Source organism: Kitasatospora sp. NBC_01287, from assembly GCF_026340565.1.
Lineage (GTDB): Bacteria > Actinomycetota > Actinomycetes > Streptomycetales > Streptomycetaceae > Kitasatospora.
The window spans coordinates 287,247-511,080 of record NZ_JAPEPB010000001.1 but is presented as its reverse complement, the minus strand read 5'-3'; the positions used below and the strand labels follow the sequence as shown (position 1 = coordinate 511,080).

207 protein-coding genes, 1 tRNA gene and 5 pseudogenes (2 of these 213 only partly in view) are annotated in these 223,834 nt (G+C 73.7%); 107 read left to right on the top strand and 106 right to left on the bottom strand.

What is annotated here, in order from left to right; all coding sequences use genetic code 11:
* Positions 1 to 699: the 3' portion of an SUKH-4 family immunity protein gene (locus OG455_RS01885; protein ID WP_266289439.1), read on the top strand. It extends 516 nt beyond the left edge of the window; only the last 699 of its 1,215 coding nucleotides appear in the window; its start codon lies off the left edge, out of view; it ends in the stop codon at positions 697 to 699.
* 129 nt (positions 700 to 828) lie between these two features.
* On the opposite strand, the gene OG455_RS01880 is transcribed toward OG455_RS01885, so the two are convergent.
* Positions 829 to 1,656: a sterol-binding protein gene (locus OG455_RS01880; RefSeq protein WP_266289437.1), complete on the bottom strand. Its 828-nt coding sequence runs from the start codon at positions 1,654 to 1,656 to the stop codon at positions 829 to 831.
* Between the two features lie 328 nt (positions 1,657 to 1,984).
* On the opposite strand from OG455_RS01880, the gene OG455_RS01875 reads away from it, so the two are divergent.
* From OG455_RS01875 to OG455_RS01835, 10 genes and pseudogenes are all read left to right on the top strand, one after another.
* The gene (locus OG455_RS01875) at positions 1,985 to 3,790 is read left to right on the top strand and encodes a hydrogenase maturation protein (RefSeq protein ID WP_266289435.1); all 1,806 of its coding nucleotides are present in this window, start codon (positions 1,985 to 1,987) and stop codon (positions 3,788 to 3,790) included.
* Between the two features lie 160 nt (positions 3,791 to 3,950).
* Positions 3,951 to 5,582, top strand: a pseudogene (locus OG455_RS01870) (AMP-binding protein); the annotation flags it as partial.
* 30 nt (positions 5,583 to 5,612) lie between these two features.
* Complete coding sequence (locus OG455_RS42000; protein WP_323185633.1) at positions 5,613 to 6,038, top strand: thioesterase family protein; 426 nt, start codon at positions 5,613 to 5,615, stop codon at positions 6,036 to 6,038.
* A complete protein-coding gene (locus tag OG455_RS01865) occupies positions 6,023 to 8,491 on the top strand; it encodes an FAD-dependent monooxygenase (RefSeq protein ID WP_266289433.1) in 2,469 nt (822 codons plus the stop codon). The genes OG455_RS42000 and OG455_RS01865 overlap by 16 nt, the downstream gene beginning before the upstream one ends.
* Positions 8,491 to 9,489: a carbon-nitrogen hydrolase family protein gene (locus OG455_RS01860; protein ID WP_266289431.1), complete on the top strand. Its 999-nt coding sequence runs from the start codon at positions 8,491 to 8,493 to the stop codon at positions 9,487 to 9,489. The genes OG455_RS01865 and OG455_RS01860 overlap by 1 nt, the downstream gene beginning before the upstream one ends.
* Positions 9,486 to 10,748, top strand: coding sequence for a cupin domain-containing protein (locus tag OG455_RS01855; RefSeq protein WP_266289429.1), 1,263 nt, complete (start codon positions 9,486 to 9,488; stop codon positions 10,746 to 10,748). Before OG455_RS01860 ends, OG455_RS01855 begins: the two co-directional genes overlap by 4 nt.
* 7 nt (positions 10,749 to 10,755) lie before the next feature.
* Positions 10,756 to 11,640, top strand: a complete 885-nt coding sequence (locus tag OG455_RS01850; RefSeq protein ID WP_266289427.1) for a fumarylacetoacetate hydrolase family protein — start codon at positions 10,756 to 10,758, stop codon at positions 11,638 to 11,640.
* Positions 11,637 to 12,404 (top strand): Asp/Glu racemase, encoded by a 768-nt coding sequence (locus OG455_RS01845; RefSeq protein WP_323185382.1) that lies wholly within the window; start codon positions 11,637 to 11,639, stop codon positions 12,402 to 12,404. Before OG455_RS01850 ends, OG455_RS01845 begins: the two co-directional genes overlap by 4 nt.
* A 252-nt stretch (positions 12,405 to 12,656) precedes the next feature.
* Positions 12,657 to 15,272, top strand: a complete 2,616-nt coding sequence (locus OG455_RS01840) for an amidohydrolase family protein (RefSeq protein ID WP_266289425.1) — start codon at positions 12,657 to 12,659, stop codon at positions 15,270 to 15,272.
* Positions 15,273 to 15,339: 67 nt separating this feature from the next.
* Entirely contained in the window at positions 15,340 to 16,089 is a 750-nt protein-coding gene (locus OG455_RS01835) for an SDR family oxidoreductase (RefSeq protein WP_266289423.1), read from the top strand.
* 113 nt (positions 16,090 to 16,202) lie between these two features.
* Here OG455_RS01835 and OG455_RS01830 read toward each other — a convergent pair whose 3' ends face one another.
* On the bottom strand, positions 16,203 to 17,375 hold the full coding sequence (locus OG455_RS01830; protein ID WP_266289421.1) for a beta-propeller fold lactonase family protein: 1,173 nt from the start codon (positions 17,373 to 17,375) through the stop codon (positions 16,203 to 16,205).
* A gap of 211 nt (positions 17,376 to 17,586) precedes the next feature.
* Here OG455_RS01830 and OG455_RS01825 point away from each other — a divergent pair, with 211 nt between their 5' ends.
* Positions 17,587 to 18,804 (top strand): FAD-dependent monooxygenase, encoded by a 1,218-nt coding sequence (locus OG455_RS01825; RefSeq protein ID WP_323185381.1) that lies wholly within the window; start codon positions 17,587 to 17,589, stop codon positions 18,802 to 18,804.
* Between the two features lie 209 nt (positions 18,805 to 19,013).
* Here OG455_RS01825 and OG455_RS01820 read toward each other — a convergent pair whose 3' ends face one another.
* Both OG455_RS01820 and OG455_RS01815 read right to left on the bottom strand, forming a co-directional pair.
* Positions 19,014 to 19,475 carry a hypothetical protein gene (locus tag OG455_RS01820; RefSeq protein ID WP_266289420.1) on the bottom strand — a complete coding sequence of 154 codons (462 nt, stop codon included), beginning with the start codon at positions 19,473 to 19,475 and terminating at the stop codon, positions 19,014 to 19,016.
* A 499-nt stretch (positions 19,476 to 19,974) separates the two neighbouring features.
* Complete coding sequence (locus tag OG455_RS01815) at positions 19,975 to 20,400, bottom strand: hypothetical protein (protein WP_266289418.1); 426 nt, start codon at positions 20,398 to 20,400, stop codon at positions 19,975 to 19,977.
* Positions 20,401 to 20,577: 177 nt separating this feature from the next.
* Here OG455_RS01815 and OG455_RS01810 point away from each other — a divergent pair, with 177 nt between their 5' ends.
* A complete protein-coding gene (locus OG455_RS01810) occupies positions 20,578 to 21,585 on the top strand; it encodes a helix-turn-helix transcriptional regulator (RefSeq protein WP_266289416.1) in 1,008 nt (335 codons plus the stop codon).
* A 385-nt stretch (positions 21,586 to 21,970) separates the two neighbouring features.
* Here OG455_RS01810 and OG455_RS01805 read toward each other — a convergent pair whose 3' ends face one another.
* Positions 21,971 to 22,753 (bottom strand): hypothetical protein, encoded by a 783-nt coding sequence (locus OG455_RS01805; protein ID WP_266289414.1) that lies wholly within the window; start codon positions 22,751 to 22,753, stop codon positions 21,971 to 21,973.
* 354 nt (positions 22,754 to 23,107) lie between these two features.
* Positions 23,108 to 23,962, bottom strand: a complete 855-nt coding sequence (locus OG455_RS01800; RefSeq protein WP_266289412.1) for a MurR/RpiR family transcriptional regulator — start codon at positions 23,960 to 23,962, stop codon at positions 23,108 to 23,110.
* Between the two features lie 102 nt (positions 23,963 to 24,064).
* Here OG455_RS01800 and OG455_RS01795 point away from each other — a divergent pair, with 102 nt between their 5' ends.
* The 4 genes from OG455_RS01795 to OG455_RS01780 all read left to right on the top strand — a co-directional run bounded on the left by OG455_RS01795 (position 24,065) and on the right by OG455_RS01780 (position 28,329).
* The gene (locus OG455_RS01795) at positions 24,065 to 24,937 is read left to right on the top strand and encodes an EamA family transporter (protein WP_266300624.1); all 873 of its coding nucleotides are present in this window, start codon (positions 24,065 to 24,067) and stop codon (positions 24,935 to 24,937) included.
* A gap of 206 nt (positions 24,938 to 25,143) precedes the next feature.
* Entirely contained in the window at positions 25,144 to 25,362 is a 219-nt protein-coding gene (locus OG455_RS01790; RefSeq protein ID WP_266289410.1) for a hypothetical protein, read from the top strand.
* 23 nt (positions 25,363 to 25,385) lie between these two features.
* The gene (locus OG455_RS01785; RefSeq protein ID WP_266289408.1) at positions 25,386 to 26,684 is read left to right on the top strand and encodes an NAD(P)/FAD-dependent oxidoreductase; all 1,299 of its coding nucleotides are present in this window, start codon (positions 25,386 to 25,388) and stop codon (positions 26,682 to 26,684) included.
* A 52-nt stretch (positions 26,685 to 26,736) separates the two neighbouring features.
* Positions 26,737 to 28,329, top strand: coding sequence for an SDR family oxidoreductase (locus OG455_RS01780; protein WP_266289406.1), 1,593 nt, complete (start codon positions 26,737 to 26,739; stop codon positions 28,327 to 28,329).
* Here the strand turns inward: OG455_RS01780 and OG455_RS01775 are convergent.
* Entirely contained in the window at positions 28,292 to 28,768 is a 477-nt protein-coding gene (locus OG455_RS01775) for a hypothetical protein (protein ID WP_266289404.1), read from the bottom strand. The genes OG455_RS01780 and OG455_RS01775 overlap by 38 nt on opposite strands.
* A 146-nt stretch (positions 28,769 to 28,914) precedes the next feature.
* A complete protein-coding gene (locus tag OG455_RS01770) occupies positions 28,915 to 29,688 on the bottom strand; it encodes an SDR family NAD(P)-dependent oxidoreductase (RefSeq protein WP_266289402.1) in 774 nt (257 codons plus the stop codon).
* A gap of 166 nt (positions 29,689 to 29,854) precedes the next feature.
* On the opposite strand from OG455_RS01770, the gene OG455_RS01765 reads away from it, so the two are divergent.
* Positions 29,855 to 30,739 (top strand): helix-turn-helix transcriptional regulator, encoded by an 885-nt coding sequence (locus OG455_RS01765; protein WP_266289400.1) that lies wholly within the window; start codon positions 29,855 to 29,857, stop codon positions 30,737 to 30,739.
* Positions 30,740 to 30,777: 38 nt separating this feature from the next.
* On the opposite strand, the gene OG455_RS01760 is transcribed toward OG455_RS01765, so the two are convergent.
* From OG455_RS01760 to OG455_RS01740, 5 genes are all read right to left on the bottom strand, one after another.
* Positions 30,778 to 31,776 (bottom strand): MerR family transcriptional regulator, encoded by a 999-nt coding sequence (locus OG455_RS01760; RefSeq protein ID WP_266289398.1) that lies wholly within the window; start codon positions 31,774 to 31,776, stop codon positions 30,778 to 30,780.
* A gap of 37 nt (positions 31,777 to 31,813) precedes the next feature.
* A complete protein-coding gene (locus OG455_RS01755; RefSeq protein ID WP_266289396.1) occupies positions 31,814 to 32,641 on the bottom strand; it encodes an SAM-dependent methyltransferase in 828 nt (275 codons plus the stop codon).
* Positions 32,642 to 32,867: 226 nt separating this feature from the next.
* Positions 32,868 to 33,059: a DUF397 domain-containing protein gene (locus tag OG455_RS01750; protein WP_266289394.1), complete on the bottom strand. Its 192-nt coding sequence runs from the start codon at positions 33,057 to 33,059 to the stop codon at positions 32,868 to 32,870.
* A 100-nt stretch (positions 33,060 to 33,159) separates the two neighbouring features.
* On the bottom strand, positions 33,160 to 33,351 hold the full coding sequence (locus OG455_RS01745; RefSeq protein ID WP_266289392.1) for a DUF397 domain-containing protein: 192 nt from the start codon (positions 33,349 to 33,351) through the stop codon (positions 33,160 to 33,162).
* Positions 33,348 to 34,175, bottom strand: a complete 828-nt coding sequence (locus OG455_RS01740; protein ID WP_266289390.1) for a helix-turn-helix transcriptional regulator — start codon at positions 34,173 to 34,175, stop codon at positions 33,348 to 33,350. The genes OG455_RS01745 and OG455_RS01740 overlap by 4 nt, the downstream gene beginning before the upstream one ends.
* A gap of 98 nt (positions 34,176 to 34,273) precedes the next feature.
* Here OG455_RS01740 and OG455_RS01735 point away from each other — a divergent pair, with 98 nt between their 5' ends.
* The 5 genes from OG455_RS01735 to OG455_RS01715 all read left to right on the top strand — a co-directional run bounded on the left by OG455_RS01735 (position 34,274) and on the right by OG455_RS01715 (position 36,082).
* A complete protein-coding gene (locus OG455_RS01735; RefSeq protein WP_266289388.1) occupies positions 34,274 to 34,510 on the top strand; it encodes a hypothetical protein in 237 nt (78 codons plus the stop codon).
* Complete coding sequence (locus OG455_RS01730; protein WP_266289386.1) at positions 34,507 to 34,722, top strand: hypothetical protein; 216 nt, start codon at positions 34,507 to 34,509, stop codon at positions 34,720 to 34,722. The genes OG455_RS01735 and OG455_RS01730 overlap by 4 nt, the downstream gene beginning before the upstream one ends.
* Before the next feature lie 32 nt (positions 34,723 to 34,754).
* The gene (locus OG455_RS01725) at positions 34,755 to 34,991 is read left to right on the top strand and encodes a hypothetical protein (RefSeq protein ID WP_266289384.1); all 237 of its coding nucleotides are present in this window, start codon (positions 34,755 to 34,757) and stop codon (positions 34,989 to 34,991) included.
* A 161-nt stretch (positions 34,992 to 35,152) separates the two neighbouring features.
* Positions 35,153 to 35,443 carry a hypothetical protein gene (locus OG455_RS01720; protein ID WP_266289382.1) on the top strand — a complete coding sequence of 97 codons (291 nt, stop codon included), beginning with the start codon at positions 35,153 to 35,155 and terminating at the stop codon, positions 35,441 to 35,443.
* 129 nt (positions 35,444 to 35,572) lie between these two features.
* Entirely contained in the window at positions 35,573 to 36,082 is a 510-nt protein-coding gene (locus OG455_RS01715; RefSeq protein ID WP_266289380.1) for a pyridoxamine 5'-phosphate oxidase family protein, read from the top strand.
* 455 nt (positions 36,083 to 36,537) lie between these two features.
* On the opposite strand, the gene OG455_RS01710 is transcribed toward OG455_RS01715, so the two are convergent.
* Positions 36,538 to 36,966, bottom strand: coding sequence for a DUF4240 domain-containing protein (locus OG455_RS01710; protein ID WP_266289378.1), 429 nt, complete (start codon positions 36,964 to 36,966; stop codon positions 36,538 to 36,540).
* 235 nt (positions 36,967 to 37,201) lie between these two features.
* On the opposite strand from OG455_RS01710, the gene OG455_RS01705 reads away from it, so the two are divergent.
* Positions 37,202 to 38,080 (top strand): acyl-CoA thioester hydrolase/BAAT C-terminal domain-containing protein, encoded by an 879-nt coding sequence (locus OG455_RS01705; protein WP_266289376.1) that lies wholly within the window; start codon positions 37,202 to 37,204, stop codon positions 38,078 to 38,080.
* Positions 38,081 to 38,179: 99 nt separating this feature from the next.
* Here OG455_RS01705 and OG455_RS01700 read toward each other — a convergent pair.
* A pseudogene (locus tag OG455_RS01700) lies at positions 38,180 to 38,479 on the bottom strand (nuclear transport factor 2 family protein); the annotation flags it as partial.
* A gap of 233 nt (positions 38,480 to 38,712) precedes the next feature.
* On the opposite strand from OG455_RS01700, the gene OG455_RS01695 reads away from it, so the two are divergent.
* Together OG455_RS01695 and OG455_RS01690 are read left to right on the top strand one after the other, a co-directional pair.
* Positions 38,713 to 39,177: a hypothetical protein gene (locus tag OG455_RS01695; protein WP_266289374.1), complete on the top strand. Its 465-nt coding sequence runs from the start codon at positions 38,713 to 38,715 to the stop codon at positions 39,175 to 39,177.
* Positions 39,174 to 42,524, top strand: coding sequence for a tetratricopeptide repeat protein (locus OG455_RS01690; RefSeq protein WP_266289372.1), 3,351 nt, complete (start codon positions 39,174 to 39,176; stop codon positions 42,522 to 42,524). Before OG455_RS01695 ends, OG455_RS01690 begins: the two co-directional genes overlap by 4 nt.
* Before the next feature lie 60 nt (positions 42,525 to 42,584).
* Here OG455_RS01690 and OG455_RS01685 read toward each other — a convergent pair whose 3' ends face one another.
* The gene (locus tag OG455_RS01685; protein WP_266289370.1) at positions 42,585 to 43,418 is read right to left on the bottom strand and encodes a DUF2785 domain-containing protein; all 834 of its coding nucleotides are present in this window, start codon (positions 43,416 to 43,418) and stop codon (positions 42,585 to 42,587) included.
* Between the two features lie 130 nt (positions 43,419 to 43,548).
* On the opposite strand from OG455_RS01685, the gene OG455_RS01680 reads away from it, so the two are divergent.
* The 4 genes from OG455_RS01680 to OG455_RS01665 all read left to right on the top strand — a co-directional run bounded on the left by OG455_RS01680 (position 43,549) and on the right by OG455_RS01665 (position 47,093).
* Positions 43,549 to 44,337, top strand: a complete 789-nt coding sequence (locus OG455_RS01680; RefSeq protein ID WP_266289368.1) for a TetR/AcrR family transcriptional regulator — start codon at positions 43,549 to 43,551, stop codon at positions 44,335 to 44,337.
* 88 nt (positions 44,338 to 44,425) lie between these two features.
* Positions 44,426 to 45,892 (top strand): glycosyltransferase family 39 protein, encoded by a 1,467-nt coding sequence (locus OG455_RS01675; protein ID WP_266289366.1) that lies wholly within the window; start codon positions 44,426 to 44,428, stop codon positions 45,890 to 45,892.
* Between the two features lie 110 nt (positions 45,893 to 46,002).
* Positions 46,003 to 46,770, top strand: coding sequence for a MerR family transcriptional regulator (locus OG455_RS01670; protein WP_266289364.1), 768 nt, complete (start codon positions 46,003 to 46,005; stop codon positions 46,768 to 46,770).
* A gap of 116 nt (positions 46,771 to 46,886) precedes the next feature.
* Positions 46,887 to 47,093 (top strand): hypothetical protein, encoded by a 207-nt coding sequence (locus OG455_RS01665; protein WP_266289362.1) that lies wholly within the window; start codon positions 46,887 to 46,889, stop codon positions 47,091 to 47,093.
* A 43-nt stretch (positions 47,094 to 47,136) separates the two neighbouring features.
* Here OG455_RS01665 and OG455_RS01660 read toward each other — a convergent pair.
* Positions 47,137 to 47,313 (bottom strand): annotated as a pseudogene (locus OG455_RS01660) (histidine phosphatase family protein); the annotation flags it as partial.
* A gap of 248 nt (positions 47,314 to 47,561) precedes the next feature.
* On the opposite strand from OG455_RS01660, the gene OG455_RS01655 reads away from it, so the two are divergent.
* The 3 genes from OG455_RS01655 (at position 47,562) to OG455_RS01645 (ending at position 49,745) form a co-directional block, all read left to right on the top strand.
* A complete protein-coding gene (locus tag OG455_RS01655; protein ID WP_266289360.1) occupies positions 47,562 to 48,236 on the top strand; it encodes a hypothetical protein in 675 nt (224 codons plus the stop codon).
* A 407-nt stretch (positions 48,237 to 48,643) separates the two neighbouring features.
* Complete coding sequence (locus tag OG455_RS01650; RefSeq protein WP_266289358.1) at positions 48,644 to 49,027, top strand: hypothetical protein; 384 nt, start codon at positions 48,644 to 48,646, stop codon at positions 49,025 to 49,027.
* A gap of 451 nt (positions 49,028 to 49,478) precedes the next feature.
* Positions 49,479 to 49,745, top strand: coding sequence for a metal-sensitive transcriptional regulator (locus OG455_RS01645; RefSeq protein WP_266289356.1), 267 nt, complete (start codon positions 49,479 to 49,481; stop codon positions 49,743 to 49,745).
* Between the two features lie 137 nt (positions 49,746 to 49,882).
* Here the strand turns inward: OG455_RS01645 and OG455_RS01640 are convergent, their stop codons facing one another.
* Positions 49,883 to 50,107, bottom strand: coding sequence for a hypothetical protein (locus tag OG455_RS01640; RefSeq protein WP_266289354.1), 225 nt, complete (start codon positions 50,105 to 50,107; stop codon positions 49,883 to 49,885).
* 633 nt (positions 50,108 to 50,740) lie between these two features.
* Here OG455_RS01640 and OG455_RS01635 point away from each other — a divergent pair.
* Entirely contained in the window at positions 50,741 to 51,136 is a 396-nt protein-coding gene (locus tag OG455_RS01635) for a transglycosylase SLT domain-containing protein (protein ID WP_266289208.1), read from the top strand.
* A 49-nt stretch (positions 51,137 to 51,185) separates the two neighbouring features.
* Here OG455_RS01635 and OG455_RS01630 read toward each other — a convergent pair whose 3' ends face one another.
* Entirely contained in the window at positions 51,186 to 51,830 is a 645-nt protein-coding gene (locus tag OG455_RS01630) for a DedA family protein (protein ID WP_266289352.1), read from the bottom strand.
* 389 nt (positions 51,831 to 52,219) lie between these two features.
* Between OG455_RS01630 and OG455_RS01625 the strand changes: the two genes are divergently transcribed.
* The 4 genes from OG455_RS01625 to OG455_RS01610 all read left to right on the top strand — a co-directional run bounded on the left by OG455_RS01625 (position 52,220) and on the right by OG455_RS01610 (position 55,331).
* The gene (locus OG455_RS01625; protein WP_266289350.1) at positions 52,220 to 53,101 is read left to right on the top strand and encodes a ferritin-like domain-containing protein; all 882 of its coding nucleotides are present in this window, start codon (positions 52,220 to 52,222) and stop codon (positions 53,099 to 53,101) included.
* Complete coding sequence (locus tag OG455_RS01620; RefSeq protein WP_266289348.1) at positions 53,098 to 53,919, top strand: ferritin-like domain-containing protein; 822 nt, start codon at positions 53,098 to 53,100, stop codon at positions 53,917 to 53,919. The genes OG455_RS01625 and OG455_RS01620 overlap by 4 nt, the downstream gene beginning before the upstream one ends.
* 278 nt (positions 53,920 to 54,197) lie before the next feature.
* Positions 54,198 to 54,809 carry a hypothetical protein gene (locus OG455_RS01615; RefSeq protein ID WP_266289346.1) on the top strand — a complete coding sequence of 204 codons (612 nt, stop codon included), beginning with the start codon at positions 54,198 to 54,200 and terminating at the stop codon, positions 54,807 to 54,809.
* Positions 54,810 to 54,971: 162 nt separating this feature from the next.
* A complete protein-coding gene (locus OG455_RS01610) occupies positions 54,972 to 55,331 on the top strand; it encodes a hypothetical protein (RefSeq protein ID WP_266289344.1) in 360 nt (119 codons plus the stop codon).
* A gap of 123 nt (positions 55,332 to 55,454) precedes the next feature.
* Here OG455_RS01610 and OG455_RS01605 read toward each other — a convergent pair whose 3' ends face one another.
* Positions 55,455 to 56,732 (bottom strand): MFS transporter, encoded by a 1,278-nt coding sequence (locus OG455_RS01605; protein ID WP_266289342.1) that lies wholly within the window; start codon positions 56,730 to 56,732, stop codon positions 55,455 to 55,457.
* 594 nt (positions 56,733 to 57,326) lie between these two features.
* Here OG455_RS01605 and OG455_RS01600 point away from each other — a divergent pair.
* Positions 57,327 to 57,713 (top strand): squamosa promoter-binding protein 15, encoded by a 387-nt coding sequence (locus OG455_RS01600; RefSeq protein WP_266289340.1) that lies wholly within the window; start codon positions 57,327 to 57,329, stop codon positions 57,711 to 57,713.
* Between the two features lie 60 nt (positions 57,714 to 57,773).
* Here the strand turns inward: OG455_RS01600 and OG455_RS01595 are convergent, their stop codons facing one another.
* From OG455_RS01595 to OG455_RS01575, 5 genes are all read right to left on the bottom strand, one after another.
* On the bottom strand, positions 57,774 to 59,573 hold the full coding sequence (locus OG455_RS01595) for a glycoside hydrolase family 15 protein (protein ID WP_266289338.1): 1,800 nt from the start codon (positions 59,571 to 59,573) through the stop codon (positions 57,774 to 57,776).
* Between the two features lie 111 nt (positions 59,574 to 59,684).
* The gene (locus OG455_RS01590; protein WP_266289336.1) at positions 59,685 to 62,204 is read right to left on the bottom strand and encodes an FUSC family protein; all 2,520 of its coding nucleotides are present in this window, start codon (positions 62,202 to 62,204) and stop codon (positions 59,685 to 59,687) included.
* Between the two features lie 155 nt (positions 62,205 to 62,359).
* Positions 62,360 to 63,742: a glucose-6-phosphate dehydrogenase gene (gene zwf, locus OG455_RS01585; RefSeq protein WP_266289334.1), complete on the bottom strand. Its 1,383-nt coding sequence runs from the start codon at positions 63,740 to 63,742 to the stop codon at positions 62,360 to 62,362.
* A 367-nt stretch (positions 63,743 to 64,109) separates the two neighbouring features.
* Positions 64,110 to 64,640 (bottom strand): bacterioferritin, encoded by a 531-nt coding sequence (locus tag OG455_RS01580; RefSeq protein WP_266289332.1) that lies wholly within the window; start codon positions 64,638 to 64,640, stop codon positions 64,110 to 64,112.
* A gap of 170 nt (positions 64,641 to 64,810) precedes the next feature.
* Positions 64,811 to 65,176, bottom strand: a complete 366-nt coding sequence (locus tag OG455_RS01575; RefSeq protein ID WP_266289330.1) for a PRC-barrel domain-containing protein — start codon at positions 65,174 to 65,176, stop codon at positions 64,811 to 64,813.
* Positions 65,177 to 65,373: 197 nt separating this feature from the next.
* On the opposite strand from OG455_RS01575, the gene OG455_RS01570 reads away from it, so the two are divergent.
* The 5 genes from OG455_RS01570 to OG455_RS01550 all read left to right on the top strand — a co-directional run bounded on the left by OG455_RS01570 (position 65,374) and on the right by OG455_RS01550 (position 69,826).
* Positions 65,374 to 65,544 carry a hydrophobic protein gene (locus tag OG455_RS01570; RefSeq protein WP_266289328.1) on the top strand — a complete coding sequence of 57 codons (171 nt, stop codon included), beginning with the start codon at positions 65,374 to 65,376 and terminating at the stop codon, positions 65,542 to 65,544.
* A gap of 96 nt (positions 65,545 to 65,640) precedes the next feature.
* Positions 65,641 to 67,143 carry a bifunctional phosphatase PAP2/diacylglycerol kinase family protein gene (locus OG455_RS01565; protein ID WP_266289326.1) on the top strand — a complete coding sequence of 501 codons (1,503 nt, stop codon included), beginning with the start codon at positions 65,641 to 65,643 and terminating at the stop codon, positions 67,141 to 67,143.
* Between the two features lie 92 nt (positions 67,144 to 67,235).
* Positions 67,236 to 67,565: a hypothetical protein gene (locus OG455_RS01560; protein ID WP_266289324.1), complete on the top strand. Its 330-nt coding sequence runs from the start codon at positions 67,236 to 67,238 to the stop codon at positions 67,563 to 67,565.
* Between the two features lie 287 nt (positions 67,566 to 67,852).
* Positions 67,853 to 68,743 (top strand): DMT family transporter, encoded by an 891-nt coding sequence (locus OG455_RS01555; protein WP_266300623.1) that lies wholly within the window; start codon positions 67,853 to 67,855, stop codon positions 68,741 to 68,743.
* Positions 68,744 to 68,962: 219 nt separating this feature from the next.
* Entirely contained in the window at positions 68,963 to 69,826 is an 864-nt protein-coding gene (locus tag OG455_RS01550) for a hypothetical protein (protein ID WP_266289322.1), read from the top strand.
* Here OG455_RS01550 and OG455_RS01545 read toward each other — a convergent pair.
* Positions 69,797 to 71,803 (bottom strand): APC family permease, encoded by a 2,007-nt coding sequence (locus tag OG455_RS01545; RefSeq protein WP_266289320.1) that lies wholly within the window; start codon positions 71,801 to 71,803, stop codon positions 69,797 to 69,799. The genes OG455_RS01550 and OG455_RS01545 overlap by 30 nt on opposite strands.
* Positions 71,804 to 72,300: 497 nt before the next feature.
* On the opposite strand from OG455_RS01545, the gene OG455_RS01540 reads away from it, so the two are divergent.
* The 3 genes from OG455_RS01540 (at position 72,301) to OG455_RS01530 (ending at position 75,425) form a co-directional block, all read left to right on the top strand.
* Positions 72,301 to 72,603, top strand: coding sequence for a WhiB family transcriptional regulator (locus tag OG455_RS01540; protein ID WP_266289318.1), 303 nt, complete (start codon positions 72,301 to 72,303; stop codon positions 72,601 to 72,603).
* A gap of 318 nt (positions 72,604 to 72,921) precedes the next feature.
* Positions 72,922 to 73,866 carry a UTP--glucose-1-phosphate uridylyltransferase gene (locus OG455_RS01535; protein ID WP_266289316.1) on the top strand — a complete coding sequence of 315 codons (945 nt, stop codon included), beginning with the start codon at positions 72,922 to 72,924 and terminating at the stop codon, positions 73,864 to 73,866.
* A gap of 119 nt (positions 73,867 to 73,985) precedes the next feature.
* Positions 73,986 to 75,425, top strand: a complete 1,440-nt coding sequence (locus tag OG455_RS01530) for a PLP-dependent cysteine synthase family protein (RefSeq protein WP_266289314.1) — start codon at positions 73,986 to 73,988, stop codon at positions 75,423 to 75,425.
* On the opposite strand, the gene OG455_RS01525 is transcribed toward OG455_RS01530, so the two are convergent.
* From OG455_RS01525 to OG455_RS01515, 3 genes are all read right to left on the bottom strand, one after another.
* The gene (locus tag OG455_RS01525; protein WP_266289312.1) at positions 75,411 to 75,755 is read right to left on the bottom strand and encodes a hypothetical protein; all 345 of its coding nucleotides are present in this window, start codon (positions 75,753 to 75,755) and stop codon (positions 75,411 to 75,413) included. The genes OG455_RS01530 and OG455_RS01525 overlap by 15 nt on opposite strands.
* Positions 75,756 to 75,806: 51 nt before the next feature.
* Entirely contained in the window at positions 75,807 to 78,170 is a 2,364-nt protein-coding gene (locus OG455_RS01520; RefSeq protein WP_266289310.1) for an AAA family ATPase, read from the bottom strand.
* A gap of 167 nt (positions 78,171 to 78,337) precedes the next feature.
* On the bottom strand, positions 78,338 to 79,186 hold the full coding sequence (locus OG455_RS01515) for a Crp/Fnr family transcriptional regulator (protein WP_266289308.1): 849 nt from the start codon (positions 79,184 to 79,186) through the stop codon (positions 78,338 to 78,340).
* 282 nt (positions 79,187 to 79,468) lie between these two features.
* On the opposite strand from OG455_RS01515, the gene OG455_RS01510 reads away from it, so the two are divergent.
* The gene (locus OG455_RS01510) at positions 79,469 to 80,275 is read left to right on the top strand and encodes a hypothetical protein (RefSeq protein WP_266289306.1); all 807 of its coding nucleotides are present in this window, start codon (positions 79,469 to 79,471) and stop codon (positions 80,273 to 80,275) included.
* A 669-nt stretch (positions 80,276 to 80,944) separates the two neighbouring features.
* Entirely contained in the window at positions 80,945 to 81,340 is a 396-nt protein-coding gene (locus OG455_RS01505) for a transglycosylase SLT domain-containing protein (RefSeq protein ID WP_266289208.1), read from the top strand.
* 165 nt (positions 81,341 to 81,505) lie between these two features.
* Here the strand turns inward: OG455_RS01505 and efeB are convergent, their stop codons facing one another.
* The 3 genes from efeB to efeU form a co-directional block, all read right to left on the bottom strand.
* Positions 81,506 to 82,792 (bottom strand): iron uptake transporter deferrochelatase/peroxidase subunit, encoded by a 1,287-nt coding sequence (gene efeB / locus OG455_RS01500; protein WP_266289304.1) that lies wholly within the window; start codon positions 82,790 to 82,792, stop codon positions 81,506 to 81,508.
* Positions 82,789 to 83,985 carry an iron uptake system protein EfeO gene (gene efeO / locus OG455_RS01495; RefSeq protein ID WP_266289302.1) on the bottom strand — a complete coding sequence of 399 codons (1,197 nt, stop codon included), beginning with the start codon at positions 83,983 to 83,985 and terminating at the stop codon, positions 82,789 to 82,791. The genes efeB and efeO overlap by 4 nt, the downstream gene beginning before the upstream one ends.
* Before the next feature lie 98 nt (positions 83,986 to 84,083).
* Positions 84,084 to 84,956 carry an iron uptake transporter permease EfeU gene (efeU, locus tag OG455_RS01490; protein WP_266289300.1) on the bottom strand — a complete coding sequence of 291 codons (873 nt, stop codon included), beginning with the start codon at positions 84,954 to 84,956 and terminating at the stop codon, positions 84,084 to 84,086.
* Between the two features lie 314 nt (positions 84,957 to 85,270).
* On the opposite strand from efeU, the gene OG455_RS01485 reads away from it, so the two are divergent.
* Positions 85,271 to 85,357 (top strand) — tRNA-Leu (locus OG455_RS01485).
* A gap of 145 nt (positions 85,358 to 85,502) precedes the next feature.
* On the opposite strand, the gene OG455_RS01480 is transcribed toward OG455_RS01485, so the two are convergent.
* A complete protein-coding gene (locus OG455_RS01480; RefSeq protein ID WP_266289298.1) occupies positions 85,503 to 85,829 on the bottom strand; it encodes a nuclear transport factor 2 family protein in 327 nt (108 codons plus the stop codon).
* Positions 85,830 to 85,861: 32 nt separating this feature from the next.
* A complete protein-coding gene (locus OG455_RS01475) occupies positions 85,862 to 87,046 on the bottom strand; it encodes a M20 family metallopeptidase (protein WP_266289296.1) in 1,185 nt (394 codons plus the stop codon).
* Positions 87,047 to 87,227: 181 nt separating this feature from the next.
* Between OG455_RS01475 and OG455_RS01470 the strand changes: the two genes are divergently transcribed.
* On the top strand, positions 87,228 to 88,259 hold the full coding sequence (locus OG455_RS01470) for an Lrp/AsnC family transcriptional regulator (protein WP_266289294.1): 1,032 nt from the start codon (positions 87,228 to 87,230) through the stop codon (positions 88,257 to 88,259).
* A 54-nt stretch (positions 88,260 to 88,313) separates the two neighbouring features.
* On the opposite strand, the gene OG455_RS01465 is transcribed toward OG455_RS01470, so the two are convergent.
* The 4 genes from OG455_RS01465 to OG455_RS01450 form a co-directional block, all read right to left on the bottom strand.
* Positions 88,314 to 89,237 carry a hypothetical protein gene (locus OG455_RS01465; RefSeq protein WP_266289292.1) on the bottom strand — a complete coding sequence of 308 codons (924 nt, stop codon included), beginning with the start codon at positions 89,235 to 89,237 and terminating at the stop codon, positions 88,314 to 88,316.
* Positions 89,234 to 90,460, bottom strand: coding sequence for a DUF2306 domain-containing protein (locus OG455_RS01460; RefSeq protein ID WP_266289290.1), 1,227 nt, complete (start codon positions 90,458 to 90,460; stop codon positions 89,234 to 89,236). Before OG455_RS01460 ends, OG455_RS01465 begins: the two co-directional genes overlap by 4 nt.
* A gap of 221 nt (positions 90,461 to 90,681) precedes the next feature.
* A complete protein-coding gene (locus tag OG455_RS01455) occupies positions 90,682 to 91,197 on the bottom strand; it encodes a PadR family transcriptional regulator (RefSeq protein WP_266289288.1) in 516 nt (171 codons plus the stop codon).
* A gap of 116 nt (positions 91,198 to 91,313) precedes the next feature.
* Positions 91,314 to 91,796 (bottom strand): MarR family winged helix-turn-helix transcriptional regulator, encoded by a 483-nt coding sequence (locus OG455_RS01450; protein ID WP_266289286.1) that lies wholly within the window; start codon positions 91,794 to 91,796, stop codon positions 91,314 to 91,316.
* A gap of 124 nt (positions 91,797 to 91,920) precedes the next feature.
* On the opposite strand from OG455_RS01450, the gene OG455_RS01445 reads away from it, so the two are divergent.
* The gene (locus OG455_RS01445) at positions 91,921 to 93,189 is read left to right on the top strand and encodes an alpha/beta hydrolase (protein ID WP_266289283.1); all 1,269 of its coding nucleotides are present in this window, start codon (positions 91,921 to 91,923) and stop codon (positions 93,187 to 93,189) included.
* 141 nt (positions 93,190 to 93,330) lie between these two features.
* Here the strand turns inward: OG455_RS01445 and OG455_RS01440 are convergent, their stop codons facing one another.
* Positions 93,331 to 93,672, bottom strand: coding sequence for a DUF5713 family protein (locus tag OG455_RS01440; protein ID WP_266289281.1), 342 nt, complete (start codon positions 93,670 to 93,672; stop codon positions 93,331 to 93,333).
* Between the two features lie 163 nt (positions 93,673 to 93,835).
* Entirely contained in the window at positions 93,836 to 94,414 is a 579-nt protein-coding gene (locus OG455_RS01435) for a TetR/AcrR family transcriptional regulator (RefSeq protein WP_266289279.1), read from the bottom strand.
* 101 nt (positions 94,415 to 94,515) lie between these two features.
* Between OG455_RS01435 and OG455_RS01430 the strand changes: the two genes are divergently transcribed.
* Both OG455_RS01430 and OG455_RS01425 read left to right on the top strand, forming a co-directional pair.
* The gene (locus OG455_RS01430; RefSeq protein WP_266289277.1) at positions 94,516 to 94,935 is read left to right on the top strand and encodes a hypothetical protein; all 420 of its coding nucleotides are present in this window, start codon (positions 94,516 to 94,518) and stop codon (positions 94,933 to 94,935) included.
* Positions 94,936 to 95,189: 254 nt separating this feature from the next.
* Positions 95,190 to 96,173: an MsnO8 family LLM class oxidoreductase gene (locus OG455_RS01425; protein WP_266300622.1), complete on the top strand. Its 984-nt coding sequence runs from the start codon at positions 95,190 to 95,192 to the stop codon at positions 96,171 to 96,173.
* 7 nt (positions 96,174 to 96,180) lie between these two features.
* Here the strand turns inward: OG455_RS01425 and OG455_RS01420 are convergent, their stop codons facing one another.
* The 4 genes from OG455_RS01420 to OG455_RS01405 all read right to left on the bottom strand — a co-directional run bounded on the left by OG455_RS01420 (position 96,181) and on the right by OG455_RS01405 (position 101,216).
* Positions 96,181 to 97,863, bottom strand: coding sequence for a GH1 family beta-glucosidase (locus tag OG455_RS01420; RefSeq protein WP_266289275.1), 1,683 nt, complete (start codon positions 97,861 to 97,863; stop codon positions 96,181 to 96,183).
* A gap of 43 nt (positions 97,864 to 97,906) precedes the next feature.
* A complete protein-coding gene (locus OG455_RS01415; RefSeq protein WP_266289273.1) occupies positions 97,907 to 98,860 on the bottom strand; it encodes a carbohydrate ABC transporter permease in 954 nt (317 codons plus the stop codon).
* A 16-nt stretch (positions 98,861 to 98,876) separates the two neighbouring features.
* Positions 98,877 to 99,827, bottom strand: a complete 951-nt coding sequence (locus OG455_RS01410; RefSeq protein WP_266289271.1) for a carbohydrate ABC transporter permease — start codon at positions 99,825 to 99,827, stop codon at positions 98,877 to 98,879.
* Positions 99,828 to 99,899: 72 nt separating this feature from the next.
* Complete coding sequence (locus OG455_RS01405) at positions 99,900 to 101,216, bottom strand: ABC transporter substrate-binding protein (protein ID WP_266289269.1); 1,317 nt, start codon at positions 101,214 to 101,216, stop codon at positions 99,900 to 99,902.
* Between the two features lie 241 nt (positions 101,217 to 101,457).
* Between OG455_RS01405 and OG455_RS01400 the strand changes: the two genes are divergently transcribed.
* Entirely contained in the window at positions 101,458 to 102,549 is a 1,092-nt protein-coding gene (locus tag OG455_RS01400; RefSeq protein ID WP_266289267.1) for a LacI family DNA-binding transcriptional regulator, read from the top strand.
* Between the two features lie 171 nt (positions 102,550 to 102,720).
* On the opposite strand, the gene OG455_RS01395 is transcribed toward OG455_RS01400, so the two are convergent.
* The 3 genes from OG455_RS01395 to OG455_RS01385 are packed head-to-tail and all read right to left on the bottom strand — an operon-like array spanning position 102,721 to position 104,887.
* Positions 102,721 to 103,911, bottom strand: a complete 1,191-nt coding sequence (locus OG455_RS01395) for an alpha/beta hydrolase (protein ID WP_266289265.1) — start codon at positions 103,909 to 103,911, stop codon at positions 102,721 to 102,723.
* Positions 103,908 to 104,660 (bottom strand): DUF2993 domain-containing protein, encoded by a 753-nt coding sequence (locus OG455_RS01390; protein ID WP_266289263.1) that lies wholly within the window; start codon positions 104,658 to 104,660, stop codon positions 103,908 to 103,910. The genes OG455_RS01395 and OG455_RS01390 overlap by 4 nt, the downstream gene beginning before the upstream one ends.
* Complete coding sequence (locus OG455_RS01385) at positions 104,657 to 104,887, bottom strand: hypothetical protein (protein ID WP_266289262.1); 231 nt, start codon at positions 104,885 to 104,887, stop codon at positions 104,657 to 104,659. Before OG455_RS01385 ends, OG455_RS01390 begins: the two co-directional genes overlap by 4 nt.
* A 307-nt stretch (positions 104,888 to 105,194) precedes the next feature.
* Here OG455_RS01385 and OG455_RS01380 point away from each other — a divergent pair, with 307 nt between their 5' ends.
* Together OG455_RS01380 and OG455_RS01375 are read left to right on the top strand one after the other, a co-directional pair.
* On the top strand, positions 105,195 to 105,881 hold the full coding sequence (locus OG455_RS01380) for a response regulator transcription factor (protein ID WP_266289260.1): 687 nt from the start codon (positions 105,195 to 105,197) through the stop codon (positions 105,879 to 105,881).
* Complete coding sequence (locus tag OG455_RS01375) at positions 105,878 to 107,263, top strand: HAMP domain-containing sensor histidine kinase (protein ID WP_266289258.1); 1,386 nt, start codon at positions 105,878 to 105,880, stop codon at positions 107,261 to 107,263. The genes OG455_RS01380 and OG455_RS01375 overlap by 4 nt, the downstream gene beginning before the upstream one ends.
* Here the strand turns inward: OG455_RS01375 and helR are convergent.
* The 3 genes from helR to OG455_RS01360 all read right to left on the bottom strand — a co-directional run bounded on the left by helR (position 107,250) and on the right by OG455_RS01360 (position 113,392).
* Positions 107,250 to 109,442 carry an RNA polymerase recycling motor ATPase HelR gene (gene helR, locus OG455_RS01370; RefSeq protein ID WP_266289256.1) on the bottom strand — a complete coding sequence of 731 codons (2,193 nt, stop codon included), beginning with the start codon at positions 109,440 to 109,442 and terminating at the stop codon, positions 107,250 to 107,252. The two genes, OG455_RS01375 and helR, sit on opposite strands and share 14 nt — an antisense overlap.
* Positions 109,443 to 109,669: 227 nt before the next feature.
* Positions 109,670 to 111,298, bottom strand: coding sequence for a cellulase family glycosylhydrolase (locus OG455_RS01365; RefSeq protein ID WP_266289254.1), 1,629 nt, complete (start codon positions 111,296 to 111,298; stop codon positions 109,670 to 109,672).
* 69 nt (positions 111,299 to 111,367) lie between these two features.
* Positions 111,368 to 113,392, bottom strand: a complete 2,025-nt coding sequence (locus OG455_RS01360) for a glycoside hydrolase family 6 protein (RefSeq protein ID WP_266289252.1) — start codon at positions 113,390 to 113,392, stop codon at positions 111,368 to 111,370.
* A 264-nt stretch (positions 113,393 to 113,656) separates the two neighbouring features.
* Here OG455_RS01360 and OG455_RS01355 point away from each other — a divergent pair, with 264 nt between their 5' ends.
* Entirely contained in the window at positions 113,657 to 114,271 is a 615-nt protein-coding gene (locus OG455_RS01355) for a hypothetical protein (RefSeq protein ID WP_266289250.1), read from the top strand.
* A gap of 102 nt (positions 114,272 to 114,373) precedes the next feature.
* Here the strand turns inward: OG455_RS01355 and OG455_RS01350 are convergent, their stop codons facing one another.
* Positions 114,374 to 115,336 carry an alpha/beta hydrolase gene (locus tag OG455_RS01350; protein WP_266289248.1) on the bottom strand — a complete coding sequence of 321 codons (963 nt, stop codon included), beginning with the start codon at positions 115,334 to 115,336 and terminating at the stop codon, positions 114,374 to 114,376.
* A gap of 147 nt (positions 115,337 to 115,483) precedes the next feature.
* On the opposite strand from OG455_RS01350, the gene OG455_RS01345 reads away from it, so the two are divergent.
* Positions 115,484 to 116,137 carry a TetR/AcrR family transcriptional regulator gene (locus OG455_RS01345; RefSeq protein WP_266289246.1) on the top strand — a complete coding sequence of 218 codons (654 nt, stop codon included), beginning with the start codon at positions 115,484 to 115,486 and terminating at the stop codon, positions 116,135 to 116,137.
* A 99-nt stretch (positions 116,138 to 116,236) separates the two neighbouring features.
* On the opposite strand, the gene OG455_RS01340 is transcribed toward OG455_RS01345, so the two are convergent.
* Positions 116,237 to 116,458: a hypothetical protein gene (locus OG455_RS01340; RefSeq protein WP_266289244.1), complete on the bottom strand. Its 222-nt coding sequence runs from the start codon at positions 116,456 to 116,458 to the stop codon at positions 116,237 to 116,239.
* 312 nt (positions 116,459 to 116,770) lie between these two features.
* On the opposite strand from OG455_RS01340, the gene OG455_RS01335 reads away from it, so the two are divergent.
* Positions 116,771 to 117,412, top strand: coding sequence for a DUF998 domain-containing protein (locus OG455_RS01335; protein WP_266289242.1), 642 nt, complete (start codon positions 116,771 to 116,773; stop codon positions 117,410 to 117,412).
* Positions 117,413 to 117,453: 41 nt separating this feature from the next.
* Here OG455_RS01335 and OG455_RS01330 read toward each other — a convergent pair whose 3' ends face one another.
* Entirely contained in the window at positions 117,454 to 119,382 is a 1,929-nt protein-coding gene (locus OG455_RS01330) for an APC family permease (protein ID WP_266289240.1), read from the bottom strand.
* 441 nt (positions 119,383 to 119,823) lie between these two features.
* Here OG455_RS01330 and OG455_RS01325 point away from each other — a divergent pair, with 441 nt between their 5' ends.
* Entirely contained in the window at positions 119,824 to 120,891 is a 1,068-nt protein-coding gene (locus OG455_RS01325) for a nitrous oxide reductase family maturation protein NosD (protein WP_266289238.1), read from the top strand.
* Positions 120,892 to 121,051: 160 nt separating this feature from the next.
* Positions 121,052 to 122,047, top strand: coding sequence for a methyltransferase (locus OG455_RS01320; RefSeq protein WP_266300621.1), 996 nt, complete (start codon positions 121,052 to 121,054; stop codon positions 122,045 to 122,047).
* A 104-nt stretch (positions 122,048 to 122,151) separates the two neighbouring features.
* On the opposite strand, the gene OG455_RS01315 is transcribed toward OG455_RS01320, so the two are convergent.
* The 10 genes from OG455_RS01315 to OG455_RS01270 form a co-directional block, all read right to left on the bottom strand.
* Positions 122,152 to 123,567, bottom strand: a complete 1,416-nt coding sequence (locus OG455_RS01315) for an acetyl/propionyl/methylcrotonyl-CoA carboxylase subunit alpha (protein WP_266289236.1) — start codon at positions 123,565 to 123,567, stop codon at positions 122,152 to 122,154.
* A gap of 55 nt (positions 123,568 to 123,622) precedes the next feature.
* Entirely contained in the window at positions 123,623 to 124,222 is a 600-nt protein-coding gene (locus OG455_RS01310) for a biotin/lipoyl-containing protein (RefSeq protein WP_266289234.1), read from the bottom strand.
* On the bottom strand, positions 124,219 to 126,012 hold the full coding sequence (gene accD, locus OG455_RS01305) for an acetyl-CoA carboxylase, carboxyltransferase subunit beta (RefSeq protein ID WP_266289232.1): 1,794 nt from the start codon (positions 126,010 to 126,012) through the stop codon (positions 124,219 to 124,221). Before accD ends, OG455_RS01310 begins: the two co-directional genes overlap by 4 nt.
* 65 nt (positions 126,013 to 126,077) lie before the next feature.
* Positions 126,078 to 126,410: a TcmI family type II polyketide cyclase gene (locus OG455_RS01300; RefSeq protein ID WP_266289229.1), complete on the bottom strand. Its 333-nt coding sequence runs from the start codon at positions 126,408 to 126,410 to the stop codon at positions 126,078 to 126,080.
* Positions 126,411 to 126,542: 132 nt separating this feature from the next.
* Positions 126,543 to 127,028 (bottom strand): SRPBCC family protein, encoded by a 486-nt coding sequence (locus OG455_RS01295; protein ID WP_266289227.1) that lies wholly within the window; start codon positions 127,026 to 127,028, stop codon positions 126,543 to 126,545.
* Positions 127,029 to 127,030: 2 nt separating this feature from the next.
* A complete protein-coding gene (locus OG455_RS01290) occupies positions 127,031 to 127,288 on the bottom strand; it encodes an acyl carrier protein (protein WP_266289225.1) in 258 nt (85 codons plus the stop codon).
* A 70-nt stretch (positions 127,289 to 127,358) separates the two neighbouring features.
* Positions 127,359 to 128,615 carry a beta-ketoacyl synthase N-terminal-like domain-containing protein gene (locus OG455_RS01285; RefSeq protein ID WP_266289223.1) on the bottom strand — a complete coding sequence of 419 codons (1,257 nt, stop codon included), beginning with the start codon at positions 128,613 to 128,615 and terminating at the stop codon, positions 127,359 to 127,361.
* Entirely contained in the window at positions 128,612 to 129,880 is a 1,269-nt protein-coding gene (locus OG455_RS01280; protein ID WP_266289221.1) for a beta-ketoacyl synthase, read from the bottom strand. Before OG455_RS01280 ends, OG455_RS01285 begins: the two co-directional genes overlap by 4 nt.
* Positions 129,877 to 130,302, bottom strand: coding sequence for a cupin domain-containing protein (locus OG455_RS01275; protein ID WP_266289219.1), 426 nt, complete (start codon positions 130,300 to 130,302; stop codon positions 129,877 to 129,879). The genes OG455_RS01280 and OG455_RS01275 overlap by 4 nt, the downstream gene beginning before the upstream one ends.
* A gap of 3 nt (positions 130,303 to 130,305) precedes the next feature.
* Positions 130,306 to 131,589 carry a SchA/CurD-like domain-containing protein gene (locus OG455_RS01270; RefSeq protein WP_266289216.1) on the bottom strand — a complete coding sequence of 428 codons (1,284 nt, stop codon included), beginning with the start codon at positions 131,587 to 131,589 and terminating at the stop codon, positions 130,306 to 130,308.
* 235 nt (positions 131,590 to 131,824) lie between these two features.
* Between OG455_RS01270 and OG455_RS01265 the strand changes: the two genes are divergently transcribed.
* Positions 131,825 to 133,453: an FAD-dependent monooxygenase gene (locus OG455_RS01265; RefSeq protein ID WP_266289214.1), complete on the top strand. Its 1,629-nt coding sequence runs from the start codon at positions 131,825 to 131,827 to the stop codon at positions 133,451 to 133,453.
* Between the two features lie 75 nt (positions 133,454 to 133,528).
* On the opposite strand, the gene OG455_RS01260 is transcribed toward OG455_RS01265, so the two are convergent.
* A complete protein-coding gene (locus tag OG455_RS01260; RefSeq protein WP_266289212.1) occupies positions 133,529 to 134,794 on the bottom strand; it encodes a multicopper oxidase domain-containing protein in 1,266 nt (421 codons plus the stop codon).
* Positions 134,795 to 134,988: 194 nt separating this feature from the next.
* Entirely contained in the window at positions 134,989 to 136,326 is a 1,338-nt protein-coding gene (locus OG455_RS01255) for a DUF2252 domain-containing protein (protein ID WP_266289210.1), read from the bottom strand.
* A 568-nt stretch (positions 136,327 to 136,894) separates the two neighbouring features.
* Here OG455_RS01255 and OG455_RS01250 point away from each other — a divergent pair.
* Entirely contained in the window at positions 136,895 to 137,290 is a 396-nt protein-coding gene (locus OG455_RS01250) for a transglycosylase SLT domain-containing protein (RefSeq protein WP_266289208.1), read from the top strand.
* A gap of 92 nt (positions 137,291 to 137,382) precedes the next feature.
* On the opposite strand, the gene OG455_RS01245 is transcribed toward OG455_RS01250, so the two are convergent.
* The 4 genes from OG455_RS01245 to OG455_RS01230 form a co-directional block, all read right to left on the bottom strand.
* The gene (locus OG455_RS01245) at positions 137,383 to 138,042 is read right to left on the bottom strand and encodes an MOSC domain-containing protein (protein ID WP_266289206.1); all 660 of its coding nucleotides are present in this window, start codon (positions 138,040 to 138,042) and stop codon (positions 137,383 to 137,385) included.
* 122 nt (positions 138,043 to 138,164) lie between these two features.
* Entirely contained in the window at positions 138,165 to 138,713 is a 549-nt protein-coding gene (locus tag OG455_RS01240) for an ATP-binding protein (RefSeq protein ID WP_266289204.1), read from the bottom strand.
* Between the two features lie 154 nt (positions 138,714 to 138,867).
* Complete coding sequence (locus OG455_RS01235; protein WP_266289202.1) at positions 138,868 to 140,367, bottom strand: glutamate synthase subunit beta; 1,500 nt, start codon at positions 140,365 to 140,367, stop codon at positions 138,868 to 138,870.
* Positions 140,368 to 140,617: 250 nt separating this feature from the next.
* The gene (locus OG455_RS01230; RefSeq protein ID WP_266289200.1) at positions 140,618 to 142,126 is read right to left on the bottom strand and encodes a S1C family serine protease; all 1,509 of its coding nucleotides are present in this window, start codon (positions 142,124 to 142,126) and stop codon (positions 140,618 to 140,620) included.
* Between the two features lie 222 nt (positions 142,127 to 142,348).
* Here OG455_RS01230 and OG455_RS01225 point away from each other — a divergent pair, with 222 nt between their 5' ends.
* From OG455_RS01225 to OG455_RS01215, 3 genes are all read left to right on the top strand, one after another.
* The gene (locus tag OG455_RS01225) at positions 142,349 to 142,822 is read left to right on the top strand and encodes a hypothetical protein (protein ID WP_266289198.1); all 474 of its coding nucleotides are present in this window, start codon (positions 142,349 to 142,351) and stop codon (positions 142,820 to 142,822) included.
* A 164-nt stretch (positions 142,823 to 142,986) separates the two neighbouring features.
* A complete protein-coding gene (locus tag OG455_RS01220; protein WP_266289196.1) occupies positions 142,987 to 143,265 on the top strand; it encodes a hypothetical protein in 279 nt (92 codons plus the stop codon).
* A gap of 154 nt (positions 143,266 to 143,419) precedes the next feature.
* On the top strand, positions 143,420 to 143,869 hold the full coding sequence (locus OG455_RS01215) for a universal stress protein (protein WP_266289194.1): 450 nt from the start codon (positions 143,420 to 143,422) through the stop codon (positions 143,867 to 143,869).
* A 393-nt stretch (positions 143,870 to 144,262) separates the two neighbouring features.
* Here the strand turns inward: OG455_RS01215 and OG455_RS01210 are convergent, their stop codons facing one another.
* The gene (locus OG455_RS01210; RefSeq protein WP_266289192.1) at positions 144,263 to 145,123 is read right to left on the bottom strand and encodes a DUF4118 domain-containing protein; all 861 of its coding nucleotides are present in this window, start codon (positions 145,121 to 145,123) and stop codon (positions 144,263 to 144,265) included.
* A gap of 198 nt (positions 145,124 to 145,321) precedes the next feature.
* Positions 145,322 to 146,371: a TIGR03617 family F420-dependent LLM class oxidoreductase gene (locus tag OG455_RS01205; RefSeq protein WP_266289190.1), complete on the bottom strand. Its 1,050-nt coding sequence runs from the start codon at positions 146,369 to 146,371 to the stop codon at positions 145,322 to 145,324.
* Between the two features lie 303 nt (positions 146,372 to 146,674).
* On the opposite strand from OG455_RS01205, the gene OG455_RS01200 reads away from it, so the two are divergent.
* From OG455_RS01200 to OG455_RS01190, 3 genes are all read left to right on the top strand, one after another.
* Positions 146,675 to 148,399, top strand: a complete 1,725-nt coding sequence (locus tag OG455_RS01200; RefSeq protein WP_266289188.1) for a phospholipase D-like domain-containing protein — start codon at positions 146,675 to 146,677, stop codon at positions 148,397 to 148,399.
* 180 nt (positions 148,400 to 148,579) lie between these two features.
* Positions 148,580 to 149,149 (top strand): hypothetical protein, encoded by a 570-nt coding sequence (locus tag OG455_RS01195; protein WP_266289186.1) that lies wholly within the window; start codon positions 148,580 to 148,582, stop codon positions 149,147 to 149,149.
* Between the two features lie 249 nt (positions 149,150 to 149,398).
* Positions 149,399 to 149,893 carry a universal stress protein gene (locus tag OG455_RS01190; protein ID WP_266289184.1) on the top strand — a complete coding sequence of 165 codons (495 nt, stop codon included), beginning with the start codon at positions 149,399 to 149,401 and terminating at the stop codon, positions 149,891 to 149,893.
* Between the two features lie 98 nt (positions 149,894 to 149,991).
* Here OG455_RS01190 and OG455_RS01185 read toward each other — a convergent pair whose 3' ends face one another.
* From OG455_RS01185 to OG455_RS01150, 8 genes are all read right to left on the bottom strand, one after another.
* The gene (locus tag OG455_RS01185; RefSeq protein ID WP_266289182.1) at positions 149,992 to 151,698 is read right to left on the bottom strand and encodes a hypothetical protein; all 1,707 of its coding nucleotides are present in this window, start codon (positions 151,696 to 151,698) and stop codon (positions 149,992 to 149,994) included.
* Positions 151,699 to 151,877: 179 nt separating this feature from the next.
* Positions 151,878 to 152,786, bottom strand: coding sequence for a hypothetical protein (locus OG455_RS01180; protein WP_266289180.1), 909 nt, complete (start codon positions 152,784 to 152,786; stop codon positions 151,878 to 151,880).
* The gene (locus OG455_RS01175) at positions 152,783 to 153,832 is read right to left on the bottom strand and encodes an SPFH domain-containing protein (RefSeq protein WP_266289178.1); all 1,050 of its coding nucleotides are present in this window, start codon (positions 153,830 to 153,832) and stop codon (positions 152,783 to 152,785) included. The genes OG455_RS01180 and OG455_RS01175 overlap by 4 nt, the downstream gene beginning before the upstream one ends.
* A gap of 149 nt (positions 153,833 to 153,981) precedes the next feature.
* Complete coding sequence (locus OG455_RS01170) at positions 153,982 to 154,437, bottom strand: hypothetical protein (protein ID WP_266289176.1); 456 nt, start codon at positions 154,435 to 154,437, stop codon at positions 153,982 to 153,984.
* Positions 154,438 to 154,671: 234 nt separating this feature from the next.
* Positions 154,672 to 156,045, bottom strand: coding sequence for an MFS transporter (locus tag OG455_RS01165; RefSeq protein WP_266300620.1), 1,374 nt, complete (start codon positions 156,043 to 156,045; stop codon positions 154,672 to 154,674).
* A gap of 191 nt (positions 156,046 to 156,236) precedes the next feature.
* On the bottom strand, positions 156,237 to 157,460 hold the full coding sequence (locus tag OG455_RS01160) for an NAD(P)/FAD-dependent oxidoreductase (RefSeq protein ID WP_266289174.1): 1,224 nt from the start codon (positions 157,458 to 157,460) through the stop codon (positions 156,237 to 156,239).
* 1 nt (position 157,461) lies between these two features.
* On the bottom strand, positions 157,462 to 158,199 hold the full coding sequence (locus OG455_RS01155; RefSeq protein WP_266289172.1) for a TetR/AcrR family transcriptional regulator: 738 nt from the start codon (positions 158,197 to 158,199) through the stop codon (positions 157,462 to 157,464).
* A 109-nt stretch (positions 158,200 to 158,308) separates the two neighbouring features.
* Positions 158,309 to 158,917, bottom strand: coding sequence for a hypothetical protein (locus OG455_RS01150; protein WP_266289170.1), 609 nt, complete (start codon positions 158,915 to 158,917; stop codon positions 158,309 to 158,311).
* A gap of 55 nt (positions 158,918 to 158,972) precedes the next feature.
* Between OG455_RS01150 and OG455_RS01145 the strand changes: the two genes are divergently transcribed.
* Both OG455_RS01145 and OG455_RS01140 read left to right on the top strand, forming a co-directional pair.
* Entirely contained in the window at positions 158,973 to 159,212 is a 240-nt protein-coding gene (locus OG455_RS01145) for a hypothetical protein (protein WP_266289168.1), read from the top strand.
* Between the two features lie 216 nt (positions 159,213 to 159,428).
* Positions 159,429 to 160,904 carry a glycosyltransferase family 39 protein gene (locus OG455_RS01140; protein ID WP_266289166.1) on the top strand — a complete coding sequence of 492 codons (1,476 nt, stop codon included), beginning with the start codon at positions 159,429 to 159,431 and terminating at the stop codon, positions 160,902 to 160,904.
* On the opposite strand, the gene OG455_RS01135 is transcribed toward OG455_RS01140, so the two are convergent.
* The 3 genes from OG455_RS01135 to OG455_RS01125 all read right to left on the bottom strand — a co-directional run bounded on the left by OG455_RS01135 (position 160,898) and on the right by OG455_RS01125 (position 163,820).
* On the bottom strand, positions 160,898 to 161,428 hold the full coding sequence (locus OG455_RS01135) for a hypothetical protein (RefSeq protein ID WP_266289164.1): 531 nt from the start codon (positions 161,426 to 161,428) through the stop codon (positions 160,898 to 160,900). The genes OG455_RS01140 and OG455_RS01135 overlap by 7 nt on opposite strands.
* Before the next feature lie 118 nt (positions 161,429 to 161,546).
* Complete coding sequence (locus OG455_RS01130; protein WP_266289162.1) at positions 161,547 to 162,044, bottom strand: SSI family serine proteinase inhibitor; 498 nt, start codon at positions 162,042 to 162,044, stop codon at positions 161,547 to 161,549.
* 492 nt (positions 162,045 to 162,536) lie between these two features.
* Complete coding sequence (locus tag OG455_RS01125; RefSeq protein WP_266289160.1) at positions 162,537 to 163,820, bottom strand: S53 family peptidase; 1,284 nt, start codon at positions 163,818 to 163,820, stop codon at positions 162,537 to 162,539.
* Between the two features lie 467 nt (positions 163,821 to 164,287).
* Here OG455_RS01125 and OG455_RS01120 point away from each other — a divergent pair, with 467 nt between their 5' ends.
* The gene (locus OG455_RS01120; protein ID WP_266289158.1) at positions 164,288 to 164,557 is read left to right on the top strand and encodes a GlsB/YeaQ/YmgE family stress response membrane protein; all 270 of its coding nucleotides are present in this window, start codon (positions 164,288 to 164,290) and stop codon (positions 164,555 to 164,557) included.
* A 116-nt stretch (positions 164,558 to 164,673) separates the two neighbouring features.
* Here the strand turns inward: OG455_RS01120 and OG455_RS01115 are convergent.
* Positions 164,674 to 164,763 (bottom strand): annotated as a pseudogene (locus OG455_RS01115) (ROK family protein); the annotation flags it as partial.
* A 196-nt stretch (positions 164,764 to 164,959) separates the two neighbouring features.
* Positions 164,960 to 166,327, bottom strand: coding sequence for a PLP-dependent aminotransferase family protein (locus tag OG455_RS01110; protein ID WP_266289156.1), 1,368 nt, complete (start codon positions 166,325 to 166,327; stop codon positions 164,960 to 164,962).
* A 144-nt stretch (positions 166,328 to 166,471) separates the two neighbouring features.
* Here OG455_RS01110 and OG455_RS01105 point away from each other — a divergent pair, with 144 nt between their 5' ends.
* The 3 genes from OG455_RS01105 to OG455_RS01095 all read left to right on the top strand — a co-directional run bounded on the left by OG455_RS01105 (position 166,472) and on the right by OG455_RS01095 (position 171,336).
* On the top strand, positions 166,472 to 167,461 hold the full coding sequence (locus OG455_RS01105; RefSeq protein ID WP_266289155.1) for a hypothetical protein: 990 nt from the start codon (positions 166,472 to 166,474) through the stop codon (positions 167,459 to 167,461).
* 456 nt (positions 167,462 to 167,917) lie between these two features.
* A complete protein-coding gene (gene fusA, locus OG455_RS01100; protein ID WP_266289154.1) occupies positions 167,918 to 170,053 on the top strand; it encodes an elongation factor G in 2,136 nt (711 codons plus the stop codon).
* A 182-nt stretch (positions 170,054 to 170,235) separates the two neighbouring features.
* Complete coding sequence (locus tag OG455_RS01095) at positions 170,236 to 171,336, top strand: PP2C family protein-serine/threonine phosphatase (RefSeq protein WP_266289153.1); 1,101 nt, start codon at positions 170,236 to 170,238, stop codon at positions 171,334 to 171,336.
* A gap of 130 nt (positions 171,337 to 171,466) precedes the next feature.
* Here OG455_RS01095 and OG455_RS01090 read toward each other — a convergent pair whose 3' ends face one another.
* Complete coding sequence (locus tag OG455_RS01090; RefSeq protein ID WP_266289151.1) at positions 171,467 to 171,922, bottom strand: SRPBCC family protein; 456 nt, start codon at positions 171,920 to 171,922, stop codon at positions 171,467 to 171,469.
* Between the two features lie 294 nt (positions 171,923 to 172,216).
* On the opposite strand from OG455_RS01090, the gene OG455_RS01085 reads away from it, so the two are divergent.
* Together OG455_RS01085 and OG455_RS01080 are read left to right on the top strand one after the other, a co-directional pair.
* Positions 172,217 to 173,380: a hypothetical protein gene (locus tag OG455_RS01085; RefSeq protein ID WP_266289149.1), complete on the top strand. Its 1,164-nt coding sequence runs from the start codon at positions 172,217 to 172,219 to the stop codon at positions 173,378 to 173,380.
* A 322-nt stretch (positions 173,381 to 173,702) separates the two neighbouring features.
* Complete coding sequence (locus tag OG455_RS01080; RefSeq protein ID WP_266289147.1) at positions 173,703 to 174,311, top strand: sigma-70 family RNA polymerase sigma factor; 609 nt, start codon at positions 173,703 to 173,705, stop codon at positions 174,309 to 174,311.
* Here the strand turns inward: OG455_RS01080 and OG455_RS01075 are convergent.
* A complete protein-coding gene (locus OG455_RS01075; RefSeq protein WP_266289145.1) occupies positions 174,266 to 174,718 on the bottom strand; it encodes a hypothetical protein in 453 nt (150 codons plus the stop codon). The genes OG455_RS01080 and OG455_RS01075 overlap by 46 nt on opposite strands.
* Before the next feature lie 174 nt (positions 174,719 to 174,892).
* On the opposite strand from OG455_RS01075, the gene OG455_RS01070 reads away from it, so the two are divergent.
* Positions 174,893 to 175,615, top strand: a complete 723-nt coding sequence (locus tag OG455_RS01070; protein ID WP_266289143.1) for an HAD family phosphatase — start codon at positions 174,893 to 174,895, stop codon at positions 175,613 to 175,615.
* Positions 175,616 to 175,702: 87 nt separating this feature from the next.
* Here the strand turns inward: OG455_RS01070 and OG455_RS01065 are convergent, their stop codons facing one another.
* Positions 175,703 to 177,145: an alkaline phosphatase family protein gene (locus tag OG455_RS01065; protein WP_266289141.1), complete on the bottom strand. Its 1,443-nt coding sequence runs from the start codon at positions 177,143 to 177,145 to the stop codon at positions 175,703 to 175,705.
* Between the two features lie 458 nt (positions 177,146 to 177,603).
* Here OG455_RS01065 and OG455_RS01060 point away from each other — a divergent pair, with 458 nt between their 5' ends.
* Positions 177,604 to 178,476 (top strand): C1 family peptidase, encoded by an 873-nt coding sequence (locus OG455_RS01060; RefSeq protein ID WP_266289139.1) that lies wholly within the window; start codon positions 177,604 to 177,606, stop codon positions 178,474 to 178,476.
* Between the two features lie 251 nt (positions 178,477 to 178,727).
* Positions 178,728 to 179,654 carry a class A beta-lactamase gene (bla, locus tag OG455_RS01055; protein ID WP_266289137.1) on the top strand — a complete coding sequence of 309 codons (927 nt, stop codon included), beginning with the start codon at positions 178,728 to 178,730 and terminating at the stop codon, positions 179,652 to 179,654.
* Positions 179,655 to 179,715: 61 nt separating this feature from the next.
* Here bla and OG455_RS01050 read toward each other — a convergent pair whose 3' ends face one another.
* A complete protein-coding gene (locus OG455_RS01050) occupies positions 179,716 to 181,629 on the bottom strand; it encodes an acyl-CoA dehydrogenase (RefSeq protein ID WP_266289135.1) in 1,914 nt (637 codons plus the stop codon).
* Positions 181,630 to 182,017: 388 nt separating this feature from the next.
* On the opposite strand from OG455_RS01050, the gene OG455_RS01045 reads away from it, so the two are divergent.
* Positions 182,018 to 183,256 carry an NAD(P)/FAD-dependent oxidoreductase gene (locus OG455_RS01045; RefSeq protein ID WP_266289133.1) on the top strand — a complete coding sequence of 413 codons (1,239 nt, stop codon included), beginning with the start codon at positions 182,018 to 182,020 and terminating at the stop codon, positions 183,254 to 183,256.
* 46 nt (positions 183,257 to 183,302) lie between these two features.
* Here OG455_RS01045 and OG455_RS01040 read toward each other — a convergent pair whose 3' ends face one another.
* Both OG455_RS01040 and OG455_RS01035 read right to left on the bottom strand, forming a co-directional pair.
* Positions 183,303 to 184,253, bottom strand: coding sequence for a hypothetical protein (locus OG455_RS01040; RefSeq protein ID WP_266289131.1), 951 nt, complete (start codon positions 184,251 to 184,253; stop codon positions 183,303 to 183,305).
* 13 nt (positions 184,254 to 184,266) lie between these two features.
* Entirely contained in the window at positions 184,267 to 184,635 is a 369-nt protein-coding gene (locus OG455_RS01035; protein ID WP_266289129.1) for a peptidase inhibitor family I36 protein, read from the bottom strand.
* Positions 184,636 to 184,899: 264 nt separating this feature from the next.
* Here OG455_RS01035 and OG455_RS01030 point away from each other — a divergent pair, with 264 nt between their 5' ends.
* The 3 genes from OG455_RS01030 (at position 184,900) to OG455_RS01020 (ending at position 188,792) form a co-directional block, all read left to right on the top strand.
* Positions 184,900 to 185,706 (top strand): response regulator transcription factor, encoded by an 807-nt coding sequence (locus tag OG455_RS01030; RefSeq protein WP_323185374.1) that lies wholly within the window; start codon positions 184,900 to 184,902, stop codon positions 185,704 to 185,706.
* An 83-nt stretch (positions 185,707 to 185,789) separates the two neighbouring features.
* A complete protein-coding gene (locus tag OG455_RS01025) occupies positions 185,790 to 187,271 on the top strand; it encodes a HAMP domain-containing sensor histidine kinase (RefSeq protein WP_323185632.1) in 1,482 nt (493 codons plus the stop codon).
* Between the two features lie 120 nt (positions 187,272 to 187,391).
* Complete coding sequence (locus tag OG455_RS01020; protein WP_266289127.1) at positions 187,392 to 188,792, top strand: bifunctional glycosyltransferase family 2/GtrA family protein; 1,401 nt, start codon at positions 187,392 to 187,394, stop codon at positions 188,790 to 188,792.
* A 61-nt stretch (positions 188,793 to 188,853) separates the two neighbouring features.
* Here OG455_RS01020 and OG455_RS01015 read toward each other — a convergent pair whose 3' ends face one another.
* The 3 genes from OG455_RS01015 to OG455_RS01005 all read right to left on the bottom strand — a co-directional run bounded on the left by OG455_RS01015 (position 188,854) and on the right by OG455_RS01005 (position 192,060).
* Complete coding sequence (locus OG455_RS01015; RefSeq protein ID WP_266289125.1) at positions 188,854 to 190,800, bottom strand: N-acetylmuramoyl-L-alanine amidase; 1,947 nt, start codon at positions 190,798 to 190,800, stop codon at positions 188,854 to 188,856.
* 179 nt (positions 190,801 to 190,979) lie between these two features.
* On the bottom strand, positions 190,980 to 191,216 hold the full coding sequence (locus tag OG455_RS01010; RefSeq protein WP_266289123.1) for a DUF6296 family protein: 237 nt from the start codon (positions 191,214 to 191,216) through the stop codon (positions 190,980 to 190,982).
* Between the two features lie 82 nt (positions 191,217 to 191,298).
* Positions 191,299 to 192,060: a pirin-like bicupin family protein gene (locus tag OG455_RS01005; RefSeq protein WP_266289121.1), complete on the bottom strand. Its 762-nt coding sequence runs from the start codon at positions 192,058 to 192,060 to the stop codon at positions 191,299 to 191,301.
* A 199-nt stretch (positions 192,061 to 192,259) separates the two neighbouring features.
* On the opposite strand from OG455_RS01005, the gene OG455_RS01000 reads away from it, so the two are divergent.
* Positions 192,260 to 192,730, top strand: a complete 471-nt coding sequence (locus tag OG455_RS01000) for a GNAT family N-acetyltransferase (RefSeq protein ID WP_266300617.1) — start codon at positions 192,260 to 192,262, stop codon at positions 192,728 to 192,730.
* Positions 192,731 to 192,764: 34 nt separating this feature from the next.
* On the opposite strand, the gene OG455_RS00995 is transcribed toward OG455_RS01000, so the two are convergent.
* The gene (locus OG455_RS00995; protein WP_266300616.1) at positions 192,765 to 193,451 is read right to left on the bottom strand and encodes an ABATE domain-containing protein; all 687 of its coding nucleotides are present in this window, start codon (positions 193,449 to 193,451) and stop codon (positions 192,765 to 192,767) included.
* A 170-nt stretch (positions 193,452 to 193,621) separates the two neighbouring features.
* Between OG455_RS00995 and OG455_RS00990 the strand changes: the two genes are divergently transcribed.
* The 5 genes from OG455_RS00990 to OG455_RS00970 all read left to right on the top strand — a co-directional run bounded on the left by OG455_RS00990 (position 193,622) and on the right by OG455_RS00970 (position 198,046).
* Complete coding sequence (locus tag OG455_RS00990; protein ID WP_266300615.1) at positions 193,622 to 194,359, top strand: metallophosphoesterase; 738 nt, start codon at positions 193,622 to 193,624, stop codon at positions 194,357 to 194,359.
* 21 nt (positions 194,360 to 194,380) lie between these two features.
* Positions 194,381 to 195,046 (top strand): LysE family translocator, encoded by a 666-nt coding sequence (locus tag OG455_RS00985; protein WP_266289119.1) that lies wholly within the window; start codon positions 194,381 to 194,383, stop codon positions 195,044 to 195,046.
* Positions 195,047 to 195,189: 143 nt separating this feature from the next.
* Entirely contained in the window at positions 195,190 to 196,161 is a 972-nt protein-coding gene (lepB, locus tag OG455_RS00980; protein ID WP_266289117.1) for a signal peptidase I, read from the top strand.
* Positions 196,162 to 196,235: 74 nt separating this feature from the next.
* Entirely contained in the window at positions 196,236 to 197,300 is a 1,065-nt protein-coding gene (locus tag OG455_RS00975) for an amidohydrolase family protein (RefSeq protein ID WP_266289115.1), read from the top strand.
* Positions 197,301 to 197,560: 260 nt separating this feature from the next.
* Positions 197,561 to 198,046: a GNAT family N-acetyltransferase gene (locus OG455_RS00970; RefSeq protein WP_266289114.1), complete on the top strand. Its 486-nt coding sequence runs from the start codon at positions 197,561 to 197,563 to the stop codon at positions 198,044 to 198,046.
* Between the two features lie 43 nt (positions 198,047 to 198,089).
* Here OG455_RS00970 and OG455_RS00965 read toward each other — a convergent pair whose 3' ends face one another.
* Together OG455_RS00965 and OG455_RS00960 are read right to left on the bottom strand one after the other, a co-directional pair.
* A complete protein-coding gene (locus tag OG455_RS00965; RefSeq protein WP_266289113.1) occupies positions 198,090 to 199,232 on the bottom strand; it encodes a Ku protein in 1,143 nt (380 codons plus the stop codon).
* Positions 199,233 to 199,362: 130 nt separating this feature from the next.
* Positions 199,363 to 200,979: an MFS transporter gene (locus OG455_RS00960; RefSeq protein ID WP_266289112.1), complete on the bottom strand. Its 1,617-nt coding sequence runs from the start codon at positions 200,977 to 200,979 to the stop codon at positions 199,363 to 199,365.
* 287 nt (positions 200,980 to 201,266) lie between these two features.
* On the opposite strand from OG455_RS00960, the gene OG455_RS00955 reads away from it, so the two are divergent.
* Positions 201,267 to 201,458 carry a DivIVA domain-containing protein gene (locus OG455_RS00955; RefSeq protein WP_266289111.1) on the top strand — a complete coding sequence of 64 codons (192 nt, stop codon included), beginning with the start codon at positions 201,267 to 201,269 and terminating at the stop codon, positions 201,456 to 201,458.
* Between the two features lie 7 nt (positions 201,459 to 201,465).
* Here the strand turns inward: OG455_RS00955 and OG455_RS00950 are convergent, their stop codons facing one another.
* Positions 201,466 to 202,086, bottom strand: a complete 621-nt coding sequence (locus OG455_RS00950) for a cupin domain-containing protein (protein ID WP_266289109.1) — start codon at positions 202,084 to 202,086, stop codon at positions 201,466 to 201,468.
* A 155-nt stretch (positions 202,087 to 202,241) separates the two neighbouring features.
* On the opposite strand from OG455_RS00950, the gene OG455_RS00945 reads away from it, so the two are divergent.
* From OG455_RS00945 to OG455_RS42195, 5 genes and pseudogenes are all read left to right on the top strand, one after another.
* Complete coding sequence (locus OG455_RS00945) at positions 202,242 to 203,474, top strand: saccharopine dehydrogenase family protein (protein WP_266289107.1); 1,233 nt, start codon at positions 202,242 to 202,244, stop codon at positions 203,472 to 203,474.
* Between the two features lie 115 nt (positions 203,475 to 203,589).
* A complete protein-coding gene (locus OG455_RS00940; RefSeq protein WP_266300614.1) occupies positions 203,590 to 204,999 on the top strand; it encodes an FAD-binding oxidoreductase in 1,410 nt (469 codons plus the stop codon).
* A gap of 184 nt (positions 205,000 to 205,183) precedes the next feature.
* Positions 205,184 to 206,743 carry an APC family permease gene (locus OG455_RS00935; protein WP_266289105.1) on the top strand — a complete coding sequence of 520 codons (1,560 nt, stop codon included), beginning with the start codon at positions 205,184 to 205,186 and terminating at the stop codon, positions 206,741 to 206,743.
* A gap of 165 nt (positions 206,744 to 206,908) precedes the next feature.
* Complete coding sequence (locus OG455_RS00930) at positions 206,909 to 207,883, top strand: magnesium transporter CorA family protein (protein ID WP_266289103.1); 975 nt, start codon at positions 206,909 to 206,911, stop codon at positions 207,881 to 207,883.
* Positions 207,799 to 208,352, top strand: a pseudogene (locus OG455_RS42195) (tyrosine-protein phosphatase). The gene OG455_RS00930 and the pseudogene OG455_RS42195 overlap by 85 nt, the downstream one beginning before the upstream one ends.
* A gap of 125 nt (positions 208,353 to 208,477) precedes the next feature.
* On the opposite strand, the gene OG455_RS00920 reads toward OG455_RS42195, so the two are convergent.
* Complete coding sequence (locus tag OG455_RS00920; protein ID WP_266289101.1) at positions 208,478 to 208,915, bottom strand: nuclear transport factor 2 family protein; 438 nt, start codon at positions 208,913 to 208,915, stop codon at positions 208,478 to 208,480.
* Positions 208,916 to 209,023: 108 nt separating this feature from the next.
* On the bottom strand, positions 209,024 to 209,425 hold the full coding sequence (locus tag OG455_RS00915; protein ID WP_266289099.1) for a tautomerase family protein: 402 nt from the start codon (positions 209,423 to 209,425) through the stop codon (positions 209,024 to 209,026).
* An 82-nt stretch (positions 209,426 to 209,507) separates the two neighbouring features.
* Here OG455_RS00915 and OG455_RS00910 point away from each other — a divergent pair, with 82 nt between their 5' ends.
* The gene (locus OG455_RS00910; protein ID WP_266289097.1) at positions 209,508 to 209,981 is read left to right on the top strand and encodes a helix-turn-helix domain-containing protein; all 474 of its coding nucleotides are present in this window, start codon (positions 209,508 to 209,510) and stop codon (positions 209,979 to 209,981) included.
* On the opposite strand, the gene OG455_RS00905 is transcribed toward OG455_RS00910, so the two are convergent.
* Complete coding sequence (locus OG455_RS00905) at positions 209,968 to 210,837, bottom strand: class I SAM-dependent methyltransferase (RefSeq protein ID WP_266289095.1); 870 nt, start codon at positions 210,835 to 210,837, stop codon at positions 209,968 to 209,970. The genes OG455_RS00910 and OG455_RS00905 overlap by 14 nt on opposite strands.
* Before the next feature lie 84 nt (positions 210,838 to 210,921).
* Between OG455_RS00905 and OG455_RS00900 the strand changes: the two genes are divergently transcribed.
* Positions 210,922 to 211,521 (top strand): TetR/AcrR family transcriptional regulator, encoded by a 600-nt coding sequence (locus OG455_RS00900; RefSeq protein WP_266289094.1) that lies wholly within the window; start codon positions 210,922 to 210,924, stop codon positions 211,519 to 211,521.
* Between the two features lie 59 nt (positions 211,522 to 211,580).
* On the opposite strand, the gene OG455_RS00895 is transcribed toward OG455_RS00900, so the two are convergent.
* Together OG455_RS00895 and OG455_RS00890 are read right to left on the bottom strand one after the other, a co-directional pair.
* The gene (locus OG455_RS00895) at positions 211,581 to 211,802 is read right to left on the bottom strand and encodes a hypothetical protein (RefSeq protein ID WP_266289092.1); all 222 of its coding nucleotides are present in this window, start codon (positions 211,800 to 211,802) and stop codon (positions 211,581 to 211,583) included.
* 84 nt (positions 211,803 to 211,886) lie between these two features.
* Positions 211,887 to 212,204, bottom strand: a complete 318-nt coding sequence (locus tag OG455_RS00890) for a UBP-type zinc finger domain-containing protein (protein WP_266289090.1) — start codon at positions 212,202 to 212,204, stop codon at positions 211,887 to 211,889.
* Positions 212,205 to 212,473: 269 nt separating this feature from the next.
* On the opposite strand from OG455_RS00890, the gene OG455_RS00885 reads away from it, so the two are divergent.
* Positions 212,474 to 213,301, top strand: a complete 828-nt coding sequence (locus OG455_RS00885) for a hypothetical protein (protein WP_266289088.1) — start codon at positions 212,474 to 212,476, stop codon at positions 213,299 to 213,301.
* Between the two features lie 305 nt (positions 213,302 to 213,606).
* Positions 213,607 to 214,707 (top strand): hypothetical protein, encoded by a 1,101-nt coding sequence (locus OG455_RS00880; RefSeq protein WP_266289086.1) that lies wholly within the window; start codon positions 213,607 to 213,609, stop codon positions 214,705 to 214,707.
* A 64-nt stretch (positions 214,708 to 214,771) separates the two neighbouring features.
* On the opposite strand, the gene OG455_RS00875 is transcribed toward OG455_RS00880, so the two are convergent.
* Positions 214,772 to 215,284 (bottom strand): GNAT family N-acetyltransferase, encoded by a 513-nt coding sequence (locus OG455_RS00875; protein ID WP_266289084.1) that lies wholly within the window; start codon positions 215,282 to 215,284, stop codon positions 214,772 to 214,774.
* A 180-nt stretch (positions 215,285 to 215,464) separates the two neighbouring features.
* On the opposite strand from OG455_RS00875, the gene ligA reads away from it, so the two are divergent.
* Positions 215,465 to 217,597: an NAD-dependent DNA ligase LigA gene (ligA, locus tag OG455_RS00870; protein WP_266289082.1), complete on the top strand. Its 2,133-nt coding sequence runs from the start codon at positions 215,465 to 215,467 to the stop codon at positions 217,595 to 217,597.
* Between the two features lie 34 nt (positions 217,598 to 217,631).
* Here the strand turns inward: ligA and OG455_RS00865 are convergent, their stop codons facing one another.
* On the bottom strand, positions 217,632 to 218,285 hold the full coding sequence (locus tag OG455_RS00865) for a helix-turn-helix domain-containing protein (protein WP_266289080.1): 654 nt from the start codon (positions 218,283 to 218,285) through the stop codon (positions 217,632 to 217,634).
* 78 nt (positions 218,286 to 218,363) lie between these two features.
* Here OG455_RS00865 and OG455_RS00860 point away from each other — a divergent pair, with 78 nt between their 5' ends.
* The 3 genes from OG455_RS00860 to OG455_RS00850 all read left to right on the top strand — a co-directional run bounded on the left by OG455_RS00860 (position 218,364) and on the right by OG455_RS00850 (position 221,213).
* Positions 218,364 to 219,365, top strand: a complete 1,002-nt coding sequence (locus OG455_RS00860; RefSeq protein WP_266289078.1) for a trans-aconitate 2-methyltransferase — start codon at positions 218,364 to 218,366, stop codon at positions 219,363 to 219,365.
* Between the two features lie 35 nt (positions 219,366 to 219,400).
* Positions 219,401 to 220,315, top strand: coding sequence for a MerR family transcriptional regulator (locus OG455_RS00855; RefSeq protein ID WP_266289076.1), 915 nt, complete (start codon positions 219,401 to 219,403; stop codon positions 220,313 to 220,315).
* A 175-nt stretch (positions 220,316 to 220,490) separates the two neighbouring features.
* Entirely contained in the window at positions 220,491 to 221,213 is a 723-nt protein-coding gene (locus OG455_RS00850; RefSeq protein ID WP_266289074.1) for a hypothetical protein, read from the top strand.
* Positions 221,214 to 221,634: 421 nt separating this feature from the next.
* Here the strand turns inward: OG455_RS00850 and OG455_RS00845 are convergent, their stop codons facing one another.
* On the bottom strand, positions 221,635 to 222,381 hold the full coding sequence (locus OG455_RS00845; protein ID WP_266289072.1) for an SOS response-associated peptidase: 747 nt from the start codon (positions 222,379 to 222,381) through the stop codon (positions 221,635 to 221,637).
* A 143-nt stretch (positions 222,382 to 222,524) separates the two neighbouring features.
* Here OG455_RS00845 and OG455_RS00840 point away from each other — a divergent pair, with 143 nt between their 5' ends.
* The gene (locus OG455_RS00840; RefSeq protein WP_266289070.1) at positions 222,525 to 223,256 is read left to right on the top strand and encodes a hypothetical protein; all 732 of its coding nucleotides are present in this window, start codon (positions 222,525 to 222,527) and stop codon (positions 223,254 to 223,256) included.
* A 222-nt stretch (positions 223,257 to 223,478) separates the two neighbouring features.
* Here OG455_RS00840 and OG455_RS00835 read toward each other — a convergent pair whose 3' ends face one another.
* Positions 223,479 to 223,670 carry a thiomuracin/GE37468 family thiazolyl RiPP peptide gene (locus tag OG455_RS00835; RefSeq protein WP_266289068.1) on the bottom strand — a complete coding sequence of 64 codons (192 nt, stop codon included), beginning with the start codon at positions 223,668 to 223,670 and terminating at the stop codon, positions 223,479 to 223,481.
* A gap of 125 nt (positions 223,671 to 223,795) precedes the next feature.
* Between OG455_RS00835 and OG455_RS00830 the strand changes: the two genes are divergently transcribed.
* A protein-coding gene (locus OG455_RS00830; RefSeq protein WP_266289066.1) for a hypothetical protein crosses the window boundary here: on the top strand, positions 223,796 to 223,834 show its start. 1,065 nt of this gene lie beyond the right edge of the window; the window shows 39 of its 1,104 coding nt (coding positions 1-39); the start codon lies at positions 223,796 to 223,798; the stop codon falls past the right edge of the window.

Genomic DNA, 223,834 nt, shown 5'->3' with positions numbered 1-223,834 from the left:
GCGGTCTTCGACGCGGCCGGCCAGGCCCCGCTCTGGAGCGCGGTGCTGCTGGTGCACGGGTTGCGCTGGGCGGCCCGCCCCGGCGCCTGGCTGGACGGCCCCTCCCTCGCCTACGAGATCACCCCTGAGCTGGCGGCCGGGATCGGCAGCTTCGCCCCGGTGGACCCGGCGCACCTGCCGTCCGTGCTCGCCCATCCGCCGACCCGTCAACTGCTGACCAGGATAGGCCTGCTGACGTCTGATCAGCTTCGGGCAAACGAGGAGCGTCCACTCCTGCCGCTGGGGGAGCGCCACCCGTGGATCGCCGAGCACCTCTCGCAGGAGCGCGCCCACCAGCTCGACCAGGTCTGCCTCGGTGAGACGCTCTACGACTGCCTGGTGGTGGTGGACGGTGCGAGCGGCCGACTGGAGCTGACCGAGGGTGACGGCGAGGAGGGCTGGCCCGCCGCCCTGCTGCAGAGCGATCTCTCCGCCTTCTACCTCACCTGCTGGGTGCTGGCCCGGCTGCGCGCGGAGGCCGCCCGCTGGCACGGCCTGCGCAAGCCCGCCGACTGGCAGGTCTTCGAGCCCGGCAGCCTGCTCAGCGAGGCCGGCTTCGACCTGCTGGCGGAGCTGGACCCGATGAGCGTGACGGAGGAGGACGGCCTCTGGCGCACGCTCGCCGACGACGGGCACATGGGCGGCCTGCTGGGCGACTGAGCTTCGGGCCTTCGCGCCTTCCGCCGTCGCCCCCCGCCGCCGTCGCCCCCCGCCGCTGTCGCCCCCCGCTGTCGCCCCCCGCTGTCGCCCCCCGCCGCCGTCGCGCCGTCGCGCCGTCGAGAGGCGGCCTCAGGGCGCCTTGAAGTACCGGGGAAAGGCCGGCGCCAGCCACGGCTTGCGGCCCCAGGCGAGGATCGCCCCCCGGGCCAGGGCCTGGGCGGGGGTGCGGCGGCCCAGGGCGAGCAGGAAGAAGGTGACCGGCTCGGCGATGATCACGCAGTCGGGGCGCGGTGCGGGGTGCTCGGTGACCGTCGCGGTGCCGTCCGTGAGGGTGACTCCGTAGCGCCGATCGCTGCCGCGCAGGCCGATGGTGTACCGCAGCCGGCGGCCGGTGGCCGAGCGCCGGTCCACCACCCGGGGCATCGCGGTGAGCAGGAAGGGGAGCGACAGCTCGACCCGTTCGCGGTCGATCATGTGCGGCAGCCGCAGCGCGCGGGCGATGTCGTAGCCGTGGCCGAGCTGGTGGGTGAGCAGGTAGGAGGCCAGCGTGTCCCGGTCCATCGGACCCATCGGGGTGCTCAGGCCGGCGGCGGGGTCCGCCCGGTCGCCGGCTGGTTCGGCCCGGTCGGCGGCCAGGTGCTGGGCGAACGCCCGGGTGTGCGCCACGATCGCGTCCGCGAGGACGGCCGGGTCGCGTTCGGGGTAGGCCGCCAGGGATCGCGTGTTGGCGGCGGCGAGGCCCGCGGGCGTGCCGTCGCCGTACGGGCGCTCGCGGCCGCCGGCGAGGTCGGCCATCAACTGGTTGGCGAGCGCGAGGTGCGCGGCCGCCTCGCCCACCGACCAGGTGGCCCCGGGTATCCGCGCGGCCGGCTCGGGGCGCGAGCGCAGCAGGCGGGCGATGTCCTCGGCGGTGGCGAGGTTCGCCTCGATCACCCTGGTGTTCACGGTCGCGGTCACGGGCACGAAGCCTGCGGCATGACCACGGGGCCTGTCCAGACCTCCGACGCACTCCGGGCGGAACCCGGCCGCTCGCCACTCCGCCCCTGCCCCACTCCGCCCCTGCCGCTCTCCGGCGCCGCCCCTCTCCGGCGCCGCCCCTCTCCGGCGCCGCCCCTCTCCGGCGCCGCCCCTCTCCGGCGCCGCCGCTCTCCGGCGCCCGCCGATCGGGTGAGCCCGCGGCGATTCGCCGACCGGCGCCGCGGCGTACTGCGCGACGATCGTCAGCGGTCACCCGCCGTCACCGCCCGCCGCAGTCGGAGCGGCGGGCCCCGAACCGGAGGTCCCGATGCGGATCCTGCTGGTCGCCAGCGCGTTCAACAGCCTCACCCAGCGCGTCTTCGCCGAACTGCGCGACCACGGGCACCGCCCGGCCGTGCACCTGGCCACCGACGACGACGCGCTGCGGGAGGCGGTGCACCGGCACGACCCGGAGCTGATCCTGGCGCCGATGCTGAAGGTGGCGGTGCCCGAGGACGTCTGGTCGGCCCGCACCACGCTGATCGTGCACCCCGGCCCGCTCGGCGACCGTGGCCCCTCCTCCCTCGACTGGGCGATCCTGGAGGGTGCGGAGCGCTGGGGCGTGACGGTGCTCCAGGCGAACGGGGTGATGGACGGTGGCGACGTCTGGGCGCACGTCGACTGCCCGCTGCCGCCGGTGGGCAAGAGCGAGCTGTACCGGGGCGAGGTCTCCGACGCCGCGTCACGGGCCGTGCTGCTCGCCGTCGAGCGCTTCCGATCGCTCGGCCGCCCCCCAGCGCCAGGCGCCCCGACGGCACGCGCCTCACGCCCCGGCGCCTCACGCCCCGGTGCCCCGCGCCCCGGTGCCCCGCGCCCCTTCCGTCCGCGTCCGCAGCAGGGCCCGGACTGGGACGTCGCCGACCACACCCGCCCCCTGCTGCGCCAGCAGGAGCGCCGGATCGACTGGTCGGCCGACTCCACCGCGGCGGTGCTGCGCACGCTGCGCGCCGCCGACTCCCAGCCCGGCGTGCCGGATGAGCTGCTGGGCGCCCGCTGGTATCTGCACGGCGGTCACGGCGAGGATGAACTGCGCGGCACCCCCGGCGAGTTGCTGGCGACCAGGGCCGGCGCGGTGTGCCGGGCCACGTTGGACGGCGCGGTGTGGCTGCCCGAGCTGCGCGCCCGGCGCGACACGCGGCGCGATCCAGAGCTGGACGCGCGGGGCGGAGCCGGCGTCAAGCTGCCCGCCACGCTGGCCCTGGGGGAGCTGCTGCCCGAGCTGCCGGAGGCGGCCGCACCGCTCCAACTGCCCGAGGGCCGCCGCACCTGGACGGACCTCGACTACCGGGAGGTCGGCCCGGTCGGCTTCCTGCGCTTCTCGTTCCCTGGCGGGGCGATGAGCACCACCCACTGCCGCCGGCTGCTGGCCGCCTACCGCGAGGCCTGTACCCGCCCGACCTCGGTGCTGGTGCTGGGTGGTGGCCGCGACTTCTTCTCCAACGGCATCCACCTCAACGTGATCGAGGCCGCCGCTGATCCGGCGCTGGAGTCCTGGGCGAACATCAACGCGATGGACGACCTGGTGGCCGAGATCCTCACCACCACCGACCGCCTGGTGGTCGCCGCGCTCGGCGGCAACGCGGCGGCGGGCGGCGCGATGCTGGCGCTGGCCGCCGACGAGGTCTGGTGCCGTGCCGGGGTGCTGCTCAACCCGCACTACCGGCTGATGGGGCTGCACGGCTCGGAGTACTGGACCTACACGCTGCCGCGCCGGGTCGGCCCGGCCGTGGCGAAGCGCCTGACCGAGCAGGCGCTGCCGATCACGGCGGTGAGCGCGCAGCGGCTCGGCCTGGTGGACCGCACGGTCCCGGCCGCGCCACGCGAGTTCGGCCCGACGGTGGCCCGGCTGGCCGCGCTGCTCGCCGCCCGGCCGTTGCTGCAGGAGCGGATCGCCGCCAAGAAGGCCGAGCGCGAGCGCGACGAGGCGGCCAAGCCGCTGGCCGCCTACCGGCGTGCGGAGTTGGCGGTGATGCGCCGTACCTTCCTGGACCCGGCCGCGCCGTACCACGCGCTGCGGGCCGCCTTCGTGCGGAAGGAGGCGGTGCGGGGGACGCCGGCGCACCTGCCGGGCTGAGTCAGGTTTAGCGATCAAGATATGGCGTCACAATGACTGTCGTCAGGAAAGCGCGATATCTGCGACACGCCTCGTCCGCCCAGCGCCACCGCTCCACCCGCTCCACCGCGCCACCCGCTCCACCCTTCGCCCCTTCGCCGAGTCCGCCGAGGTGCCGCCCATGGAGCCCCTGGAGCTCTCCCGCTCCGGCCACGTCGACACGTTCTGTCGCGACGGCCTGCCCGCCGCCGAGCAGTGGCCGGAATTACTGCACGAACTACCGGAGTTGAACTACCCCGAGCGGCTCAACTGCGCCCGCGAGCTGCTCGACGAGGCGGTGGCCCGCTGGGGCCCGGACCGGCGCTGCCTGCTGACGCCCACCGAGCGCTGGAGCTACGGCGAACTCCAGTCGCGCGCCAACCAGGTGGCCCAGCTGCTGACCGGCGAGCTGGGCCTGCTGCCCGGCAACCGGGTGCTGCTGCGCGGGCCCAACAACCCCTGGCTGGTGGCGAGCTGGCTGGGCGTGCTGAAGGCCGGCGGGGTGGCCGTGACGACCATGCCGCTGCTGCGGGCCGGCGAGCTGACCGAGCTGGCCCGGATCAGCCGCCCGGTGGTCGCGATCTGCGACCACCGCTACACCGCCGAACTCGCCATCGCCGCCGAGCAACTGCCGGAGCTGACCGTGCTCGGCTACGGCGCGGTCGGCCCGGCGGGCCAGGCCGATCCGGCCGACCTGACGGCCCGCTGCGCGGCGAAGGACGGCGTCTTCACCGCCGTCGACACCGCGGCCGACGACGTGGCGCTGATCGCCTTCACCTCCGGCACCACCGGGCGGCCCAAGGCGACCCTGCACTTCCACCGGGACGTCCTGGCCAACGCCGACACCTTCTCCCGGCACATCGTGCGGCCCGAGCCGGACGACCTGTTCACCGGCACACCGCCGCTCGGCTTCACCTTCGGACTCGGCGGCCTGGTGGTCTTCCCGCTGCGGGTCGGCGCGGCCACCCTGCTGCTGGAGGGGGCCGCCCCCGAGGAGTTGGCCGAGCTGGTCGCCGAGCACCGCGCCACCGTGCTGTTCACCGCGCCGACCGCCTACCGGGCGATCCTGGCCGCGGGACTGGCCGGGAAGCTGGCCGGACTGCGCCGCGGCATCTCGGCGGGGGAGGCGCTGCCGGTCGGCGTCTGGCAGGAGTTCGAACGGGCCACCGGACTGCGCCTGATCGACGGGATCGGCGCCACCGAACTGCTGCACGTCTTCATCTCCGCGGCCGACCAGGACATCCGCCCCGGCGCCACCGGCCGGCCGGTGCCGGGCTACCGGGCCGCGATCCTGGACGAGCGCGGCGAACCGGTGCCGGACGGGCAACCGGGGCTGCTCGCGGTCAAGGGCCCGACCGGCTGCCGCTACCTGGCCGACGAGCGGCAGGCCGAGTACGTGCGCGACGGCTGGAACCTCACCGGCGACGTCTACCTGCGTGACCAGGACGGCTACTTCTGGTACCAGGCGCGCAGCGACGACATGATCGTCTCGGCCGGCTACAACATCGCCGCCCCCGAGGTCGAGCAGGCGCTGCTCAGCCATCCCGACGTGCTGGACTGCGCGGTGACCGGCGCTCCCGACGAGCGGCGCGGCAGCGTGGTCAAGGCCTACGTGGTGCTGCGCGAGGGCGCCGCCGCCGACGAGGGCGCCGTGGCCGCGCTGCAGCAGCACGTCCAGCAGGTCATCGCCCCCTACAAGTACCCGCGCGCCGTCGAGTTCGTCCCCGCGCTGCCGCGCACCTCCAGCGGCAAGCTGCACCGGGCCGAACTGCGGCGCTGGGCCGCCGCGCAGCCGCCGAGCGTCGTGGTGGAGCGCCGGGTGGAGTGGTCCGACACCGACGCGGCGGGGCACTACCACTTCTCGGCGGTGCAGCGCTGGGTCGAGGCGGCCGAGGCTGTGCTGCTGCGCCGGCTCGGCCTGGAGGGCCTCTTCGGCAGCATCCCGCGGGTCCACTTCGAGGCCGACTACCTGGAGCGCCTCTGGTTCGGCGAGTCGGTGCACACCGAGCTGCGGGTGGCGCGGGTGGGCCGGGCCTCGCTCGGCTACGCCTTCGAGGTGCGCGGCCCGAACGGGCCCGCCGCGCGCGGCAAGCTCACCGTGGTGCACGCCGCCGTCGGGGTCGAGGGCTCGGTGCCCTGGCCGGACGAGGTGCGCACCGCCCTCACCCAGGCCGGGCCGCAGGACGCCGAGCACTATCTGCGGGAGGAGCCGGCATGCGTACGGCCGTGATCGGCGGCGGGCCGGGCGGACTCTACTTCGCCGCGCTCGCCAAGCAATTGGCCCCGCAGGAGGAGATCACCCTGTGGGAGCAGAGCGCGCCCGACGAGAGCTTCGGCTTCGGCGTGGTCTTCTCCGACGAGACACTGGACGGGATCGCCCAGGCCGATCCGGAGGTGTACCGGGCGATGTCGGCCGAGTTCGCCCGCTGGCGCGACATCGACATCCGCTACGCGGGCGCGCGGCTCACCTCCGGCGGCCACGGCTTCGCGGCCCTGGAGCGCCGGCGCCTGCTGGCCATCCTGCGCGAGCGCTGCGCGGCCCTCGGGGTCGACCTGCGCTTTCGCACCCAGGCACCCCCGGTGGCCGAACTGAGCGCCGGCCACGACCTGGTGGTCGCCGCGGACGGCGTGCGCTCGGCCACCCGGCAGGCGTACGCCGGCAGCTTCGGCCCGCGGCTCGACGAGCGCGGCTGCCGCTACATCTGGCTGGCCACCGACCGGGTCTTCGAGGCCTTCACCTTCATCGTGCTGCCCACCGACTTCGGTGTCCTGCAAGTGCACGCCTACCCCTACGACGACCGGCGCAGCACCTTCATCGTGGAGCTGGGCGAGGAGGCCTGGCGGCGCTCCGGCTTCGCGGACCAGGACCGGGACCTGAGCGTGCGGCGCTGCGAGCAGCTGCTCGCCGAGCACCTGCGCGGCCACCGGCTGATCGCGGGCGACAGCTCGCGCTGGATCAACTTCACCACCGTGCGCAACGCGCGTTGGCACCGCGGCAACATCGTGCTGCTCGGCGACGCGGCGCACACCGCGCACTTCTCGATCGGCTCGGGCACCAAGCTGGCCATGGAGGACGCCCTCGCGCTGGCCGCCTGCCTGCACGAACAACCCTCCGTGGCAGCGGCGCTGGGCGCCTACGAGGCCGAGCGCAAGCCGGTGGTGGAGTCCACCCAGCGCGCTGCCCAGGCCAGCCTGGAGTGGTTCGAGGGGATCGGCGGCTACACCGCCCAGCCCGCCCCGCAGTTCGCCTTCAACCTGCTCACCCGCAGCCGCCGGGTCACCTACGGCAATCTGCGCGAGCGGGACCCCGCCTTCGTGGCCGCCGTCGACTCGTGGTTCGCCGCCACCGAGGACGCCGCCACCGAGGACGATGTCGCCGAGGACGATGTCGCCACCACCTCCGTGCCGCCCATGTTCCGCCCCTACGAGCTGTGCCGGACCCGGCTGCGCAACCGGATCGTGGTGCCCCCGCTGGCCACCTTCACCTCCGTCGACGGCGTGCCGAGCGCCTTCGAGGCCGCCCAGTTCGCCGCGCACGCGCTCGGCGGGGCCGGCCTGGTGCTGGCGGGCATGACGGCGATCAGCCCCGAGGGCCGGGCCACCCCCGGCTGCCCGGGGCTCTACACCGACGAGCAGGAGCGGGCCTGGCGACGGATCGTCAGCGCCGCCCGGCTGCTGCCCGGCACCCGGCTCGGCCTGCAGCTCACCCACGCCGGCCGCCGGGCCTCGACCACCGCCCCGGGCCCGGACGGCATCGGGGCGCCGCTGGCCGCCACCGACGGCGGCTGGCCGGCGCTGGCCGCCTCCGCGCTGCCCTGGGACGCGCAGAGCCCGCCGCCGCGCGCCGCGACCCGTGCCGAACTCGCGGACATCGTGCGGGACTTCGCCGCCGCCACGGCGCGCGCCGAGCGGGCCGGCTTCGATGTGCTGGAGCTCCAGATGGGGCACGGCCACCTGCTCTCCGGCTTCCTCTCCCCGCTCACCAACCACCGGCGGGACGAGTACGGCGGCGACCTGGCCGGCCGGTTGCGCTTCCCGCTGGAGGTGCTGGCGGCGGTGCGCGCCGTCTGGCCCGCCGCCAAGCCGCTGCTGGTGCGGATCTCGGCCACCGACTGGGCCGAGGGCGGTACGCAGGCGGCGCAGGCGGTGGCGATCTGCCGCGCGCTGGCCCGGGGCGGCGCGGACGCGGTCGACGTCTCCACCGGCGAGGTGGTCGCCCACCAGCGGCCGCAGTACGGGCGCAGCTACCAGACCCCGTTCGCCGACCTGATCCGCAACGCGACCGGGATCCCCACCATCGCGGTCGGCGCCATCTCCGGCCACGACGACGCCAACTCGATCATCCTGGCCGGGCGGGCCGACCTGGTCGCGATCGGCCGGGCCCAACTGCACGACCCGCTCTGGACCCTGCACGCCGCCGCCGACCAGGGCTACACGGGCCCCGGCGCCCCCTGGCCCGCCCCCTGGCTGGCCGGGAGCCGCAAGCCCCCGGGCCCGCGCGCGGACCGGGTGCCGCCCCGGCTGCAGCTGCTGCGCGCACCCGCCGACCCCGTCAACCGTCGCTGGCTGCCCAAGGCCCACGCCGACCCGCACCCCCACGCCGACCCGCACCCCCACGCCGACCCGCACCCCCACGCCGACCCGCACCCCCACGACGACGCCCACGCCGACCGGAGCGCCTGATGGACTTCCCGCTGCCCCGCTTCACCGCCGCCGCCGTCCAGGCCGCCCCGGTCTACCTGGACCCGGACGCCACCGTCGACAAGGCGGTCGCGCTGGTCCGCGAGGCCGCCCGCAACGGTGCCGCGCTGGTGGTGCTGCCCGAGGCCTTCGTGCCCGGATACCCCTACTGGAACTGGACGATGAACCCGATCCAGGGCTCGCCCTGGTTCGAGCGGCTCTACCGCGCCTCGATCGACGTGCCGGGCCCGCAGGTGGACGCGCTGCGCGCGGTGGCCCGCGAGTGCGCCGTGGTGCTGGTGGTGGGCGTCAACGAGCGCGGCGCGCAGAGCCTGGGCGTGCTCTACAACACGCTGCTGATCATCGGCGCGGACGGCGAACTGCTCAGCGCCCACCGCAAGTTGGTCCCCACTTGGGCCGAGAAGCTGACCTGGACCGGCGGTGACGGCAGCACGCTGCGGGTGCACCGCACCGCGGTGGGCCCGCTCGGCGCGCTGGCCTGCGGTGAGAACACCAACACCCTGGCCCGCTTCACCCTGCTCGCGCAGGGCGAACTCGTGCACTGCGCGAGCTACATCGCGCTGCCGGTGGCGCCCGAGGACTACGACATGGCCGACGCCATCGCGGTGCGCACCGCCGCCCACTGCTTCGAGGGCAAGCTCTTCTCCGTGGTCGCCTGCTCCACCATCTCCCCGGAGATCGTGGACGCGGTGGCCGGCGAGGACGAGCAGGTGCGCGAGCAGCTGGCCCGCAAGCGCAGCGCCCTCTCCGGGATCTTCGGCCCCGACGGCCGCCCGGTCACCGAGCCGCTGGTCGACGAGGAGGGCATCGTCTACGGCGAGATCGACCTCAACCGGTGCGTCCAGCCCAAGCAGATGCACGACATCATCGGCCACTACAACCGCTTCGACGTCTTCCGGCTGCTGGTGGACGACCGTCCCCGGCAGCCGGTCAGCTTCACCACCGACCGCACCGCACCCGTGGACGAGGAGGAAGCGTGAACGACCACAGCGTGAACGACCACAGCGTGAACGACCACAGCGTGAACGACCACAGCGTGAACGACCACGGCGTGAACGACTACGACGACACCAGGGCCGGCCGGGCCAGGGTCTCGGACACCCCGGAACTCAAGGCCTACTACGAGGAGTTGGGCGCCCTGCAGGCCGGCGCCCTGTGGACGGTGGCCAACGAGATCGAGCCCTGGTACCCGCAGCCGAAGTCCGTCCCGACGCTCTGGCGCTACCAGGAGCTACGCCCGCTGGTGCACAAGGCGCTGCCCCTGGTGCGGGCCGACGACGCGGGCCGCCGGGTGGTGATGCTGGTCAACCCCGGGCGCAAGGAGCTCAGCGCGGCGGTCGGCCTGCTCTACACCGGCCTGCAGATCATGGGTCCCGGCGAGGCGATGACCGCCCACCGCCACCAGGCGGCCGCGTTGCGCTTCGTCCAGGAGGGCACCGGCGCCTGGACCGTCGTGGACGGCCAGAAACTCAAGGTCGGCCCGCGCGACTTCGCCATCACCCCCAACGGCACCTGGCACGAGCACGGGAACGAGTCCACCGAGGCGCCGGTGATCTGGCAGGACGGTCTGGACATCCCGCTGGTCAACGCGCTGGACGCGGGCTTCTACGAGGTCCACCCCGAGCTCTACCAGCGCCCGGGCGCGGTGGTGAACTCCTCGGTGCTCAGCTACGGCGGCAACCTGCTGCCCCACGGTATGGAGAAGTGGACCCGCCCGTACTCCCCGCTGCTCGCCTGGCCGTGGGAGCCCAGCTACCAGGCACTGCTGGATCTGGCCAAGGCCGCCGAGGGCTCGCCGTACGACGGCGTGATCATGGAGTACACCAACCCGGTCACCGGCGGCTCGGTGATGCCCACCATGGGCGCCCACCTGCAGCTGCTCCGGGCCGGGCAGGCCACCCGGGCCCACCGGCACACCGGGTCGGTGGTCTACACCGTCGCCAAGGGGCGCGGCCGTTCGGTGATCGCCGGGCAGCGCTTCGACTGGCAGCAGGGCGACATCTTCTGCGTGCCGTCCTGGGCCTGGCACGAGCACGCGAACCTCGACGAGCGCGAGGACGCCGTGCTCTTCTCCTTCAACGACTTCCCGGTGATGCGTTCGCTCGCCTTCCACCGCGAGGAGGCCTACCCCGACCACGACGGGCACCAGCCCGTCGCACACCCCATCGCCCAGCCCGTCGCACACCCCGTCACCCAGCCCGCCGCACATCCCATCGCCCAGCCCGCCGAGGAGCGTTAGGACCGCCATGCGCCTGATCACCTACACCCACCGGGAGTCGACCCCCCGCCTCGGCGCCCAGCTCGGCGACCGGGTGGTCGACCTGGCCGCGGCGGCCGCCGCGGCCGGTGCCGAACTGCCCACCGACCTGCTCGCGCTGATCCAGGCCGGCGCCCCGGCCCTGGCCCTGGCCCGGGAGTTGGAGTCGGCGGCCGCCGCCCACCCGCTGGCCGACGTGACGCTGCTGGCGCCGCTGCGCCCCGGCAAGATCGTCGGGGTGGGCCTCAACTACGTGGAGCACGTCGAGGAGTCCAGCCGCGCCCTGGACACCGCGCGCGAACTGCCCGACCGCCCGGTGCTCTTCGGCAAGCCCGCCACCGCCGTCACCGGCCCGGGTGGAGCGATCCTGCACAACGGCGAGCTGACCCAGCAGCTCGACTGGGAGTGCGAACTGGCCGTGGTGATCGGCCGCCGCGCCTTCAAGGTCGCCGAGGCGGACGCGCTGGACCACGTCTTCGGCTACAGCATCATGAACGACATCAGCGCCCGCGACCAGCGCCGCTCCGGCCAGTGGTTCTTCTCCAAGGGTCAGGACTCCTACGCCCCCTTCGGCCCCGCCGTGGTCACCGCCGACGAGATCCCCGACCCGCAGCGGCTCGACCTCTCGCTGCGGGTCAACGGGGAGATCAAGCAGAAGTCCAACACCCGCCACATGCTCTTCGCGGTGCGCCGCCTGATCGCCGACATCTCGGCCGGGATGACCCTGGAGCCCGGCGACGTGATCTCCACCGGCTCGCCCTCCGGTGTCGGAGCCGGCCTGACGCCTCCTCAGTTCCTCTGGCCCGGAGACCTGGTGGAGGCGACCGTGGAGCACATCGGCACCCTGGCCAACCCGGTGGTGGACGCCCGATGAGCGCGCGCGGCTACCGGATCGGGCAGATCGTGCCCAGCTCCAACGTCACCATGGAGACCGAGGTCCCGGCCATCCTGCGGGCCCGCGAGAGCATCGCGCCCGAGCGCTTCACCTTCCACTCCAGCCGGATGCGGATGACCCGGGTCACCCCGGAGCAGCTCAAGGCGATGGACGCCGACTCCGACCGCTGCGCGCTGGAGCTCTCCGACGCCCGGGTCGACGTGCTCGGCTACGCCTGCCTGGTGGCCATCATGAGCATGGGCCACGGCTACCACCGGGTCTCCGAGGAGCGGCTGCACCGGCGCACGGTGGAGAACGGCGCGCCCGCGCCGGTGGTCACCAGCGCGGGCGCCCTGGTGCACGGGCTGCGGGCGCTGGGGGCGAAGCGGATCGCGCTGGTCGCCCCCTACCTGCGCCCGCTGACCCGGCTGGTGGTCGACTACCTCGGCGCCGAGGGCATCGAGGTGCTCGACCACACCTCGCTGGAGATACCCGACAACCTGGAGGTCGCCGCCCACGACCCGGCCACGCTGCCCGCCATCGCGGGCCGCCTCGCGCACGCGGACGCCGATGCCGTGGTGCTCTCCGCCTGCGTCCAACTGCCTTCGCTGGCAGCGGTGGCGGACGCCGAGCAACTGCTCGGGAAGCCGGTGGTCTCCGCCTCCATCTGCACCGCGCACCAGTTGCTGCGCGCCCTGGGCCTGCCCGCCGTCGCCCCCGGCGCCGGGCACCTGCTCTCCGGCGCCTTCGCGGAGTCCGGCTGAGGCCCGCCTGAGGCCCACCCGATGCCCGCCTGAGGCCCGGGGGGCCGCCCTGCTCTGCGTATGATCGCGGCCAGTGAGCCCCCTAGGCCGTGTCTGACAATTCGCGTCGGACAGGCCCGCGGCGTTGGGCGCCCGGCTGGGCGTGCCGCCGAGTCGCCCTCGTACTTGGGTGGCTCGGCGGTGCGTCCAGCCGGGATGCCCGGCGTCGCGGGCCCGGCGGGAATTGTCAGACACGGCCCAGGAGAGGCGACCATGCCGGAGACCCGACCCAGTGCCCTGATCAACACCGTCTACGGGGCGTTCGTGCGGCGGTTGGGCGGCTGGATCCCGGTCTCCGACCTGATCGCGCTGCTGGCCGAGTTGGACGTCGGCAGCCAGGCGGTGCGCTCGGCGATCTCCCGGCTGAAGAAGGGCGGCACCCTGGTCCAGGAGCGCCGGGCCACCGGCACGGGCTACCGGCTCAGCCCGGCCGTGGGCCCGGTCTTCGACGAGGGCGACCGGCGGATCTTCGGCAGCCTGGAGCCCGCCAGGCTGGCCGACGGCTGGGTGATCGCGATCTTCTCGGTGCCGGAGTCGGAGCGCGCCCACCGCCACCAACTGCGCTCCCGGCTCAGCTGGCTGGGCTTCGGCAACGCCTCCCCGGGGGTCTGGCTGGCGCCCGCCCGGCTGCTGCCGGACGCCGAACTGATGCTGCGCCGCCTCGGGTTGAGTGACTACGTGCACCTGTTCACCGGTGAGTACGCGGCCTTCGCCGAGCTGCGCGAGGCGGTGAGCGGCTGGTGGGACTTCCCGGCGATCGAGCACCAGTACGCCGAATTCGCCGACATCCACCGGCCGCTGGCGCAGCGGCTGGGCGCCGATCCCGACCCGGCGGCGGCCTTCCGGGCCTACGTGCCGATGCTCACCCAATGGCGCCGGCTGCCCTACCTGGACCCGGGGCTGCCCACCGAGCTGCTGCCCGCCGACTGGAACGCGGTGGTGGCCCGCCGGGTCTTCGCCGAACTCCACCAGTTGCTCGCCGTACCGAGCCTGCGGTACGTCGAACAGGTGGCCGGCGCTCCCACCGGTCCGGCCGTCGAGAACCTGGCCGCCGTCGACCAGCCTCCCGGGACCGGCCGGGTCAGGCGCGGCCTGCCCCGCCCCGCCCCGCCCCGTTGTTCCGAACAGCCCCATCCGCCCGAGATCCGCACCGAGCAGGGAGTCCCCGCCGTCATGCCCCCCGCCATGCCCCACGCCGACCTGGTGCCCCCCGCCGACCTGGTGCTCCGCGCCGCCGCCGTGCACACCCTCGTCCCCGGTCAGGCCCCGCAGCGGGCGCTGGCCGTCAAGGGCGGCCGGATCGCGGCCCTGGCACCCGACCCGGCGGGACTGGACGACTGGATCGGCCTCGGCACCGCGGTGCTGGACCAGCCGGCCGCGACCGTGCTGCCCGCCTTCGACGACACCCACACCCACCTGATCCTGGCCGCCGACAGCGTCCATGACGTGCCCGTCCACCGGGCCCGCGACCTGGCCGGCTTCCTCAAGCTGATCCGCCTGCGCGCCGCCACCACCCCGCCCGGGGAGTGGATCCGCACCACCATCAACTGGCAGGAGTTCAACCTCGCCGAGCGCCGCCTCCCGACCATGGCCGAGCTGGACGCGGCCGCCGCCGAGCACCCCGTCCTGGTCAAACGCGGCGCCTACAACGTGGTGCTGAACTCGGCCGCGCTGCGGCTGACCGGCCTCGGCCCCGACACCCCGGACCCGGCCGGCGGCCGGATCGAGCGCGCCGCCGACGGATCGCTGACCGGTCGGCTGATCGGTTCCGCCGCCGCGCGGGCCGAGGCCCTGCTGCCGCGCCCCGACCTGGTCGCCCGGATCGAGGACCTGCACGCCGCCTCGCGCGCCTACGCCGCCACCGGGATCGGCACGGTGCGCGACTGCATGGTGCCGCTCGCCGATCTGCCGGTCCTGCGCGCGGCCCGCGAGGCCGGGGCACTCGCCGTCCGGGTGCGCGCCCTGGTCTCGGCGATCGGCCTGAACAGCGTGGCCCAGGTCCAGGAGCTGCTGGCGGGGATGGAGTCGTGGCAGGGGGCCGACGACGATCAGCTGAGCGTCTGGGGCGTGAAGTTCGGCATCGACGGCGGCATCGAGGCCGGCGCCCTGGAGCAGCCCTACGCCGGCCGTGACTGCTACTGCGGCAGCCTGAACTGGGAGCCCGAGGCGCTGGTCGAGGCGGTCGACGCGGTGGTGCGCCGCGGCTGGCGGGTCGGCAGCCATGCCTGGGGGGACCGCGGACTGCGCGTGCTGCTCGACGTCTACGAGGAGGTGCTGCGCCGCCACCCCGACCTGCCCGCCGGCACGCTGGTGATCGAGCACGGCGGCCTGGCCCGCCCCGAGCAGCGGACGCGGGCCATCGAGCTGGGCCTGCCGGTCACCGTGCAGCACCCGCTGCTGCACGACGCGGCGGGCGCCCAGATCCGCGAGTGGGGCGCCGAGCGGGTGGCCGACCTCTTCCCGCTGCGCGAGTGGCTCGACGAGGGTGCGCTGCTCACCGCGGGCTCCGACTTCCCGGTGGGCCCGTTCGGTGCGATGACCTCGGTCTGGGGGATGACCACCCGGCAGACCCTGGCCGGCGTCCAGGGCCCCGGGCACGCCATCACCCGCCCCGAGGCCTTCGCCCTGCACACCGTCAACGCCGCTCGGCTGACCGGCGAGAGCGTGACACGAGGCACCCTCGCGCCCGGCCGGTTCGCCGACCTCACCCTCTGGCCGGCCGATCCGCTGCGCTGCCCCGACCTGGAGCTGGCCACCCTGCTCCCCGACCTCACCCTGATCGGCGGCCGGGCGGTGCACGACCCGCACGGGTTGCTCGCGTCACCATGATTCGTTGTTGGACGAACCGTCGGGTCCAGGTGATCATGGACGAAACACTGTTTCGGGGAGGAACCTGATGACCGAATCGCGTGCACTTGAGGGTCAGTTCGCCATCGTGGTGGGCGGCAGCTCCGGGGTGGGGGAGGCGACGGCGCGGCTGCTGGCCGCCGAGGGCGCCTCGGTGCTGATCGCCGGGCGGGACGAGCAGCGCCTGGCGGCCGCCCTGGAGCGGATCGACGGTGGTGACGCCGTCACCGGGCAGCGGCTGGACGGCGCCGACCCGGCGGCGATCGCCGCCTTCTTCGAGGGGATCGGGCGCCCGGTGGACCACCTGGTGCTCGCGCTGAGCGGCGCGGCGGGTGCCGGGCCGATCAGCGCGCTGGACCCGAAGGACCTCGCCGCCGGCTTCGACGGCAAGTTCTGGCCGTTCCTGCACCTGCTGCAGGCGGCGCTGCCCCGGCTGAGCGTCGACGGCTCGGTCACCTTCGTCACGGCGGCCTCGGCCAACGCCGCCTTCCCCGGCACGGCGGGCCTGGCCGCGATCAACGGCGCCCTGCAGGCGATGGTCCCGCCGCTCGCCGTCGAGCTCGCCCCGCTGCGGATCAACGCGGTGTCGCCCGGGGTGATCGACACCCCCTGGTGGGACCGGGTGCCCGCGGCGCACCGTGCCGAGCTCTTCGAGGGCCTGGCCGCGACCACCCCGGCGGGCCGGGTGGGCCGCGCCGAGGACGTGGCGCAGGTGATCCGGATGCTGGTCGGCAACACCTTCATGACCGGCACCGTCATCAACTGCACCGGCGGCGCCAACCTGCCCACCGGCCGCTGAGCCGAGCAGTCCGAGCCGAGCAGTCCGAGCCGAGCAGTCCGAGCCGGGCAGTCCGAGTCGAGCGGGTCCCCGGCGCCAAAGCCGGGGCCCGCTCGCCGCTGCCCGCTCGCCGCTCAGAGCGCGACGATGCCCTCGCCGCCGACCGCGTCCGGCACGGTCACCGAGCCGATCGCCGTCAGCGAGCCCTCCCGGCCGACCGCGAACTCGTCGACGATCCCGTTGCCGCCGGTCTGCACGTACAGGTAGCGCCCGGCCTCGGTGACCGAGGCGGCCGCGTCGACCGTGCCCGGGTCGGTGGGCGTGTTGCCCAGCGCGGTGAGTTGCCGCCCGCCGTCGCCGGGCCGGAACCCGCTGACCGTCGCGCTGCCCGCGTTGGAGGTGTACAGCAGGCCGTCCACCGCGACCACCCAGCAGGTGGCGGCCTGGCCGGTGGCTGCGAAGGCCTGCTGCTCGGCGCTGCCGTCGGGGCGGATCGCGATGGTGGAGAGCGCGTTGGGTCCGGCCTGGGTCACGAAGAGCCCGTCACGCCCGTTGGGCACGAACGCGAACGGCACCGCCCCGGGCAGCACGGTGACCACCGGTGCCTGGGCCGGGGCGCCCTCGCGATCGAGGCGGAAGACGGCCAGGCTGTTCCCGTTGGCCTTGGTGGTCACCACCAGCCGGGAGCCGTCGGCGGTGAAGCCGACCTGGCCCGGCGTGTTGGTGAACTGCGGTACCGCGTCCGGGTCCAGGCCCAGGCAGCGGTTCCAGCCGTCCTGCCGCTCCAGGCGGCCCTCGCGCACCCGGAAGCCCTGGACCGAGCCGCCGTCCAGGGCGTTGAGCACGTACACGACGTCGTCGTGCACGGCCACGCTGACCGGGAAGCGGCCGCCCGAGCCGACCGTCTGGCGGCGCTCCAGGCGGTCGCCGTCGACCGCGAAGACGGTGACGCTGTCGCTGCCCGCGTTGACGGCGTAGAGCAGCCCGTGCCGCGCGTCGTAGGTGAGCGAGCCCTGGGAGGCGAGGTGGTCGACCACCGAGCCGTCGAGCACCCCGCCCAGGCCGCCGGTGTCGTAGTCGCCGGCCCGGGTCAGCAGCCCGTCGTCACCGCGGTGGTAGGCGATGACCTGGTTGCCGGCGGGGTTGTCGGTCTGGACGAAGACGGCGTGGTGGCCTCCGGTGGGGTGCCCGGCGTCCGCCGGCGAGGCGGCGGAGGTGGAGGCGGCGGCGGAGGTGGACGGGGCGCAGACTGCCACGGCGGCGAGGACGGTCGCGGTGGCCGCGGCGAGGCGGGTGATCCGATGCACGGTGTGGTTGCTCCCTCAGGGCTGGCGATCCGGCCCGGTCAGGCCGGCCGGCACGTCAGCTGTGCCGATTCACACCATAAGTGACGTAATGTCAGATATGTGGAGCCGCGGGCCGCGCGGGCGCGGTGCGTGGTGGACGTTTCCCCGCCGGGCGCGCCAGGGTAGGGCGCTGGCGCCGGACACGGACAGGGTCCGGCTGAGAGGGGTGGTCGTGGTCGTGCGCGGGGAACGGGTGGCTGTGGTGGGCGGCAGCATCGCGGGGTGCGCCGGTGCGCTCGCGGTGGCGCGGGCCGGAGCCCGGGAGGTGGTGGTCTTCGAGCGGGCCGCCGACCGGCTGGGGGACCTGGGCGTCGGGCTGGCACTGCACAACGACCGCTACGCCGAACTGGCCGAGGCGGGGTACCTGGACGCCGGGATGCCGTGGGTCCGGCTGACCCGCCGCCCGTGGGTGGTGCGCGAGGACGGGCTGCGCGCGGGGCGGGAGATCGGCGCACTGCCGTTCCCGTTCCGCTCCTACAGCTGGGGCTCGCTCTGGCGCGAGCTGCGCGGGCGGATCCCGCAGGGCGTCGACTTCCGGGTCGGGGCGGCCGTGACCGGGGTCGAGCCCGAGCCGGACGGGGTGCAGCTGCGGCTGGCGGACGGCACCGAGGAGCGGTTCGACGTCGTGGTCGGCGCGGACGGCTACCGGTCGCTGGTGCGGGCGGCGATGTATCCGGGGGCCGCCGCCGAGTACGGCGGCTTCCTGGCCTGGCGCGGCACCCTGCCGGTGGAGCGACTGCCGGGCCCGGCGGAGGCCTTCGCCGAGACGGACGCCACGACGGTCGCCTTCCCCGGCGGCCACATGATCGCGTACCGGATCCCCGCGCGGAGCGGCACCGGCACCGCCGTCAACTGGGTCTTCTACACCACACCGCCGGCCGCCGGCGCACAGCGCTTCGCCGACCCGAGCTCGACCCACCCGCGTGCGGTGCCCGCCGACCTGGTGCGCCTCCAACGGGAGCTGGTGGAGCGGCACTTCCCGCCCTACTGGCAGGAGGTCGTCGAACTGACCCCCGTCGAGGAGCGGTTCATCCAGCCGATGTACGACATGGCGACGCCGCACTTCACCCGGGGCCGCCTGGCGCTGCTCGGTGACGCCGCCTCGATCGCCCGGCCGACCACCGGCAGCGGCGCGATGAAGGCGCTGCAGGACGCCGCCGCGCTGGAGCGGGCGCTGCGCGCCGCGGACACCCTGCCCGAGGCGCTGGCCGCCTACAGCGCGGAGCGCGCGCCGCTCGGGCGGGCCACCGTCGAGCTCGGCCGCAGCCTGGGCCGGGCCCAGGTCCAGCAGACGCCCCAGTGGGCGGCGATGGACCAGCGGGCGATGGAGGAGTGGTGGCTCGACGCGGGCGGCGGCAACGGCTTCGGCGGCCACCGGCTGGCCCGCTGACGCGCGGGCCGGCCGGCGGAGCCGCGCGGGGCCCCGTCAGTGGAGCGCCGCGGGGCGGAGCCGCTGGTGCCGTAGCCCTTCGTCTCCACCCAGTCTTCTGGTAACCACCAGCCTGGACACTCGAAGACCGCCCGCCCTGGTCATCTCAACGACCGTTGACACCTGGAAAGAACGAGGCTCCCAAAGCCGCCACCGAAGGGCGGGCGGGATTATGGCGTCATCTCCCACCACTTCTGCCCGGTACCAGCGTTGCACGCGGAAATCTCGGCCGGCTGGCTGGCGTCGATACACATCTCCTGGCCGGTGGACTCGAAGCTTGTGCCGTTGTCGTACTCATGCACCGTCCACCACTCCATCGGGTTGGTGTAGTCGCAGCCCTGAGTGCTCAGTGTGTCGAACCACTTGTTGTAGGTGAGACACATGTGGGTCCCGGAGTCCTGGATCTGGAAGTTTCCGTTGTCCGAGACGATGTTCCAGTCCCACAGGGAATTGGTGTTGTTGCACCCCCTGAACGCGACGCTCCCGGAGCTGTCGCTGACCAGACACTGTCTGGTCGAGCTGTTGTACAGCTCCACGCCGTAGGTTGACGCGTGGGCGGTTCCCGTCATGCCTGCGAAGGCTGCGATGGCAGCCGCGCCGGCCATGGCGATTTTCTTGACCGCGAGCTTCATGCTGGGCATCTTCCTTTTTTCGTCGATGCGTTGGCGCTGATTGCCGAATTGCCCGCGACTGGAGTCGGCACATTGGCGCGGCCGACTGGTCGGAAGAAATCCATGCAATGAGCGAATGAGCTGTCGCCTATGTGGCGAATCAGGATTTCCGCTGGCGTGTCCTAAAGTCGCCAGTATTTCCCTCACGTGAGGCTGCAACTGGGCTCGCGATCGCGATTCACCGGCGGCGCGGCACTGCTCTCACTGGCATGGATTCCCTGGGCCGGGCCATTCGAGATTCCCGGAGATCGGCTGTCCCCTGTGATGCCCGGTCTGCCACGGTCAGTCCCGCGGGCGCGGGTGCTCTCGCGATGCTCTCTGTTCATCGATCAGGTCGCTGTCCGGGCGTCATACGCCCGGACAGCGAGACGCGGGCTTTCCGGATACGCGCACTGGGGTGCGGATGCATCGGACGGGTAGTCGGAGCGCCGGGGCTACGGATCAGCCCTGGGTGCCGTCCTCACGAGTCCCAGGTGCCGTGCTCCATGTCGTACTGGTGCCACGTGCCTCCCGAAAAGATCCAGTAGCCCCAGTAGGCGGCGACTTCACCGGGAGAACAGTCGGCCTCCGACGTGCCGCCGGAGGAGTAGGTGATGTCGCCGGTGGCATGCCAGCCATACGGGGGGATCCATTCGGAGAAGCAGACGGCCCAGGCCTTCACCGGGTACCCGCAGCCGTTCCAGTCGACATGCAGGGTGAAGGTCTCGATACCCGGGTATCCGCTGACGTCGATGCTCTCGCAGGAGCCACCGCCTCCCGGGTCGGAGGCATGGGCCGAGGCCGCGCTGACGCCGCCGAGTGCGGTTGCGGCGAGGATGGGCACGACTGCCTTGGCGAGTGTTCTCTTCGTGAACACTGCCGTTTGTCGGTTCCTGTAGAAGCTCATCTCTGGTCCCCCTTGATCTTCGGCGCTTGTTCCACGCACCGACCTGTTCCTGAAGCATGGGCGCCGGAAGACACGGCCGCACGACCCTTCGGCCCAGCCCGAAACGGCCCGGTAGCATCACAGCCCTTCAAGACGGGTACCACGAAGCGTGACTGACAGCGATGACATGCGGGGGGCATGATGCTGCGGATTCACTTCACCAGCGCAGACCTGGCGCGCGTGGGCCTGATCAACCAGGTGGTGCCACAGATCGGCGAGGCGGTGCTGAGCGTGCAGGTCCTGCGCCGGCGAGACCAACCACGGCGTTTCGGGCACTGGCGCGCGAGCCTGACCGGACGCATACCGGCCGGCGTCCAACCACTGTGGGACCTGGTTCCCGCACAGGGCTGGATTCCCGACTTCCTCACCCCGGCCGGGGTGGACGGTGATGGAGGATCCGCCTTGAAGGCCATCCGCGCCACCCCCGTCGACCGCCTCGCGTCGGACATCGCCCGACTGGTCGACGGCTCGACTCCGGCCTGGGCGCGCCGGATCGCCAACGGCGAACCTTCTGCGCTGGACGCCGTCGCCGAGGCCCTGGCGACCTTCCACCGGGTTGCGATCGCCCCGTACCTCGTCGGCATGCAGGCATCGATCGACATCGAGTGGGCCCGCAGGACAACCATCCTCACCCGGTACGGCGTCGAAGGGCTCCTCGCCGGACTGCACCCGGCGATCCGCTGGCAGCCGCCCGTACTGACCCTGCCCTCGCCGGTCGATCTCGACGTCGAGCTCAAAGGCCGCGGCCTGGCCCTGGCACCCATGGTGTTCTGCGGACCGCTGCCACGCCTGTACGTCGGAGACGCCGAAAACGATCGACCGGAGCTGGTCTACCCACCGGCGTACGACCCGTCCCACGTCAGCCCGTTGGCCACCGGCTCCACACGACGACAGGGTGACAGCGTCGCCGCCGTCGGCAGACTCATGGGCGCCACCCGGGGCACGGTCCTGCACACCATCGCAGCCGCCCCAGGGCTCACCACCGCCCAACTGGCGCAGCGTGCCGACATCTCCCTGGCCTCCGCCTCCGAGCACGCCACCGTCTTGCGTGAGGCCGGCCTGGTGAGCAGCCTGCGAGACGGCCCCCGCGTCCGTCACTACGCCACGAGCGCAGCTCGCGCCTTGCTCGACGCGACCTCCTGTTGATGCGTCAGTCTCGATCTCGCATGACGGACCGTCAGCTCGACCGGCGGGCCGCTCCGGCTTGTCCGGGCCGGGTCTCCTGCCGGTAGAAATTCCGAGCGCCCGACTGGCACGCCGGGTGGGCGCCGGGATCCACGGTTCCGGGAGGTGCCGGTGCTCGCCGGGATGGGGCGGTGCTGCTCGTCAAGGACGCCCACGGCCTCGACCGCAGGGTCTGGCCCGCCAACATCGGTCCGCTGAGGGCCCCGCAGATGGTCCCGGTCCACGAGGACTTGTGGGACATCGTGGACTCCAGCCTCCAAGACGGGGGGCGAGGTCAAGGGGGCAGCGGCGATCGACGCCGGCCCGGGGCGGCAGCCGCCCCGGGCCGGTGAGGTGGCACTCCCCGTCAGCGGCGCCGACAGCGGCTGGCCCACACCGCGGTTCCGCCCGTCCCGATCAGGACCATTCCGATGGCGCTGATGACAGCGATCCCGGTGCCGGACTGGCCGGTCGCCGCCAGTTCCTTCGAGCCCGTCGACGCCGTGGGGCGCGGCGACACGACCGGGGTCGGATTCGTCGTCGCGGTCTGAGACCCGGTCGGGGACGGAGAGGCGGTCGGGGACGCGGATCCGGTCGGGGACGGTGATGGCGTCGGGGAAGGAGACGTGGTCGGGGACGGTGATGGCGTCGGCTCGTCCGGGATGATCGGCACCTCTGCCACGCACACCGGCTCCGTGGAGCCCTCGGCGCAGTTGGAGTTCGCGACGACGACCTTCACCCGCATCACGCCGGTCGCGCCGGGCTTCACCACGACGGTGAAGTTGACTCCGTCCAGGTTCCCGCCGTTGATCGGGCCCACCCAGGTGAGCAGGGGTGCCTGGTAGCTCTCCGTTCCCGACTCACTGGTCTGCACGCCCTGGAAGTCGGCCTTGTCCGTCACGTTGCCGAGGTCCGCCGAATACCGGATCTCGGTGGCGGCGCCCAGGTTCTGGACACCAATCCTGAAGGACACCGTGTCGCCGGGCTTCGCCGAAGCCGGCACGTTGATCCGCACGATCTCCAGTTCCTGCTGCGCGTGCGCCACCCAGGGGGTGCCGAACAGCACCGCCAGTGCGGTGGCGGCGGTGAGGGTTCCCGTCGCGCCGAGACCGCGTTGCCTGGCCGCGCCATTCAAGCCACTGATGCGCATCGACCGCCCTCACACCAGAGTGATCAACCGAACAGCTATTCACCGTATTTTCGTCTTCACTCGCGGCACGCAACGACACACTGTGCAGCGCGGAGCCGCACGGGTGATCTGTCGGCTTCGGGTCCGTCCGCCAGGTTGACCAGTCTCGCAACCAGCCGCTGACGGGCGATCAAGGCCGCAGACTCCCATCCGCGGCCAGCACGAGCACTCCGGAGACCCCTCACGCCAGCCCCTCCGACCAGCACGTTCGAAGATGGCGAATGCTCATTCATCCGTAGATCTTCGGGCATCGGAGACGTTTCTCGGCTGCGTTCGATGAGACGGCGATTCGGTGGCGGAAGATACGGTCAGCTCTCAGTACAGGTGGTCCGCGGTGATCCCGGCCGACAGGAAGAGTGCCTGCTCGGCGGCGGCGCCGCGCAGGGTGAGCAGGGTGAGCGAGAGCGCGTCGAGGACCGCGAGGTGGGCGAGCCGGCTGGCCACCGTCTCCAGGCCCAGGATGAGGTCCTGGCCGCCGGCCACCAGGGTGCAGTTGCTCAGCACGGTCAGGGGTGAACTGGCCGTGCTGGTCAGCGCGATGACGCCGGCGCCGGCCTTCCTGGCCAGCCGGGCGGCGTCGACCGTGCTGCGGGCGCTGCCGGTGTGGCTGATGGCCAGGCAGACGGCGCCGGGCGGTAGCAGGCCGGCGGCGAGTTGGGCGGTGCTCGGATCGGCCGGTGCGTCGACGGCGGAGCCGAGCGCGCGCAGGCGGTAGGCGGCGTCCAGCGCCACCGCGCCGGAGAGGCCGGCGCCCACCACCAGCACCCGGCTCGCCGAGTCGAGCAGCTCGGCCGCCTCGCGCAGTTGGGCCGCGTCCAGGGTGGCGGTCAGCCCGTCCAGCGCCTCGCGCGCCGCGCGCAGTGTCTCGGCCAGGGCGCGGGCGGCCGGATCCCGCTCCTCGTCGGTGCTCGGGGTCGGGCGCGGCGCCTGCTGCGCGGCGGCGATCTTCAGCTGCTGGAAGCCGCGGAAGCCCAGCCGCTGGCAGGCGCGCACCACCGAGGAGGGTGCGGTGCCGGCCAGCGTGGCCACGTCGCCGATGGTCAGGTCGGCCAGCCCTGGCCCCTGCTCCAGGACGACCCGGGCGACGCGCTGCTCCGCCTCGCGCAGCTCGGGCAGGTGGGCGCGGACGTGGGCGGCGAGGCGGCCACCCTGTGCGGAACTCGATTCCATGGGTCTACGATAGCGCGGAAATCAGTTCCAGGCGGAAGCCGGTTCCATGTCCGGGAAGGACCACTCATGTCCATGGCCGCTCTCTCCACGGCCGCTCTCTCCATGCCCGGCCTGCCGGCGGCGGCGGGCGGGGGCGCCGTGCCGATCGCGGTGCTGACCGCCGCCGTGCTGCACGCCACCTGGAACGCGCTGGCCCACACGATCAAGGACAAGCTGGTCGGCTTCGCGCTGATCGGGGTCGCGTTCACCGCGGTCGCCGCCGTCGCCGTCTGCTTCACGCCCCTGCCGGCGCCGGCCGCCTGGCCGTTCATCGCCGCCTCCACCGCGCTGCAGACCGCCTACCAGGCGCTGCTGCTGCAGACCTACCGGCTCGGCGACTTCGGCCAGCTCTACCCGATCGCCCGTGGCACCTCGCCGCTGCTGGTGGCGGTGGCCTCGACCACCGTGTTGGGCCGGCCGCTCTCCGGCGGGGGCGTGCTGGGGGTGCTGGTGATCTGCCTGGGCCTGGCCGGCCTGGCGCTGGCCGACGGGCTGCCGGGCCGCGCGCAGCTGCCGTCGCTGGCGGCCGCCGTCGGCACCGGGGTGATGATCGCCTCGTACACCGTGGTCGACGGCATCGGGGTCCGGCACGCGGGGACGGTCTCCGGCTACCTCGCCTGGCTCTACCTGTGCCAGGGCCCGGTCCTGCCGCTGGCCGCCCTGGCGCTGCGCGGCCGCGCCCTGGTCGCCCAGGCCAGGCCGTTCCTGCTGCGCGGGCTGACCGGTGGCACCCTCTCGCTGCTGGCCTACGGGCTGGTGGTGTGGGCGCAGTCCCGCGGCGACCTGGCCACCATCGCGGCGCTGCGCGAGACGAGCATCGTCATCGCCGCGGCGATCGGCGCGCTGGTCTTCCACGAGCCGCTCGGCCGCCGCCGGATCGGCGCGAGCGCCACCGTGCTGGCCGGCATCGCGGTGCTGGAGCTGGCCCACGCCTGAGCGCGAAGGAGGCGCGGGGGAGGGGCAAGCGAGGGGCGGGGGAGGGGCAAGGGAGGCGCGGGGGCGACCGGCGGGCGCGGCGGCGACCGCCGGTCGCGGGGCGAGCGTGCGCGAACGGTGCGCGAACGGTGCGACTGGGCCCGGCGACCGCCGCGCGCGAGGCTGGAGGAGCACAGTCCGACATCCCGATCATGGAGGTGGACGTCATGGCTGTCACCGGAACCGTCGTTCCACCCCTGGCACAGCGTCCCGGGCCCGCGCCCGAGGAGACGCCCGAGTGCGAGGGTTCCACCACCGCCGGGATCTCCGTGCCGGAGCCCGTCGAACTGCACGACGCCTGGTCGGGCCTGGTGCCGATGCTGCTGATCGGCGTCATGGTGATCGCCTGCGTCGGGTTCATGATCGGTCGGATGCTGGCGCTGTGACACCGGCCGCCCGAGGAGACGCTGTGGCACCGGCTGCCCGAGGAGACGGAGGCCGCCCGGCGGAGGCGATCGTGGTCGGCGCCGGGCTGGCCGGGCTGGCCTGTGCCGCGGACCTGGCGGCGCACGGCCTGCGGGTCCGGCTGCTGGAGGCCGCGGATGCCGTCGGCGGCCGGGTCCGCACCGACCTGGTCCAGGGTTTCCGGCTGGACCGGGGCTTCCAGGTCTTCAACACCGCCTACCCCCAGGTGCGCCGCCGCTTCGACCTGCGCGCGCTGCGGCTGCGCCCGTTCACCCCCGGCTTCCTGCTGGGTGGTGCGCGGGGCGACGGCGCCGCCGCCCGGGTGCGGCTGGCCGATCCCACCCGGCAGCCCTGGCAGAGCGGGGACCTGCTCGCCGGACGGCTCGCCCGCTACCCCGACCTGCTGGTGCTCGCCGCACTGAGCGCCCGTGACCTGCTGCTGCCCGCCGCCGCGCTGCGCCGCACCCGCGATCTGCCCACGGGCGTCGCGCTGGCCAGGGCGGGCCTCTCCCGCGCGGCGGTGGACGCGGTGCTGCGCCCGTTCCTCGCCGGGGTCTTCCTGGAGGACGAGCTGGAGACCTCCAGCCGGTTCTGCCACCTGGTCTGGCGCAGCATGCTGCGCGGCACGCTCTGCCTGCCGAGCACCGGCATCGGCGCGGTGCCGGCCCAACTGGCCGAGCGCCTGCCGCCCGGCGTGCTGCGCCTGGAGAGCCCCGTGGCCCAGCTGACCGGCGACGGGGTGCTGCTCGCCGACGGCACCGAACTGCCCGCCGCCACGGTGGTGGTCGCCACCGAGCCGGCCGAGGCGGCCCGGCTGCTCCCCGGGCTGCGGGTGCCGGCCGGGCGCGCGGTCTCCACCTTCTACCACGCGGCCCCGCGCTCCCCGCTGCGCGAACCCACCCTGCTGGTGGACGCCGGCCGGCAACTGCTCAACACCGTGGTGCTGACAGAGGTGGCCCCCACGCTCTCCGGTGACGGGCGCGCCCTGATCGCCAGCTCCGTCCTCGGGCTGCGGGCCGAGGAGCCGCGGGTGCGGGCGCGCCTGGCCGAGCTCTACCGGACGGACACCGCAGACTGGGAGGAGCTGGCCGTCCACCGGATCCCGGCCGCGCTCCCCGCGCGCCCGGCCCCGCAGCCGCTCAGCCGCAGCACCCGCTTCGCCCCCGGTCGCCACGTCTGCGGCGACCACCGCGCCACCGGCTCCGTGCAGGGCGCGCTCGCCTCCGGCGCGCGGGCGGCGCGCGAGGTCCTGGCGGACCTGGCGGCCGGGCCGACCGCGCCCCGGCCGGCCGGCGGCCGCTGACCCGCCGTCAGCACGGCTGTGAGCCGGAACCGCGTCGAGAGAAGGAGCACCCATGCCGGAGTCGAGCACCACCGCGTCCCGCAGCCTGGTCACCGGGGCCACCGGCTACCTGGGCGGCCGCCTGGTGCCCGAACTGCTCGCCGCCGGGCACACCGTGCGCTGCCTGGTCCGCGATCCCGGACGGCTGCGCGACCACCCGTGGCGGGCCCGGGTCGAGACCGTCACCGGCGACGTCACCCGCCCCGAGACGCTGCTGGGCGCCTTCCACGACGTGCACACCGCCTACTACCTGGTGCACTCGCTCGGCACCGGCCCCACCTTCGAGGCCCGCGACCGCGCCGCCGCCCGAGCCTTCGGCGCGGCGGCCGCCCGGGCGGGGGTGCGCCGGATCGTCTACCTGGGCGGCCTGATCCCGGCCGGGGTGCCCGACGCCGAGCTCTCCCCGCACCTGCGCTCGCGCGCGGAGGTCGGCCGGATCCTGCGGGCCAGCGGCGTGCCGACCGCCGAGCTGCGCGCGGCCGTGATCCTCGGCTCCGGCTCCGTCTCCTTCGAGATGCTGCGCTACCTCACCGAGCGGCTGCCGGTGATGGTCACCCCCAGCTGGGTGAACACCCGGATCCAGCCGATCGCCGTGCGCGACGTGCTGCGCTACCTGGTCGGCGCGGCCGAGCTGCCCCCGGAGGTCAACCGGAGCTTCGACATCGGCGGCCCGGAGATCCTGACCTACCGTCAGATGATGCGCCGCTACGCCCGGGTCGCCGGGCTGCGCAAGCGGGTGATCCTGCCGGTGCCGGTGCTCACGCCCCGGCTCTCCAGCCACTGGGTGGGCCTGGTGACGCCGGTGCCCAGCGCCATCGCCCGCCCGTTGGTCGCCTCGCTGCGCCACGAGGTGGTCTGCGCCGAGCACGACCTCGCCGGCTACCTGCCCGACCCGCCGCAGGGCCTGATCGGCTTCGACGAGGCGGTCCGGCTCGCGCTGCGGCGGATCCAGGACGCCGACGTCAGCACCCGCTGGTCCTCCGCCTCGCTGCCGGGCGCTCCCAGCGACCCGTTGCCCACCGACCCCGACTGGGCCGGCGGCAGCCTCTACCAGGACCTGCGCGAACGCTCGGTGGCCGCGAGCCCGCAGGCCGTGTGGCGGGTGGTGGAGGGGATCGGCGGCGAGAACGGCTGGTACTCCCTCCCCCTCGCCTGGTCGCTGCGCGGCTGGGCGGACCGCCTGGTCGGCGGGGTCGGGCTGCGCCGGGGGCGGCGGGATCCGGTGCACCTGCGGGTCGGTGACGCGCTGGACTTCTGGCGGGTGGAGGAGATCGAGCCGGGCCGCCTGCTGCGCCTGCGCGCCGAGATGCGGCTGCCAGGCCTGGCGTGGCTGGAGCTGTCGGTCCGGCCTGCCTCGGAAGCGACGGGGGAGACGGGGGAGGGGCGCGGCCCGGGTGCGGACGGGCCGGGAGCGGACAGCCCGGGTGTGGAGGGCCGGAGTGCGGCCGGCCCGGTCACGGTCTACCGCCAGCGGGCGCTGTTCCATCCGCACGGCCTGGCCGGCCACGCCTACTGGTGGGCGGTGGCGCCGTTCCACACCGTGGTCTTCGAGGGGATGGCCCGCCGGATCACCGAACGGGCCCGCGCGGACCGCGCGGACCGCTGACCCGCGCCACGAGGCCGGCCGCCTCCGCCGCCTCGCCCGCCGGCTGCCCCGGCTGCCCGGTCCCGGTACGGCCGGGCGAGGGGCGCAGCAGCCCGACGACGGAGAGCCCGCCCCAACCGATCGACACCGCCAGTGCCATCGCCCGGTGCCGCCGCCCGGGCAGCGCGCGGGCGAGCAGGGCGGCATCGCCGAAGTCGGCGGCGATCCGCACCAGGGTGGCGAGCCGCAGGCTGCGGTCGTCCGGGGCCAGCAGCATCGCCAGACCGCTCGCGGCATCCCGGAAGGCGAGCGGACGCAGGCAGGTGGCCAGCGCGGTCGGCACCTCACCGCCGGGGCCGGCCAGTCCCGAGGGCCGGGCGAGCAGTTCGGGGCGCCGGGTCACCGCGAGGCCGTAGAGCGCGGTCGCGGCGCCGGTGAGTCGCAGCAGGGGGCGGTGCATGGCGGGGGCCTTTCGCAGGCGGGCGGGCGCGGGGCGGGCGCGCGGTAGCTACCGCTATCGTCGGCCGACCCGTAGCCCGCCACCACTCGCAGCGCTCCCGCACCGCTTCCCCGCACCGCTTCCCCGCACCCCCGCCCCCGGGGCCATCAGTCGAACCGCCGGGTCGCCGTGATCCCACCGTCCACCGGCAGCGTCACCCCGGCCACGTACGACGCCCGGTCGCTCAGCAGCCAGGCCGCCGCCTCGGCCACCTCCGTGTCCAGGCCCGGACGCCCCAGCGGGGTGGACCGCGCCACCAGCGCCCCGGCCTGCGGGCCGGACGCGAAGAACGCCGCCGACCCCGGAGTGCTCACCACGCCCGGGGCGACGGCGTTGACCCGGATGCCGTGCCCGGCGTAGTCGGCGGTGGCCGCTCTCACCAGGCCGGTGAGGCCGTGCTTGGCAGCCTGCTGCAGGCTGTCGCCGAAGCCGCCCACCAGGGCGCCCACACCGGAGTTGAAGACCACCGAACCACCGTGCCCGCCCGCCAGCATGGCCCGCAGCTGGGCACGCAGGCAGAGCCAGTTGCCGCGCAGGTTGAGCGCGTGCGACGCGTCCCACTGCTCTTCGGTGCGGGTGGCGAGCGGGGCCGGCGCCAGACCGTCACCGGCGTTGTTGAAGGCGGCGTCCAACCGCCCGAAGGCCGTGAGCGCCGCCTCGGCCGTCCGTTCGGCGCCCGCGGCGGTGGCCAGGTCGGCGGCGACGGGGACCACCGGGGCACCGGTGGCGCGCAGTTCGTCGGCGAGCGCCTCGACCTCCGGGCCGGAGCGGGCGGCGAGCACCAGCAGCGCGCCTTCGCGGGCGAACAGCCGGGCGGCGGCCGCGCCCATGCCGCGTCCGGCGCCGGTGACGATCGTGACCTTGCCATCGAGGAGTCCCATGCGGCGAGTCTGCGGCGGGCCCGGGGCCGGTCACCAGCGGCCGGCTCGTCCCGGGGACGGGTCAACCGGGGACGGGGTCAACCAGGGACGGGACAGCCGGGGACGGGGTCAACCAGGGACCGCCAGGTCCTGGTTGGCGGCGCCCGGCTGTGGCACCGTGGGCCGCATGCCCGAGACCCCGCTGGGCGCGTTCCTGCGCGCCCGCCGTGCCCGCCTGTCGCCCGCCGAGGCGGGCCTGCCCACGGCCGGGTACCGCCGGACGCCCGGCCTGCGCCGGGAGGAGGTGGCGGCTCGCGCCGGGATCTCGACCGACTACTACGCCAGGCTGGAGCAGGGCCGCCAGCTGGTGCCGACCGGGTCCGTCCTGGACGCCATCGCCGCGGCCTTGCGACTGGCCGAACCCGAGCGCGCCTACCTGCACCGGCTGGCCGGCCACCGCCGCCGCCCGCTCGCGCCGCCGACCGGAGCGCCCACCGGAGCGCCCACCGTCCCGGACACCGTCTCGGGCGGCACCGTCTCGGCCAGCACAGCGGCCCTGCTGGACACCCTGGACGCCGCGCCCGCCTTCGTCACCGGCCCGACCTTCGAACTGCTCGCGTGGAACCGGCCGGCCGCCCTGCTGATGGCTTCGCCGGAACGGCGCCCGGCGCACGAGCGCAACCTGCTCTGGCAGGTGTTCTGCTGCCCGTACCGGGTCCGCTCCCAGGGCAACGTCGCCGCCGACGGCTCGATCGGCGCGGACCTGGTGGCGTCCCTGCGCGCCCAGCACGCGGACCGTCCCGTTGACCGCGAACTCATCGGCCTGGTACGGCGGTTGTCCGCCGAGAGCCCGGCCTTCGCCGCGCTGTGGGACCGCCACCGGGCCGGCCCGCCCGGCCCAGGGCGCCTCTACAGCCGGCACCCCGCCCTGGAGACCGGGGTCCTGGAGTACACCGTGCTCCCGCTCCCCGAGGAGGGCCGCCACCTCTTCGCCTTCCTCGCCCCACCCGGCAGCTCGGCCCGCCGGGCCTTCGCCGCCGCCGACCACCGGAGCGCGCCCTCGCCGGGGTGAGGCCGTCGTCGGGGTGAGGCCGCCCCGCGCCGCCCAGCTCAGGAGGCCGCGAGCCGCGCGCACAGCTCCAGCGCCTCGGTGAGCCCGCGCGGCCGCAGCGTGCCCTCCGGATGCCGCCCGCCGCCCCACCCCGGCCCGGTCAGCAGCACCAGCGGTCGGGAGCGGGCGCCGCGCACGCCCCAGGCCGTGGCGGCGGCGCGCCGGGCCAACTGCCGGTCGGCGGTGGGGCGCAGCTGGGACCAGAGCAGCACGGCGGCGGGCCCGGTGCGGCGCACCGCCTCGATCAGCGCGGGGGCGGGCAGCGCGGGTCCGAACATCCGGAAAGGCAGGCCGCGTTCGGCCAGCCCGGCGGCCACCGCCTCCAGTGCCAGCGCGTGCAGCTCGTCCGGCATCCCGGCCAGCAGTACGGGCGCCGGTCCACCGCCGGCCTCGGCGCAGCGGGTGACCTGGCGCAAGGCGCCGGAGATGTGCCAGGAGAGCAGATGCTCGACCTCGACGTAGCGTTCGCCCTCGGCCGCCCACTTGCGGCCCACCGCGCGCAGCGCCGGGGTCATCACCTCGTTCCACGCCACCGTCACCCCGAGGTCCGCGACCACCTCGCCGAGCAGCCGCTCCACCGCCGGGGCGTCCAACCGCACCGCCGCCCTGGCCAGCCCGCGGCACTCCGGCCGCACGGTGCCCAGCGGCAGCGCCCGGCGGCTGCCCGCCGCCCTGACCCGGCCCGCACCCGCTTCGGCACCCGCGTCGGCACTGACGCTGACGCCGGGCTCTGCGCCCTCGGCGCCCTCGCGGGCCAGCCGGGCGGCCTCGGCGGGCGGCACGCCGCGCGCGGTGAGCCGGCACATCGCCTCCAGCACCGCGATGTCCCGCGGGCTCCAGCGCCGGTGCCGGCCCGCCTCGTGCTCGGCCGGGCCGATCCCGTAGCGGCGCTCCCAGGAACGCACGGTGGTGGGCGACACCCCGAGCTGCCGCGCGACGCCCCCGGTGGAGAGGGCCGCGCCGGACGAGGCGGACGGCGGGTCGGGGACTGCGGTCATCCCAGGAGGGTACGGCCTCGCGGCGCCCACGCCTTGCTCAGGGCTTGCGCGCCACGCCGACCGCCGCCAGGCGCAGCACCGGATTCTCGCCGAGCTTCGGGCCGTCCTCCTCCGGGTGCCACTCGGAGACGGTGACCACCCCGGGGTCCACCAGCTCCAGCCCCTCCAGGAACTCGGCGACCTGCCCGATGGTGCGGAACTGGGCGCGGCCCACCCCCTGGCGCAGCACCGCCTCGGTGGCCGCGGCCTCCGCGTCGTCACCGGCGGCCAGCAGGTGGTGGATGAAGACGTAGCTGCCGGAGGGCAGTTCCGCGACCAGCTCGCGCACCACCCGGGCCGGCTCCTCCTCGTCCAGCACGTAGTGCAGGATGCCGCAGAGCAGCAGCCCGACCGGCTGCCCGAAGTCCAGGTGCTCGCGCAGCCGCTCGTCGGCCAGCAGCTCGGCGGGGTTGCGCAGGTCCCCGGCGACCACCACCGTCTCGCGGTTGTCGGCCAGCAGCGCGCGGGCGTGGGCCAGCACCACCGGGTCGTTGTCGACGTAGACCACCTTCGTCGCCGGGTCGATGGCCTGCGCGATCTGGTGCACGTTGTCGGCGGTCGGCAGCCCGGAGCCGATGTCCAGCAGCTGCCGCAGCCCCGCCTCGCCCACCAGGTGCCGCACTACCCGCCGCAGCACCGCCCGCTGCGCCTTCACCCCGAGGTGCACCTCGGGCAGTGTCTGCTCGATCCGCTGGGCGACCGCGCGGTCCGGGGCGTAGTTGTCCTTGCCGCCGAGCAGGTAGTCGTAGACCCGGGCGATGTTGGGTGTCGGGGTCTCGAAGACGGCGGGCTGCCAGTCGGCGGTGGTCTGCTGCTGCTCGGGCACTGAACGCTCCCCTGGTCACGGCTGCCGCGGCGGAGGTGCGCCGCCGATCGTCCGTCGCGCAGCATGATCGCCGATCCCGGTATGACTTTTCAATGCCCACCTGACGAAGCGCCAGGTCGCCGAGCCGCCGGCGCGCCGTGGTGGTGCATGTGCTGAGCCCCTGCGCGGTCCCGTGGGACCAGGCAGGGGCTCAGCGTGGGGTGGCGCCGCGCTCTTCGGTGGGCCGTCACATCTCGCGGAGTCCGCCGGCCTTCACGCTGGCGACGAAGGCGGCGAAGCCTTCGGCGGGGAAGGTGAGGGCGGGGCCCTGGGGGTCCTTGGAGTCCCGGACGGGGACGATGCCGGGGAGGTTGGCGGCGATCTCGACGCAGGCACCGCCGTTGCTGCTGTGGCTGGACTTGAACCACTCGGGGGTCATGGGAGTTCCCTTCGTGCCTGAGGCGGCGGGGGACAACGCTGCTACCTGGAGCCGATGGCGGGCGGGCGGGCGCGGCCGTGGGGCGGAGTCTGCCGAGGCATCACGCGGCTTCGAATCCGCCGGACTTCAGCTCGGCAATGAAGGCCGTGAAGCCTTCGGCGGGGAAGGTGAGGGCGGGGCCGTGCGGGTCCTTGGAGTCCCGGACGGGGACAACGCCCTGGAGGTTGGCGGCGATCTCGACGCAGTTACCGCCGTTGCTGCTGTGGCTGGACTTGAACCACTCGGGGGTCATAGGAATTCCTCTCGTACCTTGCGAAGCAGCGCCACGGACGCGGCTTGCGACAGCGCTTCTACCTGCAGCTGATGGTAGGCCGTCAGCAGCGGGCGCACGGCGTCGGGATCGCGCTCCAGGTGCCCCTGTTGGGCCGACTCCGAGTAGGCGGCCACCGAGTGGTCCGGCAGGGTCAGCAGGTTGATCGGCAGATCGAAGCTGCGGGCCTCGCCCATCTCGTACGGGGCCACCTGGAAGACTGTGTTTGGCAACTCGGCGAAGGCCTGCAGGCTGTCCAGCTGCGCGGCCATCACCGCCCGGCCTCCGACCACCCGGTGGAGGCAGCTCTCGTCCAGCACCGCGTGGATCAGCGGCGCCGGGTGCCGGGTCAGGCGCGCCTGCCGCTCGGCGAGGAAGGCCAAGCGCTCGGAGGCCTGGTCCTGGGTGATGCTGCCCCGCCGCACCGCCCCGGTGGTGATGGCCGCCGCGTACTCCGGCGTCTGCAACAGGCCGGGGATGATGCCGAGCTCGAAGAGCCGAAACTCCACCGCCCGTGCCTCATGCGCCAGGTAGTCGGGGAAGCCCTGCAGCAGCGACGTCCGCCGGATGTCCCAGAACATGTCGACGAATTTGGTGCCCGAGTCGAACACCTGGTCAGCTCTGCGCGCGAATTTGGGAGTTGGGGGCTTGCGGCCGGTCTCGACGGCCGAGACATGCGTCGACGAGTACTCCAGGCGCACGCCCAGCTGCTCCTGCGTCAGACCCATCTCCTCACGTGCGGCACGGAGTTCGGCGCCGAAGGCGGCGCGCGGGGATGCGTTGGGATCGAGCTCCAGTCGGTTCAAGACCTACTCTCCCTTCCTGCCTGACAAGTTGAAGGCGCTCTCACTCTACGGGACAGTGAATCGTCTTGGTAGTGGAATGACTACAGAGAGGGACGATGATGTCCGCGCGCAGAATCCCGCCGACGGCGCTGTACACCCCCCAGGTCGGCGAGCTGGTCCGGGACTTGAAGCACGACGCGACCGGCGTCTACATGGGCCCCGGGTACGGCAAGCACCCCACCGTCTTCCTCCGGCCGGCGGGCGGCGGCACGGAGTGGGAGACCCCGGCGAGCGAGATCCAGCAGCTGCCCCAGCAGCCGGAGTTGGATCCCGTCCCGCCGCGCGGCAAGCGGTGAGCGCCCCGAGCGGGTCGATTCCGCTGCCCCCGAACCGGCAGTGGCGGTTCGGGCGCTGCTCCTGCTGCGACCGCCAGACCCTGGTCGCCCCCGGCCCGCAGATCCTCACCGGGGACGGCCGCGCGGTCACCCTGCCCTACTGCGTCGACGGCTTCGAACGCGCCTCCCGCTACCTCCACCGTGTGCGGCTGCGGGCGTCGTTCCTCAAGTAGCCGAGCAAAAAAGCAAGTTGAAAGGAACCGCGATGGCCACCCCCGCCCGCCGCCCCGCCAACCACCCGCCCCGGCCGTTCGACCGCGACGCCGCACTCGCCGACCTGCGCACCCTCGGCCGCCACCTCGACCGCCAGGTGACCACCGGAACCGCCGCGACCACCGCCGAGTTGGACGCGACCCTCGCCGCGATGAGCGCCGTCCACGGCCGCCTCACCACCGCCCTGGGCCGCGACCTGGCCGCCGCTGCGCCACTCGCCGGCCAGTAGTCGGTTGCGGGGAGCGTGCCCGGCGGCGAGAATCGGCGGCTGTCCAGGTCCTGGGCGCCGGTCGACCACGCCCGGCGCCGTGCGTCACCCAAGGAGCTCCCCATGGCAGTCACGGACATGGCGGACGAGAAGTACTGGTACGCGGTTCGCTGCGTGTTCCAGTGGGACGCGTTCGAGGGCACGCCTACGAGGAGCGCCTGACGCTCTGGCAGGCCGTCTCGATGGACCAGGCCATCGCCAGGGCGGAAGGTGAGGCGCGGACCTATGCCAGGGAGAACGGCCATCGCTACCTGGAGCTGGCCCAGTGCTACCGCCTGGCCACCGCGGGACGACCGGACGACGGAGACGAGGTCTTCTCCCTGCTGCGCGACAGCTCCCTCGACGAGGAGGCGTATCTGGACCGCTACTTCGACACGGGCCACGAGCACCAGGGCAGCACGGCCGAGGGATGACGCCCGCACTGGGCGTTCGAACCGCGCGGCATCCGCGCCCCGAGCCGCGGGCGCGGTGGGCCGTAGGTCGCTGGGCGTAGGGCCAATGCCTGGTGCGCGCTCCGGAGCCGCTGATTAGGCTCGGCGTTCATGCAGACCACGGGAACGGCTCGTCGTGATGTGCCGGAGCGCAGGCGCGACACTCTTCAACGGCTCTCGGAAGAACGGGACATCTGGGTGTCGACGAGCCATCCGGATCACGGCCCGCACCAAGTGCCGCTGTGGTTCCGGTGGGACGGGCAGGCAGTGTGGCTGTGCACCGGCGAGGCCTCCGCGACCGCGCGCAACGTGCGGAGCGAGCCGCGGGTGCGCCTGGCACTGCCGGACGCCTTCGACGTGGTGCTCCTGCGGGGGGAGGCGGAGTGCTTCTCGGACCGAGCCGTGTCGGCGGACGCCGGGGACGCGTTCGCCGAGAAGTTCGGCTGGGACCCGCGAATGGAGGAAGGCCCGTACCTGTACATCCGGGTGGCGCCGAAGACAGTGCTCGCCTGGCGCGGCGAGCCGGAGCTGCGCGGCCGAGTCCTCATGCGCGAGGGAGCGTGGCTCCGCCTCGATCCGCCGCGCGCGCCGGTCACTGGCGGAGCGGCCGGGGTGCCGTAGGAACTCCCTGTAGCGCTGGCTGAGATATCGTCCTTGCCTCTCGCTCCTCTCCAGTGGGCCGAAGGGCTGCGCACGGGTGTCAGCAGCGCGACCTCGCGGATGGTGGTCCGTCACGGGCGGCGGAGAGGACGGCGACGGCCGATCGGTGGCCTCGTGGATCCGCGCCATGAACGCCGCACGGTCCCGAGCCTCGGACACGCGCGGCACGAGCCGCTCGGTCGCGCTCCGATGAGATGCCGGTTGCGATCGCCCGGACACGTCCACCGGAAGGGGGCGCCGGAAGGTCCTGGCTAGGGCGTGTCTGACAATTCCCGTCGGATCAGCGCGCGGCGTTGGGCGCCCGGCTGGGCGTGCCGGCGGAGCTCCCTCGTACTGGGTCGTACTTGGGTGCTTCGCCGGTGCGTCCAGGCGGGATGCCCGGCGTCGCGCGCCCGGCGGGAATTGTCAGACACGCCCTAGTCCGCCCAGCCTTCCGAGTTGGAGTACGACTCGTAGCTGTAGCGGGTGTCGCGGTCCCATTCATGGCCGCTCAGGCCCTCGTAGGCGGTGTCCGGGACGTACAGCAGCGGTTCGGCCCAGATGAAGTCGTCCGCGTACGGCGAGAACAGGGCGGGGTCCTTCAGTACCGCCTCGTACTCGGCTCGACCGCTGGCCACGACGGCGGCGCGGGTGTAGAGGAACGCGTCACCCGACGCCCTGGTGCCGTACTCCTTGCGATCGAGTCGGTACAGGGCCCAGGAGAGTTGCTCGGCGAATTCCACGACGTCCGCCAGCGGGCCGTTCATCAGCCTGGCCTCCAGAGCGGCGGCGAGCCGTTCCGCGTCCGGATCGGCCCCGGTGGGCGTGCACTCCTCGATGAGCTGCCAAAAAGAGTCCTCGTTCATGGCGGACAGCATGGAGGAGGGCTGTGACAGTCCAGCGGGCGGCACGGCTTCTCCGGTCCCCGCGCCGCGTGCGGAACCACCCGTGCGGAACCACCTGTGCGGAACCACCTGTGACCGCCGCAGAGTACCCGCAGGTGATGCCCGCGGACCGTGCGGGCCCGCAGGACGGGGTCCGTCGGGGTGTCGATAGCCTCGCTCCAAGTGAATTCCCTGCCGAGAGAGGAGAGACGACACCGTGATCGTCGTCGAACACGAGCTGACGGCCCCCTGGGAAGGGGTCCTGATGGAGCCGACCGCGGGCAGCGGTGCGGGTGTCGTCGTACTGGCCGGGTCGAGCGGCCGGGTGGACCGTCAACGAGCGCGGCTTCTCGCCGAGCAGGGTCTCCTCGCTCTGGCCATACGCTGGTACGGCGGACCGGGCCAGCCGCCGGGTATCTGCGAGGTGCCGCTGGAGACGTTCGTCGCGGCCGCCGACCTGCTGCGATCTCACGGAGCGCGGCGCGTCGGCCTCCTCGGCTGGTCCAAGGGCGCCGAGGCCGCGCTGCTCACCGCGGTCCACGAGCCGCGCGTCGACGCGGTGGTGGCCATCTCTCCGACCTCGCTGGCCTGGTGCAACGTGGGGCCGGGGCTCGACGGGCGGGACCGGCCCTGGAGGTCCTCCTGGACCTGGCAGGGGCAGCCGCTGCCCTTCGTCCCGGCGGACGGCGACTCCTGGCAGCCCGTGGAGCAAGGTGATGGTCCGGTGGCGATCCGCGGCTGGTACGAACTCAGCGAGCGGACCTACGCCGGGCGGCTGGACGCCGCCGCGATCCCGGTGGAGAAGGCGTCCGCCGACATCCTGCTCGTCGCCGGCGGCGACGACGAGATGTGGCCTTCCCTGCGGTATGCCGAGCAGTTGGCCGCGCGCCGCCGAGCAGCCGGCGCCCCGGTCCACCTGGTGACCCGCGACGACGCCGGACACCGGCCGCGCTTCCCGGGTGAAGGCCCCGCCGCGCCCTCGGAGATCTTCGCGTACGGAGGGACGGCCCGCGGCGATGCCCTGCTCGGCGAAGCGGCCTGGGCCCCCATCCTCGGCCTGCTCCATCCGGGGCAGAGCGAGGCCAACTCCCGCTGACAGGTGCCGGCCCCGCCGTGGTGTCACTGCCGGGCGGGCTTGCGCGCGCGAGGCGTCGGCCCTGCGGCGCGGCCTCCTCGCGGGGAGGACCGGCGGATGTCAGCCGAGGAAGTCGACGCGGTCGATCAGGCCGTCGCGGATCCGGTAGGCGACCAGCACGCGGAGCGGGTCGTCGTTGATGCCGTGGGCGATCTCGCGGTCGACCACCCAGTCGCCCTCGGTGAGCCGGCCGACGATCTCGGCCTGGCAGCGGCCCTTGGCGAACAAGTCGGCGTACGCCTCCCGCACGGCGTCGCGCCCGAGCAGGTGGTCGCCGCCGCGACGGTTGACGCGGACGTCGGGGGCGTACGTCGCCGCGAAGGCTTCGAGGTCATGGCTGTTGTAGGCGGCGAGCTGGCGTTCGACGACGGTCTCCGGGGTGGTTCTCCGGGATGGTCACCAGTTGATTGATCATGCAGGGTGTGCCCTCGTTCGTCCAGGGAGCACCGGGAGCACCGGGAGCACTTGAGCAGACCGGGGGCACCTGGGCGGAGGTGTGACGAACGCCTGCGCTTCCGACGCCTGAGCGCAATGATCTGAGGTGTCGCACGTCATCCGGAATCCGGAATCCGGAATCAACCGAGGGGAACCCGATGCCCGACCCACAGGAAGCACAACAGCTGGTCGAGGCCCTGGCCTTGACCGGAGCCTCGACCGTGGCGGCCGCGATGGGCACCGACGCCTGGCAGGCCACCCGGGGCTGGACCGCCCGGTTCTTCCAACGGCGCGGGCACAGCGCGGGCGAGGTCGAACGGCAACTGGACAACGACGCGGCCCTGGTGGCGGGGGAGGACGCCGACGCCGCCCGCTCGGAGCTGGTCGGACCGTGGCGGCGCCGGCTGCTGGCCCTGCTGAGTGAGGACCCGCAGGCCGTCGCCGACCTCAAGGAGCTCATCGACCTGGTCCAGAGCCGCCTGCCGGCCGACGCGCGGGGCTCGACGCAGAACGTCAGGGTCTCGGGCCACGCGATAGCCAACGTGGTGCAGGGCGGCAACCAGTACAACCACTTCATGGACAGGCCGCGCCAGGAGGGGCCCGAGGGCGAGGCGAGCGTGTGAGCGAGAGCGCCCTGCCGAACGGCACCGTCCTCACGCAGAACGTCACCGCACTCGGCGGTCGGGCGAACGCGGTCCAGAACGGCGACCAGTACAACTACATCTACCGTGGCACGCCGCCCTACCGCGTGGAGCCGTACCCGCTCGCCCGCCCGGCCGCGCCCGCCCCCGGCCTGGCCCGCGTTCCCAGCCGCCTTCTGACGGCCCGTCACCAGGTCGTCCCGTTCTTCCCGCGCCCGGAGCTGGAGTCGCTGGCGGGTTGGCGGGACGGCGCGCCGCCGGGCCTGTCGGTGCGCCTGCTGCACGGCGAGGGCGGGCGCGGCAAGACCCGGCTGGCCGCCGAGTTCGCCGCGCGCTCGGCGCGAGCGGGCTGGACAGTGGCACAGGCGCGCCACCGCAGCGAGGTCGCCTCCGCCGGCGGAGGCGACGAGAGTCTGACGGTGCGTCAACCCGGCCTGGTGCTGGTGGTCGACTACGCGGAGCGCTGGCCGCTGGCGGACCTGATCACCCTGGTGGGTCAGCACCGGGACGCGGCCCGCGACCGATTGCGGATCCTGCTGCTGGCCCGCCCGGCGGGGGAGTGGTGGCAGCGGTTGGAGCATCAACTCGTCAAGCTGGACGTCTTCGAGACCGGAGCCCTGCCGCTGGCGGCGCTGCCGGACGACCCCCGGGTGCGCGGCGGCATCTACACCTCGGCCCGCGACAGCTTCGGTGCCGCCCTGGACCTCGCGGAGCCCGCCGAGTTGGGCGTCCCCGAGGAACTCGACGATCCCCAGTTCGCCCTGACCCTGGCCGTGCACATGAAGGCGCTGGTCGATGTGGACGCCGCGCGCCGGGGCGTGGCGCCGCCGTCCGGCCGGGATCTGGCCGCGCTCTCCTCGTACCTGCTGGATCGCGAGCACGACCACTGGCGGTCCTTCCACGACGGGGGTCGCGGTCCGCTGCGCACCGGCGAGGCGGTGCTGCGCCGCGCGGTCTACCTCGCCACCCTCACCCGGCCGCTGCCGCCCGCCGAGGCGGTCACGGCGCTGAGCCGCGCCGCCGTGGCGGACGCCGCCGGGGCCGCCCAGGTGGTGGCCGACCACGCCCGGTGCTACCCGCCGCAGGACGAGGGCCTGGTCTTCGAGGCCCTGGCGCCCGACCGTCTGGCCGAGGACTTCCTCGCCCTCACCCTGCCCGGCCGCGAGGAGACGACCAACTACCACGCGACCGACTCCTGGGCCGCGGTGGCTCCGGCGCTGCTGCTCGAACATCCCGTCGACGGCGAGCCGCTCGCCTGGACCCGCCAGGTGCTCACCGTGGTGATCGAGGCCGCCCACCGCTGGCCGCACCTCGTGCCCGCCCAACTGGTGCCGATGCTGTTGCGCCGGCCCGCCCTGGCCCCCGCCGCCGGGGGCGCCGCGCTGCTGCGCCTGTGCGAGCTGGCGGAGTTGCCGAGCGCTGTCCTGGAGCGGATCGCGCCGCACCTGCCGAAGCGGCGCCATGTCGACCTCGACCTCGCCGCGGCGGTGCTGACCAGGCGGCTGACCCGTCATCGGCTCGCCGCCGGAGCGCTCGCCCCCGAGGAGCGGGCCCAGCTGCTGCGCAATCTCGCCTGGCGGTACGGCAACGCGGGCCTGCTCGCCGAGGCCCTGGCACCGGCGCGGGAGGCCGTCGACCTGTACCGGGAGGTCGCCGCGGCCGATCCCGGACATCTGGCGGACCTCGCGACGGCGGTCAACACCCTGGCCGCCGCCGCGATCGAGGCGGGCCGCTACGAGGAGGCGTGGGCGCCCGCGCGGGAGGCCGTCGATCTGTACCGGCGGCTCGCCGAGGCCGATCCCGCCGCACAGCTGCCCGACCTCGCCAGGGCGCTGAACAACCAGGGCACCCTGCTGCTCCGGCTCGGCCGGGCCGGGGAGGCGGTGGTGCCAGGGAGGGAAGTGGTCGACGTCTACCGGCGGTTGCTGGCGAGCGAACCCGATCGGTATCTGCCGGAGCTGGCCACGGCTCTGACCAATCTGAGCAACAACCTTTCGGAGTCCGGCGGTTGGGAGGAGGGCCTGGACGTCGCCGCAGAGGCTGTCGAACTCGGCCGCCGACTGGTGGAGACCGACCCGGACCGGCACCTGCCGGACCTGGCGATGACCCTGATCAACCACGGCCTGCGCCTCACCAACGCGAACCGGCTCGACGAGGCGCTCGCCGCCTGCGAGGAAGCGGTCACCCTCCAGCGGCGGCTGGTCGAGGTCAACCCCACCGCCCATCTGCCCCGGCTGGCGATGGCCTGGGACAACCTCGGCAATCTCCTCGCCCGACGGGAGCAGCGGCAGGAGGCCCTGGCGGCGACGCGGGAGGCACTGGCGGCCCGGGAGCGGTTGGCCGGGTCCGATCCGGTGCTCCACCTGCCGGGGCTGGCCAAGTCGCTGACCAACCTCAGCATCCGCCTCTCGCAGAGCGGCGGCGATGACGGGGGCGACGGGGGCGACGGCTCGCCCGACGGGCTCACCCACGCGCAACGGGCGGTCGACCTCTTCCGCCCCCTGGCCGGCGGCAATCCCGCCCACCTCCCCGACTTCGCCACCGCGCTCTTCATCCTCGGTCACTGGCACGGCCGACTCGGACAGCACAGGGAAGCCCTGGCGGCGGTCGAGGAGGAGGTGACCGTGCGCCGCCGCCTGGCCCAGGCGGACCCCGCCGCGCACCGGCCCCGGCTGGCGCAGACCCTGCGCACCGTCGGCATCCTGCTCGCCCGCGCCGGTCGCCAGGACGAGTCCTTCGCGCGGCTGGCCGAGGAGGTGGCGGTACGCGGCGCCGCCGCGGCGGCCGGAGCGGCGGCCGAACTCCCCATGCTGCTGCGCTCCGTGGCGCTGTACGGCCTGCACCTGGTCGAGGTCGGGCGGGCCCCGGAGGCGCTGCGGTTGACCACCCTCGCCCTCGACGCGCTCCGCACGGCCGCCCGTGACGACCCGGTGCCCCACCGGGCCGAACTCGCCCGGGGAGCGGTCCTGCTGGGCTTGCGGCTCTCGCAGGCGGGCCGGGTGGACCAGGCGCTGCTCGCGACGCGGCAGGGCGTGGCGGCGCTCGCGCGGCTCGCCCGGACGGACCGGCAGGCCCACCTGGCCGACTGCGCCCACGGGTTGAAGGCCTTCGCGCTGGTGCGGGTGCTGGCGGGGGTGGAGCTCGCCGAGGCGCTGGGGGCGAGTGGCGAGGCGGTCCGCGCCTCCCGGCTGCTGGCGCCCGAGGAGTCGGGCGAGCACCAGGTGTTCCCCGGCCTGCCCGACTTCCTGACCGTGCACGCCGCGGTGCTGGAGGTGCTGGGCCGGGCCGAGGAGGCGGCCGCTGCCCGCCGGGAGCGGGAGGCCCGCTGAACCCCGGGGTGGGGTGACCCCGCCCGCCCTGCCGGCTGTTCCTGACCGCCCGCCGAGGGCCTACCCGGCGTACGGCGCGGCGATGGCGAGCACCGCGGCCACCGCTTCGCGCACCGCCGCCGCGTGCGGCAGCTCCACCGCGTCGCCGGTGTACGGGTGCGGGCGCACCCCACGGCTGGCGAGCAGGTGGACCACGCGCAGCGTCCGCATGGTGTTGGACGCGTGCGCGGGCATCGGACCGGGTTGCCCGGACCGGAACTCGGCGGTGATCGGCCGCAGCCAGTCAACTGCCTGACGCTCTGTCAGTTCCGCTCTGGTCAGGGTCAGGGCGATCGCGAGGCCGAGCCGGTCGTCCTCCATCGCGTCGAAGAGGTGCTCGGTCGGCGCGAGCAGGCGGGCCACGGCCAGCTCCAGCAGCGGGACCGGATCCGCCTGCGGGCAGCGGCCCAGCGCACCGAGCAGGTCCGCGCCGTGCGCGGCCGCGTGCAGCCAGCCCAACTCCGGGTCGTAGCCGCGCAGATCCGTCTCCGCCGGGTACCAGCGCGCGAACGCCGCCAGCCATGCCGGGTCGTACGCACCGTGCCGCACCAGCGCGGCCAGGACCAGGGGCGCGAAGGTCCGGCTCTGGATCTCGGGGTCGGTGAACCTGGCCGCCATCTCGGTGCCGAGGGAGTGCCGGATCGCCGTCGGCAGGTCCGGGATCCAGCGGGCCAGCAGCACGAAGGCCTGGTCGTCCCGCACGACGGGGTCGGGCGAGCGCAGTGCGGCGCTGACCTCGGCGACCAGCTCGGGCGTCGGGCGGAAGGCCGGGGCGGCCGGGTCGCTCGGGTCGGCTGGGCCAATCGGGTCAATCGGGTCAATCGGGTCGGCGAGGAGGGTCTGCCAGGTCGTCATGACGTGCAGCCTAGTGACCTGGTCCGGAGCTCCTTCGGGGGGTTGGCGGGGTGGTTGCGGGGCGTTGCCGCCGTGCGGCTCGTGCGTCCTCGGACTTGAGTGACTGACTCAGTCAGTCTATGGTCGACCCATGCGCGGACGGATGCCGATACGGCCACTGGAAGAGATCGCCGACGCGGCGGTGCGAGTGTTCCTGGCACGGGGTTTCCATCCCGCGGGCATCTCCGACGTCGCGGCCGAGCTCGGGCTCAGCCACGGCGCGGTCTACACCTACGTGAAGAGCAAGCAGGCCCTGCTCCACCTGGCGCTGGTGCGGGTGCTGCGGCCGGACGCGGTGCCCGGGCTGGCCGTGCCGGTGCCGACCCCGACCGCGGAAGCGGTCATCGCGGTGGTCGAGTCCTGGGCGGGCGACGAGACCGCGCTGCCCGTGCTGGCCAGGGCCTCGTCCGGTCCGTCCGGCTCGTCCGGTCCGTCCGGCTCGTCCGGTCCGTCCGGCTCGTCCGGTCCGTCCGGCTCGTCCGGTCCGTCCGGCTCGTCCGAACTGTCGCCGGCTGCGGAACTGGGCTCCGTGGTGGACGAGTTGTACGCGTTCGTCGAGCGGAACCGGTTGGCGCTGCAACTGGTGGAGAGGTGTGCCGAGCACCTGCCCGAGCTGGCCCAGTGGTACTTCGTGCAGCGGCGGCGCGCGATGGTCGAACAGGTCGGCACCTACCTGGCCGCCCGGATCGCGGCAGGCCTGCTGCGCCCGGTACCCGATGTGCCGGTCGCCGCCCGGTTCATCGTCGAGACCGTCGCCTGGTTCGCCATGCACCGCCACGGCGACCCGGACTCGCGGATGCTGACCGACGACGACTGCCGCCGCACCGTGCGCCACCTGCTGGTCGCCGCCTTCCCAATCGCAGAGGAAAGCCATGACTGACACCGCTGAATCCGCCTTGTCCGCATCAGCCTTGTCCGAATCCGCATCGGCCTTATCCGCCACCCCTTCGGCGCCCGGCCGTGGGCGGATGGCGTGGCGCCCGGTGTGGCTGGTCGCCGCGGCCGTGGCGGCCGTGCACCTGGCGGTCGCCACGCGCTACGGCTGGCACCGTGACGAGTTCTACTATGTGATCTGCGGCCGCCACCTGGCCTGGGGCTACGCCGACCAGCCGCCGCTGGCTCCGCTGCTCGCCCGGCTCGCCACGGCGCTACCCGGCGGCGTGCTGCCGCTGCGGGTGCTGGCGGTGGCCGCGCAGGTCGGCTGTGTGCTGCTCGCGCCCATGCTGGCGGCCGAGTTCGGCGGTGGCCGCCGCGCGCAGACCGTCACCGCGGCCGCGGTCGCCGCCTGCCCGCTGTTCGTGGCCGCGTCGCTGCTGTTCGGCACGACGGTGCTGGACCAGGTGGTCTGGGTGGCCGTGCTGGTCCTGGTCGCCCGCGCCCTGCGGCTGCGAACCACGGGGTCCTGGCTGGCCGCCGGGGCGACTGCGGGCATCGGCCTGGAGAACAAGGACACACCGGCCGTACTGCTGCTCGGCATAGTGGTCGGTCTGGCGCTGCTGCGGCGCGAGGCGCTGCGAACCGCCGGACCGTGGCTCGCCGGGGTCGTGACGCTCGCACTGGCCGCGCCGAACGTGATCTGGGACGCCGCGCACGGCTGGCCGAACCTGCGGATGGCCCGCGCGCTCTCTGCCGAACAGGGCGGCCAACTCGGCTCCCTGGAACAGCTGCCGCTGCTCGTGGTGCTGGCCGGTCCGCCGCTGCTGGTGCTCTGGGTGCTCGGTGCCCGCTGGCTGGCGTCCCCGGCCGGCCGCGCGCACCGGTGGGTGCTGGTGGTCGCGGTGGTGGCGGTGGTGGTGTTCACCGCGAGCGGGGGGAAGGCGTACTACCCGGGCCCGGTGGTGGTCGGGCTCTTCGCGGCGGGGGCGGTGCGGTTGGAGTCGACACAGTGGAGCCGGAGTCGGGGTCGGGGCCGGGGGAGGGGATGGGGCCGTACCGCAGTGCCGCTGATCGGAGTTTCCGCACTGGCCGCGGTGCTGACCGGGCTGCCGGTGCTGCCGGTGAGCGCGGCCAACGCCGTGGCGGTGCTGAACCCGACGGTGGTCGAGACCTACGGATGGCCCGGGTTCGTCGAGCAGGTGCGGCAGGCCGCCGCCGCGCTGCCACCCGGAACCCCGGTCTTCACCAGCAACTACGGCGAGGCGGGCGCACTGACGATCCTCGGCCCGGCACAGGGCCTGCGGCAGCCGGTGCTCACCGCGCAGAACACCTACGCCCTCTGGGGTCCGCCACCCGGACGCCCGGACGTCGCCCTGTGCGTGGGCGAGTTCCGCCCCGACCAGCTGCGCCTGGCGTGGGCCGAGGTCACCGAAGTCGCCCCGATCCGGATGAACGGGGTGCACGACGAGGAGGTGGAGCATCACGCCGCGATCTACGTCTGCAGCCGGCCACGCGGCACCTGGTCCCAAATCTGGCCAGCCCTCGTCCACTTCGACTGAGCGGTTGCTCGCGGCTCCCGGCTCCCGCCACCCGCCACCCGCCACCCGCCTCCCGCCTCCCGCGCTCGGGGGCTTGCACCTCACGCGACGTGAGGTCGCACAGTAGTGGCATGACTTCCTCCACCACCTGGAAGGTGGGCCCACTCGCGCAGGCGAGCGGGCTGACCGTCCGTACGCTGCACCACTGGGACACCATCGCCCTGCTCACGCCCTCGGAGCGGACCGCCGGCGGGCACCGCTCCTACAGTGAGCAGGACGTCGCCCGGCTCTACCAGATCCTCGCCCTGCGCAGCCTGGGCCTGGGGTTGGAGACGATCGCGACCTGCCTGGACAGCGGAGTCGACCCGGTACGGCTGGTCCAGGACCACCTGGCGGGGGTGGAGGCCACCATCGCCGGACTCGACCAGTTGCGCGAGCGGCTGCATCGGCTCAGCTCGGAGCTGACCTGCGGTCGAATGCCTTCCAGCGGCGATCTGTTCGCCGCGCTCGCGGCCCTCAGCGCCGTCGATCCGCAGAGCGAGACCGTGCTGCGCCGCCACCTGGACGGCGACCAGCTGCAGGTCCTGCGGAAGCGCGCGGCCGCTCTGGGACCGGCCATGCACTACCTGCTGGAGGTCGAGTGGCCGGAGCTCTACCGCCGGGCCGAGCGGCTGCGGGTGGCAGGCACGCCGCCCACCGACCCGCAGGTCCGAAAGCTGGTGGCCCGGATGGACGAACTGGGCGTGCTCTTCACCGGCGGCGACAGCGACATCTCGGCCGGCGTGCGGGCCGCCTGGCACGAGGACCCCGCCGCACTGTCCGGCGACCCCGGGGCACCGGCCGACGCCTGGCACGACCTCGGCTCCTACCTGGAGCACGCACGCGGCCGCACCGCCTGACGGCCGGTCCGCTCGGCCACCTCCACCTCCACCTCCATCTCCACCCTGCCCCCACCTCACCCCCACTCACCCCCACTCACCCCACCGCACCTCACTGCGACCGAAGGAGCAGCACCATGAGCACTGCCGCCCACCTGCGCACCACCCTCTTCGCCGGCCTCCCCCTCCTGTTGGCGGTCGGCCTGTACGCGCTGCTGGCCGCCACCGGAGAAGCCCCCTGGGGCGCGGTCCCCGGGATGTTGATCGCCATCGCCGTCCTGGGCGCGATCACCGCTACCGGCCTGGCCGGCGCCGCCCGCAGGGTTCGCCGAACCGGACGCTGACGCGTGCCCCGCCGCACCGCTGGTCATTCCACGATTGAGCTGCTCAGATGTGCGACTCGGGCGGGAAGCCGGTCCGGCGCAGCTCGGTGGGCAGATGCCGCATGTCGTTGTAGAAGAGGACGCAGGCGGGACGGCCGGGGGCGAACCGGATGACCGTCAGGGCGGCGTTGCAGTGGTTGAGGCCGAGCCAGCGCCAGTTCGGCGCGTCCAAACTCCTTCGCGCCCACTAACGATCTCGTGTGTCGCCCAGGAGTGGACGCCGTCCCCTCCGGCCGCGGTTCCCGGCGGTGACGGCTGCCCGTGGGCTGGGGGCTGCCGGAGCCGTCGGCTGCCGGAGGGTTGGTGCGGGCGGCGCGGGACCGTGTGATCTGATTGTTCGTGGGTTGACTACCTGTGAGTCGCGAACGGGCCAACCCGCCATACGAGCCCGGCACTTTGCCGCGGCCGCACGCACCCAAGGAGCCGCGCATGACCGACCTGTCAGCCCACACCAGCCGCAGCAGCGCCTCGGACCCCCTGCGCAACGTGTACCTGCGGCTGGTCGCCGAGGAATCGATACCAGCGGATGCACGAGGGCAGTTCAGCTACCTGCACCCGCTGGCCACGGACCTCCTGATGGGCGTGGTCCTCGACACTCCGGACAACGTCCGCGTCCTCGACGACCGCGACGTGTCCCTGGTCGCGTGGGACACCCTCATGGCGGCCGCGCGTGCCAACCTGCTCAGCGCGCCGGTCAACTACGACTTCCTCGATCTCCCCGGTGGCGCGGTCCTTCACATCCTCGGCCACCCGGAGTCGGTGTTCGCGGCCAGCAAGGTGCTCGTCTTCGACGAGGCGGTGCGGGCTGCCGGCGGCCCCGAGCTTCCGGCCGATGGTGTGCTGCTCGTCGTCCCGAACCGGCACAATCTCGTGTACTACCCGCTCACCGACCGGCACGTGGTCGAGGCCGTCAACGCCCTGGCCCAGTTCGGGCAGGGCGCCTACGAGGACGGCCCCGGACGCCTCTCGCCCCGGGTGTTCTGGTGGCGTGCCGGCACCCTGACATCGATCACGGTCTTCGACCGGCAGACTCGGATCATGAGCATCTCGCTGCCCGACGAACTCATGGCGGTCATAAGGCACTTGACGAGCGCCGGCGGCTGAGGAACCCGATGGCGGTCATAAGGCACTTGACGAGCGCCGGCGGCTGAGGAACCCGACCGTGCGACGGGGAGGGAATCAACTGCGGCGCTCCTGCGAGTCATTGACGCGCGATCAGATGGCGATTGCCGTCAGGAGCTGTCCGGCCGATGCTTGTCGGGGCGGCCGTAGCCTGATCGGGGTGCAGAATGACGGGGTCGGTTTCGAGGCCGACGGCGGCGACGCCGGGTGATGTGGTGCGGGCGCGGGCCGAGACCGCGATGAGCCTGCCGGCTTCGCTACCGTGCGACGGGGAGGGAATCAACTGCGGCGCTCCTGCGAGTCATTGACGCGCGATCAGATGGCGATTGCCGTCAGGAGCTGTCCGGCCGATGCTTGTCGGGGCGGCCGTAGCCTGATCGGGGTGCAGAATGACGGGGTCGGTTTCGAGGCCGACGGCGGCGACGCCGGGTGATGTGGTGCGGGCGCGGGCCGAGACCGCGATGAGCCTGCCGGCTTCGCTGCTGGCCCTGTGGAGCGTGCGGGACGGCCTGCTCGCCGCGTCGGGCATCGCGGTGTACTCGGCAGGGTGCATCGGCGAACGCAACGCCACTTACGAAGTCGCCCAGTACGCACCGGGTTTCCTCCTCGTCGGTGATGACAGCGGTGGCCGCGGATTCCTCCTGCGCGCCGGTGATCCGGACTCCGCCGTGTTCTCCTCCGATCTGGGCGATCTGGATCCTGCGGACTTCGACGTCGTGTTCGCCGACTTCGCGTCCTGGATCGAATCGCTCGGTCCTGACCCCGTCCGCTGACAGAGGGCGCCCTCGGGTTCGCGAACCGGGCGCGGGGCCCTGCTCGCCGCCGCTGCCGGTCGCCCGCCCGCGAACGCCGGGGCCACACCCCCGCCGCCGGCGACAGCGGGTCTGGCAGGCCCGGTAGGACCGGCAGGCCCGAGCGCGCCACGGCCACTACCGACATCGGGCGAGCCTCCAGCCATGAAGAGCACGATCTGCGGCTCATGGGCACGGTCGGCCGACCAGCGGCTCGGTGGATCTATCATCGAGTAAGTCGATCATGAAGAAGGTAGATCGTCGACAGGCTGGCCATAAGTGCACCGACCATCGATGTTCAGATCATTGAAGTGATCAAGCCTTGAGGTTGTCAATCATTGAGATCATCAATCCTGCTGATCGTCAGGCGCTGAGAAGGTCAATCATTGACTTGGTCCGGCATTGAGAAGGTTCATCGCTCAGGAGGCGGCTCATGCAGGTGGACGACGACGCGGTGGGTGCGGTGCTCAACCGGCTTCGCCGGGCTCAGGGTCAGCTCGCGGGGGTGATCGCGATGATCGAGGCCGGGCGGGACTGCAAGGATGTGGTCACCCAGCTCGCCGCGGTCTCCCGGGCACTGGACCGTGCCGGGTTCAAGATCGTGGCCAGCGGGATGCGCCAGTGCATGGCCGCGGCGGACGGTGACGCGCCGCCGATGACAGAGGCCGAACTGGAGAAGCTCTTCCTGGCACTGGCCTGACGGGGCGGGCCGGCGGCAGCAGGGCGGCAGGGCAGCTCTGGCGGCGGTAGGGCATTGGGCCGGCAGCCCGGCAGCCCGGCAGCCTCCGGGCAGCGACCCGACCTGGTGGCGGTCGGGTCCACGGATGCGCCCGATGATCAGCCGCGGCGGAAGAGTCTGAAGAGCCCAGGGCCCTTGCGGGCGGTCCTGGCTGCTGCGATTGCTCCACCGTTGCCCTCGCCGCCGCCCTTCTTCGCGCCGCTGCTCTGGTCGCAGGCGCACCGGTCACCCTTCGGTACGCCGGCCAGGACCTGGTCGACGTGCATGCCGCATCCGGCGTAGCCGGGCTTTCCGCAGGTGCGGCAGTTGGTGCGTCGGCACATGGCGCGATGTCCTCTCGTGGCCGCCCGGGGACAGGGCGGGGGCGGGTGTGGTTGATCAGTATGCCAACCATACCCCTGGGGGTATTTGTCGACGATGGCGGCGGTCGGCTGAGAGTGGCGGCGGACACGTTGGAACCAGGCTCAACCGGGCCTCGGGTGGGGTTGGTTGGTGATGGTCCTCACGCGGGTTTCGGGAGTACTACGGGGGGTCGTTGGTGGTGGTGGGTGGGGTTTTCGGTGGTTGGGGGTTTGGGGTGGGGTTGGTCCGTGGGGTGGGGGTGGTGGGGGTGTTCGTGCTGGTGGGGGCGGTGGTCGGGGTGTCCGGTTTTTTATGGTTCGGGGTGGTTTGGGTGGTGGGTTGGGGGGTAGCGGGGTGGGTTCGGGGGGTGTGGTGGGGGTGGGTGGTCTACGGGGGTGGGTCGTAGGTGGGGGGTCTTGGCGGGGGTGGTGGTGGTTGCTAACAATTGGTCCAGTCGCCGAGCCGCGGTGTCCGGGTCTTCCGGTCCGGTCGTGGCTTCCGTTGGGTGCCTGTGCCGTTGTGTGTCGGGTGCCTGGTGCTTTCCGCCCTTGTTGTTCGTGCGCCGTCCGTGTGCGGTGCGGGTGGGCTGTGCCCTGTCTGATTGAGGTTGTAGTTTGAACGCCGTTTTCTCTGCTTCTCGTGTGCGTAAGTCTGCTGCTCTTCTTGTTTCGGCTGCTGGTATCGCGGCGTTGGGTGCCGCTGTGGCTCCGTCGGCCGCGTCGGCGGCGACGCCGCAGGAGATCGCGGCGAGTGTGGTGCCGGGTGACCAGTTGGCGTCGTTCGACCAGATCATCGCGCATGAGAGTGGTTGGAACGTGACGGCGACGAATCCGTCCTCGGGTGCGTATGGTCTGGCGCAGGCGTTGCCGGGTTCGAAGATGGCGTCGGCGGGTGCGGACTGGCAGACCAACGCGGGTACGCAGATCAAGTGGGCGTACGACTACATGAACTCGCGGTACGGCAGCCCGAACCAGGCGTGGGCGTACTGGCAGATCCACCACAACTACTGACAGCCACAGCTGCTGCCACAGCCACAGTTGCTGCCACGGCCACAGCTCGCTAACGCTCCCCGCTGCCGCTGCTCCTCCGCTTGGAGAGGAGCAGCGGCAGCGTTGTCAGTACGACCAGGCCCAGCACCACGGGCAGCAGGTAGTTGTCGATGCCGGGGACCGAGGCACCCAGTGCGTAGCCGGCCAGCACGGTGGTCTGCGTCCAGAGCAGTCCGCCGACCACCTGCCAGAGGGTGAAGGTGCGGACCGGTACCCGGAGTGCGCCGGCCAGCGGGCCGAGCACGGTGCGCACCATGGGCACGAAGCGGCTCAGCACGATCGCCTTGCGCTGGCCGTAGCGGTCCAGCAGGTCCTCCGAGCGGACCGCCACGCTTTTCAGCCGGGCGCTGCGGCTGCGGGAGAGCAGGGCCTGGCCGCCGTGCCGGCCGATCAGGAATCCCACCTGGGTGCCCACCAGCGAGCCCACCGCCGCGCAGAGCAGCACCTGCCAGAGGGTGAGGTAGGGACCGTGGTGCGTGGCGGCCGTGGGGGCGGAGGCGCAGAGCACCCCGGCCGGGAAGAGCAGGGTGTCGCCCGGGACGAAGAATCCGACCACCAGCAGGCCCGCCTCGGCGAAGGTCACCAGCAGCACCGCGAGGGCGCCGTAGGCGGCGAGCAGCGAGGAACCGCTGGTGAAGTCGAGCGCCGAGGTCATCCTCACCCCCACCCGGCCAGGTGATCTTCTGCCCACTGTAGACCGCTCTGGCCGACCACGGCGCGCGATCCGCCGAGCCGGCCTTCCGCCGCCCCGTCCCCGTCCCCGTCCCCGTCTCCAGCGCCGAGCGCCGAGCGCCCCGCCTCCGGTGGGCGTCTCGCCGTCCGTGCCCGCTGTCCGTCCCGCTGTCCGCCCCCCGGGGGGGCCTGAAGCGGGTGCTCACGGATCTCGGTCGCCTGTCCGAACACCGTCCCCGGGTACGGGCCGTCTCACCCCTGCGGGCGAATCCTGGAGTTGCCCGCCCCGGAGGCCAATCCGCGCCCTGGGGCGTGCCGAATCGACGGCATACGGGCCCGCGGTGGAGACGGGTTCCTGACCTGAGACGGGACATGATGGCCGCAGAGCACATCGACACCCGACTGCTCGGTGAACTCACCGAGCAGTCGGAGGACTTGAACAGCGACGCGTTGCGGATCACGCGGAGCGCGCTGGTCGACTTCGGGGAGGCGGCCGAGTCGGACCGCCGGCGCTGGTGGCAGCGCGGCGGGGTGCTGGCGGGGGCGGGAGTGGCCGCGCTGCTGGGATCCTCGCGCGCGTTCGCCGATTCCGCCTCCCCGTCGGCCGCTGCCCCGGGCTCCGGCGCTGCCTCGGGCTCCGGCGCTGCCTCGGGCTCCGGCGCTGCCTCGGGCTCGGGCTCGGTCTCGACGGACGACATCATGGCGCTGCAGACCGCAGCGTCGATCGAGAACCTGGCGGTGAGCGTCTACCAGACCGCCGCGGGCCTGTCGTTCATCAAGAACGGCAACGCGACGGTGGCGGCGTTCATCGCCAAGACCACCAGCCAGCACCAGGCGCACGCCCAGGCGTTCAACGCCGCCGCCACCACGGCCGGCGGCCAGGCGCAGCATGACCCCGATCCCAAGTACAAGGCGATCGTGGACCAGATGCTGCCCTCGATCCAGGGCCCGGCGGATGTGGTGAAGCTGGCGATCACGCTGGAGGACGTGGCGGCCCAGACCTACACCAAGAACGTCACGCAGGTGAGCGACGCGCAGCTGCGCAGGCTGTTCGCCTCGGTGGCGCCGGTGGAGGCGCAGCACCGCTCGGTGCTGCTGGCGGTCCAGGCCCTGCTGGCGGGCAACGCGGCGGACCTGATCACGATCCCGGTGGACCCGGCCAAGCTGCCGGCGGCCGCGGGCAGCGTCGGGTTCCCCGACGCCTTCTACAAGACCGACAGCGCTTCCCCGATCAGCGAAGGGGCCGTCAAGTGACGAGCACCAAGGGCGGCTGGGAGCTGCCCATCAGCGAGCGTGAACTCACCCGGCTCACGGGTGACCTGCACGAGGCCCACCAGGAGACGCTGCCCGCGATGCGCGCCAGTGCCCTGGACCTGGCCGCGGAGCTCCGGGGCCGGAGCGCCGAGCCGCGCGACGCGGGGCGGCGCCGGTTCCTGCTCGGAGCCGGCGGGGCGGCGGTCGCGCTCACCCTGGCCGCCTGCTCCAGTGGCACCAAGTCGAGCTCGTCGGCCGCGCCGACCGGCTCGGCCATGCCCTCCGCCGGGGCCTCGGGCTCCGCGACGGGCCAGTACACCGGGGACCTGAAGGTGGTGGCGCTGGCCACCGCGCTGGAGAACCAGGCGGTGGGCGCCTACCAGGCGGCCCTGGACGCGGCGAAGGCCGGCAAGCTCGGCACGGTGCCCCCCGCGGTGGCCACCTTCATCACCACCGCGATGGGGCAGCACGCCGACCACGCGAAGGCCTGGAACGCGGTGCTGACCGGGGCCGGCAAGCCGGCCATCACCGGTGTGCCGCTCTCCGACCAGCCCGCCACCCTGGCCGCCCTCGGGCAGGCCGGCACGGTCGGCGACGTCGCCAAGCTCGCGCTGCAGTTGGAGGACCAGGCCGCGCAGACCTACCTCTTCGCGACCTACAACGTCACCAGCCCGGGCGGGATCGCCACCGCCGCCACCATCGCCCCGGTGGAGGCCATGCACGCGGCGATCCTCAACTACGTGCTCGGCCAGTACCCCGTCCCGGACGACTTCCTGCCCACGGACAAGGCCGCCAGTCCCAGCCTGCTGACCGTCTGAGTCCCGTCCCGGAACCGGCGCGTGCCCGCAAGCGAAAGGTCGACTCCCCTCGCATCCGGGCACGCGCCTCTCTGTGCTCGCCTCCGGAGTGCCCACCGCTCCGCTGCCCACCTCTCCGCCGCCCGCCCGCTCCGCTGCCCACCTCTCCGCCGCCCGCCCGCTCCGCGGCGACCATCACCCCTGTCCGGGCGAGGTTTGCGGTCGCGGATCGCGGCAAGCCGAAGGGGCGGCGGGCCGCTTCCGGCCCGTGCTGCGGCCTCGCACGGGAAGGACCTGAGATGATCGCGCTTCTGCTTCTGGTCGTGGTGGTGCTCGCTGTCGCGGCGGGCTTCGCCCTCGCCGTGCCGCGGTTGCGGACCGCGCGCCTGCGCCGGCGGTTCGCCGGAGAGTACGACCGGGCGCTGCTCCACCACGATGGCGAAGTCTCCGCCGCGGAGAACGAACTGACGGACCGTCTGCACCGCCATCGCACTCTTCGGCTGCAGGCCCTCTCGGCCGCCGAGCGCGAGCAGGTGGTCGACGCCTTCCGGGGCCTGCAGGTGCGGTTCGTCGACGACCCGCTGCGAGCCGTGAAGGTGGCGGACCAGATGCTCGGCGAGCTGCTCGACCGGGTCGGCTACCCCGGGCAGGGGCGGCAGGCCGCGCTCTCGGTCGACCACGCGCCGCTGCTGGCGCCCTACCGCCTCGCGCTCGGCACCCTGGAGCGGGCCCGCACCACCGGCGCGGGCACCGAGGAACTGCGCGGCGCGCTGCTGGCCCTGCGCGAGATGGCGCTCGACGTGGCGGGCCGCGACCCGGTGGCCACTACGGAGCGCACGGCTGCCCGCCGGCTGACCGACCGCAGGCCCGGGCGTCGGGTGACCACAGCTGACCGGCCGGGCGGCGCCTGAGTCCCAAGCGCAGCGCCCCAACGCCCGAACGCCCCAACGGAAGGAGCAGTCATGGCGAACGAGGAGCAGTAGCCGCGAACCCGGCACACCTCGCCCCCGGATGCCTCGACCTCACAGCCCCCGTTCCCACAGCCCCCGCTCCCACAGCCCCCACCCCAGCCCTTGACGAGCCCCGTGCTGCCGGCGCTGCCGGCGCTGCCGGCGCTGCCCGGGCAGCGCGATGCCGAGGCGGCCGCCGACGCCGCCCCGCCGGTCCCCGTGCAGTGGCTGGACCGTCACCGGGTCGCGGTGTTGCGCGCGCAGTGGACAGCGGTCCAGGCGGGTTTCGTGGACGACCCTCGTGAGGCCGCCCGGTCGGCGGACGAGGTGCTGGGGCGGGCGCTGACCCTGCTGACCGAGCAGGTCGAGCAGGCCCGGCACCGCCTGCGCGCCCTACCGCAGGGCCCGGCGCCCACCACGGAGGAGCTCCGCGGCGCGCTGCGGGAGTACCACAAGGTGCTCGACCGGATACTCATCGTCTGAGAGGGCGATACGTGAGCTGATGTCCGTTTCTTCGTTGTCCTTGGGATAGGTGAGCCGGTCGTGGGCCCGTCGGCGCGGACCCCTGCCGTGACCGGTGCGCCCGTCAGGACGGGGACAGCCCGGTCAGGCGTCGATCTCCCGGGACCGTCCCGCCCACCGGACCACGAACGGCATGGCCAGGCCGGCGGCGACGAAGAGACCGCCCATGACCAGCCAGCCGGGGGCGCCCCAGCTCAGGCAGAGCAGGCCGAGCAGGCCGGGGGCGACGGTGTAGCACAGGCCCATGCCGATGCCGAACACGCCGGAGTACTGTCCCTGCGCGTGCGCGGGGGCCAGCCGGAACCGCAGCTCCATCGACCCGGCCCCGTGCCACAGCGAACCCACCGTGTGGATGGCGACGCCGGCCGTCATGATCGCCGCAGCGACCCAGCCCGGCAGGCCCGAGGCCATCGCGATGACCCCCATGCCGACCAGGAACGCCACCCCGGCACGCCGGGTGGCCCGGCCGGCGACCCGTCCGCCCTTGATCCCGCGGCTGGTGCGGACCTGCAGGAGGACCACCATCACGGTGTTGACGGCGAGCGCCACGCCGGTGAACCAGCGCGGTGCATGGGTGTGCAGGACCACCCACAACGGGAGGGCGTAGGTCACCACCTCGCCCTGGATCCACAGGATGCCGTCCAGCACGACGAACGCCATGTACGGCTTGTCCTTCAGCGCGAGCCACCGGTCCGACCCGGCCGAGGCCGGCAGCGGCTCCAGCTCGGGCAGCCGGAGCATGACAGCCGCGCAGCCGACGAAGGTCAGGGCATTGGCGACGATGAGCGCCCGGTAGGCGGAGCCGGAGTCGAGCTGGATCACGACACCGGCGGCCAGCGCACCGAAGGTGCCGGCCAGGAAGGCGGTCGAGCGCAGGTAGGAACGGAACTTCGGCACCTCGTCACCGCCGAAGCGGCGGATCATCGGGCCACGCGCGGCGCCCCCCGAGGCGCCGGCCAGGTCGGTCACCGCCATGGCCACCATGAACGCCACGAACGAGTGGGCGAACAGCAGTGACAGCATGGACACGGTCTGGATCAGCAGGGTGACCAGGAAGACGCCGTGCGGGCCGCGCCGGTCGGCGAGGTGTCCGACGGGTGGGCCGGCGAGCAGGCCGACCACTCCGGCGACACCGAGACCGAGGCCGACCTGCCCGATGGACAGGCCGATCACCCGCATGGCGTACAGCGGCGCCGTCGCCAGGAAGGCCGCGGTGCCGAGCTGGTTGACGAAGCCGCCGAGGGCCAGTCGGCGCTGGGGGGCGGACTCGAGTAGCAGCCCTCGCCGCACCAGCCAGGGCCGACGGTCCGGGGCGGCCTCGTCCCGAAGGGTGTCGGGGGACAGCGTGCTCGTCCGGTTCACCTGGTTCTCCTGGTCGTTGATCACGGCTGGGCTGGGCTGGGCTGGGCTGGGACGGGCTGGGCTGGGACGGGACGGGACGGACAGTGGAGCGGAAGGCGTCGTCACGTTGTCGGTGGTGTGACCGTCTGAGGTTGTGTCACCGCCTTGTCCCGCCGGCTGTGACCAGGATGTCCAGGACCTCAATGTCCTGGTCGACCGCGCGCCACCGTTGGTTCGTCAGGTCCTGGAGTATGGGGCGACCGTGGGGTACTGCGACAGGCCAACAGGCTGGGCGAAGCATCACATCCTGATCGGGAACGAATCGTCACCGCCCAGCCGTTTGACCTGCCGAGAGACGCTCGACAACGAGCACCATCGGCGCGCGGCGAGCCCCCGGCGGGGAGCGTTCCGGGCGGCCGTCCAGGGCCGCTGTGAGCCACCGTCACGGCGCGCGTACGGGCCTGGCGAGGTGGAGACCTTGGCGACGCAGGACAGGCGGGTCACGTCACGAGCCGGCAGCGCGAACTGGACATCGACTCACATATCGCCCTCTGACGACGATGACTGGGACGACGATGAGTGGCAGGGCGGCCGGCGATTGTGTTGAATCCTGGGATGAGTCACGTCGCCAACGTCATGATCTCCGTCGAGCCGGATGATCGACCAGCCGTCGAGGCACTGAGTCAGTGGTTGCGGACGGCTGCCCCGCGACGCGGCTTCGGGCCCGGCGCTGTCGGCCGGGTCGGCTCGCTCAACGAGACCACGGGCAGCGGTACGCGTTGGGGCGGCGGCAAGTCCCCGGAGTGCGACGTCTATGCGGGAGCGCTCAACCACGCGGACCTGGCTGGGCTGGTGGCGCATGTGGAGCGCATCGCCTGGCAGCACCCCGAGTTCGTCCAGCTCTTCGTGATGGATCAGGAACAGGCCTACTTCCGGGTGTGGATGTTCCACGGCGCGAAGCTGCGGCAGCTCGTGCCCGAGGGGCGGGAAGAGGAGAGCTGACCCTCCGGCGGTCCGTCGGGTGTCCACGGATGTCCACGGATGTCCAAAGGATCGTCAGTATCAGCTGCGGCCCATCAGACGCGGCCGGCCGGAGAGGCCGAGGGCGGTGTCGAGCAGTCCGACGTGGCTGAACGCCTGCGGGAAGTTGCCCACTTGGCGACCGGCGACCGGGTCCCACTCCTCGGCCAGCAGGCCGACGTCGTTGCGCACCGCGAGCAGCCGCTCGAAGAGCGCGTGGGCCTGCTCCTCCCGGCCCAGCGCGGTCAGCGCGTCGGCGAGCCAGAACGAGCAGGCCAGGAAGGCGCCTTCGGAGCCGGAGAGGCCGTCCACGCTGCTCGGGCCCTCGCCCCCGGTGCTGTAGCGGCGCAGGAAGCCCTGGTGGTCCAGCTCGCGGGCGACCGCGTCGACCGTGCCGGCCACCCGCGGGTCGTCGGCGGGCAGGAAGCCGACCTTGGGGATCATCAGCAGCGCGGCATCCAGTTCACGCGAACCGTAGTACTGGGTGAAGGTGTTGCGCTCGGTGTCGAAGCCCTGCGCGCAGACCTCCCGGTGGATCTCGTCGCGCATGGCGCGCCAGCGGGCCACCGGGCCGGGCAGTTGGAAGGCCTGAGCGGACTTCACGACGCTGTCGGCTGCGACCCAGGCCATCACCTTGGAGTGCACGAAGTGCCGGCGCGGGCCGCGCACCTCCCAGAGCCCGTCGTCCGGCTCCCGCCAGGCCGTCGCCAGGAAGTCCATCAGCGCGCACTGCACGTCCCAGGCGTGCCGCAGCGGGGGCAGGCCGGCCGAGCGGGCCAGGTGCAGGGCGGCCATCACCTCGCCGTAGACGTCCAGTTGGAGCTGGCCGGCCGCGGCGTTGCCGGACCGGACGGGGCGGGCGCCCTCGTAGCCGGGGAGCCAGTCGAGTTCGGCCTCCGGCAGCAAGCGCTCGCCGGCCACGCCGTACATGATCTGCAGGTCCTCGGGGCTGCCCGCGACCGCGCGCTCCAGCCACTCGCGCCAGGCCTCCGCCTCCCGGACCAGGCCGCTGCGCAGCAGGGAGGAGAGCGTGAGGGTGGCGTCGCGCAGCCAGCAGAACCGGTAGTCCCAGTTGCGTTCGCCGCCGAGGTCCTCGGGCAGCGAGGTGGTGGCCGCGGCGACGATGCCGCCGGTGGGCGCGTAGGTGAGGGCCTTGAGGGTGATCAGCGAGCGGGTCACGGCGGCGCGCCAGGGGCCCCGGTAGGTGCAGTCGGCGATCCAGCCGGACCAGAAGTCGAGGGTCGTCCGCAGCACCTCCTGGGCATCGACCGGCGGCGGCGCCGGTAGGTGGGAGGGGCGCCAGCTGAGTTCGAACTCGGCGCGGTCGCCGGCCTGCAGGGTGATGTGCGAGCGAGTGAGGCGGTGCTCGCCGCGCTGGTCGGTGTCGGAGCGGAACCAGACCGCGTCCGGGCCGGCGATGGCGACGTGCCCGCCCTCGGCCCGCCGCACCCAGGGCACGTACTGGCCGTAGCCGAACCGCAGCCGCAGCTCGCTGGTCACCTCCACCGTGCCGGCGGTGCACTGCGCGATCCGGATCAGTCGGGGCGGGGCGTCCTCGGTGGTCGGCGGCATGAAGTCGGTGAGCACCAGTTGGCCGGCCGGCTGGTCCCAGCGGGTCTGCAGGACCAGGGAGTCCGAGGCGTACGTGCGGCTGGTGCAGGCGCCCGCGCCGTTCGGGGCGATCCGCCAGTGGCCGTTCTCCTCGGAGCCGAGCAGTGCGGCGAAGAACGCGTGCGAGTCGAAGCGCGGGCAGCAGAGCCAGTCGACCGAGCCGTCGGTGCCGATCAGGGCGGCGGTGCGCAGGTCACCGACGATCGCGTAGTCCTCGATCCGTCCGGGCATCAGGGGTCACCTTCGTTCGACTGGTCGTCAGGTCAGGTCAGGTCAGGTCGGCAGGGCGGCAGGTTGTCAGGTCGGCATGGCATCGGTTCCTCGGTTCATCGGTTCATCTGGTCATTCGGTGCGGTGTGGGGCGCTCGCGGCAAGGGCGGGGGCGGGGGTGGCGGTGGCATCGGCCTGGGAGGTGGGACGGGGCGGGATGCGGCGCAGGTCGGCGGTCACGCCGTTCAGCCACAGCTCCAGGTCGAGGAGGACCGGCGGAACGCCCGCCAGGTCCCCGGCCAGGTCCACGGGTGGGGTCGGGCGCGCGGACGGCGTGTCGCGCCCGGCGGCGGGGCTGCCGATCCGCGCGGCCAGGTCGGCGCAGTCGCGGGCCAGCCGGTCGGCCGCCGCCCGGGCCTGCCCGGCGGCCGCCTCGCCGACCTCACCGGTGCTCCGGTCGGCCGCGGCCTGTTGATCTGCGGCCTTATCACCTGCGGCCTGATCGCCTGCGGTCTGTTGACCTGCGGCCCGGCCGGCCGCGGTGTCGGCGCGCCGGTGCTCGTCCATGATCTCCTGGGCACCGAGCACCACGTGGTGACCGGCGATCAGCACGCCCTGCCAGTCCACCCGGCCGCGCAGCGGATCGCCGGGCTCGCTCTGGTACTGGGCGTAGCAGGACTCGGCGAGCAGCAGGGCGCGTCGGGCCGCGTGCAGGTCCGGTGCCGTGCCGGCGCCCGGCGCGAGGAGGCTCGCGGTGGTCCTGCTGACCACCTGGCCGATCGTGTTCAGCAGCTCGGCCATGGCGCGCTGCAACTCGGGGCGGGCACCGCGCGGCCAGGCGAGCACCCCGCAGGCCAGGCCCACCGCGCTGCCGGTGGCCACGTCCACCAGCCTGGTCTGCGCGAGCTGCCAGGTGGACGGTTCCAGCTGGGCGAACGCGCTGGCCACCACCAGCGTGAACAGCCCCTGGCCCCAGGCCACCCCGCGCAGCGGGCCGATGGTGAACGCGGCGAGCATCGCGGGCACCAGGGCGATCGCGTAGGCGTTGGTGTGACCACCCGCGGCGAGCAGCAGCGCGCCGGCCGCGAGCGCGCCGCAGAGGGTGCCGAGCAGCGCCTGCCAGACCGTCTGCCAGGTGCGCATGGCGGTGGTGCGGGTCAGCGTCAGCACGGCGAGCATCACCCAGAAGCCGTGCGAGAGCAGCAGCACACCGGCGATCGTCCTGGCCAGCGCCAGGCCGACGGTGGTGCGCACGGCGTTCTGGAAGTGCACCGAGTGCCGGGTCAGGTGGCTGCGGACGCGGTACCACCAGAGGGTGGCCACCCCGGCGCGGGCGTACCAGAACAGGTAGGGCGGGTGCGGCGCCAGAGCGGGCTTGCCGTGGACCGCCACCTCGGCGGCGGTGGCCAGGATCCGGGCCGGTTCGGCGACGGCCAGCACCGTGGTGTGACGGCGATGGCTGCCGGGGGAGTGGGCGGGAGGGTCGGCGGGAGGGTCGGCGGGAGGGTCGGCGGGCGGGTCGGTGGGCGGGTCGGCGGCGAGTGCGGCCCGGGCGGCCTGGAAGCCCGTGATCGCGCGGTCCAGCTCCTCGCCGGCACCGCCGTCGGCCCGGTGCGGGTCCCGATGGGGGGCCCGGTGCGGGCGGTGGCCCAGCCGTTGGCCCGATCCCAGCCGTCGGCCCGACTCCAGCAGCCGCGCCGTGTGCGCGCAGCCGTCCGCGACCTGGCCGAGCAGTTCGGCGGAGAGCGGGTCGGGGCTCGGGGACGGGGTGGCGCGGCTCAGCTCGTCGAGCTTGGCGAGCAGCTCGCGGGCGGCCACGCCGGCCTGGGCGAGCGCGCGGTCCGTACGGCTCGCCGAGGCCGGCCGCTCGGCGGGCGGCACCCGGAACGGGCGCAGCCGTTCACCGAGTGCGGCCAGCCGATCCGTCGAGCTGGGCGAGCGGGCCCGGCCACCGGCCGTGCCATCCGCCGCGCGCCGTGCTGTGCCGTCCGCCGTGCCGTCCGCCGCCCGGGCCGCGAGCACGGCCGCGACCGTGCCGGCCGCGCTCGCGGCAGCGGCCAGCCGCTGCCGGTAGGGCACCGCACCGGCCTCGGGCAGCAGCAGCTCGGCGGCCGCGAGCAGCCCCAGCCCGACGGAGACGCCGGCCAGCCGGTCCCACAGCTGGTCGGGCGCGTAGGGCGGGAACGAGGGCAGGATGTAGAGCAGTTGCAGCCCGGGGGCGGCCCCGGCCGGGCGCGGGCCGGCCACTGCCGCGAAGGCCAGCGTGAAGCCGACCACCACCATGCCGACGACCGCCGTCCAGGTGTGCGCCGAGAGCCCGGTCCCGGCGGCGACCAGCACCCAGGCGATGGGCAGCGCGCCGGCCACCGTGGCGGCCCGCTGCCGCCCGGAGCCGGGGATCTGCGCCAGGGCGCCCAGGGACACGGCGGCGAAGAGCGCGTAGATGGCCACCACCGGCTGGCCCAGGCCGTAGCGGCACAGGTAGAAGCCGCCGGCCGCGGCGGCGGTGACCCGTACGGCGTTGCGGACCGCCCGCCTGGCCGCCTCGCTCGGCGGTGTGCCTGGCTTGCCGGCCCTCGCACCCCGGGTGCCAGGAGCGGGCCCGGCGTCCTCGCCCGGCCCGCGCCAGGCACCGCGCGCCTGCGGGCTCACCGCGCGCGTCCTCGGACCGGCCCGAGGACCGGCCCGCGGCCGAGGACAGCCCCGGGCCCGAGGACCGGCCCGCGGCCGAGGACAGCCCCGCCAGGTGCCCGTGCGGCCGCTCCGGCCCCGCCGTAACCTCTCGCGCGCACCCTGGCCACGGCTGATCAGGCCGCCGGATCCTGCCAAGCCCGTCCGGGCCCCGGCAGCGCGTCCGCCTGCGACGGACCCCAGCTGCCGCGCGGGTACGGATGGACCGGCACCGCGTCGTCGAGCACCGGGTCGACGATCCGCCAGGCGTCCTCGACGGTCTGCTGGTTCGCGAACAGCCAGCGGTCCCCGCTCAGTGCCGCGCCGATCAGGCGGTCGTAGGGGCGCATGTCCTCGCCCGGGTGCTGGGAGAAGGCGAGTTCCTCGTACTGCGGCACCGGCCGCTCGGCCCCGGGCTCCCGGCCCACCAGGGTCAGCGCGAGCGCGGTGTGCGGTGAGACCCGGATCCGCAGGGCGTTCGCCACCCGGCTGTCGGCCAGGCCGAAGATGTCGTGCGGCGGGTGGCGGAACGAGAGCCGCACCTCGGTGGCGGACACCGGCAGGCACTTGCCCGCCCGGATCAGCACCGGCACCCCGGCCCAGCGCCAGGAGTCCACCGCCAGCCGCACCGCGACGTAGGTCTCCACCGAGGAGTCGGCGCCGACACCGTCGACCTCCCGGTAGCCCTGGTACTGGCCGCGCACGGTGTCGGCGGGCGTCAGCGGGCGGATCGCGCCGATCACCCGGTCCTTGGCCTGCGGCCAGCGGTCCAGCCCGTGGCCGTCCGGCGGGTCGGCCAGCACGGTGGCCAGCACCTGCAGCAGGTGGTTCTGCAGCACGTCGCGGATGGCACCGGTGTGGTCGTAGAACCGGCCGCGGTCGGCGACGTCGAAGGACTCGGCCATGGTGATCTGCACGTTGTCCACGTACGTCCGGTTCAGCAGCGGCTCCAGCACCGCGTTCGCGAACCGGGCGAAGAGCAGGTTCTGCACCGCCTCCAGCCCCAGCCAGTGGTCGACCCGGAAGATCGCGTCCTCCGGGAAGACCTGCCGCAGCGTGCTGTTGAGCGCTCGTGCGCTCGCCAGATCGGTGCCGAACGGCTTCTCCACCATCACCCGTGACCCCTGGGCCCGGCCCGCAGCCCCGATGCCCTGGCCGATCCGCCCGAAGAGCGCGGGCGGTACCTCCAGGTAGTAGAGCGGATGCGCCGCGTCGCCCATCTCCCGCGCCATCGCCTCGTAGGTGGCCTCCTCGAAGAGGTCGCCGTCCACGTAGCGCAGCAGTTGGAGCAGGCGGGTGGCGGCCGGGGCGGCCGGATCGAGTCCGGCCAGGCGCAGCGAGGCGGTCGCGTAGTCGCGGAACTGGGGGAGTCCCCAGCCGTTCTTGGCGACCCCGATCACCGGGACGTCGAGGACGCCCCGGTCCACCAGGCCCACCAGGGCGGGGAAGGTCTCCAGCTTGGCCAGGTCGCCGGTCGCGCCGAAGACGACCAGGCAGCCGACCTCGGATGTCGTCGCCATGGGGGTTCCTCTCCGTCTGCTGAGAGCCGGCACGCGTCAGTCGCGCTTGCCGGCCGGGTGCCAGGACCGTCGGCGCGGCCGTCGCCACGGCTGACGCGCCCCGGGGTGGCAGAACGGCCGGGCCGGCCTGGCGCCGGACAACTGGGCGGCGCGGGCTCTGCGTTGACGTGCCGCCCCGGCCAATTCTCCGCCGCCCGGCGCCCGGCCGCCCGTTGTGCCGGACGCGGGCCGGACGCGGGCCGGACGCGGTGCCGGTGACGGGGCGCTCACGTCACGCGCGGTGGGCCCGGCGGCCGGCCCGCGTCCGGCATCTCCGTGGCGTGAGATGGTGTGCCGACTCTCGGCCAGGAGCGGCACGACGGAGCGCTCAGTGCCCGCCGCCCAGGAAGCCGAGCATGTCCTCGGCGTGCTCCTCCTCGCTCGCGAGGATCTCCTCCAGGACCCGCCGGGTGGTCGGATCGCCGTCGCCCAGCCAGCTGATCATCTCGGTGTAGCCGGCGATGGCGACCCGCTCGGCCACCAGGTTCTCCTCGATCATCTCGCGCAGGTCGGTGCTGGCCACGTAGGTGGTGTGCGCGCGCTCCGCCACCCGCATCGGATCGAGGTCCGGTGTGCCGCCCAGCTGGGCGATCCGGGCGGCCAGCAGGTCGGCGTGGTGCTGCTCCTCCTCGGAGTGCCGCAGGAACTCCTCGGCCACCGGCTCGGCGTTCAGCCCCGTGGCGGCGAAGTGGTGCTGGCGGTAGCGCAGGACGCAGACGGTCTCGGTGGCCAGCGCCGCGTTGAGCAGCACGAGCACCCGCGGCAGATCGGCGCGGTAGGCCGCGGTGACCGGACCCTTGAGCATCTCCTGCCGGGCCGCGGCCCGCAGCGCGTGGACATCGGTGACGAACTCGGACATGAAGCCTCCTGGCGGATCGGCGCCGCCGCGGCTGCGGCGGCGCACGGACAGGCGGTGGAAGCGGAACTGACGGATCGTCAATCTGATGGCCCATCAAACTGACTGGCAGTCAGTTCCGCGCGGCTGTGAAGCCTGTACGGTCTGAGGTCTCCTCGTGCCGTGCCGTGCGGTCAGGTCACCGGGCCGCCGTAGAACGGGCCGTAGTAGGCGCCGTACTTCTCCAGGTAGCCGCCGCTCGGGCCGTGCCCGTCCTGCTCGAACTCCGGGCCGTTCCTGATCTCGTCCTTGGTGCGGTCCACGTGGATCCGCTGCTCCTCCTGGTCGACCCGCAGCACGGTGCCCGCGGGCAGCAGGACGTGGCGGCCGAAGAGCCAGGGGCCGGTGTCCACCACCAGGAACTCGGCGTCGACCTCCCGGGTGTGCTTGTCGACCTTGCCGATCGAACCGTCGGTGGCCTCCACGTGGTAGCCGACCAGGTCGGCGCCGGCCAGGTGGCCGGAGGTCGTGCGGAACTGCCAGATCTCGATGCCGCTCATGGGTGCTCCCTTCACTGCGGCGGTGCCCCGGGCCGGTCCCGGGCACCGCGAACCCGACCCTCGGCTGCCCCGCGATCGGCGGCCCACACCTGCCCGGTAGCCCGTGCTGACCGGCCGGCATGAGTTGGCGCGTCCGGGGCAGCCGAGGGGTTGTCCAAGCTGTCCAAGAAGGTTGCTAAAGAAGGAGGCCGGTTCCGATGGCTGCGCTACTCATCGTCCTGCTGCTCGCTCTGCTCCTGTTCGGCCTCGGCTTCGCCCTCAAGATCCTCTGGTGGGTCGCGGTCATCGTGCTCGTCGTCTGGCTGATCGGCTTCATCGCCCGCACGACGGACGCGGGCGGCTCCCGCAGCCGCTGGTACCGCTGGTAGGGCGGCCGCGGTGGGTCGGATCACTTGTCCCCGCCGCGGGCCCGGTCGACGTCGCGTCGGCCGGGCCCGCGGCCTGAGCGGAGGTAGCGTCGGACGATGAAGCGGATCGATGCCCTGGACCGGCGGCTGTTCGTCCACATCGCGCGCTCGCGGTGGCCCGGCGCCGAGTGGAGCCTGCCCCGGCTGAGCCGGGCGGCCGACCACGGCGTGCTGTGGGGCGTGACGGCGGCCGGCCTCGCGCTGGGCGGGACCCCGCGCGCCCGCCGCGCCGCCGGGCGCGCGATGGGCTCGCTGCTGGTCGCCTCCGCGCTGGCCAACGTGGTGGCGAAGCGGGCGAGCGGCCGGGCGCGTCCCGAACTGGGGCCGGTGCCCGCCGTCCGCCATCTGCGGCGGGCGCCGTTCACCACCTCCTTCCCCTCCGGGCACTCGGCCTCGGCGGCCGCCTTCACGGTGGGGCTCGGCCTGGAGTCCCCGGTGCTGGGTGCGGCCCTCGTGCCCCTCGCCGCGTCGGTGATGTTCTCCCGGGTCTACGTCGGGGCGCACTACCCGGGCGATGTGCTGGCCGGCGCGGCGCTCGGTGCGGGCGCCGCCGCCCTGCTGGGCCGCTGGCGCCCGGCGGCAACCGAGCGGCGGCGGCCACCAGCCGCCCCGGCGGGCCCGGAGGCGACCCTGCCGGCCCTGCCGCGCGGCCGCGGCCTGCACCTGGTGGTGAACGACGGCTCCGGCGCCCTGGGCCCGCTCGACCTGCTGCCCGGCCTCGGCGCACCGGCCTCGAAGGCCGACACCCTGCGCGAGCTGCTGCCGGAGGCCGAGGTGCGGGTCGCCGAGGCCGGTGACGACCTGCCGGAGCTGTTGGCCGAGGCGGCCGAGCGGGCCCGCTCGGCGCACGGCGCCCTCGGCGTCTGCGGCGGCGACGGCACGGTGAACCTGGCCGCCGCCCGCGCGGCGGAACTGGGCCTGCCGCTCGCGGTCTTCCCCGGTGGCACCCTCAACCACTTCGCGACCGACGTCGGCCTGCTCGACTTCGCCACCGCGGCGGCGGCCGTGGAAGCCGGCACCGGCATCGCGGTCGACCTCGGCGAGGTGGTGGCGGACGGCGAGGGCACGGACCGGGTCTTCCTCAACACCTTCAGCATCGGCATCTACCCCGACCTGGTCCGGCTGCGCGAGCGCTGGGAGCACCGGATCGGCAAGTGGCCCGCGCTGGCGCTCGCCGTCGCCCGGCTGCTGCCCCGCGCCGAGCCGGTCACGCTGGAGATCGCCGGCCGCTCGCACCGGCTCTGGCTGCTCTTCGCGGGCAACGGCCGCTACCGTCGCCGCGGCAGCATGGCCCCGGTGGCCAGGGAGCGTCTGGACGCGGGGATCCTCGACGTGCGAGCGGTCGACGCCGGCCACCGCTTCGCCCGCACCCGCCTGGTGGCGGCCCTGCTCACCGGCGCGCTGGAGCGGACCCCGGTCTACCGCACCGCCCGGCTGCGCAGCCTGCGCGTGGGTGCCCTGCGGGAGGTGCGGCACCTGGGGGTCGACGGCGAGGCGGTGACCGCGCCGGACGGGCTGCTGCTGCGGAGCAGGCCCGGCGCGCTGCGCGTGTACCGCTGAGCTGCGTCCGCGCGCTGAGCTGCGTCCGCCCGTTCGGATCAAGTCGACCGCCAGGCCGTGTCTGGTCCGGCGGTCGGCGGGTTGGGCCGGGCGTGAACGACCCCGAACATCCTGGCCCGCTGCCCGTCACCCGCGACCACTGGCTGCTCGTCCACCCGCTGCTGGCGGCGCTCAGCGAGGCGGGCGTGCCGCTGCGCTACGGCGACCTCGACCAGCTGCAGAACGCCGCTCACCTCGGGCCCGACTTCGTCCACGCGCTCGCCCGCTGGCTGCGCGCGGCCCACGCCCCGCCGACCACCATCGTGGCCCGGGTCGTCGAGCCGCCCGACGCGGTGCCCCGGTTGCTCGCGCCGCCCCGGGCGCTGGGCGGCGCCGCCTCGGCCAGACCGCGAGCGGCCACCGAGGACCGGCGCGCCTCCTGACGGGCACCGCTCGCGGGCGGCGGGCGGCACCCGGGGCGGCGCGGGCGGTGCGGGCAGTCAAGGCGGTGCGGGCAGTCAGGGCGGTGCGGGCAGTCAAGGCGGTGCGGGACACTTCGGCCCACGCCGAACTGTGCCCGCCTTACTGTCGATCCATGACCTCAGCCACCAGCACGGCCACCGCGATCGCCACGTCCGCCGCCGAGTCCACCGACACCGCTCCCGCCGACCCTGCCGCTCCCGCGCCGGGCCGCTCCCAGGTGGCCGCGCTGGGGGCGGCCGGCGTCACCATGCTGCTCTGGGCCTCGGCGTTCATCGGCGTGCGCAGCGCCGGCAGCGCGTTCTCGCCCGGCGCGCTGGCGCTCGGCCGGCTGATCACCGGGGCGCTGGTGCTCGGAGCGATCAGCCTCGCCCGCCGGGACGGCCTGCCGCCCCGGGCGGCCTGGCCCGGCATCCTCGGCTCCGGAGTGCTCTGGTTCGGCGGCTACATGGTGCTGCTCAACTGGGGCGAGCAGGAGGTCGACGCCGGGACCGCCGCCATGGTGGTCGGGATCGGGCCGATCCTGATCGCGCTGCTCAGCGCACTGCTGCTGCGCGAGGGACTGCCGCGGGCGCTCTGCGTGGGGATGGTGGTCTCCTGCTGCGGCGCGCTGGTGGTGGCGCTCGGCAGCACCGGCCCGGCGCACGCCCGGCTGCTCGGCACCGTGCTCTGCCTGCTCGCCGCGCTCTCCTACGCCGCCGGTGTGGTCTCGCAGAAGTCCGCGTTGCGGCACGCCGGCGCGCTGCAGGTGACCCTCTTCGGCTGCCTCACCGGCGCGGCCGTCTGCTCGCCTTTCGCCAGCGACCTGGTGACCCAGGCGGCCCACGCGCCGCTCTCCGCCACCCTCGACGTGCTCTACCTGGGTGTCTTCCCGACCGCCCTGGCCTTCACCACCTGGGCGTTCGCGCTGTCCCGCACCACCGCGGGCCGGATGGGAGCCACCACCTACGCGGTGCCGGTCCTGGTGCTCCTGCTGACCTGGCTCGGCTCCTCGGTGGTGCCCGGCCTGCCGGCCCTGGCCGGTGGGGTGCTCTGCCTGGGCGGCGTGGCGATCTCCCGTCGACGCGCCGCCGGCAGGACGCGGCGGGCAGCGGAGGGCCCCGGCGCCGGAATGATCCGTCGGCGCCGGGGCCCGGCCTGAAGCCGACTCCGGAGGGGCGGCACGAGCGGGGGGAGGCTCGTGCCGCCGAGCGGCTTCATCGGGCGTCTTGCCGCGCTGCCGTCTTTCAAACCCGGTCCCGCCACCGTGCCGATCCGGCGGTGGGGCACCCGCGCACAAGCCGCGCGTCGGTCAGGTCGGGTACTGATGACCGGGCCACCCACCCGGAACCGACCTGCCGCGGTACGCGTCTTGGGTGCCATGTCTCCTGACGAACAGCAAGATCACGCGAGCGTGCCCGAGCGCCCCCGGCCGACGTCGCCTGCCACGCCCGACGAGTCTGCGCTGCCCGTCCCCAAGGGTCGGATGACCACCCGGGGCGAACCCCTGGTCGGCGAGGCCACCAGGAGCGGGCCGATCATCGTCGTCACCGCCATCGCACTCAAGCGGCCCGCCCGTGAAGCCCTGGCCGAGCGGCTCGGCCCCGGTCACATCGTCCTGGACATCCGCCGCGCCGGACCGGACGCCGACATCGTGCTCGTCCCGCCCGCCAGCGCTCAGCTCCTCGGCGTCCTGCGCCGGCAGTTCCCACAAGCCCGGATGCTCGCCACCGAGTTCACCGACGACGACTACGGCGCCGACTTCCGGGGCCCCATCAGCCGCATCCTCGCCAGCGACATCGACGGGTACTTCATGGCGCCGACCATCGATGATCTGGCCCGCGTCACCCAGAGCGCCGGCCGAGCCGTCGCGGGAGCCCTCAGCAGCGGCACCGGAGACGGCCGGCGGCGTCCCGTCGACTTCCTGGAGGCCAACCGGCGCCTTCTGCTGGGAAGCGGCGGCGGGGCCGATCCGGACGCGGCCGGTGAACAGGCGCAGGGCGGCGGAGTCACGATCGACCTCGACGCATGGGCCCGCGCGCTCGACGGTGACGCGCGGATCCTGGTAGACCTCGCATGGCCGCTCATCCTGCAGTTCCTGCGGCAAGGTGTGCGGGTCACCGTCGTCGGCGACCCGCCCGAGGCCTGGTCCGACCGGGCGAGCGCGGCAGGGGTCCGGATATGTCGGTCGCCCCGGCAGCTTCCTGACGCGGCGTCAGATAGCCTCTGTGCTGCCGTGTTGTGACGCGCCCCGCTCGTCGGTCACCGCCTGCACGTCGGTCACCGCCCGCTCGTCGGTCAACTGCCTTACGGCGCGCCCGACGTCGAACGGCACGATGGCCGCCGCCACGTTGGGGAGCCGGCCGGCGGCGTGCGCGAGCGAGTCGCCCTTGCGCGCGTGCAGCAGGCGGCCCAGGAGCGGGCCGTAGAGCCGCCGGGGGATCAGCAGGGTGACGTCGGTCAGCCGGTCGGCGCCGGCCCGCCCGGCGAACTCCGCGACGGCGCGGTGCAGACGCCGGTCCGGGCAGGCCACCAGATCCAGCGGCACGTCGGCCGCGGTGCTCGCCCGCCAAGCCCGCTCAAGGCGATCGGCCCGCTTGTCGTCGAGCGCGAAGTGCACCGCGCGCAACTCGTCGGGGCGCAGCCCGCGGGCGTGGTGCAGTGCTCGGACCACCGCCAGGTCCAACCGGTCGACCAGCACGTACACGGCGGCGCGCGGCCGGCCCGCGCTCTCGGCCGAGGCGGGTGCCAGCTCCAGTGCGGCGCGCTCGGCCCGGTAGCGCTGGTTGGTGCGGATCAGCAGCCAGACCCCGAGCGGGAAGACGACCAGCACCAGCCAGGCGCCCTCGGTGAACTTGGTGATGCCGAAGACCACGACGACACCGGCGGAGGCCACCGCGGCGGCCGCGTTCACGGCCAGCTTCAGCGGTCGGCGCGGCTCGCGGCGCACCCAGTGGCGGCGGACCAGGCCGGCCCCGGCCATCGCGAAGCCGGTGAACACCCCGATCGCGTACAGCGAGACCAGCTTGGTCAGGTTGCCGCCGGTGGCGAGGAGCAGCAGCAGCGAGGCGCCGGTGAGTACCAGGATGCCGTTGGAGAAGGCCAGTCGGTGCCCGCGCACGGTCAGCCGGCGCGGCAGGAAGGAGTCCTCCGCGACGAAGTCGGCCAGGAACGGGAAGCCGTTGAACGAGGTGTTGCCGCCCGCGTAGAGGACCAGCGCGGTGGCCAGTTGGACCAGGGCGAACATCACGTTGCCGAAGTCGCTGCGGCCGAAGACCAGATGGGCCTCCTGGGCGAGCACCGTCGGGGTGCCGGAGAGGTGCGGGACGGCGTGCGTCCGCCAGGCCAGGGTGGAGACGCCGAGCACCAGGAAGCCGAGCAGGCAGCTCATCGCGACCAGGGTGCGGCGGGCGTTGACGCCGCGCGGCTCGCGGAACGCGCTGACGCCGTTGGAGATGGCCTCCAGCCCGGTGAGCGAGGAGCCGCCGTTGGCGAAGGCGCGCAGCAGCACGAAGAGCGAGGCACCCAGCAGCACGCCGCCGCCCGGCTGCCCCAGTGGCACCACCCCGGAGGCGTGCAGGTCGGCCCCGCTCAGCCGCGGCAGGTCGCCCGCCGCCAGCCGGACCAGCCCCACCACCACCGTCAGGCCGGCCGCACCGGCGAACAGGTAGGTCGGGAAGCTGAACGCCTTGCCGGCCTCGCGGATCCCGCGCAGGTTGCCGTAGCAGAGCAGCAGGACGACCCCGACGCTGATCCAGAGCTTCTGCCGGTCGATGTCCACCCGCAGCAGCAGTTGGAGCATGGAGGCCACCGCGTCCGTGCCGGCCGCGGTCTGCACGGCGACCGTCACCACGTAGTCGATCAGCAGCGCCACGGCGGCCACCTGGGCCACCCTGGGCCCGAAGTTGTCCCGGGCCACCGCGTAGGAACCGCCGGTCCTGGTGTAGCTGGAGACGACGTCCCGGTAGCAGAAGGTGAGCAGGAGCAGCAGGGCGAGGATGACGCCCGTCACCGGCATCACCAGGGCGAAGCCGGCCACGCCCGCGGCGGGTACGAGCTGGGTCAGCATCTGCTCGGTGCCGTAGGCGCTGGAGCTGATGCAGTCCGGCGCGAGGACGCCGAGCGCCACCGGGTTGCTGAGCTTCTCGTTGTGCAGCTCCGCCGTGACCAGCGGCGGTCCGAGCAGCGCCCGCTTGAGCCGGTAGCCGGGCCGCTCGGGCACGGTCGCGGCGCGCGCTGTCCCGGCTGCGCGGGGTGCCTGCTGTGCCTGCTGTGCCTGCGGTGCTTGCGGTGCTTGCAGTGCTTGCGGTGTCAGTGGCGCCCGCGGTGTCAGCGGCGACGCCGGCCGTGTCCGCGCCGTCGGGGTGGCTCGGTCGGGGTGGGCGGGCGGTGCGACCGGTGTGTCGCGCGGGCCTTGGGGGGCTGGCGTCATCGTCCGTCCTCTCCGTCGGGAAGGGGGCGCGTCGCGGGGATACGACGTCGGCTCTCCCGCTTGCCCGCAGGTCGCCCGAGCATGCGCGGCCGCCCCGGTCGCTCACCCGCGCGCATCCGGGCGCTAGTCCAGTCGCTCACCCGTGCGCATCAACAGCGGCCGGGCGGGCAGACGGGGCGCGACGGTCGAGCACGGGCGGGCCGGGCCCGCGCCCGCGAGGCGGGAGCGTGGTCCGAGGTCCGCAACCGATCGTCGCGACCGATGCTCACCCTTCCAGGGAGTCCTCGATGACCAACCTGACCCGACTGCCCGGAGCCTTCGACCACTACTGGGACTGGCAGTTGCGCGCGGCCTGTCGTGAGACGGACACCAGCGTCTTCTTCCACCCCTCCGGCGAACGCCCGCCCGCCTCCGCCGAACGCGACGCCGCGGCCAAGGAGGTCTGCGCCCGCTGCCCGGTGCGCGCGGCCTGCCTGGAGTTCGCCCTGGCGACCCGCGAGCCCTACGGCGTCTGGGGCGGCATGACCGCCGAGGAGCGCCAGGCCGTGCTGCGCTCAGGTCGGCGCCGCGAGGCCGCGGTTGTCGGCTGAGGCTCACCGACGACCTGCCCCGGGCGCGTCGTGCTCTTCGCTGCTCGGGGCCGGGTCGCAGGGCGCGGCAACGGGGATGGTCGACCACGTCACCCGTACCCGACCCGTGCAGCGCCGACACCCGTGCAGCGCCGACACCCGTGCAGCGCCGACCACCCGTGCAGCGCCGACCACCCGCGCAGTGCCGTCAACCTCCGCGCGTTTCGGCGTTAACCTCCTTGTGCCACACCGTCTATGATCGTCCGTCAAGGTTGGTAGCGTCGATCTTCGCGGCGCCACCCGGCGCGCCCGCACCCCGAGACTCCGGGAGAGCTCCGAATGCCCCAGACCATCCGCCGCGCGGTGATCCCCGCCGCCGGCCTCGGGTCCCGCCTGCTGCCGTTGACCAAGGCGACGCCCAAGGAGATGCTGCCGGTCGGCGACCGGCCGGTGATCGAGCACACGGTCCGCGAGCTGATCGCCTCCGGGATCACCGACATCACGATCGTCGTCTCCGGCGGCAAGGGCCTGATCCAGGACCACTTCCGCCCCAACCCCGCCCTCGTCGCCCAGCTGCGCGAGGTCGGCAAGGACGGGTACGCGGACGCGGTGGAGGAGGTCGGCGAGCTCTCCCGGGCCGGGCACATCACCTACCTCGACCAGCACGGCCCCTACGGCAACGGCACCCCGGTGCTCAACGCGGCCCGCAACTTCGGCGACGAGCCGATGCTGGTGCTCTGGCCCGACGACGTCTTCGTCGCCGAGGTCCCGCGTGCCCAGCAGCTGATCCGGGCCTACGAGGCGACCAACTGCCCGGTGCTCGCGCTGATGCCGATGGACAGCGCGGACGCGCCGCGCTACGGCGTCCCGGTGGTCAAGGAGGACCTGGACGGCGGCCTGCTGCGGATCACCGGGCTGGTCGAGAAGCCCGAGCCCGCGGAGGCGCCCTCCGCCTACGCGGCCATCGGCGGGTACGTGATCACCCCCGGGATCATCGACGAACTGCGCGAGCAGACCAACCGCTGGTACGAGCACCGCACCGGCGAGGTCTACCTCACCGACGCGATCAACGCCTACGCGGGCAGCCGCGCGGTCTACGGCCAGGTGATCCAGGGGCGCTGGTACGACACCGGCAACCCGCTGGCCTACCTGACCGCGCAGTTCGCCGCCGCCCTGGCCGACCCCGCCTACGGCCCGCACCTGCGCCGCCTCGCCCAGGAGCTCGGCACGCCGTCCGGTTCCGACGGCGGCGCTGCCGGCGGTGCCGACGCGGCCGGCGCGTAGCACCCGGGCCCCGGCCCCGGCCCCGGCCCCGGGGGCCGTGCGGGGCCGCGCGGCGGTGAGCCGCCCCGGGCGCCGACCCGGCCCCCGTGACCGGGCGTCAGGTTGGGTAGTCTGCGGCCATGGATGCCCACGAGTCCCTGATCGAGCTCATCGGCAACACCCCGCTGGTGCGGCTGCGCACGCCGGGGGCCGAGGGGGCCGCCGTCTACGCCAAGCTCGAATACCTGAGCGCCGGCGGCAGCGTCAAGGACCGGATCGGCCTGCGCATGATCGAGGAGGCCGAGAAGTCCGGGGCGCTGCGGCCGGGTGGCACGGTGGTCGAGGCCACCTCGGGCAACACCGGCGCGGGGCTCGCCATGGTGGCCGCGGCCAAGGGCTACCGGACCGTCGTGGTGCTGCCGGACAAGAGCAGCGCGGAGAAGATCGCCACGCTGCGCGCCTACGGCGCCGAGGTGGTGGTGCGGCCCGGCGGGCTGCCGGCGCACGACCCCGAGCACATCCTCAACGTGGCCGCCCGGCTGGCCGAGAGCACCCCGGGCGGCTGGTTCGCCGGTCAGTACGGCAACCCGGCCAATCCGGCCGCGCACTACCTGACCACCGGTCCGGAGATCTGGCGGCAGACCGAGGGCCGGGTCACCCACCTGGTGTCCTGCGTGGGCACCGGCGGCACGATCAGCGGCACCGGGCGGTTCCTGAAGGAGGCCAGCGGCGGCGCGGTCCGGGTGATCGGCGCCGACCCGGCCTCCTCGGTCTACTCCGGGGGCGACGGGCGCCCCTACTTCGTCGAGGCCGCAGGCCGGTTCCGCCACCCGGAGACCGTGGAGGACGTCTGGCCGGACTCCTACCAGCAGGACGTGGTGGACGAGATCCTGCCGATCGCCGACCGCGACGCGCTGCTGACGATCCGCCGACTGGCCCGCGAGGAGGGCCTGCTGGTCGGCGGCTCGGCCGGCACGGCGGTGTCGGCCGCACTGCGGGTGGCCGCAGGGCTCGGGCCGCGCGAGCTGGTGGTGGTGATCCTGCCGGACTCGGGGCGGCAGTACCTCTCCAAGTACTTCAACGACGAGTGGATGCTGCGCCAGGGCTTCCTGGACGGCGACCCGGGTGCCCCGCGCGTCGGCGACGCGGTGCCGGCCGAACTGCGCGAGCGCCCGCTGCCCTACCTGCACCACCACCGCACGGTGGAGCAGGCGCTCGACGCGCTGCGCGCCCGGCAGCGCGAGGGCGCCGAGCCCGTTTTGCCGGTGGGCCCGGCGCCGGTCGCGCCCGGCCGCCAGCCCACCTCCGTCGAGTTGCTCGGCGCGGTCGGGCTGGAGCAGCTGACGGCGGCGCTGGCCCGGGGCACCGCCGCCGCGGGCGACCCGATCGCCGACCACCTGGCGCCGCCGCTGCCGCGCTTCGGCACCGGCGAGCCGGCTGGGGCGGCCCTCGCCGAGCTGGCCGAACAGGGTGGGCGGACCGCGGTGGTGGTGCACGACGGGCACGGCGTCGGGCTGATCGGGACGGCCGAGCTGCGCGCACTGGTGGACCAGGCCCTGTCACCGTCACCGCTCGGCTGACGCTTCGGCGCCGTCGCCCTGCTGGCCGCCACCCTGCGGGCCGTTGCCCTGCTGGCCGCCACCCTGCTGGCCGCCGTCGCGGTGCCCGCCGGCGTGAGGGCCGGTGTCGTGGTGGACGTGCAGGTCGCCGTGCATGACCGTGAAGAGGGTGCCGTGGTCGTTCGCGGTGTTGGTCTGGGTCGGGCCGGCGGCCTGCCGCTCGGCGGCGCCCGCCGGGTTCTCGTCCGGCGGTCGCTCGACCTCGACACGGTTGTCGCGGCCCGCCACGACGGGGCCAGTGGCGTCGCCGTTGATCCGGATGGTGATGCGGTCGCCGGGGGGTGGTTGCACGGGCTGGCTCCTCTGGTGGGATGGGGTGGGGCTCGGTGCCGGGCGGGCGGACTACTCGCGGGTCCAGGTCTGGGTTCCGCAGGTGTAGCAGTCGAGGTTCGCGGGGGCCGACAGCACGACCTGGGCGGTGGATCCGTCGGAAGCGAGGGTGATCGTGACCGGGGCCTCGGCGAGGAGTTCCTCGCAGGGGTTGCCGTCCTGGTAGATCCGGTACGTGCCGCGGTAGCTGAGCGGGCCGCCCGTGAGCAGGATGTCGGGCGGGGCGCAGGCTTCCTGGGGTTGCCGAACGGTGAAGCGGCCCGACCCCGATGCGTCGATCAGCACGTTCTGGCCCGAGCCGTCCCGCCATTGTCCGGCCAGGCCGGTGTGCGACGAACCTTGCGACGCCTGGATCTTGGCGATGACGGCCCGGCCGACGGCGCCGACGCCGACGATGGCGACCAGCGTGAGGATGAGGCTGACCAGCTTGCTTCCCACCGCTGCCGCGGTGGCGGCCCCGCCGGTGGCGGTGGACGTACCGGCCACGGCGGCACCGGAGACGTGTGAGGCGGCGGCCGCCCGCGTCATGTGCTGGGTGGCGGGCACGGTGGGATGGTGGATCGGTCGGGCAGGTGGCGGCTGGGGTGCGGGCGGTTGCGTCAGTGCGGGCGGTTGCGCCGGCGCGGGAGCCGGGTGCGGGGGTGTGGACACCACCGGCTGGGGCGTCGGTGTCACTGGTGTAGCTGGTGCGACCGGTGCGACGGGTGCGACCGGTGCGACGGGCGCCACCAGCGTCGCCGGCGGTCCGGCGGCCGGCCCGGTCAGGGTGAAGCCGTTCGCGGCCATGTGGTTCACCATGGCCTGGCTGCTCGCGCCGTGCACCGGGGTCGGCAGCGTGATCCCCGGGGGTGTGATGCCCCCGGGTGCGGCCGGCAGAGCAGCGGTGCCATGACCGCGGCCCAACTCCCGCCACAGCATCACCGCTTCCGCCAGCAGTGCGGCCGAGGCGATGCGCCGACCGATCAGCAGCGCTCGGATGCTCTCCTCGTGGACGAAGTACGCCTCGGCGTTCCGGTCGCCCGCGTTCCGGGCGGCGACCCAGCCGAGCCCGAGCAGCCGCCCCCAGAGACCGAAACGCAGCGAGCGGGCCAGGCCGGGCGACGCGGCCCGGGCGAGCTGGACGGCGAGGTCCGGCCGATCGGCCGCCTGGGCCAGTTCGACCACTCTGGCCAGCGCCGTTCCGGCATTGGCCAGTTGGGCCGGCGTGGTCGTCGCCTGCGCGGCCCAGCGGGTGAAGTGCTCGCAGAGCCGCTCGACCGGGATCGGGGCGGCGGGCCGGGTGCGCAGCTCGACCCCGGCGTCGGCGGCCAGTCGATAGCCCTGGTCGTCACCCAGCACCAGCCCGAGATCGACGAGGTGGCCGCACCTGGCGGCCGCCTCGGGGTCGCCGCTGATGGCGGTGAGGTGGACCGGCGCCAACTCGGCGCTGCCGAAGAGGTCCAGCAGGTGCAGCACGGCCAGCCCCGCAGGGTCCAGCTGGTCGAGCAGCCGGGGGAGCAGCCAGGCGACCTCGCCGGGCCTGGGTAGCCGGGATCGGCCCGCGTCGTCGAGGACGAGCGATCCGGCTGCCCGCAGCAGCGGCAGCGGTCGGCCGCCCGCGGCCACCCAGAGCGCGGCGGCGGCGGTCGTCTCACTCTCGTGCAGGGGGCGGTGCATGGCCCGGGCCAGGAGGTCGAGGCCGGCCGATCGGTCCAGGCCGGTCAGTTCCAGCGCGGTACCGTCGGTCCACAGCGACCGTTCGCGGCCGGCCAGGACGAAGGTCGCGTCCGGTGCGGCGTCGCTGAGTTCCAGCAGCTGTTCGGAGGTCAGGTCCGCGTTGTCGACGTAGACGGTCACCCGGACGCCGGCCATCAGGCGCCGCAGTTCGGCAGAGGTCGGCGCATAGCCGGCGGCGTCGTAGCAGGCCTCGAACACCTCCTGTGCCAGATCACCGACCTCGCGGTAGGCCGCGCTGAGGAACAGCACCCCGTCCGGGCCGGGCCGCAGCAGCCGCGCCGCGTGCCGCAGCAGCGCGCTCTTGCCGATCCCGGGCGGTCCCCACAGCTGCACCGGCCCGCCACTTCGGACGGCGGCGGCCAGCGCCGCCAACTCGGCCTCCCGGCCCACCGGCTGCCGCTGCGCACGCGGCAGCAGCTCGACCCGGTCCCGGCGCACCGGACGCGGGCGTTCGCGTTCCGTCAGCAGCGTCACGGTCGAGCCGTGCTGCGCGTTGACGACCATGTTGTGGTCGCCCGCGACGACCGGGCCGTGCGCGTTGCCGCCGATGTCGATCCGGTAGGCGTTCCCGCTGAAGGCTGTTGACGCTCCGTCAACTCCGCCCGCTGTGCCGAGTTCGTCCGTCCCGCCCATCGCCACCCTGCCCTCCCGGTCGCCCAAGGACGACCGCTCCGACTGCCCGCGGGGCCGCCTGCTCCGGCTGCCTGGTCCGGCGGCCTGGTCCGACCGACTGCCGGCGCGGCCTGACGGGCACCGCGGCGGCGCCCGTCCACGGCTCACGCTAGCCACGGGCAGCGCCGGCAAAACCGTCGTTCGACTGTTTCCGGTCAGTCCGTCCGATGGCGACCTCCCGCTCTCGTGCCCGCTCTCGTGCCCGTGCCCGTGCCCGTGCCCGTGCCCGCGCCCCGCGCCGGCCTCCCGCTGTCGGAGCCCGGCGCTCCGTCCGCCGATCCCGGCTCGGCGAAGGCGATGCCGCTCAGCAGCGCGAGGCTCTCGACCTTGATGGCGCGGTAGCCCGTGGAGACCACGCCCGCCGCGCGGAGTCTGCGCAGCGCCTTGTGCACGGTGGGCTCGGCGGCGCCGGACAAGGTGGCCAACTCCAGTTGGGTGAGCGGCCAGCGGATCACGGCCCCGTCGCCGACCCGCTCGCCGTAGCTCAGCGCGATCTGATGGAGCACCCGGGCCAGCCGGGTCGCGGCGTCGCAGCCGGTGAAGTCGACGCGGTGGGTGTTGGCGGCGCGCAGCTTGGTCACGATCGATTCGTTGACCGCGCGGGAGACCCGCGGATCACGCCGCACGCAGTCGAGGAAGTCGCCGCGGCCCACCACTCGGGCGGCGACCGGCCCGCAGGTGGTGACGGTCGCCGAACGCGGCCGTCCGTCCAGAGCGGCGAACTCGCCGACCAGGTCGCCGCCCATCCGGACGGCCAGCAGCGCGTCCCGGCCGTCGTGGGTGCGGGCGGTCGCCTTGACCACGCCGTCCAGCAGGAGCAGCACGAAGGCGGTCCGCTCCGACTCGCGCAGCAGCACCCGGTCGGCCGGATACCGGGTCGGCACGCCCAAGGCCAGCAGTCGGTCGCGCGTCGGCCGGTCCAGGCCGCCGAGCAGGCTGGCCGCGGGCCAGGCCCACGCCGCGCGCGGCCGAACCCCGGCTCGGCTCGGAGTTCCGTCAACCATGCCTCGGTGCCCCGCTCTTCGCGTCCCCGCCGGCGCGAGGAGTGGCCGCCGGGACCAGTATGGGTCCCGGGCGGGCCCTGGGCACCGGGCTCGTCGCCGGGCGTTGGCGCCGCCGGCCCGGAGTCGTTGCGAGGATCCGCTCTCCCGATCCCGTATTGCGACGGGATCTCCGCCCGGCAGCCGCTGGAGAGTGGGGTGTGCGCACCCGGGGGGGTGTCGCCGAGGGCGGCGCGGCCGGATCCTTGACGGTGAGTCAGTCAGCCCCTGTTCCAGGAGGACCGGATGGACCGTGAGTTGGAGTACCGGGTCGTGCTGGCCGTCGACATCGAGCGGTCCGCCGGGCGCGGTAACACGGCGCTGCTGCGGATCCGCGAGGTCCTCGCGACCGCGCTGCGCGAGGCGTTCGGGCAGAGCGGCATCGACTGGGCGGCCTGTCTGTGCGAGGACCTGGGGGACGGCCTGCGGGTGACGGCACCGGCGGGGACACCGAAGAGCAGGATGATCCATCCCCTGGTGCACGAACTCGTCGCCCGGCTGCGCGCCCACAACCGCACGGCCGGTGCCGCCACGCGGATCCGGGTCCGGATCGCGCTGCACGCGGGCGACCTCTGGATCGCGCCCGATGGCTCGGTCGCCGGTCGGCCGCTGGAGGTGCTGGCCCGACTGCTCGACGCGGCGCCGGCCCGGCGCGCGCTGGCGGCGGCCCCCGCGGCGGTGGATGCCTCGCTGATCGTCTCCCGGCACATCCACGAGGAGACGGTCGGGCACGGCCATCCCGGCATCGATCCGGAGACCTTCCGCGAAGTCGTGGTCACGGCGAAGGAGTTCACCGATGCCGCCTGGCTCCAGCTCGTCGGCCGGTCGACCGCCGTGCCCGAGCCGGTCGCCGCGCCCGAGCCCGTGCCCCACGCAGTGCCCGAGCCGGTCGCCGTGCCCGAGCCCGAGCCGGTCGCCGCGCCCGAGCGCACGGCGGTCACCGAGCGGCCGGGGCGCGAGCGCTCCAGCATGGTCAACCGCGCCTCCGGCCACGGTGTCATCTACGCGGCGCAGCACGGTGTGCAGCACATCCACATCAGCAGAGAAACCTGAGGGAGCGAGCGTTGATGGCAGCGCCGGGGACGACCACGCCGTCGCGCTCGAACCGCCCCCGGTCCGCCCCCTCGGTCCGCCCCCTCGGTCCGCCCCCCGGTCTACCCCTGCACGGCGGTCGCTGACCCCGACGGCCCGGCCGGTTGAGCGCCCGATCGAGCCGGGCCAAACCTCTCAAATCGGGACATTTGACCGCCTTGGCGGGTGACGGTCCTCACGCGGGTTCCGGGACTACTACGGCCGATCGTCGACCGCCGCCGGCCGGTGGTGGGTGCGGAGGGTTCGCACCGCGGGCGTTGTGGGCCCTTTGCGGTGTTTACACGCATTTGTGCTGGTGGGGGCGGTGGTCGGGGTGTCCGGTTTTTTATGGTTCGGGGTGGTTTGGGTGGTGGGTTGGGGGGTAACGGGGTGGGTTCGGGGGGTGTGGTGGGGGTGGGTGGTCTACGGGGGTGGGTCGTAGGTGGGGGGTCTTGGCGGGGGTGGTGGTGGTTGCTAACAATTGGTCCAGTCGCCGAGCCGCGGTGTCCGGGTCTTCCGGTCTGGTCGTGGCTTTCCGTTGGGTGCCTGTGCCGTTGTGTGTCGGGTGCCTGGTGCTTTCCGCCCTTGTTGTTCGTGCGCCGTCCGTGTGCGGTGCGGGTGGGCTGTGCCCTGTCTGATTGAGGTTGTAGTTTGAACGCCGTTTTCTCTGCTTCTCGTGTGCGTAAGTCTGCTGCTCTTCTTGTTTCGGCTGCTGGTATCGCGGCGTTGGGTGCCGCTGTGGCTCCGTCGGCCGCGTCGGCGGCGACGCCGCAGGAGATCGCGGCGAGTGTGGTGCCGGGTGACCAGTTGGCGTCGTTCGACCAGATCATCGCGCATGAGAGTGGTTGGAACGTGACGGCGACGAATCCGTCCTCGGGTGCGTATGGTCTGGCGCAGGCGTTGCCGGGTTCGAAGATGGCGTCGGCGGGTGCGGACTGGCAGACCAACGCGGGTACGCAGATCAAGTGGGCGTACGACTACATGAACTCGCGGTACGGCAGCCCGAACCAGGCGTGGGCGTACTGGCAGATCCACCACAACTACTGACAGCCACAGCTGCTGCCACAGCCACAGCCACAGTTGCTGCCACCACGGCTGCAGTCGTCACAGCCGGACGGGGTCCGGCGCGCACCTCGCGCGCCGGACCCCGTCCGCGTCCCCGTATCCGTCCGTAGCCGTCCGTAGCGGTCCCCTGGTGTCCCCCCGGGCGGGTCAGCCGAAGAGCTGGCCCGCCCAGTCCTGCCCCTGGGCCAGCCCCGGCGGCACGACGAAGAGGCCGCCGGAGAGGTGCTGGATGTACTCGTTGAGCGCGTCGTGCTGCCCGAGGATCTTCTGCAGCGAGACGAACTGGCCGGGGCTCTTCATGTAGGCGAGGAAGAAGAGCCCGCCCAGCAGCTGGGTGGTCACCGGATCGATGCCGTCGGTGTAGGAGTAGCCGCGGCGCAGGATCCGCAGGCCGCCGTTGTTCTCCGGGGCGGCGAGCCGCACGTGGGAGGTGACCGGGATGACGTAGTCACCGCCGCTGCGGGCGGCGAAGTCCGGAGTGTCCCGCTCCTGGGTGCCGGTCAGCGGGGCGCCGGTGGACTTCTGCCGGCCGAAGACGTTCTGCTGGTCGGCCAGGTTGTCCCGGTCCCACTGCTCCAGCAGCATCCGGATCTTCCGGCTGACCAGGTACGAGCCGCCGCGGATCCAGTTCTGCGGCTCCTCGGAGCCGATCCAGACGTGCTGGGCCATCAGCGCCTGGTCGGCGGCGTCGATGTTGCGGGTGCCGTCCTTGAAGCCCATCAGGTTGCGCGGGGTGGCCTGGGCCGGCGAGGTGGAGGCGGTGCGGCCGAAGCCGAGTTCCATCCAGCGCGGGTTCACCACGCCGGTGCCCAGCCGGCGCAGGTTGCGCACGGCGTGGAAGGCGACCTGGGGGTCGTCCGAGCAGGCCTGGACGCAGATGTCGCCGTCGGAGGAGCCCGGGGCGAGGTCCTCGCGGGGCAGCGTCGGCAGCGGGCTGAGCGCTGCGGGGCGCCGCGCCGCCAGGCCGAAGCGGTCGTCGAAGAGCGAGGGGCCGTAGCCGATGGTCACCGTGAGGTTGCCCGGGGTGAGGCCGACGGCCTCGCCGGTGTCCTCTGGCGGGCTGTTCGGGTCCTCCTGCTCGCCCGGGACGGTGCGGCCCAGCGTCATCGCCTCGACGGCCGCGGTCCAGGTGCGCAGCATCGCCGCGAGGTCGTCCCGGCTGGTGCCGGGCACCACGTCGAAGGCGGCGAAGCAGAGGCGGTCCTGCGCCGGGGTGGCGATGCCCGCCTGATGGGCGCCGCGGAAGGGCACCATCTGGGTGTCGTCCGCGGTCGGCCTGACGTCGTCGCCGTGCCGCACGGTCAGGGTGACCGCGGTGGCGGCGGCCGCGGTGGCGCCGAGCGCCCCGATGCCGCCGAGCAGCCGCCGCCGGCTGACGCCGCCGGTAGGCGCCGGGCCGCCCGGCCCGGCCGGTTCCTGGTCGTGGGAGGTCACGCCACCACTCCGGCGACCTTGGAGACGACCTCGGCGTACGCGTTCACGGTGGTCGACAGGACCTTGCGCTGGTCGTCGGTGACGGTGCTGTAGTCGACGAAGCCGGTGTTCTCGTAGCCAGGGGCGGCGGCGTACGGGGCCAGCGCGGCGGTGGTCTTCTGGTAGGCCGCGGTGATGCTCGCCGCCAGCTGCGGGTTCTTCTGCTGGAGCACCGGCATCAGCACGCCGATCGCCTCGTTGGCGCCGTCCAGGTTGGCCTGGAAGTCGATCAGGTCGGTGTGCGAGTACCGCTCCTCCTCGCCGGTCACCTTGGAGGTCTCGATCTCGTTGACCAGGTCGGTGGCGCCGTTGGCGATCACGGCGGGCTGGTACTCGACGGTCTGCACCTGGGTGTAGAGCTGGTTGACGTCGGCGTCCAGCTGGTCGGCGAGCTTGTCCGTGCCGGTCAGCGAGTTCTGCTGCCAGAGCGCCTGCTCCAGGCGGTGGTAGCCGGTGAACTGGTCCGGGCTGGGCGCGTCGTCGATCCGGCCGTCGATCCGGCCGTCCAGGTCGCCCCAGATCTCGGCGGTCGGCTCGATCTTCTCGTAGAAGGCGCGGGCCTTGCCGTACAGCTGCTTGGCCTGGTCGGCGTTGCCGGCGCGGACCGCGTCGTCGAAGGCCTTGGTGGCGGCGACCAGCTGCTTGGTCTGGTCGTCCACCCAACTCGCGTACTGGGTGGTGGCGGTGACCAGCGCCGGGTTGTCCTTCCAGGTGTTCGCGGTCGAGCCGGTGACCTCGAAGTCGGTGTGGCTGGTGCCGGCCCCCGGGCAGTAGACCTGGTACTTGCCCGCGTCCAGGGTGAGCGAGAAGTCGCCGGACAGGCCCGGGGTCAGGTTCTCCTTCTCACCCAGCATCTTGCCGCTGTCCAGCAGTTCGGCCTCGGTGACCTTGCCGGAGTTCTTGTTGGCCACCGTGAACTTGACCGGGCCGGCCGGCACCTTGGCGGGGGAGGGGGTGCAGCCCTGGTCGCTGATGGTGATGTTGACCGCGGTGGCGGCGTCCTTGCCCGCGGCGGGCGCGGCGCTCTTCTTGGCCGAGCCACCGCAGGCGGTCAGCAGCAGCCCGGTCAGCGCGAGGGTGGTCGCACTGACCAGGACGCGCCGGGCGGTCGAGCGGGCGGCGAGGCGGTCGGTCGGCACAGCGGGGGACTGCACGGGGAACTCCTTCGGAAGGCACCGGGGCAGTGCCGCGGTGTGGTGCGGGGAAGGCGGAGGAAGTGGAAGGGGAGTGGCGGTGGCGCTGGGCCGGGAGGTCAGACGGCTTCGGCGCCGGAACCGGCGCCGGCCTCGACCGGTGCCGCGGCCCGCGGGCGCGGGGCGCCCGGACGGCGGCGGGCCGGCCAGAGCACCACGGCGGTCATCGGTACGGCGTAGACCAGCCAGGCCACCACCATCGACCAGGTGGGGAAGGGCTGGATCCCGAGCACGCCGGTGACGACGGCGGCGATCGGGGTCCCGGGGCGCACCAGCCAGGAGAGGTCGAAGGCCTGCGGACCCTGGTTGATCCAGCCGCCCTCGAACGCGGTCATCACCGCGGTGGCCACCAGGCCGGCGGCGACCAGCACCAGGACCACGCCGGTGGCGCGGAAGAACCGGGAGAGGTTGATCCGCACCCCGCCCCGGTAGATCCCGTAGCCGATCGCGACCGCCAGCAGGATGCCGAGCAGCGCGCCGATGCCGCCGAACCACGGGTTGTCGCTCTCGTTGAAGGTGGCCAGCAGGAAGACCGAGGTCTCCAGGCCCTCGCGGAGCACGGCCAGGAAGGCCATGGCGACCAGCGCGGACGCCGAGCCCTTGGCCAGCGCCTCGCCGGCCGTGCTCTCCAGGTCGTGGCGCAGATCGCGGGAGTGACGGCGCATCCAGAGCACCATGTAGCTGACCATCAGGACCGCCACCGCGCCGACCACGGTCTCCAGCTGCTCCTGCTGACGCTGCGGCAGGTCCGCGGAGTACACCTGCAGCGCGACGGCGACCGCGGTGCAGAGCGAGACCGCGAGACCCACGCCCAGCCAGACCCGGCGCAGCGCGTCACGGCGTCCCCGCTGGGCGAGGAAGGAGGCGATGATGCCCACGATGAGGGCCGCCTCCAGCCCTTCGCGTAGTCCGATGACGAACGTGGGGAGCATGAGCGAGCCCTTCGAGGCTTTAGGTATGGCTTGCCTTAGTTAGGCACGCCTAATTAGCAACCTCCGGTGCTTGCCGGTCAAGTGCGCGCGCTCGCCACGGATCGGGCATATCGGGGCATAGTGGCTTGACTTTGACCGATCTTGGGCCGGCCGTGATGATCCCGTGTCGTAGCCGTTGCCTCGCTGTTGCACGGCTGCCGGCTGCCGGCTGCCGGCTGCCGGCGCCCGGGCCGGGCCGTGCCGGGCCGCAGTCGTGGCGTCGACGTGGTGCGGAGTGGTCCGGAAGATCCGCTAATATTTCTCTCAGCACCAATGCGCGGGTGGCGGAATAGGCAGACGCGCTGGATTCAGGTTCCAGTGCCCGAAAGGGCGTGGGGGTTCAACTCCCCCCTCGCGCACCAAACAGAAGACCCCAGTCACCTGGGGTCTTCTGTTTTTCAGAGGTCGGTGTGAGCAACGCGCCAGCGTCTTGGGCGGTGAGCGGTCAGAACAGGCTGCCGGCCCCGTACTCGGTGGTGCGGGGCCGGGGGCGTCGGCCGGTGCTGCTCAGTTGAGGAAGTCGACGCGGTCGATGAGGCCTTCGCGCACCCGGTAGGCCACCAGGACGCGGACCGGCTCCTCGGCCAGGCCGTGGGCGACTTCGTGGTCGACCACCCAGTCGCCTTCGCTGAGCCGCCCCACGATCTCCGCCCGGCAGCGGCCTTCGGCGAACTGTCCGACGTACCTGTCACGCAGAGCCGGCCGGCCCCGCAGTCGGGTGCCGTTGGCCCGGTGGACCGTGACGTCCTCGGCGTAGGTGGCGACGAAAGCGTCGATGTCGTGGCTGTTGTAGGCGGCGAGCTGCTGCTCGACCACGTCGCGCGGTTCGGTCATGTGCGTGATCGTTCCTTCCTCGGTGTACGGGTTCAGGCCGCGAGGCGGCGGGTGGCGAGTTCGGCGAGGAGCGCGGCTCCGTCGGGGAGCACCGCGTCGTCGAACTCCGCGTAGGGGGAGTGGTTGAGCGGCAGGCTGTCGGGGTCGGTCCCCTTCGGGGCAGCGCCGAGCCACACGAAGGAGCCCGGAACGGTGTCAAGGACCCGGGAGAAGTCCTCCGCCCCGGTCATCGGGTTCGGCATCGGCTGGTAGCGCTCCTCGCCGAAGACGTCTCGGACGGTGTCGGCCAGGAAGTCGGTCTCGGCCCCGTCGGTCACGGTCACCGGGTACCCGGGCAGGTACTCCACCTCCGCCCGCAGGCCGTGGGCGGCCGCGATGGCCCTGACCAGCTCCGACGCGGCGTCGGCGACCTTGGACCGCGCCTCGGCGGAGAAGGTGCGCACGGTCGCCTCGAAGTAGGCGGTCTCGGGGATGATGTTGCGCTGGGTGCCGGCCTGGATCAGTCCGACGGTGACCACCACCGGATCGAACACGTCGAAGCGGCGGGTCACCATGGTCTGCAGGGCGGTGATCATCTCGCAGGCCGCCGGGATGGGGTCCTTGGCCCGATGCGGTGCCGAGCCGTGGCCGCCCGCACCGTGGACGGTGACGTTCAGCGCATCGGAGGCGGCGAGGATCGGTCCGCGCCGGGAGCCGAACTCCCCGTGCGGCATGGCCGACGCGACGTGCAGGGCGTAGGCGGCGACCGGGCGCCGGCCCGCCGCGTCCAGCACACCCTCGGCCAGCATGGCGCCGGCGCCGTCCGAGCCTTCCTCGCCGGGCTGGAACATGAAGACCACGTCGCCGTGGAGCTGCTCCCGCCGAGCGGCCAGCAGGTGTGCCGCGCCCGCGAGCATGGCGGTGTGCAGATCGTGTCCGCACGCGTGCATGGCGCCGTTGTCGGCGGCGAACGGCAGCGGGGCCTTCTCGGCGACCGGCAGGCCGTCCATGTCGCCGCGCAGCAGCACCACCGGCCCCGGTCGGCCGCCGCGCAGCACAGCGGTGACCGAACTCAGCGCGGAGCCCTGGCTCACCTCCAGCGGCAGTCCGTCGAGGGCCCGCAGCACCCGCTCCTGGGTGCGCGGGAGGTCGAGGCCCAGCTCGGGGAACCGGTGCAGGTCGTGGCGGAGCCGGACCAGGTCCGGGGCCAGAGTGAGAGCGTCGTCGTGCAGGGACACAGGTACCTCCATCGAACCCGCTGCGGCGGGAACTTGTGCAGAGCGATCTTGTTCGGTGATTCTGGATCTCGCGGCGGGAGTTTCCCGCGATTTCGCAGGATTGCGCCATGAGGAGGCCATCTGATGAACGAATCCACCAGAGGTCGACGATGACCGGCGGTCCACGATGACCGGCCGCGACGTGACAGCGGACGAGCTGGACCTCGCCCTGGTGAACGCGCTGCAGCTGCGGCCCCGGGCACCCTGGTCACTACTCGGCCAGACCCTCGGGATCAGCCCGGTCACCGCGGCCCGCCGCTGGCGCCGGCTCTCGCAGGCCGGGATCGCCTGGGTGACCGCCTACGGTCTGCCGCACCCCGAGGACCGCGGGTGCATCGCCTACCTCGACCTCGACTGCGCTCCCGACCGGCTCCGGCAGATCGCCGACGAACTGGCCGAGGACCCGCACGTGATGAGCATCGAGCATCACTCCCAGGGCTGCGACCTCGTCGTCACCGCGGCCTTCACCGACCTGGCGCTGGTCTCCCGGTACACCACCGAACGGCTCGGCCGGCTCCCCGGGGTCAACGCCGTCCGCGTTCACCTGGCAACCGGCTTCTACGCCGAGGGGATCCGCTGGCGACTGGACTCACTGGACCCCGCCCAGCGCGTGGAGCTGCACGACGATCACCCGGCGGGCCATGGGCCACCGTCCGGAGCGCGAGCTGAAGTCCGCGAAGAAGACCGTGAGTTGCTCATCAGGCTGGGCGTCGACGGCCGCCTCGACCAGGCCGAGCTGGCCGCCGCCACCGGGCTCAGCCCGTCCACGCTGCGCCGGCGCCTGGACCGGCTGGCCGCCTCCGACGCGATCCGCTTCCGCTGCGAGATCGCCGCCCGCGACGCCGGGCGGCCGGTCCTGGCGACCTTCCGGGCCGACCTTCCCCCGGACCGGCTCGACGAGGTCGGCCCGCAGCTGGCCAGACTCCCCGAGATCCGGCTGTGCGTGTCCGTCACCGGCGCGCACAACCTCGTGCTCTCCGTCTGGCAGCGCTCCCTCGCCGACGTCCAGCGGTTGGAAACCGCTCTCGCACGCAGGTTCCCCGACCTGCGGGTGGCCGAGCGCCGGGTGTCGCTGCGCACCGTGAAGCGGATGGGCCGGATCCTGGACGCGGAGGGACGCGCGGTCCGCGCCGTCCCGATGGACATCTGGCGAGACCCCGCCCCGGCCTCCTGACGGCCCGCTCGACGGCCCTTTTGACGGGGCCCGCTTGACGGTCGTTCAACGCCACTACCGCGCCGGATCCGTCGCACCCGCCGCCGTCGTCACCGCCGCCGCCATCACCACCGCCGCCGCCCGCCGGGAGAGCAGCCACTGCCCGGTCAGGCCCGCCACCAGCAGGCCGCCGACCAGGGTGATCAGCGAGACGCCCGCCGCCGAGGCCCACCGCACCTGGGAGCCGCGCACGGTCAGCACCACGGCGACCGCCACCGCGACGCCCGGCAGGGCGAGCAGCGCGGGCCGGGTGCGGGTCAGGTCGTCCTCGGCCAGCGCGCCGAGCACGCCGACACCGAGGGCGAGGCCCCAGACGCCCAGGGCCTGGGCGTCCGGGCGATCGAGCTGCCACGGGACGAGGGCCGACCAGAATCCGGGGTCGACCAGCAGGCCCGCCCCGATCCCGAACCAGCCCGAACCGAGCACCGCCAGCGCCGGCCTCGACCAGGCGGGCAGCGGCGCGACCCGGGTCGGCAGCGGCCGGGCGGGCCGGAGGTACTGCCACAGCAGGCAGCCGACCGCGCACAGCCCGAGCACGCCCAGCACGGCCACCCAGCCGAGGCTGAAGAAGACCAGAATGATCGGACCGCCGCGGACCACCTGGAGCCGGCCGCCGTTGAGCAGCGTCACGGCGAGCAGGCCCACCAGCACGATGGCGAGCGGCAGGACGAGGGTCCGCACCTCCTCCCAGAGCCCGGCCCGGCCGATGCTGAAGAGGCCGGGGCAGACGCCGAGCATGGCCGCGCCGACCAGTCCCTGACTCACCGGCCCGGGCGACTGCCAGGCGCCGAACACGTGGCCGCTGAGGCTCACGCCCGCCATCAGGGTGCCGACCAGCAGGCTGACCACCGCCACGGTGGTGGCCAGCATGGTGACGCCCGGGGTCAGCTCGCGTCCGCCGGACTCCGGCTCCACCGGGTCTGTCTGACTGCTGCTCATCGGACACCTCCGTGGAAACCGTCGAGTTCTGTGGCGGTGGCGGTGGCGGTGGCGGTGGCGGCCGCCGGTCGCGTGCGCCGGGCGGCCGCCGGCTCGGCCCGTTCGAGCACTTCGCGCCCGTACATCACGCGCAGGCTCACCACCGTGGTGGCCGTGAACGCGAGCATCCCGCAGCCGATGGCGACCCCGGCGCAGAGCGCGGTCTGCCGGTCCAGGCCGAGGGAGTGCTGGAGGGGGAGCGCCGCCCCGGCGGAGAGCACGGGGGCCAGGCAGAGCGCGGTGAGGTGCAGGCGCCACTCCTCGCGCGCCCAGGTGTGCCCGGCCCGCGCCGCGCGCCACTGGCGCACCAGCAGCACCGCGTAGACCGCCGCGTAGGGCAGCAGGTAGGCGGCCAGCAGGCGGTGCCCGGTGGCGCCCCAGCCGAGGTACGAGCGGACGATCCAGGCCAGTGCCACGGCGCCGGCGAGGTGGGCCAGGGCCAGCACCGGCAGCGGCACCCAGCTCCCGGTCACGCCGGGGACCCTCTCCCGCTTGTCCAGCGCGCGGGAGGCGAGCAGCGCGCCGAAGGTGACCAGGGAGCCGAGGTGCATGATCGCCACCTGGTTCACCTGCGCCATCGAGAGGCCCGGCAGCACCCACGGGAGCACTCCCCACTCCAGCCGCAGCAGCGGAGCGGTCATCAGGAAGCCGTAGCAGAGCAGCATCCAGCGCTGGTGCAGGTCGGGGAAGCGCCCGACGGCGGCGAGGATCCCGAAGCTCACGCTCAGCACGGTGCCGACCAGGATGGTGGCGAGCACGATCCAGAACGCCGCGCCGCCGAAGGCGTCGGCCGGCGCGGTGCGCGCCAGGTAGAGCGCGGCGCCCGCCATCGAGGCGTAGACCGTCAGCGCGAAGACCACCCCGCTCGCCCGGTGCAGCCGGACCCGGCGCCGCAGGGCCGAGAGCAGCTGGACCGGCCCGAGCAGCATCAGCAGGCCGCCCAGCACGGAGTGGACGATCAGCGGGACCAGGCTGCGCCCGTACGGCCCGATCCGGGTGGCGAGCGCGTCGGCGACGTACTTCGGCGACACCGTGCGCGCCAGGATCCACTGGCCGAACGCCGGTGCGCCCGGGTGTGCGTAGGGCCACAGCTCGGTCATCGCGATCGGTGCGTAACCCAGGCAGACGAGCACCACGGTGATCGTGGCGACGCGTCCCCAGGCGACCTTCCTGAGACGGTTCACGGCGGCTCCCTCGGGCACTGCTCTCTTCTCGATAGTCCAGAAAGGACTATCGAGAAGGTAGCGGCGGTCCGCCCCGCGGTCAACGCCCGCGGCGGACATCCGAGGAGGAGGGGATCGCGCGTCCGGTCGCGCTGGGTCCTGCGCGGTTGTGGTGGGCCTTGGTGGCTTTGGCGGCGGTGGTGGCCTTGGCAGCCTTGGCGGCCTTGGTGCACCTCGCGGCGTCACGAGTCGCGCTGCGCGACCCACTCCCAGAAGTCGACCATCATCCGCTCGTAGCGGATCCCGAACTCCAGCGCCTCGCGCTGACCGCTGGTCAGCAGGGTGCCGACGCTCTCGGCGAGTCCCTCGTACTCGCTCAGCGTGCGGTGGTGCTCGGTGAGTTGCTCGGGGGCGAGCACCGCCGGTCGGGCACCGAACCAGAGCTTCAGGATGCCGCGCTCGCGGGCCTCGACCGGTACGAAGGTGGGGTCGGCGAGCCACTGCGCCAGGGTCGCCCGCCCGGCGTCGGTCAGCCTCATCAGCCGCCGGTTGCGCCCGCCCGTCTGCCGGACCTCCGAGAGCAGGCCCGCTTCCGCGAGCCGGTCGCACTGCGCGTACACCTGCGCGTGCGGCATCGACCAGAACGGTGCCACCGTGCGGGCGGCCTCGACCTTCACGTCGTACGGAGTGGCCTCGCCCAGCTTGTCGATGATGCCGAGGACGAGGAAGGAGGGCGTGGTCAGCCGGGTGTCAGCCATGCGGCGACCGTATCGCGATCGCGGGCCACCGCGGGGCCGCGCCCTCGGACGCATCCCTCGGCGAATCCCCCGGCGCATCCCCTGCCGCTCCGCCTGCCGCTCCGCCTGACGCGTCGTCAGAGCAGGTCGTAGATCTCGGCCAGCCGCCCGAGCACGTCGGCGGCCGCTGCCAGGGCGGCGCTGTCGTGCTGGGTGAGCGAGTCCCGCAGGGCGTCGAGCAGTACGGCCTGGCGCTCCTCGTGGCGCCGGCGTCCCTCCTCGGTGAGGGTGACCAGGACGGAGCGCTTGTCGCCCGGCGGGCGCTCCCGGCTGACGTAGCCGGCCGCGACAAGCCCGTTGACCAGCTGGGTGGTTGCGGCGCCGGTCGTCTCGGTGGCGGCGGCCAGTCGGCCCACCGGCAGCGGCCCCTGGTCGGCCAGCGCGCGCAGCGCCCGGGCGTGGGTGAGGGAGAGCGCGCCCGGCGTGCGGGTGGCCCGGCCGCGCAGCCGGGCGTCGGCCGCGCTCAGTCGGTAGGCGGCCCGGGCGAGCTGGTCCAGGTCGCCGGCCCGCCCGTGGTCGGGTGCGGGCTCCGGGGTGCGGTCGGCGGTGGCGTCGGGCATCGGCGGTTCGTCTCCGGGGCAGGTGGGGCGGCGGGTTTGACAGTGAGCCTAACCCGCGTGCTTAATGGCTAAGTACTTAGTCAATAAGTACTTAGCAATTGCGACGCACCCCGAGGAGTACCCCATGACCGTCCGTTCCACCGGCCAGAGCTGGGCCCTGGACATCGCCCTCGCCCAGGGCGGCTTCGACGCGCTGCACCCCGAGGCGAAGGGCACCCTGGAGCAGCTCGGCCACGACCACACCGACTTCGACAAGGTCTTCGCCCTGGTCAAGAGCGGTGCGATGCTGCCCAAGGCCTGGGCCACCGTCGCCGGGCAGGCGGAGGAGCGGGCCGCCCACCACGAGCGGGGCGGCTTCGCGCAGACCGCCGCCGACCTCTACCTGCGCGCGGCGGTGATGTGGGGCCGTGCGCAGTACTCCCTCTTCGACGCGACCGACCAGCGCAAGGCGGCGCTGCGCGCGCGGGCCGACCACTGCGTCGAGCGCCTCGGCGCGCTGCGGGGCAACCGGGTCCGCCGGGTGGTCCTCGACTTCGAGGGCAGCCGGATCTTCGCCCTGCTGCACCTGCCCGCCGGGCAGGTGCGCAACGCCCCGGCGGTCATCCTCGGCCCGGGGATGGACATGATCAAGGAGGACTACATCTACGCGGCCGAGCGCTACTACACCTCGCGCGGCATGGTCGCCCTCTCCATCGAGGGTCCCGGCCAGGGGGAGACCCGGGCCGGCGGCCTGACCGTCGACCTCGCCAACTACGAGCGGGCGATCGGCCGCTACCTCGACCACCTGGCCGCGCTGCCGGAGGTCGACCCGCACCGGATCGGCATGTTCGGCATCTCGATGAGCGGCTACTGGGGTTCGCGCGCCGCCGCCACCGACCACCGCCTCGCCGCGCTCGCCGCCTTCGAGGCCGTCACCGGCGACTTCCGGACCATCTTCGAGCGCGCCCAGCCCACCTTCAAGAACAACTACATGTACATGGCCGGGTACACCGACGAAGCCGCCTTCGACCGCGACCTCGCCGAGCGGATGCCGCTGGCCGACCTGGTCCAGGACATCGCCTGCCCGGTCCTCCACGGCATCGGCGAGTTCGACGAGCTCACCCAGCTGGAGCAGGCGATCGCCAGCTACGAGCGGATCCGCGCGCCGAAGGAACTGCGCGTCTACGAGAACGAGTTCCACCCGCTGGGCGGTGTGGCGGCCGAGGTCTTCCGGTTCGGCGCCGAGTGGCTGGAGCGCGCCCTGAACGGCGAACTCGCCGAGCCGGGCCGCGATGTGCGCCACTACGTGCACCGCGACGGCCGGACCACGGACGGCAGCGCCGATCCCACCTGGTGGCTGGGCGCGGTGCCGCCGGAGCTGGTTGCCGTCCGGTCGGGCGCCGCGGTGAGCTGACCAGCCGTCAGGTGAGGTGGCCGGCAGGCCCGGCAGGTCCGGGCCGCCCGCCGCTCACCCGCGGCGGCGCACCCCCGCCGCGCCCGCGGTATCGCCCGCAGTACCGCCCGCGGTACCGCCCCCGCCGCGCGCCGCGGCGCCTCACCACTCCCGGCCGGCGATCAGCTCCTCGATGTCCGCGTCCTCGAACCCGTAGGCGTCCGCCACGAATCCGAAGTCCTCGGCGATCTCCTCGCGCGCGACGGTCTCGATCTCACTGTCGGCTGCCTCGAACTCCGCCTCCAGCGCGTTGAACTCGGCCGTCGCCCGCTCCGTGAGCAGGTAGAGCGCCGCCAGGTCCGCGGGCCGCTCCGCCTCGATCCGCTCGCACAGCTCCAGCAGGACGGCCCGGCACTTGTCGAGGACGTGATCCGGGAAGTAGTCGTCCGCGTAGAGCTGCTGCAGGAACGGGTACTTCGCCACCTGCGGGTTCGTGATCGGCATGAGAGGCCTCTGTTCATGGTGAAGGGTCGGAGAGTTCATGGTGAAGGGTCGGAGAGCCGACGATTGGAGAGCCGGGAAAGCGCCGCGCTGTGTTGCGCAGCCGACCCGCTGATCCTGCACCACGGCACCGACAAGGCGTCCGACGGCCTCGGGCTCGTCTCCCTCAGGACGTCGGGTAGCGGCTCTCGACCAGTGCCATGGCCGCGCGCACGGTCTGTTCGAACGGCTCGATCGTGGTGGTGGCACGGCAGAGCACCTGCGCCCCTTCCAGCAGGGTGATCAGGGTGGCGGCCAGGTCGAAGGCGTCCGCGAGCGGCAGGCCGGCGGCGACCAGCCGCTCCGCGAGCTGGTCGACCCAGGAGGCGAACGCCGTCGCGGCGACCTGGCGCAGCGCGGCGTTCTCGGTGTCCGCGCCGGAGTGGACGGTCACGGAGGCGACGGCGCAGCCGCTGCCGCACGCCGCCTCCCGCACCACCGGCCGAACGGCTGCCAGAAAGGCCGCGACCACCACGGCCGCGCTGTCGCTCGGCAGGCCGGCCAACTGCTCGCGGACGGCCGCGCCGTGCTGCGCCGCCGCCTCGGCGACCAACTGGCTCTTGCCGCCGGGGAAGTGGTGGTAGATCGCTCCCCGGGCGGCGCCGCTGTCGCGCAGGATCTCCGTGAAGGACATTCCCGCCACGCCCCGCCGCCGCAGTGCCTGGATCGTCGCCTCGATCATCCTGGCCCGCGTGTCGCTCAGCATCGGTGGCCTCCAGCCCTTGACTAGTACGGGCATCCTACTGCACGCTGGAGTCGCTAGGACGTACGTACTAGCTAGTGCAAGCGAGCAGAGAGGCTCCTCCCATGCCGATCACCGTCACCGCTCCTCTCGGCGTTCTCACCGCCGAGGGCGAGCGCGAGATCCTGCCCAGGCTCACCGCGGCCATGACCGAGGTCAGCGGGCTCACCGGAAACGCGTTCTTCACCTCGATCGTCGGCGGCAGCGTGCACGTTCTGGCCCCGGAGCGGGTCTACGCCGGAGGTGTGAACCGCCCCGTCGTGATGGTCGAGTTGAAGCTGCCCGACATCGGTCTGGGTGGCATCGAGGCCCGCGCCGCGTTCATCACCGCCGCCACCGACATCGTGGACGAGCTGACCGTCGCCGGACACCGCCGGGCGGACACCTGGGTCAACATCCTCAACGCCCCTGCCGGAGCCTGGGGCATCGGCGGCACCGCTTACACCGGTGATGCCCTGATCGCCGCCGTCACGGCGGCCGGCTGACCCGTTGACCCGTTGACCTGTGGGAATGCGCCCGGTGACGGGGGGCGTTGACGTTCGACGTGACCACGCCGACGACCCCGACCACCCGTAGCGACCCGGCCGCCGCGCCCGGCCCCGCAGCCTCCGCCGCCTCCGCCGCGCCCGGCGCCTCCGCCGCGCCCGGCGCCTCCGCCGCGCCCGGCGCCTCCGCCGCGCCCGGCGCCTCCGCCGCGCCCGGCGCCTCCGCCGCGCCCGGCTCCCCGCCCCGGCTCTCGGTGCTGGACCGCTCCCGGATCAGGCAGGGGCAGCAGCCCGCGCAGGCGCTGCGGGACACGGTGCTCCTCGCCCAGCAGGTGGAGCGGCTCGGCTACCACCGGTTCTGGGTCGCGGAGCACCACGGCGTGCCCGGGGTGGCCGGCTCGGCGCCCACCGTGCTGGCCGCGGCGGTCGCGGCCGCGACCACCCGGATCCGGGTCGGCACCGGAGGGGTGATGCTGCCCAACCACCAGCCGATGGTGGTGGCCGAGCAGTTCGGCGTGCTCGCCTCGCTCTTCCCCGGACGGATCGACATGGGGCTCGGCCGCTCGGTGGCGTTCACCGACGGCATCCGGCGCGCGCTGGGCCGGGACAAGGACGCAGCCGACCACTTCGCCGAGCAACTCGCCGAACTGCTCGGCTACTTCGACCCGGAGCGCGGCGCGCGCGGTGATGTCCACGCCCGCCCGGCCGAGGGCCTGCGGGTGCCCGCCTTCGTGCTGGCCACCGGCGCCGGCGCCGGGATCGCCGCCGAGGCGGGCCTGCCGCTGGTCATCGGCGGGCTGCGCGGGGCGGAGGCGATGGTGGGTGCGATCGAGCGCTATCGCGCCGGGTTCCGCCCCTCCGCCCAGGCCGAGGCGCCGTACGTGGTCGTCTCGGGCAATGTGGCGGTCGCCGAAACGGCCGGGGCGGCCCGCGACCTGCTGGTCTCCGAGGCCTGGTCGGGCGCCTACGCCCGCACCCACGGGGAGTTCCCGCCACTCGCCCCGGTGTCGCAGGTGCTGGCGCGGGAGATGAGCCCGCGTGAGCGCGCCGCGTACCAGCAGGCGCTCCGCGGGCACATCGCCGGCACGCCGGACCAGGTCGTCGCCGAGCTCGGCGCGCTGCTCGCGCGAACCGGGGCGGACGAGTTCCTGGTCACCACCCACGCCTATGACCAGGCGGCGCTGCTCGACTCCTACCGGCTGCTCGCCCAGGCCGCCGGCCTGCCGGTACCGATCTGAGGGAGCGTCAGCTCTCCGCCGCGTGTCGGAAGTTACCGTTACTCACCTCGACTGCCTCAACGGCCCCGGCAGTCTCAACGGCCCCGGCAGTCTCAACGGCCTCGGTAGTCTCAACGGCTTCGGCTTCGGCTTCGGCCTCGGCGACGTCGACGGCGTTGTCGCGCGCCACCCGGGCGTACCAGTAAGCGCTGGCCTTCGGGATCCGCCGGTTGCTCGGGTAATCCACGTACACCGCCCCGAACCGCTTGGCATAGCCGTACGCCCACTCGAAGTTGTCGAGCAGCGACCAGAGGAAGTAGCCCCGGACATCGGCTCCGGCGGCGATCGCACGGTGCACAGCGGCCAGGTGGGCCCGCAGGTAGGCGATCCGCTCGGGGTCGTGGATCTCCCCCTCGGGCGTCACGGCGTCCTCGAAGGCGGCGCCGTTCTCGGTGATCAGCAGTGGCAGCCCGGGGTTCGCGCGGGCTGTCGCGGTGATCAGGTCCTGCAGGCCGGAGGGGTCGATCGCCCAGCCCATCGCCGTGGTGTCGCCGGGCGGCAGGTGGAAGAGGACCGACTCCGCGCCCGGCCAAGGGGAGTGCTCGCTCGCGCCGTGCGCGTCGTGCCGGGCCGCCTCGCCCGCCCCGACCGCTGGGTCGGCGGGCTGGGCGGAGACCAGGGTGGGCGTGTAGTAGTTGATCCCGAGCAGGTCGATCGGCGCCCCGATGGCCCGCTCGTCACCGGGCCGCACCAGGGCGTCCCAGTCCACCAGGTGCGCGGTGTCGGCCCGCAGGTCGGCGGGGTAGCCGCCGTGCAGCAGCGGGCCGGTGAAGATCCGGTTGCCGACCGCGTCGATCCGGCGGGCGGCGTCCAGGTCGGCGGGGGAGTCGGTGAGCGCCCGCACCTGGTGCAGGTTGAGGCTGACCGTCGCCTGCCCGCCGTCCGGCAGTCCTGCCCGCAGTGCGGCCAGTGCCCGCCCGTGGCCGAGGTTGAGGTGGTGGGCCGCGCGCAGCGCGTCGCTCGCGTCCGTGCGCCCGGGCGCGTGCACCCCGGAGCCGTAGCCGAGGAAGGCCGAGCACCAGGGCTCGTTGAGCGTGGTCCACAGTGCCACCCGGTCGCCCAGCGCCTGGGCCGCCAGCGCCGCGTACTCGCCGAAGCGTTCGGCGGTGTCCCGCTCCGGCCAGCCGCCGCGGTCCTCCAACTCCTGCGGCAGGTCCCAGTGGTAGAGCGTGGCGACCGGCTGGATGCCGGCCGCCAGCAGCCGGTCGGTGAGCCGCCGGTAGAAGTCCAGGCCGCGTTCCACCGCCGGGCCCCGCCCGGTGGGCTGCACCCGGGACCAGGAGATCGAGAACCGGTAGGCCCGCAGGCCCAGTCGGCTCATCAGTGCGACGTCCTCGGGGTACCGGTGGTAGTGGTCGGTGGCCACATCGCCGGTGTCGCCGGCGTGCACCTTGCCCGGCGTGTGGCTGAAGGTGTCCCAGATCGACGGCGTCCGGCCGTCCTCCCGCACCGCGCCCTCGACCTGGTAGGCGGCGGTGGCCGCGCCCCAGAGGAAGCCGGTGGGAAAGCTCAGCCGCGCGCCGGCCCGTTCAGCCTCGGCCCGTTCAGCGCCGGCTCGTTGGCCTGAGGCTCGTTGGTCCGAGGCTCGTTGGTCCGAGGCTCGTTCGGTGGTCGGCGCGGGCGCCGGAGTGGTGGCAGGTACCGGAGTCATGGATGGAGCGCTCCCAGAGGCGAGTGGAATGGACAGGAAGGGACTACCCCTTGACGGCGCCCTGAGTGATGCCGCCGACGATGTGCTTGCCGAAGATCAGGAAGACCAGCAGCAGCGGCAGCGTGCCGATCAGCGCGCCCGCCATGATCACCGACCAGTCGGTGGACCAGCCGGTCCCGAGGCCGGCCAGTGCCACCTGCACGGTCGGGTTGGTGGCGCCGTTCATCGCGATGATCGGCCACAGGAAGTCGTTCCAGGACTGCACGAAGGTCAGCATGCCCAACACGGCCAGCGCCGGGCGGGCGATCGGCAGTACGACGTGCCAGACCACGCGCAGCGAGTTCGCCCCGTCGGTCCGCGCCGCCTCCAGCAGCTCGGTGGGCAGCGCCTGGACCAGGTACTGGCGCATGAAGAAGACGCCGAACGCGGTCACCAGGGTCGGCAGGACCAGCGCGCCGAGGTGGTTGCCCAGGCCCAGCCGCCGCATCAGGATGAACAGCGGCACCACGCTCAGCTGCGCGGGCACCGCCAGGGTGGCGACCACCAGGCCCATCAGCACCCCGCGCCCGGCGAACCGCAGCTTGGCGAAGGCGAAGCCGGCCAGCAGCGAGAAGCCGGTGGTGCCCAGCGTGACCGAGCCCGCGACCAGGGTGGAGTTGAGCAGTGCCACACCCATGCCGCGCCCGCCGGCGTTGCGCCAGACGTAGCCGAGGTTCTTGAACAGGTTCCCGCCCGGCACCAGTGGCGGCGGGCTGGAGACCACCCGGTGCGCGTCGGTGGAGGCGGCGACCAGCGTCCAGTAGAGCGGGAAGAGCGAGACCAGCGCGACCAGGATCAGCACCAGGTAGGTCAGCGGGCCCGCGTGGTGCTGGCGCCCCGCGCGGTTCACGCCCGCGGCTCGGCTCGGACGGCCCGCTCGGTTCACGCCCGCGGTTCGACTCGGACGGCCCGCGCGGTTCACGCCCGCGGCTCGGGGCAGGTGTGCGGTTCGGTCCATGGTTCCTCTCCTCCCGCTACCGCGCACGGCGCAGCTGACGGGCGATCAGCGTGTTGACCAGGCCGAGCAGCAGGAGCAGCGCGAACATGGTCCAGGCGATGGCGGACGCCCGGCCGAGCATGCTGTTGCGGAAGCCCTGGTCGTACATCAGCACCCCGAGGGTCTCGTACTGGTTGGCGGCGCCGCCCTGGTGGCCGCTCTGGCCGCCGAACAGGAAGGGCTCGCCGAAGAGTTGGGTGGCACCGATGGTGGAGACCACGACGGTGAACAGGATGGTCGGCCGCAGCGCCGGCACCGTGACGTGCCAGAACTGCCGCCAGCGGTTGGCCCCGTCGATCGCCGCCGCCTCGTAGAGCTCGCCGGGCACCGCCTGCATCGCGGCGAGGTAGATCAGCGCGTTGTAGCCGGTCCAGCGCCAGGTGACGATCAGCGCGATGGCGAACTGCGAGGTCCAGCGCCCGGCTTCCCAGTCGACCGGTCCGAACCCGGCCAGGCCGAGCAGCCAGTTGGCCATCCCGCCCTCCGGGCTGAAGATCAGCGCGAAGACCAGGGTCGCGGCGGCCACCGAAGTGGCGTACGGGGCGAGCAGCGCGGTGCGCAGGAAGGCGCGGCCGCGCAGCCGGTAGTTCAGCAGGTGGGCCAGCCCGAGGGCGATCAGCAGCTGCGGCACCGTTGAGAGCGCTCCCAAGGTGATGGTGTTGCGCAGCGCGTTCCAGAAGAACCGGCTGGGTGGGCCGGTGAAGAGGTCGGTGTAGTTGCGCAGCCCGATCCAGCGCGAGCTGCGCACGTTGTAAAGGCTCACCTGGTGCAGCGAGAGCCAGCCGGTGTAGAGCAGCGGGAAGAGCCCGAAGGCGGCGAAGACGAGGAAGAACGGTGCGACGAAGGCGTAGGGCGAGCCCTTGCTGTCCCAGCGGTAGAGCCGGGTCCGCCAGGTCTGGCGGCGGCTGGGGCCGGTGCTGGAGGCCACGGGGTGGTCCTTCCGTGGGGGTGGTCGGCCGGGGCCGGCGCGGCGGATCGGCCGGCCGGCCCCGTGCGGCGGCTACTGGACGCTGCTGTCGATCTGCTGGACGGTGGTGCTCCACGCGTCGGCGGCGCTCTTGTGGTTCTGCTCGACCAGCAGGATCCCGTTGCTGAAGTCGTTCTGCAGGTCGCCGGAGTGCGGGCCGATCTCGGCCGGCTGGATCGCCTTGGCCGCCGCCGAGAAGATCTGGCCGGTGGCCGCGTCCGGCCCGATGTAGGGGTTCTTGAAGCCGGTCACCGCCGGTAGCGCGTAAGCCCCCTGGTTGGAGGGGATGTTGCCGACCGCCTGGAACACCTTGGCCTGCTGCTCCGGCGCGGTCAGCCAGGCCACCAGGGCCTCGGCCGCGGCGGTGTGCTTGCCGCTCGCCGGCACCGCGAGGAACGAGCCGCCCCAGTTGCCGGCCGCGGGGGCCTGGGCGATGTTCCACTTGCCGCTGTTCGCCGGCCCGGAGAACTTCTGGATGTTGGCCTGCTGCCAGGACGGGCAGACGGTGGTGGCGAAGCTGGACCGGGCGAAGGCGGTCTGCCAGGGCGTGTCGAACTCCTTCAGGCCCTGCGAGAGTCCGGCGGCGTCGGCCCGCATCGCCAGCTCCCAGCCGGACTTGACGCTGGGCGAGTCCTTGTAGGCGAGCTTTCCGCCTTGGTAGTACTGGGTGCCGGCGGAGGAGACGACGGCGTTGAAGAGCCCGGTGGCGGTGTCCATGAAGTACGTCCCCTTGGGCGCCTTGGCCTGGAACTCCGCGCCCACCGCGACGTACTTCGACCAGTCGCCGGCCCACAGCGCGCTCACCGCGGCGGGGTCGCTGGGCAGCCCGGCGGCCTGGAAGAGGTCCTGGCGGTAGCAGATCGCCATCGGGCCGACATCGGTGCCCAGCCCGATGGTGCGCCCGTCGGCGGTGGTGGCCTGCTGCCACTTCCACGGCAGGTAGGCGGACTTGTCCACCCCGGGCGCCTTGCCGAGGTCCGCGAAGTCGCCGCTCAGCGCGTCGGAGGTGGCCAGCGCGATCCGCCCGACCTCCAGCGCCTGCACGTCGTCCAGCCCGCCGCCGGCCGACAGGTGGGTCTGCAGCGCGGTCCAGTAGTCGGCCTCGGCGGTGGTGGTGTCCTCCTTGATGGTGATGTCCGGGTGCGCGGCCATGTAGGCGTCGAAGAGGCCGGCCTCCTTGTACCCGAAGGTGCCGAAGTCGCCGACCGTCAGGGTCGTCTTCCCGCCGTCGGGGCTGTCGGAGCCGCCGCCACCGCTGCTGGAGCAGGCGGTGAGCAGCAGCAGCGAGCCGGCCAGGGCGCCGGCGGTGAGCAGGGCGGATCTGCGCGGACGGGTGCCGGGGAGGTTCAAGGTGAGCTCCTTGACGGGGTGGTGGGGAGGCCTGGGTGGAGCGCCGGGGGCGCGGTACGCTCGGTCCCCGTACGCGGTGGGAGCGCTCCCATTCGCCTGCCGGAAGGTTCCTGCCTTGCGGGGCCCGGTGTCAAGGGGGTGCGTCGAACGCGTGACCGCAGCGTGTCCTGCCACCATCCGCACCTGCCAGAATGGCCACCGTCCGCAGTGCCGACCGCGGCCCCGTCCGACGAGGTGAGTGATGAGCCCCACCGCGCAGCGCCCGCCCGACTCGCCGGCCGGTGCCGAGGGCAGGCCCGCGACCGGCCGCCCCACCCTGGAGGAGGTGGCGGCGCTGGCCGGAGTCGGCCGGGGCACCGTCTCCCGGGTGATCAACGGCTCGCCCAAGGTCAGCGAGCGGGCCCGGGCCGCCGTCGAGCGGGCCGTCGCCGAACTCGGCTACGTCCCCAACCGGGCCGCCCGCACCCTGGTCACCTCGCGCACCGAGGCGATCGCGCTGGTCGTCCCGGAGGCCGAGACCAGGCTCTTCTCCGAGCCCTACTTCTCCGACATCATCAGCGGTGTCTCCGCCGAACTCTCCGACAGCGACATGCAGTTGCTGCTGGTCCTGGTCCGCAACGAGCGGGAGCGCGCCCGCCTGTCGGCCTACCTCGGGGAACGCCGGGTGGACGGGGTGCTGCTGGTCGCCGTGCACCGGGACGACCCGCTGCCGACGGTGCTCGAAGAACTGCGGCTGCCCGCCGTGCTGGCCGGGCGGCGCGGGGACCAGGAGCCGCTCAGCTACGTGGCCGCCGACAACGCGGGCGGGGCCCGGATGGCCGTGCGCCATCTGCTGCGCCGTGGCTGCCGACGGATCGCCACCATCACCGGACCGCTGGACATGGAGGTCGCCCAGGCCCGCCTCGCCGGCTACCGCGAGGCCCTCGCCGAGGCCGGCCACGTCGGTCCCGCCCACCCCGTCGGCCCCGCGCACGACGAGCTGGTCGGGGTCGGCGACTTCACCGAGCAGGGCGGCCGGACCGCGATGCGCGAGCTGCTGGACCGGGCGCCCGACCTGGACGCGGTCTTCTGCGCCTCCGACGTGCTTGCCGCCGGCGCCCTGCAGACTCTGCGCGCGGCCGGCCGCCGGGTGCCCGAGGACGTCGCGCTGATCGGCTTCGACGACTCCATCGTGGCCCGGCACACCGACCCGCCGATCACCAGTGTCCGCCAGCCCATCGAGGAGATGGGCCGCACCATGGCCCGCCTGCTGCTGGAGGAGATCGCCGATCCGGGCCGCCCCAGACGTCAGGTGGTGCTGGCGACCGAGCTGGTGGTGCGCGAGTCGGCCTGACCGGGCGTTCCGGCCCCGGTTTCGGAGGTCGGAATCCGCGCCGGGTCGGGGTGGCTCCTCGGTGCCGCACGAGTCGGGCTCGTGCGACGTGCTCGTGCGACGTGGAGGCGCGGCGCCCGGGAGGCAGCCGGGGGTGCTGATCGAGGCCCCCAGGGGCGGTGGTTGAGGCAGTCAGCCGTGCTGGTCGAGGAAGTCCGCGAGCTCGCTGTCGTACCGGGCGGGGTCGGCGTTCCAGGAGCCGGTGTGGCCGGCCCCGGGGACGGTGACGAGCTTGACCTCGTCCGGCCAGTCGCGGGCGAATCGGGCGCTGCTGGCATACGGGACGAGTGTGTCGGCGGTTCCGTGGAAGAGCAGCACGGGCTGCTCGGGGCCGCCGTCACGCCGGTTGGCGGCCAGGGTGTCGACCTGGTCGAGGTCCACGCCGGCGCGGAGCCGGATGAAGGGGGCCGCGACGTCGGCGACGGGGAACGGGAGCCCGAGGCCGGTGCCGATCGTGTCGATGGCCGCCCGGTAGTCGAGTGCGGGTGAGTCGAGGATGACCGAGCGGACCGCGCTGGTCTCCGAGGCGCGTTGCAGGTAGGTCTCGACGATGCCGCCGCCCATGGAGAATCCGTACAGCACCACGCCGGAGGCTCCGTGGGCCTGTGCGTAGCGGACGGCGGCGTCCAGGTCGCGCCATTCCGTGTTGCCGAGCTGCCGGTTGCCGTTGGAGTCGTGGGGCGCGCCGGGGTCGTTGCGGTAGGTGATGTCGAGGACCGGGTAGCCGAGGTCGTGCAGTTCGGGCATCGCCCGCAGTCCCGCACTGCGGCCGGCCCCGAGTCCGTGGACCTGGATGACCCAGGTGCTTCGCGAGCCCGGGAGGAACCAGGCGGGCATCGGGCCCAGGTCGCCGGGGTAGCTGACGTCCTGGTAATCCAGTCCCAGGGCCTGCCTCGGGTCCGAGGACCACACGGTGACGGCGATCTTCGCCTTGTCGCCGACGGCGGGCGGGGTGGTGGTCCGGAGTTCGCGGGTGACGGTCCTGCTGTCCGAGTCGAGGATCCGGCCCAGTACTCCCGAGTGCCGCTGCGTGGATCCGCTGTCCTGCCAGATCAGGCCGTAGGTGCCGGTGTAGCGGCTCTCGTCGGTGGCGGGCAGGGTCACCGACGCGGTGCCCACGGCGACGATGCGGGTGTTCAGCGGGGTGTCGTCGGTGGGGTGCAGGAGCTTGCCGGTCAGCAGCCACAGCGCGCCGGCCGCCGCGGTGAGCGTGAGGACGAGCAGGCCCGTGACGGTGATGACGATGCGTCGGCGCAGGCGGGTGCGGCGGCCGGGCCGTGGTGTCGTGGGGCGGGTCATCGCTGGGGTCACTCGTGGCTTCATGGCTGCTCCAGCGTGGTGTGGCCGGAAGCCAGGGTGAGGGCGAGTCCGGTCGGTGTGACGGTGAGTGAGACGGGCTTGAGCGACAGGGGGTAGGCGGCCGGCTGGTTCCGCGCCGTGAGGCGGCTGTTGATCTGGTCGAGCTGGGGGCCGGTGATCGTTCGGTCGAGGAACCGCAAGCTGGTGGCCGTGATGGTGACCCGTCCGTCGGTCAGGGCGGGTTTCAGCGTCAACTGGCCCATGCCGCCCGGGCCCAGGGTGAGCAGGAGGGTGCCCGTGGCAGGGTCGGCGCGAGCGCTGTTGACGGGAACGCCCTGGCCCGAGTCGCGGATCGCTTCCGCCAGGGAGTCGGTGGGGATCGTGACGGTGGCCCGGACATCGGACGCCGTCGCGGGCTTGGCCAGGTGGACGCCGTCGAGCGTGATGCGGACGGATGCGCCCGTGAGGGGGCCGAGGCGGGCGTTGGCACCGCTGAGCGTGACGTGGCCCAGGTGCCGGTCGAGGATCGTGAGCAGGGCAGGGCCGTCGCCGGTGTCCACCGTCACCCGGGTGTCGAGCGCCCTTCCCATGCCGTCGGCGATCCGGCCCTCCAGGACGTGCCGGGCGACCGCCTCGCCGACCCCGGCGAGGGCCAGGAGAGCGGCCACGGGCAGGACGACGGCGCGGGTGATCCGGCCACGCCGGGTGGCCGGGCGGCGAAGGCGCCCCAGCCGTCCGGTGGCGGTGCGGGTCGGTGCGGGCCTGCTGGTCATCGTCCTCCTGCCGTCCTGGTCGGGGCGTCGGACGGTGCGAGCGGCCGGTGGTCGGTGCCGTCCCGGCGCCGCCCTGCGGCCGCTCGGCCGCCCAGGGAGGTGGTGCGCCCGGTGCGCCCGGTGCGCCCGGTGCGCCCGGTGCGCGCGAGCAGCACGAGGACCGCGACGACCAGGAGGGCCGCGGTGCAGACGCCGACCAGCGCGAGGGACCTGGAGTCCGTGAGCACGACTGCTCTCCTTCGTCCTGACCCCGCCGGTCGGCGAGGCCACCGGCATCCTGTCCCCGTCGTGCAAGGCGAAGGTTCAGCCCGTGTTCGGGCCTTGTAAGGATCGCCGCCGGTCAACGGGACGAAGGCGACCCGCGCGTTAGCATCGGTGCAGGTCGAAGCCGTGGCACCCGCGGCCGGCCGAGCAGCCGCGAAGGGGGCGCCGCGGCGCCGGCATCCGTCGAAGCCACCGAACAGAAGCCGCCGAACAGAAGCCACCGAACAGAAGCCACCGAGCAGAAGACGCCGAACAGATGACACAGGGCAGATGACACTGAGCAAGGGCCTCGTCCTGGTCGTGGAGGACGAACGCCACATCGCCGACCTCCAGCGCCTCTACCTCACCCGCGAGGGCTTCGGCGTCCACACCGAGAGCGACGGCATTCTCGGGCTGGCCGCCGTCACACGGCTGCGGCCGGTGGCGATCGTCCTGGACATCGGTCTGCCCGGGCTGGACGGCACCGACTTCTGCCGCCGGCTGCGCGCCGCCGACGACTGGACGCCCGTCATCCTGGTCACCGCCCGTGACGAGGAGGCCGATCGGATCCTCGGCCTGGAAATCGGCGCCGACGACTACCTCACCAAACCGTTCTCGCCCCGCGAGCTGGTCGCCCGCGTCAAGGCGGTGCTGCGCCGCACCGCCGGCCCACCGGCCTCGGCCGTCCTCGGAACCAGCAGGCTGCGCCTCGACCCGGGCCGCCGCACGGTGCTCCGCGACGGCGAACCGCTGGAGCTGACCACCACCGAGTTCAACCTGCTCGCCCACCTGCTCGCCCGGCCCGGTCAGGTCTTCAGCCGCGAGCAGCTCCGCGCCCAGGTCTGGGGCCACGCCGACTACGGCGACAGCCGGGTGGTCGACGTCTACGTCTCGCAGCTGCGGGCCAAGCTCGGCGCGGCCAGCCCGATCCGCACCGTGCGAGGGATCGGCTACAGCGCCGAGGAGGCCGGCCGGTGAGGCACCTGCGCGCGGGCTCGCTCACCGGCAGCCTGGTCCTGCTCGCCACCGTGGTGGCGGCCACCGCCGTGCTCCTGGCAGGGGTCGCGGCCTGGCAGACCGCCTTCTCCAACGCCGAGTCCCAGTACCGGGAGCGCCTGTCGCGGCAGGCCACCGTGCTCAGCCTCGCGCCCAACCTCTCCGTGCTGCTCCTCGACCAGACCCAGCGGCTGACCGGAGCCACCGGCGTCCAGGTCGCCGTCATCGCCCCCGACGGGCACGTGGACGGCCCCGCGGCGCGGGCCGTCACCCCGGCGGACCAGGACGCGCTGCTCGCCGGACGGACGCTCTCCGCCACGGCCTCGCTCGGCGACCAGCGCGTCCTCGTCCAGGGACACCCGGCAGGCAACGGCGGCGCCGTCGTACTGACCCAGCCGTTCACCGAGGTCGACGCGGCCGCGAACCGGATGCGCGGCAGCCTGACGCTGCCCCTGGTCGCCGGCCTGGTCGGCGCCGCCCTCGCCGGCGCGCTGCTGGCCCGCCGCATCGCCCGCCCCCTGGTGGCGGCGGCCGGCGTCGCCCACCGACTCGCCGCGGGCGAACGCGGCCTGCACTGCGAGGCCCACGGCCCCACCGAGGCCCGCGACGTCGCCCAGGCCCTCAACACGCTCGGCGCCGCCCTCGAACGCAGCGAACAACGCCAGCGGGACTTCCTGACCTCCATCTCCCACGAGATCCGCACCCCCCTCACCGCGCTCCAGGGCTACGCCGAGGCCCTCACCGACGGGGTCATCGAACCCGGGCAGCAGGCCCAGGTCGGCCAGATCCTGCTGACCGAGACCCAGCGCCTGGACCGCTTCGTCCGTGACCTGCTCGAACTCGCCCGCCTGGACGCCGACGACTTCCCCGTCACCCGCGAACCCACCGACCTCGCCGCCCTCCTCCGGGAGAGCGCGGAAGCCTGGACCCAGCGCGCCCGGCAGGGCGAACTCCACCTGCGGGTGGAAGTGGCCGGGGAACCCGTGATCGCGGTCACCGACGGATTCCGGGTCCGCCAGCTGCTCGACGGCCTGATCGGCAACGCCGTGCGTGTCTCGCCGCCCGGTGCCCCCGTCGTGCTGGCCCTGCGCAGGACGGAGAGCGGCGACGCCGAACTACAGGTCAGCGACGGCGGCCCCGGCCTGACCGAGGACGACGTCCGGATCGCCTTCCAACCCGGCGCCCTGCACTCCCGCTACGCGGGCACCCGCCCCGGCGGGACCGGCCTCGGCCTGGCCATCACCCGCCGTCTCGCCGACCGGCTCGGCGCCACCATCACCGTGCGCGGCCACGGCCCCGACGGCGGCGCCTGCTTCACCGTCACCCTCGGCCCCGAGTGCCGCGCCGGTCTCAGGGACCGGTGAGGACGACGAGCTGCCGCGTCGCCCGGGTCATCGCGACATAGCGGTCCACCGCTCCTTCGACACCCGTGCCGAACGACTCCGGGTCGATCAGGACGACCAGGTCGAACTCCAGGCCCTTCGACAGCTCCGGAGTCAGCCATCGCACCCGGGACCTCCCGCTCCCGATGTCCCCGCCGTCCCCGGCGCCGCCGATGGCACCGGCGCCGATGACGCAGGCGACCCCCTCGGCATGCGCGGCGAGCCAGGCGTCGAGGATCGGGTCCAGCTCCGAGGCGGATCCGTGCACCACCGGCAGGCCGGTGCTGCGGACGGAGGTCGGCACGTTGGCGTCCGGGAGCACGGCGCGGATGGCCGGCTCGGCCTGCGCCATGACCTCCTCCGGCGTCCGGTAGTTGATGCCCAGGGACGCCACGCGGATCCGGTCGAGCCCGATCCGTTCGAGCCGCTCCCGCCACGACTCGGTGAAGCCCTGCCGGGCCTGCGCGCGGTCCCCGACGATGGTGAAGCTCCGGGAGGGGCAGCGGATCAGCAGCATCTGCCACTCCGCGTCGGTCAGTTCCTGGGCCTCGTCCACGACGATGTGGGCGAACGGGCCGGCCAGCGGTTCGGGGTCGGCGGCGGGCAGCGCGCTCTCGTCGACCAGGCTGTCCCGCAGGTCCTGTCCGCGCAGCATCGTCACCGCGCCCTCGCCGTCGTCGTCGGCCGCGAGCAGGTCGTCGATGACGTCGGCCATCCGCGCGCGTTCGGCGGCGGCAGCGGCGTGCTGCCGGCGCTTACGCCGTGCCGCCTGCGGGTCGCCGAGGCGTCGCCGCGCCGCGTCCAGGAGCGGCAGGTCGGACACGGTCCAGGCCGGGGCGTCGGCCGAGTGCCGCGGACGGCGCAGCCTGCGGACCTCGTCGGGGTCGAGCCAGGGGGCGCACATCCGCAGGTAGGCGGGCACCGACCAGAGGTCCCCGATGAGGTCGGCCGCTTCGAGCAGCGGCCAGGCGCGGTTGAGGGTCGTGACCAGCTCCTCGTCCTGCCGCAGCGACTGCCCGAACTCGTCGGGCGGGACGTCGTCATCGCCCTGCTTGGCCAGCAGGATCGCGAGCAGCTCCGCCCAGATCTGCTCGCGCGCCTCGTTGTGCGGAGTGCCCGGCTCCACCGCTTCGAACGCCTGGGCCCAGTCGCAGGCGCTCAGCCAGAGGTCGGACCAGTCGGTCGAGACCGTCATCCCCTCCGCCGGCGGCTCCTCGTAGAACCGGACGGCCGCCTCGATCGCCTTCACCATGTCCGCGGACGACTTCAGGCGCGCCACCCGCGGGTCGGCCTCGACCGCCGCCGCGGCCCCCTCGGTGACGAGGTCCCGCAAGGTGCAGGTGCGCACGCCCTCCTCGCCGAGACCGGGCAGCACGTCGGCGACGTAGGCCAGGTAGGGCTGGTGCGGACCGACGAACAGCACGCCGCCCCGGCGGTGACCGAGCCGGGGGTCGGAGTGCAGGAGGTAGGCGGAGCGGTGCAGGGCGACCACGGTCTTCCCGGTGCCCGGACCGCCGTCGACGACGAGGGCGCCGCGCGAGCCGGCCCGGATGATGGCGTCCTGATCGGCCTGGATGGTGGCGAGCACGTCCCGCATCCGGGCCGACCGGGTGCCGCCCAGGCCGGCGAGGAAGGCCGACTGGTCGTCGAGCGCGGCGTGCCCCTCCAACCCGTCAGCGGTGAAGACCTCGTCCCAGTAGTCGCTGATCCGGCCACGGGTCCAGCGGTATCTGCGGCGGCTCGTCAGACCCGTCGGGTTGGCGTGGGTCGCCGCGAAGAACGGCTCGGCCGCTGGGGAGCGCCAGTCGAGCAGCAGCCGGCGCCCCTCGCTGTCGGTGAGGCCGAGCCGTCCGATGTACACGGGCTCGGGGTCGTCCGCGCGGACGATGTGTCCGAGGCACAGGTCCAGGCCGAAGCGGCGCAGGGCGCGCAGGCGACCGGTCAGCCGGTGGATCTCGATGTCCCGGTCCATCGCCTCCCGGCCGATGCCGCCGGGCGCCAGGCGTTCGGCCTCCAGGCGGGTGGACAGTTCGGCGATCGCCTGCTCCAGGCTCTGCCCGAGGGCCGCGAAGTGCCGCTCGTCGCCGGCGATCAGCGCCGGGTCGGCCTTGGCGGCGAGGCGGTCGGGCAGGTCGAACGCGCTGGTGGTCAAGGGGCTCATGTCATCGCCTCGCGCACGTCGTGAATCTCCCATATCCGCAGCTTCTGGCCTCGGTCGGCGATTCTGCGGCATGACCGGGGTCTTGCCGCAAGCCCCCGGGTGCGCTATAGCTTGGAAGTGGCAAGGGATGGGTCCTCTCCCTCGCCACTTCTCCCTCACCGCCTCCTCTCCCCACACCTTTCACCGCTGCTCCGCTGCGGCCGTGCCCGGCCGTGCCCGGCCGGGGATCAGCCGAGCGCGGCCAGATGGGCCTTGAAGCCGGCGCCGAAGGCGGTGGGAGTGCCGTCGTAGCCGGTGATCAGCGCGGGGCCGGAGGCGCAGTCCCAGGTGTTCCAGGTCCAGGCCAGGTAGGAGGCGCCGTGCTGATCGAGCCAGGGCAGCAGGGAGTCCAGGTAGCCGTGGGCGCAGTCGTTCTCGCCCAGCTCGCTGGTGACCAGCGGCACAGCGGCCGCGACCGGGGCGATCTGGCTGTCCCAACAGCTCGCCGAGGAGCAGCTGTTGAAGTTGTAGGAGTGCCAGGAGGCCGCCAACTCGTGCAGCGGGTCGGTCGGTTCGTAGGCCAGCCACTGGCTCAGGTCGTTGGCGTACTCCAGCCCGCCCAGCAGCAGGACGTTGTCCGCCCCGGTGCCGCGCACCGCGTTCACCATGGCCTGCATGCCGGCCACCTGGTAGCCGATTCCGGGGCAGCTCCCGCCGTCGCGCCAGCAGGCCCATCCGCTGCTCTCGCTGCCGGTGGCGCGTGAGGGGTACGGCTCATTGAAGAGGTCGAAGACGGTCGCGTCGTCGCCCTTGAAGGTGCCCGCCACCGAGCGCCAGAACGGCAGTGCCTCGGCCGCGTCCGGCATCGGCTTCTGACAGGTGGCGGTGGCGCTCGCGCAGCCCGCCGAGTTGCCGGTGTAGGCACCGTCGGTCCAGTGCAGGTCGAGGATGGTGTTCAGGCCGTTCTGGTGCAGCAATGACACGTAGGATTCGACGGCTTTGATGTAACCGGTGCCCGCGTAGGCCGGGTTGACGTCGGGGAGCCCGAGCCAGCAGTCCTCGTTCAGCGGGATCCGGACGGCGGTCAGGTGCCAGCTCTTCATGGCGTCGATCGAGGCCTGGTCCACCGGGCCGTCGAAGAACCCGGTGCCCTGCACGCAGGCGAACTCCGCGCCCGATCGGTTGGCGCCGTGCAGGGTGACGGTCTGTCCGGAGCCGTCCACCAGCCGGTTGCCCGAGACACGCAGCGCGGGAGCCGTGGTGCTCGGCGGACCGGTGGGTGTGGGCGTGGGAGTGGGCGTGGGAGTGGGAGTGGGCGTGGGAGTGGGAGTGGGAGTGGGAGTGGGCGTCGGCGACGGGCTGGGGGAGCCGGCCGGACCGCAGGGCGTGCCGTTGAGGGTGAAGGCGGTGGGGGCCGAATTGGTGCCGGTGTAGCTGAAGTTGGCACTGGTGGTGTAGCTGCCGCCGGGGCTGATGGTGGCGGCCCAGCCGGGGCTGGTGACGGTGACGGCGGTTCCGTCCTGGGTCCAGCCGCCGTTCCAGCCGCTGCTGAGGGTCTGGGTGCCGGTGTAGGCGTAGCCCAGGGTCCAGCCGTTGATCGGCGCGGTGCCGGTGTCGCTGATGGTGAGGTTGGCGGTGAACCCGCCACCCCAGTCGTTGACGCCATAACTGACCTGACAGGAGGGGGCGGTGGCACCGGCCACCGCCAGGTCGCCGGGCGGCAGCAGCAGCGCCGCGCCGAGCGCGCCGGCCCCGACGACGGCCGCCGCCGCGAGCACACCGCGCCTGGCCGGGCGGGCGCTGGACGAGGCGGACGAGGCGGACGAGGCGGACGGGGTAGGGGGACCGGGGCGGGCGGGAGGGGGTGCGGAGGTCATGGGAGCGCTCCTACGGAGGAAGGGGGCCGACCGGCGGGTGGTGCCGGCCGGCCCCGGGGTGATGGTCGGTCAGCTCGCGGCGCAGCTCAGCACGGGAGCGGTGTTGGACCCCGTGTAGCTGCCCTGGAACCCGAAGCTGGTGCTGCCGCCGACGGCGATCGCGCCGTTGTAGCCCAGGCTGGCGGCGCTGACCGCGCTGCCGCTCTGGGTGACGGTGGCGTTCCAGCTGTTGCTGATCCGCTGGGCGCCGCCCCAGGTCCAGCTCACGGTCCAGGACTTGGTGGCGGCCGTGCCGGTGTCGGCCACCGTGACGTTCGCGTTGAAGCCGGAGCCCCAGTCGCTGGCGACCGTGTACGTCGCCGTGCAGCCGCCGCCGCTCCCGCCGCCGCTCGCGGTGGTCGCGGTGACGGCCGCGGAGAGCGCCGAGGCGTTGCCGGCCGCGTCGTAGGCGCTGACGCTGTACTGGTAGTCGGTAGCCGCGCTGAGCCCGGTGTCGGTGTAGCTGGTACCGCTGGTACTGCCGACCTCGGTGCCGCCCCGGTAGACGTGGTACCCGGCGACGCCCACGTTGTCGGTCGCGGCACTCCAGGCGAGTGACACACCGGAGGCCGTGCTGCCGGTGACGCTCAGCCCGGTCGGGACGCTGGGCGGCGTGGTGTCACCGCCGGTGCCGGTGGTGAAGGACGGGTAGGCGTATCGGACCAACTGCTGGAACTGAGCGCCGAACCACTGCCCGGCCGGGATGTCGTAGCCGGGGATCGCGTCGGTCGGGTAGGTGCCGCCGTTGCCGTCGCTCTGGGTGCCGTCGGGGTCGCAGTGCGGGTCGCCGTGGCTGTGCGTCGCGGTCGGGTAGTCGCCGTCCGACTCGCCCGGCGGCTTGACCCAGACGAAGGCGATGATCGGGCTGCCGCTGCCGTACGGCAGCGCCTGCGGGCGCGCGCCGATCCCCGCGCCGTCGACGTTGCACCAGTCGCCCCGGAACGGGCGCTGGTCCACCTTGTTCGCGGTGACGTAGCCGTTCACCGTGGTCGGCGCGGCGTTGAGCGCGGTCGGCCGGGACGGGCCGCCCCAGCCGTTGCGGGAGGTGTCGATCAGGAAGCCGACGGTGCTCGGGAAGCCGTTGGCCACCATGGTCGAGTACATCGCGGTGTCGTAGCCGTACTCGTCGAACTCGGGGTTGTACTGGTAGAAGTCGGCCGACTTCAGCGGGTTGCCGCCGACCTGCAGGTCCGGGTTGCCGAGGAAGGGCTCGGTGGTCGGCGTGGTGTTGGCCGTGTCGCTGATGAAGCCGTCGATACTGGCGAAACCGGCCGTGGTGGCCCTGGCGACCTTGGCGTACTCCTGGCCGGCCGGGTTCATGTTGCTGGGCCAGCCCAACCAGCCGGCGTGGCCGATGTCCAGGTAGTCGTAGACGTTGGTGATCGGGTGCAGCTTGTTCAGCGCGTACTCGATCCCCGACTCGTAGAGCGGGGTGGCGGTGGCGCAGGCGGGCTTGCTCTGGTTGGTCACCGCGTTGGGCAGCGAGTCCGGCTCGATCACCGCCGCGATCCGCAGCGCGGCGTAGCGCGGGTCGCTCAGGATCGCCGCGACCGGGTCCACGTACTGGCTCTCGTAGGTCGCCAACCCGGCGCTGGTGGCGGGCAGTTCACCATTGGAGGCGAGGGCTGCGCAGTCCCGGCCCGGCAGGTCGTAGACCACCACCTCGAAGACCACCGGCGAACTGCCGGCCGCCGCCTGGGTGAGCGCGTGGTCGAGTTGGGCCCGCAGGCCGAGGTGGGTGCTGTCGCCCGCGATGGCCCCGATGTGGTCCATCCAGACGGCGGTGGGATTCGCGGCCACCTGCGTCTCGGCCGCGCCGAGGGCACCGCCGTCGGCGGCGGCCTGGGCGTCGACCTCGGCGACGTAGTCGGGGTTGAGGTAGCCGGTCGCGCCGACGAACGGGTTGGCGACGTGCGCCGCCGCGCTCGTGGTCACGGTCGTGGTCGTGGTTGCGGCCTGCGCGCTCGGCGCGCCGACCACGGGCGTCAGCGCGGCGGCGCCGAGCGCGATCGCGGCCGCGGCGGTCCGCAGCCTTCGGAACAGGGGGTGTGGCACGGTCGGGTCCCTTCGAGTGGGGGTGGGATGGGCCCGGGTTGCGCCTTGCGGGGAGCGGCAGAAGCGTGGGAGCGCTTCCATGAGACGGCAAGGGCATGACACCGGTGCCGAAAAACATCAAGCCAGGACTGCCAAGGCTCGTCAATACTCGGCGCAGCGGCCGTTGCAGAAAGGTGGGCACGCTCCCACGCGGGAGGCGCCTGGGTGTCCGGTGGCACCCAGGCGCCGGGCCGCCCGTCAGCGCGGTGCACTACGGTGCGGCGCATGGGACTCTCACTCACCGTCGGCACCACCCAGGAGCCGGACAGCCAGGGCGATTTCGAGCTGCTGCACCAGGCGCTTGCCGCCGAGGGCATCGCCTGGCGCGAGCCGCGCACCCCGCCCTCGCCGGCCGACCGCTTCGCCGCCGGGTTCCCGTACGGCTACCTGGCCAAGCTGCGCCGCGTCCTCGCCCTGCACCGGCTCGGCGAGCCGGTCACCCCCGCCGCGTCCGTCACCCCCGAGCAGTACCGGCACGACCTGGCGGAGGTCGACGAGGAGACCCTGATGTTCGACTCCCACCTGCTCTGCCACTCCGACTGCGAGGGCTACTACATACCCGAGGACTTCGGCGACCCGCTCTTCCTGCCCCCGGAGTCGGGCGTGCCGGGCGGCGGCATGGTCGGCTCCAGCCAGGGCCTGCTCCAGGAGCTGGCCCACCTCGCCGGCCCGATCGGCGTGCGGCTCGACGCCGACGGCACCCTCGACGCGACCGAGTCGGCCCGCCTGGCCGCCCTGCCGGACGACGCCCCGTTCGCGGCGGAGCTCTTCACCTGGCACCAGCTCCACCTGGCATGCCGCACGAGCATCGCCGGCGGCCGCGCCATCGTCTTCGGTTAGACCATATGAAGTGCGCCTCCCGCGTGGGTCGTCGCTCACCTGCCTTCCTGGTGCTCAGCCGACGGTTTCTACCGGGCGGGCGACGGCTGACGTCTTCTGTCGTCACCGCGCCAGGGCCGCGCGGAGGAACTGGAGGATCTCCGCCCGGGCGGCAGCGGCCTGTGGTTCCAGGCCGGGCAGGGTGAGGAACGCGTGCCTCGCGCCCGGGTATTCGGAGAGCCGCACGGGCGTCCTGGCCGTGCGCAGCCGCTCGGCGTAGCGGCGGCCGTGATCGGCGACCGCGTCGTGGGTGGGCACCACCACGAGCGCCGGGGCCAGTCCGCTCAGGTCGTCCGCGTACAGCGGCGAGACCGCGCCGGCGTCGCCTCCCGGCGGGACGGCGAGCCGCTGGATGAGCCGCAGTTGCGGCAGGCTCAGGGTCGGGCTGTACGGGTACTCGGCGATCGAGGGGTGGTCGAACATCGTCCCGGTCACGTCGACTGCGGGGTTCACCAGTACCTGCGCCTTGAGTTCCAGGCCCGCCTCCCTGGCCCGGACGGCGGTCAGGGCGCTGATCAGCGCGCCGCAGCTCTCGCCGAAGACGGCCGTGCGCGCCGGGTCGACGCCCCACTGCGCGGCCTGCCGCACCACGTGGTCGAGCACGTCCCAGCCGTCATCGGCGGCGTCCGAGAGCGGGCTGCCGGGGGCGAGGAGGCGGTGCTCGACCGAGACGACGAGCGCGGGCAGGTGGGCGGCGAGGTGGCTGTTGGTCCAGTCGCACTGCACTGCCGTGCCCACGAAGCCGCCTCCGTGCACGTGGACCACGAGTGGCAGGTCGGTTCGGCAGGCGGCTTCGTCGTCCTCGGTCGGGGCCGGCCGGTACACCCGGACCGGTAGGTCGCGGTGGGGCAGTGCGATCTGCTGCCAGTGGACCGCGGCGCCGGGGTCCGGCTCGCCGAGGATCGTCCGCGCCGTGCTGGAGGCGCGGAAGCGGTTCTCCGCGTCGCGGTAGGCGCGGAGTTCCTCGGTCGTGATCGCCGAGAAGTCCGGCTCCAACGGCCGTGCGGCGGTAGCGGTCTCGCTCATGCTTCCTTCTCCCCTCCCGGCCGGACGCCGGGTGTGCGGCTGAGCGGCTGTGCGGCTGCGGCCGGACAGCGTGTTGCCCTCATTATGCGCGCGGTGCGTGCAACAGCAAGTGCATAAGTTAGGCTGAGCCCGGACGAGAGGGGCGAGATGACTGGCCGCAGGCGATGGTCGACCGAGGAGATCCTGGACACGGCGGTAGCACTGCTGCGCACGAGCGACGCCGAGTCGTTCAGCGTGCGCAAGCTCGCCGCAGCGCTCGGGACCGACTCCTCCAGCCTCTACCGGCACTTCCGCAACAAGACCGAACTGCTGCGCGCGGTCGCCGACCGGGTCCTGCTGGCCGCCGTGGACAGCCACCGCCCCGAGGGCGACTGGAAGCAGCGCATCACCGCCCTGGGCCTCCGCCTGCGCGAGGCCTTCGGCGAGCAACCCCAACTCGCCGCGATCTGGGGACGCTACGGGTCCGGTGGCACCGGATCCCGGTTGGTCATGGAGGAGGTGCTGCAGGCCCTGCGCACCTCGGGCCTGCCCGACCAGGAGATCCCGGCGTGCTACCACCGCATCGTGATCCTCCTCGCCGCGCTGATCGCCTCCGAGGCCGGCATCAGCACCATCACCTCCGAGGAGTACGAGCAGGGCATGGAGCAGTTCCGCGTCGCCGTGCTCGGCGCCGACCCCGAGCGCTTCCCCGCCCTGGCCCACTTCGCCCGCGACATCCGCCCCCTCGGCGCGGAGCGGCGCGCCGCGTTCGAAGAGATCCTCGCCGCCCACCTCGCCCATATCGAGGCCCGGATCCCCTGACGCGCGGATGCCCTGACGTGCCGGATCCCCTGGCGCGCCGGATCACGAGCGCGATGCGGCCCGGACACCCCGCCGGGGGTGTCCGGGCCGCTACCTGCTTCACTTCCAGGGCGCAGCAGGCCACTTGGGGCTGAGCGCGATCGCCTTCAGCTGGTCCATGGTGAGCGCCGGTGCCGGGCAGGTGGGCGCGTCATCGAAGCCCGGGCTGTTGAACGCGGTCACCAGCACGTCGGTGCCGTCCGGGCGCAGCGCCTCGGCGGTCTCGGCTCGCACGCTCTTGACGGCGTTGGGGTCGTCCGTCGTGGCAGCCGGGTCCAGCACCAGCTTGGTGCCGTCGGCCTCTGATGATGTGACAGCCGGTGAGGCGCGTTACGGATGGAGTCGATCGATCATCTGACTGTCGCCCGTCGCCCGTCGCCCGTCGCCCGTCGCCCGTCGCCCGCCGCCCGTCGCCCGTCGCCCGTCGCCCGTCGCCCGTCGCCCGTCGCCCGTCGCCCGCCGCCCGTCGCCCGTCGCCCGTCGCCCGCCGCCCGCCGCCCGCCACCCGCCCGCCCGAGCGCCGCGGTCGCTCCCGCGCCACGGCCCCTGGCGTGTGCGAGGGGCGCGCGCCCGACGGCGACCTACGGTGGGCAGATGCGACTCATCCCCTGGTGGGCCCTGCTGTCGGCGGCCTGCGCGCCCCTCGTGCTGATCCTCGGCTGGGTGGTGGTGGGCATGCTGAGCGGGCCGAGCTACGACCCGGCGACCCAGACGATCAGCTCGCTGGAGGCCCAGGACGTCCCGGGCCACTGGCTGGTGGTGGCCGCGCTGGCCGGTCTGGGCACCTGCCACCTGGTCACCGCGCTCGGCCTGCGGGCCGCCTCGCGCGCCGGCCGGCTCGCGCTGGCGGGCGGCGGCGTGGCGTCCATCCTGGTGGCGCTGTTCCAGGAGCCCCAGCACGGCGGTTCGCTGCGGCACGGGGTGACGGTCGGTGTGGGCTTCGCACTGCTCTGCGTCTGGCCGGGCCTGACGGTCGACCACCGCCGTGGCGCCCCCTGGGCCCTTCGGCCCGGCCCCGCGGCCCTGGTGATCGTGCTGATGCTGCTCGGCGCCCTCTGGTTCGTGATCGCCCTGAACCACCACGGCGCCGCCGGTGTGGCCGAACGGCTGGTGACCACCGTCCAGTCCTGCTGGCCGCTGATCGTCGTGCTCTCCTGCCCGCACCACGCCGGACCGGGGCCGCGCACCGGACCGCAGGTCCACCCCCGAACGCGGCGGCGCCCGGCGGGTCGGTGACCGACCCGCCGGGCGCCGCGCGCTCCTGACCGCTCCCGGTGCTACGCCTCGCGGGCGACGGCGGTCTGCAGCTGGTACGGCACGCTCGCGACCACCACGCGGCGCTGGAACAGCAGCCGTCCCTTGAGCCGCAGCGCGGACTGGTTGTGCAGGATCTGCTCCCACCAGTGCCCGAGCACGTACTCCGGGATGTACACCGTGACGATGTCGTTGGGCTTCTCGGTGCGCAGCCGCTTCACGTAGTCGACCACCGGGCTGGTGACCTCGCGGTAGGGCGAGGCGATCACGGTCAGCGGGATGGTGATCTCGCGCGCCGCCCAGTCGCGCTTGAGCGCCTCGGTCTCGGCCGGGTCCAGCTCGACCGTGACGGCTTCCAGCTGGTTGGGGCGGGTGGTGCTGGCGTAGCCGAGCGCCCGGATGGTCGGCAGGTGGAGCTTGGAGACCAGGACTATCGAGTGGTTGTTGGTGGGCGCGGTGACCTTCAGGTCCTCCGGCGGGGTCAGCTCGCGGGCGACGGCGGCGTAGTGCCGCTGGATGCCGCGCATGACCAGCCAGATCAGCGGCATGGCGACCACCACGATCCAGGCGCCCTTGGCGAACTTGGTGACCAGCACGATCGTCAGCACGACGGCGGTGAAGCCGGCGCCGACCGCGTTGATCGCCCGGGAGCGGATCATGTGCCGGCGCAGGGCCGCGTCGGTGGCGGTGCGCAGCAGGCGGTTCCAGTGCCGGATCATGCCGGTCTGGCTGCAGACGAAGGAGACGAAGACGCCGACGATGTACAGCTGGATCAGCCGGGTGGGGGAGGCCTGGAAGGCGAGCACCAGCAGGATCGCCGCGCCGGAGAGCAGCATGATGCCGTTGGAGAAGGCCAGCCGGTCGCCGCGGGTGTGCAGCTGCCGCGGCAGGTAGCCGTCCTTGGCCAGGATCGAGCCGAGCACCGGGAAGCCGTTGAAGGCGGTGTTCGCGGCCAGCACCAGGATGATCGCGGTGACGAACTGCAGCACGTAGAAGAGCGGCGAGCCGTCACCGAAGACCGAGCGGGCCACCTGGGCGATCACGGTGCGCGGGGTCTGCCCGTTCGGCACGCCGATCAGGTCGGCGGCGTCGGCCGCGTGCACGTGGCCGGCCAGCGCCAGCGCGGTGACACCGGCGAACATCGACACGGCGATCGCGCCGAGCAGCGCCAGCGTGGTGGCGGCGTTCTTGCTCTTCGGGGGCTTGAAGGCGGGCACGCCGTTGCTGATCGCCTCGACGCCGGTCAGCGCGGTGCAGCCGGAGGCGAAGGCGCGCAGCAGCAGGAAGATCAGTCCGAAGCCGCCGAACGTCCCGGTGGCCCTGATCTGGTAGTTCTCGCTCTCGGCGTGCAGCGGGTGGCCGGTGGCTATCTTGAACAGCCCCCAGCCGATCATCACGACGATCGAGGCGATGAAGAGGTAGGTCGGCACCGCGAAGGCCGTTCCGGACTCCCGGACGCCGCGCAGGTTGAGCACCGTGATGACCGCGATGACCAGCACCGAGATCAGCACGACGTGGCTGTTGAGGGCGGGGAAGGCGGAGGCGAGGTTGGCGACCCCGGAGGAGACCGAGACCGCGACGGTGAGGATGTAGTCCACCATCAGCGCGCTGGCGACGGTCAGACCGGCCTTCGCCCCCAGGTTGGTGGTGGCCACCTCGTAGTCACCGCCACCGGAGGGGTAGGCGTGCACGTTCTGCCGGTAGGAGGCCACCACGACCAGCATCAGCAGGCCGACCGCCGCGGCGATCCACCAGGTGAAGTGGAACATGGCCACGCCCCCGGCGGACAGCACCAGCAGGATCTCCTCGGTCGCGTAGGCGACCGAGGAGAGCGCGTCGGAGGCGAAGACCGGCAGCGCGATCTTCTTCGGCAGGGTGGCCTCACCGAGCATTTCGTTGTGCATCGGTTGGCCGACGAGCAGCCGCTTCATGAGTCCAAGCGTCGAAGGCATGCGGGGCATCGTATGCCCAGCGTCGAGGGGCTTCGCGGCCGGGGGCCCTCGAAGTCAAGGAGGCCACCGTCAGGAACTCGTCATGATGGCCGGGCGGCCCGACGGCACCGGCCGCCCGCCGCTGCCGGCCGCCTGACCAGGCAGTTCCCGGCGGGGCGGTGGCCGCGGCAGCGGGCTGCCGGTCGTGGCCGATTCAACGGTGGCCCGGGAGTCAATCGGCAGGGCGTCAGGATCTCGCCAAGACCGGGCGCCCGGTTGTCCGGCAACCGGGCGCACCGGTGCGTGAGTATCAAGTGGCGCACAGTGACCACCGCCCATAGCTTCGATTCAACGGACACGCGCAGCCGGGCACCGGGCCCGGCGTCGCCGTCGGACTGCCATCCGGTCCGTCGCTGAGCACGGAGACTCCATGCCCCGGGTCCGGGAAAGCAGGTTGGGACCATGCCCGTACGACGGGCCCGCCGGCTGGTGGGTGCCACCGCCGGCCTTCTCCTCGCGCTGGCGGCCGCCGCGCCCGCCCATGCCGCCACCTTCCCCGCCGTCCACGTCGTCCACCCGGGCGAGTCGATCCAGCGAGCCGTGGACGCCGCGCGTCCCGGCGACACCGTCCTCGTCCTGCCGGGCCGCTACCAGGGGAGCGTCCAGATCGGCACGCAGGGCCTGAAGCTGCGCGGAACCGGCCCGCAGACCGTCCTCACACCCGGTCCCGCCGGCTCGGCGAACGCGTGCGCCCAGGCCGGGCACGGGCTCTGCGTCACCGGAACGGCCGGGCAGCGGCTCACCGATGTGCGGATCGAGTCGCTGGCCGTCTCGGGCTTCCCGAAGAACGGGATCTCGGCCTCCGAGACCGACCGGCTGACCGTGCGCGGCGTGCTCGCCGAGGAGAACGGCGAGGAGGGCATCAGCCAGGAGAAGTCCATCCGGGGACGGTTCGAGGACAACGACTCCCGCCGCAACGGTGAGGCCGGGATCTTCCTGGCGAACATCGCCTACGGCGAGGGCGGCGCCATCGACACCCAGGGAGCGGTGATCAGCGGCAACCGGCTCACCGGGAACCGGATGGGCGTGGTGGTCCGGCGGCTGCGGGACCTGACCGTCGAGCGCAACACGATCACCGGCAACTGCGGCGGCGTCTTCGTGGTCGGCGACGAGAACCGCCCGCGAGCCGGTGCCCTGACCGTGCGCCACAACCGGGTGGACCGGAACAACAAGTACTGCCCGACCAACGACCGGCTGCCCTTCATCCAGGGCAGCGGCATCGTGCTGACCGGGGTCGAGGACACCGTGGTGACCCGGAACGAGGTCGACGGCAACGTCGGCGCCTCGCCGCTCTCCGGCGGCATCGTGCTCTTCCGCAGCTACGTCGGCGGCCCCAGCACCGGCAACAGCATCGCGGACAACCACGCCGCCGACAACGGGCCCGCCGACCTCGCCGACCGGGACGGCGGCGCGGGCAACACCTTCACCGGCAACACCTGCCGCACCTCCGAGCCCGCCGGCCGGTGCTGAGCGCCCCGGGGCCGGCCCCCACCCGAACCGACCGACCGACCGACAGAACGACCGACGGAACGACCGAGAGAACGGCGGCGCCATGACCTCCGCACCTTCCACCACCCCCGCCACGACCTCCCCCACCGCCTCCCCCCACCCGTCCCCCGGCACTCCGGCGATGCGGCTGCGCGAGCTCGTCTTCGGAGCCGCCTGCGCGGCCGCCGTGCGCGCGGCCGCCGGCCTGCGGGTCGCCGACGCGCTGGCGGACACCCCGGCGACCGCCGAGGAGCTGGCGGCCGCGCTGGGCATCGAGGCGCGTCCGCTGGCCCGGCTGCTCAGGGCGCTGTCCTGCTACGGCATCTTCACCGAGCACGCGGACGGCCGCTACGCGCACACCGAGATGTCCCGGCTGCTGCGCGAGGACAGCACCGACAGCCTGCGCTACATCGCCCTCTGGTGCACCGCGCCCTGGACCTGGGAGGCCTGGCCGCGGCTGGACGACGCGGTCAGGTCAGGCGCCAGCGTCTTCCCCGACCTGTACGGCAAGGAGTTCTTCGACTACCTGCACGACGACGCGACGGACTCGGCCCGGGTCTTCGACCAGGCGATGACCCACTCCAGCCGGCAGTCCGCCGAGGACATCGCGCGGTCCGTCGACCTCACCGGCGTCACCTCCGTGGTGGACATCGGCGGCGGCCAGGGCCATGTGCTCGCCGGCCTGCTGGAGCGCTACCAGGAGCTGCGCGGCGCCCTGCTCGACCTGCCCACGGTGGTGGCGAACGCCGACCCCAGGCTGCGTGAGGGCGGCGCGCTCGCGGACCGGGTCCAGCTGCTGCCGGGCGACTGCCGCGACGAGGTGCCGATCCAGGCCGATATGTACATCATCAAGAACATCCTGGAGTGGGACGACGACAGCACCCGCCGCACCCTGCGCAACGTGCTGGCGGTCGCGCGCCCCGGTGCCCGGGTCCTGGTGATCGAGAACCTGGTGGACGACAGCCCGTCGATGAAGTTCACCACCGCCATGGACCTGCTCCTGCTGCTCAACGTCGGTGGCGCGAAGCACACCAAGGAGAGCCTGGTCTCGCTGATCACCGAGGCGGGCCTGACGATCGGCGAGATCCGGCCGGTCAACGCCTACCTGCACGCCTTCGACTGCACCGTGCCGGCCTGACGGGCCTGACGGGCCTGACGGGCCTGACAGCCGAACGGCGCCGACCGCGGAATGCGCGGTCGGCGCCGTTCGGCGTCCGGGGGAGTGGGGCGGGGCCGGCACTCTCAGCCGACGGGGGCGACCACCGGAGCGCGGGCCGCCGCCTCGGCAGCCGCCGCTGCCGCCGCGTCGGCCTCCTCGGCCATCGTGGCGACCAGCCCGGTGGTGTGCCGCGCGGCCCGGAAGACCGGGTGCGCCAGTGTCGTGCGCAGGAAGCCGAGCGTGGTGCGGACACCCGCGCCGGCCACCCGGAACTCGCCCAGCGCCCGGTCCATCCGGGCCACCGCCTGCTCGCGGTCCGGGGCCCAGACCGCCACCTTGGCCAGCAGCGAGTCGTAGTCCGGCCCGATCCGCCAGCCCGGACAGGCGTGCGTGTCGACCCGCACGAAGGGGCCGCCGGGCGGCACGAACTCGGTGAGCAGCCCCGGCGCCGGCGCGAACTCCCGGGCGGGGTCCTCGGCGTTGACCCGGCACTCCAGCGCCACGCCCCGGCAGCTGACCTCCTCCTGGCGGACCGAGAGCGGCAGGCCGGCGGCGACGTTGATCTGCTCACGCACGATGTCGACCCCGGTGACCAGCTCGGTGACCGGATGCTCCACCTGCAGGCGGCAGTTGATCTCCATCAGGAAGAACTCGTGCTCCGGGGTCAGCACGAACTCGAAGGTACCGGCCCCGACGAACCCGACCGCCGACGCGCCGCGCACCGCGGCCGCCCACATCGCCTCGCGCAGGGCCGGCGGCAGTTCCGGCGCCGGTGACTCCTCGATCAGCTTCTGGTGCCGGCGCTGCACCGAGCAGTCCCGCTCGCCCAGATGGATCGCGGTGCCGTGCCGGTCGCAGAGCACCTGTACCTCCACGTGCCGCGCGTCCTCGACGAACCGCTCCAGGTAGAGCCGCTCGTCGCCGAAGACGGCCCGCGCGTGGGCCTGGGTCTCGGCGTAGGCGAGCCGCAGGCCGTCGGCCTCGCGCACCACGGCCATGCCGCGACCGCCGCCGCCCGCGACCGCCTTGAGGATCACCGGGTAGCCGACCTGCTGGGCCAGCTGCTTGGCCTCGGCCGCCGAGGTCAGCGCGTCGGTGCTGCCGGGCAGCACCGGCAGCCCGGCCTCGGCCATCAGCGTCCGGGCCACCGCCTTGTCGCCGAGCTGCTGCATCACCTGCGCGGGCGGTCCGATGAAGACGATCCCGTTGGCCTCGCAGATCTCCGCGAAGTCCGGGTCCTCGGAGAGGAAGCCGTACCCGGGGTGGATGGCCTGCGCGCCGGTCTGCAGCGCGGCCTCGATGATCGCGGGGACGCTGAGGTAGCTGGCCTTCGCGGGTGGCGGCCCGATGTGCACCGCCTCGTCGGCGAAGCGGACCACGGCCGAGTCGCGGTCGGCAGTCGAGTACACCGCCACCGTCCGGATGCCGAGTTCGCGACAGGCGCGGGCCACCCGCAGGGCGATCTCCCCGCGGTTGGCGATCAGAACGGTTTCGAACATGGAGTTCACCTCGGTGCTGGGGACGACCTCGCCGGTGCCTGCCGCGTGCCGCGTGCTAGCCGGCCGCGGCGGCGGCATCGTCCGGATGCTCGCCTGCGCCGACGGGTTCGAGCGCGATCAGGCGCTGGTCGAACTCCACGGGGTGGGCGTTGGGCGCGATCACCTCCACCACCCGGCCGCCGACGGCCGCCGTGATGGTGCTCATCATCTTCATCGCCTCCAGGACCCCCACCGGCTGACCCGGTCGGACCAGGTCGCCGATCCGTACGAACGGCGCCGCCTCCGGCGAACCGGCGTGGTAGAAGGTGCCGACCATCGGGGCCCGGACGTAGTCGAGCGCGTCCTGCTCCTCACCCGTCGGGCCGCCGCTGGGCCCGTCCGCCGGTGCCGCGGCGCCCACCAGTGGCGCGGGGCCGGCCTGACCGGCGGCCTCGGGCCATTCGATCTCGACGCTCGCCTGTCCGTCGCGCACGCTGATCCGCCGGGGCGGGGTCGGCGCGGCCTTGGCCAGGCGCGCCACGTTGCGGCACACCGCGTCCAGCACGGCGCCGGATGCCGGTTGCGCGCGCTCGTCCTCGCCGTGGCCGGCCTCGTTGCGGTCCTCCTCGCGCCGGTGGAACTCGCGGCGTTCCCACTCCGCACGTTCTGGCCTCACTGGGCACCTCCTTCAGCAGTCGGGACGCTGTCCAGCCCGAAGCGGTGGAAGCGGCTGCGGCGCTCGCTCAGCAGCCGGGCGGGCTCCCACGGCTCGAGCTCCGTCAGGGCGGCGGCCACGGCCCGGCCCAGCAGGAGCGCAGCCTGCGGGTGATCGGTGTGCGCACCACCGGGCGGCTCGGGCACGACCCCGTCGACGATACCGAGGCGCAGCAGTTCCCTGGCGTCGACGCGCAGGGCGGTGGCCGCGGCCGGCGCGGCCTCCGCGTCCTTCCAGAGGATGGCGGCGCAGCCCTCGGGACTGATCACCGAGTAGATGCCGTTGGCGCAGATCAGCACCCGGTCGGCGACGGCCAGCGCCAGCGCGCCGCCGCTGCCGCCCTCCCCGGTGACCACGGCGACGATCGGCACCGGCAGCCGGGCCATCAGCCGCAGGTTCTCGGCGATGGCCACCGCCTGGCCGCCGCGCTCCGCGTCCGGCCCCGGGTTGGCGCCCGGCGTGTCGATCAGCGTCACCACCGGCAGGCCCAGCTTGGCGGCCATCCGCATCAGCCGGGCGGTCTTGCGGTAGCCGCCGGGGCTCGGCATGCCGAACTTGCGGCGCTGGCGTTCGAGGAGGTCGTCGCCGCCCTTCTGATGTCCGATCAGCATGACCGACCGTCCGTTCAGCCGACCCGGGCCGCCCACCACGGCAGGGCAGTCCTCGGCGATCCGGTCACCGTGCAGCTCGCGGAAGCCGTCCAGCAGGTGCGCCGCGTAGTCCAGCGTGGTGGGTCGCTCGGGATGGCGGGCCAGCCGCACGGCCGTCCAGGCCTCGGTGCGCGGCAGCTGCTCGGCGCTGCGCAGGATCGGCGCCTCCGGCGCCTCCACCAGCGCCTCCACCGGCGCGGCGGCCGCTTCGTCCGCCGGTCGGTCCGCCGGTCGGTCCGCTGGTCGGTCCGCTGGTCGGTCCGCTGGTCCGTCGGCTGGTCCGTCGGCCGCGCCGGAGTGCAGGCTCAGCAGCTGGGCGAGGGTGGCCCGCAGCCCGGCTCGTGGCACCACGCCGTCGACCAGCCCGTGGTCGAGCAGGAACTCCGCGGTCTGGAAGCCCGCCGGCAGGCTCTCGCCGATGGTCTGCTCGATCACCCGCGGCCCGGCGAAGCCGAGCCGGGCGCCGGGCTCGGCGATGATCACGTCCGCCAGGGTGGCGAACGAGGCGGCCACGCCACCGAAGGTCGGGTCGGTGACCAGCGAGAGGACCAGGATCCCGGCCTCGTCGAGTTCCGCGAGCGCCTGCGAGGTCTTCGCCATCTGCATCAGCGAGAGCACGCCCTCCTGCATCCGGGCCCCGCCCGAGGCGGTGACCAGCAGCAGCGGGAGCCGCGAGTGCAGGCTGGTCCGGGCCGCCTCGGTGATCATCGCGCCGACCCCGCAGCCGAGACTGCCGCCCAGGAAGCGGAAGTCCATCGCCGCGACCACCACCGGCCGGCCCTCGATGGTGCCCCGCACGCAGAGCACCGCCTCGTGCAGCCCCGTCGCGGCCCGCGCGGCCAGCAGCCGGTCGGGGTACGGCTGGGTGTCGGCGAAGCCGAGCGGGTCGCTCACGCAGTCGACGTGGTCGAGCGGCTGCGCCGAGCCCGGATCGAGCAGCTGGTCCAGCCGCTGGTGCGCCGTGAGCCTGGCGTGCGACCCGCAGTCGGGGCAGACCTGCAGCGCCCGGCTGAAGCGCTTGCCGTAGATGAGGGTGACGCACCGATCGCACCGCACCCAGGGGGGTGCCGGGTCGATCGGCGCACTCTCCACCTCGACCATGGGAGTTGTCCTTCCAGCCTGACGTCCGGCCTGATCGCCACCGCTCGGCCGCCCGAGCCGGGTGGTCATGCGGTGCTGCCGCGTTCCCAGCGGTAGAACTCCTGGGCCATCGCGTCCTTCGGCTCCCGCCAGGTCTGCGGGTCGTAGGCCTGGACGTACGCGGCCAGCCGTTCGCTGACGTCCACGAAGTCCGGGTGGCCCTTGTGCCGGGCCACCTCGGGCCCAGGGGGGCGCTCGGACTCGATCAGGTGCAGGTAGAGGTCGCCGAACTGGAAGAGGCTGCGGCTGGTCACCCCGATCAGCTGGGGGAGCTCCCCGCGGTCGGAGTCCGCGAAGGTCCTGGCGATCTCCGGGGCGGCGCCGGTCTTCATCCGGGCGACGATCAGAGCGCGATGCATGGGTCGCGTCCCTTCGTTCTCTGGTGCGGGTGCCGGGCGGTGCGCGCCGGGCGGCTGAGCGGTGGGGGCCCGCGGCGGTGGGTGCCGGGGCCGACAGGTGCGGGCTGGTGGGTGCGGGTCGGCGGGTGGCGCTCAGCTGGGCACGGGCACGGGGGTGTCGTGGCCGTGCTCCCGGGCGTGCCGCTCGACCTTCTCCCTGATCAGCTCCATCTGGATCCTGGAGTTGCGGTTGATGTGGTCGGTCATCCCGGCGTCGTCGACCGGGGCGGTGGGCTTCATCGCGAAGTCCTGGATCCAGCGCATCGAGGTGCCGCCGCGGACCTCCTGGTACTCCCAGCGGATGTCCATGTGCTCGAACGGGCCGGTTTCCACCCGGCGGGCCAGCACGGTGCGCGCCGCCCGGTCGGTCTCGCGCTCGGAGACCCAGCTCCAGACCGTGCCGTTCTCATCGGGGTGCATGGTCAGCCGGAAGGTGACCTTCTCGCCCTGCCGGTTGAGCACCTCGACCGAGGCGTACTCGCTGAAGAGCTGCGGCCAGCGCTCCAGGTCGTTGGTCAGGTCCCAGGTGAGGCCGAGCGGGGCGGCGATCAGGATCTCGTTCTCGGTGTGTCCGGTCATTTTCAGGCTCCGATGGAGAGTTGGTCGTTGACGAGGGTGAGGAAGTCGGCCGGGGTCTTGCAGCTCTCCGGCTCGTTGCCGATCGACCGGCCGTAGCGGTTCTCCAGCTCGGAGACGATGCCGAGCAGGCCCAGCGAGTCGAGGCCGAACTGTTCGAAGGGCGTGTCCGGCGCGCCCTCCAGCTGGTCGGGGTCGACCGTCAGACCCGCTCGGGCCTTCATCAGCAGGGCGAGTTCGTCGAAGGTCACGGGGCCGTTCATGCGGGGGTCTCCTTCAGGGCAGCGGGGGAATCCGGGGGCGGGAGGGCGGAGGGCGGCGGCGCGGGCGCGCTCAGCTCCGGTCGTCGGTGTCGCGCCGCAGCACCAGGGCCGAGTTGCAGCCCATCAGGCCGCGGCTGAGCACCAGGGCGGTGCGCAGCGGCGCGCGGCGGGCGTGGCCGGTGACCAGGTCGAGGTCGTGCCGCACCTCCGTGATGTTCGGCGTCGGCGGCACGGTGCCGTGCTCCAGGGCGAGCACCGCGGCGGCGACGTCCAGCGCGGAGGCGGCCGAGTAGGCGCGGCCGAATCCGGTCTTGGGCGCGGTCACCGGGACCTCCGCGCCGTGCGGTCCGAGCGCGTCGGCGATCGCCAGCGCCTCGGCCTGGTCGGCGGCCGGGATGCCCAGCGCGTCGGCGAAGACCACGTCGACCTCGTCGGGCGCGCAGTCGGCCTCCGCCAGCGCGCCCGCGATCGCCCGGGCCAGCCCCTGCCGGGACCGCTCCCAGCCGCCGGTGCCGGTGAAGGTCGCGGCGTGGCCGGCGACCACCGCCCGGACCCGGGCCCCGCGCCGTCGTGCCGTCTCCTCGTCCTCCAGGACGAACATCGCCCCGCCCTCGGCCGGCGAGAACCCGCAGGCCTCGTCGGTGAACGGCAGGTAGGCGCGCCGCGGGTCGGCGGACAAGCTCAGCTCCGGGTAGCCGAGCTGGCAGACCACCGAGTAGGGGGCGAGCGGGGCCTCGGTGGCGCCGGCCACCACGGCGTCCGTCCCGTGCCGGATCGCCCGCGCGGCGTGCGCGAAGACGTCCAGGCCGCCGGCCTCGTCATTGGCCAGCACCCCGCACGGGCCCTGGAAGCCGCCGCGGATGGAGATCTGGCCGGTGCTGGCGGCGTAGAACCAGGCGATGGACTGGTACGGGCCGACGAAGTGCGGCCCCTGTCCCCAGAGGTTCTGCAACTCGCCCTGGCCGAACTCGCCGCCGCCGGACCCGGCCGCCGTGACCACGCCGATGCCGAACGGCCGCTCCTGGTCGGTCCGCAGCTGGGCGTCCTCCAGGGCGAGTTCGGCGGCGGCCATGGCGAAGTGGGTGAAGCGGTCGGTCTGCACGAGGTAGCGGTCCTCGATCAGCCCGGCCGGGTCGAAGCCGCGCACCTCGCCGGCCACCCGCAGCGGCAGGTGCGTGCAGCCCTCGCGGGAGACCGGGGCGAGGAAGGCGGTGCCCTGCTGGACCGCCTTCCAGAAGGCGTCGGTGCCCACGCCGCTCGGCGCGACCACGCCCAGCCCGGTCAGCGCCACCTGGCGGCGGGTCGACCGCCGGTTCGAGCCGCTCATCGCGACCTCCCGTCATCGCGGGTGAGGACCACGGCGGACTGGAAGCCGCCGAAGCCACTGCCGACCGAGAGCACGGTGCGCAACCGCGCCGTGCGGGCGGTGCGCGGCACGTAGTCGAGGTCGCACTCGGCGTCCGGCGTCTCGTAGTTGGCGGTCGGCGGAACCACGCCGTGGGTGAGCGCGAGGGCGCAGGCGGCCAGTTCGATGGCGCCGATCGCGCCCAGCGAGTGGCCGACCATCGACTTGATCGAGCTCATCGGGACCGCGTAGGCGTGCGCGCCCAGCGAGCGCTTCACGGCCGCCGTCTCGTGCCGGTCGTTCTGCTTGGTGCCCGAGCCGTGGGCGTTGACGTAGTCGACGTCGGTGGGGTCGAGCTGCGCCTGCTCCAAGGCCCGGTCGATCGCCTCCGACATCTCCCGGCCCTCGGTGGTCAGGCCGGTCATGTGGTAGGCGTTGCCGAAGGTGGCGAAGCCGCGGATCTCGCAGTAGACCCGGGCGCCGCGGGCCCGGGCGTGCTCCAGCTCCTCCAGCACCAGCACGGCGGCGCCCTCGCCCAGCACGAAGCCGTCACGCTCCGCGTCGAACGGACGGGAGGCGTGGGCCGGGTCGTCGTTGCGGGTCGAGGTGGCCTTGATCGCGTCGAAGCAGGCCACCGTGATGGGGGAGATCGGCGAGTCCGAGGCCCCGGCGACGATGATGTCGGCCTTGCCCTCGGCGATGGCGTGGAAGGCGTGCCCCACCGCGTCCAGCCCGGAGGTGCACCCGGTGGAGACGGTCTGCACCGGGCCGTGCGCGCCGATCTCCTCGGCGACCTCGGAGGCCAGCGCGCTGGGGGAGAAGGCGCGGTGCAGGTGCGGTCCGGCGCCGCGGTGGTCCACGTCCCAGCGGTCGCCACCGGCGCTGACCGCGACGTAGTCGTGCTCCAGGCGGGTGGTGCCGCCGACGGCCGAGCCGAGTGACACGCCGACCCGCCAGGGGTCCTGCAGACCGATGTCCAGGCCCGAGTCGCGGACCGCCTCGCCGGCCGCTGCCAAGGCGAACTGCACGTATCGGTCGGCGCGTTCGGCCCGCTGCGGGTCGAGCCCGCAGGCCAGCGCGTCGAAGTCGCACTCGGCGGCGATCCGGGAGCGGAACCCGGCGGGATCGAAGAGCGTGATCCCGCGCGTCGCCGTCTGGCCCGCGGTGAGCAGGTCCCAGAAGGCACGCACCCCTATGCCGCCGGGCGCGACCACGCCCAGCCCGGTGACCGCCACCCGCCGGGTCACGCGCCGACTCCCGACGGGGTCGCGTCCCGGCTGTCCTCGGTGTCCTCGGTGTCCACGTGGCCGAGTTCGGGCCGGGGCGCCAGCGGACCGAGGTGGAAGACCATCCGGGCCTCGGTGGCGCCCACGTTGCGGAACCGGTGCCGCATGTCGCGCGGGATCATCAGGCCCTGCTCGGGCCGCAGCGAGTGCGCGACGCCGTCCAGGTCCACCTCCAGCTCGCCGCTGACGACGAAGACGAACTCCTCGGAGTACGGGTGGTAGTGCTCACCGATCCGGTCGCCGGGCTGGATGATCGCCAGGCCCATGAAGCCGCTGGTGGCGCCGACCGTGGTCGGGGTGAGCATGGCGCGCAGGTCGCCACCGCGGCGGCGGTTGGGCTGCGTCTCGTCGAGGTGCACGATGCGTACGGGCTGACTGGTCACGGGTCACTCTCCGGTGGCGGCGAAGGACGGCGCCCCACCCGGGGCGTGCGGGTCGGTGTGCGGGTCGGCGTGCGGGTCGGCGTGCTGGGCCGCGGAGCGCTTCGCGGGGCGGTCCGCGCCGGGGTCCGCGGGCGGCGACTCGCGGTCGGTGACGAGGTCCATCGCGTGTGCGGCCAGGAAGTCGGCGATCCCCGGCTCGGTCGTCAGCTGCGCCTGCTGCTCCTGGCTCAGGTCCAGGTGGTGGCGCAGTGCCTCCAGCGCTCGGCCGGGGGCGAAGCCGGCCGCCGGCGCGGGCGCCTGCCGGTAGGGCACCCGCAGGTCGACCAGGCGCACCAGGAGGTCGTCGTGCAGGAACATGGTGCTGCCCGCCAGCGGGTGCCCCGGCTGCCCGGCCGCCGCCTGGTCGTGCTCGGCGAGCAGGCGCGCCGCCTCGGCGCCGTGGCCCTGGCGGACCGGGTAGAGGAAGGCCTGCCGGATCAGGTCCCGCGGCGCACCCGCGCCGCCGCCCCCGACGTGCCGCACCGCGGGCAGCGCCGCGCGGGCGAAGAACGCGCGCGCGGACGCCGGATCGCCGAGGTCGCGGGCCTCCTCCAGGTGCGGGTTGATCGCCTCCTCGACCGCGCGCACCTCGGGCTGCTGCGCGACGTGGCGCAGCGCGTTGCCCAGGTCGCCGCGCACCTCGACGGCCCGCACCACGCGGTTGCCGCGCATGAAGAGCGACGTGCGGCAGAGCCGGGTGGTGGCGTCGACCTCGGCCCGCGGTGAGCGGTAGCCGGCCAGCAGCTCGGCGACCGTCCGCTCGCTGCCGGGCTTGACGGTGAAGGTCAGCGCGTGGCGCACGACGCCGCCGCTGGCCAGCGGCGGCGTCGGCAGCGGGTCGGTCAGGGGCTGCTGCCTGGGAGCGGCGTCGACCTCGGCCCGGCGGCGCTCCGCGGCCGCCGGCTCGGGGGTCTCGCGGGCGATCAGGAAGCGCAGCGAGCGGGTGTCCCGGACGCAGGCGTGCAGCGGCTCCACCACCTTGCGGTGGGCGGCGCTGTCCACCCAGGTCAGGAAGGGTTCGGCACCCTCCCACTCACTGGTGATCAGCCACTGCGAGGCGTTGCCCAGCGACTGGCAGAGCTGGTCGCTGATGTGGCCGGGCACGCCGGCCACCTGGTGGCGGATCTGTTCGTAGGCGGCCAGGAAGCGTTGCTCCTGGCCGTCGTGCACATCCAGCAGCAGCACGACGCGCAGTCGGGAGGTCGTGGCGGTGGCGGGCGGGGCTTGCCGGTCGGACAGGGTGGTCACGGTGCTTGTTCCTCTCGCTGGATCCAGGCCCCCGCGCACGGTCCGGGGTCTGATCGCATGCGTTCGATACTACGTACCGCAACGATCTGCGCACGATGCGTGAGTCGCGCGGGTGAAGATCGGCTCAACCCGCCCGCCGCGCCGGGCCGCTGGGAATAGCTAGGACTCAGGCAGATCCGAGGCGGGGGCCGCCGCGACGGCGGTCCCCGCCACCTCGCACGGCTGGAGACTCCGCATGACGCCCAAGGTCGATGACCGCGTGCCCGTCCTGATCACGGGCGGTTCCCTGGTGGGGCTGTCCGCCTCGCTCTTCCTCGGCCGCCTCGGCATCGACCACCTGCTGGTGGAGCGCCATCCGCGCACGTCGCACCATCCGCGCGGGCGCGGCAACAACGTGCGCACCATGGAGCTCTACCGCACCGCCGGGGTCGAGCCGCGGATCCGCCAAGCCGCCGCCGTGCTCTCCGAGAACCACGGCATCCTGCAGGCCGACACCCTGGCCGGCGCGGATCAGGAGTGGCTCTTCAAGCAGATCGACCCGGGCGGCGCGCTCGGCCGGCTGAGCCCGTCCGGTTGGTGCCTGTGCAGCCAGAACGACCTGGAGCCGGTGCTGCTCGGCTGCGCCCAGGAGCTCGGCGGCGAGCTGCGCTTCAACACCGAGCTGGTCTCCTTCGAGCAGGACGACCAAGGGGTGACGGCCCAGGTCAGGGACCGGGAGTCGGGGCAGCAGCGCACCGTGCGGGCGGACTACCTGATCGCGGCCGACGGACCGCGCAGCCCGGTCCGGGAGGCGCTGGGCATCGGCCGGCAGGGCCAGGGCGACCTCTTCCACAACGTCAGCATCACGTTCCGGGCCAAGCGGCTGGCGGACGTGGTGGGCGAGCGGCGCTTCATCGTCTGCTACCTGACCAACCCCGCCGGCGCCGGCGCGCTGCTGCCCGTCGACAACGAGGAGCACTGGGTCTTCCACGCGCCCTGGCACCCGGACCGCGGTGAGGCGCTGGAGGACTTCACCGACGAGCGCTGCGTGGCGCTGATCCGCGCCGCCACCGGCGTGCCCGACCTGGAGCTGGAGGTGACCGGCAAGGCCCCGTGGCATGCCGCCGAACGGGTGGCGGAGCGCTATGGCGCGGGCCGGGTCTTCCTCGCCGGGGACTCCGCCCACGAGATGTCGCCCACCGGGGCGTTCGGCTCGAACACCGGGATCCAGGACGCGCACAACCTGGCCTGGAAGCTGGCCGCGGTGCTGCGCGGCTGGGCGGGGCCCGGGCTGCTGGAGACCTACGACGCCGAGCGGCGCCCGGTGGCGCGGGCGACCGGCGCGCGCGCATCGGCCAGGTCCGCCGAGCACCGCCACCCCGGTTACGAGGTGAGCCCCGGCACCGGGCGGCAGGCCGGGATGCTGGCGGTGGTGCTGGGCTACCGCTACGCCTCGACCGCGGTGGCCGGGGCCGATCCGCAGGGCCCGGCCATCCCCGAGGACTTCCGCCCGGTGGCGGTGCCCGGCGGCCGCGCACCGCACCAGTGGCTGCGCGGCGTGGACGGCCGGGTCTCGACGCTCGACCTCTACGAGCGCACGCCGGTCCTGCTGACCGGCCCCGAGGGCGGGGCCTGGCACGCGGCCGGGCAGCGGGCGGCCGAGCGGCTGGGGGTGCCGCTCGCCTGCTACCGGGTGGCGGAGGGACCGGCCGGCGACCTCGCCCCCGAGGACGGCGCCGACTGGTCGGGGCTGCACGGCGTGGCGGCCGACGGCGCGGTGCTGGTGCGCCCCGACGGGTTCGTGGCCTGGCAGGCGCGGACGGCCGGCCCGGAGCCCGAGCGGACGCTGGCCGAGGTGCTGCGGCAGGTGTTCAGCCTGAGCTGACGCCGGTGGCCGACCGCCGGTGGGCGTGGACCGGTGGGCGGCGTGGACCGACGGGCGGCATGGACCGACGGGCCGTCAGGTGACCTGGTAACGGCCCACCATGCCGCCCATCATGTGGTGGATGACGTGGCAGTGGTAGATCCAGTCGCCGGGGTTGTCCTCCCGGTACTCGATGGTGAGCGTGGTGGAGGGGCCGATGATCTGCGAGTCCACCCAGCCCTGGTAGCCCTGGGTGCTGCGCCAGCGGTGTCCGTGCAGGTGGAACACGTGGAACTCCTGGCCGAGCGCGGCGATCCGCCAGCGCACCCGGTCGCCGACCTTGGCCGTGAAGGTCGGGGTGTTGTCCAGGAAGGCGCCGCCGTTGACCAGGTTCAGGTTCTGCGCGAGCGAGGGGATGTCGGACTTGTAGGCGTCGTGCAGGAAGACCACGAACTCGCGGTCGACCTTCGGGGTCGACGGGTCGGTGACCACCAGGACGCCGAACAGGCCGAGTTCCGCGCCGAGTTCCATGACCGCCTCGCCGCCGGACCCGCCGGCGGGGCTGCCGCCCGGCCCGCCGCCGGCGTCCGGCCCGTGGCCCTGGTGCGCGGGTGCGGCGGGTGCGCCGCCGGGTGCGGGCGTGGCGGCGATGGACTGCGGTACCGAGTGGTCGTGGTAGAGCCAGGTGCCCACCGAGGAGGGCGGGCAGACCCAGGTGTAGGTGTGGCTGCCGCCGAACGGCACGGCCGTGCCCGGGCGGTCGGGGTCGTCGGCCAGCCAACCGCCGTCGTTGTCGCGGTCGTAGCGCACCCCGTGCGGGTGCAGGCTGTGCGGCCAGCGGTAGTGCTCGTCGTTGTTGCGGAAGTGCACCCGGATCACGTCGCCCACCTCGGCGCGCAGCACCGGGCCGGGGATGCCGCAGTTGGCGCCGATGCCGTCCGGCCCCGGGTCGGCGTCGAGCGGGCGGCCCCAGTCGGCGGTCCAGGCGCGGTACCCGATCGCCCGGAAGGTGGTCTGCCCGGCGGTGAAGTGATGGCCCATCATGGCGTCCCGGCCGTTGGCCACCGGGTTGTGTTCGAAGGAGTCGGCCTGCAGCCAGTACTCGCGCAGCCGCCCGCCGGCCTGGAACGTGTCGGCGGTGAAGGGGTCGGCGGCGAGGGGGTCCGCGGCTGCCCCGGTGGCGGCCCGCGCGCGGGGGGCGGCCGCGGCCGCGCCTTGGGCCGTCGCCCCGCCGAGGGCGACGGCGGCACCGCCGCCCAGCAGGCTCCGCACCACGGACCGCCGCCCGGTGCCGTCCGTGCGTCCGCCGGGGTGCCTCGCGCCGCCGGGGTGTTTCTCGTCTCTGGCCTGATCAGCCGACATGGGTCCCTTCCGATGAGGGCGGGAGCCGGCCGGCGCTCTGGTCCGCCGCGCCGCAGCTCGAACTCCCGCCGGACAGGAGCTAGGTCAGAGCTGTACCCCGGCGGGGGCGGTGTCCGCGCCGGGGTCGCCCGGTCGGCGGAGCTGGTTGCTCCCTGGGGGCCGCTGGGGGCCGCTGGGGGCGAGGGCCGGGGTGGTCAGCCGGGGGCGGCGGTGATCCGGCCGGTGGCGATCGCGGTGGTCAGCGCGGCGTGGTCGGAGCGGGTCTGCTCGGCGTAGCGCAGGGCGAAGTCGGCGATGGCCCGGTCGAAGGAGTCGCCGGAACCGAGGTAGGCGGCGATGGCGACCCGGTCGCCGGACCTGGCGTGACCGTGCGCGAGGGTCTGGCCGCAGAGCGCGGCGTAGCGCAGCAGCAGGTCACCGGGCATGCCCTCGATGACGGCGGAGCCCTTCATGTCGCGCAGCTGCCGCCAGTAGAACTCACGGCCGCCGGGGCCGGTCGACCAGCCGAGGAAGCTGTCGCCCGCCGCCTGCAGCAGGCGTTGCCCGGCGACCACCCGGTGGCCCTGGTGGCGGTGCCGGGCCGGGGCCAGGTGTGCTTCGAGGACGGAGCGCTCGGCCTCCTTCACCTGGAGGAAGAGCGGTTCGCCGGTGGTGCGGCCGCGCAGCAGCACGATGTAGCAGCGGGTGCCGACACTGCCGACGCCGACCACCTTGCGGGCCGCGTCCAGCACCTCGAAGCGGTCGAGCAGCTGGGCGCGCTCCTCGGGCAGGGTGGCCCGGTAGTCGTCGAGGATCTGCCGCACATTGGTGAAGGTCGCCCGGTCGAGCGGTTCGAGCAGCGGCGGGTCGTGGATGATCCGCGGGGTGCCGCCCTTGCCCGGCTCGGTGAGCTTGGCCAGGGCCTGCAGGCTGGTGCGGCCGCGCGCCTTCGCCAGGTTGGCCTCGACCCGTCGGCGGTATCCGCTCTTGCGCACCTGCGGCAGCAGGTCGGCGGTGTCCACCCGCTCGTACCAGACGTCCAGCTCGCCGCGGTCGGCCAGCCGGCGGATCGCGAGGCGGTAGGCCCGCGCGCTGTCCCGGGCGGCGGCGTGGGCGGTGGCCTCGCTCTCCTCGTTCGCGGCGGCGGCCACGGCGATGCTGGCGGCCAGCCGCTTGACGTCCCACTCGAAGGGGCCGGGCAGCGTCTCGTCGAAGTCGTTGAGGTCGAAGAGCAGGGCGCGTTCCGGTGAGGCGAAGACGCCGAAGTTGGAGAGGTGGGCGTCGCCGCAGAGCTGGACGGTGAGGCCGGTGTGCGGTGCGGCCGCGAGGTCGGCGGCCAGCACGGCGGGCGCGCCGCGCAGGAAGCCGAAGCGGGTGGCCGCCATCCGCGCGTAGCGGACCGGCAGCAGCTCGGGCACCCGGTTGGCGCCCTGCCGCTCCAGGATCTCGACGGGGTCGGCGCGGTCCGGGGCCGGTGTCCAGCTGCCGTGCGAGGAGCGGGGGACCCGCTTGCGGGTCTGCCGGCCGGTGGTGATCGAGCTCTGGCGTCCCATGCCTTCAGTCTGCTGCGCCCGGGCGGCCGCCGCGCGGGGTGAAGGGGAGGGGGCTGACATATGGCCCGGATCACCATGAAAGGGGCCTCGGGTGGGGTTGGTTGGTGATGGTCCTCACGCGGGTTTCGGGAGTACTACGGGGGGTCGTTGGTGGTGGTGGGTGGGGTTTTCGGTGGTTGGGGGTTTGGGTTGGGGTTGGTCCGTGGGGTGGGGGTGGTGGGGGTGTTCGTGCTGGTGGGGGCGGTGGTCGGGGTGTCCGGTTTTTTATGGTTCGGGGTGGTTTGGGTGGTGGGTTGGGGGGTAGCGGGGTGGGTTCGGGGGGTGTGGTGGGGGTGGGTGGTCTACGGGGTCGGGTCGTAGGTGGGGGGTCTTGGCGGGGGTGGTGGTGGTTGCTAACAATTGGTCCAGTCGCCAGCCGCGGTGTCCGGGTCTTCGGGTCCGGTCGTGGTTTTCCGTTCGGTGCCTGTGCCGTTGTGTGTCGGGTGCCTGGTGCTTTCCGCCCTTGTTGTTCGTGCGCCGTCCGTGTGCGGTGCGGGTGGGCTGTGCCCTGTCTGATTGAGGTTGTCGTTTGAACGCCGTTTTCTCTGCTTCTCGTGTGCGTAAGTCTGCTGCTCTTCTTGTTTCGGCTGCTGGTATCGCGGCGTTGGGTGCCGCTGTGGCTCCGTCGGCCGCGTCGGCGGCGACGCCGCAGGAGATCGCGGCGAGTGTGGTGCCGGGTGACCAGTTGGCGTCGTTCGACCAGATCATCGCGCATGAGAGTGGTTGGAACGTGACGGCGACGAATCCGTCCTCGGGTGCGTACGGTCTGGCGCAGGCGTTGCCGGGTTCGAAGATGGCGTCGGCGGGTGCGGACTGGCAGACCAACGCGGGTACGCAGATCAAGTGGGCGTACGACTACATGAACTCGCGGTACGGCAGCCCGAACCAGGCGTGGGCGTACTGGCAGATCCACCACAACTACTGACAGCCACCCCATGACGGAGCCCCCCTCGCGAGGGGGGCTCCGTCATGGGCGCCCGCGATCACGGGTGACGGCGGTCTGCCTTCGGGCGGCCGTCACCCGTGATCGCGGGCGGAGCGCCTGCGGGCCAGGTCCTTGCCCTCCTGCGGCAGCGCGTCGGCGATCAGCAGGCGGGGCAGCAGGTCCGGCTCCAGGGTCAGGGCGCGGAAGACCAGCGCGACCGTCACGTCGTGGTCGGGCCGGTGCACGATCTCGATCCGGTCGCCCGCGCACAGGTCGCCGGGCTCGATCACGCGCAGGTACGCGCCCGGGCGAGCGGCCCGGGTGAACTGCTTGATCCAGCCGTCCCGCTCCAGCCAGCCCTGGAAGGTCCCGCACGGGATCCGCGGGCACGACACCTCCAGGACGACGTCCGAGCCGATCCGCCAGCGCTCGCCGATCAGGGCGCCGTTGACGTCCAGCCCCGCGGTCGTGAGGTTCTCCCCGAAGACGCCGCCGTGCAGGGGCCGCCCCAACTGGGCCGCCCAGTCGTCGAGATCCTCGCGGGCGTAGGCGTAGACGGCCTGGTCGGCGCCGCCGTGGTTCTTCACGTCGAACACCCGGTCGCCGGCGAGGCCGACCTCGCCGGTGCCCTTCGGCCCGGGGGCGTGCACGGCGACCGGGCCGTCGACCGGCTGCTTGTCGATGCCCGTGTTGCGCAGGTCCTTCCAGGGGTTGGGCCGGGGCCGGCCGACATTGACGCTGAGCAGTTCCATGGCCCGACCGTACGGGCTGCGTGGCATCGAGGCGACGGTATTAGGGAGTGACCGCAGGGCTCGCGGGGTCCGCGGGGAGCGGAGTCTCGCCGGCCACCGCGACGGGGCCTGCCGGCAGGCGGTCAGCGCGGTGTGCGGACCTCGAACCAGACCGACTTGCCGCGCCGCCGCCGGTGCGGTGCCACACCCCAGTCCGCGGCCAGCTCGTGCACCAGGTGCAGGCCGTAGCCGCCGGGGCGCAGCGGGTCGGGGCGGTGCGGTCGCAGGCGGTCGCCCTCGCGGTCGGCGACCTCGACCCGCAGCGCGTGCCGGCCGCGGCGCAGGCGCAGGTACTCGGGGCCGCCCGCGTGCAGGAAGGCGTTGGTGGCCAGCTCGGAGACCAGCAGCAGCACGTCGTCCGCCCACTCGCGGCCTGCCCGGTCGGCGGCCGGCAGCCAACCCCAGTCGCCCAGCGTGCGGCGGGTGAACTCCCGGCAGTCACGTACCTGCCGGGGCACCTTGAGCACCGCGCGCCGCCGTCCGCGCCCCGACGCGGGCGGCCGTCCCCGCCCGAGCAGCCGACCCAGCTCGCGCGTCCGGCCCAGCCCGCGCCGCGCCGCTCGCCCCAGCGAGCCGCGACCGCGCCGGACGGCGGCGACGCTCGCCGTGGGCCGGACACTCTGCACGCTCACCCGAACCATCCTCCTCAGCTGCTCCCGCACTGGTCGCCTGCCCGCCCGGGGCGGATCCATGCGGGTACGTTCGCAGAACGTGACGGTGACGGTGACGGTGGGGGGACGGTGACGGTGGGGGGACGGGCGCGGGGCGGGGCGGGAGCCGCCCGGGTCAGCCGGCGCCGCCGTGGTCCTCGGCCGCGATGGCGCCGTCCTGCGGGGTGATCGGGGCCGGCAGCTCGTCGCTGCCGGTGAGGTAGCGGTGCACCGCCGCGGCGGCCGAGCGGCCTTCGGCGATGGCCCAGACGATCAGCGACTGGCCGCGGCCGGCGTCGCCCGCGATGAAGACACCGTCCACCGGGGAGGCGAAGGCGTGGTCCCTGGCGAGGGCGCCGTCGGCGGTGGCGGGCAGGCCGAGCTGGCGAACCAGCCGGCTGCTCCGGTCCGGGCCGCGGAAGCCGAGCGCGAGCAGCACGAGGTCGGCCGGCAGGGCGCTCTCGCTCCCGGGCACCGGTCGGCGGCCGCCGCTCGCCGTGCGGGCCAGCCGGACGGCGGTCACGTGGCCGCTTCGGTCGCCCTCGAAGGCGACGGTGGTGGCGGCGAAGGTCCGGATGCCGTCGTCCTCGGGGTGCAGCGCGTTGGCCTCCTCGTGCGAGGTGGTCTCGCGGTAGACCTTCGCGTGCACCGGCCACGGCTGCGCGGTGGACCGGGCGGCCGGCGGCCGGGGGTTGATGTCGACCTGCTGGATGTCCAGCGCGTGCTGGCGCAGCGCGGTACCCACGCAGTCGGCCGCGGTGTCGCCGCCGCCGATCACCACCACCCGGCACCCCCGGGCGCTGAGCGGGGATCCGCCGAGGTCGCCGGCGGCGACCCGGTTGGCCAGCGGCAGGTACTCCATGGCCTGCCGGATGCCGGTGAACTCGCGCCCTGGCACCTCCAGTTCACGACAGACCGGGGCGCCGGTGGCGATCACCAGCGCGTCGTGGCTCTCCCGGAGCAGGTCCGCCGCCAGGTCCTCACCGACCCGCACGCCGGTGCAGAACCTGGTGCCCTCGGCGCGGAGCTGGCCGATCCGCCGGTCCAGCCGGTGCTTCTCCAGCCGGAAGTCGGGGATGCCGTAGCGCAGCAGTCCGCCCGGGCGGTCGGCGCTCTCGTAGACCGTCACGGCGTGCCCGGCGCGGGTCAGCTGCTGGGCGGCGGCCAGGCCGGCCGGGCCGGAGCCGACCACGGCCACTGTCCGGCCGGTGCTGTGCGCGGGTGGCCGCGGGCCCTCGCAGCCGTCCTCCCAGGCGCGGTCGGCGATCGCCAGCTCGATGTTCTTGATCGTCACCGGCTCGCCGTCGATCGCCAGCACGCAGGCGCTCTCGCAGGGAGCCGGGCAGAGCCGTCCGGTGAACTCGGGGAAGTTGTTGGTGGCCGCCAGCCGGTGGGCGGCGGCCTGCCAGTCGTCGGCGGCGACCAGCTGGTTCCACTCGGGGATCAGGTTGCCCAGCGGGCACGCCCGGTGGCAGAACGGCAGCCCGCAGTCCATGCAGCGGGTGGCCTGGGTGCCGACGATCGGCAGCAGGGCGCGGGGCCGGTAGACCTCGGCCGAGTCGTGCGCCCGCTCGGGGAGTGTGCGGCGGGCCCGCTCCTGCCGAGGGGTGCTGAAGAACGCCATCGGATCGGCCATCGGTGCCCCGGGCGGGTGGGTGGTGCGGGTGGTGGTGCGGGTGGGTGGTGCGGGTGGGTGGTGCGGGTGGTGGTGCTGGAGTGGCTGTGCGGTGCCGGCGGGGGCCGCTCGGGCGTCGGCGGCCTGCGGAGGTGCTCTGTCTGAAACCGTACGCTCGCCGGGGCGCCGCCGGTAGCGGGACCGGGCCCGGGAACACCGCCGGCACCGGGAGGGGGCTCCTCACGAGCGGTGTTCCCGGGCGCCGGTCGGCTCAGTCGGCCGGGCCGGTGGTGAGGGTGACCGTGGCGCTGTGCTGGGCACCGGCGGCGTCGACCCACTGGACGCTCACCTGGCTGCCCGGGGTCTGGCTGCTCATCAGATCGGTGAGCGCGTCCGGGTCGAGCACGGTCCGGCCGTCGACGGCGGTGATCTCATCGCCCTGGGCGAGCCCGGCCTGCGCGGCGGGGGAGCCCTGGACCACCCCGGCGATCGGGACGCCGGAGCCGGAGCCGGAGCCCTGGCCCGAGCCCGAGCCCGAGCCCTGGCCCGAGCCCGCTCCGGAGCCGGTGGCGACCTCCACGCCGAGGAACGCCGTCGGGCCGATGTGCACCTCGGTGCTCGCCTTGCCCGCCTCCATCTGCTGGGCCAGCGGCAGCGCCGCGTCGATCGGGATCGCGAAGCCCTGCGAGGCGGCCTGCTGCTGCGATCCGGAGCCGTCGGAGCCGGCGGTGTCGATGCCGATCACCGCCCCGGAGGAGTCCACCAGCGAACCGCCGGAGTCGCCGGGCTGCACGTCCGCGTCCACCTGGATCATGCCGCTGAGCTGCTCGGAGGTGCCGCTGCCCTCGTCGCTCGCGGTGATGTCCTGGTTGAGCGCGGTCACGCTGCCCGAGGCCGCGGTCGGGGTCCGGTTGGTGCCGCCGGCGTTGCCGATCGCCGTCACCGTGTCACCCACGGCGACCTTCGAGGAGTCGCCGAGCTTCGCGGGCGCCAGTCCGGAGGCGTCCTTCAGCTGGATCACCGCCAGGTCGCCGGTGCGGTCGTAGCCGACCACCGTGGCGGTGTAGGTGTGGCCGTTGCCCACATCGGTCGCGCTGATCGAGGTGGCGCCGTCGATCACGTGGTTGTTGGTGAGCACCTCGCCGGAGCTGGAGAGCACGATGCCGGTCCCGGCCGCCTCGGCGCCCTGGTAGCCGACCGCGACGTCGATGTTCACCAGCGTCGGGTCGACCGCGGTGGCCACTCCCGCGCCCGCGCCGGAACCGCTGCTCCCGCCCGCGCCCGACTGCGTGAAGGGCGCCGCCGGGTTGGCGGGCCGGAGCGGCGAGGCGGCGTCCCGCTGCTGCCAGAACGCGTGGTCGAGGCCGACCCCCGCCAGCACGCCGGCCATGACCACCGCCAGCAGCACCAGCGAGGTCCGCCCCGCGCGCCCGCGCCGCGGCGGCACCGGCGGGTAGCCGTGCTGGGGCGGGCCCCAGCCGCCGGGCGGATACGGGGGCGGCGGTGGGGGGAGGTGGCCGGACGGCGGGGTCGGCGGCGCGCCCGGGACGGCCGTGCCCGGCAGCGGCGGCGGGCCCCAGCCGCCGGGAGGGACGGCGGGGCCGGTGCCGTGGCTGGTGCCGTGGCTGGTGCCGGAGCCGGGGGCCTGGTCTGCGCCGGGTGCGCCGCCCCGGTCGCCGCCCCGGTCGCTGCCGTGGTCGCTGCCGTGGCTGTCGGGGTGGCCGTACTGCTCCGGGCCACCGGATCGGGTCGATTCGTCCGCGCCGTGATTTTCGCTCATGACCGCCCCAACAGAAGCTCGTGCCGACATCAGCCGAAGAGGCTCTGACTCCGAGGAGCCGAGCGGGTTCCACCTCCCTCCATGATGCGAGCAATCACCTTGAAGTACGTGAGGGAGGAATGAGCTTGTTCTTTAACCTGGTGCTGCGGAAACCTGGCGCCGCGGCGTCCGGCGGGTGGCCCGTCCGATCTGACTGTCCTACCGGTCGTTGATGATGGCCCGGTGACGACCCGACTGAAGATTTTCGCCGACTACCACCAGATCCACGTCATGGACGAGGACTCCGACGACGACCTGGGCCGGGCCTGGTCCGCACAGGCGGTGCTCGACGGTGTCGGCGTCGCCGACGGCATCGTGCTCCTCGGCACCGTGAACAACATGCACGTCGCTGTCACGGTGGACCTCCTCGACGACGAGCCGGTGGACGACAGCGCCGACTTCGACCACGTGGTGGAGGCCGCCCTGCACGTGCCCTCGGGGTGCCTGACGGTTCTCGGCTGCTCCGACTACCTGCCCGACGCCGCCCGGTTCGACGTCCCGGTGGGATGGCTCCGGGTGCGTGCCGCCCGCTCCGGCCTGGACGCCGCCGCCGCGGACCCGCGGGGCTTCGCCTCCGAGGACATCCGCCTGCAGATCTGGCCGGCGCCGCAGCGGGAGCCTCGGGTGCTCACCAGGTGGACACGGCCGACGGCATAGGCCGTCCGGGGCACGGCGGCCGCACGGCAGGCCTGACCCGCGCCGGGCGGCGGCGCGGTGGGCGCGGGGGCACGATGGGAGGGGGCTCTGTCGTGGCCGTTTCGGCTGCCGCGGCTGCTGCGGCCGCCCTGGCCGCTGAGCGCTCGGAAGCGGAGGTGGTGGTGATGGCGGAACATCCCGACTTCAACCGGGGTCAGGAGCAGGCGCACCCCGCGCACGACGTGGTGCACGAGGTGGCCGAGATTCCCACCTGGGCCGTGGTGTGGATGGTGGGCATCTCGATGGGGCTCGGCCTCGCGGCGGCCCAGATCTCCACCCTGTGGATCCTGATCCTCTTCTCCGTGTTCTGGGGCGCCACCGTGCTGGCGATGCTCTGGTGGGCGGCCCGATGGGTGCTGCACCGGGAAGGGAGCGGTGGCTGGCCTCGGCAGCCGGCGTACTGAGACACGGGTTCTGAGGGGGCACGGGTTCTGAGGGGCACTGGCTCCGAGGGGCTCGGTGGGCACCGGTGACCGCCTGGGTCGCCGGGCCCGCCGCGGCCGTGCGGGCACCCGGCGGACGACGGGGCCGCCCCGAGCTGAGGTGAGGTGAGTGCGGATGGCCGGGAACGACGGTGTGCCGCCCCGGGTGGTGGTCGGTGTCGACGGGTCGCCGTCGTCACGGGCCGCGCTGCGCTGGGCGGTCGGGCACGCGAGGCTGCTGGGCGGGGTGGTGGAGGTGGTCGGCGTGGTCGAGCTGCCGGTGAACTTCGGCTGGTCGGCGCCGGTGGTGGACACCACCTTCGATGAGGACGTCACCCGGCGCCGCTTCACCGAGGAGCTCGACGCGGTGCTGGGTGCGGGTGAACGGCCGGTGGCGGTACGGGAGCTGCTGGTGCGAGGTGATCCGGTGGAGGCGCTGCTGGAAGCGGGGCGCGGGGCGGAGGTGCTGGTGGTCGGCAGCCGCGGCCACGGCTCGGTCGCGCGGGCGCTGCTCGGCTCGGTGAGCACCGAGGTCGCGCGGCAGGCGCCTTGCCCGGTGGTGATCGTTCGGCCGGAGGAGCGGTGAACGCCGTCTGAGCCGGGCTTCGGCGGCCGGTGCCAGGGCTGCTGCCAGGTCCGGTGCCAGGTCCGGTGCCAGGTCCGGTGCCAGGGCTGCTGCCAGGTCCGGTGCCAGCGAAGTGTCAAGATCGGCTCGCTGGGCGCCAAGGGCGCGTCAGGGCGGCGTGGAATCGATCGGGCGGTGGTTAGTGTTCGGGACGAGGTAAGGCACCGCTTCGTCCGTGGGGGACCAGGCGGGGCCGCGCCGATGGGAGCGCACCGGCTTTTCGGTGACGGCATCGGCGGCCAGGTGTTGGGGAGGGGGCGCGCGACCGGGGAACGGTCGCGCGCCCCCGGCACACCGTCGGGCGCTCGGCGCGGTTCAGGCGCTGGTGCGGTTCGGTGGTTCGACGGCCGCGGCTCAGGCGGCCTTCGCCGGGCGGTGCAGTGAGTCGAGCGCCGCACCGGCCTGGGAGGCCAGGGTGACGGCGACCAGTCTGGCCTGGCGCGAGGGCACGGCACCCGGGGTGGGTTCGAGCATGAAGCGGCCGATGTAGGTGCCGTTGCCGAACATCCGCAGCTCCACGTCCTCGTCCGGCAGGCCGAGCCGGTCGGCGTCCCAGCTCCGCTGCCCGACCACGATGGAGCCGTCGTGCTCCAGCCGCGGCGGGCGGCCGAGCAGGGAGCCGTACTCGAAGCGGCAGCCGCGCAGTTGGAGCAGCTCGACCAGCTGGTCGCGCACCTGGTCGACCACTGTCAGCGCCGAGTTGGCACTGCGCGCGAGCGCGGCGGTGTCGCGGATCCGGGTCAGGTAGCCGGCGTCGGTGATCGCCAGGACCCGGAAGCGCCGGGCCCGGGCGGCCAGCTGGGAGACCGCCAGGCCGACCGCCAGCAGCAGCGCGGCCGTGGTCAGGTCGGCCGACTTGCTGATCGCGAACTGCTCGTACGGACGTGTGAAGAAGAAGTCGAAGCAGAGCGCGGCGACCACGGCGGCGACGGCTCCGGCCGACCGCCGGCCCAGGGCGGCCACCGCGACCACCACGACGACCAGCAGCAGCGCGACATTGGTGTTGGCGATGCCGCCCCGGAAGGGCAGCAGCACCGCGCAGAGCGCCAGGGGCGCGGCCACGGCGGCGAGCAGGGCGAGCGGGCCATGGGCCGGGTGCCGAGCGGTGGCCCCGCTGCTGTTCCGGCCGGGACGCCGAGCTGGGCGCCGACCGGGGTGCTGCCGGGGGCTCGGGCGGGGTGTCCGGTCGGTGGGCCGGATGGGACTGCGAAGCATCACACACCTCCTGCCCTCCGGTGTAGCAGCCCACCGCGCCACGCGCGCGGTACGGGCCCGGTGTTGACGCGATCCATGCGCGGTGCCGCGCCGGGACCTGGGGGCTGGGGGCCGGGGCCTGTCCGGCAGGTCCCGCCGCGCGTGGTGTCCGGGCAGCCCCTGGCGGCCCCGGGCGCACGCGCGCCTCGGCGCGGTTGCTCAGCCCAGGTCGCGCACGGCCGCCAGGACGTCCAGGGCGAGCTCCGGGTCGGCCTCCTCGCCCAGGCTGACGGAGATCCGGTCGGCCAGCCCGGCGTAGCGGCGGTGGATCTCGCGGGCGACCTCCGGCACCGTCCCGGCGACCGCGAAGGCGGCGAACACCTCGTCGTCGATCAGCTCGGCCATCTGCTGCCACCGCCCGCGTAGCGAGAGGCGGTGCAACTCCTCGTGCAGCTCCGCCCAGCCGTGCTGGGCCAGCACCGGCCGGTAGGCGGGGGTGGAGGCGTAGAAGGCCAGGCGCTCGCGCACCCCGGCCAGGTTGGCCCGCAGTTCCTCCTCGGTGCGGCCGGTCGCGGTGAGCACGTTGCCGACGATCTCGAACGGCCTCCTGGTCCACGGCGCGCCCTCGGCCTCGGCCTGCGCGCGGGCCGCGGTGAGGCCCGGCAGCACCTGCTCGGTGAGGTAGTCGACGGAGGTGAAGGGGTGGCTGAGGAATCCGTCGGCGACCGCGCCGGCGGTGCGGGTCATCAGCGGCCCGACGCCGGCCAGCAGGATCCGCGGCACCCCGGTGGGGATCGGGTCGGGGGAGAAGAGCGGGGTCATCAGGGTGTGGGTGTAGAAGTCACCGCGGAACCTGAGCCGCTCGCCGGTCTGCCAGCTGTGCCAGATCGCGCGCACCGCGTGGACGTACTCGCGCATCCGGGCGGCCGGGCGGTCCCAGGGCATGCCGAAGCGCTTCTCGATGTGCGGCTTGACCTGCGAGCCCAGGCCGATGACGGCCCGTCCGCCGGAGGCCTCGTGCAGTCCCCAAGCCTGGTAGGCGAGGGTCATCGGGGTGCGGGCGAAGGCGACCGCGACCCCGGTGGCCAGCTCGATCGTGCTGGTGCGGTCGGCCGCCCTGGCCAGTTGCAGGAACGGGTCGTGGGCCATCTCGGCGACCACCAGGCGGTCCATGCCCCGGCGTTCGGCCTGCTCGGCGGCGGCGAGGATGCCGGCGGGTTGCCCGGAGGCGGGGGCGTCGAGGCGGAACGTGGCGGGCGGGCGGTCCATCGGGGGTGGCTCCTGGCGGCAGGTCGGTGGCGTTGCCCTCGTACCCTCCCATGCCGGCCTGCCCTCCCACGCCGGGACTGCTCTCCCACGCCGGGACTGCTCTCCCACGCCGGGCCTGCTCTCCCACGCGGGGACTGCTCTCCCACGCCGGGACGGCCGCGCGGGACACCCGTCGGTCGGCGGGAATGCCCCCGCCGACCGGCTGGAACGGTCGGTGAGTTGTCGAAACGGAAGGTGACCGAGCAGTAGCTTTGCCGGGTCAGTTCAGTGAACATCTGTTCCGCTTTCGTGAAGGGCCGTCATATGCCTCTGCCCAGGGCCTCCTCCCGCTCGCACCGCCGTCCGGCGCGCTCGGTGCTGACCCTTGCCGCGACCTTCGCCGGCATCCTCGCCGCCGCGCCGGCCGTGCCCGCGCTCGCGGCTCCGGCGCCGGCCACTCCGGCACCAGTGGCCCCGGCGGCTGCCCCTTCGGCGACCAGCCCCAGTGCCTCCGCCGCCAGTGCCACCCCGCACCTGGACGCCGTCGAGCAGACGCTGCGTCAGGTCTCGCCTGGGCTGGAGGGAACGGTCTGGCAGCGCACGGACGGCAACGCGCTGGACGCCCCCGCCGGCGACCCGGGCGGCTGGCTGCTGCAGACCCCGGGCTGCTGGGGCGATCCGAGCTGCGCCGACCGTCCGGGCAGCCAGGCGCTGCTGGCGAAGATGACCGCGAACATCGCGGCCGCCACCCGCACGGTGGACATCTCCTCGCTCGCCCCGCTGCCGAACGGCGCCTTCGAGGACGCCATCGTGGCCGGGCTCAAGTCGGCGGTGGCCTCGGGCCACCAGCTGCGGGTGCGGATCCTGGTCGGCGCCGCGCCGCTGTACAACATCAACGTGCTGCCCAGCTCCTACCGCGACGAGCTGGTCGCGAAGCTGGGGCCCGCGGCCGGGTCGGTCACCCTCGACGTGGCCTCGATGACCACGGCCAGGACCGCCTTCTCCTGGAACCACTCGAAGCTCCTGGTGGTCGACGGCCGGAGCGTGATCGCCGGCGGCATCAACGACTGGAAGGCCGACTACCTGGAGACCGCGCACCCGGTCACCGACGCCGACCTCGCGTTGAGCGGACCGGCCGCCTCGACCGCCGGCCGCTACCTGGACACGCTGTGGGGCTGGACCTGCCGCAACAGCGGGCCCCTCTCGGCCGCGTGGTTCGCCGCCTCCAACGGCGCCGGCTGCCTGGCCACCCTGGAGCAGGACGCCGATCCGGCCCCGGCCGCCACCGGCTCCGTGCCGGTGATCGCGGTCGGTGGCCTGGGAGTCGGCATCCAGGCGGTGGACCCCGCCTCGTCCTTCCAACTGCCGCCGGTCAGCGCGCCGGTGAGCGGCCCGGCCACGGCCTGCGGGCCGCTGAACCTGCCCGATCGCACCAACGCCGACCGCGACTACGCGACCGTGAACCCGCAGGAGAGCGCGTTGCGCGCGCTGGTCGCCAGCGCCACCAGCCACATCGAGATATCCCAGCAGGACCTGAACGGCACCTGCCCGCCGCTGCCGCGCTACGACGCCCGCCTCTACGACGCCCTCGCGGCCAAGCTCGCCGCCGGGGTCAAGGTGCGGATCGTGGTCAGTGACCCGGCGAACCGGGGCGCGGTCGGCAGCGGCGGGTACTCGCAGATCACCTCGCTCTCCGAGGTCAGCGATGTGCTGCTGGACCGGGTCAGCGCGGTCACCGGCCAGGACCGGGCGGGCGCCAGGGCCACCGTGTGCCAGAACCTGCAGCTCGCCGCCTTCCGGGCCGCGCCAGGTGACCGGTGGGCCGACGGGCACCCCTACGCGCTGCACCACAAGCTGGTGTCGGTGGACGGCGCGGCGTTCTACCTCGGCTCCAAGAACCTCTACCCCGCCTGGCTGCAGGACTTCGGGTACGTGACGGAGGATCAGGCCGCCGCCGCACAGCTGGACGCGCGGTTGCTGGCGCCGGAGTGGCAGTACTCGCAGGCCGCCGCGACCGTGGACTACGCCCGCGGGCTCTGCTCGGCCTGAGCCCGGGGTGCGGTCGCCGACCATCGACCGTCAACCATGGCTTGGCGGAAGGATCTTGACGAAATCCTGACGGGCGCTGCCGTCAAGATTCCGTCAGGGCCCGCCGGTGGGCGCCGATCGCTCGCCTAACCTTCGTCGTCCGGAACCGAGTTGACGACGACGGTGGGCAGGCGGGCAGGTATGAGTGAGCAGGAACCGTCCGGGGCCGGGGTGTTCGACCCGGACGCGTTCCGTCGCGCGACGACGGAGCTGGTGCCGGTCCGCGACCGGTACTGGGCCGCCGGTGCGCGACGGGCCGCGAGCTGCGCGGTGCTCTTCTCCGCCCTGCTCGCCGGGGCCGACTGGGGGACGGGCGGGCTGACGCCGCTGCGCGCCGGGATCTGGGTGGCGCTGGGCTGGGCGGTCTTCGTGGTCCTCGTGCCGCCGCGGGTGTCGGCGGGCGATGGCTGGCTGGAAGTGCGCGAACCGCTGCGCGGCCGTCGGGTGCGGACCGATCAGCTGGTCACCGTGCGCCGGACGGGTGCGATCGCGGTGCGATTGGTGCTGTACGACGCGCACGGTGGCTGGGTCGCGCTCGACCCTCGGGTGCTGCTCGCCAATCCGCTGCTCTGGCACCGCCTGGACACCGCTGCCCGCCGGTGCGAACGCGCCGGCACCCTGCGGGAGGGCGCCCAGGTGCTGGCGGAGCTGGAGGAGCGGGTGGCGGGCGCCCGGGCCCGCGAGGTGCTGCGGCGGGCCGGGCTGGGGTGAGACCGGGCTGGGGTGAGACCGGGCTGGGGTGAGGCCGGGGGGCGGCGACGTCAAGGGGGTGTCAGGAACCGGCGGTGGGGTGTCAGGGAGCCGTTAAGAGGAACCGAAGGTGAGTCCGGGCTGAGGTCTTATGGATCTGCGATGATCCCCGCTGCTTGACCTACGAATACAAGGCGCTAGGATCATCACACCTGATAAACCAAGGACCCCGATCAAGGGGCTCCACGACTGAGGGAAGTGCAGCACATCATGGCCGAGACCACCCGGGTCATCGTCGGCGTCAGCGGCTCGCGGCGCAGCGCGGCGGTTCTGCAGCGCGCGGCGGCGGAAGCGGCTCGGCGCGGTGCCGAACTCGTGCCGGTGATCGCCTGGACCCCGGTCGGCGGCGAGCCCACCTACCGCGCCCACCCCTGCCCGCCGTTGGCCGCCGCCTGGGAGCGGGCCGCCCGCACCCGGCTGGACCAGGCCTTCGAGGAGGCCTTCGGCGGCTACCCGGCGGGCTTGTCGATCACCCCCGTGGTGATCCGGGGCGAGGCCGGTCCCGCACTGCTCCAGATCGCCGACCGGGCCGATGACCTGCTGGTGGTCGGCAGCGGCCGCCGTGGCCCGCTGCGCCTGCTGCTCGCCACGGTCAGCCGCTACTGCCTGGCCCGCGCCCGCTGCGCCGTGGTCGCCGTCCCGGCCGAGGCCCAGTCGACCCCGGTCCCGCGCCGGGGCGGCGAGCGGCTCGCGATGGCGGCCTGACGCTTGCCCGAGGCCGTGCTCGGCGCCGTGGCCGCCCCGGGGTGTCCGGGACGGCCACGGCTCTCGCTTCGGCTGACCGATCGTCAGCTGACTGTTCGTCAGATGGCGCTGGAGGGGCTGGTTCCCGTGCCCGCCATGCCGAGCAGGGTGTTGAAGGAGCTTACCGGGTTGTAGATGGCCAGGTGGAAATTGGTCGACTGGTAGGCGATCTGGATCCCCCCGGCGTAGGCGGTGACGCTCGGGCTGCTGCTGCCCACCGAGGCGGGGCCGGAGGTGCTGCTGTAGACGCCGAGCCAGTTGATCTGGCCGTTGCTCGCTTCGTAGGCCACCTCGGGGCCGCCGCTCAGCCACGCGACGCTGGGGCTGGTCCCGGCGGCCAGGTGGTAGGTGGGCTCCGGCGTGGGGGCGGAGCTGGAGCCGCCTTCGTACAGGGTGCTGTCAGTGCCCTGGAAGGCGTACAGGTAGCCGTTCGAGGTCTCGGCGGCGATGGAGGGGTTGGTGCCGCCCCGGACGTAGCCGCTGGTGACGCTGTTCCCCGAGGGCCCGGTGAGGCCCAGCTGCCCGGTGTTGGTGACGTAGGCGATCTCGAAGCCGCCGTTGGCGAGGGCGGCGATGCTCGGGGTGGAGCTGCCGGCCATCTGCAGCTGCGTGTCATGGCCGCCGGAGGCGGGCGTGTAGGTCAACAGGTGCCCGGTGGAGGCTTCGAAGGCGACTTCGAGCGTTCCGTCGGCGGCGACGGCCAGGCTCGGACTGCTGCCGCCCGCGAGCGGGAAGCCGGTGTTGTAGGTGTAGTCCGAGCCGATGATGACCAGCGTCTTGTACGCCGTCATGATCGCCTCCTCCCAGCCGCCGTCCGGCAGGATCACCAGGCTCGGGCTGGTGTTGCGCAGGATCGACTGCCCTGTGTAGCCGGAGCCGTTGGGCGTCCAGTTGTAGACCACCTGGTTGCGCGGGATGCCGGCCTGGACGGCGGTGATCTGCTGGCCGGTCACGTCCGCGATGGAGTAGTAGGAGACGCCGAAGTTGGTGTTGGCGCTGAGCGCGGTCGGCTCGGCCGAGCCGCCGGCCGGGTTGTTCAGCGTGACGGCGCTGTCGGCGGCCGACGGTGCGCTGTTGTTCAGCGCCACGCCGGTGAAGCCGTTGTAGCCGAAGTTGGCCAGCGCCGTCCCGCCGCCACTCACCATGACCTCGGCGCTGGCGTCCTGCGCGCCGGCGGCGGTGACGGTGTACGTCTGGGTCCAGTTCTGGGTGTAGTCGCTGAGGACCACCTGGTACTGGCTGTTGGTGTAGGGGATCAGCGCGATGGACGCCGCCATGTTGTCCTCGGGGATCACGCTGCCGAAGGCGACCTTGGTGCCGTCGAGCGAGTAGAAGCCGTAGTAGTGGCCATTGCCGCCGTTGCAGTCGACCTGGGTGCCGACCTGTTCGACGCCAGGGTCGTTCGAGGCGACGCCGTCGAGCCCGACCCAGAGCTGGGCCGCGCCGCCGGAGGTGCAGTCGACGAAGGGTTGGACCCAGGAGGCGCGGGCCTCGGTGATGGACTGGCCGGGGCCGGTCACCTGGTAGCCGGCTCCGATGTTGCTGGTGATCCCGAACGGGCGCACGGTGGGAGCGGGGGTCCGGGTCGGGTGCGTGCCGACCTGGCCGACCTGGCCGACCTGGCCGACCTGGCCGGCCTGGCCGGTCCGGCTTGTGTGGCTGAGTGGGGGCGCGGGCCGGGACGTGGCCGCGGTGGCGGTCGTGGTCCCGGCGAGCAGGGTGCCCAACGCCACCAGAGCGGTGGCGAAGAGACGCAGTGGGCGCACGAGGTACTCCTCGGTCGTGAAGAGCTGCGTTGGGTGGCGCGGGGCCGCGCACACCGCGCCATCCGTACCCTCCCCGTCCACCCGGGAATCTTCACAAGGCTCACTGATTCATCGACAGCTGACGTTAGTTGACGAAGCGTCAGAGATGTTCCCGGTGGAGGTACGGCCCGCCGGGCCGCTCAGGCGAGCAGCCGTAGGCGCTCGCCGGCCACCCGTAGCCGCACGGTCTGCCCCCAACTCAGCCGCAGCGCGTCCGACTCCACGCCGTCGCCGAAGGCGACGAGTTCGTCGGAGTCGACGGTGATCGCCAACTGCTCGGTGGCGGTGAGCAGTCCCTGCGCCCAACTGGTCCCGGTGGCCGGTGAGGGCCAGGCCTCGCGGACGAACCAGCCCACCGCCGGTGCCTGCGGCTCGGGCAGCCGCAGGGTGCTGCGGCGTTCCAGCCAGGCCGAGCGGCACCAGCCGGTGCCGCCGGTGCCGGTGCCGACCAGGACGCCGGAGGACGCCTGCGCCTCCGAGTGGCCGTCGGGGACGGTGAGGCGGTAGCGCGCGGTCTGATGGGTGCGCCGGCCGACGTAGATCTCGTTCAGTGCCAGCAGCCGCTGGTCGTCGTCGGCGACGGCCTCCACCATGGTGCGCTCCTGCAGCTGACCGGCGGCCGGGCCGCGGGCCGCCAGCCGCAGCAACTCGGCGGCGTCCGCGGGGCGGTGGCGGACCAGCACGCCCGGGTTGCGGCCCGGGTCGCTGTCGATGCCGATCACCGGCTGCCCGGACAGGTACTTGGCGACGTTCGCCACCAGGCCGTCCTGGCCGACCGCCACCACGATGTCCTGCGGCCCGAACAGGAAGCGGTCCAGGTCGGCACGCTCCACCCGACTGCGCCGCCAGTCCAGCGGCACCGCGCCCGCCGCCTCGGCCAGCGCGGCGAGGTCCTGGTGGTGGCGTCGCTCGGCCTGGTCCAGCTCGTCCGGTGACCGGCCGCGGCTGGTGAGGAAGAAGGCGGCCTGGCCGCGCGAGCCGTGCTGGGCCAGCAACTCCTGGTACTCGGTGCGCCGGTGCACCAGCACCACCCGCGGGGCGAGCGTCACCGCCGACCGCCGGAACCCGGTGCCAGGCCGAGCTGGGCCAGCAGCCCGGTGAGCACGTCGGGGGTGAGGGTGAGGCTGCCGATCGCCGGCAGGTGCTCGGCCAGCCGGCTCAGCGCCAAGGCCCGCAGCACCTCGGGGGAGACTTGTTGATGGGCCGTCAGCCAGGCCTCCTGCGCAGTCGCCTTGGCCTGGCCGAGGGCCAGTTCGGCGTCGGCCTGCGCGGCGGCCAGCAGTCGGGCGGCCTCCGCCTCGGCGGTCGCGAGCCGGGTGCGGCGGACCGCTTCGGCCTGGGCCCGAACCGCGTCGGCGGCGGCGTGCTGTTCGGCCCCGCGACGGTCGTTGGCGCCCTGCTGGGTGACCAACTCCTCCTCGCGACGGGCGAGTTCGATCTTGCTGGCGAGTTCGTTCTCGGCGATCGCGCGCTCGCGCTCGACGGCCACCGCGCGGCGCTCGTAGGTCGCCCGATCGGCCTCCTGCTGCACCTGCTCGCGAGCCGGGGTGCGCAGCGCGCGCTCCATCTCCGGTTCCGGGCGAAGCGCGGTGACCCGCACCGCGATCACCGCCAGCCCGATCTCGGCGAGTCGCGGCTCGGCCGCCAGCCCCTCACTGATGCGCCGCCGCACCGCGCTGACCCCGTCGACCAGGGCCTGCGCGAGCGGGATGCGCGCGATGAGTTCGAGGGCGTGCTGCTGCGCGGTCTCGGTGAGCAGGCTCGCCAGTTGGTCGAGCGGGTCGGCGCGCCAACTGCCGCTCTCCGGATCGATGCTGAAGTCGAGCCGGGTGGCGGCCACGGCGGGGTCGGTGATCCGGTAGGTGACCGTCGCCTGGACGGCCAGGTCCTGGAACTCGGCGGTCCTGGCGTGGAAGAGCATGGACAACTCCCGGTCGTCAGCCGGGACCTCGGAGATCGCGGCGCTGAGCGGGCGGAACCAGAACGCCAACCCGGCTCCCTCGTGGGCGAGTCGGCCGCCGTGCAGGTGGCGGATGTGGGCGGTGGGGGCGGCGCGCAGGTGCAGCAGGCCGAAGCGCTTGGTGATGTCAGCCATGGGTGAGCCCTTTCTCGTCTGGATGACGATAACCGGCGGGCGTGGTTATCGTCAATGCGACGAGATGGGCACGATGGGTGGGGCGTGGGCGCGATGGGTGGGTCGTGAGGCGTGGGTCGTGGGTCCTGGGTCGCGGGTCGTGGGTCGCGTCAACAGGACTCGCGCAGGGTCTGGGTGCGCAGGGCGGCGATCAGCGGCAGCACGTCGTCACCCTCGGCATCCTGGCTGACGGCGGCGATCGCGCCGATCACCGTGCGGGCGATGTGGCCGGCCGCGACGCTGTCGTCCCCCGCCGTCTCGGCCCACGACTCCAAGGCCTGGCCCAGGACGCCGCTGATCCGGCCCACCACGCTGCGGTCCAACTGGTCCGCCGCGTCCATCGCCTCCTGGGTGGAGAGGCCCTCCTGGCCGCCGACGGCCAGGGTCAGCAAGGCCCGCAGCGTGCGCTCGCCGTAGATCGCGAGCAGCGCCGGCAGCGTCCGCTCGCCCGGACCGCGTTCGCCGAGCACCGCGAGCCCCCGCTCGTCGCGCTGCCAGCCCGCCTCCAACGCGGCCAGCGCCCGGAGGACTTCATCCCGACTCAGCTCGGGGTCTTCATCAGCCATACCCGCACACGCTACGCCCAACGGATGGGCCCGGTGGGCGATCGCCGGGTTCTGTGCTGATCCGCGGGGGCGGCCGCGAGCGGGAGTTGAGCCGCGAGCGGGAACCGAGCGGCGAGCGCGGGTCGAGCCGAGTGCGGGCCGGGGCCGGCGCGCGGGTCCTCAGCCCGCGAGGCGGTGGCCCGTGATCGGGCCACCGCCTCGCCTGGTGTCTCGGGCGCCGCCCCGCGGCGGCTGTCAGAGCAGCTCGGGCGCCTCGTTGCCGACCGCCTCGATCGCCCGGCGGATCGGCACCCGCAGCAGCAGGACGAAGCCGATCGCGAAGAAGATCAGCAGCGAGATGATCGCCACCCGGTAGCTGCCGGTGAGCTGGAAGGCCAGGCCGAAGACCAGCGGACCCATCCAGCTGGTGCCCCGGTCGCTGATCTTGTAGAGGCTGAAGTACTCGGCCTCCCGGCCGGCCGGGATCAGGTGGGAGAAGAGCGAGCGGGAGAGCGCCTGGCTGCCGCCGAGCACCAGGCCGATCGCGGCGGCCAGCGCGTAGAACCAGATCGGCTGGTCGGCCGGCATCACGTAGCCGAAGGCCAGCGTGACCACCCAGGCGACCAGCGAGCCGAGGATGGTCTTCTTGGCGCCGTGGCGCTGCGCGATCCGTCCCAGCAGCAGCGCGCCGCCGATGGCTACGATCTGCACCAGCAGCACACCCGCGATCAGCGTCGTCTGGGACATGTGCAGCTCTTCGCTGCCGAAGAGCGAGGCCTGCGAGATGACGGTCTGGATGCCGTCGTTGTAGCAGAGGAAGGCGGCCAGGAAGAGCAGGGTGAGCGGGAAGCGCCGCATGCCGCGCAGCGTGCCGGCCAGTTCGCGCAGGGTGCCGCCGGCGTGCTCGTCGACCGCCTGCGGGACCGGCGCGGTGGCCGGGCGCCGGGGCAGCCGCCGCATCGGGAAGATGGTGAACGCGGCCCACCAGAGGCCGGCCGACGCGAGGCAGATCCGCACCGCGGTCCCCGAGGAGAGGCCCAGCGCGCCGTGCCCGAGGAAGAGGGCGAGGTTCAGCACCAGCAGCAGCCCGCCGCCCGCGTAGCCGAACGCCCACCCCTTGGAGGAGACCGCGTCCCGCTCGGCCGGCTTGGCCAGCCCCGGCAGGAACGAGTTGGCCAGCGCCGCCGAGACGGCGTAGCAGATGTTGGCCACCACCAGCAGCCCGCCGCCGAGCAGGTAGTGGTCGCCGCCGAGGAAGAACATCGCGACCGTCGCCGCCGCCCCGACGTAGGCGAACGAGCCGAGCAGGGTGCGGTGCCTGCCGGTGCGGTCGGCGGCGGCGCCGGCCAGCAGCATCACCGCGACCGAGAGCAGGACCGAGACCGAGACCGTGTACGGGAAGAACGATCCGGCCCGCACCGGGATGCCGAACGGGTGGACGTCGCCGTGCGCGTCCGCGGCCTTGGTGGCGATGTCGGTCAGGTACGGGCCCAGGAAGACGGTCAGGACGGTCGCGGAGAAGGCCGCGTTGGCCCAGTCGTTGAGGTACCAGCCGCGCTGGATGCGTCGCAGATCGACGGGGGCGGCCGGGTCGGCCGACGCGTCGCGAACAGAATTGGGCAAAACCAGGCTCCGTGCTCGATCAGGACATCGCGTGGGGTGTCACGAGGGAACAGCGATGCGATCCGCCATGATGCCATCGATCATGGGCGGGAAAGAGCACGGATGGGTTCCGGTTTGCTCGGCCGACCCCGCCGACCTGCGAGGGGACCCCGCCGCACGGCGGCCCCCGGGTGGCGGTCGGGTGGCGGTCGGGTGGGTCAGCGGGCCGCCGCGTGGCCGGTGAACAGGTCGAGCAGCCCCTGCGGCGCGGTCGACTCGAAGCAGCGGATCAGGTTGGCCGCGGACTCGGCGGCCGCGGCCTCGCTGCGCGGGAAGAGGGCCCGCTCGTAGCGGGCCGGCGCCGCGGCGAGGTCGTCGGGGTGCGCGGCGATGGCGCCGGCCAGCTCGGCGCCGTCGAGCATGGCGAGATTGGCACCCTCACCCGCGAAGGGTGACATCAGGTGGGCGGCGTCGCCGAGCAGGGTGACGCCGGGAGTGGGGCGCCAGTGGTGGCCGACCGGCAGGGCGTGGATCGGCCGCGGCACCAGGGGACCGTCCGCGTCGGTGATCAGGGCGCGCAGCCGCTCGTCCCAGTCGGCGAAGTGCTCCAGCAGGGCGGACTTCGCGGCCGCGGTGTCGGAGAAGTCCAGGCTCGTGCTCCAGTCCTCCGCGACGCGCAGCGCGGTGTAGACGTGCAGGCTGCCGTCCGGCTCGCGGTGCGCGAGGAAGCCCTTGCCCGCGCCGAGCGCGAAGAACATGCCGCCGCCGATCAGGGCGGCGCTGACCGGGTGGCGGGTGTCGGCGTCGAGCAGGTCCAGCTCGACCAGCGACAGACCGGTGTAGCCGGGCACCGCCGCCGAGAGCAGTGGACGGATCCTCGACCACGCGCCGTCCGCGCCGACCAGCAGATCGGTGGTGAAGACGGTCCCGTCGGCGAGCGCCACCTCGTGCCGGCCGCCGCCCAGCGCGCGGGCGGCGGTGACCTTGGCACCCCAGCGGACGGTGCCCGCGGGCAGCGAGTCGAGCAGCAGTTCGCGCAGCCGCCCGCGGTCGACCTCGGGCCGGCCGCCGTCGCCCTGGTCCGCCTCGTGCAGGCGCAGCACGGCGTGCTGGTCCAGGATCCGCATCTCCTCGCCCCCGGCGTGCACCAGCGAGCGGAACCCCTGGTAGAGGCCGGCGGCCCGCAGCGCGGTCTGCCCGGACTCCTCGTGGATGTCGAGCATGCCGCCCTGCGCGCGGGTGCTGGGCGAGGGGTCGAGCTCGAAGACGGCTGCCTCGATCCCGTGCACGTGCAGGACGCGGGCGAGGACCAGGCCGCCGAGGCCGGCGCCGATCACGGCGATGGGGTGGTGCGCGGCCGTTGTCGCGGTGGTGGTCGTCGCGGTGGCTGCCGTCTCAGTGGCTGTCGTCTCGGCGGTGGTCGTCTCGGTGGGTGTGGTCATCTCAGGTGCTCCTCGGGTGGGTGTCTTCGGGCCGGTCGGGGCGCGGCGTGCACAGGATCCCGCTGATCAGCACCTGGAAGCCCCAGGCGAGCCGGTGCTCACCGCTGCCGGCCAGCAGTTCGGCGCCGAGCGCGGCGATCCGCGGGTGGCGCGTGCCGTCGGCGCCGGTCAGGGCGGCGGCGAGGGCGTCCTGCTCGGCCCGGGCGTCGGCAGCGTCGGCAGTGGCCGCCTGGTCCCGGGTGGCCTGCTCGGCCGCGGTGGCGGTGGCGTGCTGCAGCAGCAGGTCGACCGCCCAGGCGGCGCGCTCGGGCGGGACGCCGCCCTCGTCCAGCAGCGCGAGCAGCGCCTCCAACAGCTCCAGGTAGCACTCCCCGCTGGGCCGGGCCACCAGCGCGGAGCGGGCCAGGCCCGGGTGCTCGAACAGCAGCTCGGTGTACGAGGTGAGCACGGCGGCCAGCCGCTCGCGCCAGTCGCCGGCGGCCCGTGCCGGGCCCAGCTCCACCGCGCCGAGCAGCTCGTCCAGGATCGCGGCGTGCAACTCGGCGGTGTTGCGGACGTAGACGTAGAGCGAGGCCGCGCCGGTGTCCAGCTCCTGGGCGAGCCGCCGCATGGTGACCCGCTCCAGGCCCTCGGCGCGCATCAGCGCCACCGCGGCGGCGACGATGCCGCCGCGGGTGAGGGCGGGCTTCGCGGGCCGCTCGCGGCGGCTGCGGGAGGCGGGGGAGGGCGTTGCTGTCATGCCTCCACGGTAACGAACATGTTCGGCGCGAACAAGTTTCTGACGAACATGTTCGTTCGGCTGGGCCCGGCCGCCGAGCCCCGCCCGTGCGGCACCCGCCGGACAGCTCCTAGCCGGCCGGCGGGAAGTGGCCGAACGGCGGGAGCGTGCGGAACTGCTCGTGCAGCGAGACCGTCGGGGCGAGGCGGTGCAGCCCGGCGCGGACCAGCGTCAGCGGGTGGCCGGGGAAGGACGCGTCCCACTCCGGCAGGTCGGCCACGTGGTAGGGCAGTCCGCCGGTGGCGTCCGGGGCGTAGGGGTGCGGCCTGAAGTAGTGCTCGTGCCCCACCCGCGCGGCGACCATGGACTCGCGCATGCCCGTCGGACCCCGCTCGGGTGCCTGGAGCTTGATCACCGCACTGCAGGTGGCCTTCGGAATCGTGTAGGAGCCGATGAAGACCTGGCCGTGGCCCTGCGGGTGCGGGATCTTGAGGAGTTGGCGCAGCGCGGGCACGGCGTGCACCTCGGCCGCGTCCGCCTCGATCAGGCCCGCGCCGGCGGCCGCCGTGGACCGGGCCAGGGCGGCGCGCAGGTGCGGCAGCGCGTGCAGCGGGGCGGGCAGGTCCGGCACCAGCGGGAAGTAGTGGAGGGAGAGGATGAGCCCCTGGGCGTCGGTCCAGACGGCCTGCTCGCGCTGCTGGAACCCGGTGAGGTCGAGGCCGGTTATCGGAGTCGTCATGAGGCCACATCCTGGCCCATCCGAGCAGTGCTTCTTCAAAGGCACCCTCGCGGACATGACGGCGGGCCGCGCCTCCGTGGACGGGCAGTTGGTGGTGGACGTGGACCGGCAGGCCTACGACCTGACGGTGTACGAGGCGGCGAGCGGCCGGAAGATCGGCACCGTACCGGTCGGCATCGGCACCGAGGCGTCCTGTCCCGCCTCGATGACCGAGACCAACGGCGTCCCCCGGAAGCTCCTGTCGCATCCCACCCTCGCCCAGGAGACCGCGGCACTGCGGCCGTTCACCGGCTGACGGCGGTGCGGAGCGGGACAAGCGGACCGCACGGCACCGAACCGAGGACCGGCACCGAACCGAGGACCGGCACCGAACCGAGGACCGGCACCGAACCGAGGACCGGCACCGAACCGAGGACCGGCGCCTCGCCGGCCGGCGCCCCTTCCCACGCCCGCCGGCGGCTGCCACACTTTCGAGGTGCACATTCGGGGGAATGCGCCGGTTCAACCGGCCGTGGCCATCGCGCCGTTCGCAGCCTGGCCGGTCGCCGGCGTCGCCGCGGCGGTCGCCACGTTGCTGGGGCTGCTCTCGGGGCGCTACGGCTACCACCGCGACGAGTTGTACTTCCTGCTCGCCGGGCAGCACCCGGCGCTCGGCTACACCGACCAGCCGCCACTCACACCGCTGGTCGCGAGGGCGTCGGTGGCGCTGTTCGGCGACAGCCCGACCGGGCTGCGCGTGGTTCCCGCGCTGCTGAGCGCCGTGACCGTCGCCCTGGTGGCTTTGCTGGCCCGGGAGTTGGGGGCGGCGGCGCGCGGGCAACTGCTCGCGGCCTGCTGCGCGGCGTGCTCGGCGGCCGTGCTGGCCGTGGGGCACCTGCTGTCCACCACCACGTTCGACCTGTTCGCCTGGCTGGTCGTCTGCCTGCTGGTCCTGCGCCTGCTGCGGACCGGGGACGGCCGATGGTGGACGGCCATCGGAGCGGCCACCGGGATCGCGCTGCTGAACAAGGACCTGGTCCTGCTGCTCGCCGCCGCCCTCGTCCCCGCCGTCCTGGCGCTGGGGCCCCGGCGGGCGCTGCGCGGCTGGTGGCCGGCGGCCGGGCTGCTGGCCGCGGTGGCGCTCGCGCTGCCGAACCTGTACTGGCAGGCCGCCCACGGCTGGCCCGAACTGACGGTGGCCGGTGGCATCAGCGGCAAGGACGGGCCGCACAACCGGCTGCTCTTCGTGCCGATGCAGCTCCTCTACCTCTCACCCGTGCTGGTACCGGTCTGGGTCGCCGGGATCCGGCGGCTGCTGACCGAACCGGCCCTGCGCTGGGCCCGGGCCTTCGCCCTCGCCTATCCGCTGCTCTGCGTCCTGGTCCTGGCCACCGGCGGCAAGCCCTACTACGCGCTCCCGCTGCTGCTCGTGCTCACCGCGGCGGGCTGCGAACCGCTGGCGCGGCGCGTCGCGGCGCCAGGCCGGCGGCGGACCGGGTTGGCGGCCTGGCTGGCCTTCGGCGCCGCGCTGAACATCGTGATCACCCTCCCGGTGCTGCCCCCGCGCCTGCTTCCGGCGGTCAACTGGATCTACCCGGAGCAGGGAGAGCAGGTCGGCTGGCCCGAACTGGCCGCGGCGGCCGCCGAGGGCTGGGCCGCCGTCCCGCCCGACCGCCGGGCCCGGGCGGTGGTCTTCGCCGCGAACTACGGCGAGGCGGGCGCGCTGGCCCGCTACGGCCCGCGCTACGGCCTGCCCGCCCCGTACTCCGGCCACATGAGCCTTGCCGACTGGGGACCGCCGCCGGACACCGCCAACGGCCCGGTGCTGCTGATCCACCCGGACGGATACGCCGATGTGGAGAAGGAGTTCACCGACTGCCACGTCGTCGCACGGGTGGACAACGGCCAGGCCGTGCCCAACCAGGAGCAGCACGCGCCCGTCCTGCTCTGCTCCGGCACCACCGCTCCGTGGTCCGCCCTCTGGCCCGAACTGCGCCACTTCTACTGATCGCCCAGGCGCTCCTGGCGACGCAGGCTTTCCCGAGCACCCGGATCCTGCTGAGAGCCCGGCCGGCGGCGCGGGTCGTGCTCCTCGTGCGCGCGAGTGCCCCGGGCCGGGTCGGCGGCCCAGGCGAGCGAGTACCAGGAGAGCGCGGCCAGCACCACGGCGCTCGGCAGTTCGGCGAAGTAGGCCAGGAGTTGGGCCAGTTCGTAGGCGGAGCCGCGGTGGGCGGACCACAGGTCGAAGAAGGCGTCCAGGCCGAGCAGGACCGCGGTGGCCGAGGCCACCGGGCTGGTGGCGCGGTGCCGCCGACGGACCAGGGCGGCCAGCAGGAAGAGCGCCGACACCTCCATCACGTCCAGCCAGACCCAGGAGTTGGAGAGGTTGCGGGCGCCGAAGTGGCCCCGCACGTCCATCGCGAGCACGACGATCCACGGCATCAGCAGGAAGCCGGCCGCGCTGAACGCGATCGGCAGCGCGCGCCGCAGCGCCGGCCCATGGGCGGCCACGGTCCTTCGAAGATCAAACACCTGGCGATGGTATCCGCCGCCGCACCGGGGAGTCCTCCGGCGAGTGCGGCCGGCCGTGGGGCGACCAGTGCCGCCGGCCGCACCCGCCGACCTGCTCAGCGCACCCGCGGGGCGGGCGTCAGAAGGCGAAGACCCGCCCGGTCGCGCGGTGCAACGAGCACTCGTTGGTGAACGTCTGCTGGTACACGATGGGTTGACCGTTCCAGAAGCCGTCGGCGGTGGCGGTGACCGGCAGGTAGAGCTCGGGGCAGAAGGTCCGGGACGGCGGCAGCGCGCCGAGGTCGCCCTGGGCGACCAGCAGATCCGCGCAGGCCGCGACGGCGTCGGGGTGGTCCCCGGCCGGCTGCGCGTCGCCGCACGCCAGGGTCACCGTGCGCTCGGTGGTGGTGGCGTTCGGGCCGGTCGGCGCCACGGTGAGGATCAGCAGAGCGGGGCCGGTGGCGCCGATCGCGGTGCTTGTGCCTGTGCCTGTGCCGGTGGCGGTGGCGGTGGCGGTGACGCTGACCGTGCTGCCGGGGGCGGGTGCGTCGGCGGCGGCGCTGCCGGCTGCCGAGGCCGCCAGGATCGCGGCGGTGGTGGCGCCGAGGGCCGCGGTGAGGACACGACGAGTACGCATATCGAACTCCTTTGGTCGACTGTCCGGACGGACTCGGCAGTATCACCACAGGAACTTGTCATGGACGCAATCGAACGGCGCTGGACAGCCACCGCGGTCCGCCGCTCCGGTGGCCGGGAGTCGCCGTCGCCCGGCCCTCGCCCGGCTCCCACGCGGCCATCCCCGCCTCACCGGCCCCACCGGCCGCCGCCGCGCCGACCGGGCCGGCCGGGTCGGCCCGGCGAGTCGGCCACCGGCGAACGGCCGAGATGGCCACCATGTGTCGAGCTCCGGTGCACCCCGAGTGACGGGCGGGCGGTCACCGGCCGGCAACGGGAGCGGCCGGCCACCGCGCGAGACCGTGGGGGGACTCGCGCGGTGGCCGGCCGGTGGGGGTCGGGCGGTGGGGGTCGGGCGATCTGCGGTGCGGTGCGATCAGCGGCGGTGACCAGCGGCCCGGATCAGCGGCGGTGACCAGCGGTGGTGATCAGCGGTGGTGATCAGTGGTGGTGATCAGCCGGAGAAGGCCGCGGTGCCGTTGGGCGTGCCCAGGCCCGTGGGGCCGTCGTAGCCCGGCCCCGCGGTGCACAGGTAGGAGCCGCAGTCGCCGTTGGAGCCGCTGGTGACGTCGTTCAGCGCGGACGGGTCGGCAGCGTACGCGTCGGCCGCCGGGGTGGTGTTCGCGCCCGGGGCGCCGGCCAGCGCGTAGACGCTCGCGATGATCGGGGAGGAGGCGCTGGTGCCGCCGTAGACCTGCCAGCCCGAGGCGCCGTAGGTGTCGTACACGGCCACGCCGGTGGCCGGGTCGGCGACCGCCGAGACGTCGGCCACCGTCCGGTTGCCGCAGCCGCTGTCGGTCTGCCAGCTGGGCTTGGCCTCGTAGGCCGAGCAGCCCGAACCGGTGCCCTCGGAGGCACTGGTGCCCCAGACCGACTCGCTCCAGCCGCGGGCGCTGGAGTCCTGGGTCAGCGAGGTGCCGCCGACGGCCGTCACGTACGGCGAGGCCGCCGGGTACTCGACGCCGTAGGCGCTGTCGCCCGCCGAGGCGGTGATCGCGACGCCCGGGTGGTCGTAGTACGAGCTGTCGGCCGACACCTCGTCCGCCGACTCCGAGCCGCCGTAGCTGTTGGAGACGAACTTGGCGCCCAGCGCCACCGCCTGGTTCACGGCGGTGCCGAGGTCCTCGGTGCTGGCGGAGTTCGCCTCGACCAGCAGGATGTTGCAGTTCGGGCAGGTGGCGCTGACCATGTCCAGGTCGAGCGAGATCTCCCCGGCCCAACCGGAGTCGGGGGAGGGGTAGTTGGTACCGCCGTTCTCGTCCACCTTGCTGAAGCACCCGTTGTCGGAGCCGCAGGCGGGCAGGCCGAACTGGCTGCGGTAGGCGGCCAGGTCGGCCTCGGCGTTGGGGTCGTCCTGGGCGTCGACGATCGCCACCGTCTCACCGGCGCCGTTGGCGGCGGCGGGCGAGGCGAGGTTGTAGGCGCTCTGGATGTCGGCCGGACCGTAGCCGGAGACGGAGCCGTCGGCCCGCCCGGCGGCGGAGCGGGGGGCCGCCGCCGGGTGCGCGAGCCGGGTCCTGACGGTGGTTCCGCCGGTGACCCGCAGCGCGTTGCAGGCGAGGTATCCGGCGTGCTGCGGAACCGCGCAGGAGCGGGTGAACGTCACCTTGTGGTGAGCGCTGCCGACCGCCGCGGTCGCGGTCTGGGTGCCGAGGCCGAGCCCGGCGATCGCCAGACCCGTCGCGGCGGTGAGGGCCAGCGTGGTACGCCGGGCCTTCGGGTTCATGGGGGTACGCAAAGACGTGCTCCTCCGTGCTGTGCACGACGTGGGGGAGGCCGTGCGGGCGTGGGGTGCCCTCGGGCCGGCCGCGCTCGGCCGCCGACGGTGTGCTGGCGTCGGGGCCGGTCGACTGAGCGGCTGGGCATGAGAGTAGGTCTGCATGCCCATGACAACAATGGCTCTCTCAGGAAACGCACAGAATCCACGCAGTCGGCCTGCGACCTGCGGCGCTGTGTGGATGCGGTGGGCGGACGGTGCTCCGAGGGTGATCCGACGGTGGTCCGACGGCACCGCGAGCCCGCGCCCGCGCCCGAGGCTGGGGCAGGGGCAGGGGCTGGGGCTGGGGCTGGTGCGGAGTCAGCTCGGCGGGCCGGCGGCCTGCGCCGCACGCGTCATCGTCGAGCGCGGCCCGCACCCCGGATGCCGGGTGGCCCCGAGCGCCCTAGCCTCGAAAGGAGTGCTCATCCGCTGGACCGGGAGGCGTCGTGTTCCAGATCATTTGGATCCTCATCATCGGCCTCGTGCTCGGCCTGCTCGCGCGATTGATCCTCCGCGGCCCGCAGGCGATCCCCCTCTGGCTGACCATGCTGCTCGGTGCGGCAGGTGCCTTGCTGGGCAACGCGGTGGCCGGCTGGATCGGCGTCCGGCACACGTCCGGCATCGACTGGATCCGCCACATCCTGCAACTCGCCTTCGCGGTGGGACTGATCGCCCTGGTCAGCCCGGCCTGGTCGCGGCGCAAGGTCAACCGGTAGTGGCCGCGGTCGTCCCGCCGGCGGTGGCGGGACGGCTCACTCGTAGACGGATCAGCCGCCAGCGGCGCACGCCAATAACCCACGGCCGGCTCGCCGCGCTCAGCTCGCCCCGCTCAGCCGCCCAGGATGATCCGCTCGGGGTTGAAGAGGTTGATCAGGTCGGCGATGGCCGCGCCGAGGTACTCGGTGGTCTCCCCGAGCACCGCCTCGGTGCCGACGTAGGCCTCCAGGCAGCCGCGGGCCCCAACGGTACTGGAGCTTCGGTGAGTTCCAGCTTCGGCGGTCCGAGCGACGTGGTCTCCTACCCCTGATCCCCGCGACTGCGGGGCCGTCCCGCGAACCGCTGCCTGAACCGCTGCGTGAAACCGCTGCGTCAACTTGACCCGGCCCCTCAGGGCCGGGTCAAGTTGACTGCCGGGCGGCTCTGCCCAGGATGTCGGCGACGCGGTCGAGGACGGCGGTCGGCGGGGTGAACGGCAGGCGTAGGTACTGCGTCAGCGTGGTGTCGGCGGCGAAACGGGAGCCGGGGGTGATTTCGAGTCCGTCGGCTCGGGCTCGGGCCGCCAGTTCGTCCGCACGATCAGTGGTCAGCCGCAGCCACAGTGCCAGTCCTCCGTCCGGGATCGTGAACCGCCACCGGTTGTCACCCATCAGCAGGCCGCTGAGATGGTCGCGTCGGCGCCGAAGGTCCGCCCGGCGCTGTCGAAGCAACTCATCGCCGTCGCTGAGTAGTTCGACGGCGACGAGTTGCTGGACAGGTGCCGCGGACAGCGGGCCGCTCAGCGGGTCGCGGCAAAGCTCGGCGATCACGGCCGAGGGCCCGCGGATCCATCCCACGCGCAGCCCGCCCCACACCGTCTTGCTGGTCGAGCCGATCAGCAGCGCGCCCTCGATCCGGGGCGCGGGGACCGGCTCTTCGCGCAGGTCGAGGTCGCGCACGGTCTCGTCGACCACGAGCGTGAGACGGTGCCGCGCGGCCAGGTCGGCGACGGTCCGCCGGGTGGCGCTCTCCATGAGAGCGCCGGTCGGGTTCTGGAAGTCCGGTGTCAGGTAGGCCAGACCGCCTCGCGCGGCGTGGAAGGCGGCTGCGATCTGATCGGTGTCCCAGCCCTCCGAGGTGACCCTGAATCCGCTCAGCCGGGTCGAGGCGCCGCGCAGCAGGCCGAGGGCCTCGAAGTAGGTGGGGACCTCGACCGCTGCCGCGCGCGGTCGCAGATGCGCGCACAGCAGGGCGAGGGCCGAGCGGGCTCCGGAGGTGACGAGGACCTGCTCCGGCCGAGTGGCGAGTCCGTCCTCGGTGTAGCGCTGGGCGATCAGGGCTCGTAGTTCGGGCAGTCCCGGCCCGGGGATCCCCTCCTGTGCCAGGAGAACGCCTGAGCGCCCGATCGCGCGCGTCATCGCGGCCTGGTAGGCGGCGTGCGGCGCGGCGGGCACGGCGCGTCGCAGATCGATGACCCCGATCTCCCCGGTCGCGGATCGGGGTGCCAGGCGCTCGGCCGCGACGGGAGCGAGCCGCAACGTGCTCGCACTTCCTTGCCGTGTGTGCACCCAGCCCTCGTCCCGGAGAACTGTCAGCGCGGCGATCACCGTGCCGCGGCTGATGCCGAGGACGGCAGCGAGGCGGCGCTCGGCGGGCAGCGCGCCGCCGGTCCGCAGCCGGCCGTCCAGGACGCCTTCCCGTACTGCCGAGGCGAGTGCCGCGATCAGCGGGATCCCAGGCGTGCGCCATCCGCTCAGCGCCTCGGCCAGCTGGCTCTCCGTGATTCGCACTGGACCACTTTCTCATGATTGGACCAGGCGGCCAGGTCGGATGGCACGTAGCTTCGGCCTCCGGCGCGCCGGCCGGCTTCAGCGAGACGGGCGCCGACAGCACACCCGACCACGGAAAGTCAGATGGCCAAGACACGCCCACCCATGCCGCCCATCACCTTCGTCCCGCTCGGCGAGCGTCCGCTGCGGCGTCTCCCCCAGCTGTTCACCGGCCTCGCCCTGTACGGATTCAGTCTCTCGGTCACGGTCCGGGCCTCGCTGGGCGTCAACCCGTGGAGCGTCCTGAACGAAGGCCTGGAGAACCACATCCCCCTCAGCTTCGGCACGATCAGCGCTGCCGTGGGCATCCTCGTGCTGCTGCTGTGGATCCCCCTGAAGCAGAGGCCGAAGCTGGGCACCTTCGCCAACATCATCGTCCTCGCGTTCACCTCCGACCTCGGCCTCCTCCTCCTGCCCCAGCACCTCGGCCTCCCGGCCCGCGTCGGTCTGCTCGCCGGAGGCATCGTCCTCAACGGCCTGTCGGTCGCGGTCTACGTCGGCGCACGCCTGGGACCCGGCCCCCGGGACGGGTTGATGACCGGCACCTCCGCCCTGACCGGGCGCTCCATCCGGCTCGTCCGCACCCTGATCGAGATCGCCGTGCTCGCCGCGGGTTGGCTGCTCGGCGGGGGTGTGGGCGTCGGCACCGTGATGTACTCGCTCGCGATCGGCCCGATAGCCCAGTTCTTCATACCCTGGTTCGCCTACAGGAGTGCCGCCGAGCTCGATGACGCCGCCGACGCGGCCGGGCGAACCCCCGAGGACTGCGATTCCGTGGTGCTGGGATGCACGCACTACCCCCTGATGGCGCCGGAGATCCTGCGGAGCCTGCCCGCCGGAACCACCCTGTACGACAGCGCGGAGGCGGTCGCCCGCCAGACACTGCGGCGATTGGACCGAACCGGGAACTCGCACAGCGCCATGGGCTCCGTCGACGTTATGGTCAGCGGTCGCCGCGGAAACCTCCCACCAGGCGCCCACGCCTACCCGGTGGGCCGCGCGCTGGCCACCGCGGCGCGGGTGCCCCGCGAGATTCTCATCTACGCCACGACCCGCTCCCCGTTGGCCGCACCGCTGGCCGCACCGGCGGTCTGACCGGCGGTCTGACCGAGCCACGGATCCCCGGCACCTCCTCGGACGGGCGCACAGCCACTCCGTTCGCGGCAGGGGCCCGCGGCTGTCCGCGCGGCCGCTAAATCGCTTCCGACGCGGCGTCAGCATCCCTACAGTGGTGCGCAGAACACGCGCCGCCCGACCGATCGGCGGCGCGCCCGAGACGAGAAGGGGGGCCTGGCCGTGCGTGACCGTATCGCCGTTGCCGCCCCCGCCTCGCTCTCCGAGGTGATTCTGGTGTCCTCGATCCTCCGGTGCCCGCCGCGCGGCCGGTACCGGATGCCCGAGACGAACGCCTGACCCTGCCCGCCCCGCCCGTCGTCGCCGAACCGCGGCCCGGGCAGTGGCCGGCCGAGGTCCACGCCCGGCCCGCACGAGGGTCGTACCGTCCGGGAATCGCGCAGCCCCGCTCCCGCACACCATGAAAGGCCAAGGGCCGTGCGCACCACCACCTCACAGGACCGCCAGTCCGTCAACCCGCTCGCCGCCGTCCGCAACCTGGGCATCCTCGCCCACGTCGACGCCGGCAAGACCACGGTCACCGAGCGGATCCTCTTCCTGGCCGGCAGCACCCACAAGCGCGGCGAGGTCCACGAGGGCACCACCGTCACCGACTTCGACCCGCAGGAGCGCGAGCGCGGGATCACCATCTTCGCCGCGGCGGTCAGCTGCGACTGGGCCGGCCACCGGATCAACCTCATCGACACGCCCGGCCACGTCGACTTCGCCGACGAGGTGGAGCGCTCGCTGCGGGTGCTGGACGGCGCGGTCGCGGTCTTCGACGCCGTCGCCGGGGTCGAGCCGCAGAGCGAGTCGGTCTGGCGGCAGGCGGACCGGCACGGCGTGCCGAGGCTCGCCTTCGTCAACAAGCTGGATCGCACCGGCGCCGATCTCGACACGGCGGTCGCCTCGATCCGCGAGCGGCTGGGCACCGTCCCGCTGGTGGTGCAGCTGCCGATCGGTCAGGAGGAGGGCTTCACCGGCGTGGTGGACCTGGTCCGGCCGCGCGCCCTGCGCTGGCCGGGCGGCCAGGGCACGCTGACCGAGGGCCCGGTGCCCGAGGAGCTGCGGGCCGAGGCCGAGCTGCGCCGGCGGCTGCTGGTGGAGGCGGTCTCCGAGCTGGACCCGGTGGCGCTGGAGGAGTTCTGCGCCACCGGGACGCTCACCGGGGACACCCTCGCCGCCGCGCTGCGCGAGGTCACCCGAACCGGCGCGGGCGTGGTGGTGCTCTGCGGCTCCGCGTACCGCAACCGGGGGATCGAGCCGCTGCTCGACGCCGTGGTGGACTACCTGCCCTCGCCGCTCGACGTCCCGCCGGTGCGCGGCACGTCGGTGCGCGGCACGTCGGTGGGCGGGCCGGTGGCGGTGGCGATGGCGGCGGAGGTGTGTGAGCGGCCGGCCGACCCGGCGGCGCCGTTCGCCGCGCTGGTCTTCAAGGTCCAGGCGGCCCCGACCGGGCGGCTGACCGTCCTGCGGGTCTACTCCGGCACGGTGCGCAAGGGAGAGGTGGTGGTGGACGTGGCAGCGGGGCGCACCGAGCGGATCGCGCGGATCCTGCGGGTGCAGGCCGACCGCCACTTCGAGGTGGAGCGGGCGGTGGCCGGCGACATCGTCGCGGTGGTCGGACCCAAGGCCGCCCGGGCCGGCGCCACTCTCTGCGCGCCCTCGGCACCACTGCTGCTGGAGCCGCCGACAGTGGCCGACCCGGTCGTCTCGGTGGCCGTCGAGGCCCGCCGGAGCACCGACACCGAGCGGCTGGTGGCGGCGCTCGCCCGACTGGCCGAGGAGGACCCCTCGCTGGTGGTGCGCGGCGACGCCGAGACCGGGCAGACCCTGCTGTCGGGGATGGGCGAGCTGCACCTGGAGGTCGCGGTGGAGAAGATCCGCCGGGCGCAGGGGCTGGAGGTGACTGTCGGGCGGCCGCAGGTGGCCTACCGGGAGACACCCACCCGCCCGGTCACCGGCCTGGTGTACCGGCACGTCAAACAGGACGGCGGCGCCGGTCAGTTCGCCCAGGTGGTGCTCGACGTGGCACCGCTGGTGCCCGGCGAGGGCGGGGCGGCGGAGTTCGTCTTCGGCTCTGCCGTCATCGGCGGCCGGGTGCCGCAGGAGTACGTGCGCGCCGTGGCGGCGGGCTGCCGGGACGCTCTGCTCGACGGCCCGCTCGGCGGCCATCCGGTGACCGGGGTGCGGGTGACCCTGACCGACGGGGCGACCCACGTCAAGGACTCCTCGGAGCAGGCGTTCCGCACGGCAGGCCGCCTGGCGCTGCGCGAGGCGCTGCGGGCGGGCGCGATGGTGCTGCTCGAACCGATGACCGAGGTCACGGTCACCGTGCCCGAGGACGCGGTGGGCGGTGTGCTCGGCGACCTGGCCGCCCGGCGCGCCCGGATCACCGGGCAGACCTCGCGGGGCGGCACGGCGCAGGTCACCGCCGTGGTGCCGCTGGCCGAGCTGTTCGGGTACGCGACCCGGCTGCGCGGCCGCACCCAGGGCCGGGGCACCTTCACCGGCCGGCCCGCCGGCTACGCCCCGGTGCCGAGCGGGTCGGCCGTGGCCGCTCGCGCCCGCTAGCGGGGGCGGGGGCGGATGCGGGGCGCGGGCACACGGGGGCCCGCGCCCCGCACCCGGTGGGAGGGCCTGCGGGCCCCGCAACCGGCGGCGGGGCCGACCTCTGGCCCCGTCGCCGGGCGACCCGCCCCGTGCCGGATAAAATCGGTATGGCCCCCACCCCACAGACGGGACCCGTGGTTGCCATGGCGTCGATCTCCTTGCCCCCGCCGCGCAACCTGCGGCTGGTGCCCTGGGTGCTGGTGGTCGGCGGCCTGATCTGGAACTTCCTGGCGCCCGCCGACTACTGGGGCGACCCGATGCTGGCGGCCGCCGTGGTGGCGGCCGGCGCGCTGCTGTCGCTCGGGGACACGGTGGCCGTGGGCGCCGCCGTGTTCCTGGGCATCCTCGTGCTCACCGCCAAGGACGGCTCGATCGGCAACGACGACGGCTACCTCGAACTGGCCAACACGCTCTTCACCGTCTCCGTCGGCATCTGGATCAACCGGATCGCCGCCCGCTACGGACGCCAGCTGCGCCGCGTGCAGTCGGTGGCCAGGGCGGCCCAGCTGGCCGTGCTCCCACTGCCGCCCAGCCAGGTGGGGCCGCTCACCGTGGCCACCCGCTACAGCGCGGCCCAGACGGAGGCGCTGATCGGCGGCGACGCCTACGCCGTCCAGGAGACCCCGTTCGGCGTCCGGGTGCTGATCGCGGACGTGCGCGGCAAGGGGTTGAAGGCGGTGGCAGCGGTCTCCGTGCTGCTCGGCGCCTTCCGGGAGGCCGCCCAGCAGGCCCTCGACCTGGTCGCGGTGGCCGACGCCGTGGAGAGCACCCTGATCCGTGAGGCCGAGCGGGCCGACGAGGAGGTGCGGCTCGAAGGGTTCATCACCGCGCTGCTCGCCGAGTTCGACACCGGGCGCGACGAGCTGCGGCTGCTCGACTGCGGCCATCCCGGGCCCTACCTGTTGCCCGCCGGCACCGGACCGGTGCGCCGCCTGGACGCCCGCGACCCCGGCGTGCCGCTCGGCATGGGCGCGCTCGGCGGCCCGCGGCCGGGCCCGGAGAGCTGGCGCTTCGCGGTGGGCGACACCCTGCTGCTGGTCACCGACGGGGTGACCGAGGCCCGCGACGGTGCCGGACGGTTCTACGACCCGGTGCCGCGGCTGGCCGACCTCGGGCGCCGCGGCACGCCGCGCGAGCTGGTGGACGCGCTGGTCCGCGACGTCGAGCGGTGGACCGGCGGTCCCCGGGACGACGACATGGCGATGCTCGCGGTGGTCCGCCGCGTGCCGGACCCTTGCGGCTGAGCGGCTGAGCGGCTGAGCGGCTGAGCGGCTGAGCGGCTGAGCGGCTGAGCGGCCGCGGCGGCCGGCCGCAGACGCGGGGCGGGGCAGGGCCAGGCTGACGGGAGGTGCACGGCGGCGAAGGGGAGCGGCCTCACCGGCCTTGGCTCCGCGACTCGACGAAGGCCTTGAAGTGCCGCAGCCCGTCGAAGGCCTGCCGCTGGGGGAAGCCGAGCTTGTCGCCGACGGTCGCGACCAGCCCGTGCGGTTCGTGGACCAGTTGCAGCATGATTCTGGACCGACCGTTCCCGAGGCGGTGGAAGGTGACCACGCCCGACTGGTGCAACTCGCCCGCCACCGTGGTCCAGGCCAGCCGCTCGCCGGGCGTCCGCTCGGTCACGCGGGCGTCGAACTCCTTCACGCTGCCGCCCACTTTCACCACCCAGTGGGTCAGCTCGGGGGTTTCCCGGTCGAGTTGATCGACCCGCTCGACGCGTTCGACCCGCTCGACGCCGCTGATGAACGCGGGGAACTCCTCGAACCGGCTCCACTGCTGGTAGGCCACCGCCGCCGGGACGTCCACCTCGATCGACTCCGTGAGCTCTGACATCGCTTGACTCCTGCCGTGAGAACCAGGACGGAACTGCCGCCCGCCCGGCGTCTGCCCGCTCGCCCGGCGGCCATGCGTCCGCCGCGCCCCTCCGCCGCGCCTCTCCGGCGGCCTCTCCCGGGGCTCTCGCGGCTCTGCCGCCGACCTCGCGCCCCTCGTACGGGTGAACCTGGGACCCGAACCGAGGGCGCCACCAATCTCCGCCGCCCCGCCGGCCGAACGAGGAGGACCGCGCCCCGCTGCCCCGGGCGCACGACACCGGCGCCGACGCGCCGGGCGGGAGGGTATCGGCCAGTGAACAGGTCGCTGTTGACCGAGGAGTTCGCCACCACGGCGGCCGGCTCGGATGGGATCACGGTGGTGACGAGCTTCAACCACCCGCAACGCGGTGTCGTACGGTGCCCGGCCGCGCCGCTGCTGGCCGCCTGGCTCGTCCGGCGAGGCGCGCGGGTGGTGCTCGCCGCACTGGAGCCGGACGCGGTGACACGGCCGAGCGGGCCGCCGCGGCGAACCGGGGGCGTGCTGGTCGGCAGCAGCTACCGCGACCTCGACGGCAGGGTGGTCGGCCTGGCGGCCGCCGCCGCGGCCGACCAGGACGTGAGCCTGGTGCGGTTGGCCGTCGACACCTGGTCCCAGGTGATCCGCACGCGCCGGGTGCTCGTGCCGCTCGCCCCGCGGGCCTGCGCGGCGGGTGCCCCGGTGCCCCGCCCGCAGCGCGGGGCCGCCGCCGGGTCACCGCCGGTGGCTGCGGCCGGGACCGGATGCCGCGCGGCGGTCGCCGCCTGGGAGTCGGTGCGGGCAGGCCGCGGCCGCGGGGATACCGTGCTGCTGGTTGGAGCCGGAGCCGGAGCCGGAACCGGAACCGACGAACCTTGGGCTGGCGGACCGTCAGGACCGCTGCTCCGTGTGCCGACCGTCGAGCAGGCCCGGCGGCTGGAGGTCGCGGATCCCGCCAGGCTGTCGTACGCGATCCGCCCCTGCTCGGTGATCGAGGACGTCACCGAGGTGCTGCACGTGCTGCGCGCCAGGTTCCCGCTGATCCGGGGGCCGCACCCGGACCAGTGGTGCTACGCCGCCTCGCGGGCCCGCGCCGCCGTCCGGCTGGCGGCGGCGGCCAGCGACCTGGTGCTGCTCCTGGGCGGTGAGGGCGGTGGTGGCGGTGGCGGCGGCGCGGGTGCTGACGACCGGTGCGACCATGACCTGCCGGCGGCCCAGCGGGTTCTGGCGCCGGTAGGGCTGGGTGACCTGGACCCCAAGGAGCTCGGGGCGGCCGCGACGGTCGCCGTCATCGATCGGCTGGAGGGGGCGGTGCGCGGGGTGGGCTGCCCAGCGCTCGGGGTGACCGATCTGATCGAGGTGCTCTCCGGCCTCGGCCCGCTGAGCGTGGTGCACTACCGGGTGCAGGCGGACGTGAGCACCAACATCTACGAGAACGTCCCGGCGGCGGTCACCCGCTGAGGTCGGCGCACCGGCCCGGTCGTCCGGCACCGGCTCCCCGGCGGGGGCGGCCGGGCCCGCAGAAACGGTTGCTCGACGCACAACCGCTGCGAGTGGCCCGACCGGTCCGGCCCGAGTGAGGCTCACCCCTCGATTCGATCCCGTCGCGCCGGCACCCCGGCGCCGCCTGGCTTGGGGGAGCCGCGTGCCACGTCATGTCCCTCCCGTCCCTCCCGTCCCTCCCGTCCCTTCCGCCGCCCCGTCGGCACCCTCCGCACCCTCCGCGCCCTCCGCAACCGAACTGTTCCGTCGGGCACTCGACTCCGCCGCTCCCGCCGCTCAGTTGCGCGCCGCCGTCGCCGCCGTGGCGACCGGCGACGAACCCGCCTTCGAGCGGTTCCACGAGCTCACGGCGGGGCCGGTGCTGGGACTGGCCCTCAAGGTGCTGCGTGACGTCGACCTCGCCCAGGACGTGGCACAGGAGGTGATGACGGAGGTGTGGCGCTCGGCGGCCCGGTACCACCCGGACCGCGGCGAGGTGCTGCCCTGGGTGCTGACGATCACTCACCACCGGGCGGTGGACCGGGTCCGGTCGCTGCACGCCGAGCGGGAGCGGGAGCGGCGGGCCGGCGCCCTGCTCCCCGAGGCGGCACCGGACGACGTGGCCTGGTCGGTCGAGCGCCGCTCGGAGCACGAGCGGTTGCGCGCCTTCCTGGGCGTGCTGAGCCCGATCCAGCGCGAGGCCGTGTCGCTGACCTACTTCCAGGGCCGCACCAGCACGGAGGCCGCCGCGCTGCTGGGCGTACCGGTGGGCACGGTGAAGACCCGGCTGCGGGACGCGATCATCCGCCTGAGGTCCTGCTTCGGGTGCCCGGCACCGGCACCCGGTGGTCGGCCCGCGCGCCGTCAGCCCCGGCCGAAGGTGTCCGGGACCTCGGGTCCGCGTTCGTAGCAGGCCGGGCAGCGGACCATCGAGTAGGTGATCACAGGGCCCTGGATCACGTCCTCGTGGCCGCCCTCGGGGGTCAGCTCGCCGGAGGGCTGACCGCAGCGCAGGCAGCGGCGGGTGGCCTGCGCGCGGCGGAAGCAGGGCAGGCAGTACCAGCGCCGGGGCTCCTCGGCCAGCAGGACCACGGGCTGGGGGCCGCCGCCCAAGTGCGAGCAGTACGCCAGCTCCCCGCGAGCCAGCGCCTCCTGCATGATGGCGGAGGCCTTCCTGAACCACGGCGGCGCCTGGTCGACGGCGATCTTCCGGGGGATGCCCCAGCCCTCCGCCGCGCCGAGCCCGGCCGCGTCCGCCCCGGCAGCCCGGATCTGGTCGTCCAGTGCCACCTGGGCGGGAGTCTTCTTCTCGTCCACGCCCCTGAGGCTACTGAGGCGTCGCGGCGCTGACAGGCGGTTGGACCAATACCCCCCGAACGGGGGGGGGTGCTGCCGGTGCCGGTGCTGCTGCCGGTGCCGTCCCGGCCGCTGCGGCACGAGGACCGCACCGCGGCGCGGCGGCCAGGAGAGGGCGCCGGTTAGGCTGCCCGCATGATCGAACTGGTGATCTTCGACTGCGACGGGGTCCTCATCGACAGCGAGCGTCTGGCTGTCCGGGTGGACGCGGTGGTGCTCGCCGCCCTGGGGTGGCCGATGGGCGAGGAGGAGATCGTCGACCGCTTCGTCGGCCGGTCCCACGCCTCGATGACGGCCGACATCGAGGCCCACCTGGGCCGGCGCCTGCCGCCCGACTGGGACGCTGAGTTCAGGCCGCTCTACGAGGAGGCGTTCGAACGCGAGCTGGCACCGGTCGAGGGCATCGTGGCCGCCCTGGACGCGATCGACCTGCCCACCTGCGTGGCATCGAGCAGCGGCCACGCGCGGCTGCGGAGGACGCTCGGGATGACCGGCCTCCACGAGCGGTTCGCGGGCCGGATCTTCAGCGCGGAGGACGTGGCGCGGGGCAAGCCGGAGCCGGACCTCTTCCTGCACGCGGCGGCGCGACTGGGCGTGGACCCCGGTGCCTGTGTGGTGGTCGAGGACAGTCCGTTCGGCCTCGCGGCGGCCCGGGCGGCGGGCATGCGCTCGTTCGGGTACCACGGTGGCCTGAGCCGCCCGGAGCGGCTGCGCGGTCCTGGCACGGTGCTCCTCGACGACATGCGGGAGCTGCCTCGGCTGCTCGACCGGATGCGCGCTGCCGCGCCGGGCCCGTGGGCAGAGGACGCCGCCGGGGACGCCGCCGAAGCCGCGGGGGAGCCGGTGCCGACCGCCTGATCAGCCGGACCCCCGTGCGGGGGTGGGCCGCCTGGTGCGGCGGGCCACCCTCACACGGGGTCGGGCCGGGTAGGGCCGGCCGGGGCCTCAGCCGCGGTGCGGGGGGACCTGGCGGCGGTGGCCGGGCTCCTGGCGCGGGAAGTGCTGGGTGGCGCCCGGCAGGGTCGGCTTCGGGTTGGTGGCCACCTCCTGCTCCGCCAGCGCGAGTTGGGCGGCGGTGTCGGGCAGCTTCGGCGCCCGGGAGGTGCCGGTGCGGAACTGGAACGCGGAGGTGAGGTCGCCGAAGGTGTCGCGCCGCCAGTCGGTGACGTTGGCGGCGGTCACGCCGGTGAAGCGCTCCAGGAACTGCAGGACCGAGGTGTGGTCGAAGGCCTCGGAGGCCACCCAGCCGCCCACCGTCCACGGCGAGACGATGATGCACGGCACCCGGAAGCCGCCGCCGATCGGCAGGCCCTGGATGAACTCGCCCTCCGTGGCCGGGTTGTGCGGCACCGGGGGTGCCACGTGGTCGAAGAGCCCGTCGTTCTCGTCGTAGTTGAGGATGAAGACGGTCTTCGCCCAGAGCTCCGGGTTGCTGGCGATCGCCTCGATCTTGGAGGCGACGAAGTCGGCCCCGGCGGCCGGCAGGTAGTTCGGGTGCTCGGACTGGTAGCTGGTCGGCAGGATCCAGGAGACGGCCGGCAGGCGGCCGTTGCGCGCGTCGTCCTCGAAGGTGCCGGTCGGCTGGGCGGTCATGCCCTTGTCGTACAGCGGGTCACCCGGCTTGGCGTTCTGGAAGTTGGCGAAGAGCGAGAGGACGTCGGTGCCGTAGTTGTCGGCCTCCTGGTAGACCTTCCAGCTCACCCCGGCCGACTCCAGCTGCTCGGCGTAGGTGGTCCAGGTCAGCGGCTTGGGCGCCGAGTTCTGGATGATCGGGCCGCCCTGGGTGCCCGCGGCGTCGATGCTGCCGGTCATCCAGTAGAGCCGGTTGGGCCAGGTGGGGCCCTGCACCGAGCAGAAGTAGTTGTCGCAGATGGTGAACGACTCGGCCAGCGCGAACTGGAACGGGATGTCGTCGCGGGTGTAGTAGCCCATGACGTAGGGGCCGTTGACGCCGTCCGCCGCGCGGTGGGCGGGCAGCCACTGGTCCATCTTGCCGCCGTTCCAGGCCTGGTGCTGCACCGACCAGGCGTGGCTGGTGGACGGGATCGCCTGGGCGCTGGTGGTGCGGGTGTCCAGGTGGAACGGCAGCAGGTAGCCGTCGGGGTTGACGCTGTCGGGCTGGTAGAAGACCGAGCGGCCGGTGTCCAGGCGCAGCGCGTGCGGGTCGTTGAAGCCGCGCACGCCGGAGAGGGTGCCGAAGTAGTGGTCGAAGGAGCGGTTCTCCTGCATCAGCAGGACCACGTGCTCCACGTCGCGCAGTGAGCCGCGCCGCGGCACGCCGGCCGCCACCGCCTGCTGGACGCTCGGCGGCAGCAGCGTCATCGCCGCCGCGCCGCCTGCCACACCGGCCGCCGCACCGAGCAGCCTGCGTCGGGTCATTCCGGACATGGTTCTCCTGCCTCTCCGTCAGTTCTTCGCTGTGCCGGGGAAGATGGTTCGACCGTTCCGATGAGGACTCTGCCGCACCGGCCCGGCGCCGCGTCGCGGTCATTCGATGAACAGGCCGAGAACGTCCGGTGAGTGGGGCTATCAGTGGGCGGACCACCAGCGTGTTACAACGGCAAGTCCCGTTACCCGCGGCACACCTTGCTGTCGTGTTCCGGTCATGTCAGGTTGTCGACCTGGCATGGTCCCGTCAGCTGACCCTATCGTTGGGTCAGGCCCCGCCGCCGGCACCGCGGAACCGCCCCTCAGGCCGCAGGTCGCCGGGCCGGCCGGAGCTCCGCACCCCCCCTTTCGCGTCCTCCCGCCGGTCATGCGGTCCGTGACCGACTCCCGCGCTCTGCCCGCTGGCCCCCGCATGCCACCGGGTCGCGTGTCCCCCCACCAGAGAAGGAAGAACGCCCGTGTCCAAGAACCTCCGCGGCCGCGTCATCGCCGTCCTGGCGATAGCCGGCGCACTCGGTGCGGCCGCCGTCCCCGCCGCCTCCGCGGCCCCCGCCCAGCAGCACCACCACTACGCGCTGGGCGCGTTGGTCTCCCCGACCGCCGACCACACCCGTACCGCGCTGGCCGTGCACAGCAACGCCGCGCTCCCCGCGAGCGTGGACCTGAGCAACTACATTCCCACCGTGGGCGACCAGGGTCAGGTCGGGTCGTGCGTGGCCTGGGCGATCGACTACTCCGCCTTCACCGTCCTGGAGGGCGAGGAGGGCATCCAGGGCGCCCCGCACGCGCCGATGTACACCTACGCGCAGATCGCCCAGGGCGACGACGAGGGCAGCTACGCCAGCCAGCACTTCTCCATCCTGACCAGCCAGGGCCTGGACACCAAGGCCGACTACTGGCAGGGCGACTTCGACTACACCACCCAGCCCGACGCCAACGAGACAGCCAACGCGGCCAACTGGAAGCTCTCCGGCTACACCGCGCTGAACACCGGCAGCGCGCTGCAGAACGAGGTCAAGAGCGCGCTGGCCCAGGGCGAGCCGGTGGTCTTCGCCTTCGAGGTCTACCAGAGCCTGGAGGACATCAGCGCCACCACGGCCGCCAACTACACCTACTACCCGACCAGTTCGGAGCTGCGCCGGCAGCCGCTGGGCGGCCACGAGGTGGCGATCGTCGGCTACAACAGCCAGGGCGTGAAGATCGCCAACTCGTGGGGCTCCTCGTGGGGCGCCAACGGCTACTTCACCGTGCCGTGGAAGTTCGTCACCAACCAGATCGAGGAGGCCGACGCGGTCGGCTCGATCGTGGCGACCGGGCAGGGCATCCACTGACCTGGTCCACTGACCTGGTCCACTGACCTGGTCCACTTGATCCACCCTGCTCCACCCGCACCCGCACCCGCGCGCCACGGGTGCCGAGCGCCGCGCTGCCCCGGCAGCGCGGCGCTCGCCGCGTTGAAGGACGTGACGCGCTCCGACGTGTCGCCCCGGCCAAGAACGGCCGGCGGGCGAGGATAGGAATGAGGCAGCTGGGCAGTTGAGCAATCGGACGGTCGAGCAGTCGAACAGAGGAGGACACGATCGTGCAGACCCTCGCAGGGCGCCCGAGTCGGCGCGCGGTGTTGGCCTTCGGCGCCGGGACGGTACTGGCCGCCGCCGTGTCCACGGGCGGGCGGGCCTATGCCGCGGGCAACCGGTCTCCAGGCGCGGATTCGATCGCCCGGGCGCTGGCCGACCTTGAGCGGCAGCACGCCGCCCGGCTGGGGGTGTTCGCGCGGAACACGCTCACGGGTAGGAGCGTGGCGTACCGCGCCGACGAGCTCTTCCCGATCTGCTCGGTGCACAAGACGATCACCGCCGCCGCGGTCCTGCGGGACCTCGACCGGGACGGCACGTTCCTCGCCCGGCGGATCCGGTACACCCGCGAGGACGTCACGGCCGCGGGCTACGCCCCGATCACGGGCACGCCCGGGCACCTCGCGAACGGCATGACCGTCGCCGAGTTGTGCGCCGCCGCCATCGACTACAGCGACAACGCCGCCAACAACCTGCTGCTCCGCGAGCTCGGCGGTCCCACCGCGATCACCCGCTTCTGCCGGTCCATCGGCGACGACGTGACGCGGCTCGACCGGTGGGAGCCCGCGCTGAACTCCGCCGAACCGGGACGCCGGACGGACACCACCAGCCCGGCCGCCATCGGGTGGACCCACCGGGAGCTGGTCCTCGGGGACGCCCTCGCTCCGCGGGACCGGCGGCAGTTGACCGAGTGGCTGCTCGCCGACACCACCGGCGCCGCCCGCCTGCGCGCCGGACTGCCCACGGACTGGACCCTCGCGGACAAGACGGGCACCGGTGACTACGGCACCACCAACGACGTCGGCATCGCCTGGACCCCGGACGGGACGCCCGTCGTCCTGTCCGTGCTGGCCACCAAGCAGGACGCCGCCGCGCCGGCGGACGAGCCGCTGATCGCCAGGACCGCCGCACTCCTGGCGGCGGCCCTCACCTGACAGCTCACAACTCGGCCGCCACGGACACGGCCCCTGGCCCCTGGCCCTTGGGCCTGCGAGCTCAGTGGGCCGGCACCGGCGTTGGTGCCGGTGCCAGGGCCGAGCGGTGGTCATCGCCGGCCAGCGGACCGTGCAGCAGTTCGGCGGGGATCCGCAGTAGCGCGGTCAACTCCCCGGCGCGGGGCAGCAGGCGCTCCACGGCCGCGGCGCGCAGCACCGGCAGCGTGCGGGCCTGAGCCGGCGTCAGCACGCCCTCGGTGAGGTACCAGCCGAGGTGGGGCTCCACCTGGGCCAGGCAGTGCAGCCGCTGCAGGTCCTCCAGCAGCGCCGCCTCGTCCTCCGGCTGCTCCGCCCGTGCCTGTGCGGCGAAGGCCTCTGCCGCGAACGCCTGGGCCGCGCTGCGGGCGGCGTGCGCCTCGGCGAGTTCCCGCGCCGGTTCGGCGAGGCCGCGCCAGGCGGCGGGGCGTTCGGTGCCCGCCGCCTCGGCGGCGCGCAGCCGGTCCGTGAGGTCGCGGTGCAGCAGGTGCTCGCGGGCGCGCAGCAGTCCGAGCAGGTCATCGGGGTCGACTCCATCGAACCCGTCGGCTTCGTCGAGTCCGTTGAGTCCGTTGAGTCCGCCGGGTCCGCCGGGTCCGCCGGGTCCTGGAGCGGGGCCGTCGGCCGGGGGCCGGTAGTCGTCGCCGGTGGCCATCGTCCACGCCGCGTCCAGCAGCAGTCGCTGCTCGTCCCCATCGGCGCGGCAGGCGCTGGTGAGCGCCTGGTAGTCGATCAGGCGGTTCTCCGAGAAGAACCCGAGCACGCCGGTGGCTTCGCGGCACTGCTCGACGGCGCGGTCGGCCAGCCGTCCCGCGCTCACCCTCGCCAGGGCCAGGGCGCGCAGGGTGGCGGCACTCGGATCGTCCGCAGTGCCCGGACCGTCCGCGCGGCCGCCGCCCTGGCTGTCGCCGCCGGCGTGAGTGCCCTCGCCTCCGCGGTGAGTGCCGTCGCCCTCACCGCGGTTCGAGGGCAACTGCCAGCAGGCGGCGGTGACCTGGTGCGCCAGTGCGGTGGCCGCCACCGCGTCGGCCAGGGCGCCGAGCAGCAGCCGCCGTCGGTCGGCGGGCAGGTGGCGCTCGGCATGCGGCAGGGCCAGCGCGACGGCGGCCCGGGCGACGGCGGCCAGGCCGGTGCTGTCCGCGCCCCACGCGAATCTGCTCAGGCTCGCGCTGCGGAGGGTGCGTTGGGAGGGTCCGTCCAGCGGTTCGTGGAACCTGCCCTCGGCGTCGATGCCGGCACCGTCGGCGAGCCAGCGGCGGTATGGCACCCGGACCTGGTCGAAGCGGACGGCGGCGTAGTCGAGTGGCAGCAGCGCGGTGGGTGGCCGCCGCTCGATGGTCACCCCGGCGGCGGGGCGTGCCCGGTCGCGCAGGGCGACCAGGAAGAGGAAGGTGCCGCGGTCGGCCCCGGCCGCCGTGAGGCGGGCGCTGACCAGGGTGAGCCGGGACAGGCCGTCCTGGCCCACGGCGGGCGGGTACTTGACCGCCGCGCTGCTCGGGGTGTGCAGCACGAATTCGCGGGTCGCCGGGTCGAAGACGGCCTCGGTGCGGACCTCGCCGCCGGTGCTGTTGCCCTCGCCGTTGCCGCCGCCGCCGTCGCCCTCGCCTCCGCCGAGCTCGGTCAGCAGCGCGCCGCCGATCGAGCGCGTGGTCGCGAGCTCGGCGATGTCCTCCGGCGCCGCGCCGCACGCCAGCGCGGGTCCGATGGTCGCGCAGTGGTGCAGGGCCATCACCCGGAACAGGCGGGGATCGGTGACAGCCGCCAGGTCGAGCAGCGCGCCGAGGTTTTGATGATCAGTCAGCAATGGTTGTTCGGAGGGTAGTTCACTGTTCAGTCGGCGCAGCCCGAGGTAGGGGAGATGGTCCCCGGGTCCGAGTGGCGGCGCGAAGAACGGGTCGGCGAAGAGCGCGACCAGAGCGGGGTCGGGGCGGTTGGTCAACAGCGCTGCTCCTGGGGGCGGGGCCGGCGACGGCCGCGCCTGCCGGAGTGGCCCGGGGCCGCGTACGCGGCGACCCGACTCGGAGATCTGATGATATGTCACATGGACCACGTGCCGTGGTCGTGCCGTGGTCGGGCTGCGGTCGTGCCCTGGTCGGGCGCTGGTCGGGCGCTGGTCGACCGCTGGTCGACCGCTGATCGGGCGCCGGTCCGGCCGCGAACCATGGTACGTTCTCTCCCGTTCCAACGGAATGCGCGAAAAATTCGCTCCTGAATGGTGTTTCGGAGCGGCACCCGTCACCGGGTGTTCCTGCCCCGTCTTCGGGGAGCCAGTGCCTTCCTTCGTGATCGACCTACGAAGGCAGAGGACTGTGCACCGCACGTATCGTGTGATCATCATTGGCGCCGGCCTGGGCGGCCTCGCGCTGGCCCAGGGGCTGCGCCGCCAGGGCTTCCCCGTCGACGTCTACGAGCGCGACGCCCACCCGGGGGCCCGACCGCAGGGCTACCGCATCCAACTCGACGAGCCCGGCCTGACCGGCCTGAGCCGCTGCCTGCCCGCGCCGCTCTGTCAGCTCGCACTGGACACGGCGGGTGCCCCGCCTGCCCGCGTCGTGGTGCGCGACCGGCAGCTCGCGGTGCTCGCCGACCGAGCTGCCACGGGGCCGGACGCCACCGGGCCCGAGGGCAGTAGCAGCGGCAGTAGCAGCGGCCCCGGCACCGGAACCGGCACCGGACCGCGCGCGTTCGACCGGCCCACGCTCCGCCAGATCCTGCTCGCCGGGCTGGAGGACCGGGTGCACCACGGGGCGCGGCTGGTCGACCACAGCCGCGAGCCGGACGGCACCGTCACCGCCCGGTTCGCCGACGGCAGCACCGCCACCGCCGACCTGCTGATCGGCGCCGACGGTGTGGGCTCCGCCGTGCGCCGGCAGCTGCTGCCGCACGCCGGGGTCGAGGACGCGGGCCTTCGCCTGGTGTACGGCCGGATCCCGCTCGACCCGGCCACCCGGGCCCGGATCCCCGAGTGGGCGATGGCGGGCATCTTCACCGTGGTCACCGGCGGCCCCGGCCGCCCCCACCTCGGCGTGGGGCCGGTGGAGCCCGCCACCCGACCCGACCTGGCCGGGCGGGCGCTGCGCCCGCCGGTCGCGCTGGCACCGGTCCAGGACTACCTGGCCTGCCTGGTCGGCGCCCCGGTCGGCCACCCCGGCCTGCCCGACTTCGCCGAGCTGCGGCGGCTGGGCCCGGCGGCCCTGCGGGAGCTGGCCACCGGCCTGTTCGGCCCCGACTGGCACCCGGAGCTGCACGAGCTGCTGCGGCTCTGGGACACCGACTCCCTCTTCCCGCTGCGGATCTCCACCGCTGTCCCCGGCCCGAGCTGGGAGCCGGGGCCGGTCACGTTGATCGGCGACGCCGTCCACGCGATGAGCCCGGTGCTGGCGATGGGCGCCAACACCGCGCTGCGCGACGCCGGCGAACTGCTGCTCGCGCTCACCCGCGCCGCCGGCACCGGGGCGCCGCTGGTGACGGCCGTGCGCGAGTACGAGAGCAGGATGGCCGACTACGCCTTCCCGCTGGTGGCCGCCTCCCGCGAGACCGGCCGCCGCCGGGTCGGCCAGAGCTAGGGGCTCCCTGGACGGGGGGTGCGCTGGTCCACTCGGCCGAGTGAGGTCAGTCGTCCGAGCCCGTGGTCGAGCGTTCCGCCGTCGCAACCCGCCCCGCCGCAGGGGCATTTCCGGTGGTGGCGCGCGCCACCGCCGCCCCGGTGAGCGCGCGCAGCCGGTCGAGGTCGGCCGCGTGGGTGCCGAGCGTGGCCCGCTCGGCACCGGGTTGGGCGGCCGCGACGGCGGCGGCCAGAGCGCTGCTCCGCTGGCAGCCGGCGTCCGTGCGGGCGGTGCGCAACTCGTCCAGTCCGACCGCGCGTACGGCGGCCGGATCCTGGCCCGCCTGCCCCAGCCGGTCGCCGACGAGGGCCGGCGCGTCGGCCAACTCCTTGACCGCCACGCCCGCCCGGCCCATGCAGGCGGCCCAGTCGCGCTGCGCCGCCAGGTAGCGCGGGTCCTGCTGGACCGCCGTCAGCACCTGGTTGGTCAGCACCTGGAAGGTGTTGTGCAGGCGCTGGTAGTCGGGCCCGTACAGCTGGTCCTCGGCGGTGGTCAGGCAGGCGTCCGAGTTGTAGAAGAACGCCTGGCCACCGGGGACCTGCACGGTCACCTGGTGGGCGGCGGTGCCGAGCAGGGCCGTTCTCCAACCGCTGTCGGTGCTCCGGGCCTGGTTCGGGTCTGCGGGCGGCGCGGCGAGCGCGCCACTGGTCAGGCCGTAGCCGTCGGCGCCCGCCTCGGTGGCCGTGAGCAGGCCGTACGGGTTGCGCGGCGGCTTGCTGTCCTGCGTGCTGAGCGGCTCCGGATGGTAGGTGTACCCGCGCCCGAGCATGCAGGCGGCGGTGTCCTGCTCGTACGCCCGGTGCAGCGCGGGGAGGGTCGCGGGGTCGCCGGCGACCACGTTGCCGAACGGGGCGGGCTGGGCCGGGTCGGCGGCGGTGCCGCCGGCGGGAGCGCAGCCGGCAGCACCGAGGCCGACCGCCAGCAGCACCGCGGCGATGCCGTGCGGTCGGGGTCTCATGGCGTGGCCCGACCTAGCACCAGTGGTTGGACTCGATGTGCGGCAGGTTGGAGCCGATCGACTTCCAGCCGGTGCCGCGGTTGAGAGGGTAGGCGGACCCGCCGCGGTTCTTGCCGGTGTAGACCGTGACGTTGCACTGCGTGCCGTTGTTGTAGAGCGAGCCGCCCTGGATGTTGTAGAAGAGGTCGAAGCCGGTCAGGTCGTCGTTGTTCCCGGAGACGTGCTGCGGCGAGCCGCCACCGTAGGAGGCGTCGTAGTAGGCGCAGAGCCATCCGGCGTCGCAGTACGGCGGGGGAGCGGCGGCCTCGGCGGACGGTGCCACGGCGATGCAGGTGGTCACCCCGAGGAGTACGGCGGCGGCCGAGAGGACGCGCTTGAGCATGTCGGTTCCCTTCCCTGGTGAGGAACTCGGGCCGTTCGGTGCGGGCCCGTTCTGAGACGAACCTAGGAGCGCCGGCCCGCGCTGCACATACGGCGGCGGGTTGAAGCGCGGGCAAACCCTGGCATCAGCCGGCCCCCGGCTCCACCTGCGGCGGTAGCCCCGGGGGAGGACCGGTGGCGCTCGGGGGAGCCCCGGGCCGACCTTCTTAGCGGATCCACAGGTTCGCGACAGCCCGCTCTCAGGCGTGCCGCCGAAGGTCGTTCCATGGCTGCACTCCAACCGCCGGCCGCCGCCGGCCGCCCCGAGCTGTCCCGAGCCGACGGCTCACCCGTGCGCGTGCTCGTGGTGGACGACGAGACGTCGCTCGCCGAGCTGCTCTCGATGGCCCTGCGCTACGAGGGCTGGCAGGTGCGCACCGCCGCCGACGGCGCCGGCGCGCTGCGTGCCGCGCGCGACTTCCGTCCGGACGCGGTCGTGCTGGACGTCATGCTGCCCGACTTCGACGGGCTGGAGGTGCTGTACCGGCTGCGCCGGGACGTGCCGGACGTCCCGGTGCTCTTCCTGACCGCCCGGGACTCGGTCGAGGACCGGATCGCCGGCCTGACCGCGGGCGGCGACGACTACGTGACCAAGCCGTTCAGCCTGGAGGAGGTGGTGGCCCGGCTGCGCGGGCTGCTGCGCCGCTCGGGCGCGGCGGCGCTGCGGACCGAGTCGCTGATCGTGGTCGGCGACCTCACCCTGGACGAGGACAGCCACGAGGTGACCCGGGCCGGCCGGCAGATCGAGCTGACCGCAACCGAGTTCGAGCTGCTGCGCTACCTGATGCGCAACCCGCGCCGGGTGCTGAGCAAGGCGCAGATCCTGGACCGGGTGTGGTCCTACGACTTCGGCGGCCAGACCAATGTGGTCGAGCTGTACATCTCCTACCTGCGCCGCAAGATCGACGCGGGACACGCCCCGATGATCCACACCCGCCGGGGCGCGGGCTACCAGATCAAGCCCGCCGAGTCACCCGAGTCACCCGTGTCACCCGTGTCACCCGCGTCACCCGATACGACCGGGTCCCCGTGAGTGCCCGGGTCCCCGTGAGCCCCCGAGCCGCCGTGAGTGCCCGCGGCAGCGTGCGCGTCCGGGGCGCCGCGCGCGTCCGGGGCCTGCGTCGCCGCTGGTCGCTGCGGACCAGACTGCTGGTCTCCTCGATGGCGCTGATCGCCGTGGTCTGCGCGGTGGTCGGCGTGGTGACGGCCGTCGTGCTGCACCGGGACCTCTACCGGCAGCTGGACCACACCCTCAGCGGCGTGACGATGCGCGCGGCCGGGCCGGGCGGCGCGGACGGCTTCCCCGGCCCGCCGAGCGGCGAGCGGGGCGCCGACGGGCGTGACGGCGACCTCGGCTTCGTCCTGGGCCCCGGCCAGCCGCCCGCCACGCTCGGCGCGGTGGTCGACGCGGGTCAGGCGGTCGCGGGCGGCATCAGCGCGGGTGCGAGCAGCCTGGGCATCACCCAGCTCAGCACCGCCCAACTCGCGGCGCTGGACCAGCTCGCGGCCGGTCCACAGGGGGTGCCGCACTCGGTCGACCTGCCCGGCCTCGGCAGCTACCGGATCGCCCTGACGCACAGTCACCAAAGCGGCGACCAGGTGCTGGTGGGCCTGCCGGCGAGTGACCAGCAGGACACCATGGACCGCCTGGTGCTCACCGAGTTCTGCCTCTCGGTCGGCGCGCTGCTGACCGCCGGACTGGTCGCCGTCGTCCTGACCAACTCCGCGCTGCGGCCGCTGCGCCGGGTGGTCGCGACCGCGGCCCGGGTCTCCGAACTGGAGCTGCACCGCGGCGAGGTGATCCTGCGCGAGCGGGTGCCCGAGGCCGACACCGATCAGCGCACCGAGGCCGGGCAGGTCGGCGCGGCGCTCAACCGGCTTCTCGGGCACGTCGGTTCGGCGCTGGAGGCGCGGCACGCCAGTGAGACCCAGGTGCGCCAGTTCGTGGCGGACGCCAGCCACGAGCTGCGCACGCCGCTGGCCTCGATCCGCGGCTACGCCGAACTCACCCGGCGCGGACGCGAGGAGATCGGCCCGGACACCCGGCACGCGCTGGGGCGGATCGAGTCCGAGGCGTCCCGGATGACCACGCTGGTCGAGGACCTGCTGCTGCTGGCCCGGCTCGACGCCGGCCGGCCGCTCTCGCTGGCCCCGCTCGACCTCTCGCCGCTGGTGGTGGACTGCGTCAGCGACGCCCGGGCGGCGGGCCCCGAACACCGCTGGCGCCTGGAGCTGCCCGACGACCCGGTGCAGGTGCGCGGCGACCGGGCCCGGCTGCACCAGGTGCTGGTCAACCTGCTCGGCAACGCGCGCCACCACACCCCGCCCGGCACCACGGTCACCGCCCGGGCCCGGCAGCAGGACGGGCGGGTGCTGCTGGAGGTCGCCGACGACGGACCGGGCATCCCACCCGAGGTGCGCCCGCACATCTTCGACCGCTTCGCGCGCGGCGACTCCTCGCGATCGCGGCACGCGGGCAGCACCGGCCTGGGGCTGGCGATCGTCCACGCGGTGGTGGCGGCGCACGGCGGCGAGGTGCGGGTGGCCAGCGGGCCCGGCCGGACGGTGGTCACGGTGGCGCTGCCCGCCACCGCCTGATCCCGGGCCGCCGCGCCGTCCCCGGGCGCCGTCCCCACGCGGCGACCCCGGGCCGCGTCCACAGCTGATCCACATCCGTGCCACACCGGTGGAACAGCCCCGGCGCGCAGGGTCATAGGCATGAGTACTCCGCCGCCCCCGCCGGTCGCCGCCCCGACCCGCCGCCCCGGTGCGACCCCTGACACCCCGTCCGCCGGGCCGGCCGCACCCCGGGTGCTCCCGGAGCTGCCGGAGCTCCCCGCGCCGCCGACCCGGGAGCGTCCGCCGGCCCGGGAACACCTGCCGACCCGGGAGCAGTTGCCGACCCGGGAGCACCTGCCGGCCGACCGCACCCGCACGGTCCTCGACATCGTCGTCCCGGTCCACAACGAGGAGGAGGACCTGGCCCCGTGCGTGCGCCGCCTGCACGCGCACCTCACCGAGACCTTCCCCTACGGCTTCCGGATCACCATCGCGGACAACGCCAGCACCGACCGCACGCCGCTCGTCGCCCGCGAGCTGGCCGGCGAGTTCCCCCGGGTGCGCGCGGTGCGGCTGGAGCGCAAGGGGCGCGGCCGGGCGCTGAACGCCGTCTGGTCGGCCTCGGACGCGCCGGTGCTGGCCTACCTGGACGTGGACCTCTCCACCGACCTGAACGCGCTGCTCCCGCTGGTCGCCCCGCTGATCTCGGGCCACTCCGACCTGGCGATCGGCTCCCGGCTCGCCCGCTCCGCGCGGGTGGTGCGCGGGCCCAAGCGCGAGTTCATCTCCCGGGCCTACAACCTGATCCTGCGCGGTGCCCTGGCGGCCGGTTTCTCCGACGCCCAGTGCGGGTTCAAGGCGATCCGCGCCGAGGTGGCCCACCGGCTGCTGCCCCTGGTCGAGGACGGCGGCTGGTTCTTCGACACCGAGCTGCTGGTCCTCGCCGAGCGCGCGGGCCTGCGGGTCCACGAGGTGCCGGTGGACTGGGTGGACGACCCCGACTCCAGCGTACGGATCGTCAGGACCGCCACCGACGACCTCAAGGGCGTCTGGCGGATCGGCCGGGCCCTGGCCACCGGCGCGCTGCCGCTGGACGCGCTGCGCCGCCCGTCCGGCGACGATCCGCGGGACCGGCCGGCGGCCGGCGGCGCCCGCCCGGCGGCGGTGCGCCAGCTGGCCGCGTTCGCGGTCATCGGCGGCCTGAGCACCCTGCTCTACCTGGGCCTCTACGCGGCTCTCCGGCTGGGCACCGGCCCGCAGGCGGCCAACGCGCTCGCGCTGCTGCCGGCCACCCTCGCCAACACGGCCGCCAACCGCCGGCTGACCTTCAAGGTGCGCGGCCGGGCCGGGGCGGTGCGCCACCAGGCCCAGGGGCTGGCGGTGTTCGCCGTCGGCCTGGCGCTGACCTCCGGGGCGCTGGCGGGGCTGCACGCGGTCGGCGGCGATTCCTCGCACCAGGTCGAACTGCTGGTGCTCATCGGGGCCAACCTGGCCGCGACCGTGCTGCGCTTCGTGCTGCTGCGCGGCTGGGTCTTCGCCGCGCGGCGCTCCTCGGACTGAGGGCCGGCAAGCCCGCCCGGGCGCGGGACCGGCCCCTCGCCCGCTGCCGGCCCCTCGCCCGCTACCAGTCGCTCGCCCCCTGCGCCGCGATCGGGCGGACGTCGGCGGCCTTCACGAAGGCCAGCCGGTGGTTGAAGCGGATCGCGTAGTACTTCTCCTGACCGACCACCAGCGTCCGGTCGTTCGGCGCGTCGCCGTTGATGTTCTGGTCGTAGTAGAACTGCGCCGGCTGCGGCGCGTCGTCCACCGAGACGTAGGCCTGCCCGGCCGGGATGGTCGCGGTGAGCGGCACCACCGCGATCGGGGAGATCGCCGGGTACGGGGCGTAGGCCGCCGCCTCGGGGTAGGCCCGTCCGTAGACCGGGACGCTCGCGGCGCCCGGCCGCGGGGTCACCAACTGCTGCGGGTGGTCGCCCTGGCGGTCCGTCCTGGCGGTGCTGCCGCCGGGATCGGCGAACCAGGCCTCCTTGCCGCCGTACCAGATCGCCGTCCAGTCGCCGCGCTGGTCGGCGACCACGTACCGCACGCCGGTGACCGCCTTGTCGGTCCAGTCCGAGGCGTCGGTGCCGCCGCCGTTCAGCAGCGGGGCATCGGCGGCCGGGCCGGTGCGCAGGTAGACGAAGTTCTCCGGCCGGGCCGCCACGCCCGCCACGGCGGGTTCGTTGTCGGCGGTGAACGGCGGCGCGATGGTGACCGTCTCGCCGGGCAGCGGCGGCCGGTCGAGGCCGGGATCGATCGGCGCGTGCAGCAGCTCCAGGTAGTGCGCCCAGTCCCAGAATGTGCCCGGGTCCCAGTGCATCCCGCTGATCGCCTGCTGGGTCGGCCCGGGGACCTCGTCGTGCCCGAAGACGTGCTCGCGGTCCAGCGGGATGCCGAACCGGGCGGCGAGGTAGCGCACCAGCTCGGCCGAGGACTGGTACAGCTGCTCGGAGTACCAGGTCGGCTTGGTCTTCGGCAGCGCGAAGCCTTCGTGCTCGATGCCGATGCTGTGCATGTTGATGGTCTTGTTGGCCGCGTGCCAGGCGATGTCGCGGGTCGGCACCAGCTGGGTGACGTGCCCGTCGCCGGCCCGCACCAGATAGTGCGCGCTGGCCTGGTCCGCCGGGTCCTGGAAGGCGGAGACGGCCGACTGGTAGTCGCCCTCGGTGTCGTGGATCACCACGTAGCGGATCTGCTCACCGTCCTGCGGCCGGTCGGCCTTGCTGTAGTTGCCGAAGGACGTCGGGTCGTGCGGGTCGGTCAGCGCGTAGGCGGCGGGTGTGACGTCGCAGCCCAGCTCCGGCGGGCACTCGGCGGGGGCGGGGGCGGCGGCCGTCGGGTCGCTCGCCCCGTCGCCCGTTGCCGCGCCGCCACCGGGCGCCGCCCCGGTTTCAGGCGCCGGCCCCGTGTCGGGCCCCGCGCCCGGCGTCGGCCCCTCCAGCCGCAGCCCGGGCTCGGCCGGCAGCACCACCCGCTGGCCCTCCGGTGTGGTGCGCGCGGCGCCGGTGCGGATCGTCCGGTACACCCGCTCGGCGAAGACCCGCCCGGCCGTCTCGGCCCGCGTGCCCGTCACGCCGGCCTGCCCGTAGCGGGCGACCGCGCGGTACCAGCCGGCCGACCCGCCGTCGGTCGGTGCCCCGAGGGCCTTCTGGTACGAGGTCAGCAGCGCCGCCGCGCCGCGGATGTTCTGAGCGCTCTCCTCGCGCAACTCCTCGGGCCGGCGGTGGATCAGCCGGGCCGCCTCGTCCAGGGTGTGGGTCGGCGGGGTGTCGGCGTCGGTCAGGCCGAACACGCCGTAGTTGCCCGTGGTGCTGGGCCTGCCCTGGTGGGACTCCCAGCGGCTCTCCTGGTAGGCCAGCGCCAGCAGCACGCTCCGCGGAACGCCGAACTCGGTCGCGGCGGCGGCGAACTGCCGCTGCAGCGCGGCGGGTCCGCTGTCGGGCGGGGTGGCCTGGGCCGCGGCGGGGCCGGTGAGGGCGGCGCCGCAGCCGAGCGCCAGGGTGAGGAGGGCAGCTGGGAATCGAGGCACGGCACCGTTCTACCGGCCGGAACCGGCGCGCTCCGGGAGGCCACGCTGAGCCGCCGGGCTGAGCCGCCGCGCTGGGCGGCCACACGAGTGGCCGCCGCCCGTGCGGTCGGTTCAGGCCCCGAGTCGGTTCAGGCCCCGAGTCGGTTCAGGCCCCGAGTCGGTTCAGGCCCCGAGCCGGTTCAGACCTCGACCCGGCGTACGGTCGTCGGCGAGCGCAGGTCCTGCTGACCGGTGGTGGCCATCATCCGGATCTCGCCCTGGTCGCTGATCTCGGCCCGGACGGCTCCGCTCCCGTCGGCGTAGACCGGATGGCCGCCCGGGCCCTTCGTCCCGACCGGCCGGACCCGGACGACGTCCTCGTGCTCGTGCCCGGCGATCACGCGGACGAAGACCAGCTCGTACGCGGCTTCAGCCATCGGACACCTCCTGGTCGGCGGGGGCCCGCACGGACCCCTGCCTCCACGGTACCCACCGCCGCGCCGCGCGGCGTGCGGCCCGTCAGCCCACCTGGGCCGCGGCGGTCATCTCCCACATCAGCAGCTCCGCGCCGGCCGGGCCGCCGGTGATCCGCTGGCCCTCGGCGCCGGTGATCCGCACCGCGTCACCGGTCGCCAGCTCGCCGGCACCCTCCAGTTCGGCGCTGCCGCGGGCGACGAACAGGTGGGTGAAGGGGGCGGTGGCCAGCTGCAGGGTCTCCGCCGGGCGGATCCGGGCGGCGTGCAGCGCGGCGTGCCGCTGCCGGATGGCGATGGCCCGCCGGTCGGCGTCCCGGTCCATGCCGGAGGCGAGGGTCACCCAGCCGCCGCGCGCGAGCTCGTCGTTGACGTCGAGCTGCTCGTAGCCCGGCTGGATCCCGGCCTCGTCGGGGATCGTCCACATCTGGAGGAAGTGGACCGGATCGCGGTGCTCGGGGTCGCCGGTCAGCGTCCAGGAGTCGTTCTTCTCGCTGTGCAGGATGCCGCTGCCCGCGCTCATCCGCTGGGCCAGGCCCGGGTAGATGATGCCGTTGTGGCCCTCGGAGTCCTGGTGCACCAAGGCGCCGTCGAGCACCCAGGTGACGATCTCCATGTCGCGGTGGGGGTGGGTGTCGAAGCCGGTGCCGGGTGCGACGATGTCGTCGTTGCTCACCAGCAGCAGCCCGAAGTGGGTGTTGGCGGGGTCCCAGTGCCGGGAGAAGGAGAAGGAGTGGTGGGAGTCGAGCCAGCCCGCCCGGGTGTGGAAGCGTTCGCCGGCGCGGCGGACGTCGAGGATGGAAGCCATCGGAGTTCTCCTTTGCTAGATGTTAAATCTTCAACAATCACCGCCTTGAGCTATTCCCGACCGGCCGCTGCCGGCTGGCCCGGGCGGAGGCGGCGTGATGGCCGGTGACCCGATGGCCGGTGACCCGATAGCCGATCGGCCGGCAGCCGCTGAGCCCGGGGCCATCGAGTCCGGGCCCTTCCGGAGCGGCCGCCTGACCATGCTGCCGCTGGCCGTCGAGCACGCGGAGGAGATGGCCGCCGCGCTCGCCGACCCGGGGTTGCACGCCTTCATCGGCGGCGCCCCCGACGGCCCCGAGGTGCTGCGCGCCCGCTACGCCCGCTGGGCCGCCGGCTCGCCGGATCCCGCCGTCTCCTGGTGCAACTGGGCCGTCCGGCTACGTGACCAGGCCTGCCTGGTCGGCACGGTGCAGGCGACCATCACTCAGGGTGACCGCGGCCCCTGCGCGGAGATCGCCTGGGTCATCGGCACCCCTTGGCAGCGGCGCGGCATCGCCACCGAGGCGGCCCGCGCCCTGGTCGGCCGGCTCGGGGAGCGAGCGGTGCGCACGGTCATCGCCCACATCCATCCTGACCACGAGGCCTCCGCCGCCGTGGCCCGTGCCGCTGGACTCACCCCCACCGACCGGTGGCAGGACGGCGAGGTCCGCTGGCGCCTGGACCTCGACTGACCCTGGCCCCTGCCCCCCTCCCGGCCCCCGCCTCTCAGTCCTTGGTCGTCCGGCTCGCGGTCGCCGGTTCGTGGTGGCGCTGGTAGTGGCGGGCGGCCCGGGCGCGGTTGCTGCAGGAGGGCTTGCAGAACTCCTGCCGGCCGTGCCCCTTGAGGAAGTAGCGCACGCAGCGCGGCGCGGTGCAGGCGCGCAACTGTTCGCGGCGCGGCCCGGCCAGGAAGTCGATGGCGGAGCGGGCGAGCGCGGCGGTCAACGCGTCGAGCGGGTCCCGGGTCGCGCCGGGTGCGACCAGTTGCCGCAGCGGCGGCCCGTCGGCGGGCCAGGTCAGCCGCGGACTCACCGGGACGCGGCGGGCGGCCGCGTTGAGGCGCTCCAGCGCGTCGGCCACGGAGATCAGCCGCTGGGCGTCGGCGGGGCTCGGCGGCGCTGGGCTGACGGCGTGCGCGAAGAGCGCCCGGACGGCCTCGCGCACCGCCACGACGGCCGCCCTGTCCGTCTCCCCGGCGGTGAAGCCAGTGGTGGAGCCGGTGGTGAAGCGAGTGGTGGAGTCGGTGGTGGAGCCGGCTGTGTGGGGCGTTGTGCCGACCGCTCCGGCCAGCAGCTCGGCGCGCTCGCTCAACCATCGCGTCAGGCCCGGCGCGTCGGACAGGTCGTCCGCCACACCGCCGTCGCCGTCATGGCGGATGGTGCTCGCGAGTTCGAGCGCGAGGCACCGATCCATCGTCTCCGTGTCGTCCATGGGCTCCATCCGATCATGGTCCGCCGTTGCGGATCCACTTGATCAAGTGCTGGTGCGCAGTCTACCGTCTCTAACGCATCGACAAAGTTTTAGCGTTAGACGCAGAGGTGGCCGGGTACTGCCCGGTCGGACTCCACACGGAAAAGGTGAGCATGCTCCTCCTGGCACACATCAGCGATCTCCACCTCGACGGCACCGCGCGTGCGGCCGAGCGGGCCACCCGCGTCATGGACCACCTCCGGGCGCTGCCCCGGCTCCCCGACGCCCTGCTGGTCACCGGTGACATCGCCGACCACGGGGATCCGGCCGAGTACGAGCAGGCCGCTGAGATCCTCAGCGCGCCCTTCCCGGTGCTGACCTGCCCGGGCAACCACGACGTGCGCGCGGCCTACCGCACGGCCCTGCTGCGCCGCCCGGCCGCCGACGGGCCGGTCAACAGCCTCCACCGGATCGGCGGCACCGCGATCCTGATGGCCGACTCGACCATCCCGGACCGCCATGACGGCCTGCTCGCGCCCGAGACCCTCGCCTGGATCTCCACCAGCCTCGATGAGCTGGGCCCCGACACCCCGGCCCTGCTCGCGTTCCACCACCCGCCGGTCCTCCTGCACCACCCGCTGCCCGACTCGATCAGGCTCGGGCAGACCGAGGGGCTCGCCGAGGTGCTGGACGCGTACCCGCAGGTCCTCGCGCTGCTCACCGGCCACGCCCACACCGGCGCCGTGGGCGAGTTCGCCGGCCGGCCCGTGCGGGTGGCCCCCGGCACGGTGTGGACCCTGGGCCTGCCCTGGCAGGGCGAGCGGATCGCCGACCTGGACGCCCCGCCCGGACTGGCCTTCCACGTCGTCGAGGACGGGCGGATCGTCACGCACTTCCGCGTCGTGGCCTGACGGCCGCCGCGAGCCGCCACCATGAACCCCTCCGCCGTGGCCGGCTTCCTAGCCGCGGTCCTGCCGCTGGTCGCGACCCCCGGGGCGAGCCTGACCCTGCTCGTCCAGCGGGTCGCCACCGGCGGCCGGCGCGAAGGCCTGCCGGTCGTCCTGGGTACCGTCACCGGCCTGTACGTCCACGCGACGCTGGCGGCGCTGGGCCTGTCCGCCGTGGTGATGCGTTCGAGCCAGGCGTTCGCCGTCGTCCGCCTGCTCGGCGCCGGCTACCTGCTCCTCCTCGCCCTCTCGATCTGGCGCTCCGCCGCGCCACGCCCGGCGGCCCGGCCGGTCCGCGCCCGGTGGATCCGCGCCCGGCTGTCCCGCGCTCTGCCGATCCGCCGACGGGTGCCGCACGCGCGTGGCTCCACCTACACCCGGGCCTTGCTCGGCAACGTGCTGAACCCCAAGGCGGCCTCGATCTACCTCACGCTGACGCCCCAGTTCATCGATCCGCACCACTCCCTGCCACGGCAGGTCCTGATCCTCGCCACCGCCCACGCCGCGCTGCTCGCCCTCTGGCTGCTGAGCTGGACGCTGGTGCTCGGCAGGGCCGCGCGCGCCGCCGCCGCACCGCGCGTCAAGGCACTCCTCAGCAGGGTCAGCGCCGCGGTCCTGGTCGTCCTGGCCCTGCGCGCCGCGGCGAGCTGACCGGGCGCCGGGCGGGAGCCGCGCAGGCCTCCGGTCCGGTCGCGCACAGCCTGCTCTTACGCCCCTCACACCCCCGTGCCGTGATGATGGCTTCGGTTCAGCCGTACGGGCGCTGACGGTCTGCCAGAAAACGGAGATGTGCCATGGGGGAGTTGCCGATCGTCGGCGGGGAGCCGCAGGAGCAACGAACGAGGGTGGCGGGGGTGACGGCCAAGGCGCGGCGCCTGCTCGGCGGCAGGTCGGGGGCGCCGCGCAAGAAGCGGCCGTTCTGGGTGGAGCTGCCGGTCCTGGCGGGGGTCGCGCTGGTCCTGGCGCTGCTGATCAAGACGTTCCTGGCCCAGGCGTTCTACATCCCCTCCCCGTCGATGATGGGCACCCTGCGGGTCGGCGACCGCGTCGTGGTCGACAAACTGACGCCGGGTCTGGGCGCCGGGCCGTCCCGCGGAGAGGTGGTCGTCTTCCACGACCCCGACAACTGGCTGAGGAACGAGGCCGGTCAGCAGCCCGGTGGCAACTCGGTGGTGCGCGGGATGCAGGGCGTGCTCAGCACGGTCGGACTCATGCCGGACCCGAGCGAGAAGGACCTGATCAAGCGGGTCATCGCGGTGGGCGGCGACCGGATCAGTTGCCAGGGCACCGGCCCGGTGTACGTCAACGGCCGGGCCCTGGCCGAGCCGTACCTCCCGGCGGGGACGACGCCGTGCGGTGACCGGGGCTTCGGGCCGCTCACGGTGCCCGCCGGCTCGATCTGGGTGCTGGGCGACAACCGTGGCGACTCCAGTGACTCGCGCTACCACATGGACGAGCCCGGTGGCGGGGCCGTGCCGGTGAAGGACGTCGTCGGCCGCGCTCTCGCGGTCGCCTGGCCGCCCACCCACTGGGGGACGCTGCCGATCTCCGCCGCCTCGGCAGCCGCGGCGGCTACCGCGCCGGGAACGCCGCCCGCGCCCGCCTCGCCCGCGCCCGCCTCGCCCGCGCCCGCCTCGCCCGCGCCCGCCTCGGCCGGGCTGGCCGCGGGCGGCCCGACGCTGGTGGGTGCGGCCGGGCTGGCCGTGACCGCGCTGCTGACCCGGCGCCGCCGCCGGCGGTGGTCGGCGCGCGGCTCGGCGCGCTGAACCCACCCGTAGGATCGGTGCGCACGGGGCCGGGCCGCGCACGGAGGGCTCGGCGGATTCGAGGGGGCGTACCGATGGTGCTGCGGGTGCGGGGAGTTGTGCTGCCGGAGCGGGAGGAGCGGTCCTTCTGGATCGACGGCGACCGCCTGCGGACCGACCCGGTCCCGGGGGCGGAGACGGTCGTCGACGGCGGCTGGCTGCTGCCCGGCCTGGTCGACGTGCACACCCATCCGGGTACCGAGCGGCGCGACCCGACCGAGCGGGGCACCGATCTGTTCAGCGACGAGGTGCTCCGGCGGCACCTGACCGATCACCGGGACGCGGGGGTGCTGCTCGTCCGCACGCCCGGCACCGCCGCCCGGATCCCGGACTGGGTGGAGCACGACCCGGAGCTGCCGCGCGTCCGCTCGGCCGGCCGCTGGCTGGCCACCCCGGGCCGGTTCTTCCCCGGCTTCGGACGGGACGTCAGCGAGGCCGACCTGGTGCGTTCCGCCGTGGAGGAGGCCCAGGCGTCCTCGGGTTGGTGCAAGGTCATCGGCGACTGGAAGTACGACCAACCGGCCGTGCCGCTGGAGCTGTTGGTGGCCGTCGTCGAGGCCGTGCACGCGGTCGGCGGGCGGGTGGCGGTGCACTGCCAGACCGCCGAGGGCTGTCGCAATGCCGTACTGGCCGGGGCCGACAGCCTGGAGCACGGCATGCACCTGGATCCGGGGCTGCTCGACCGGATGGCCGCCCAGGGCACGGCGCTGGTCCCCACCCTCGGCGTCTTCGGCGCGGGGGAGGAGCGCCGCCGGGCCGCGGAACCGAGCGCCGCCCGGGACCAGTGGCTGGCCGGTTGGGCGGGCCTGCCGCCAGGCGTCCGGGCGGCCCACGAGGCGGGGGTCACCGTGCTGGCCGGGACCGACAGCTTTCCGTGCGGCACCGTCGCCGGCGAGGTCGGCTGGCTGGTCCGGGCCGGCCTGCCGGTGGCGGCGGCGGTGGGCGCGGCCTCCTGGACGGCGCGCGACTGGCTCGGCCTGCCGGGGCTGGTCGACGGCGGCCCCGCCGACCTCGTCGCCTACGCCACCGACCCGACGCTCGACGCCGCCGCGCTCGCGCACCCGAGCCGCATCATCCTGCGGGGCCGCGTGATCGCCTGACGCCGGAGGGCCCGCCCCTCGGCGGGGCTCGGGCGGCCCCGGCCGGAGCGGCCTCGGCGGCGCCCTGACCGCCACTCTCCCGGCCACCGCTGTCACGCCGCCGTCAGGGCGCTGTCGCCGGCTGTCGCTCCGCTGTCGGTCGACCGAGGCCCGCCTCGTACCGTCCGATGCTCGGCACGCGCCGGGCCGACCTGCCGCAGTCGGGCCCGTGGCGATCGACGGCTCGGCTGCCCGGTCAACTCGCCGTACGCTGACGACCCATGAGCATTGGACAGGACGAGGCGGTCATCCGACCGGCGGTCGCGGCCGACATCCCCGGCGTGGTGGACTGCAGCGCGGCTCTCTTCGCCGAGGACGCGGGCACCCGGGATCCGGCGGGCGTGAACATCGACTGGCCGCGGACCCACGGTGCCGAGCGGTTCGCCGGGACCATCGCCGATCCGACCCGGCTGCTGCTGGTGGCCGAGGCCGACGGCGAGGTGGTGGCGCATCTGGCGGGTGTGCTGGCCGCCGCCTCGGCGATGAAGCCGCTGGCGAGCGCGACGCTGCTGAGCATGTACGTCCGGCCGGCCCACCGGCGGCGCGCGGTGGGTGCCCGGCTGGTGGCGGCCTTCCGCGACTGGGCGAAGCGGCAGGGCGCGGCCCGGATCGCCGTGACCGCCTACGCGGCCAACGACGGCGCGATCCGCTTCTACGAGCGGCACGGATTCACCCCGAACTCGGTCTCGCTGGAGCAGGAGCTGTAGGGCGGCGACGCCGGCTCAGGCTCAGGCGCAGCTCAGGCACCGCTCAGGCGCTGCGCAGGTGGCGGCGCTCGGGCGGGGTGGTGTGCTCCAGGGCGTCCTGGAGCTGGTCGCGGGTCATGGTGGAGCGGTGCGGGATGTCCAGCTCGGTGGCCCGCTTGTAGAGCTCGGCCTTGGTGAGCGCGCCCAGGTCCTGCTGCCCGCCCTTGGCCGTGCTGGTGGTCTTGCGGGCGGTGGGGGTGCCTGCCGCCGCCCGGCTGGAGGTGTTCTTGGTGCCGCCGGCCGACTTCGGGGTGCGGCGGCCCGTCGGGGCGCGCCCGCCCGCCCCGGCGGCGTCAGCGGCGTCGGCGGTGTCGGCCGCCGTGTCCGGCCCGCCTGCCGCGTTCGCCTGCTCCGCCCCGCTCGCCCGGTCGCCGCCGGCCAGGCTGCGCTCCAGGATCGAGACGAGGTCGACGACGTTGCTGGCCTGGGCCGGACCCTCGCTGACCGTGATCTCCCGGCCCTCGGCCTTGGCCCGGACGAGTTCGCGGACCTGCTCGCCGTAGCTGTCGTGCCAGTCCTCCGGCACCCAGTCCACGGCGAGCATCTCGATCAGCTGCTCGGCCGCCGACAGCTCGCGATCGGAGACCGCGAGGTCGGCTTCGGGCAGGTTGTCGACCTCGCGGTGCGGGTCGCGCACCTCGTCGGCGAAGTGCATGGTGTGGGCGCTGAGGATGCCGTCCTCGGCCTTCACCGCGGTCAGGTACTCCTTGCCGCGCATCGAGAAGAGCGCCAGGCCGGCCCGGTTCGAGCGCTCCATCGCGCGCTGGAGCAGGGCGTAGACCTTCGCGTACTCCTTGCCCTTGGGGCCGATGTAGTAGGTGGTGTCGAAGTAGATCGGCGCGACCTGGGCGAGGTCGACGAAACCGGTGATCTCGATGGTCTTGGACCGTCCGGGGGACAGCTGCTCCAGCTCGCCGGGTTCGATCACGACGTACTCGCCCTCGCCGACCTCGTATCCCTTCACGATGTCGGCGAACGGGACCTCCTCGCCGGTGCGCTCGTTGACCCGCTTGTTGCGCACCCGGTCGGCGGTGCCGCGCTCGATCTGCCGGAAGCTCACGGAGTGGGATTCGGTGGCCGAGTACAGCGCGATCGGCACGGTCACCAATCCGAAGCTCAGCACACCCGTCCAGACCGGTCTGGCCATCGCCGACACCTCCTGCTCTGCCCCCGCGTATGACCAATATGCCCCTTTTGTCGCATCCAAGCGGCCGGGGCGGCCGGGCGATCAGGCCTCCTGACCACCCTGGCCGCCCCGGCCGCCCCGGCCGCTCCGCTCAGGCGCCGCGCGGCCCCTCGGCCCCGCCGGGGTCCAGGTGCGCCCCGGCCGGCCGCTCGGCGCTCTGCGTGTCGCGGGTGACCCGGGTGCCGGGGTGCAGGCGCGCGCAGAGGAACGCGACGGCCAGGGCCCCGGCCATGCCGTAGAGGACGTAGCGGTTTCCCTCGGCGAAGTCGAGCCGGATGGCGTCCAGGGTGCCGCTGCTGGTGCCGCTGGGGGCGGTGCCGCCGCTGTGGCCGGTGAGGTTCTGGGTGATGTTCTCGGCGGTGCTGTGGGCGACGCCGGACGGCAGGCCCTGCTGGGTCAGGGTGCTGGTGATCTTCGAGGTGGTGGTGTTGAGCAGGACCGTGCCCAGGACGGCCAGGCTGAGGCTGGCCGAGTAGTTGCGGATGGTCTGGGTGATGCCGGTGACCTCGCCGTAGGAGGCCCCGATCGCGCGGTTGACGGCGTCGGTGGAGGCGGGGGTGAGCAGCAGCCCGATGCCCGCACCGCCCAGCACGATGCACCACCACTGGGCGCCCAGCGACAGGTCGGTGATCTTCGCCGCCCAGAACGCGAAGCCGACCGCGCCGAGTGCGGTGCCCAGCAGCATCGGTGCCTTGGCCCCGCGCTTGTCCAGCATCCGGCCGCCGAGCTGCGAGCCGGGGGCGAAGCCGGCGAAGAAGACGAGCAGGTACAGGCCGGCCTGGTTGGCGTTGTAGCCGAGCGCGACCTGCGCGTACACCGAGGCGAAGAAGAAGACCGGGACGAAGGCCATCATGGCGAAGAAGAGCACGGCGTTGTCGACGGCGAAGGCGCGGTCACGGAAGACCCGCATCTTGATCAGCGGGTCGACGGCGCGCTGCTCGGCCAGCACGAACAGGATCAGGAAGACCAGGCCGAACCCGATGCACAGCCAGGTCGCCGCGCTGTCCCAGCCCCAGGTCGAGGCCTGCTGCAGACCCAGCACGCTCAGGCCCATGCCGATGGCCACCAGCGCCGCGCCCCGCCAGTCGATCGGCTCGGGGCGCGGGGTGTTGCGGATCCCGGCCAGCAGGGTCAGCACGACCGCCACGATCGCGACCGGGACGTTGACCCAGAAGATCGCCCGCCAGGTCCAGCTGGTCAACCAGCCGCCCAGGATCGGGCCGATCGCGGTCAGCCCGCCGGCCACTCCGAAGAAGAGGGCCAGCGCCCGGCCGCGCCGCTCCAGCGGGAACACCTCGACGACCACCGCGAGCGCGGCGGGGAACATCAGCGCCGCGCCCAGGCCCTGCACCGCGCGGAAGACGATCAGCCAGGTCTCCGCCCCGCTGCCGGAGGGCGCCGCGCCGCACAGGGCCGAGGAGACGACGAAGGTCAGGGTGCCGATCAGCATCATCCGCTTGTGGCCGAGGATGTCCGCCAGCCGTCCGCCGAGGGCGAAGAAGGCGGCCAGCGAGAGCAGGTAGGCGTTGACCACCCACTGCATGCCGGCCGAGGAGAGGCCCAGCTCGCGAATGATGCTGGGGGCGGCGATGGAGACGATCGTCTGGTCGATGAAGGTCATCGAGACGGCGAACATCATCGCCGCCAGTGTCAGCGACTGGCTCGCGGCGGCGGGCGAGGACGCCCCGCTGGCGGGTTGGGAGCCCATCGGGCCACTTCCTTGGGTCGGATCGGCGGGTCGGCGGCGTGCCGACCCGGGGTACCAACCGACCCTGCCCGCACCCGGTGCGGCACGGGCGGTGCGGCGCGTGGATGTCATCCGCACGGGCCAATCACGGCTCGGCGCGCCTCGCGCCGGCACGGGGCCGACGTGCGGGTCGGTGGCGCGGGTCGGGGGCGCGGTTCATGGGGTGCGGGTCAGCGCGCGGATCAGCGCGGCGTACGGTGGTTCCAGCCCGCGCAGGTGGACGGGGGCCGAGAGGGAGGGGCCGCTCAATGGCGGAGTTCAGAGGGTTCGACCTGGTGCGGCGGGGCTACGACCGGGCGGCTGTCGACGCGTTCCTGACGGCGCTCGCGCCGGGTGCGGCGCCGGCCGACGTGCCGGCGTTCCCGATCGTACGGCGCGGCTACGCCCCGGAACAGGTGGATGCCAGGATCGCCGAACTCCTGGCGGCGCACCGCACCTGACCGACGGTCAGGCCTGCTCGGCGCCCGTCGTCTCGTCCGGGGTCGGCGGGCTGATGATCCAGAGCACCTCGGTGGCCGTAGCGGCCGTGTTCACCAGCCGGTGCGGCACGGCGGTGGAGTACTCGATGCTGTCCCCGGTCCGCAGGACGTGCTTCTCCTCGTCGAGTTCGAGGGTGACCTCGCCGTCCAGCACGAGGAGGATCTCCTGCGCGTCCCCGTGCGTGTAGGCGGCGGCGCCGGTGCTGGCGCCCGGCTCGAAGTCGGCGCTGTAGACCTCCAGGTGCTGCAGCGGCGGCTGGGCGATCATGTACTTCCGCGAGCCGGCCTGGACCCCCACCTCGGGCCGGTCCTCGCGCCGCAGCACCTGGTGGCGCGCGGGTGCGCGGGTCTCGAAGAGGTCGGCGACCGAGATGCCGAGCGCGAGGGCGATCCGGCGCAGTGAGCCGACGCTCGCTTCGGTGCGCCCGTTCTCCAGCTGGCTGAGGAAGCTGGGACTCACCCCGGCCGCTTCACCCAGCGCGCGCAGGGTCAGCCTGCGCATCCGACGATAGTCACGTACCCGGGCACCGACGTGCGACTCGCCGTCCTGTGCCGCCGAGGCGTTCTTCCCCCCGGGCGAACCTGCCATGACCACCAACCTTCCACCGTCGAGCGCTTGCCGGACGAAGTCTAGGCGGGCCACCGGACCCGCCGTGCGTTCCCTTGCCACCACTGAACGGCGATGATAGCTTCACTGAACAGCTTGTTCAATGCACGTTAAATGGACTGATGAAAGGCCTTCCCATGCGCATCCTGTTGGTGGGAGCCGGGGGCGTGGGTTCGGCGGTCGTGGGGATCGCCGCCCGCAGGGATTTCTTCGACCGCCTGGTGGTCGCCGACTACGACCTGGCCCGGGCCGAACGCGCGGTCGCGGCGGTGGGGGACAGCCGGTTCGAGGCGGCCCGGGTCGACGCCGCCGACCAGGGCGCCGTCCAGGCCCTGCTCGCCGAGCGCCAGTGCGACGTCCTGTTGAACGCCACCGATCCGCGCTTCGTGCCGCCGCTCTTCGAGGCCGCGCTGGCGGCCGGCGCGAACTACCTGGACATGGCGATGTCGCTCTCGGCGCCGCACCCGGAGCGGCCCTACGAGCTGACCGGGGTCAAGCTCGGTGACGCGCAGTTCGCCCGCGAGGCGCAGTGGAGCGCGCGCGGGCGGCTCGCCCTGGTCGGAATGGGCGTCGAGCCGGGCCTGTCGGACGTCTTCGCGCGTTACGCCGCCGACGAGCTCTTCGACGAGATCGAGGAGATCGGCGTGCGGGACGGCGCCAACCTGACGGTCGACGGCTACGACTTCGCGCCCTCCTTCTCCATCTGGACCACGATCGAGGAGTGCCTGAACCCGCCGGTGGTCTTCGAGAAGGACCGCGGCTGGTTCACCACCGAGCCGTTCACCGAGGCGGAGGTCTTCGACTTCCCCGAGGGCATCGGCCCGGTGGAGTGCGTCAACGTCGAGCACGAGGAGGTGCTGCTGATCCCGCGCTGGGTGGACGCCCGCCGGGTCACCTTCAAGTACGGTCTGGGCGAGGAGTTCATCGGCGTGCTGCGGACCCTGCGCACGCTCGGCCTGGACCGCACCGAGCCGGTCACGGTGGCGAGCGACGCCGGTCCGGTCAAGGTCTCGCCGCGCGACCTGGTGGCCGCCTGCCTGCCCGACCCGGCCACCCTCGGCGACCGGATGCGCGGCAAGACCTGCGCGGGCACCTGGGTCAAGGGCACCAAGGACGGCGTGCCGCGCGAGGTGTACCTCTACCACGTCGTCGACAACGAGTGGACGATGCGCGAGTACGGCTCGCAGGCCGTCGTCTGGCAGACCGCCATCAACCCGGTGATCGCGCTGGAGCTGCTGGCGCGCGGGGTCTGGAGCGGCAGCGGGGTCCTGGGCCCCGAGGCGCTGGCGCCCCGGCCGTTCCTCGACCTGCTGGTCGAGTACGGCTCGCCGTGGGGGCTGCGCGAGCAGCGGCCGGGCGCCGGCGCCTGAGCGGTCGTCAGGGCCCGTCGCGGCGGGTCGCCCCGGCCCGGTGGGGGCGGCCCGTCCGGCGAACGGTAAGAAGTTACGAGAAGCACGAAGAGATTCGGAAGCAGGTCCCGTGAGCATCCCCGCCACCGCCAACGGCGGTGTCTCCTTCTGGTACTCGGATCTGGGCCTGCCGCGGCCCCGCCCCTCGCTCGACGGCTCCACCGAGGTGGACGTCTGCGTGGTCGGCGGCGGCTACACCGGGCTCTGGACGGCCTACTACCTCAAGAAGGCCGACCCCGGCCTGCGGGTGGCGCTGCTGGAGCAGCGCTTCTGCGGCTACGGCGCCTCGGGGCGCAACGGCGGCTGGCTCTACGGCGGGTTCGCCGGCCGCGGCGTCTTCGCCCGCAGCCACGGCAAGGACGCCGCGATGCGCATGCAGCGGGCGATGAACGGCGCGGTGGACGAGGTGATCCAGGTCGCCGCCGCCGAGGGCATCGAGGCGGACATCGTCAAGGGCGGCGTCCTGGAGGTGGCCCGCAGCCGCCCGCAGCTGGAGCGGCTGCGCGCCTTCGTCGCGGAGGAGCACGCCTTCGGCCAGCGTGAGCAGGTGCTGCTCTCGCCCGCCGAGGCGGCCGGGCGGCTGGCCGTGGCCGGCACGCTGGGCGCCACCTGGAACCCGCACGGCGCCCGGATCCAGCCGGCCCGCCTGGCCCGCGGGCTGGCCGAGGCGGTCGAGGCGCTGGGCGTGCGGGTGTACGAGGGGACGGCGGTCACCGAGCTGCGCCCGGCGGCGGCCGGCGCCCCGGCGCGGGCGGTGACCCCGCACGGCACCGTCTCGGCCCGCTTCGTGCTGCGCGCCACCGAGGGCTTCACGGCGGCGCTGCGCGGCCAGCGGCGCACCTGGCTGCCGATGAACTCCTCCATGATCGTCACCGACCCGCTGCCGCCGTCCTTCTGGGCGGAGGTCGGCTGGCAGGACCGCGCCACCCTGGGCGACCTGGCCCACGCGTACATGTACGCCCAGCGCACCGCCGACGACCGGATAGCCATCGGCGGCCGCGGCGTGCCCTACCGCTTCGGCTCGCGCACCGACCACGACGGCACCACCGCCCAGCGCACGGTGGACGGGCTGCGCGCGATCCTCACCGACTTCTTCCCGGCGGCGGCCGACACGGGCATCGCGCACGCCTGGTCGGGCGTGCTCGGCGTCCCGCGCGACTGGTGCTCCACCGTCGAGCTGGACGCCCGCTCCGGCCTCGGCTGGGCCGGCGGCTACGTCGGCAGCGGCGTCAGCACGGCCAACCTGGCCGCCCGCACCCTGCGCGACCTGGTGCTGCGGGAGGTCGCCGGGGCCGGGGCGAGCGAGCTGACCGACCTGCCCTGGGTCGGGCACAGCGTGCGCCGCTGGGAACCGGAGCCGCTGCGCTGGCTCGGCGTGCACGGCATGTACGCGGCGTACCACACCGCGGACCGCCAGGAGCGCGGCGGACGCACCAGCACCTCGCCGATCGCCAGGATCGCCGACCGCGTCTCGGGGCGCCACTGACGCCGCGCCGCCCGGGCCGTTGCCTTGTCGCCGACCGAAGGCGGTGATAGCTTCGCCGAACCTCGCGTTCAGTGGAACTGAATACGGTATTTGCTGTCGGTGCAGGTCCAGGGCCGCTCCAGGCCCTGGCCGCGACAGTCGGCCCCGATCGGCCGCCCGCGTCCCCACAGACCCGGAGACTCCCATGCCCACCACGCCCGCACCGTCCGAAGCACTGCCCGCGCCCGAGTCGAACGCCGGGGCGAAGGGCCTCAAGGGCGGTTCGCTCGGTCTCGTCTCCAGCGTCGCCATCGGCCTGGCCTCCACGGCGCCCGCCTACAGCCTGGCGGCCACCCTCGGGATCGTGATCGCCGGCGTCGGCCTGCAGTCGCCGATCGTCATGATCCTCGCCTTCATCCCGATGCTGCTCATCGCCTACGGCTACAAGGAGATGAACGAGGCCGACCCCGACTGCGGCACCACCTTCACCTGGGCCGCCCGGGCCTTCGGCCCGCGCACCGGCTGGATGGGCGGCTGGGGGATCATCGTCGCCGACGTCATCGTGCTGGCCAACCTCGCCCAGATCGCCGGGCAGTACGGCTTCACCCTGATCGGCGCCGACTCGTTGGCCGCCAGCACCACCTGGACCACCGTGGCCGGTGTGGTCTGGATCGTGCTGATGACCTGGCTCTGCTACATCGGCATCGAGATCTCCGCGGCCCTGCAGAAGGTCCTGCTGAGCATCGAGGTGGTGCTGCTCGCGGTCCTCTCGGTGACCGCCCTGGTCAAGGTCTACACCGGCCACGGCATCGCGGGCTCCAGCCACGTCGCCGCCTCCTGGTTCAACCCGCTGGCCATCGACTCGCCGAGCGCGTTCACCAAGGGCATCCTGGCCGCGATCTTCATCTACTGGGGCTGGGACACCGCCGTCTCGGTCAACGAGGAGACCAAGGACGCCACCCGCACCCCCGGCCGGGCGGCCGTGATCTCGACCGTCCTGCTGCTGCTGATCTACGCCGTGGTCACCACCTCGGCGCAGGCCTTCGCGGGAGTCGGCACCACCGGCAGCGGGCTCGGCAACCCCGACAACGCGGCCGACGTGCTCTCCGGCCTGGGCAACGAGGTGTTCGGCAGCACCGGCATCGGCTGGTTCATGGCCAAGCTGCTCATCTTCATGGTGCTCACCTCCTCCGCCGCCTCCACCCAGACCTCGATCCTGCCGACCGCGCGCACCACGCTGTCGATGGCCGCGCACAAGGCGCTGCCCGACCGCTTCGCCCGCATCCACAGCAGGTACCTGACGCCGACCTGGTCCACCGTCGGCATGGGCGTCGCCTCGATCGCCTTCTACATCCTGCTCACCGTGGCCAGCCAGAACGTGCTGACCGACTCGATCGGCTCGATCGGCCTGGCGATCGCCTTCTACTACGGCCTGACCGGCCTGACCTGCGTCTGGTACTACCGCAAGGTGCTCACCCGCAGCGCGCGCGACCTCTGGTTCAAGGGCATCCTGCCGGGCCTCGGGGCGCTGGTCCTCTTCGGGCTCTTCGTCTACGCCGCCTTCTTCGTCTACGCCGACCCGTCCTACGGCACCGGCAGCATCGACCTGCCCCTGGTCGGCGAGGTCGGCCGGGTCTCGGTCATCGGCGTGGGCTCGCTGGTCCTCGGCGTGGTGGTGATGTTCGTGTACGCGGCGGTGCGGCCGGCGTACTTCCGCAAGGAGGTCATCCCGACCTCGGCCGCCCTGCCCACCGCGGACGCGTAGCCGACGCGTAGCCGACGCGTCGGCCGGGTCCCGCTCGTCGGCGCCGGCCGGGCCCGGGCCGGGCGGCGCCGGTTCGGGCCCGAACCGCCCGCCCGCGGTGGCTGGTTCCGGTCGGTGGGCGAGGGGCTGTCGGACCCGGACACAGCCCTCGCTACGCTGTCCCGCATGGCAAGAACCCGGCTGTACCGCAGCGGCAACCTGGTGCTCGAGGATTTTCCCGTCGAGGACATCTCCGACTACGTGTCCGACCCCTCGGCGGTGGTCTGGCTTGATCTGTGCGCTCCCGGCCCCGCCGAGCTCGCGATGATCAGCGAGGAGTTCGGCCTGCACGCGCTGGCCGTGGAGGACGCGCGCAACGAGCACCAGCGCCCCAAGCTGGACCGCTACCGCACCCACTCCTTCCTCAGCGCCTACGCGATCACCACGGACGCGGAGACCGGTGCGCTGCGCACCAGCGAGGTCTCGGTCTTCATCACCGACACCGCGCTGATCACCGTCCGCAAGGAGGCCGGCTTCGACATCGATCAGGTCGTCGCCCGCTGGGACGACACCCCGGACCTGGTCAAGCACGGTGTCGGCTTCCTGGTCCACGGCCTGCTCGACTTCATCGTCGACGGCCACTTCGCCGCCGTGCAGGACCTCGACGACCGGATAGAGGAGCTGGAGGACATGCTCTTCGAGGAGGGCAGCCGGGAGATCGAGTCCGTCCAGCGCCGCTCCTTCGAACTGCGCAAGAACCTGGTGCGGCTGCGCCGGGTGGTGCTGCCGATGCGCGAGGTCGTCAACAGCCTGCTCCGCCGGGACCTGCACATCGTCAACGAGCCGCTGATGCCCTACTACCAGGACATCTACGACCACGTCCTGCGGGCGACCGAGTGGACCGAGTCACTGCGCGACATGGTCACCTCGATCATGGAGACGAACCTCACCGTCCAGGGCAACCGGATGAACCTCATCATGAAGAAGGTGACCAGCTGGGCGTCGATCATCGCGGTGCCCACCGCCATCACCGGCTTCTACGGGCAGAACGTCCCCTACCCGGGGTTCGGGAAGGAATGGGGATTCCTGGCCTCCACGGGGGCCACCATCGTGCTCTCCGCCATCCTCTACGTCAGTTTCCGTCGCAAGGACTGGATCTGACCGAGCGCCGGACCCCCGCGGTGGTGCCGGACGTAGGGTGCTGCGTATGGAAGAGACACATAGCGTTCGAGCGGCTGCACAACTTCCGTGACCTGGGCGGCCACCGGGCCGACGCCGGCCGAACGGTCCGCTGGGGGCGGCTGTTCCGCTCCGACTCGCTGAGCAAACTGCGGGCCAGGACCAGGAGCGCTTCCGCGCCCTGGGGATCCGCACCGTGATCGACCTGCGGTGCCCCTGGGAGATCGAGCGCAGCGGACGGGTCCCGCACCAGGAGGGGCTGACGTACCACAACCTGAGCGTGGAGCACCGGCCGTACAACCAGGCGGGCCTGGGCCCGGAGGTCGAGCCCGAGCGCTTCCTGGCCGACCTGACCGCGCGGTACGGGTCGGTGCGCGGCTACGCCACCGAGTGCCTCGGGGTCGGCGACGAGCTGGTGGCGGCCCTGCGCGGACAACTGCTGCGGAGCTGAGCCAGGCGGGCCGTTCGGCAGCCCCCAGGCCCGCACGATGCCGCGCCAGGCACGAACCGTGTCCGGCGGCGGGCCCCTCCCGTGCGCGACGCGCGCGTTGGAGCGCTCTGGTGCGCTCTGGTGCGTTATGCCGCGGTCAGCCCGGTGAGAAGGTCATGGACCATGTCGAAGGCGATCGCGCCGTCGAGCGGGTTCGAGTAGGTGCGCGACCAGACGATCAGCCCGTCGCGAACCCGGGCGATCATGACGATGTCGAGAGCGAAGCGCTTCCCGGTGGCGATGACCCGGCCGTGGAGCCTGTGCTCGACGACGACGACTTCCGGGTCGGCCGTCTCGTGGATGCGGACGGTGTCCACGGAATCGAACTCCTGAAGCCCGGCGGCTCCTCGGAGATGAGCTCGGAACGCCTCGCGCCCCGCCTCCTGCGCAGGCGCGCCCGGCGGTAGGAACGGCATCTCGAAGACGGCGTCCTCGGAGAACACGTCGGCCGTTTCCTCGGCCGGCCCCTTGGCGGTGAGGCGGAGGAAGCGGTCGACGACCTCGCGTGAGGTGGCAGCGGGCACGGGGCACTCCTCGTGAAGACAAGCGGGTCGGCCGCCCCGGTAAAACTATACGGGGCGACCGCCCCGCTTGTCTCCGGGTCGGACGGTGCTCTTCGGTCGAGGTCCCGGTCAGCTCTGGTTGGCGGGCAGTTCCAGGTCGAGGAGCTGGGCCTTCCCGTTGCCCACCGACCAGTCCGCGGAGCCGTTCTCGGTGAGGACCACGAACACGTCCTCCGGTCGCACCCCGACCGCGGCCGCGCCTTCGGCGATGTGGGCGTAGAGGCGCCGCTTGACCTCCGGGGTGCGGCCGCCGCGGAGCGTGATCTGGATGGCGACGACGTCCTGGCGTGCCACGTCGAGGTACTCCGGGTCGAAGATCATCGCGTCGCGCGGCAGCACCTCGATGGTCTGGAAGCGGTCACCCGCCGGGATGCCCACCACCTCGACCAGGGCGCGGTGCACCGCGTCGGCGATGGGGCGCCTGGTCTCGGCGGGACGGTCGGCGCTGAGGGTGATGCGGACGATGGGCATGTCGGTCCTCCTGGCTTTCGAATCGATAGCCAGGAGGGTAGCAAAGCTGACTTCGATTTAGGAAGTCAGATAGGATGGACCGGTGCAGTGGAACGAGCAGGACATCAGCAACTGCGGCATCGGCCGCGCGCTCGAGGTGGTGGGCCGCCCCTGGGCCCTGTTGATCGTCCGCGAGGTGTCGCGGGGGCTGAACCGGTTCGACGAGATCCAGCAGCACCTGGCGGTCTCGGCCGCGGTGCTCTCACGCCGGCTCGACGAACTGGTGGAGTCGCGGCTGCTGGAGCGCGTCCCCTACCAGGAGGCCGGTCGGCGCACCCGGCACGGCTACCGGCTCACCTCGCGCGGCACCGAGCTCTACCCGATCCTGCTCTCGCTCAAGGAGTGGGGTGACCGCCACCGCGCCGACCCGGCAGGCCCGGCGACCGTGCACCGGCACGCCGAGTGCGGCGCCGACGTGCACATCGCGCTCGTCTGCGAGCAGGGGCACCGGGTGGCCGGGCTGGCGGAGGTCGAGCTGCGCAGCGGGCCGGGCGCCAGGTCCGTCAGCCCGCGGTGAGGTCGCGGTGCGGGGCGGTGGTGGTGGGTGCGGCGGTGCGCACGGCGGTGACCGCCAGGGTGGTGTAGCGCATGGTGAAGCTGCCGCCCACCGCGTCGATGGCGGTGCCGACGCCCAACAGGACCTCGTCCAGTACGGCCGGCGGGAGCTGGTGATGGCCGCCGGTCGTGGGCAGCTGGTCCAGCCACTGGGCCCGGGTGTAGGAGCGCTCCCACGCGTGGCGCCACTGCTCCGGTTCGCCGAACGCGCCGACGGCCCGGATCCCCTCGGCCGCCCGGGCGCACAGCTCCGCGTACGGGTCGGCGGTCGGTCGGCTCCACTGGCGGGCGGCCAGCGCGTCGGGCGCCACTCGCCGGTAGACCTCGGCGAACGCCGCCGCCAGCTCGGGGGCCGGCCGGCCGCCGTTCCAGAACAGGGCCAGCGGGCCGCCGGGCCGCAGGGCCAGGGCCGCCTTGGCCGCGCCGGCGACCGGGTCCACCCAGTGCCAGGTCTGGCCGGAGACGACCGCGTCGAAGGTCCGGCCGGCCGGGTCCCAGGCTTCGATGGTCGCGACCTCGACCTGAAGGCCGGACCGGCGCGCGATCCCGGCCATCCGCGCGTCGGGGTCGACGCCCAGCACCCGGCAGCCGGCGGCGGCGAACTGCCGGGCCGCGATGCCGGTGCCGCAGCCGACGTCGAGCAGGTCCGGCGCGGGGCCGGGGCAGGCGGTGACGATCCGGTCCACCAGGGCCTGGGGGTAGCCGGGCCTGGTCCGGTCGTAGCGTTCGGCGTCCGCGCCGAACGATTCGGCGACGGACCGGTGCTGATGGGGCTGCTGGGTGGAGCGAGGCGCGCGCTCGGGCGGTAAAGTGGGCATGTGCCCACTATGAGTGGGCACATGCCCACTCGTCAACCGGACGAGTCTGCGGAGCGGACGAAGTCGAGCGAATGGAGAACGCCGGTGCCGACAGGGGTGGCCATCCACGATGTGCGGGAGCAACTGTTCGACGCCGCCGAGCGGGTCCTGCTCCGGGACGGGCCGAGTGCGCTGACCAGCCGGGCGGTCACCGTGGAGGCGGGCTGTGCCAAGGGGGTGCTGCACCGGCACTTCGCCGACTTCGACGCGTTCCTCGCCGAGCTGGTGCTGGACCGGATCGCGCGCATCGAGCGGCAGGCCGTCGGGTTGTGCGACCGCGCGGGGACCGGCGGCGTCGTCGACAACCTGACCACCGCGCTGACCGAGCTCTTCGGGTCGGTCGCGGTGGCTGTCGTCGGCCTGGTGGTCTCCCGGGACGACCTGCGCGCCCGGCTCCGCGCGACCACGCCAACCGGCATCCCGGTGCTCACGGAGGCCGCTGCGATGCTCGCCCGCTACCTCGCCGCCGAGCGCGAACTCACCCGCCTCGCGGCGGACGCCGATGTCGAGGTCCTCGCACCCACGCTGATCGGGACCGGGCACCTGCTCTTCGCCGACCGCACGGGCGCACCGCCGGAGCCCGGTGCCGTCCGGGCGGCCGTGGCCGCGGTCGTCGGAGGCGTCGTGCGGGACCCGGCGGGCTGAGCGGCGGGCTGCGCGGCGGGCTCAGCGGTGGGTCGTCGGGCGGGCCGAGCGGCGGGCCGTCACCGCTCGCCGGCGGGGGCCTCCTCGGGCGGCCCGGACTTCGAGGGCGGGCGCGAGAGGCGGTTCCAGAACAGGTCGTCGGGGCCGCCGCTCAGGCCATCGGCCTCAGTCGCCTGCCCCGCGGCCGGGGTGCGGTCGGGGAAGAGGTCGTCAGGGGCGGCATCGTCGAGTGCCCGGAAAGGCGGCGCCGTGCCGCGCCGCTGTGGTCGACCGGTCGTCATCGCCATCACTCCCGAAGGTGGAGGACCCGGCACCACCAGCCTACGGCGGTGTGCCCGCGAGGTGCCTCAGCCTCAGCCTCAGCCTCAGCCTCGGACCGGCTCCAGGAAGAGCTCGTCCCGGTAGCACCACGCCCAGTCCTCGCCCGGCTCGATGGAGCGGGCCAGCGGGTGGTCCTGGTGGGCGAAGTGCTCCGAGGCGTGCTGCCCGGGCGAGCTGTCGCAGCAGCCGACGTGGCCGCAGACCAGGCACATCCGCAGGTGCACCCAGCCGGTGCCGGCCGCGAGGCACTCCTCGCACCCCTGCGGGGTGACGGGGCGGACTCCCGGTACCGCCGTGTCCAGGTGGGCGCAGCCGAGGCCCTCGGGCCGGCCCGCGTCCGGTGCCACTCGCCAACCGCTCATCAGTTCTCCCACAAGCCGCTCGGTCCTCCGCCCGCGGGGCGGGGCGGGGCGGGCTGCCGTGCCGTGCGCGGTGCCCGTGGGGGACGACGCTACAGCGGGTCACGGGTCCCCGGTTCGCGGCGCACCGCCCGGCACCCCGTGCGGCGTTCGACCAGGTGACGGTCGCTGTTCATGCCGTGGTGAGCGCGATTCCGCCCGGATGATCATTTGGCGGGTTGAGATCAGCCAACTCCTGTGCAGGAGCGTTCCGAGAAAGGCTGGATCCACCGATGGACCGACGCACCTTCGCCCTTGCCGCCATGACCGGGGTGGCCGCCCCCGTCCTGCTGGCGGCCACCCCCGCCGAGGCCGCGGGCAATTCGGCGGCCAACTCGGCGGGCGGTTCGGCGGGCCGGGCCGACGGGTCGAAGGACCGCGGTGGCGCCCGGCTGCAGCGTGAGATGAGCGCGAACCTGTCCGCCGAGCTGGACGACGCCGCCACGGCGCGCGCCGTGGTGCCGTCCGTCTTCGACATCGGCTTCAACTGGGACCCGCCGACCACCTCGCCGGCGAAGCTGGACTTCATCGTCGCCTACAGCTTCGGCAACCGTGCCCCGGCCGGCGGCGGCGACCCGACGAAGGTGCTCTACGAGCCGGGCCCGGTGAACGAGGCGTTGGCCGACACGGTCGCGCGGGTGCGGGCCAAGCGGAACGTCCCGGTGTACGCGCAGTGGGAGATCGCCCGCTTCCTGACCTCCAAGTACCGGATGACCGACGTGACGTCCATCGAGCCGGTGATCGCGGCCGACGGCACGATCACCTACCTGAGCACCTTCGGCGTGGCCGCGCAGGTGCTGGGCCACCGCAAGCAGCAGCCGGGCGGTGTCGGCACCGCGGGCGTGGTCGGGTTCCGCGACCACGTGAAGCGGTGCGTGGAGACCACCCGCCTGGCGGGCATGCCGGCCGCCTACGCCCCGGCCGGGTTCACCATGCCGGGCACCTACGACACCCAGTCGGGCCAGGCCTGGACCCGGCGCCGCGATCTCTACCTGGTCCACGACATGAGCGCCCAGTGGCAGATGCTGGAGCAGACCCTGCTGGCGGGCCAGACGGGCTGACGCGGGCTCGGGCGGGTGGGCTGACGCGGGCTGGGGCTGACGCGGGCTCGGGCGGGTGGGTGGCGCGCGGGTGATCCGGCCGCTCCCGAGCCGCGAGCGGCGGAAGAACAGCCGGTGCCGGCACCGCCCGCTGGACGCCGGCGCCGGGCGGCGGGGCAGGCCCGCTGAGCAGGGGCGTCCCGGGCGGCGGTGGTGGTGGGGCGGCGGGGCGGGGCCCCAGGACCCGGGGTGCGGGGCTTCTGCCGGGCGGGTCGAGCGCACAGGATCGGCGGGGCCGCCATCCGGCCACCTGACGGAGGAGTCCCATGCGCCGCACCCCGCCCCGCCCGCTCGCCGCCCTGCTCGCCACCGCCGTGCTCGCCCTCGCCGCGAGCGCCGCCGGACCCGCCCAGGCCGACCCGCCGCCGCCACCCGCCCAGCCGGAGATCGTCGGGGTCGGCACGGCGGCCGACCAGAGCGCGTTCAACCACCTGTCCACCGACTACAACGCCTGGCTCACCGCCTCGGGGGACACCACCTCGGCCCGGCTCTTCAGCTGGGACCAGAGCGGTCCGAGCCCGATCGTGCCGAAGCCGGGTGCCACGAGCATCACGCGGCCGGCCAACGGACGCGACGGCCTGACCGCCCTCAACGCCACCACCAGCGCCACGCTCGACTTCGACCGCGCCGCCCTCGGACCGCAGATGGGCGAACTCACCAGCGACGACCACGTGGCCCTGGCCAAGGACGGCATCGGCTGGGCCGCGCCGGCCGGTGGCAACGCGCCGGCGAACCTGAGCGCGCTCGACCTCCTGCTGATCTACAACTGCTCCCTCACCAACTGGGACCAGATCAACGACATCCCCGGCTACAGCGGGCCCGACGCCACGATCACACCGGTGCTGCCGGGGTACGCCGAGTACGACCCGCTCGGCCACTCCCCGTACTTCTCCTCGGACACCGCCACCAACTTCGCCTGGGACGTCGACGCGAGCGTCGGACCCTACTCCGTGCTGAACCCGGGCCCGTGCGTCGTCGACGGCCCGCTGGACAACGAGGGCACCGATCCGGTCTTCAACAGCCCGAACACGCTGGTGCCGTACTCCGCAGGCCGCTACGTCGGCCAGCTCAACGGTCACACCACCGCGAGCGACGCCCCAGGAGTACTGACCCTGCGCTCGCTCAACGGCCTCAACCCGGTGAACGCCGGCCGGCTCAACCAGAACTACACCGCCACCGACTTCGGCTACGTGCTCAACGACGTGGTGCGGGCCACGGACTGGGCGGCCTCCGCGAGCGACCCGCTCAGGAAGATCTTCGGCTCGACGGGCTGGCTCTGCACGAACGCCGTGGCCAGGGCCGACCTGCAGAGCGAGGGCTTCCAACTCCTCCCGATCGGCGCCTGCGGCTCGGTCAGCCACCTCTGAGCCCGCCGCTCGCCGCCCCGCCCGTTCGGCAACTGCCGGGCCGTCAGAAGGAATCCGGAGTTCGTCATCCTGCGGGTCGGGAGAGGGTGAACTGCTCCATCGCGGTGCCGTAGTAGCGGTTGGTCAGGCCGCGCTCGGCCATGCCGAGACGGCGGCAGAGTGCCGTCGAGGGGTCGTTGCCCGGCCGGACGACCGCGTGGATCTCGTCCAGCCCGCTCGCGAAACCGGCCGCCACCAGCGCCCGGGCCGCCTCGGTGGCGAACCCCTTGCCCCAGCTGTCGGGGTGGAAGTGCCAGCCCACCTCGACTTCGCCGTCCCCATCCGGAATCGGCACCAGCAGCACGGTCCCCGCCACCACCCCGGTGTCCTGGCGTTCCACTGCCCAACATCCGAACGGCGGGGTCGCCGAGCGCTCCCGGAAGCGTCCGATCAGGGCCTCCGCCGCCGCCGCGTCCGCCAGCGGTTTCGGCTCGGCCCCCAGCCACCGGGCCACCTCCCACCGGGAGTAGAGGTCCAGCGCGCGGTCGCGGTCGGCGGCCTGCCACTGACGCAGGGTCAGGCGTTCGGTCTCGTACACGGTGGTCTCCCGGGATGAGGGTGGGCACAGCTGGGGGTGATCCTCCTCCTCAGGGTGCGCGGCGGCCACGGATTTCCGCCGAGAGGGCCGGCCCCGAGCGGGGCAGGGCTTCGAGCGGGGCAGGGCTCCGGGCGGTGGTGCTCGCGCCGACCCGCGCCGTTGTCAGTGCTGGTCGGAATGATGACGGGTATGAAGGACGCAGCCGTTCCGGCCTCTCCCGCCGCCTATGCCACCGCCGTCGCCACCGCCGTGTCGGCGGCCGCGGCCTACTACGCCGACGGCGCCACGCCGCTGGGCGACGACGAGTACGACGCGCTGGTGCGCGCGATCGCCGCCTACGAGCTGGCCCACCCGGACGAGGTGCTTCCCGACTCCCCGTCCGGGAAGGTAGCAGGCGGGGCGGCGGTCGGGGACGTCCCGCACTCCGTGCCGATGCTGTCGCTGGAGAACGTCTTCTCCGCCGAGGAGCTCGCCGACTGGGCGGCGGGGCTGGAGCGGCGGCTGGCGCGCCCGGTGGCCGCGTGGTGCGTGGAGCCCAAGCTCGACGGCCTCGCCGTGGCCGCCCGCTACCGGTCCGGCCGGCTGGCACGGCTGATCACCCGGGGTGACGGCGTGGCCGGGGAGGACATCAGCCATGCCGCCGAGGCGATCCTCGGGCTCCCGCAGGAGCTGGGCGAGCCGCTCGACGTCGAGTTGCGCGGCGAGGTGCTGCTGACCCAGGAGCAGTTCGACCGGGCCAACGAGCTGCGGACCGCGCACGGCGCCACCCCCTTCGCCAACCCGCGCAACGGCGCCGCCGGGACGCTGCGCGCCAAGGACCGCGCCTACCGGGTCGAGCTGACCTTCTTCGCCTACGGCGCCGTCGGCCTGGACGAGAGCGGTCACAGCGCGCTGCTGGCCCGGCTCGCCGACCTGGGCGCCGGCACCGCCGCCGTCACCGCGGCGGCCCCGCGACGCTGCGCCACGCTCGACGAGGTGCAGCAGCGGGTCGAGGAGATCACGGCGCTGCGGGCCGAGCTCCCGTTCGGCATCGACGGCGTCGTCATCAAGGCGGATGCCGCCGCCGACCAGGAGCTCGCGGGGGAGGGCTCGCGCGCCCCGCGCTGGGCCGTGGCACGCAAGCTGCCCGCGCGGCACAAGGTCACCAGGCTGCTCGACGTGGAGTGGAACGTCGGCCGCACCGGCGTCATCGCCCCGCGCGCGGTGCTCGACCCGGTGTTGATCGAGGGCGTCACCGTCACGTACGCCACCCTGCACAACCCGGCCGACATCACCCGCCGCGGGCTGATGATCGGCGACCAGGTCTTCGTCTACCGGGCGGGCGACGTCATCCCCCGGGTGGAGGCGCCGCTGGTGGAGCAGCGGACCGGTGCCGAGCGGCCGATCGCCTTCCCCGAGGCCTGCCCCCGGTGCGGGGACGCCATCGACACCTCGCAGCAGCGCTGGCGCTGCGTGCGCGGTCGCGGCTGCCAGGCCGTCGCCTCGATCCGCTACGCCGCGGGCCGCGACCAGTTGGACATCGAGGGGCTCGGCGGCAGCCGCGCGGTCCAGCTGGTCGAGGCCGGCTTCGTGGACGATGTCGCGGATCTCTTCACCCTGACCAAGGAGCAACTGCTCACCTTGGAGCGGATGGGGGAGACGAGTACCGACAAGCTGCTCGCGGCGATCGAGGCCGCGCGGCTGCAGCCGCTGGCCCGGGTCTTCTGCGCGCTCGGCGTGCGCGGCACCGGTCGCACCATGTCCCGCCGGATCGCCGCGCACTTCGGCAGCATGGCGGCCATCCGCGCGGCGGACCAGGACGCGCTGGCCGAGGTCGACGGGATCGGGGCGGACAAGGCCGTCATGATCATCACCGAACTCGCCGAACTGGCACCGGTGCTGGAGAAGCTCGCCGCGCGCGACGTCGGCCAGGCCGTGCGGGAGCCGGTCCGGCGGGTGGGTGCGGACGCGGGTGCGGGCGCCGGCGCGGCGGTCGGTTCGGCGGCGGGCACGGGTGCGGGCACGGGTGCGGATGGGGTGGCGGACGCCGAGCGGGTCGAGGCCGAGGGGCCGCTGGCGGGCCAGGCCGTGGTGGTCACCGGTGCCATGACGGGCCGGCTGGCCGCGCTCTCCCGCAACGAGATGAACGAGCTGATCGAGCGGGCCGGCGGCAAGGCCTCTTCCAGCGTCTCCTCGCGCACCACGCTGCTGGTGGCCGGGGCGAAGGCGGGCTCCAAGCTGGGCAAGGCCGAGCAACTCGGCGTGCGGGTCATCGGCCCGGAGGAGTTCGCCGAGCTGCTCGGTGACCTGCTCGGTGACCTGCTCGGTGGGTAGTGCGCGGGGGTGGCGCGCGGATCGGTCGGAGGCCTTAGGCGCGGGGCTTCGCCCGGACGTGCATGCGCTCGCCCTGCCGCCCGAAGAGGCTGAGGATCTCCACCGGCCGACCGTCCGCGCTGCTGAACCAGTGGGGCACCCGGGTGTCGAACTCGGCGGCCTCACCGGGGCCGAGGACCAGGTCGTGCTCGGCGAGGACGAGCCGCAGCCGCCCGCCCAGCACGTACAGCCACTCGTAGCCCTCGTGGGTCCGCAGCTCCGGCTCGGTGCCCCGATCGGCGATCACCATCTTGTACGCCTGGAGGGGGCCGGGGCCCCGGGTCAGTGGGAGGGCCGAGCCGCCGTCGGGCAGGGCGCGGGGCGCCAGCCGCACCCGGGGGTCTCCCACCGCGGGGGCGCCTACCAGGTCGTCCAGCGGCACCTGGTAGACGGTGGCCAGCGGCAGTAGCAGTTCCAGGCTCGGTCGGCGCTGCCCGGACTCCAGCCGCGACAGGGTGCTCTTCGAGATGCCGGTCGCCTCCGCGAGCGCGGCCAGGGTGAGGCCGCGCTTGGCGCGCAGCCGCCTGAGCCGGGGAGCGACCTCGTCGAGGACGGCTTGGTAGGGCAGTGGTCGGTCCGCCCGGTCTTGTTGGTCCGCCCGGTCTTGTCGGTCCGGTCGGTCTTGGTCCGGTCGGTCTGGTTGGTCCATGCGGGCATTCCACTCCGCTGTCCCGGAAATGGCAACACAAGTTGCCGGTCCGAACCCGGCGGGTGCACGCTTCCCGGCATGAACTCACACAGCGACTCCCGACACGACCACGGCCGCACCGCCGGGCACGGACCCGGACACGGCCCCGGGCACCGCCACGGCCACGGCGGCACCGACATCGATTGGGAGGTCATGGCCACCCAACTGGAGAACAGCGGCGAACTGCAGCTCCCGGTCCTGCGCCAGGTGGCGGCCCGGCTGCGCGAGCTGCTCGGCCCGGAGCAACGGGTGCGGCGCGTCCTCGACATCGGCAGCGGGCCCGGTGTGATGACCTGCGTGCTCGCCGAGGCCTTCGAGGACGCCGAGGTGGTCGCCGTGGACGGCGCGCCCGGGCTGCTGGACCACGCCTTGGCGCGCGCCGAGCGGCTGGGGCTCGGGGGCAGGGTGAGCGTCCGGCACGCGGAACTGCCCGAGGGCCTGCACGGCGGCGGCAGCGGTGGCGGCAGCGGTGGCAAGGCCGGGGACGGGCGCGGGGACGGCGGTCTCGGCGCGGCGGACCTGGTCTGGAGCAGCAAGGCCGTGCACCACCTCGGCGATCAGCAGGACGCGCTGGCCGCGCTGGCCGCCGTACTGCGGCCCGGCGGGCTGCTCGCCGTGGCGGAGGGCGGCCTGCCGATGAGGTTCCTGCCGCGTGACCTCGGCATCGGCCGCCCGGGGCTGCAGGCCCGGCTCGACTCCGTCCTGGAGGACTGGTTCGAGGTCATGCGGGCCGAGCTGCCCGGCAGCACCAGCGTGGTCGAGGACTGGCCCGCGATGCTCGGGCGGGCCGGACTGACCGGCACCGGCGGCTTCACCTCGCTCCTCGACCTGCCGGCGCCGCTGGGCGAGGGGCCCCGCGCCTTCCTGCACTCCCACCTGACCCGGATCCGGGAGGCGATGGGTGAGTCCCTTGACGCGGAGGACCGCAAGACCCTCGACGCGCTGCTCGACCCGCAGGGGCCGGACGGCATCCTGCGCCGGCCGGACGCCTTCCTCCTCTCCGCCACCACGGTCTTCACGGGTGTGCGCCCGGGCCGTTGAGCCGGCGGCTCCGGGCGATGCGCGAGACTGACGCGATGAGGAGCGACACGTACGGGCAGCGCCGCGGTGACGGGCATGACGGGCATGACGGGCGCGACGGGTGCGACGGGCGCGACGAGCAGGATCAGCGGCAGGGGCCGAGCGGCGTCGCCGAGCCGGTCGGCCCCGAGGGCCTGACCGTCGGGCGGGTGGCCGCGCTGGTCGGGGTCAGCGTCAAGACCTTGCACCACTGGGACGGGATCGGCCTGGTGCGCCCGAGTGAGCGCACCAGGGCCGGCTACCGGGTGTACTCGGGCGAGGACGTCGCCCGGATCCACCGGGTCCTGGTCTACCGGGAGATCGGCTTCCCGCTCGCCGAGATCGGCCGGATCCTCGACGACCCGGCCGCCGGTGCGCGCGACCACCTGCGGCGGCAGCGGTCGCAGCTGGCGGAGCGGATCTCCCGCCTGCAGCACATGCTCGGCGCGGTCGACCGCATGATGGCGGCGTCGAACGGCGGGATGCGGCTGACTCCGGAGCAGCAGGTCGAGATCTTCGGTGCCGACTGGCAGCCGGCCTGGGTCGAGGAGGCGCAGGAGCGCTGGGGCGACAGCGCCCAGTGGGCCCAGTACGCCGAGCGGGCCGCCGAGATGGAGCCGCAGGACTGGGCGGAGGCCGCCGCCGCGACCGACGCGCTGAACGCCGATCTGGCCGCCGCGTGCCGCGCCGGCCTCGCGCCCGGCTCGGCGGCGGCGAACGCCCTCGCGGAGCGGCATCGGGCCTCGGTGTCGCGGTACTTCGACTGCACGCACGCGATGCACGTCTGTCAGGGGCGGATGTTCGTCGAGGACCCGCGGTTCGCCGAGCACTACGACGCCGTCGCGCCGGGCCTCGCCCGCTGGCTGCGCGAGGTGGTCTTCGCGAACGCCCTGGCCCACGGCGTCGATCCGGCGTCCGCGACCTGGGAGTGATCACGCCGGCCCGCAGCCGGGTTGGCCCGCAGCCGCGCCGGCCCGCAGCCGCGGTGCGGCGCCTGACCGTCAGTGTCAGTGGTCCGGGTGATGATCGGGTACGGAGAAGGCGCGGTGCTCGACCAGGAGCGCGGCGCGCGGTGCGCGGGACGGTTCGGTCCGGGAGGGGTGCGTGATGCGGGTACTGGTCGGTGGCGAGGTCCACGTTCACTACAGTCAGCTCTACGTCGAGAGTGACGCGGAGAAGTTCACCCCGCTGCTGGAGGAGGCGTTCGCGGGCCAGGCCGCCGGCCTCTGCGGCGGTGCGCAGGCCGGGGCGCTGTTCCTGTCGACCGGCCTGCACACCGGCAACGTCGGGTTCACGGTCGAACTGCACGAGCTGCGGCCGCCGGTGGACGACGGGTGGGAGGAGGTGGTCGAGGTCCCGTTCACCCCGGCCTCGGAGCGCACCGTCCTGATGCAGTGGGCGGGCGAAGCGTGCTGGGAGCTCGATCTCGTCGAGACCGACTACCGGGCCCGCTACTGCGCCCGCGGCATGGATCGGGCCAGGGCCGCGGACACCAGGGGAGAGGGGGAGCCGCAGCTGGACCAGTACCTCCTCCAGCTCTGGCCGAGCCCGCCCGCGCCCGCCCGGGTGCTGAAGCAGACCAGTGAGATCGCGGCCTACTGGCACAACTACGCCCGTGAGCTGCCCGCTCCGCCTACTCCCGAGGAACGGGCCGAGGCCCTGCGCCTCGCCCCGGCGCCCGAGCCCGGACCCGGCCCGCAGGGGCGGCCGGTGACCGGCGGCGGGAGGCCGGTGACCGTGCCAGGAGGCGTGCTGCGCATGGTCCCCGTGCCGGCGGAACGGCCCGAAGAGCAGCCCGAGGAGCCGGGGAGCGGAGCCGACGCGTCGTAGCGGTACGCGTCACCCGGCATACGGCATACGGCATACGGCATACGGCACCCGGCACGTGGCTGACGCCCGGCGCGCTCCTGTCGCCCGCCGGGGGCGAGGGAGGGCGCCGGGCCGGTCAGCGGTGGGTGCCGGTCGGGGTCCCGCTGGTCAGCACTGGGGCCGCTTGCCGTGGTTGGCGGCGTGCTTGCGGCGGGCCTTCTTCTTGCGGCGTCGCTTCGATGACATGCCCGCTCCTCTCTCGCTGCTGCGCCTCTCGCCCCCTGCTAACCAACGTCGCACATCGGTGCCCGCTCGGCGCGCTGTCGCCGCCCGGTCCTCGCGTCGCGGTGCCGGCCGCAGCCCTCGCAGTGGCGGTCAGGGGGCCACGCGTCGCCCCCACCCGTGCCACCGCTCGGTTCCCCCGCACCGACCTGACGCCTCGTCAGGTGAGCGGGGGCGCGTCAAGGGCCTCGGTCAGCAACTCGGGCCCGTTGTTGCGGACGCTGTTGACGGTGGTGACGACCGGGCGGGCGATGAGGTGGCCGTTGGCGGGCGTGTGCAGGAGCTGCTGGAGCTCGCGCGGGTCGCTGTGGGCGGGGTCGAGCCAGGCGTCCAGGTCGGCGGGGTCGATGATGAGCGGCATCCGGTCGTGCACCCGCCCGGCGTCGTCGCGTGCCTGGGTGGTGATGATCGTGGTGGTGGTCAGCCAGGCGAGCGGGTCGTCCTCGGGGCGGGTGGGGTCGCGCCAGAACTCGTACAGTCCGGCCATCGCCAGCAGGGTGCCGTCGGCCGGGGCGATGAAGTAGGGCTGCTTGTAGGCCTTCCGGCCGTCCGTGGCAGGCACGGCGACCCACTCGTAGTAGCCGTCGGCGGGCAGCAGGCAGCGCCGGGTGGCGAAGGCCTTGCGGAAGGCCGGCTTCTCGTGGACGGTCTCGGCACGCGCGTTGATCATCCGCGCGCCGCCGCCCGGGTCCTTCGCCCAGGACGGCACCAGCCCCCACCGCAGCGGGCGCAGCAGCCGCGACAGCTCGCCGCTCTCCCGGTCGACCCGCTCCAGGACGGCCCGGACCGGGTCGGTGGGCGCGGTGTTCCAGCTGGGCGCCAGGGTCTCGGCGGGGTCCCAGCTGGTGACACCGAACAGGTTGACCAGGTCCTGCGGGGTGCTGGTGGAGACGAAGCGACCACACATGTTCTCGATACCGTCCGCGTGTTGAAGAGCCGATCTGATCCGTCGCAGGCTCCCAGTATGTGCCAGTGGGCCCGGCGCGGGGTGAGTGGGCCCGACGCCCAAATCAGGTGTCCCGGCGGCGGGGGCCGTGTGAGCATGGGCGGATGACCGGGGACGAGGAGTTCTTCATCGCCGACCTGATCGGCAAGCGGCTGCTGCGGGTGACCGCGGCCTGGCACCACGACGGTGCGGACGAGCCGTCACTGCTCCACCTGTGGCTGCACCTGGAGGGCCTCGGACCGGTCCTCTTCCACACGCCAGGGACAGGCCTGTCGCTGAGGGTCGACCGGCCCCGCGAGCTCTACTCGATGGAGCCGCACGGCCAGGTCACGCTCGCGGACGACTCGCCGGACGTGCCGCTGACCCGGTTCGTCGGCCAGGCGATCCGATCCGTCCGGGAGATCCACCACCGGGACGCCCGGGCGGACTTCGTCGCCGGCCTCACGCTCCAGTTCCCCGGCGGGAGCGTGCGCCTGCTCGCGCTCGACGACGAGCTCGTCCTCGCCCACGACCGGTACCTGGGTCCCGTCGAGGCCCAGCTGCACGAGGACGTGATCCTGGCCAGGGTGGTGCTGACCTGCCACGCCTGCCCGTCCCAGTGGGACGCCTGGACCACTGGTGGCCAGTACCTGTACCTGCGGTACCGGCACGGCGAGGGGAGCGTCGAGCAGCAGCCGAGCGACGATCCCGACACGTGGGACGGCGAGGGATCCAGACTCTGGACCGAGTGGCACGACGGTACGGGGGGCGGCCGCATCGAGCTCGCCGACTTCCTCGCCCTGGCCGGCCTGCGGCTGGCGCCGGACGCCGAACTGTCGTCGCGGTACGAGGAGTAGCGGTACGGCGAGGAGCGGTACGGCGAGGAGCGGTACGAGGAGTAGCGGTCCGGCTGATCTTGACGGGTCGCCGCCGCGGACGCGGTCCGCGGCGGCACCGCGGCTCCCGCCGGAGCCCCGCCTCCACTGGTCGACGACCTGCGGGCGGAGGAGTCCGGCGGGAGTACTAGATTGATCCAGCGCGTGCCGGGCGGACTGACCCCGCCCGGCACGCGACCAGTATCAGGAACAGCTGCAGTTGCAGCAGTTCGGCGGCGGGGCGCAGCAGAAGGACGCACTGGCCTCGGTCATGCCGTGGCCCGCCGTGAGCGACAGGCCGTGCTCGTCGCCGGCCAGCGAGGCCACGTCGAGCTCCAGCGCGAGGTCGGCAACCGCCGCCGCCAGCGACGGCGAACCGTCCTTGAACTCGTTCATCAGACCCTCCAATTCTCATCTGAGTGGGTGTCAGAAGCCGGACGCCGTATTGGCGTCCGGCTTCGGACACTAGTTGAGTATTTCGGCGGTGTGAAGGGCTTGGACTAGACCACTTCGCTCGGCTAGTGTCGGCAGTCGACCAGCCGTCGGCGGCGCTTTGGCCG

Coding starts and splice junctions, on each gene's coding strand:
- OG455_RS01595 (WP_266289338.1), bottom strand. CDS start 59,573: ATGCCCGGACGGATCGAGGACTACGCGATCGTCGGTGACCTGCGCACC.
- OG455_RS00955 (WP_266289111.1), top strand. CDS start 201,267: ATGGCGGAGTTCAGAGGGTTCGACCTGGTGCGGCGGGGCTACGACCGG.
- OG455_RS01435 (WP_266289279.1), bottom strand. CDS start 94,414: ATGCTGAGCGACACGCGGGCCAGGATGATCGAGGCGACGATCCAGGCA.
- OG455_RS01510 (WP_266289306.1), top strand. CDS start 79,469: ATGGACCGTGAGTTGGAGTACCGGGTCGTGCTGGCCGTCGACATCGAG.
- OG455_RS01215 (WP_266289194.1), top strand. CDS start 143,420: ATGGCCGGGAACGACGGTGTGCCGCCCCGGGTGGTGGTCGGTGTCGAC.
- OG455_RS01860 (WP_266289431.1), top strand. CDS start 8,491: ATGGACTTCCCGCTGCCCCGCTTCACCGCCGCCGCCGTCCAGGCCGCC.
- OG455_RS00960 (WP_266289112.1), bottom strand. CDS start 200,979: ATGGGCTCCCAACCCGCCAGCGGGGCGTCCTCGCCCGCCGCCGCGAGC.
- OG455_RS01665 (WP_266289362.1), top strand. CDS start 46,887: ATGAGCACTGCCGCCCACCTGCGCACCACCCTCTTCGCCGGCCTCCCC.
- lepB (WP_266289117.1), top strand. CDS start 195,190: ATGGGGGAGTTGCCGATCGTCGGCGGGGAGCCGCAGGAGCAACGAACG.
- OG455_RS01090 (WP_266289151.1), bottom strand. CDS start 171,922: ATGTCAGAGCTCACGGAGTCGATCGAGGTGGACGTCCCGGCGGCGGTG.
- OG455_RS00990 (WP_266300615.1), top strand. CDS start 193,622: ATGCTCCTCCTGGCACACATCAGCGATCTCCACCTCGACGGCACCGCG.
- OG455_RS01220 (WP_266289196.1), top strand. CDS start 142,987: ATGGCGGAACATCCCGACTTCAACCGGGGTCAGGAGCAGGCGCACCCC.
- OG455_RS00970 (WP_266289114.1), top strand. CDS start 197,561: ATGAGCATTGGACAGGACGAGGCGGTCATCCGACCGGCGGTCGCGGCC.
- OG455_RS01195 (WP_266289186.1), top strand. CDS start 148,580: ATGAGTGAGCAGGAACCGTCCGGGGCCGGGGTGTTCGACCCGGACGCG.
- OG455_RS01430 (WP_266289277.1), top strand. CDS start 94,516: ATGCCGATCACCGTCACCGCTCCTCTCGGCGTTCTCACCGCCGAGGGC.
- OG455_RS01130 (WP_266289162.1), bottom strand. CDS start 162,044: ATGCGTACTCGTCGTGTCCTCACCGCGGCCCTCGGCGCCACCACCGCC.
- OG455_RS01675 (WP_266289366.1), top strand. CDS start 44,426: ATGGCGTGGCGCCCGGTGTGGCTGGTCGCCGCGGCCGTGGCGGCCGTG.
- OG455_RS01285 (WP_266289223.1), bottom strand. CDS start 128,615: ATGAGCGGCTCGAACCGGCGGTCGACCCGCCGCCAGGTGGCGCTGACC.
- OG455_RS01670 (WP_266289364.1), top strand. CDS start 46,003: ATGACTTCCTCCACCACCTGGAAGGTGGGCCCACTCGCGCAGGCGAGC.
- OG455_RS01290 (WP_266289225.1), bottom strand. CDS start 127,288: ATGAACGGCCCCGTGACCTTCGACGAACTCGCCCTGCTGATGAAGGCC.
- OG455_RS01040 (WP_266289131.1), bottom strand. CDS start 184,253: ATGAGACCCCGACCGCACGGCATCGCCGCGGTGCTGCTGGCGGTCGGC.
- OG455_RS00930 (WP_266289103.1), top strand. CDS start 206,909: ATGGCAAGAACCCGGCTGTACCGCAGCGGCAACCTGGTGCTCGAGGAT.
- OG455_RS01145 (WP_266289168.1), top strand. CDS start 158,973: ATGACGGCGGGCCGCGCCTCCGTGGACGGGCAGTTGGTGGTGGACGTG.
- OG455_RS01530 (WP_266289314.1), top strand. CDS start 73,986: ATGGATGCCCACGAGTCCCTGATCGAGCTCATCGGCAACACCCCGCTG.
- OG455_RS01810 (WP_266289416.1), top strand. CDS start 20,578: ATGATGCTGCGGATTCACTTCACCAGCGCAGACCTGGCGCGCGTGGGC.
- OG455_RS01710 (WP_266289378.1), bottom strand. CDS start 36,966: ATGAACGAGGACTCTTTTTGGCAGCTCATCGAGGAGTGCACGCCCACC.
- OG455_RS01770 (WP_266289402.1), bottom strand. CDS start 29,688: ATGGGACTCCTCGATGGCAAGGTCACGATCGTCACCGGCGCCGGACGC.
- OG455_RS01735 (WP_266289388.1), top strand. CDS start 34,274: ATGTCCGCGCGCAGAATCCCGCCGACGGCGCTGTACACCCCCCAGGTC.
- OG455_RS01600 (WP_266289340.1), top strand. CDS start 57,327: ATGAGTCACGTCGCCAACGTCATGATCTCCGTCGAGCCGGATGATCGA.
- OG455_RS01415 (WP_266289273.1), bottom strand. CDS start 98,860: ATGGACCGAACCGCACACCTGCCCCGAGCCGCGGGCGTGAACCGCGCG.
- OG455_RS01715 (WP_266289380.1), top strand. CDS start 35,573: ATGCAGACCACGGGAACGGCTCGTCGTGATGTGCCGGAGCGCAGGCGC.
- OG455_RS01875 (WP_266289435.1), top strand. CDS start 1,985: ATGCGGATCCTGCTGGTCGCCAGCGCGTTCAACAGCCTCACCCAGCGC.
- OG455_RS00965 (WP_266289113.1), bottom strand. CDS start 199,232: ATGGCCAGACCGGTCTGGACGGGTGTGCTGAGCTTCGGATTGGTGACC.
- OG455_RS00885 (WP_266289088.1), top strand. CDS start 212,474: ATGGACCGACGCACCTTCGCCCTTGCCGCCATGACCGGGGTGGCCGCC.
- OG455_RS01295 (WP_266289227.1), bottom strand. CDS start 127,028: ATGACCGGACACACCGAGAACGAGATCCTGATCGCCGCCCCGCTCGGC.
- OG455_RS01345 (WP_266289246.1), top strand. CDS start 115,484: ATGACTGGCCGCAGGCGATGGTCGACCGAGGAGATCCTGGACACGGCG.
- OG455_RS01535 (WP_266289316.1), top strand. CDS start 72,922: ATGCCCCAGACCATCCGCCGCGCGGTGATCCCCGCCGCCGGCCTCGGG.
- OG455_RS01465 (WP_266289292.1), bottom strand. CDS start 89,237: ATGAGCAGCAGTCAGACAGACCCGGTGGAGCCGGAGTCCGGCGGACGC.
- OG455_RS01200 (WP_266289188.1), top strand. CDS start 146,675: ATGCCTCTGCCCAGGGCCTCCTCCCGCTCGCACCGCCGTCCGGCGCGC.
- OG455_RS01005 (WP_266289121.1), bottom strand. CDS start 192,060: ATGGCTTCCATCCTCGACGTCCGCCGCGCCGGCGAACGCTTCCACACC.
- OG455_RS01395 (WP_266289265.1), bottom strand. CDS start 103,911: ATGAAGCCACGAGTGACCCCAGCGATGACCCGCCCCACGACACCACGG.
- OG455_RS01650 (WP_266289358.1), top strand. CDS start 48,644: ATGACGGGGTCGGTTTCGAGGCCGACGGCGGCGACGCCGGGTGATGTG.
- OG455_RS00905 (WP_266289095.1), bottom strand. CDS start 210,837: ATGCCCACTTTACCGCCCGAGCGCGCGCCTCGCTCCACCCAGCAGCCC.
- OG455_RS01745 (WP_266289392.1), bottom strand. CDS start 33,351: ATGACCCCCGAGTGGTTCAAGTCCAGCCACAGCAGCAACGGCGGTAAC.
- OG455_RS01440 (WP_266289281.1), bottom strand. CDS start 93,672: ATGCCGATCACGAACCCGCAGGTGGCGAAGTACCCGTTCCTGCAGCAG.
- OG455_RS01205 (WP_266289190.1), bottom strand. CDS start 146,371: ATGGACCGCCCGCCCGCCACGTTCCGCCTCGACGCCCCCGCCTCCGGG.
- OG455_RS01695 (WP_266289374.1), top strand. CDS start 38,713: ATGCCCGACCCACAGGAAGCACAACAGCTGGTCGAGGCCCTGGCCTTG.
- OG455_RS01800 (WP_266289412.1), bottom strand. CDS start 23,962: ATGGAATCGAGTTCCGCACAGGGTGGCCGCCTCGCCGCCCACGTCCGC.
- OG455_RS01850 (WP_266289427.1), top strand. CDS start 10,756: ATGCGCCTGATCACCTACACCCACCGGGAGTCGACCCCCCGCCTCGGC.
- OG455_RS00860 (WP_266289078.1), top strand. CDS start 218,364: ATGAACTCACACAGCGACTCCCGACACGACCACGGCCGCACCGCCGGG.
- OG455_RS01300 (WP_266289229.1), bottom strand. CDS start 126,410: ATGCATCGCGCTCTGATCGTCGCCCGGATGAAGACCGGCGCCGCCCCG.
- OG455_RS01335 (WP_266289242.1), top strand. CDS start 116,771: ATGCGACTCATCCCCTGGTGGGCCCTGCTGTCGGCGGCCTGCGCGCCC.
- OG455_RS01630 (WP_266289352.1), bottom strand. CDS start 51,830: ATGACCTCGGCGCTCGACTTCACCAGCGGTTCCTCGCTGCTCGCCGCC.
- OG455_RS01685 (WP_266289370.1), bottom strand. CDS start 43,418: ATGACGACCTGGCAGACCCTCCTCGCCGACCCGATTGACCCGATTGAC.
- OG455_RS01625 (WP_266289350.1), top strand. CDS start 52,220: ATGATGGCCGCAGAGCACATCGACACCCGACTGCTCGGTGAACTCACC.
- OG455_RS00985 (WP_266289119.1), top strand. CDS start 194,381: ATGAACCCCTCCGCCGTGGCCGGCTTCCTAGCCGCGGTCCTGCCGCTG.
- OG455_RS01065 (WP_266289141.1), bottom strand. CDS start 177,145: ATGTCCGGAATGACCCGACGCAGGCTGCTCGGTGCGGCGGCCGGTGTG.
- OG455_RS01105 (WP_266289155.1), top strand. CDS start 166,472: ATGCCGCCCATCACCTTCGTCCCGCTCGGCGAGCGTCCGCTGCGGCGT.
- OG455_RS01835 (WP_266289423.1), top strand. CDS start 15,340: ATGACCGAATCGCGTGCACTTGAGGGTCAGTTCGCCATCGTGGTGGGC.
- OG455_RS01845 (WP_323185382.1), top strand. CDS start 11,637: ATGAGCGCGCGCGGCTACCGGATCGGGCAGATCGTGCCCAGCTCCAAC.
- OG455_RS01540 (WP_266289318.1), top strand. CDS start 72,301: ATGACCAACCTGACCCGACTGCCCGGAGCCTTCGACCACTACTGGGAC.
- OG455_RS01210 (WP_266289192.1), bottom strand. CDS start 145,123: ATGCTTCGCAGTCCCATCCGGCCCACCGACCGGACACCCCGCCCGAGC.
- OG455_RS01555 (WP_266300623.1), top strand. CDS start 67,853: ATGCTGCTCTGGGCCTCGGCGTTCATCGGCGTGCGCAGCGCCGGCAGC.
- OG455_RS01775 (WP_266289404.1), bottom strand. CDS start 28,768: ATGCACCGCCCCCTGCTGCGACTCACCGGCGCCGCGACCGCGCTCTAC.
- OG455_RS00850 (WP_266289074.1), top strand. CDS start 220,491: ATGCGGGTACTGGTCGGTGGCGAGGTCCACGTTCACTACAGTCAGCTC.
- OG455_RS01315 (WP_266289236.1), bottom strand. CDS start 123,567: ATGTTCGAAACCGTTCTGATCGCCAACCGCGGGGAGATCGCCCTGCGG.
- OG455_RS01245 (WP_266289206.1), bottom strand. CDS start 138,042: ATGGAACTGCTCAGCGTCAATGTCGGCCGGCCCCGGCCCAACCCCTGG.
- OG455_RS01420 (WP_266289275.1), bottom strand. CDS start 97,863: ATGACTCCGGTACCTGCCACCACTCCGGCGCCCGCGCCGACCACCGAA.
- OG455_RS01455 (WP_266289288.1), bottom strand. CDS start 91,197: ATGGCTGACACCCGGCTGACCACGCCCTCCTTCCTCGTCCTCGGCATC.
- OG455_RS01365 (WP_266289254.1), bottom strand. CDS start 111,298: ATGACCTCCGCACCCCCTCCCGCCCGCCCCGGTCCCCCTACCCCGTCC.
- OG455_RS01580 (WP_266289332.1), bottom strand. CDS start 64,640: ATGTCCGAGTTCGTCACCGATGTCCACGCGCTGCGGGCCGCGGCCCGG.
- OG455_RS01515 (WP_266289308.1), bottom strand. CDS start 79,186: ATGGTTGACGGAACTCCGAGCCGAGCCGGGGTTCGGCCGCGCGCGGCG.
- OG455_RS01190 (WP_266289184.1), top strand. CDS start 149,399: ATGGCCGAGACCACCCGGGTCATCGTCGGCGTCAGCGGCTCGCGGCGC.
- OG455_RS01750 (WP_266289394.1), bottom strand. CDS start 33,059: ATGACCCCCGAGTGGTTCAAGTCCAGCCACAGCAGCAACGGCGGTGCC.
- OG455_RS01865 (WP_266289433.1), top strand. CDS start 6,023: ATGCGTACGGCCGTGATCGGCGGCGGGCCGGGCGGACTCTACTTCGCC.
- OG455_RS01265 (WP_266289214.1), top strand. CDS start 131,825: ATGACGCCCAAGGTCGATGACCGCGTGCCCGTCCTGATCACGGGCGGT.
- OG455_RS00855 (WP_266289076.1), top strand. CDS start 219,401: ATGAGGAGCGACACGTACGGGCAGCGCCGCGGTGACGGGCATGACGGG.
- OG455_RS01330 (WP_266289240.1), bottom strand. CDS start 119,382: ATGCCTTCGACGCTTGGACTCATGAAGCGGCTGCTCGTCGGCCAACCG.
- OG455_RS00975 (WP_266289115.1), top strand. CDS start 196,236: ATGGTGCTGCGGGTGCGGGGAGTTGTGCTGCCGGAGCGGGAGGAGCGG.
- OG455_RS00880 (WP_266289086.1), top strand. CDS start 213,607: ATGCGCCGCACCCCGCCCCGCCCGCTCGCCGCCCTGCTCGCCACCGCC.
- zwf (WP_266289334.1), bottom strand. CDS start 63,742: ATGGCGACGACATCCGAGGTCGGCTGCCTGGTCGTCTTCGGCGCGACC.
- OG455_RS01235 (WP_266289202.1), bottom strand. CDS start 140,367: ATGGCCGATCCGATGGCGTTCTTCAGCACCCCTCGGCAGGAGCGGGCC.
- OG455_RS01380 (WP_266289260.1), top strand. CDS start 105,195: ATGACACTGAGCAAGGGCCTCGTCCTGGTCGTGGAGGACGAACGCCAC.
- OG455_RS01255 (WP_266289210.1), bottom strand. CDS start 136,326: ATGGGACGCCAGAGCTCGATCACCACCGGCCGGCAGACCCGCAAGCGG.
- OG455_RS01655 (WP_266289360.1), top strand. CDS start 47,562: ATGACCGACCTGTCAGCCCACACCAGCCGCAGCAGCGCCTCGGACCCC.
- OG455_RS00845 (WP_266289072.1), bottom strand. CDS start 222,381: ATGTGTGGTCGCTTCGTCTCCACCAGCACCCCGCAGGACCTGGTCAAC.
- OG455_RS01575 (WP_266289330.1), bottom strand. CDS start 65,176: ATGAGCGGCATCGAGATCTGGCAGTTCCGCACGACCTCCGGCCACCTG.
- OG455_RS01260 (WP_266289212.1), bottom strand. CDS start 134,794: ATGTCGGCTGATCAGGCCAGAGACGAGAAACACCCCGGCGGCGCGAGG.
- OG455_RS00835 (WP_266289068.1), bottom strand. CDS start 223,670: ATGAACGAGTTCAAGGACGGTTCGCCGTCGCTGGCGGCGGCGGTTGCC.
- helR (WP_266289256.1), bottom strand. CDS start 109,442: ATGAGCCCCTTGACCACCAGCGCGTTCGACCTGCCCGACCGCCTCGCC.
- OG455_RS01390 (WP_266289263.1), bottom strand. CDS start 104,660: ATGACCAGCAGGCCCGCACCGACCCGCACCGCCACCGGACGGCTGGGG.
- OG455_RS01565 (WP_266289326.1), top strand. CDS start 65,641: ATGAAGCGGATCGATGCCCTGGACCGGCGGCTGTTCGTCCACATCGCG.
- OG455_RS01320 (WP_266300621.1), top strand. CDS start 121,052: ATGCGGCTGCGCGAGCTCGTCTTCGGAGCCGCCTGCGCGGCCGCCGTG.
- OG455_RS01035 (WP_266289129.1), bottom strand. CDS start 184,635: ATGCTCAAGCGCGTCCTCTCGGCCGCCGCCGTACTCCTCGGGGTGACC.
- OG455_RS01795 (WP_266300624.1), top strand. CDS start 24,065: ATGCCCGGCCTGCCGGCGGCGGCGGGCGGGGGCGCCGTGCCGATCGCG.
- OG455_RS01355 (WP_266289250.1), top strand. CDS start 113,657: ATGGGACTCTCACTCACCGTCGGCACCACCCAGGAGCCGGACAGCCAG.
- OG455_RS01640 (WP_266289354.1), bottom strand. CDS start 50,107: ATGTGCCGACGCACCAACTGCCGCACCTGCGGAAAGCCCGGCTACGCC.
- OG455_RS01840 (WP_266289425.1), top strand. CDS start 12,657: ATGCCGGAGACCCGACCCAGTGCCCTGATCAACACCGTCTACGGGGCG.
- OG455_RS01325 (WP_266289238.1), top strand. CDS start 119,824: ATGCCCGTACGACGGGCCCGCCGGCTGGTGGGTGCCACCGCCGGCCTT.
- OG455_RS01645 (WP_266289356.1), top strand. CDS start 49,479: ATGCAGGTGGACGACGACGCGGTGGGTGCGGTGCTCAACCGGCTTCGC.
- OG455_RS01805 (WP_266289414.1), bottom strand. CDS start 22,753: ATGCGCATCAGTGGCTTGAATGGCGCGGCCAGGCAACGCGGTCTCGGC.
- OG455_RS01790 (WP_266289410.1), top strand. CDS start 25,144: ATGGCTGTCACCGGAACCGTCGTTCCACCCCTGGCACAGCGTCCCGGG.
- OG455_RS00950 (WP_266289109.1), bottom strand. CDS start 202,086: ATGGCAGGTTCGCCCGGGGGGAAGAACGCCTCGGCGGCACAGGACGGC.
- OG455_RS01570 (WP_266289328.1), top strand. CDS start 65,374: ATGGCTGCGCTACTCATCGTCCTGCTGCTCGCTCTGCTCCTGTTCGGC.
- OG455_RS00915 (WP_266289099.1), bottom strand. CDS start 209,425: ATGCCCATCGTCCGCATCACCCTCAGCGCCGACCGTCCCGCCGAGACC.
- OG455_RS01070 (WP_266289143.1), top strand. CDS start 174,893: ATGATCGAACTGGTGATCTTCGACTGCGACGGGGTCCTCATCGACAGC.
- OG455_RS01820 (WP_266289420.1), bottom strand. CDS start 19,475: ATGAAGCTCGCGGTCAAGAAAATCGCCATGGCCGGCGCGGCTGCCATC.
- OG455_RS01400 (WP_266289267.1), top strand. CDS start 101,458: ATGAGCCCCACCGCGCAGCGCCCGCCCGACTCGCCGGCCGGTGCCGAG.
- OG455_RS01010 (WP_266289123.1), bottom strand. CDS start 191,216: ATGGCTGAAGCCGCGTACGAGCTGGTCTTCGTCCGCGTGATCGCCGGG.
- OG455_RS01175 (WP_266289178.1), bottom strand. CDS start 153,832: ATGGCTGACATCACCAAGCGCTTCGGCCTGCTGCACCTGCGCGCCGCC.
- OG455_RS01445 (WP_266289283.1), top strand. CDS start 91,921: ATGACCGTCCGTTCCACCGGCCAGAGCTGGGCCCTGGACATCGCCCTC.
- OG455_RS01765 (WP_266289400.1), top strand. CDS start 29,855: ATGCCCGAGACCCCGCTGGGCGCGTTCCTGCGCGCCCGCCGTGCCCGC.
- OG455_RS00935 (WP_266289105.1), top strand. CDS start 205,184: ATGCCCACCACGCCCGCACCGTCCGAAGCACTGCCCGCGCCCGAGTCG.
- OG455_RS01030 (WP_323185374.1), top strand. CDS start 184,900: ATGGCTGCACTCCAACCGCCGGCCGCCGCCGGCCGCCCCGAGCTGTCC.
- OG455_RS00895 (WP_266289092.1), bottom strand. CDS start 211,802: ATGACGACCGGTCGACCACAGCGGCGCGGCACGGCGCCGCCTTTCCGG.
- OG455_RS00945 (WP_266289107.1), top strand. CDS start 202,242: ATGCGCATCCTGTTGGTGGGAGCCGGGGGCGTGGGTTCGGCGGTCGTG.
- OG455_RS01155 (WP_266289172.1), bottom strand. CDS start 158,199: ATGACAGCAACGCCCTCCCCCGCCTCCCGCAGCCGCCGCGAGCGGCCC.
- efeU (WP_266289300.1), bottom strand. CDS start 84,956: ATGCTCCCCACGTTCGTCATCGGACTACGCGAAGGGCTGGAGGCGGCC.
- OG455_RS01815 (WP_266289418.1), bottom strand. CDS start 20,400: ATGAGCTTCTACAGGAACCGACAAACGGCAGTGTTCACGAAGAGAACA.
- OG455_RS01230 (WP_266289200.1), bottom strand. CDS start 142,126: ATGAGCGAAAATCACGGCGCGGACGAATCGACCCGATCCGGTGGCCCG.
- OG455_RS01170 (WP_266289176.1), bottom strand. CDS start 154,437: ATGGCTGATGAAGACCCCGAGCTGAGTCGGGATGAAGTCCTCCGGGCG.
- OG455_RS01760 (WP_266289398.1), bottom strand. CDS start 31,776: ATGACCGCAGTCCCCGACCCGCCGTCCGCCTCGTCCGGCGCGGCCCTC.
- OG455_RS01150 (WP_266289170.1), bottom strand. CDS start 158,917: ATGACGACTCCGATAACCGGCCTCGACCTCACCGGGTTCCAGCAGCGC.
- OG455_RS01095 (WP_266289153.1), top strand. CDS start 170,236: ATGGCGTCGATCTCCTTGCCCCCGCCGCGCAACCTGCGGCTGGTGCCC.
- OG455_RS01550 (WP_266289322.1), top strand. CDS start 68,963: ATGTCTCCTGACGAACAGCAAGATCACGCGAGCGTGCCCGAGCGCCCC.
- OG455_RS01680 (WP_266289368.1), top strand. CDS start 43,549: ATGCGCGGACGGATGCCGATACGGCCACTGGAAGAGATCGCCGACGCG.
- OG455_RS01725 (WP_266289384.1), top strand. CDS start 34,755: ATGGCCACCCCCGCCCGCCGCCCCGCCAACCACCCGCCCCGGCCGTTC.
- OG455_RS01350 (WP_266289248.1), bottom strand. CDS start 115,336: ATGAGCGAGACCGCTACCGCCGCACGGCCGTTGGAGCCGGACTTCTCG.
- OG455_RS01000 (WP_266300617.1), top strand. CDS start 192,260: ATGCTGCCGCTGGCCGTCGAGCACGCGGAGGAGATGGCCGCCGCGCTC.
- OG455_RS01780 (WP_266289406.1), top strand. CDS start 26,737: ATGCCGGAGTCGAGCACCACCGCGTCCCGCAGCCTGGTCACCGGGGCC.
- OG455_RS00840 (WP_266289070.1), top strand. CDS start 222,525: ATGACCGGGGACGAGGAGTTCTTCATCGCCGACCTGATCGGCAAGCGG.
- OG455_RS01020 (WP_266289127.1), top strand. CDS start 187,392: ATGAGTACTCCGCCGCCCCCGCCGGTCGCCGCCCCGACCCGCCGCCCC.
- OG455_RS00865 (WP_266289080.1), bottom strand. CDS start 218,285: ATGGACCAACCAGACCGACCGGACCAAGACCGACCGGACCGACAAGAC.
- OG455_RS01615 (WP_266289346.1), top strand. CDS start 54,198: ATGATCGCGCTTCTGCTTCTGGTCGTGGTGGTGCTCGCTGTCGCGGCG.
- ligA (WP_266289082.1), top strand. CDS start 215,465: ATGACGGGTATGAAGGACGCAGCCGTTCCGGCCTCTCCCGCCGCCTAT.
- accD (WP_266289232.1), bottom strand. CDS start 126,012: ATGGTCGAGGTGGAGAGTGCGCCGATCGACCCGGCACCCCCCTGGGTG.
- OG455_RS01480 (WP_266289298.1), bottom strand. CDS start 85,829: ATGACCGAACCGCGCGACGTGGTCGAGCAGCAGCTCGCCGCCTACAAC.
- OG455_RS01160 (WP_266289174.1), bottom strand. CDS start 157,460: ATGACCACACCCACCGAGACGACCACCGCCGAGACGACAGCCACTGAG.
- OG455_RS01450 (WP_266289286.1), bottom strand. CDS start 91,796: ATGCCCGACGCCACCGCCGACCGCACCCCGGAGCCCGCACCCGACCAC.
- OG455_RS00890 (WP_266289090.1), bottom strand. CDS start 212,204: ATGAGCGGTTGGCGAGTGGCACCGGACGCGGGCCGGCCCGAGGGCCTC.
- OG455_RS00995 (WP_266300616.1), bottom strand. CDS start 193,451: ATGGATCGGTGCCTCGCGCTCGAACTCGCGAGCACCATCCGCCATGAC.